The organism is Sulfitobacter sp. M85, assembly GCF_029285915.1.
Lineage (GTDB): Bacteria > Pseudomonadota > Alphaproteobacteria > Rhodobacterales > Rhodobacteraceae > Sulfitobacter > Sulfitobacter faviae.
Genome location: NZ_JABECQ010000004.1, coordinates 113,530 through 332,488 on the forward strand (window position 1 = coordinate 113,530; position 218,959 = coordinate 332,488).

The 218,959-nt window shown below is 61.9% G+C and carries 240 protein-coding genes, 2 tRNA genes and 1 pseudogene (2 of these 243 running past the window's edge); 136 read left to right on the top strand and 107 right to left on the bottom strand.

Translation table 11 applies throughout. From position 1 onward, the window contains the following. The 5 genes from HKX24_RS09115 to HKX24_RS09135 form a co-directional block, all read left to right on the top strand. On the top strand, nt 1–325 hold the 3' portion of the coding sequence (locus HKX24_RS09115) for a hypothetical protein (RefSeq protein ID WP_209217508.1). The gene continues 53 nt to the left of window position 1, outside the view; 325 of the gene's 378 nt are visible here — the last part of the coding sequence; its start codon lies beyond the left edge, outside the window; it ends in the stop codon at nt 323–325. A gap of 107 nt (nt 326–432) precedes the next feature. Continuing rightward, nucleotides 433–1,437: a flagellin gene (locus HKX24_RS09120; RefSeq protein WP_271692046.1), complete on the top strand. Its 1,005-nt coding sequence runs from the start codon at nt 433–435 to the stop codon at nt 1,435–1,437. 105 nt (nt 1,438–1,542) lie between these two features. Then, entirely contained in the window at nt 1,543–1,947 is a 405-nt protein-coding gene (gene flaF, locus HKX24_RS09125) for a flagellar biosynthesis regulator FlaF (RefSeq protein WP_067262368.1), read from the top strand. Between the two features lies 1 nt (nt 1,948). After that, a complete protein-coding gene (locus tag HKX24_RS09130) occupies nt 1,949–2,374 on the top strand; it encodes a flagellar biosynthesis repressor FlbT (RefSeq protein ID WP_271692044.1) in 426 nt (141 codons plus the stop codon). After that, entirely contained in the window at nt 2,371–3,204 is an 834-nt protein-coding gene (locus tag HKX24_RS09135; protein ID WP_271692042.1) for a DUF1217 domain-containing protein, read from the top strand. The genes HKX24_RS09130 and HKX24_RS09135 overlap by 4 nt, the downstream gene beginning before the upstream one ends. Before the next feature lie 6 nt (nt 3,205–3,210). Here the strand turns inward: HKX24_RS09135 and HKX24_RS09140 are convergent, their stop codons facing one another. From HKX24_RS09140 to fliF, 5 genes are read right to left on the bottom strand one after another with little or no spacing between them, the layout of a single operon-like run. Beyond that, complete coding sequence (locus HKX24_RS09140; RefSeq protein ID WP_271692040.1) at nt 3,211–4,260, bottom strand: flagellar motor switch protein FliG; 1,050 nt, start codon at nt 4,258–4,260, stop codon at nt 3,211–3,213. A gap of 22 nt (nt 4,261–4,282) precedes the next feature. Further along, nucleotides 4,283–5,119, bottom strand: coding sequence for a flagellar type III secretion system pore protein FliP (gene fliP, locus HKX24_RS09145; RefSeq protein ID WP_271692038.1), 837 nt, complete (start codon nt 5,117–5,119; stop codon nt 4,283–4,285). Beyond that, on the bottom strand, nt 5,106–5,555 hold the full coding sequence (locus HKX24_RS09150; RefSeq protein WP_271692036.1) for a FliM/FliN family flagellar motor switch protein: 450 nt from the start codon (nt 5,553–5,555) through the stop codon (nt 5,106–5,108). Before HKX24_RS09150 ends, fliP begins: the two co-directional genes overlap by 14 nt. After that, complete coding sequence (locus tag HKX24_RS09155) at nt 5,542–6,204, bottom strand: FliH/SctL family protein (RefSeq protein WP_276153930.1); 663 nt, start codon at nt 6,202–6,204, stop codon at nt 5,542–5,544. Before HKX24_RS09155 ends, HKX24_RS09150 begins: the two co-directional genes overlap by 14 nt. Beyond that, nucleotides 6,201–7,904: a flagellar basal-body MS-ring/collar protein FliF gene (fliF, locus tag HKX24_RS09160; protein WP_271692033.1), complete on the bottom strand. Its 1,704-nt coding sequence runs from the start codon at nt 7,902–7,904 to the stop codon at nt 6,201–6,203. The genes HKX24_RS09155 and fliF overlap by 4 nt, the downstream gene beginning before the upstream one ends. A gap of 182 nt (nt 7,905–8,086) precedes the next feature. Between fliF and HKX24_RS09165 the strand changes: the two genes are divergently transcribed. The 4 genes from HKX24_RS09165 to HKX24_RS09180 are packed head-to-tail and all read left to right on the top strand — an operon-like array spanning nt 8,087 to nt 10,572. Continuing rightward, nucleotides 8,087–8,620 (top strand): flagellar basal body-associated FliL family protein, encoded by a 534-nt coding sequence (locus HKX24_RS09165; RefSeq protein WP_271692032.1) that lies wholly within the window; start codon nt 8,087–8,089, stop codon nt 8,618–8,620. Next, nucleotides 8,617–9,564, top strand: a complete 948-nt coding sequence (locus HKX24_RS09170) for a FliM/FliN family flagellar motor switch protein (protein ID WP_067261046.1) — start codon at nt 8,617–8,619, stop codon at nt 9,562–9,564. The genes HKX24_RS09165 and HKX24_RS09170 overlap by 4 nt, the downstream gene beginning before the upstream one ends. Then, nucleotides 9,545–9,946, top strand: a complete 402-nt coding sequence (locus tag HKX24_RS09175) for a flagellar motor switch protein (protein WP_271689292.1) — start codon at nt 9,545–9,547, stop codon at nt 9,944–9,946. The genes HKX24_RS09170 and HKX24_RS09175 overlap by 20 nt, the downstream gene beginning before the upstream one ends. Then, entirely contained in the window at nt 9,943–10,572 is a 630-nt protein-coding gene (locus HKX24_RS09180) for a hypothetical protein (protein WP_067261044.1), read from the top strand. The genes HKX24_RS09175 and HKX24_RS09180 overlap by 4 nt, the downstream gene beginning before the upstream one ends. A 12-nt stretch (nt 10,573–10,584) precedes the next feature. Here HKX24_RS09180 and flhB read toward each other — a convergent pair whose 3' ends face one another. Genes flhB through flgB form a run of 8 tightly spaced genes read right to left on the bottom strand, consistent with a single transcriptional unit; the run spans nt 10,585 to nt 16,818 of the window. Further along, a complete protein-coding gene (gene flhB / locus HKX24_RS09185; RefSeq protein WP_271692031.1) occupies nt 10,585–11,703 on the bottom strand; it encodes a flagellar biosynthesis protein FlhB in 1,119 nt (372 codons plus the stop codon). 3 nt (nt 11,704–11,706) lie between these two features. Then, on the bottom strand, nt 11,707–12,462 hold the full coding sequence (locus HKX24_RS09190) for a flagellar biosynthetic protein FliR (RefSeq protein WP_271692030.1): 756 nt from the start codon (nt 12,460–12,462) through the stop codon (nt 11,707–11,709). Between the two features lie 2 nt (nt 12,463–12,464). Then, complete coding sequence (gene flhA, locus HKX24_RS09195) at nt 12,465–14,549, bottom strand: flagellar biosynthesis protein FlhA (RefSeq protein ID WP_271692029.1); 2,085 nt, start codon at nt 14,547–14,549, stop codon at nt 12,465–12,467. Next, entirely contained in the window at nt 14,546–15,379 is an 834-nt protein-coding gene (locus HKX24_RS09200) for a lytic transglycosylase domain-containing protein (RefSeq protein WP_271692028.1), read from the bottom strand. The genes flhA and HKX24_RS09200 overlap by 4 nt, the downstream gene beginning before the upstream one ends. Then, entirely contained in the window at nt 15,376–15,645 is a 270-nt protein-coding gene (gene fliQ / locus HKX24_RS09205; protein ID WP_067261035.1) for a flagellar biosynthesis protein FliQ, read from the bottom strand. Before fliQ ends, HKX24_RS09200 begins: the two co-directional genes overlap by 4 nt. A gap of 3 nt (nt 15,646–15,648) precedes the next feature. Then, entirely contained in the window at nt 15,649–15,981 is a 333-nt protein-coding gene (locus HKX24_RS09210; protein ID WP_067261033.1) for a flagellar hook-basal body complex protein FliE, read from the bottom strand. A gap of 12 nt (nt 15,982–15,993) precedes the next feature. Continuing rightward, entirely contained in the window at nt 15,994–16,404 is a 411-nt protein-coding gene (gene flgC, locus HKX24_RS09215) for a flagellar basal body rod protein FlgC (protein ID WP_067261031.1), read from the bottom strand. A 9-nt stretch (nt 16,405–16,413) separates the two neighbouring features. Beyond that, nucleotides 16,414–16,818, bottom strand: a complete 405-nt coding sequence (gene flgB, locus HKX24_RS09220) for a flagellar basal body rod protein FlgB (RefSeq protein WP_271692027.1) — start codon at nt 16,816–16,818, stop codon at nt 16,414–16,416. Nucleotides 16,819–16,888: 70 nt separating this feature from the next. Here flgB and HKX24_RS09225 point away from each other — a divergent pair, with 70 nt between their 5' ends. Next, on the top strand, nt 16,889–18,229 hold the full coding sequence (locus HKX24_RS09225; protein WP_271692026.1) for a FliI/YscN family ATPase: 1,341 nt from the start codon (nt 16,889–16,891) through the stop codon (nt 18,227–18,229). A gap of 160 nt (nt 18,230–18,389) precedes the next feature. Here HKX24_RS09225 and HKX24_RS09230 read toward each other — a convergent pair whose 3' ends face one another. The 6 genes from HKX24_RS09230 to HKX24_RS09255 form a co-directional block, all read right to left on the bottom strand. Beyond that, nucleotides 18,390–19,538: a lytic murein transglycosylase gene (locus HKX24_RS09230; protein WP_271692024.1), complete on the bottom strand. Its 1,149-nt coding sequence runs from the start codon at nt 19,536–19,538 to the stop codon at nt 18,390–18,392. 116 nt (nt 19,539–19,654) lie between these two features. Further along, nucleotides 19,655–20,119: a CreA family protein gene (locus HKX24_RS09235; protein ID WP_271692023.1), complete on the bottom strand. Its 465-nt coding sequence runs from the start codon at nt 20,117–20,119 to the stop codon at nt 19,655–19,657. A 40-nt stretch (nt 20,120–20,159) separates the two neighbouring features. Next, entirely contained in the window at nt 20,160–21,896 is a 1,737-nt protein-coding gene (sulP, locus tag HKX24_RS09240; protein ID WP_271692022.1) for a sulfate permease, read from the bottom strand. Between the two features lie 50 nt (nt 21,897–21,946). Then, complete coding sequence (locus HKX24_RS09245; protein ID WP_271692021.1) at nt 21,947–22,864, bottom strand: MBL fold metallo-hydrolase; 918 nt, start codon at nt 22,862–22,864, stop codon at nt 21,947–21,949. Next, nucleotides 22,864–23,304: a DUF6691 family protein gene (locus HKX24_RS09250; RefSeq protein ID WP_271692020.1), complete on the bottom strand. Its 441-nt coding sequence runs from the start codon at nt 23,302–23,304 to the stop codon at nt 22,864–22,866. Before HKX24_RS09250 ends, HKX24_RS09245 begins: the two co-directional genes overlap by 1 nt. A 1-nt stretch (nt 23,305) precedes the next feature. After that, nucleotides 23,306–23,740: a YeeE/YedE family protein gene (locus tag HKX24_RS09255; protein ID WP_271692019.1), complete on the bottom strand. Its 435-nt coding sequence runs from the start codon at nt 23,738–23,740 to the stop codon at nt 23,306–23,308. Between the two features lie 92 nt (nt 23,741–23,832). Here HKX24_RS09255 and HKX24_RS09260 point away from each other — a divergent pair, with 92 nt between their 5' ends. Beyond that, complete coding sequence (locus HKX24_RS09260; protein ID WP_271692018.1) at nt 23,833–24,138, top strand: metalloregulator ArsR/SmtB family transcription factor; 306 nt, start codon at nt 23,833–23,835, stop codon at nt 24,136–24,138. A 27-nt stretch (nt 24,139–24,165) separates the two neighbouring features. Here the strand turns inward: HKX24_RS09260 and HKX24_RS09265 are convergent, their stop codons facing one another. After that, nucleotides 24,166–24,624 carry a sulfur transferase domain-containing protein gene (locus HKX24_RS09265; protein ID WP_271692017.1) on the bottom strand — a complete coding sequence of 153 codons (459 nt, stop codon included), beginning with the start codon at nt 24,622–24,624 and terminating at the stop codon, nt 24,166–24,168. A gap of 279 nt (nt 24,625–24,903) precedes the next feature. Between HKX24_RS09265 and HKX24_RS09270 the strand changes: the two genes are divergently transcribed. Genes HKX24_RS09270 through HKX24_RS09290 form a run of 5 tightly spaced genes read left to right on the top strand, consistent with a single transcriptional unit; the run spans nt 24,904 to nt 27,757 of the window. Then, nucleotides 24,904–25,350 carry a hypothetical protein gene (locus HKX24_RS09270; RefSeq protein ID WP_271692016.1) on the top strand — a complete coding sequence of 149 codons (447 nt, stop codon included), beginning with the start codon at nt 24,904–24,906 and terminating at the stop codon, nt 25,348–25,350. Further along, complete coding sequence (locus HKX24_RS09275; protein WP_067264877.1) at nt 25,350–26,036, top strand: MotA/TolQ/ExbB proton channel family protein; 687 nt, start codon at nt 25,350–25,352, stop codon at nt 26,034–26,036. Before HKX24_RS09270 ends, HKX24_RS09275 begins: the two co-directional genes overlap by 1 nt. Then, nucleotides 26,029–26,406, top strand: coding sequence for a biopolymer transporter ExbD (locus HKX24_RS09280; RefSeq protein ID WP_082852071.1), 378 nt, complete (start codon nt 26,029–26,031; stop codon nt 26,404–26,406). The genes HKX24_RS09275 and HKX24_RS09280 overlap by 8 nt, the downstream gene beginning before the upstream one ends. A gap of 2 nt (nt 26,407–26,408) precedes the next feature. Next, nucleotides 26,409–26,798 carry a biopolymer transporter ExbD gene (locus tag HKX24_RS09285; RefSeq protein ID WP_271692015.1) on the top strand — a complete coding sequence of 130 codons (390 nt, stop codon included), beginning with the start codon at nt 26,409–26,411 and terminating at the stop codon, nt 26,796–26,798. Beyond that, nucleotides 26,795–27,757 carry a TonB family protein gene (locus HKX24_RS09290; RefSeq protein ID WP_271692014.1) on the top strand — a complete coding sequence of 321 codons (963 nt, stop codon included), beginning with the start codon at nt 26,795–26,797 and terminating at the stop codon, nt 27,755–27,757. Before HKX24_RS09285 ends, HKX24_RS09290 begins: the two co-directional genes overlap by 4 nt. A 16-nt stretch (nt 27,758–27,773) precedes the next feature. Here HKX24_RS09290 and HKX24_RS09295 read toward each other — a convergent pair whose 3' ends face one another. Continuing rightward, on the bottom strand, nt 27,774–29,108 hold the full coding sequence (locus HKX24_RS09295; protein WP_271692012.1) for an aspartate aminotransferase family protein: 1,335 nt from the start codon (nt 29,106–29,108) through the stop codon (nt 27,774–27,776). 173 nt (nt 29,109–29,281) lie between these two features. Between HKX24_RS09295 and HKX24_RS09300 the strand changes: the two genes are divergently transcribed. From HKX24_RS09300 to gap, 6 genes are all read left to right on the top strand, one after another. Further along, nucleotides 29,282–30,289 carry a BMP family protein gene (locus tag HKX24_RS09300; protein ID WP_271692011.1) on the top strand — a complete coding sequence of 336 codons (1,008 nt, stop codon included), beginning with the start codon at nt 29,282–29,284 and terminating at the stop codon, nt 30,287–30,289. Next, on the top strand, nt 30,290–31,837 hold the full coding sequence (locus HKX24_RS09305) for an ABC transporter ATP-binding protein (protein WP_271692010.1): 1,548 nt from the start codon (nt 30,290–30,292) through the stop codon (nt 31,835–31,837). Further along, nucleotides 31,827–32,876, top strand: a complete 1,050-nt coding sequence (locus HKX24_RS09310) for an ABC transporter permease (protein ID WP_271692009.1) — start codon at nt 31,827–31,829, stop codon at nt 32,874–32,876. The genes HKX24_RS09305 and HKX24_RS09310 overlap by 11 nt, the downstream gene beginning before the upstream one ends. Next, nucleotides 32,876–33,820: an ABC transporter permease gene (locus HKX24_RS09315; RefSeq protein WP_271692007.1), complete on the top strand. Its 945-nt coding sequence runs from the start codon at nt 32,876–32,878 to the stop codon at nt 33,818–33,820. The genes HKX24_RS09310 and HKX24_RS09315 overlap by 1 nt, the downstream gene beginning before the upstream one ends. Before the next feature lie 122 nt (nt 33,821–33,942). Next, nucleotides 33,943–35,223: an amidohydrolase family protein gene (locus HKX24_RS09320; RefSeq protein ID WP_271692006.1), complete on the top strand. Its 1,281-nt coding sequence runs from the start codon at nt 33,943–33,945 to the stop codon at nt 35,221–35,223. Nucleotides 35,224–35,371: 148 nt separating this feature from the next. Next, nucleotides 35,372–36,373 (top strand): type I glyceraldehyde-3-phosphate dehydrogenase, encoded by a 1,002-nt coding sequence (gene gap, locus HKX24_RS09325; protein WP_271692004.1) that lies wholly within the window; start codon nt 35,372–35,374, stop codon nt 36,371–36,373. Nucleotides 36,374–36,414: 41 nt separating this feature from the next. Here the strand turns inward: gap and HKX24_RS09330 are convergent, their stop codons facing one another. Beyond that, a complete protein-coding gene (locus tag HKX24_RS09330) occupies nt 36,415–36,942 on the bottom strand; it encodes a winged helix DNA-binding protein (protein WP_271692003.1) in 528 nt (175 codons plus the stop codon). Between the two features lie 186 nt (nt 36,943–37,128). On the opposite strand from HKX24_RS09330, the gene HKX24_RS09335 reads away from it, so the two are divergent. Then, nucleotides 37,129–38,196: a Hint domain-containing protein gene (locus HKX24_RS09335; protein ID WP_271692002.1), complete on the top strand. Its 1,068-nt coding sequence runs from the start codon at nt 37,129–37,131 to the stop codon at nt 38,194–38,196. 36 nt (nt 38,197–38,232) lie between these two features. Here HKX24_RS09335 and HKX24_RS09340 read toward each other — a convergent pair whose 3' ends face one another. After that, nucleotides 38,233–38,802 carry a TlpA family protein disulfide reductase gene (locus HKX24_RS09340; RefSeq protein WP_271692001.1) on the bottom strand — a complete coding sequence of 190 codons (570 nt, stop codon included), beginning with the start codon at nt 38,800–38,802 and terminating at the stop codon, nt 38,233–38,235. A gap of 23 nt (nt 38,803–38,825) precedes the next feature. On the opposite strand from HKX24_RS09340, the gene argH reads away from it, so the two are divergent. The 6 genes from argH to HKX24_RS09370 are packed head-to-tail and all read left to right on the top strand — an operon-like array spanning nt 38,826 to nt 44,749. Next, nucleotides 38,826–40,217, top strand: a complete 1,392-nt coding sequence (gene argH / locus HKX24_RS09345; protein WP_271692000.1) for an argininosuccinate lyase — start codon at nt 38,826–38,828, stop codon at nt 40,215–40,217. Then, the gene (locus HKX24_RS09350) at nt 40,214–40,393 is read left to right on the top strand and encodes a hypothetical protein (protein WP_271689320.1); all 180 of its coding nucleotides are present in this window, start codon (nt 40,214–40,216) and stop codon (nt 40,391–40,393) included. Before argH ends, HKX24_RS09350 begins: the two co-directional genes overlap by 4 nt. An 8-nt stretch (nt 40,394–40,401) precedes the next feature. Then, nucleotides 40,402–40,551 carry a hypothetical protein gene (locus HKX24_RS09355; protein WP_271691999.1) on the top strand — a complete coding sequence of 50 codons (150 nt, stop codon included), beginning with the start codon at nt 40,402–40,404 and terminating at the stop codon, nt 40,549–40,551. After that, nucleotides 40,551–40,868: a DUF2834 domain-containing protein gene (locus HKX24_RS09360; RefSeq protein WP_271691998.1), complete on the top strand. Its 318-nt coding sequence runs from the start codon at nt 40,551–40,553 to the stop codon at nt 40,866–40,868. Before HKX24_RS09355 ends, HKX24_RS09360 begins: the two co-directional genes overlap by 1 nt. A 27-nt stretch (nt 40,869–40,895) precedes the next feature. Then, on the top strand, nt 40,896–42,161 hold the full coding sequence (gene lysA / locus HKX24_RS09365) for a diaminopimelate decarboxylase (RefSeq protein ID WP_271691997.1): 1,266 nt from the start codon (nt 40,896–40,898) through the stop codon (nt 42,159–42,161). A gap of 35 nt (nt 42,162–42,196) precedes the next feature. Continuing rightward, on the top strand, nt 42,197–44,749 hold the full coding sequence (locus tag HKX24_RS09370) for a DUF4175 domain-containing protein (RefSeq protein ID WP_271691996.1): 2,553 nt from the start codon (nt 42,197–42,199) through the stop codon (nt 44,747–44,749). A 6-nt stretch (nt 44,750–44,755) separates the two neighbouring features. Here the strand turns inward: HKX24_RS09370 and HKX24_RS09375 are convergent, their stop codons facing one another. After that, nucleotides 44,756–45,736 (bottom strand): zinc-ribbon domain-containing protein, encoded by a 981-nt coding sequence (locus HKX24_RS09375; protein WP_271691995.1) that lies wholly within the window; start codon nt 45,734–45,736, stop codon nt 44,756–44,758. A gap of 162 nt (nt 45,737–45,898) precedes the next feature. Between HKX24_RS09375 and HKX24_RS09380 the strand changes: the two genes are divergently transcribed. From HKX24_RS09380 to HKX24_RS09395, 4 genes are all read left to right on the top strand, one after another. Then, complete coding sequence (locus tag HKX24_RS09380) at nt 45,899–46,576, top strand: ATP-binding cassette domain-containing protein (protein ID WP_067261931.1); 678 nt, start codon at nt 45,899–45,901, stop codon at nt 46,574–46,576. Further along, on the top strand, nt 46,573–47,481 hold the full coding sequence (locus HKX24_RS09385; RefSeq protein ID WP_271691994.1) for an FtsX-like permease family protein: 909 nt from the start codon (nt 46,573–46,575) through the stop codon (nt 47,479–47,481). The genes HKX24_RS09380 and HKX24_RS09385 overlap by 4 nt, the downstream gene beginning before the upstream one ends. Further along, the gene (locus tag HKX24_RS09390; RefSeq protein WP_271691993.1) at nt 47,478–48,215 is read left to right on the top strand and encodes a lysophospholipid acyltransferase family protein; all 738 of its coding nucleotides are present in this window, start codon (nt 47,478–47,480) and stop codon (nt 48,213–48,215) included. Before HKX24_RS09385 ends, HKX24_RS09390 begins: the two co-directional genes overlap by 4 nt. A gap of 104 nt (nt 48,216–48,319) precedes the next feature. Further along, the gene (locus HKX24_RS09395; RefSeq protein WP_271691992.1) at nt 48,320–48,706 is read left to right on the top strand and encodes a hypothetical protein; all 387 of its coding nucleotides are present in this window, start codon (nt 48,320–48,322) and stop codon (nt 48,704–48,706) included. 457 nt (nt 48,707–49,163) lie between these two features. Here the strand turns inward: HKX24_RS09395 and lpdA are convergent, their stop codons facing one another. The 14 genes from lpdA to HKX24_RS09465 all read right to left on the bottom strand — a co-directional run bounded on the left by lpdA (nt 49,164) and on the right by HKX24_RS09465 (nt 62,844). Then, a complete protein-coding gene (gene lpdA, locus HKX24_RS09400) occupies nt 49,164–50,552 on the bottom strand; it encodes a dihydrolipoyl dehydrogenase (RefSeq protein WP_271691991.1) in 1,389 nt (462 codons plus the stop codon). A gap of 94 nt (nt 50,553–50,646) precedes the next feature. Next, on the bottom strand, nt 50,647–51,042 hold the full coding sequence (locus HKX24_RS09405) for an MAPEG family protein (RefSeq protein WP_271691990.1): 396 nt from the start codon (nt 51,040–51,042) through the stop codon (nt 50,647–50,649). Beyond that, a complete protein-coding gene (locus HKX24_RS09410) occupies nt 51,039–51,302 on the bottom strand; it encodes a hypothetical protein (RefSeq protein ID WP_271691988.1) in 264 nt (87 codons plus the stop codon). Before HKX24_RS09410 ends, HKX24_RS09405 begins: the two co-directional genes overlap by 4 nt. Nucleotides 51,303–51,313: 11 nt before the next feature. Further along, nucleotides 51,314–51,697: an MAPEG family protein gene (locus HKX24_RS09415; RefSeq protein ID WP_271691987.1), complete on the bottom strand. Its 384-nt coding sequence runs from the start codon at nt 51,695–51,697 to the stop codon at nt 51,314–51,316. 79 nt (nt 51,698–51,776) lie between these two features. Further along, complete coding sequence (gene odhB / locus HKX24_RS09420) at nt 51,777–53,360, bottom strand: 2-oxoglutarate dehydrogenase complex dihydrolipoyllysine-residue succinyltransferase (RefSeq protein ID WP_271691986.1); 1,584 nt, start codon at nt 53,358–53,360, stop codon at nt 51,777–51,779. A gap of 3 nt (nt 53,361–53,363) precedes the next feature. Beyond that, a complete protein-coding gene (locus HKX24_RS09425) occupies nt 53,364–56,324 on the bottom strand; it encodes a 2-oxoglutarate dehydrogenase E1 component (RefSeq protein WP_271691985.1) in 2,961 nt (986 codons plus the stop codon). 305 nt (nt 56,325–56,629) lie between these two features. Further along, nucleotides 56,630–57,517 (bottom strand): succinate--CoA ligase subunit alpha, encoded by an 888-nt coding sequence (gene sucD / locus HKX24_RS09430; RefSeq protein ID WP_067261915.1) that lies wholly within the window; start codon nt 57,515–57,517, stop codon nt 56,630–56,632. Nucleotides 57,518–57,569: 52 nt separating this feature from the next. Further along, nucleotides 57,570–58,256, bottom strand: coding sequence for a hypothetical protein (locus HKX24_RS09435; RefSeq protein ID WP_271691984.1), 687 nt, complete (start codon nt 58,254–58,256; stop codon nt 57,570–57,572). Nucleotides 58,257–58,329: 73 nt separating this feature from the next. After that, complete coding sequence (locus tag HKX24_RS09440) at nt 58,330–58,623, bottom strand: hypothetical protein (RefSeq protein ID WP_271691983.1); 294 nt, start codon at nt 58,621–58,623, stop codon at nt 58,330–58,332. Nucleotides 58,624–58,757: 134 nt separating this feature from the next. After that, on the bottom strand, nt 58,758–59,951 hold the full coding sequence (sucC, locus tag HKX24_RS09445; protein ID WP_271691982.1) for an ADP-forming succinate--CoA ligase subunit beta: 1,194 nt from the start codon (nt 59,949–59,951) through the stop codon (nt 58,758–58,760). A 223-nt stretch (nt 59,952–60,174) separates the two neighbouring features. Continuing rightward, nucleotides 60,175–61,206 (bottom strand): MaoC family dehydratase, encoded by a 1,032-nt coding sequence (locus tag HKX24_RS09450; RefSeq protein WP_271691981.1) that lies wholly within the window; start codon nt 61,204–61,206, stop codon nt 60,175–60,177. Continuing rightward, a complete protein-coding gene (locus HKX24_RS09455; protein WP_067261906.1) occupies nt 61,206–61,409 on the bottom strand; it encodes a DUF1737 domain-containing protein in 204 nt (67 codons plus the stop codon). The genes HKX24_RS09450 and HKX24_RS09455 overlap by 1 nt, the downstream gene beginning before the upstream one ends. A gap of 14 nt (nt 61,410–61,423) precedes the next feature. After that, on the bottom strand, nt 61,424–61,981 hold the full coding sequence (locus HKX24_RS09460; RefSeq protein ID WP_271691980.1) for an NnrU family protein: 558 nt from the start codon (nt 61,979–61,981) through the stop codon (nt 61,424–61,426). Beyond that, nucleotides 61,978–62,844, bottom strand: coding sequence for a CoA ester lyase (locus HKX24_RS09465; protein WP_271691979.1), 867 nt, complete (start codon nt 62,842–62,844; stop codon nt 61,978–61,980). The genes HKX24_RS09460 and HKX24_RS09465 overlap by 4 nt, the downstream gene beginning before the upstream one ends. Nucleotides 62,845–63,148: 304 nt before the next feature. On the opposite strand from HKX24_RS09465, the gene HKX24_RS09470 reads away from it, so the two are divergent. The 10 genes from HKX24_RS09470 to HKX24_RS09515 all read left to right on the top strand — a co-directional run bounded on the left by HKX24_RS09470 (nt 63,149) and on the right by HKX24_RS09515 (nt 71,835). Further along, the gene (locus HKX24_RS09470) at nt 63,149–63,475 is read left to right on the top strand and encodes a hypothetical protein (RefSeq protein WP_271691978.1); all 327 of its coding nucleotides are present in this window, start codon (nt 63,149–63,151) and stop codon (nt 63,473–63,475) included. 177 nt (nt 63,476–63,652) lie between these two features. Continuing rightward, on the top strand, nt 63,653–64,768 hold the full coding sequence (locus HKX24_RS09475) for a PRC-barrel domain-containing protein (protein ID WP_271691977.1): 1,116 nt from the start codon (nt 63,653–63,655) through the stop codon (nt 64,766–64,768). Between the two features lie 154 nt (nt 64,769–64,922). Continuing rightward, entirely contained in the window at nt 64,923–65,885 is a 963-nt protein-coding gene (gene mdh, locus HKX24_RS09480) for a malate dehydrogenase (protein ID WP_067261933.1), read from the top strand. Between the two features lie 252 nt (nt 65,886–66,137). After that, a complete protein-coding gene (gene sdhC, locus HKX24_RS09485) occupies nt 66,138–66,521 on the top strand; it encodes a succinate dehydrogenase, cytochrome b556 subunit (RefSeq protein WP_271691976.1) in 384 nt (127 codons plus the stop codon). Between the two features lie 11 nt (nt 66,522–66,532). After that, nucleotides 66,533–66,904, top strand: coding sequence for a succinate dehydrogenase, hydrophobic membrane anchor protein (gene sdhD / locus HKX24_RS09490; RefSeq protein ID WP_132446572.1), 372 nt, complete (start codon nt 66,533–66,535; stop codon nt 66,902–66,904). A gap of 28 nt (nt 66,905–66,932) precedes the next feature. Then, nucleotides 66,933–68,738, top strand: coding sequence for a succinate dehydrogenase flavoprotein subunit (gene sdhA, locus HKX24_RS09495; RefSeq protein WP_209217448.1), 1,806 nt, complete (start codon nt 66,933–66,935; stop codon nt 68,736–68,738). Then, entirely contained in the window at nt 68,738–69,073 is a 336-nt protein-coding gene (locus tag HKX24_RS09500; protein ID WP_271691975.1) for a hypothetical protein, read from the top strand. The genes sdhA and HKX24_RS09500 overlap by 1 nt, the downstream gene beginning before the upstream one ends. A 10-nt stretch (nt 69,074–69,083) precedes the next feature. Continuing rightward, nucleotides 69,084–69,863 (top strand): succinate dehydrogenase iron-sulfur subunit, encoded by a 780-nt coding sequence (locus HKX24_RS09505; protein WP_067261891.1) that lies wholly within the window; start codon nt 69,084–69,086, stop codon nt 69,861–69,863. A gap of 54 nt (nt 69,864–69,917) precedes the next feature. Further along, nucleotides 69,918–70,133: a hypothetical protein gene (locus tag HKX24_RS09510; RefSeq protein ID WP_276153931.1), complete on the top strand. Its 216-nt coding sequence runs from the start codon at nt 69,918–69,920 to the stop codon at nt 70,131–70,133. A gap of 52 nt (nt 70,134–70,185) precedes the next feature. Next, entirely contained in the window at nt 70,186–71,835 is a 1,650-nt protein-coding gene (locus HKX24_RS09515; RefSeq protein WP_271693845.1) for an FAD-binding dehydrogenase, read from the top strand. Between the two features lie 191 nt (nt 71,836–72,026). Here HKX24_RS09515 and deoD read toward each other — a convergent pair whose 3' ends face one another. The 3 genes from deoD to HKX24_RS09530 all read right to left on the bottom strand — a co-directional run bounded on the left by deoD (nt 72,027) and on the right by HKX24_RS09530 (nt 75,326). Continuing rightward, nucleotides 72,027–72,731: a purine-nucleoside phosphorylase gene (gene deoD, locus HKX24_RS09520; protein WP_271691973.1), complete on the bottom strand. Its 705-nt coding sequence runs from the start codon at nt 72,729–72,731 to the stop codon at nt 72,027–72,029. 199 nt (nt 72,732–72,930) lie between these two features. Beyond that, nucleotides 72,931–73,275: an H-NS histone family protein gene (locus HKX24_RS09525; RefSeq protein WP_271691972.1), complete on the bottom strand. Its 345-nt coding sequence runs from the start codon at nt 73,273–73,275 to the stop codon at nt 72,931–72,933. Nucleotides 73,276–73,358: 83 nt separating this feature from the next. Continuing rightward, nucleotides 73,359–75,326 (bottom strand): protein meaA, encoded by a 1,968-nt coding sequence (locus HKX24_RS09530; RefSeq protein ID WP_271691971.1) that lies wholly within the window; start codon nt 75,324–75,326, stop codon nt 73,359–73,361. 165 nt (nt 75,327–75,491) lie between these two features. Here HKX24_RS09530 and HKX24_RS09535 point away from each other — a divergent pair, with 165 nt between their 5' ends. The 5 genes from HKX24_RS09535 (at nt 75,492) to HKX24_RS09555 (ending at nt 80,979) form a co-directional block, all read left to right on the top strand. Beyond that, on the top strand, nt 75,492–76,889 hold the full coding sequence (locus HKX24_RS09535; protein WP_271691970.1) for a 1-acyl-sn-glycerol-3-phosphate acyltransferase: 1,398 nt from the start codon (nt 75,492–75,494) through the stop codon (nt 76,887–76,889). Nucleotides 76,890–77,014: 125 nt separating this feature from the next. Beyond that, a complete protein-coding gene (gene ccrA, locus HKX24_RS09540) occupies nt 77,015–78,295 on the top strand; it encodes a crotonyl-CoA carboxylase/reductase (protein ID WP_271691969.1) in 1,281 nt (426 codons plus the stop codon). Between the two features lie 191 nt (nt 78,296–78,486). After that, nucleotides 78,487–78,693 (top strand): hypothetical protein, encoded by a 207-nt coding sequence (locus HKX24_RS09545; RefSeq protein WP_082851964.1) that lies wholly within the window; start codon nt 78,487–78,489, stop codon nt 78,691–78,693. After that, nucleotides 78,641–79,360 carry a LuxR family transcriptional regulator gene (locus HKX24_RS09550; RefSeq protein ID WP_271689355.1) on the top strand — a complete coding sequence of 240 codons (720 nt, stop codon included), beginning with the start codon at nt 78,641–78,643 and terminating at the stop codon, nt 79,358–79,360. Before HKX24_RS09545 ends, HKX24_RS09550 begins: the two co-directional genes overlap by 53 nt. An 80-nt stretch (nt 79,361–79,440) precedes the next feature. After that, complete coding sequence (locus HKX24_RS09555) at nt 79,441–80,979, top strand: AAA family ATPase (protein ID WP_276153932.1); 1,539 nt, start codon at nt 79,441–79,443, stop codon at nt 80,977–80,979. Here HKX24_RS09555 and HKX24_RS09560 read toward each other — a convergent pair. From HKX24_RS09560 to HKX24_RS09615, 12 genes are all read right to left on the bottom strand, one after another. Further along, nucleotides 80,976–81,743 carry a TIGR02186 family protein gene (locus HKX24_RS09560; protein WP_209217439.1) on the bottom strand — a complete coding sequence of 256 codons (768 nt, stop codon included), beginning with the start codon at nt 81,741–81,743 and terminating at the stop codon, nt 80,976–80,978. The two genes, HKX24_RS09555 and HKX24_RS09560, sit on opposite strands and share 4 nt — an antisense overlap. Continuing rightward, on the bottom strand, nt 81,740–82,654 hold the full coding sequence (locus HKX24_RS09565) for a sulfite exporter TauE/SafE family protein (protein ID WP_067261874.1): 915 nt from the start codon (nt 82,652–82,654) through the stop codon (nt 81,740–81,742). The genes HKX24_RS09560 and HKX24_RS09565 overlap by 4 nt, the downstream gene beginning before the upstream one ends. Nucleotides 82,655–82,768: 114 nt before the next feature. Beyond that, complete coding sequence (locus HKX24_RS09570; protein WP_271691967.1) at nt 82,769–83,737, bottom strand: ABC transporter permease; 969 nt, start codon at nt 83,735–83,737, stop codon at nt 82,769–82,771. 35 nt (nt 83,738–83,772) lie between these two features. Continuing rightward, nucleotides 83,773–84,909, bottom strand: coding sequence for an ABC transporter permease (locus HKX24_RS09575; RefSeq protein WP_209217438.1), 1,137 nt, complete (start codon nt 84,907–84,909; stop codon nt 83,773–83,775). Nucleotide 84,910: 1 nt separating this feature from the next. Next, on the bottom strand, nt 84,911–86,512 hold the full coding sequence (locus HKX24_RS09580; RefSeq protein ID WP_271691966.1) for an ABC transporter ATP-binding protein: 1,602 nt from the start codon (nt 86,510–86,512) through the stop codon (nt 84,911–84,913). 136 nt (nt 86,513–86,648) lie between these two features. Further along, on the bottom strand, nt 86,649–87,650 hold the full coding sequence (locus tag HKX24_RS09585; RefSeq protein WP_271691965.1) for a BMP family ABC transporter substrate-binding protein: 1,002 nt from the start codon (nt 87,648–87,650) through the stop codon (nt 86,649–86,651). A gap of 107 nt (nt 87,651–87,757) precedes the next feature. Further along, a complete protein-coding gene (locus tag HKX24_RS09590) occupies nt 87,758–88,213 on the bottom strand; it encodes a GNAT family N-acetyltransferase (protein ID WP_271691964.1) in 456 nt (151 codons plus the stop codon). Beyond that, a complete protein-coding gene (gene tsaB / locus HKX24_RS09595) occupies nt 88,210–88,833 on the bottom strand; it encodes a tRNA (adenosine(37)-N6)-threonylcarbamoyltransferase complex dimerization subunit type 1 TsaB (protein ID WP_271691963.1) in 624 nt (207 codons plus the stop codon). Before tsaB ends, HKX24_RS09590 begins: the two co-directional genes overlap by 4 nt. Beyond that, on the bottom strand, nt 88,826–89,386 hold the full coding sequence (locus HKX24_RS09600; protein ID WP_271691962.1) for a NifU family protein: 561 nt from the start codon (nt 89,384–89,386) through the stop codon (nt 88,826–88,828). Before HKX24_RS09600 ends, tsaB begins: the two co-directional genes overlap by 8 nt. 114 nt (nt 89,387–89,500) lie before the next feature. After that, nucleotides 89,501–89,959 carry a universal stress protein gene (locus tag HKX24_RS09605; RefSeq protein ID WP_040700546.1) on the bottom strand — a complete coding sequence of 153 codons (459 nt, stop codon included), beginning with the start codon at nt 89,957–89,959 and terminating at the stop codon, nt 89,501–89,503. A 97-nt stretch (nt 89,960–90,056) separates the two neighbouring features. Continuing rightward, nucleotides 90,057–90,935 (bottom strand): branched-chain amino acid aminotransferase, encoded by an 879-nt coding sequence (locus tag HKX24_RS09610; RefSeq protein ID WP_271691961.1) that lies wholly within the window; start codon nt 90,933–90,935, stop codon nt 90,057–90,059. Nucleotides 90,936–90,945: 10 nt separating this feature from the next. Beyond that, nucleotides 90,946–91,176, bottom strand: coding sequence for a hypothetical protein (locus HKX24_RS09615; RefSeq protein ID WP_067261534.1), 231 nt, complete (start codon nt 91,174–91,176; stop codon nt 90,946–90,948). A gap of 235 nt (nt 91,177–91,411) precedes the next feature. Here HKX24_RS09615 and HKX24_RS09620 point away from each other — a divergent pair, with 235 nt between their 5' ends. Together HKX24_RS09620 and HKX24_RS09625 are read left to right on the top strand one after the other, a co-directional pair. After that, on the top strand, nt 91,412–92,137 hold the full coding sequence (locus HKX24_RS09620) for a M48 family metalloprotease (RefSeq protein WP_271691960.1): 726 nt from the start codon (nt 91,412–91,414) through the stop codon (nt 92,135–92,137). Between the two features lie 4 nt (nt 92,138–92,141). After that, nucleotides 92,142–92,498, top strand: a complete 357-nt coding sequence (locus HKX24_RS09625; protein ID WP_271691959.1) for a YigZ family protein — start codon at nt 92,142–92,144, stop codon at nt 92,496–92,498. On the opposite strand, the gene HKX24_RS09630 is transcribed toward HKX24_RS09625, so the two are convergent. From HKX24_RS09630 to HKX24_RS09640, 3 genes are all read right to left on the bottom strand, one after another. After that, on the bottom strand, nt 92,495–93,115 hold the full coding sequence (locus HKX24_RS09630) for a hemolysin III family protein (RefSeq protein ID WP_209217431.1): 621 nt from the start codon (nt 93,113–93,115) through the stop codon (nt 92,495–92,497). The two genes, HKX24_RS09625 and HKX24_RS09630, sit on opposite strands and share 4 nt — an antisense overlap. 69 nt (nt 93,116–93,184) lie before the next feature. Next, nucleotides 93,185–93,568 (bottom strand): hypothetical protein, encoded by a 384-nt coding sequence (locus HKX24_RS09635; protein WP_082851951.1) that lies wholly within the window; start codon nt 93,566–93,568, stop codon nt 93,185–93,187. A gap of 138 nt (nt 93,569–93,706) precedes the next feature. Further along, nucleotides 93,707–94,597: a LysR family transcriptional regulator gene (locus HKX24_RS09640; protein WP_271691957.1), complete on the bottom strand. Its 891-nt coding sequence runs from the start codon at nt 94,595–94,597 to the stop codon at nt 93,707–93,709. A gap of 95 nt (nt 94,598–94,692) precedes the next feature. Between HKX24_RS09640 and HKX24_RS09645 the strand changes: the two genes are divergently transcribed. Continuing rightward, complete coding sequence (locus HKX24_RS09645) at nt 94,693–95,187, top strand: lactoylglutathione lyase family protein (protein WP_067261541.1); 495 nt, start codon at nt 94,693–94,695, stop codon at nt 95,185–95,187. Nucleotides 95,188–95,205: 18 nt separating this feature from the next. Here HKX24_RS09645 and rimO read toward each other — a convergent pair whose 3' ends face one another. After that, nucleotides 95,206–96,579 (bottom strand): 30S ribosomal protein S12 methylthiotransferase RimO, encoded by a 1,374-nt coding sequence (rimO, locus tag HKX24_RS09650; RefSeq protein WP_271691956.1) that lies wholly within the window; start codon nt 96,577–96,579, stop codon nt 95,206–95,208. A gap of 62 nt (nt 96,580–96,641) precedes the next feature. On the opposite strand from rimO, the gene HKX24_RS09655 reads away from it, so the two are divergent. The 6 genes from HKX24_RS09655 (at nt 96,642) to HKX24_RS09680 (ending at nt 101,954) form a co-directional block, all read left to right on the top strand. Beyond that, nucleotides 96,642–98,579 carry an AsmA family protein gene (locus tag HKX24_RS09655; protein WP_271691955.1) on the top strand — a complete coding sequence of 646 codons (1,938 nt, stop codon included), beginning with the start codon at nt 96,642–96,644 and terminating at the stop codon, nt 98,577–98,579. Between the two features lie 98 nt (nt 98,580–98,677). After that, entirely contained in the window at nt 98,678–99,910 is a 1,233-nt protein-coding gene (gene trpB, locus HKX24_RS09660; protein WP_271691954.1) for a tryptophan synthase subunit beta, read from the top strand. Between the two features lie 435 nt (nt 99,911–100,345). Beyond that, nucleotides 100,346–100,594: a hypothetical protein gene (locus tag HKX24_RS09665; protein WP_067263219.1), complete on the top strand. Its 249-nt coding sequence runs from the start codon at nt 100,346–100,348 to the stop codon at nt 100,592–100,594. A gap of 51 nt (nt 100,595–100,645) precedes the next feature. Then, nucleotides 100,646–100,912: a tryptophan synthase subunit beta gene (locus tag HKX24_RS09670; protein ID WP_271691953.1), complete on the top strand. Its 267-nt coding sequence runs from the start codon at nt 100,646–100,648 to the stop codon at nt 100,910–100,912. A gap of 39 nt (nt 100,913–100,951) precedes the next feature. Then, entirely contained in the window at nt 100,952–101,218 is a 267-nt protein-coding gene (locus tag HKX24_RS09675) for a tryptophan synthase subunit beta (RefSeq protein ID WP_271691952.1), read from the top strand. Nucleotides 101,219–101,420: 202 nt separating this feature from the next. Then, nucleotides 101,421–101,954 carry a LuxR C-terminal-related transcriptional regulator gene (locus HKX24_RS09680; protein WP_209217422.1) on the top strand — a complete coding sequence of 178 codons (534 nt, stop codon included), beginning with the start codon at nt 101,421–101,423 and terminating at the stop codon, nt 101,952–101,954. Nucleotides 101,955–101,969: 15 nt separating this feature from the next. Here the strand turns inward: HKX24_RS09680 and HKX24_RS09685 are convergent, their stop codons facing one another. The 8 genes from HKX24_RS09685 to trpA form a co-directional block, all read right to left on the bottom strand. Next, nucleotides 101,970–102,548 carry a DUF4893 domain-containing protein gene (locus HKX24_RS09685; RefSeq protein ID WP_271691951.1) on the bottom strand — a complete coding sequence of 193 codons (579 nt, stop codon included), beginning with the start codon at nt 102,546–102,548 and terminating at the stop codon, nt 101,970–101,972. A 2-nt stretch (nt 102,549–102,550) separates the two neighbouring features. Next, nucleotides 102,551–102,934: a DUF2237 domain-containing protein gene (locus HKX24_RS09690; RefSeq protein WP_271691950.1), complete on the bottom strand. Its 384-nt coding sequence runs from the start codon at nt 102,932–102,934 to the stop codon at nt 102,551–102,553. A gap of 15 nt (nt 102,935–102,949) precedes the next feature. Then, nucleotides 102,950–104,125, bottom strand: a complete 1,176-nt coding sequence (locus tag HKX24_RS09695; RefSeq protein WP_271691949.1) for a serine hydrolase — start codon at nt 104,123–104,125, stop codon at nt 102,950–102,952. 78 nt (nt 104,126–104,203) lie between these two features. Further along, on the bottom strand, nt 104,204–104,896 hold the full coding sequence (gene pth, locus HKX24_RS09700; protein WP_271691948.1) for an aminoacyl-tRNA hydrolase: 693 nt from the start codon (nt 104,894–104,896) through the stop codon (nt 104,204–104,206). A 174-nt stretch (nt 104,897–105,070) separates the two neighbouring features. After that, nucleotides 105,071–105,724 (bottom strand): 50S ribosomal protein L25/general stress protein Ctc, encoded by a 654-nt coding sequence (locus HKX24_RS09705; RefSeq protein ID WP_271689377.1) that lies wholly within the window; start codon nt 105,722–105,724, stop codon nt 105,071–105,073. 113 nt (nt 105,725–105,837) lie between these two features. Further along, nucleotides 105,838–106,458, bottom strand: coding sequence for a hypothetical protein (locus tag HKX24_RS09710; RefSeq protein WP_271691947.1), 621 nt, complete (start codon nt 106,456–106,458; stop codon nt 105,838–105,840). Then, entirely contained in the window at nt 106,452–107,642 is a 1,191-nt protein-coding gene (locus HKX24_RS09715) for an alpha-hydroxy acid oxidase (RefSeq protein ID WP_271691946.1), read from the bottom strand. The genes HKX24_RS09710 and HKX24_RS09715 overlap by 7 nt, the downstream gene beginning before the upstream one ends. A gap of 139 nt (nt 107,643–107,781) precedes the next feature. Beyond that, the gene (gene trpA / locus HKX24_RS09720) at nt 107,782–108,573 is read right to left on the bottom strand and encodes a tryptophan synthase subunit alpha (RefSeq protein ID WP_271691945.1); all 792 of its coding nucleotides are present in this window, start codon (nt 108,571–108,573) and stop codon (nt 107,782–107,784) included. A 156-nt stretch (nt 108,574–108,729) separates the two neighbouring features. Here trpA and HKX24_RS09725 point away from each other — a divergent pair, with 156 nt between their 5' ends. Then, nucleotides 108,730–108,921, top strand: coding sequence for a hypothetical protein (locus HKX24_RS09725; protein ID WP_067261693.1), 192 nt, complete (start codon nt 108,730–108,732; stop codon nt 108,919–108,921). Between the two features lie 59 nt (nt 108,922–108,980). Beyond that, nucleotides 108,981–110,078 carry a redox-regulated ATPase YchF gene (ychF, locus tag HKX24_RS09730; RefSeq protein ID WP_271689380.1) on the top strand — a complete coding sequence of 366 codons (1,098 nt, stop codon included), beginning with the start codon at nt 108,981–108,983 and terminating at the stop codon, nt 110,076–110,078. Nucleotides 110,079–110,164: 86 nt separating this feature from the next. On the opposite strand, the gene HKX24_RS09735 is transcribed toward ychF, so the two are convergent. Together HKX24_RS09735 and HKX24_RS09740 are read right to left on the bottom strand one after the other, a co-directional pair. Continuing rightward, nucleotides 110,165–110,467 carry a hypothetical protein gene (locus tag HKX24_RS09735; protein WP_271691944.1) on the bottom strand — a complete coding sequence of 101 codons (303 nt, stop codon included), beginning with the start codon at nt 110,465–110,467 and terminating at the stop codon, nt 110,165–110,167. Nucleotides 110,468–111,166: 699 nt separating this feature from the next. Beyond that, nucleotides 111,167–111,628, bottom strand: coding sequence for a hypothetical protein (locus HKX24_RS09740; protein WP_276153933.1), 462 nt, complete (start codon nt 111,626–111,628; stop codon nt 111,167–111,169). 610 nt (nt 111,629–112,238) lie between these two features. Here HKX24_RS09740 and HKX24_RS09745 point away from each other — a divergent pair. Next, nucleotides 112,239–112,688 carry a hypothetical protein gene (locus tag HKX24_RS09745; protein WP_276153934.1) on the top strand — a complete coding sequence of 150 codons (450 nt, stop codon included), beginning with the start codon at nt 112,239–112,241 and terminating at the stop codon, nt 112,686–112,688. A gap of 49 nt (nt 112,689–112,737) precedes the next feature. Here the strand turns inward: HKX24_RS09745 and HKX24_RS09750 are convergent, their stop codons facing one another. After that, nucleotides 112,738–113,808: a tyrosine-type recombinase/integrase gene (locus HKX24_RS09750; protein ID WP_276153935.1), complete on the bottom strand. Its 1,071-nt coding sequence runs from the start codon at nt 113,806–113,808 to the stop codon at nt 112,738–112,740. A 661-nt stretch (nt 113,809–114,469) separates the two neighbouring features. Then, nucleotides 114,470–114,850, bottom strand: a complete 381-nt coding sequence (locus HKX24_RS09755) for a helix-turn-helix transcriptional regulator (protein WP_276153936.1) — start codon at nt 114,848–114,850, stop codon at nt 114,470–114,472. A 243-nt stretch (nt 114,851–115,093) separates the two neighbouring features. Between HKX24_RS09755 and HKX24_RS09760 the strand changes: the two genes are divergently transcribed. From HKX24_RS09760 to HKX24_RS09990, 47 genes are all read left to right on the top strand, one after another. After that, the gene (locus HKX24_RS09760; RefSeq protein ID WP_276153937.1) at nt 115,094–115,369 is read left to right on the top strand and encodes a hypothetical protein; all 276 of its coding nucleotides are present in this window, start codon (nt 115,094–115,096) and stop codon (nt 115,367–115,369) included. Next, complete coding sequence (locus HKX24_RS09765) at nt 115,366–115,560, top strand: hypothetical protein (RefSeq protein WP_276153939.1); 195 nt, start codon at nt 115,366–115,368, stop codon at nt 115,558–115,560. The genes HKX24_RS09760 and HKX24_RS09765 overlap by 4 nt, the downstream gene beginning before the upstream one ends. 234 nt (nt 115,561–115,794) lie before the next feature. After that, on the top strand, nt 115,795–116,094 hold the full coding sequence (locus tag HKX24_RS09770) for a hypothetical protein (RefSeq protein ID WP_276153940.1): 300 nt from the start codon (nt 115,795–115,797) through the stop codon (nt 116,092–116,094). Then, complete coding sequence (locus HKX24_RS09775) at nt 116,091–117,206, top strand: hypothetical protein (RefSeq protein WP_276153941.1); 1,116 nt, start codon at nt 116,091–116,093, stop codon at nt 117,204–117,206. Before HKX24_RS09770 ends, HKX24_RS09775 begins: the two co-directional genes overlap by 4 nt. Continuing rightward, nucleotides 117,199–119,028, top strand: a complete 1,830-nt coding sequence (locus HKX24_RS09780) for a DNA primase family protein (RefSeq protein WP_276153942.1) — start codon at nt 117,199–117,201, stop codon at nt 119,026–119,028. The genes HKX24_RS09775 and HKX24_RS09780 overlap by 8 nt, the downstream gene beginning before the upstream one ends. Nucleotides 119,029–119,081: 53 nt before the next feature. Next, nucleotides 119,082–119,420: a hypothetical protein gene (locus HKX24_RS09785; protein WP_276153943.1), complete on the top strand. Its 339-nt coding sequence runs from the start codon at nt 119,082–119,084 to the stop codon at nt 119,418–119,420. A gap of 627 nt (nt 119,421–120,047) precedes the next feature. After that, entirely contained in the window at nt 120,048–120,236 is a 189-nt protein-coding gene (locus HKX24_RS09790) for a hypothetical protein (RefSeq protein ID WP_276153944.1), read from the top strand. A 342-nt stretch (nt 120,237–120,578) separates the two neighbouring features. Continuing rightward, on the top strand, nt 120,579–120,863 hold the full coding sequence (locus HKX24_RS09795) for a hypothetical protein (protein WP_276153945.1): 285 nt from the start codon (nt 120,579–120,581) through the stop codon (nt 120,861–120,863). Continuing rightward, nucleotides 120,856–121,620: a BRO family protein gene (locus HKX24_RS09800; RefSeq protein WP_276153946.1), complete on the top strand. Its 765-nt coding sequence runs from the start codon at nt 120,856–120,858 to the stop codon at nt 121,618–121,620. The genes HKX24_RS09795 and HKX24_RS09800 overlap by 8 nt, the downstream gene beginning before the upstream one ends. Before the next feature lie 594 nt (nt 121,621–122,214). Further along, nucleotides 122,215–122,916, top strand: a complete 702-nt coding sequence (locus tag HKX24_RS09805; RefSeq protein WP_276153947.1) for a hypothetical protein — start codon at nt 122,215–122,217, stop codon at nt 122,914–122,916. A gap of 125 nt (nt 122,917–123,041) precedes the next feature. Next, nucleotides 123,042–123,425: an HNH endonuclease gene (locus tag HKX24_RS09810; RefSeq protein ID WP_276153948.1), complete on the top strand. Its 384-nt coding sequence runs from the start codon at nt 123,042–123,044 to the stop codon at nt 123,423–123,425. A 144-nt stretch (nt 123,426–123,569) separates the two neighbouring features. Continuing rightward, complete coding sequence (locus HKX24_RS09815) at nt 123,570–124,034, top strand: hypothetical protein (protein WP_276153949.1); 465 nt, start codon at nt 123,570–123,572, stop codon at nt 124,032–124,034. Between the two features lie 59 nt (nt 124,035–124,093). Beyond that, a complete protein-coding gene (locus tag HKX24_RS09820) occupies nt 124,094–125,755 on the top strand; it encodes a terminase large subunit (RefSeq protein ID WP_276153950.1) in 1,662 nt (553 codons plus the stop codon). An 11-nt stretch (nt 125,756–125,766) separates the two neighbouring features. Then, nucleotides 125,767–127,038, top strand: coding sequence for a phage portal protein (locus HKX24_RS09825; protein ID WP_276153951.1), 1,272 nt, complete (start codon nt 125,767–125,769; stop codon nt 127,036–127,038). Next, complete coding sequence (locus tag HKX24_RS09830; protein ID WP_276153952.1) at nt 127,031–127,636, top strand: HK97 family phage prohead protease; 606 nt, start codon at nt 127,031–127,033, stop codon at nt 127,634–127,636. Before HKX24_RS09825 ends, HKX24_RS09830 begins: the two co-directional genes overlap by 8 nt. Before the next feature lie 67 nt (nt 127,637–127,703). Next, entirely contained in the window at nt 127,704–128,969 is a 1,266-nt protein-coding gene (locus HKX24_RS09835; RefSeq protein WP_276153953.1) for a phage major capsid protein, read from the top strand. Between the two features lie 84 nt (nt 128,970–129,053). Beyond that, entirely contained in the window at nt 129,054–129,440 is a 387-nt protein-coding gene (locus HKX24_RS09840) for a hypothetical protein (protein WP_276153954.1), read from the top strand. After that, entirely contained in the window at nt 129,440–130,024 is a 585-nt protein-coding gene (locus tag HKX24_RS09845; protein ID WP_276153955.1) for a hypothetical protein, read from the top strand. Before HKX24_RS09840 ends, HKX24_RS09845 begins: the two co-directional genes overlap by 1 nt. After that, nucleotides 130,021–130,359 carry a head-tail adaptor protein gene (locus HKX24_RS09850; protein WP_276153956.1) on the top strand — a complete coding sequence of 113 codons (339 nt, stop codon included), beginning with the start codon at nt 130,021–130,023 and terminating at the stop codon, nt 130,357–130,359. Before HKX24_RS09845 ends, HKX24_RS09850 begins: the two co-directional genes overlap by 4 nt. After that, nucleotides 130,356–130,754, top strand: coding sequence for a hypothetical protein (locus tag HKX24_RS09855; protein ID WP_276153957.1), 399 nt, complete (start codon nt 130,356–130,358; stop codon nt 130,752–130,754). Before HKX24_RS09850 ends, HKX24_RS09855 begins: the two co-directional genes overlap by 4 nt. Then, complete coding sequence (locus HKX24_RS09860; protein ID WP_276153958.1) at nt 130,747–131,157, top strand: DUF3168 domain-containing protein; 411 nt, start codon at nt 130,747–130,749, stop codon at nt 131,155–131,157. Before HKX24_RS09855 ends, HKX24_RS09860 begins: the two co-directional genes overlap by 8 nt. A gap of 49 nt (nt 131,158–131,206) precedes the next feature. Further along, a complete protein-coding gene (locus HKX24_RS09865; RefSeq protein ID WP_276153959.1) occupies nt 131,207–131,620 on the top strand; it encodes a phage major tail protein, TP901-1 family in 414 nt (137 codons plus the stop codon). Next, nucleotides 131,620–132,024, top strand: coding sequence for a hypothetical protein (locus HKX24_RS09870; RefSeq protein ID WP_276153960.1), 405 nt, complete (start codon nt 131,620–131,622; stop codon nt 132,022–132,024). The genes HKX24_RS09865 and HKX24_RS09870 overlap by 1 nt, the downstream gene beginning before the upstream one ends. A 56-nt stretch (nt 132,025–132,080) precedes the next feature. After that, nucleotides 132,081–132,203: a hypothetical protein gene (locus HKX24_RS09875; RefSeq protein WP_276153961.1), complete on the top strand. Its 123-nt coding sequence runs from the start codon at nt 132,081–132,083 to the stop codon at nt 132,201–132,203. Beyond that, nucleotides 132,200–134,380, top strand: a complete 2,181-nt coding sequence (locus HKX24_RS09880) for a hypothetical protein (RefSeq protein ID WP_276153962.1) — start codon at nt 132,200–132,202, stop codon at nt 134,378–134,380. The genes HKX24_RS09875 and HKX24_RS09880 overlap by 4 nt, the downstream gene beginning before the upstream one ends. Then, complete coding sequence (locus HKX24_RS09885; RefSeq protein ID WP_276153963.1) at nt 134,380–135,045, top strand: hypothetical protein; 666 nt, start codon at nt 134,380–134,382, stop codon at nt 135,043–135,045. The genes HKX24_RS09880 and HKX24_RS09885 overlap by 1 nt, the downstream gene beginning before the upstream one ends. A 193-nt stretch (nt 135,046–135,238) precedes the next feature. After that, nucleotides 135,239–135,715 carry a hypothetical protein gene (locus tag HKX24_RS09890; protein ID WP_276153964.1) on the top strand — a complete coding sequence of 159 codons (477 nt, stop codon included), beginning with the start codon at nt 135,239–135,241 and terminating at the stop codon, nt 135,713–135,715. After that, nucleotides 135,705–136,130, top strand: a complete 426-nt coding sequence (locus HKX24_RS09895; protein ID WP_276153965.1) for a hypothetical protein — start codon at nt 135,705–135,707, stop codon at nt 136,128–136,130. Before HKX24_RS09890 ends, HKX24_RS09895 begins: the two co-directional genes overlap by 11 nt. Further along, on the top strand, nt 136,127–141,550 hold the full coding sequence (locus HKX24_RS09900; protein WP_276153966.1) for a carbohydrate binding domain-containing protein: 5,424 nt from the start codon (nt 136,127–136,129) through the stop codon (nt 141,548–141,550). The genes HKX24_RS09895 and HKX24_RS09900 overlap by 4 nt, the downstream gene beginning before the upstream one ends. Beyond that, nucleotides 141,547–142,035: a hypothetical protein gene (locus HKX24_RS09905; RefSeq protein ID WP_276153967.1), complete on the top strand. Its 489-nt coding sequence runs from the start codon at nt 141,547–141,549 to the stop codon at nt 142,033–142,035. Before HKX24_RS09900 ends, HKX24_RS09905 begins: the two co-directional genes overlap by 4 nt. After that, a complete protein-coding gene (locus HKX24_RS09910) occupies nt 142,032–142,466 on the top strand; it encodes a hypothetical protein (RefSeq protein ID WP_276153968.1) in 435 nt (144 codons plus the stop codon). Before HKX24_RS09905 ends, HKX24_RS09910 begins: the two co-directional genes overlap by 4 nt. Then, the gene (locus HKX24_RS09915; RefSeq protein ID WP_276153969.1) at nt 142,463–142,870 is read left to right on the top strand and encodes a hypothetical protein; all 408 of its coding nucleotides are present in this window, start codon (nt 142,463–142,465) and stop codon (nt 142,868–142,870) included. Before HKX24_RS09910 ends, HKX24_RS09915 begins: the two co-directional genes overlap by 4 nt. Nucleotides 142,871–143,027: 157 nt before the next feature. Next, on the top strand, nt 143,028–143,330 hold the full coding sequence (locus HKX24_RS09920; protein WP_132447046.1) for a hypothetical protein: 303 nt from the start codon (nt 143,028–143,030) through the stop codon (nt 143,328–143,330). Further along, nucleotides 143,327–143,668, top strand: coding sequence for a hypothetical protein (locus HKX24_RS09925; RefSeq protein ID WP_276153970.1), 342 nt, complete (start codon nt 143,327–143,329; stop codon nt 143,666–143,668). The genes HKX24_RS09920 and HKX24_RS09925 overlap by 4 nt, the downstream gene beginning before the upstream one ends. 28 nt (nt 143,669–143,696) lie before the next feature. Beyond that, on the top strand, nt 143,697–144,452 hold the full coding sequence (locus HKX24_RS09930) for a hypothetical protein (RefSeq protein ID WP_276153971.1): 756 nt from the start codon (nt 143,697–143,699) through the stop codon (nt 144,450–144,452). Then, nucleotides 144,449–144,772, top strand: a complete 324-nt coding sequence (locus HKX24_RS09935) for a hypothetical protein (RefSeq protein WP_276153972.1) — start codon at nt 144,449–144,451, stop codon at nt 144,770–144,772. Before HKX24_RS09930 ends, HKX24_RS09935 begins: the two co-directional genes overlap by 4 nt. 8 nt (nt 144,773–144,780) lie before the next feature. Next, nucleotides 144,781–145,077 carry a hypothetical protein gene (locus HKX24_RS09940; RefSeq protein WP_276153973.1) on the top strand — a complete coding sequence of 99 codons (297 nt, stop codon included), beginning with the start codon at nt 144,781–144,783 and terminating at the stop codon, nt 145,075–145,077. Nucleotides 145,078–145,079: 2 nt separating this feature from the next. Further along, entirely contained in the window at nt 145,080–145,559 is a 480-nt protein-coding gene (gene ssb, locus HKX24_RS09945) for a single-stranded DNA-binding protein (RefSeq protein ID WP_276153974.1), read from the top strand. Between the two features lie 232 nt (nt 145,560–145,791). After that, nucleotides 145,792–146,379, top strand: coding sequence for a hypothetical protein (locus tag HKX24_RS09950; RefSeq protein WP_276153975.1), 588 nt, complete (start codon nt 145,792–145,794; stop codon nt 146,377–146,379). Continuing rightward, the gene (locus HKX24_RS09955) at nt 146,379–147,017 is read left to right on the top strand and encodes a hypothetical protein (RefSeq protein ID WP_276153976.1); all 639 of its coding nucleotides are present in this window, start codon (nt 146,379–146,381) and stop codon (nt 147,015–147,017) included. Before HKX24_RS09950 ends, HKX24_RS09955 begins: the two co-directional genes overlap by 1 nt. Next, complete coding sequence (locus tag HKX24_RS09960; RefSeq protein ID WP_276153977.1) at nt 147,014–147,487, top strand: hypothetical protein; 474 nt, start codon at nt 147,014–147,016, stop codon at nt 147,485–147,487. Before HKX24_RS09955 ends, HKX24_RS09960 begins: the two co-directional genes overlap by 4 nt. Continuing rightward, complete coding sequence (locus tag HKX24_RS09965; RefSeq protein ID WP_276153978.1) at nt 147,481–147,666, top strand: hypothetical protein; 186 nt, start codon at nt 147,481–147,483, stop codon at nt 147,664–147,666. Before HKX24_RS09960 ends, HKX24_RS09965 begins: the two co-directional genes overlap by 7 nt. A 9-nt stretch (nt 147,667–147,675) precedes the next feature. After that, on the top strand, nt 147,676–147,954 hold the full coding sequence (locus HKX24_RS09970; protein WP_276153979.1) for a hypothetical protein: 279 nt from the start codon (nt 147,676–147,678) through the stop codon (nt 147,952–147,954). Further along, the gene (locus tag HKX24_RS09975; protein ID WP_276153980.1) at nt 147,951–148,205 is read left to right on the top strand and encodes a hypothetical protein; all 255 of its coding nucleotides are present in this window, start codon (nt 147,951–147,953) and stop codon (nt 148,203–148,205) included. The genes HKX24_RS09970 and HKX24_RS09975 overlap by 4 nt, the downstream gene beginning before the upstream one ends. Nucleotides 148,206–148,770: 565 nt before the next feature. Beyond that, nucleotides 148,771–148,860 (top strand) — tRNA-Ser (locus HKX24_RS09980). A gap of 221 nt (nt 148,861–149,081) precedes the next feature. After that, nucleotides 149,082–149,303 carry a hypothetical protein gene (locus HKX24_RS09985; protein ID WP_209217413.1) on the top strand — a complete coding sequence of 74 codons (222 nt, stop codon included), beginning with the start codon at nt 149,082–149,084 and terminating at the stop codon, nt 149,301–149,303. A 143-nt stretch (nt 149,304–149,446) separates the two neighbouring features. Further along, a complete protein-coding gene (locus HKX24_RS09990) occupies nt 149,447–151,033 on the top strand; it encodes a gamma-glutamyltransferase family protein (protein WP_271691943.1) in 1,587 nt (528 codons plus the stop codon). A gap of 60 nt (nt 151,034–151,093) precedes the next feature. On the opposite strand, the gene HKX24_RS09995 is transcribed toward HKX24_RS09990, so the two are convergent. Then, complete coding sequence (locus tag HKX24_RS09995) at nt 151,094–151,483, bottom strand: DoxX family protein (protein ID WP_271691942.1); 390 nt, start codon at nt 151,481–151,483, stop codon at nt 151,094–151,096. Nucleotides 151,484–151,759: 276 nt separating this feature from the next. Here HKX24_RS09995 and HKX24_RS10000 point away from each other — a divergent pair. From HKX24_RS10000 to HKX24_RS10025, 6 genes are all read left to right on the top strand, one after another. Then, nucleotides 151,760–151,834, top strand: a tRNA-Asn gene (locus tag HKX24_RS10000). A 347-nt stretch (nt 151,835–152,181) separates the two neighbouring features. Next, the gene (locus tag HKX24_RS10005; protein ID WP_276153981.1) at nt 152,182–154,236 is read left to right on the top strand and encodes a tyrosine-type recombinase/integrase; all 2,055 of its coding nucleotides are present in this window, start codon (nt 152,182–152,184) and stop codon (nt 154,234–154,236) included. Then, nucleotides 154,233–154,970 (top strand): hypothetical protein, encoded by a 738-nt coding sequence (locus HKX24_RS10010; protein ID WP_276153982.1) that lies wholly within the window; start codon nt 154,233–154,235, stop codon nt 154,968–154,970. Before HKX24_RS10005 ends, HKX24_RS10010 begins: the two co-directional genes overlap by 4 nt. A gap of 537 nt (nt 154,971–155,507) precedes the next feature. After that, nucleotides 155,508–155,705 carry a hypothetical protein gene (locus HKX24_RS10015; RefSeq protein ID WP_276153983.1) on the top strand — a complete coding sequence of 66 codons (198 nt, stop codon included), beginning with the start codon at nt 155,508–155,510 and terminating at the stop codon, nt 155,703–155,705. A gap of 210 nt (nt 155,706–155,915) precedes the next feature. Continuing rightward, nucleotides 155,916–156,284: a helix-turn-helix transcriptional regulator gene (locus HKX24_RS10020; protein ID WP_276153984.1), complete on the top strand. Its 369-nt coding sequence runs from the start codon at nt 155,916–155,918 to the stop codon at nt 156,282–156,284. Further along, complete coding sequence (locus HKX24_RS10025) at nt 156,284–157,534, top strand: HipA domain-containing protein (protein WP_276153985.1); 1,251 nt, start codon at nt 156,284–156,286, stop codon at nt 157,532–157,534. The genes HKX24_RS10020 and HKX24_RS10025 overlap by 1 nt, the downstream gene beginning before the upstream one ends. A 316-nt stretch (nt 157,535–157,850) precedes the next feature. Here HKX24_RS10025 and HKX24_RS10030 read toward each other — a convergent pair whose 3' ends face one another. The 9 genes and pseudogenes from HKX24_RS10030 to HKX24_RS10070 all read right to left on the bottom strand — a co-directional run bounded on the left by HKX24_RS10030 (nt 157,851) and on the right by HKX24_RS10070 (nt 165,709). Then, nucleotides 157,851–158,276, bottom strand: a complete 426-nt coding sequence (locus tag HKX24_RS10030) for a cytochrome c (protein ID WP_276153986.1) — start codon at nt 158,274–158,276, stop codon at nt 157,851–157,853. Continuing rightward, nucleotides 158,273–159,571 carry a multicopper oxidase family protein gene (locus HKX24_RS10035; RefSeq protein ID WP_276153987.1) on the bottom strand — a complete coding sequence of 433 codons (1,299 nt, stop codon included), beginning with the start codon at nt 159,569–159,571 and terminating at the stop codon, nt 158,273–158,275. Before HKX24_RS10035 ends, HKX24_RS10030 begins: the two co-directional genes overlap by 4 nt. A 175-nt stretch (nt 159,572–159,746) precedes the next feature. After that, on the bottom strand, nt 159,747–160,196 hold the full coding sequence (locus tag HKX24_RS10040) for an ion channel (RefSeq protein WP_136720344.1): 450 nt from the start codon (nt 160,194–160,196) through the stop codon (nt 159,747–159,749). Nucleotides 160,197–160,237: 41 nt separating this feature from the next. Further along, complete coding sequence (locus HKX24_RS10045; RefSeq protein WP_276153988.1) at nt 160,238–160,861, bottom strand: helix-turn-helix transcriptional regulator; 624 nt, start codon at nt 160,859–160,861, stop codon at nt 160,238–160,240. A gap of 18 nt (nt 160,862–160,879) precedes the next feature. Then, nucleotides 160,880–161,614 carry a copper-binding protein gene (locus HKX24_RS10050; RefSeq protein ID WP_209218808.1) on the bottom strand — a complete coding sequence of 245 codons (735 nt, stop codon included), beginning with the start codon at nt 161,612–161,614 and terminating at the stop codon, nt 160,880–160,882. A 46-nt stretch (nt 161,615–161,660) separates the two neighbouring features. After that, nucleotides 161,661–163,019 (bottom strand): copper oxidase, encoded by a 1,359-nt coding sequence (locus HKX24_RS10055; RefSeq protein ID WP_209218807.1) that lies wholly within the window; start codon nt 163,017–163,019, stop codon nt 161,661–161,663. A gap of 17 nt (nt 163,020–163,036) precedes the next feature. Beyond that, nucleotides 163,037–164,500 (bottom strand): annotated as a pseudogene (locus HKX24_RS10060) (TolC family protein). Continuing rightward, a complete protein-coding gene (locus HKX24_RS10065; RefSeq protein ID WP_174859254.1) occupies nt 164,500–164,793 on the bottom strand; it encodes a hypothetical protein in 294 nt (97 codons plus the stop codon). The pseudogene HKX24_RS10060 and the gene HKX24_RS10065 overlap by 1 nt, the downstream one beginning before the upstream one ends. Before the next feature lie 643 nt (nt 164,794–165,436). Continuing rightward, nucleotides 165,437–165,709, bottom strand: coding sequence for a metal-sensitive transcriptional regulator (locus HKX24_RS10070; RefSeq protein ID WP_093928486.1), 273 nt, complete (start codon nt 165,707–165,709; stop codon nt 165,437–165,439). A 98-nt stretch (nt 165,710–165,807) separates the two neighbouring features. On the opposite strand from HKX24_RS10070, the gene HKX24_RS10075 reads away from it, so the two are divergent. The 3 genes from HKX24_RS10075 to HKX24_RS10085 all read left to right on the top strand — a co-directional run bounded on the left by HKX24_RS10075 (nt 165,808) and on the right by HKX24_RS10085 (nt 169,115). Further along, a complete protein-coding gene (locus HKX24_RS10075; RefSeq protein ID WP_246253384.1) occupies nt 165,808–166,326 on the top strand; it encodes a DUF305 domain-containing protein in 519 nt (172 codons plus the stop codon). 16 nt (nt 166,327–166,342) lie between these two features. After that, nucleotides 166,343–167,131 carry a MauE/DoxX family redox-associated membrane protein gene (locus tag HKX24_RS10080; RefSeq protein WP_174859256.1) on the top strand — a complete coding sequence of 263 codons (789 nt, stop codon included), beginning with the start codon at nt 166,343–166,345 and terminating at the stop codon, nt 167,129–167,131. Nucleotides 167,132–168,851: 1,720 nt separating this feature from the next. Next, nucleotides 168,852–169,115 (top strand): hypothetical protein, encoded by a 264-nt coding sequence (locus HKX24_RS10085; protein WP_132446937.1) that lies wholly within the window; start codon nt 168,852–168,854, stop codon nt 169,113–169,115. Nucleotides 169,116–169,608: 493 nt separating this feature from the next. On the opposite strand, the gene HKX24_RS10090 is transcribed toward HKX24_RS10085, so the two are convergent. Then, complete coding sequence (locus tag HKX24_RS10090; RefSeq protein ID WP_276153991.1) at nt 169,609–171,501, bottom strand: hypothetical protein; 1,893 nt, start codon at nt 171,499–171,501, stop codon at nt 169,609–169,611. 497 nt (nt 171,502–171,998) lie between these two features. Here HKX24_RS10090 and HKX24_RS10095 point away from each other — a divergent pair, with 497 nt between their 5' ends. The 4 genes from HKX24_RS10095 (at nt 171,999) to HKX24_RS10110 (ending at nt 176,341) form a co-directional block, all read left to right on the top strand. Further along, the gene (locus tag HKX24_RS10095; RefSeq protein WP_132446941.1) at nt 171,999–172,256 is read left to right on the top strand and encodes a helix-turn-helix domain-containing protein; all 258 of its coding nucleotides are present in this window, start codon (nt 171,999–172,001) and stop codon (nt 172,254–172,256) included. Beyond that, a complete protein-coding gene (locus tag HKX24_RS10100; RefSeq protein ID WP_276153992.1) occupies nt 172,253–174,337 on the top strand; it encodes a site-specific integrase in 2,085 nt (694 codons plus the stop codon). Before HKX24_RS10095 ends, HKX24_RS10100 begins: the two co-directional genes overlap by 4 nt. 33 nt (nt 174,338–174,370) lie before the next feature. Then, nucleotides 174,371–175,675, top strand: a complete 1,305-nt coding sequence (locus HKX24_RS10105) for a hypothetical protein (protein WP_276153993.1) — start codon at nt 174,371–174,373, stop codon at nt 175,673–175,675. A 321-nt stretch (nt 175,676–175,996) separates the two neighbouring features. Continuing rightward, nucleotides 175,997–176,341 carry a hypothetical protein gene (locus HKX24_RS10110; RefSeq protein WP_276153994.1) on the top strand — a complete coding sequence of 115 codons (345 nt, stop codon included), beginning with the start codon at nt 175,997–175,999 and terminating at the stop codon, nt 176,339–176,341. A gap of 373 nt (nt 176,342–176,714) precedes the next feature. On the opposite strand, the gene HKX24_RS10115 is transcribed toward HKX24_RS10110, so the two are convergent. From HKX24_RS10115 to HKX24_RS10130, 4 genes are all read right to left on the bottom strand, one after another. After that, nucleotides 176,715–177,557: a DUF4435 domain-containing protein gene (locus HKX24_RS10115; protein ID WP_276153995.1), complete on the bottom strand. Its 843-nt coding sequence runs from the start codon at nt 177,555–177,557 to the stop codon at nt 176,715–176,717. Next, complete coding sequence (locus HKX24_RS10120) at nt 177,557–178,834, bottom strand: AAA family ATPase (protein WP_276153996.1); 1,278 nt, start codon at nt 178,832–178,834, stop codon at nt 177,557–177,559. Before HKX24_RS10120 ends, HKX24_RS10115 begins: the two co-directional genes overlap by 1 nt. A gap of 334 nt (nt 178,835–179,168) precedes the next feature. Beyond that, the gene (locus HKX24_RS10125; protein WP_276153997.1) at nt 179,169–184,055 is read right to left on the bottom strand and encodes a type ISP restriction/modification enzyme; all 4,887 of its coding nucleotides are present in this window, start codon (nt 184,053–184,055) and stop codon (nt 179,169–179,171) included. Nucleotides 184,056–184,201: 146 nt separating this feature from the next. After that, a complete protein-coding gene (locus HKX24_RS10130) occupies nt 184,202–186,160 on the bottom strand; it encodes a DUF262 domain-containing protein (protein ID WP_276153998.1) in 1,959 nt (652 codons plus the stop codon). Nucleotides 186,161–186,527: 367 nt separating this feature from the next. Here HKX24_RS10130 and HKX24_RS10135 point away from each other — a divergent pair, with 367 nt between their 5' ends. Beyond that, entirely contained in the window at nt 186,528–186,905 is a 378-nt protein-coding gene (locus tag HKX24_RS10135) for a hypothetical protein (RefSeq protein WP_276154000.1), read from the top strand. After that, entirely contained in the window at nt 186,898–187,335 is a 438-nt protein-coding gene (locus HKX24_RS10140; protein ID WP_276154001.1) for a hypothetical protein, read from the top strand. Before HKX24_RS10135 ends, HKX24_RS10140 begins: the two co-directional genes overlap by 8 nt. A 357-nt stretch (nt 187,336–187,692) precedes the next feature. Here the strand turns inward: HKX24_RS10140 and HKX24_RS10145 are convergent, their stop codons facing one another. Genes HKX24_RS10145 through HKX24_RS10160 form a run of 4 tightly spaced genes read right to left on the bottom strand, consistent with a single transcriptional unit; the run spans nt 187,693 to nt 191,218 of the window. Further along, nucleotides 187,693–188,445 carry an ATP-binding cassette domain-containing protein gene (locus HKX24_RS10145; RefSeq protein ID WP_271691919.1) on the bottom strand — a complete coding sequence of 251 codons (753 nt, stop codon included), beginning with the start codon at nt 188,443–188,445 and terminating at the stop codon, nt 187,693–187,695. After that, on the bottom strand, nt 188,442–189,386 hold the full coding sequence (locus HKX24_RS10150; protein ID WP_271691918.1) for an iron chelate uptake ABC transporter family permease subunit: 945 nt from the start codon (nt 189,384–189,386) through the stop codon (nt 188,442–188,444). The genes HKX24_RS10145 and HKX24_RS10150 overlap by 4 nt, the downstream gene beginning before the upstream one ends. Beyond that, nucleotides 189,376–190,323 carry an iron chelate uptake ABC transporter family permease subunit gene (locus tag HKX24_RS10155; RefSeq protein WP_271691916.1) on the bottom strand — a complete coding sequence of 316 codons (948 nt, stop codon included), beginning with the start codon at nt 190,321–190,323 and terminating at the stop codon, nt 189,376–189,378. Before HKX24_RS10155 ends, HKX24_RS10150 begins: the two co-directional genes overlap by 11 nt. 4 nt (nt 190,324–190,327) lie before the next feature. Continuing rightward, nucleotides 190,328–191,218 (bottom strand): siderophore ABC transporter substrate-binding protein, encoded by an 891-nt coding sequence (locus HKX24_RS10160; protein ID WP_271691914.1) that lies wholly within the window; start codon nt 191,216–191,218, stop codon nt 190,328–190,330. Nucleotides 191,219–191,322: 104 nt separating this feature from the next. Here HKX24_RS10160 and HKX24_RS10165 point away from each other — a divergent pair, with 104 nt between their 5' ends. After that, the gene (locus tag HKX24_RS10165) at nt 191,323–191,610 is read left to right on the top strand and encodes a DUF2218 domain-containing protein (protein WP_271691913.1); all 288 of its coding nucleotides are present in this window, start codon (nt 191,323–191,325) and stop codon (nt 191,608–191,610) included. Between the two features lie 84 nt (nt 191,611–191,694). Here HKX24_RS10165 and HKX24_RS10170 read toward each other — a convergent pair whose 3' ends face one another. Then, nucleotides 191,695–193,674, bottom strand: coding sequence for a TonB-dependent receptor (locus HKX24_RS10170; protein WP_271691912.1), 1,980 nt, complete (start codon nt 193,672–193,674; stop codon nt 191,695–191,697). A gap of 448 nt (nt 193,675–194,122) precedes the next feature. Between HKX24_RS10170 and HKX24_RS10175 the strand changes: the two genes are divergently transcribed. From HKX24_RS10175 to HKX24_RS10190, 4 genes are all read left to right on the top strand, one after another. Next, nucleotides 194,123–195,184 (top strand): extracellular solute-binding protein, encoded by a 1,062-nt coding sequence (locus HKX24_RS10175; RefSeq protein WP_271691911.1) that lies wholly within the window; start codon nt 194,123–194,125, stop codon nt 195,182–195,184. 61 nt (nt 195,185–195,245) lie between these two features. Continuing rightward, nucleotides 195,246–196,331: an ABC transporter ATP-binding protein gene (locus HKX24_RS10180; RefSeq protein WP_271691910.1), complete on the top strand. Its 1,086-nt coding sequence runs from the start codon at nt 195,246–195,248 to the stop codon at nt 196,329–196,331. Next, a complete protein-coding gene (locus tag HKX24_RS10185; RefSeq protein ID WP_209217402.1) occupies nt 196,331–197,188 on the top strand; it encodes an ABC transporter permease in 858 nt (285 codons plus the stop codon). The genes HKX24_RS10180 and HKX24_RS10185 overlap by 1 nt, the downstream gene beginning before the upstream one ends. A 4-nt stretch (nt 197,189–197,192) precedes the next feature. Next, nucleotides 197,193–198,044 (top strand): ABC transporter permease, encoded by an 852-nt coding sequence (locus tag HKX24_RS10190; RefSeq protein ID WP_067261320.1) that lies wholly within the window; start codon nt 197,193–197,195, stop codon nt 198,042–198,044. A gap of 40 nt (nt 198,045–198,084) precedes the next feature. Here the strand turns inward: HKX24_RS10190 and HKX24_RS10195 are convergent, their stop codons facing one another. The 5 genes from HKX24_RS10195 to HKX24_RS10215 all read right to left on the bottom strand — a co-directional run bounded on the left by HKX24_RS10195 (nt 198,085) and on the right by HKX24_RS10215 (nt 203,875). Further along, complete coding sequence (locus tag HKX24_RS10195; RefSeq protein ID WP_271691909.1) at nt 198,085–198,651, bottom strand: poly-gamma-glutamate hydrolase family protein; 567 nt, start codon at nt 198,649–198,651, stop codon at nt 198,085–198,087. Between the two features lie 22 nt (nt 198,652–198,673). After that, nucleotides 198,674–199,609 carry a class II glutamine amidotransferase gene (locus tag HKX24_RS10200; RefSeq protein ID WP_271691908.1) on the bottom strand — a complete coding sequence of 312 codons (936 nt, stop codon included), beginning with the start codon at nt 199,607–199,609 and terminating at the stop codon, nt 198,674–198,676. Between the two features lie 163 nt (nt 199,610–199,772). After that, nucleotides 199,773–200,060 carry an SH3 domain-containing protein gene (locus HKX24_RS10205; RefSeq protein WP_209217398.1) on the bottom strand — a complete coding sequence of 96 codons (288 nt, stop codon included), beginning with the start codon at nt 200,058–200,060 and terminating at the stop codon, nt 199,773–199,775. A gap of 60 nt (nt 200,061–200,120) precedes the next feature. Then, nucleotides 200,121–202,517 carry a PAS domain S-box protein gene (locus HKX24_RS10210; protein ID WP_271691907.1) on the bottom strand — a complete coding sequence of 799 codons (2,397 nt, stop codon included), beginning with the start codon at nt 202,515–202,517 and terminating at the stop codon, nt 200,121–200,123. Between the two features lie 209 nt (nt 202,518–202,726). After that, nucleotides 202,727–203,875, bottom strand: a complete 1,149-nt coding sequence (locus HKX24_RS10215; RefSeq protein ID WP_271691906.1) for an alpha-D-ribose 1-methylphosphonate 5-triphosphate diphosphatase — start codon at nt 203,873–203,875, stop codon at nt 202,727–202,729. Between the two features lie 47 nt (nt 203,876–203,922). Here HKX24_RS10215 and HKX24_RS10220 point away from each other — a divergent pair, with 47 nt between their 5' ends. Then, entirely contained in the window at nt 203,923–204,600 is a 678-nt protein-coding gene (locus tag HKX24_RS10220; RefSeq protein ID WP_271691904.1) for a DUF1045 domain-containing protein, read from the top strand. Here the strand turns inward: HKX24_RS10220 and phnN are convergent. Genes phnN through phnG form a run of 7 tightly spaced genes read right to left on the bottom strand, consistent with a single transcriptional unit; the run spans nt 204,576 to nt 209,662 of the window. After that, a complete protein-coding gene (phnN, locus tag HKX24_RS10225; RefSeq protein ID WP_271691903.1) occupies nt 204,576–205,124 on the bottom strand; it encodes a phosphonate metabolism protein/1,5-bisphosphokinase (PRPP-forming) PhnN in 549 nt (182 codons plus the stop codon). The genes HKX24_RS10220 and phnN overlap by 25 nt on opposite strands. After that, the gene (gene phnL, locus HKX24_RS10230; protein ID WP_209217393.1) at nt 205,121–205,804 is read right to left on the bottom strand and encodes a phosphonate C-P lyase system protein PhnL; all 684 of its coding nucleotides are present in this window, start codon (nt 205,802–205,804) and stop codon (nt 205,121–205,123) included. The genes phnN and phnL overlap by 4 nt, the downstream gene beginning before the upstream one ends. A gap of 52 nt (nt 205,805–205,856) precedes the next feature. Then, complete coding sequence (gene phnK / locus HKX24_RS10235; RefSeq protein WP_271691901.1) at nt 205,857–206,627, bottom strand: phosphonate C-P lyase system protein PhnK; 771 nt, start codon at nt 206,625–206,627, stop codon at nt 205,857–205,859. Beyond that, nucleotides 206,624–207,493, bottom strand: a complete 870-nt coding sequence (locus tag HKX24_RS10240) for an alpha-D-ribose 1-methylphosphonate 5-phosphate C-P-lyase PhnJ (RefSeq protein ID WP_271691900.1) — start codon at nt 207,491–207,493, stop codon at nt 206,624–206,626. The genes phnK and HKX24_RS10240 overlap by 4 nt, the downstream gene beginning before the upstream one ends. A 47-nt stretch (nt 207,494–207,540) precedes the next feature. Further along, nucleotides 207,541–208,644, bottom strand: coding sequence for a carbon-phosphorus lyase complex subunit PhnI (locus HKX24_RS10245; protein WP_271691898.1), 1,104 nt, complete (start codon nt 208,642–208,644; stop codon nt 207,541–207,543). Beyond that, nucleotides 208,644–209,204, bottom strand: a complete 561-nt coding sequence (phnH, locus tag HKX24_RS10250; RefSeq protein WP_271691897.1) for a phosphonate C-P lyase system protein PhnH — start codon at nt 209,202–209,204, stop codon at nt 208,644–208,646. Before phnH ends, HKX24_RS10245 begins: the two co-directional genes overlap by 1 nt. Then, nucleotides 209,204–209,662 carry a phosphonate C-P lyase system protein PhnG gene (phnG, locus tag HKX24_RS10255; protein ID WP_271691896.1) on the bottom strand — a complete coding sequence of 153 codons (459 nt, stop codon included), beginning with the start codon at nt 209,660–209,662 and terminating at the stop codon, nt 209,204–209,206. Before phnG ends, phnH begins: the two co-directional genes overlap by 1 nt. A 101-nt stretch (nt 209,663–209,763) precedes the next feature. Here phnG and phnF point away from each other — a divergent pair, with 101 nt between their 5' ends. Then, the gene (phnF, locus tag HKX24_RS10260; protein WP_271691895.1) at nt 209,764–210,477 is read left to right on the top strand and encodes a phosphonate metabolism transcriptional regulator PhnF; all 714 of its coding nucleotides are present in this window, start codon (nt 209,764–209,766) and stop codon (nt 210,475–210,477) included. Here phnF and HKX24_RS10265 read toward each other — a convergent pair. From HKX24_RS10265 to phnC, 5 genes are all read right to left on the bottom strand, one after another. Then, nucleotides 210,474–211,088, bottom strand: a complete 615-nt coding sequence (locus HKX24_RS10265; protein WP_271689403.1) for a chloramphenicol acetyltransferase — start codon at nt 211,086–211,088, stop codon at nt 210,474–210,476. The two genes, phnF and HKX24_RS10265, sit on opposite strands and share 4 nt — an antisense overlap. Beyond that, entirely contained in the window at nt 211,088–212,323 is a 1,236-nt protein-coding gene (gene phnE / locus HKX24_RS10270) for a phosphonate ABC transporter, permease protein PhnE (RefSeq protein ID WP_271693844.1), read from the bottom strand. Before phnE (HKX24_RS10270) ends, HKX24_RS10265 begins: the two co-directional genes overlap by 1 nt. Nucleotides 212,324–212,388: 65 nt before the next feature. Continuing rightward, nucleotides 212,389–213,267 carry a phosphonate ABC transporter, permease protein PhnE gene (phnE, locus tag HKX24_RS10275; protein WP_271691894.1) on the bottom strand — a complete coding sequence of 293 codons (879 nt, stop codon included), beginning with the start codon at nt 213,265–213,267 and terminating at the stop codon, nt 212,389–212,391. Nucleotides 213,268–213,340: 73 nt separating this feature from the next. Next, nucleotides 213,341–214,249 (bottom strand): phosphonate ABC transporter substrate-binding protein, encoded by a 909-nt coding sequence (gene phnD / locus HKX24_RS10280; protein ID WP_271689405.1) that lies wholly within the window; start codon nt 214,247–214,249, stop codon nt 213,341–213,343. 45 nt (nt 214,250–214,294) lie between these two features. Beyond that, nucleotides 214,295–215,089, bottom strand: a complete 795-nt coding sequence (gene phnC, locus HKX24_RS10285) for a phosphonate ABC transporter ATP-binding protein (RefSeq protein ID WP_067261353.1) — start codon at nt 215,087–215,089, stop codon at nt 214,295–214,297. 431 nt (nt 215,090–215,520) lie between these two features. Between phnC and HKX24_RS10290 the strand changes: the two genes are divergently transcribed. The 6 genes from HKX24_RS10290 to HKX24_RS10315 all read left to right on the top strand — a co-directional run bounded on the left by HKX24_RS10290 (nt 215,521) and on the right by HKX24_RS10315 (nt 217,895). Then, nucleotides 215,521–215,775, top strand: a complete 255-nt coding sequence (locus HKX24_RS10290) for a hypothetical protein (protein ID WP_209217383.1) — start codon at nt 215,521–215,523, stop codon at nt 215,773–215,775. Further along, complete coding sequence (locus HKX24_RS10295; RefSeq protein WP_271691892.1) at nt 215,772–216,533, top strand: ChaN family lipoprotein; 762 nt, start codon at nt 215,772–215,774, stop codon at nt 216,531–216,533. Before HKX24_RS10290 ends, HKX24_RS10295 begins: the two co-directional genes overlap by 4 nt. A gap of 11 nt (nt 216,534–216,544) precedes the next feature. After that, nucleotides 216,545–216,862, top strand: coding sequence for an antibiotic biosynthesis monooxygenase (locus HKX24_RS10300; protein ID WP_271691890.1), 318 nt, complete (start codon nt 216,545–216,547; stop codon nt 216,860–216,862). A gap of 161 nt (nt 216,863–217,023) precedes the next feature. Then, on the top strand, nt 217,024–217,200 hold the full coding sequence (locus tag HKX24_RS10305) for a hypothetical protein (protein WP_271691889.1): 177 nt from the start codon (nt 217,024–217,026) through the stop codon (nt 217,198–217,200). A 5-nt stretch (nt 217,201–217,205) separates the two neighbouring features. After that, entirely contained in the window at nt 217,206–217,370 is a 165-nt protein-coding gene (locus HKX24_RS10310) for a hemin uptake protein HemP (protein WP_082851946.1), read from the top strand. Between the two features lie 96 nt (nt 217,371–217,466). Next, a complete protein-coding gene (locus HKX24_RS10315; protein WP_271691888.1) occupies nt 217,467–217,895 on the top strand; it encodes a YqaA family protein in 429 nt (142 codons plus the stop codon). A gap of 3 nt (nt 217,896–217,898) precedes the next feature. Here the strand turns inward: HKX24_RS10315 and HKX24_RS10320 are convergent, their stop codons facing one another. Further along, the gene (locus HKX24_RS10320) at nt 217,899–218,420 is read right to left on the bottom strand and encodes a cell wall hydrolase (protein WP_271691887.1); all 522 of its coding nucleotides are present in this window, start codon (nt 218,418–218,420) and stop codon (nt 217,899–217,901) included. A gap of 182 nt (nt 218,421–218,602) precedes the next feature. Between HKX24_RS10320 and HKX24_RS10325 the strand changes: the two genes are divergently transcribed. After that, nucleotides 218,603–218,959: the 5' portion of a UTRA domain-containing protein gene (locus tag HKX24_RS10325; RefSeq protein ID WP_271691885.1), read on the top strand. It continues 333 nt past the right edge of the window; only the first 357 of its 690 coding nucleotides appear in the window; its start codon is at nt 218,603–218,605; its stop codon lies off the right edge, out of view.

Sequence of the window (218,959 nt, forward strand, 5' to 3'; positions counted from 1 at the left end):
GCGCCGCGAAATCGCCGCGGTCGAGGGCGGAGCATTCAACCAGCTGGTCGAATTCGCCAGCGAAAAGGCCCGCCTCACCGCCGTTTTGGAAGAGCAACTCAGCCACGATCCCGAGGCGGTCAGCAAAGATAAATTGCGCGATCTGAAAGATCTGATCGCGCGCGATCATCACCACCTGCAATTGGCCCGCCAAGCCACGTCAGAGATGATCTCACAGGTTTCCCAAATCCGGGAAAAACACAGCATTGCAGGCATTTACGGCCGAAGCGGTGCAAAACGTGACAACCGCGCAACACTGATGACAACCGTGGACAAAAGTTTCTGAATTGCCTCAATGTTGCCAGTTTTTCGCGTAAAAACGTAATCAAGCGGGTTCGCCCCGCAGTTGTCAGAAAGACGACATAACGAACTAGAATAGTCTGGAATAAGAACATGTCTTCGATCAACACAAACAACTCCGCAATGAATGCTCTCGCAACTCTGCGGAGTGTCAACTCAAATCTTAACCAAACGCAGGACCGTATCTCAACCGGGCTGAAAGTTTCCTCAGGCAAAGATAACGCTTCGTACTTCGCGATCTCTGAGACGATGAAGGGCGACAGTGGAATGACTAAGGCGGTCAACGAAAGCCTTACATTGACGAAGAACTCTGCAGCGACCGCACGTGTTGGTGCTGAGCAGTTTAGCGATCTGGCTACAAGTTTCCGAGAGAAGGTAGCGTTCGCTCAGAACAACCCGGGCGGTTCTGATAAGATTCAAGAGGAATTGAAGAACCTCGTTTCTGAAATGAAAACTACGATTTCTCAATCGACCTTTAATGGCGACGATCTCGTGAACGCTGCAGGAGCCGGTGGGCCCGCAGGCATTGCAGCGACTGAGCATGTTTATGCGAAATACGACGCCACTGACGGAATTGCATATGCGAAGAAAACTGCTACCGCCGCTATTGACGCGGGGGATGCGGCAGTTGCGGACATGCCGGCACTTGGCTCTCAAGCCGCGAGCCGCGAGGTTGTTACGGGTGTTACCCGATCTTCGGGTACGTTCGCAACGACTTCGATTAGCATCGAAGGGGCTGACCTCAATTCTTCCATGCTCCAATTTGAAGCGATCGCGAACGAGTTTTCCGCTAATGCACTAGGCACTGACGGTGCAGACTTCTTGAGTGCCGCACTGGCTGTTGCAGACACGAATGTTGCGCAGGCAGTAAGCGCGGAGACTAACCTTGGCCTAGTTGAAAAATCCATCGAGAACCAGCAAGAGTTCCTGACCAAGCTCTCCGACAACCTCGACTCCGGCGTTGGCGCGATGGTCGACGCGAACATGGAAGAAGAAGCTGCCCGTCTTCAGGCGCTTCAGGTTCAGCAGCAGCTGGCATCGCAGTCCCTGTCGATCGCCAACCAGGCGCCGCAGAACATCCTGAGCCTGTTCCGTTAAGGATTAGGGTTTTCGGGGCCGGAGCCTAGCGCTCTGGCCCCGATCCAACCGCCTCAGAATTTGCGGTTGGCAGGCAGCAAACGATAAAAACAAGGAAGAATTCCTATGGGGCTGGCAGCATACAAACGAACAATTCGCGAAAGCGAAACCCCGCGGCAGATCGAGCGCCGCATCCTGAGCCGCGTCACACATGACCTTGCCGAAAAGGGCCAAGGCTTTGATGCGACAGACGATAAGAGCGAGCGGTTGAACATCCTCGCCTCCGGTCTGCGCGACGCAATTTACGAAAATCAACGGTTCTGGTCGGCCCTGCGCTTTGACCTGTCTGAGCCGGAAAACAAGATGCCCGACGGGCTGAAAGCCTCGCTCATTTCCATCGCGCTTTGGGTGGACCGTCACAGCACCGCGCTGATGGCAGGCGAAGGTCGTTTGGCCGGTCTGGTTGAGATCAATGGCAATATCGCCGCCGGTCTGGCCGGGCAGGCCGCGCCGCAGATGCAGGAGGTGTAAGATGCTGAAACTCACCCTTCGCCCCCGTGAACGTGTCGTCGTGAACGGCTGCGTCATCCGCAACGGCGACCGCCGCCAAGCGCTGACAGTCGAGAACCGCGCCGACATCGTGCGCGAATCCGATCTGTTGAAGCCGGATGCGGAATCCACGCCTGTTTCCAAGGTCTATTTCTTGGTGCAAACGGCGCTGATCCGTCCCGATACACGCGATCAAATTCTCCCGATGATCCAGCAGGGCTTGGCCGATCTGGCCTGTTGCTTTGGCGCGGAAATGCGCAGTCGCATCATGGAAGCGGCGAACTTCGTCTCTATATCGGACTTTTACAAAGCGATGAGCGAATTGCGCGCGGTGCTCAAATACGAGACCGAGCTGATGCAGCTTCGCCCGGCGCCTCCGGCGCCTAACCATGAGGCCGCGCACGCATGATTTCGCTGGGCGGCATGGGCACGCAGGTGGCAGTTAAGCTGTTTGACGCAACGCGCGACAAACAGCTCGACCTTGCCGCCAGCAACGCCCTGAACGCCCGGCAAATCGCCGCTTTTGAAGAACGTATCGGCAGCATCTCTTCCCCGCAGGAACTGATTGCCGATACGGAAGTCTATACTTTCGTCATGCGGGCCTTCGACCTCGAAGATCAGATCTTTGGCAAGGCGATGATCCGCAAGACGCTGGAAAGCGATATCACCGATAGTTCCGCTCTGGTGAACCGCCTCAGCGATCCCAAGATTCGCGACATGTATCTGACCTTGGGGTTCACGCCCGGAGGGGGGAGTAGCGCGAACCTTGATAAGCTCGACTGGCAAGCGGAGATGATCGACCGGTTCAAGGAACGCTTTGTGTTGAATGCGGCCGGAGAGGACAACGAAGGCGCCCGGATCGCCTTGGAGTTCAAATCCAAAGCCTCTGAAATCAACACTTGGCTCGACGTGTTGAAAGACGAAGACCTCGGAAAATTCATGCGCCGTGCGCTTGGTGTGCCGGATGAAGCTATACAAGTCGATCTCGACCGCCAGATCGCGCTTTTTGAGCAGAAGTTTGACATCGAAAAGCTGAAAGACCCCGCCGAGGTCGACAAGCTCGTCTCACGGTTCTCGGCGATTTACGATGCGGTCGAAGGCGTCTCTTCGTCATCGAACGCGGTGCTTTCGCTGATGCAGGGGGCTGTCTCGATCGGGCAGGGCGGCAGCTTTACGGCCGCGACCATCGACATCCCCACGATCACCGGCGGCTATAGCGCGTCGAGCGTCTACCGCTGATCCACCCTATTCGATGAATTCGTCGTCATCGGCGGCCGAGGGCAGTTCGATCACGCCTTCGTCGGCAAGGCTCTTGGCATATTCCACCATGGCGGCCTGTGCCGCGCGCACGTCGCGACCCCGCACGGGGCCGGTGGCGGCCATCTCGTCCATCAGCATCTGACGCGAGCGTTGCGGTAGGCATTCCATCAGGTGATCGCGCTGCTCTTTCTTGGCGCCGCGCATGGCCATCGGCAGGGTCGCCCCGTCCAGCCCGCGCATGACCTGCGCCAAGTCCTGCATCGGCAGTTTGAACAGATCGTCAAAGACGAACATGCGCTGTTTGATGGCTTGGAAAGCATCGGGAATACGCGCATCCAGCGCGCTGGAAAGCTCCTCAAAGGCCTGCACATCCAACTGGTTGAACAGGTCCGCCATGCGCTGATGGGTCTCGACCGAATTGGTGTGCATCGCATTCGACAGGATGTCTTGCTTCAAGGTCTCTTCGATCTGCTGCATCATATGCAGCGGCACGGCCTCCATCGCGATCATGCGCTCGGCGATGTCCTGCATCCGCTCAGGGCCGAGCAGCGGCAGCACCTTGGCGGCCACGCCGGTGTCTACGTTGTTGAGGATCGCCGCGGCGGTCTGGTCATGCTCGCCCTTGAGGTAATTGGCGATCACCGTCTCATCCAGCGCGCCAAAGCCACGCCACATGGCGCTCTCTCGCTCGCTGTTCTTGAGCCCCTCCATGATGCTGCTCACCTGTTCTTCGGGCATGAATTTGCGCAGCATGGATTCCGCCGTCGATAGCGACCCCACGACCGATCCGGTGCCGCTGACGACCTTCTGGGTGAACTCTTTGAGCACATGTTCCACCACCTCTGCCGGGATCGGGCCAAGGCGGCTCATGGCGCTGGTGATACGCTCGATCTCGGCAGTGCCGAGCTTTTGCATGAGTTCCGATCCAGTCTGCTCGCCAAGGCAGAGAAAGGTGATGGCGGCTTTGGTCGGACCGTTCAGATCCTCCACCGTGATGGGCTTTCTGCGGGATTTGGAAAGGGCATTGGTCGACATGGAGAGATCCTTTCAGTGCAGGTCAGCCACCGGCAAGCGGCACATAGCTTTCAATCAGCGATCCCGCCAGCATGTACCAACCGTCGATCAGCACAAAGAAGATCACCTTGAACGGCAAGGAGATGAGTACCGGGGGCAGCATCATCATCCCCGCGCTCATCAAAACCGAGGCGACGATAAGGTCGATGGCGACGAAGGGCAGGTAGATCAGAAAACCGATGGTAAAGGCGCGGCGCAGTTCCGAGATCATGAAGGCGGGCACCAGATGGCGGAAGGTGGCCTCTTCTGCCGAGGCGGGCAGGGGGCTTTCTTCGGCCTCTTCATCCGCGGGCGCGATGCGCAGGAACAGGGCGTAGTCTTCGGGCCGCGTGTTGACGTACATGAAGGTCTTAAAGGGCGCGGCGATCCGCTCCAGCGCCTGTTCCTCGGCGATGGCGTTTTCCAACAGCGGCTCGACTCCGGCCTCATAGGCGTCCTCGAACACCGGCTGCATGACGAAGAAGGTCATGAAGAGCGCCAGCGAGGTCAGCACGATATTGGGCGGGGTCTGGTTCAGGCCAAGGGCCGAGCGCAGCATCGACAGGACGATGACAAAGCGCGTGAAGCTGGTCATCACCACCAACAGCCCCGGCGCGATGCTGAGCACGGTGACCAGCGCGATGAACTGGACGATCCGCCCTGAAAGGTTGGCGTTCTCATCACTGCCCGGCGCGGTGTCGCCAATCACATCCGAAAGCGTGCTGAGAAATCCGCCATCTTGGGCCACGGCCATGCCGCCGCTGGCGAGAAGCACCAGCAGGGCAAGGCCCATGCGGCCTGACGCATATGCGCGCAGAGAGGGGAGGTCAGTCAGGGACATAGTCCTTGACGATCTGGGTCAGGGACACGCCCAGCCGGTCTTCGCCGACCTTTACGAGATCACCGCGCGCCACCAGACGGTCCGAGACCATAAGGTCCACCGGTGCACCGATCTTGCGGTTCAACTCCACGATAGAGCCGCGGGTGAGTTCCAGCAGGCGCGAGATCGGCATGCGGGCTTGGCCCAGCACGATCTGCACGTCGAGGCCGACGTTCAGCATCGCGTTGATGCCCGCGCCGCCCGCCTCGGGGCGGGGGGCCAGCGCGTTGCGCGAGTCTTCGGTGTCGAGCTGCGGGAAGACGCCCGCATCATCGCCGCCCGTGCTGGCGGCGTTGCCAAAGGCATCGGCGCGCGGCTGCTCTGGCGTGACGTCAGGCGCTTTGCCGTCTGTGGCCTTGTTGTCGTCTTGGGGGGATTGCAGGTCAGGCTTGTCCATTTCCGTCCTTCTCCTTTTGTGCTTTCAGCGCCCGCGCATGGGTGTCGCGCAATTCGGCGAGCAGGCGGTCGCAAATCTTTTTGAACCCGTAATCAAGGCTGCCGTGGTCCCATTCCATGCGCGCATCGCCATCGGGCAGTTCGGGATCGGCCCGCAGGTCCAGCATTCTGTCGCATTTGTAATAGACCGCCCGTTGCCGCAACTCGGGGCCGATCTGATCCAGCGTGGCGGGCGACAGGCGCACTTTGATATGGCTCGACCCGATGGCCATTTTCAGCGATTGGGTCACGGTCTTTTTCACCCGCGCGGTCGAGAGCCGTTCGATCACCTCGGGCAGGACGATCTCGCAGGTTTGTAGGGTAAAGCCCACGATCTGCGCCATCAGCGCTTCTTGATGGGCCTGCATCGCCTGTGCCAGCCGCCCCAGTTCCTGCGCCAGCTTCTCGGCCATGGCGGCATGTTCGGCCTGCATGGTCTGGTGCATCTCGGCCCGGCCAGCATCGGCCCCGGCCAGATAGCCTTCGATATGGCCCTGCTTATGGGCCTTCTTGATTTTCGCTTCGATCTCTTCGGGGGTGGGCAGCGCCGGGTCTTGCGGCTTGCTCTTGCCGTCTTCGTCGAAGTTCTGAAGCTTGAGGCTCGTGATCACAGATCATCCCCTTCCGACAGCCATTCGCCCAGAACGCGCAGGGCGTCATCGGTGTTGTCCTCGGCCAGTTCGGCCACGGCGCGCAATTGGCTGTGCTGAACCGCCCCCTCGACCGAGGCGAGATGCACCATGTCGCGGGGCATTTCATCCATTGGGCCAAGCACCGCACCGGTCTGCGCCCCCGCCGGGGTGGGCAGACGGTGTTGCGGCGTCTCTTTCTGGGTGCCGCCGGTCAGCGCCTTGGGCGCGTTGTCTTCCTCAGGGCCGTCCAGCAGCGCCGCATCGGCTCCGGCACCGGCCAGTGCGGGCTGGGGCAGGGTGGCGTCCAGCACCATGCGCAGGGGGCGCGCGCCCAGCACCATGATGATCGCCACCAGCGCCAAGGCAAAGAGCGAGCGCAGGATGGTCATGGCGTTGTCCGCGAGCACCGCGCCCAAGCCACGGCTGGCGGGGTTGCTGAACTCGGAATCGAAATCGAGGAATTGCAGACTGTCGACCTGCACTTGATCGCCCCGGGCCTGATCAAAGCCGATGGCCGTGCTGACCAGCTGCGTCAGACGCGCCATCTCCTCGGAGCTGCGCTCGATATAGCCTTCGGAGCCATCGGGCAGGGTGCCATAGCTGCCGTTGACCAGAACCGCGACCGAGATACGCTCGATATCGCCCGGCTCGCGCACCAATTCGCTCTGAACCGAGCCGATCTCGTAGTTGATGATCTCATCGTTTTCCGAGCGGGTGGACTGGCCTGCGGCCCCGCCCGCATCGTCGCGCAGCTCATCGGGGATGTTGTTGGCCACATCCACCGTGGCCGCCGCCGGGTCGGTCTCGTTCGAGTTGCGCACGCGGGTCTCAATCGACCGGGCGACCTGCTGGGCGGGGTCGAATGTGCGCGAAACACGCACTTCGCGCTCGGTCGTCAGATCGACGCTGACCCGCACGCGGGCATTGCCCGGCCCGACGCGGGCGTTGAGGATCGATTCAACCTTTTGCGCCAGTTGCTCTTCGATCATGCTGCGCTGCCCTTGCAGCGAGAAGTCGGAGCTGCCGCCCTCATCCTTGGCCAGGATCGTCTCGCCGGAGGCCGAGAGGACGGTCACGTTCTGCGCTTCCAAATCCGCCACGGCGGAGGCCACCAGCGCTTGGATCGCCTGCGCCTGACGGCGGGTCATGCTGGTATTGGCCTGCGACCGCACGATGACCGATCCGCTGGCCTCAGCCCGGCTGCGCGAAAAGGCGGCGCGTTCGGGCAGCACCAGATGCACCCGCGCGGCCTTGATGCCGCTGATCGTCTGGATCGACCGGGCCAACTCACCTTCCAGCGCGCGCAGCCGGTTCACCTTTTGCATGAAGGAGTTCATCCCCATGCCGGACATATTGTCGAAAATCTCCCACCCCGGCACGCCTTCGCCCGGCAGCCCTGCATCGGCCAACGCCATGCGGGCGCGGGCGATGTCGGTCTCGGCGACCGAGATGGTGTCGCCGTTGCGCGACAGATCGACCGTCAGCCCCGCCTGTTCCAGCGTCTGCATCATCTGCGAGGCGGTGCCGGGGCTCAACTGGCTGTAAACCGGGACATAGGTGGGGGCGAGGATGGTCCGCGCGCCGATGAAGATGGCCGCGGTGATCGCCAGACCGATGCCGCCGAGAAGAGCCAGCCGCTTTGGACCCAAATCCTTAAGGTTTTCAACGATCTGATTCACGGCCCCTCACTCGGTTGTATGGCCCGAGCATTCTCCACTCGGCCCTCACTATGCAAGCATATATCGATTTATACTTGGTCGATCCGAAAAATAAACAGGTTTCTGTTGCAATAAAGCTTGTTTGAAGATGTATTTGTTCTTGTATGTGGCGCTTCGCGCGGGATCCGATTAAGAGTGAAAGAATGAAAAAGCCTCTCGCTATCCTTGCTGTCGTCTTGCTCTGCCTTCTTGCGGGTCTGGGTGGGGTCACGCTGGCCATCGGGCCTTCGGGGTTGCTTGAAATGGCCGGGCTGGGGGGTGAGGAAACCGCCGAAGAGACCGTTGAGACGGCTGAGAACGATCACGGCGAGAAGGGCGGCGAAGACGGCCACGGCGCAAAGCCCAAGACCGAAGTGAAAATGCCGGTCATGCCTTTTCCTGAGATCATCGTGAACGTCACCGACACCGGCCCGCAGGGCGGGCAGACCAGCCGCTTCCTCAAGCTCAACATGCTGATGGTCTATGATGAAACCGCCGAGGGCGCGGACCGTCTGGTCGCGCGTGAGATTTACCTGCGCGACAGCTTCCAAGATTTCCTGCGCCAGTTGCATGTCAGCGATCTGTCGGGCAGCTATGGGCTGGCGATGCTAAAGACCGAACTGCTGCGCCGGGCGCGGGCGGTGGGGCACACCGACGCGCCGCATGAAATCCTGATTGCCGATATGGTGGTGCAATGACGATAGCGGCCTCCCCCGATGCGCTGAGCCTCGAAGAGACGATGATCCGTCAGGCGCGGGAAAGCTTCCAGCGCCTGCCCACGCTTGAGATCATCATCGACCGTCTGCTGTTGGCGCTTGTGCCCGACCTCAAATCCTATTGCACCGTCGCCCCCGAGATCGAGCTGAGCTCGCTGGAATACATGCCCTATGAGGACGCGATGGAGAGCATCCAGTCGCCCTCGCTCATCGCCATTGCCAATGCGGAAAGCTGGGGCAGCCAGATCGCCTGCGTGGTCGAGCCTGACCTGCTGTTTTCGGTGCTTGAGATCATGCTGGGTGGCCGTCGCGCCACCAGTCAGCAGTGGAAACCCCGCGGCTTGACCGCGATTGAGCAGAAACTGGGCCGCAGGCTGGCGGAATTGTCGCTCAAAGGTTTGGCGCATTGCCTGCAGGATGTCAGCCCGGTGCAATTCGACATTCAATCGCTCGAATCCAACCCCCGCTCGGTCATGCTGGCCGCGCCGCGCACCGCGACGGTGCTGGTCCGCTTGCATATGCAATTCGAAGACCGCAGCGGCCATATGGCGCTGGTCTTGCCCTATGGCACGCTGGATGAGGTCAGCGCCCAGCTTGCGCAGCCCTTCCTTGGCGGACGCTCGCCCACCGACAGCAACGCGCGCAAGGATATGAACAGTCAGATCTCCAGCACCACGGTCACCATCACCGGCGTGCTGCAGCAGGTGACGATCCCGCTGCATGAGGTGCTGGAATGGAAGCCCGGTCAGGTGATTGATCTGGGCATGACCGTCGATACCCCCGTGGTCGGCATGGTGAACGCCCAGCCGATGTTCCAAGCGGCCTTTGGCCAGCGCAGCAATGGCGCCTTAGCGCTGCGGGTGATCCAATCCTTGCTCCCTAAGGAAAATCAGGAGGACAGCGACGATGATGCCGGCCTTGATTGATATCCTCATCATCGTGCTGCTGGTCGGCACGCTGGTCTATGCCTTTATCCTTGACCGCCGCGTTCGCGCCCTGATGGCAACGCTGAAAGAGATGGAGCCGATGGTCGGGGCCTTTTCCAATGCGGTCGATCAATCGGCCAAATCGGTCGAAGACCTGCGCGACCTCAGCACCAAGGTACAACGCCCAGAGCCGCCGGTGCAGCGCGAGGCGACGCCACCCCGCGCAGCCGCGGCTGAACCCGCCCCCACAGGGCAAAGCCCGGCCCAGATGCGCGCCGCGCGGCTCAAGGGCCGTGCGCAGGTCCGGGGGCAAGCGGCGGTACAGGGCAAATCCGAACTGGTCCGTACCTTTTTCGACATCACCAAGGAGCGTAAGGAATGAGCCGTATTTCCCTGCCCAAGATCGCGCTTTTTGGCCTTGGCGTGGCTGGCGTGCTCAAGCTCACGGTTGAGTTCATGCCGATGATGGCCATTGCCGAAACCCCCGATGACACGCCCCCGGTCCCTGTTGAGCTTGCCGCCGCCCCCGCGCCGCCCAGCTATGACGCCAGCGCCCCGGGCGAGAGCGGTATGTGCGAGCCAAGCCATCTGATCGCCGAAGCCATCGCCGAAGAGCGCGCGCTGCTGAAAGAGCAGCGCGACACGATTGCCGACCGCGAAGCCAAGCTTGCGCTGGCCGAACAGAGCCTCAAGGCCGAACAAACCCGCCTCGCCAGCCTGCGCGACGAGATCGGCGCGCAGCTCAAGGTGATCGAAGAGGCGAACAATCAGGACATGACCAAACTGGTCGAACTTTACCGCAACATGAAGCCGCAGGTGGCGGCGGGCATCATGGATGAGATCGACGTGGAGACCGCCGTGCAGGTCATCGGTGCCATGCCCGAACGGGACGCCGCGCAGATCATGGGCTCGTTCAGCCTTGTCCGGGCGCGGTTGATCACGAAAATCCTGCTGGAACGCTCCAAACTCCCCGCCGACCGCAACCTCGAAGGGCTGCGCCTGCGCTAAGCGGGGCGGGGGTCACTCCTCACGAATGGACGACCCGGCAGGGGGCTTGCGGCGCACATTGCGGCGCAGGTCCATGACAAAGCCGATGATCTCGGCCACGGCCTGCCAATGCTCCATCGGGATGCGGTCGTCCACCTCCACCGCCGCGTGCAGCGCGCGGGCCAACGGACGGTTCTCGATCATCGGTATGTCGTGTTCCTTGGCCAACTCGCGGATGCGGTGGGCCATGACATCGGCCCCTTTGGCCACGCAGACCGGCACATCATCGACGCCCTGTTCATATTTCAGCGCCACGGCGTAATGGGTCGGGTTGGTCAGGATCACGCTGGCATTGGGGATGGCCTGCGCGATGCGCTGGCGGGCCCGGGCGCGGCGCAATTCGGCGCGCCGGCCCTTGATCTGCGGATCACCCTCACTGTCTTTATGCTCGTCGCGGATTTCCTTGAGGCTCATCATCTGTTTCTTTTTCCACTGCGCCCGCTTCCAGATGATGTCGGCGATGGCGATGGGCACCAGAAGCACGGTCGTGACCAGAAAAATCCAGCGCACCTTTTGCAGGGTCGCTTGCAGCAGCGTCTCGGGGATGAAAGCCTGCGTCTGGCCCAGCGACTGCGCGATGTCGCGCACGGCCCAGACGGTAATGAAACCGATCACCAGCACCTTGGCCGTATTCTTGGCAAACTCCACGAAAGCCTCGGCCGAGAACAGCCGTTTGAACCCCGACAGCGGGTTCAGCTTGGAGAACTTCGGTTTGATCCGCTCGGCCGAGACGACAGTCTCGCCTTGGATTAACACGCCGAAAAGGGCTGCCAGCACCATGATCCCCACCACCGGCATCATCGCCAGACCCAGCGTGAACCCCAGCGATTTCAGCACCTGGCCCGCTTCGGCGACGCCTGTGCCGCCGGTGCCGATGGCAGTGACACCCGCCCCCAATAGGGGGCTTTGCAGCGCCGCCACGATCCCGTCGATCGAGGCGGGCAGCACGAAGATCAGGATCATCAGCAGGGCGAAAACCAACATCGCCGTGCCGGTCTCGCGCGATTGAGGCACGTCGCCTTTCTTGCGCGCGTCGCGGAGCTTTTTCTCCGTCGGCTCTTCGGTCTTACTGCTCTTGTCCTCGTCTGACATGGCCTAAAACTCGTAAGTGGTGAGCCAATTCGCGAAAGGCTCAAGAAACCCGCGCATCATGGTCGGAACCGCCAGCACCATCAAGGCCAGCCCGGCGGCGATCAGCAGGGGCTGGGCGATAAAGAAGACCTGAAGGCTCGCCATCATGCGGTTGGCCAGACCCATGCCGACGTTCAGCACCAGCCCGGCGACATAGAAGGGGGCTGCGATGGACAGGCCGAGGTAGAGGCTCACCTGCGTCGCCCGCGCGAATTGGTCGGTCAGATCGGCCAGCATGAAGGTGCCCGGCACGAAGACCTGATAGGACATCAGCAGCGATTCAATGATGAGGTGGTGCAGATCGGTGATGAAAATCAGCGCCGTGGCCCCGATCAACAGCATCGCCGCCATAGAGGTCGCGCCCTCGAAAGCGCCGATGTTCGGGGCCAAAGCATTGGCCAGCCCCGACATCAGTGCCATCTGATATCCCGCGAATTGCAGCGCCGAAAGCAGCGTGCGCGCCACCAGCCCAATCCAAAGCCCCACGGTGATCTCAGAGCCAAAGATCAACAGCAGCGCGGCGGGGCGATCCTCGGCCACCGGGCCGAGGCCGGTCACGGGATAGAGCGCGGCGCTCAGGATCAGGCCAAAGAACAACCGATGCCGCGTGGGCACCGAGGTTTCGGCAAAGCCCGGCATGAACAAAAGCGCGCTGCCGATCCGGGCGAAAACGACGAAATACCCCATCAGGGCGTCGGTCAGGAGGGCCGAAAGGTCCATCCCTAGCCCCCGATGGTGGCGACGGTCCGCAGGGATACCTTGCGATGGATCTCGGCATTGGAGATCACCGGCGTCATCGGGCTGACCCGTTCCAGCATGGAGCGCACATAGGACCGCGCCTCGGGGTTGACCATCAGCGCGGGCCAACTGTCTTCCGAGGCGAAACGCTGGATTTGTTGGCGGGCTTGCAGCACGAATTCCTGCACCCGTTTGGGCGACATGACAAAGGTGCGGTCCTCGCCCACGATCTTGACCGCCTCGATGAACTCCGCCTCCCATGAGGGCGACAGGGTGATGACCGGCACGAAGCCCTGCCCATCGGCCAGCCCTTGGCAAATCTGGCTCGACAGGCGGCGGCGCACGTTCTCCAGCACCAGCGCGGGCTTGGAAGTCTGGCGCGTGGCCTCGGCCATGGCCTCGACGATCAGCGGCAGATTGCGGATCGAGACGCGTTCGAGCAGCAATTCTTGCAAGACCTGCTGCACCAGAATCGCGGGGGAGGGGACGGGCAGATCGTTGACCAGCTTTTGATAGTTCCGGTCCAACCCCTCGATCGCCTCCTTCGCTGCGCCATAGGTCAGCAGTTCCGACATGTTCTCTTTTACGACTTCGGTCAGATGGGTGGTGATCACGCTTTCCGGGTCCACCACCGTATAGCCCTGTGCCTCGGCCTGATCGGCGACCTTGCTGTCGACCCAAAGCGCATCAAGCCCGAACGTCGGCTCGCGCGTGGCCTCACCCGGCAGTTGCAGCGGCGCGCCTTCGGGGTTGATCACCATCATCTGGTTGGCGCGGATGTCACCCTTGGCTGCGTCGACGCCGTGGATTTGGAAGGCGTAGCTGTTGATCGGCAGGCTCACGTCATCCTTGATCCGCACCGAGGGCATGGGAAAGCCGAATTCCTCGGCAAAATGCTTGCGCAGGGATTTGATCTTGCTCGGCAGTACCGCGTCGGGGCGGTTGGCCAGCGCCACCAGCCCTTCGCCCAGCACCAGCCGCAGCTCATCCAGATGCATCGGATTGTTGTCGACCTCTGGCATGTCCTGCTGTTTCTGCGCCTCGGCATCGGCCTTCGCCTTGGCCTCTGCCGCCTCGGCCGCGCCGCGCTGGATCATCAGCCCCAAGCCCACCATGGCCGCGGCCAGAAGGGCAAAGACCAGCAGCGGGAAGCCGGGCAAAAGACCGATGCCAAAGAGCAGCAGAGCCGCCATGTAAAGCGCCTTGGGGAAGTTCGAAAGCTGATCGAACACCGCCTCGTTGGCGGCCCCCCGCGTGCCGCCTTTGGTCACGATCAGACCGGCGGCGAGCGAGACGACAAGCGCCGGAATTTGGCTCACCAGCCCGTCGCCGATGGTCAGCGAGGTGAAGACGTTAAATGCATCGCCCACGCCCATGCCGCGCTGCACAACGCCGATGAGGATGCCGCCGATCACATTGATCAGCGTGATGATCAGCCCCGCCACCGCATCGCCGCGCACGAATTTCGAAGCACCGTCCATCGCGCCGAAGAAGGCGCTTTCGTCTTCAAGCTCCTTGCGGCGGCGGCGGGCCTCATCCTCGTCGATCAGCCCCGCGCCCATGTCGGCGTCGATCGCCATCTGCTTGCCCGGCATCGCATCCAGCGAGAACCGCGCGGCGACCTCGGCGATACGGGTCGAGCCCTTTGTAATCACGACGAAGTTGATGATCACGAGGATGGCAAAGATCACCACGCCGATGACGAAATTCCCCGCCACGATGAATTTGGAGAACCCTTGAATCACATCCCCCGCCGCATGCATCCCCGCATGGCCTTCGCTGAGGATCAGCCGGGTCGAGGCCACGTTGAGCGACAGCCGCAGCATGGTGGTGACGAGCAGCAGCGTCGGGAAAGAGTTGAACTGCAAGGGTGATGGAATCCAAAGCGCCACCATGAAGATCAGCACCGAGAGCGAGAGCGACAGCGCCAGCCCGAAATCCAACAGGATCGGCGGCAGCGGCAGGAACAGCACCGCCAGCACCAGCGCCATGCCAACGGCAAAACTCACGTCCTTATTGGCGCCAAACATGCTCAGTTGCGGCAGAAGGGTATTGGGTTTCGTGCTCATCCCGCATCCTCCGCCGGGACGGTGGTAAACTGCGGCAGGACCGGCTGCATCTCATGCGCCGAGTAAAGCGAGCGCCGCGCGTTCGCCGCCCCGCCGATCTGCGCACCCCATGTGGCCTTGGCCGCCAACCTGTCATAGCGGCCCGCCTCGCGCCGCGCCGTTTTGCGCGAACGGGCGGGAACGGGGCTGGCGCTGGCCAGCGCCTGAAACTCCGGCAGCCGCGCATTGGCGGCGGAAATGTTCTTTTGCAGCCGGTCGAGGTAGGTGTCGCGGTATTCCGGCTCAAAGGAATGATACGACCCCGCCGCCTGTAGCCAACTGCCCGTGCGCCGGTGCAACCGCGTAAGGAAGCGCGCCGCGTAGTCGACGTTTACGCGCGGATCGAACCCTTGGGCGGGGCTGTCAAAGGCATCCGGGTGCCAGCGCATGTTGATCTGCATACAGCCCACGTCGATGGAGCGGATGCCGCTTCCCTGACGCTCTGCAATCCAATCCAGCGCGGCAGTTCGGCTGTCGAACAGCCGCCCTTCGCCTGCGGCGTTGACCGCATAGGGCCAGACCGTGAAATGCCCGTTGCGGCGGGTGCCCGCCTCTTGCAGGCCGATGGCCAGCAGCAGATTGTCGGGGATGCCATGCCGGGTTTGGGCGGCGAGGATCTCGCGGATGCAGACGCCTTCGGGCCCGCCCTTGGCGGCGAGCGTGCGCGCAGTCTTGGTCACCGCGTTTTTCTGCGATGGCTCATAGAACGACCCCCAGCCTTGGGCGAGGGCGGGGGTCGCAAGCACCGCCCCCAGCAGCGCCGCGCGGGCCATATGCCAAAGCGCTCTCACAGCCCACCGTTCTGCACGAGGTCAAAGATCGTGTCCGACAGGTTCTTCAGCGTGGCATACATAAACGGCGTCGCGGCCAGCAGGGTGACAAAAATCATCACGATCTTGGGCACGAAAGTCAGCGTCATTTCCTGAATCTGCGTGAGCGCTTGAAAGAACGCGATCACCAGACCAATCGCCAGCGCCACCCCCAACACCGGACCCGAGGCCAGAAGCACGGCCCAGACGGTAGCAGAGATGATGTCATAGGTCTGGGTTTCGGTCATGGCCTAGATCGGCATCCGCAGAATTTCCTGATAGGCTTCGACAAAGCGGTCGCGCACGGAGACGGCCACTTTGACGGTGGATTCCATCGCCAGCATGGCTTCGACCACCTGCTGGGTATCCGCCTCACCGCGCAGCCCGGCTTGGGCTACGGCTTCGCCCTCACGCACCGTTTCCAGCGCGCTTTCCGAGGCTTGCTGCACCATATTGGTGAAACTATTGGCGCTGGCGCCTGCCTCTTCGGCGATGGCTTCGCCCTTCTGCGCCGTCAGAGATTGCGAGGTGCGATAGGCACCGCGGACCGCGGCGGTCGAGATCAGGGAGGCGGGATCGCTCATCTCAGGTCAGCCTCACTTCAGCAGGTCGAGCATCTGACCGCGCATCCGGCGGCCTGACTCGAACATGTTCATATTGGCCTCGTAGTTGCGCGAGGCTTCGCGCATGTTGGCCATCTCGATAATCGGATCGACATTGGGGCGTTTGACGTAGCCCGTTTCATCCGCCGCCGGATGCGCCGGGTCATAATCGCGCCGAAAGGGGGATTGGTCGCGCCCGATACGGTCGACCTCCACCAAAGAGCCGCCGCCATTGCGGTCGATCAACTCCGAGAAACTGATGGTCTTGCGGCGAAACGGATCGGCGCCGGGCGTGGTGCCCGTTGAATCGGCATTGGCCACGTTTTCCGAGATCACCCGCAAACGCGCGGTCTGCGCGGTCATCCCGCTGGCGGCGATTTTGGCGATGGACTGAAGCGGATCCATGGGCTTTCCTTACCTGTTTCCGGTGACGGCCATGGTCAGCATGTCATAGCTTTTGCGGTAAAGCTGTGCGGCCAACCTATAGTGATCGCCGATCTCGGCGGCCTTCACGGCCTGTTCTTCGAGGTTCACGGTATTGCCATCCAAAGTGGTGCCCGTGGCGTGGCCATCCGTCACCTCGCGCACGCCGGGCGTGCCATGGGCGACGCCGGTGAAGTGTTTGTCATGGGTGGTCACCAACCCGGTATCGCGCGACAACTCGCCGCTGAGCATCGATTCAAAGGACGATACATCGCGTGCTTTGTAGTTCGGGGTCGAGGCATTGGCGACGTTTTCAGACACGACCTTTTGCCGGGCCGAGAGCCACTGCATCCGGTCCGAAGCGAGTCCAAGAATAGAAAGATTAGACAAGTTCATTTTTTTGCCTATAGCCTGTTTAATCCTTGTATAGTAAATATTGCCCCGCGCTCCTAGAGGAAATTTATCCATGCAGACACTCTTTTCCGAGTTGACCAGTTTCGCCCGCGAGGCAGGCGAGGCCGAGATCACCGGCGAAGTGCGCGCGATCACCGGCATCACGCTGACCGCCGTGGGGCTTGAACGGGTGCTTGGGATCGGCGAGCGCTGCATCGTGCATGGCTCTGACGGCCCGGTCCATGCCGAGGTTGTGGGGCTGGGCAGTCACGGCACCGAATTGCTCCCCTTCGGCTCATGGCGCGGGGTGGCGGCGGGCGACCGGGTCGAGGTCGCGATTGGCCGCGATGTGATCCGCCCCGATGAAAGCTGGAAGGGCCGGGTGATCAGCGCCTCGGCCACACCGCTCGACGGGAAAGGGCATCTGCCCGAGGGCAACAACCCCCGCCCGCTGCGCGCCGCCCCGCCGGGCGCTTTCGACCGCAAGCGCATCGGGCCGAAACTCGCGACCCATGTCCGCGCGCTGGATGTTTTTACGCCGCTTTGTCAGGGCCAGCGCCTGGGCATTTTCGCAGGCTCCGGCGTCGGGAAGTCGACGCTTATGGCCATGCTGGCACGCTATACGGAGTGCGATGTGGTAGTCATGGCACTGGTCGGCGAACGCGGGCGCGAGGTACAGGATTTCATCGCCTCCGACCTCGGCCCCGAGGGGATGGAAAAGGCGGTTCTTGTTGTCGCCACGGGCGATGAGCCGCCGCTGACCCGCCGCCAAGCCGCTTGGACCGCCATGGCCGTGGCCGAACATTTCCGCGATCAGGGCCAACATGTGCTCCTCTTGATGGACAGCGTCACCCGCTTCGCCATGGCGCAGCGCGAAATCGGCCTCGCCTCGCGCGAACCGCCCACCGCCAAAGGCTATCCGCCGACGGTTTTCTCGGAGCTTCCGCAGATGCTGGAACGTGCCGGGCCGGGGCCAGTGGGCAATGGCGACATCACCGCGATTTTCACCGTTTTGGTGGATGGCGATGACATGAACGACCCCATCGCCGATGCCGTGCGCGGGATCACCGATGGGCATATCGTGCTCGACCGCAAGATCGCCGAAAAGGGGCGCTACCCGGCGATTGACCTGCTGGCGAGCGTCTCTCGAACGTTGCCGGATTGCCACAGTGATGTGGAATATACGCTGCTCACCGCCGCCCATAAGGCGCTGGCGGCCCATGCGGATATGGAGGAATTGATCCGCATCGGGGCCTACCGCGCGGGCAGCAACCCCGAGCTTGACCGCGCCATCGCCTTTGCCGGGCCGTGTGAGGCTTTCCTGAGCCAGCGCAAGGCCGAGCATACCCCGCCGCAATCCTCTTTTGCCGAGGTGGCAGGGATGCTCGACCGTGCCGGGATCAGCCCGGGCTGAGCCTTACCGCAGATTGACCTTCTAGGGTCGCCCGGCCGCAGGCCGGGCAGCGCCGACCCGCCCCCCTGGGGCGGCGCAGACCTCCGTGGTATAAAAACCTCGCCCCGATTGCCTCGCCACCCCCCCAGCGTGGAGAGTGGGAAAGGCCGACCTACGTCGCCTACTGCAACCGGCGCAGCAACTCGACCGAAGGCTCACCCGTCGCGGGCAGGCCGACGCTGGCCTGATAGGCGCTGATCGCCTTGCGGCTGTTCGGCCCGATCACCCCATCCGCGCCATCGGTATCGAACCCCCGCGCGGTCAGTCGTTGCTGCAACGCGATCCGATCGTCCTTGGTCAGCCCATTGGCATCGGGCGGGAAGCTGCCGCGCAGCGGCCCGCCGCCCGCGATCCGATCCGCCAGATGGCCCACGCCAATCGCATAGCTGTCGGAGTTGTTGTAGCGTTTCAACGCGCGGAAGTTGCTGGTCACCACGAACTGCGGCCCGCCCGCCTGCGGCTGGATCACCGACCCCGCGCTGGCGGGGAGGCTGCCTAACTCACCGCCCCATTTCAGCCCCCGCGTCCAGCCGTTGCGCGACAGATATGCGGCGGTCGAGGCCAGCGCGTCGCTGGGGTCTTCCGACCAAATGTCGCGCCGCCCGTCGCCGGTGAAATCCACCGCGAAGGCTTGATAGGATGTGGGAATGAACTGCGTATGCCCCATGGCCCCGGCCCAAGACCCGGTCAGCCGGTCGGCAGTGATGTCACCATTTTGCAGGATCTTCAGCGCCGCGATCAACTGCTTTTCAAAGAACGCCCCGCGCCGCCCATCATAGGCCAATGTCGAGGTGGCCGATACCACCGGCACATTGCCACGCCGTTCGCCAAAGAAGCTCTCCAGCCCCCAGACCGCCGCGACGATCTCTGCCGCCACGCCGTAGCGGCTCTCAATCGCGTTCAATGTGCTGCGGTGGCGGGCAAAGGCTGCGCGCCCCTTCGACACCCGCTCGTCCGAGGCGGCGATCGACAGGTAATCTTCCAAGCTGCGGCTGAATTCCGTCTGATTGCGGTCGCGTTTGACCACGCCGGGCAGATAGCCTGCGCCGCGAAACCCTTGGGCCAAGGTGCTGGCCGAAATCCCCTGTGCCGAGGCGCGGCTTTTGAACGCCGCGACCCATGCGTCATAGCCCGCGTTGGGCACAGGGCGCAGATCGTCCGGCACCCCCGCCGCCGCCGCGGGGCCAAGCGTGCCGCCCCCGGTCGAACAGGCCGAGGTCAGCCCCAATGCGGCAAGGCCGAATGCGAATGTTCTGCGTGAATGTCTCATAAAACCTGCCTGTTGCTGCGTTGTTGCCTTTTGCGCAGCATATCGCAGGCAGGTCGCCCGACAAGGCGGGATCGCCCCAATGGCAAGGCTTTGCCTAAGCGATCCTCGGCTTTCGGCTACTGACCGGGCTGGTACAGGGGCACCGTCGACATCGATGTCTTGGCCGAGCCGTCTTGCACCCGCTGGCTGTGGCTGATGTAGATCAGCGTGTTGTTCGCTTCGTCGAAAATACGCTTGACCTTCAAAGTCTTGAAGATGATCGAGCGGCGCTCGCTAAAGACGTTTTCGCCTTCGTCGCCACGGTCGATATCACCGATCTCAATCGGGCCGGTCTGGCGGCAGGAGATCGAAGAGTTCGACGGGTCTTCGAACCAATTGCCCTTTTGCAGCCGGTCGATCAGCCCGCGTTCGAAAAAGGCCAGATGGCAGGTCACGCCCTTCACCTTGGGGTCGGCCACGGCTTCGACAATGATGTCATTGCCCAGCCAATCCACATCCACCTTGCCCACCTCTTCGGCAGTGGCGGCTGTGGCGAAAATACTGGCGGAAAGGGCGGCGGCGTGGGCAAATGTCTTATTCATGGCAGGCAAACGCGCAGCGGGCGGCGCGGTTCCCGAATATTTACCCTGCGGCGTCACCGGGGGTGTTTGCCAGCGCACAGGCCGCCTCATGCTGGCTGAGAAAGACCTCCCCGGTCAGCTCGTCAAGGAAATGGCTCCGCTTCAGCCGATCCATCACCGGGCCTTTCACCTCGCTCAAGTGCAGGCGGATGTCGGCGTCCTTCAGCCGGGTGTTGATCGCCTCGAGCGATTCCAGCGCCGAGAGGTCAATCTCATTCACCGCCGGGAACATCAGCACCACATCCGTCAGGTCAGGCTTGTCGGCGGCATATTGAGCCAATTGATCCTCCAAGAACCGCGCGTTGGGGAAATAGAGGCTCTCGTCCACCCGCAGGCTCAGCACATGGGACTGGGTCTCGACCTCGTGGCGCAGCACGTTGCGGAAATGCTCGGTCCCCGGCACCCGGCCCACCACGGCCATATGCGGGCGGGAGGTCTTGTAAAGATGCACGAGGATCGAAGTCACGACGCCCGCGCTCACCCCGGCCTCGACGCCGAAGATCAGCGTCAGCAGGATCGTCACGCTGACGGCGGCGAAATCGGCGTGGCTGAAGGCCCATGCGCGCTTCAGGATGGAGAAGTCGACGAGGCTCAGCACCGCGACGATGATCGTGGCGGCCAGCGTGGCCTTGGGAAGGAAGTAGATCAGCGGCGTCAGGAACAGCGCCGCCAGCGCCAGTCCGGCGGCGGTGAAGGCTCCGGCGGCGGGGGTCTCGGCGCCCGCGTCGAAGTTCACCACCGAACGCGAGAACCCCCCGGTGACCGGAAAGCCCCCGGTAAAGGCCGCGCCAAGGTTGGCGCTGCCGAGACCGATCAGCTCCTGATCCGGGTCGATCCGCTGGCGTTTCTTTGCGGCCAAGGTCTGCGCCACGCTGATGCTCTCGACAAAGCCGATGACCGAGATCAGCAGCGCCGGGACGAAAAGCTGTGACAAGAGCTCGGGGGAAAAGGAGGGCAGGTTGAGTGGCGGAAGGCTCTGCGGCACTTCCCCCACGATCGCAACACCCCGCGCACCCAGATCGAAGCCCCAGACCGCCAGCGTCGTGGCCAAGATCGCCAGCACCGGCCCGGTTTTGGCCCCGATATCCGCCATCCGCGGCCCCAGCCCCATGCGCCGCAGCAGCGGTTTCAACCCGCCGCGCACCCAGAACAGGAAGGCCGTGGCGGCCAGCCCCAGCCCGAGGGTGATGACATTGACCTCCCCCAGATGCGCCCAGAGGCTGGACAGGATTTGCGGCAGGGTATGCCCTTCGGCCTCGATCCCCAGAATATGCCGCAACTGGCTGGCAGCGATCAGGATGCCGGAGGCGGTGATGAAGCCCGCGATCACCGGATGCGAGAGGAAATTCGCCAAAAACCCCAGCCGAAACAGCCCAAGCGCCAGCAGCATGGCACCCGACAGAAAGGCCAGCGTCAGCGCCGCCGTGACATAGCCCGCCGTGCCGCTCTGCGCGATCTCGCCCACCGCCGCCGCCGTCATCAGCGAGACCACGGCCACCGGCCCCACCGCCAGCGCGCGGCTGGTGCCAAAGATGGCGTAGAGCACGATGGGCGCGATGGAGGCATAGATGCCGGCTTCGGGCGGCATGCCCGCCAGTAGAGCATAGGCCAGCGATTGCGGGATCAGCATGATCGTCACGATTACCGCCGCGATCATATCCCCGGTGAACTGGCCGCGGTCATAGCGCCGTCCCCAGTCGAGGATCGGCAGGTAGTGCGAAAGCGAAGGGAGAGGCATGGGCGGCGATCCGTCAGATAGGGGCGGCCCCGAGGGGCCACCCGGTTGGCTCAGTCGAAACGGTTCACGGGCAGTTTCAGGTAGTGATGGCCGTCACCCTCCGCCGGAGGCAGCCGCCCGCCGCGCAGGTTGATCTGCAAGGCAGCAAGGATGCGGTTGGGCAGCGACAGGGTCGCGTCCCGCTTCTGACGGCGCTCGATGTAGTCCTCGCGCTTGGTGCCATCCTTGACGTGGATGTTATGGGCGCGGTGCTCGTCCACCGTGGCCTCCCACTGCGGTTCATTGCGCTCATCGGTGCCGTAGTCATGGCCGATGTAAAGCCGTGTGTCGCCGGGCAGGGCGAGGATGTCTTGGATCGACTCCCACAGTTCTTCCGTCGTGCCGCCGGGGAAATCCGAGCGCGAGGTGCCGGCATCGGGCTGCATCAGCGTGTCATGCACAAAAGCCGCATCGCCACAGACATAGGTGATCGACCCCAGCGTATGCCCGGGCGACAGCATCACCTTGGCGTCAAGGTCGCCAATCTTGAAGGTCTCGCCCTCCTGAAACAGGTGGTCAAAATCGCGGTCCGGGTCAAAGGCATCGGGCATGTTGTAAAGATCGGCCCAAATCTTGGCGATCTCGGGCACCAGTGCGCCGATGGCATTGGGCGCGCCCGTGCGCTCTTTCAACTGGGCCGAGGCCATGACGTGATCCGCATGGGGGTGGGTATCCAGCACCCATTCCACGTTAAGGCCATTTTCCTTCACCAGATCAAGCACCTGATCCATGCTTTCGGTGGTGAACTTGTAGTTCTTCGGGTCGAAGTTCCACACCACGTCGATCAGCGCGGCCTTCTTCGTCGCCGGATCGGCGCAGATGTACTGGATCGAGCCGGTGTCGGGTTCATAGATGCCCCAGACATCGGGGCTGCCAGCTCCGGTCGAAGGGGAGTGGCGCACGACGGGTGAATTGAGAGGGTCGCTCATCAGGCTGGTCCTTTCTTGGTTATAGAGGTCAAATCAGGGCTGTGCCGGGCAATCCACATGCCGACCAGCATGAAGGGGACAAAGATCAAGGTGCCGCTGGCCGCGATGGGCAGGGCGGTCAATGCCGGGCCGGGGCAAAAGCCGCCCAAGCCCCAGCCGATGCCGAAAATCGCGGCGCCGGTCAGCAGTTTCGGCTCAAGATCGTTGCGGGTGGGAAGGCGGAATTTATAGTCGAAATAGGGGGTCTGACGGCTGTGGAACAGCCATGCGAACCCCGGTGCCGTCACCGCGATGGCGCCGCCCATGACAAAGGCAAGGCTGGGATCCCATGTGCCGAAAACGTCGAGGAAGTTCAGCACTTTGGCCGGGTCGGCCATGCCGGAAACGATCAGGCCTATGCCGAACAGAAGGCCGGAGAGGAGAGCAAAAAGCTGTTTCATGTCACCCTCCGATCACATGGCGCATGACAAAGACGGTCACGAATGCCGTCGCCATGAAGGTCACCGTCGCCACGATCGACCGCGCCGAGCCACGGCTGATCCCGCAGACCCCGTGGCCCGAGGTGCAGCCATTGCCATAGGTCGCGCCAAAGCCGACGAGCAGCCCGGCCACGGCCATCAGGACGGGGTTCGAAGGCACCCATTGCTGCGGCCAGCCACCCGACACGAGCAACCAAAGCGGGGCAGCCAACAAAAGACCCAACACAAAGAAGAACGAGACACCCCGCGCTTCGCCGTCGCTGTCACGCGCGAAGAGCCGAGAGGTCAGCCCGCTGATCCCCGCGATGCGGCCGTTCGTGGCCATCAACAGCACCGCCGAGGCCCCGATCATCGCGCCGCCGCCCAGCGACAGCCATGGTGTGAATTCGGTTTCCATCTCTCAACTCCTTACGGCCGGCCAAGCGGCTGGCTTGTGTCAGACTGGAAACCAGTATATATTACGCTCTCATAATATTCAATGATGCTAATATGAAAAACACGGACGACTTTCTGGATGGCGATATCGCCGGGGCTGCGGCGCTCATGACGATGCTTGCGTCAGAGGCGCGGTTGCAGATCCTGTGCCGTCTGATCGGTGGGGAACGCTCGGTCGGGGATTTGGCGCGGGCCTGCGGTCTGTCGCAATCCACCATGTCGCAGCAGTTGAAAAAGTTGAAAGACGCCGGTCTGGTCGACAGCCGCCGGGCGGGGCAGACGATCTTTTACCGCGTCAAGGGGCAGGAGGCCGTGGCCGTTCTGGAAACGCTGCATGGCCTCTACTGCGCGCAAAAGTAAAACGCCCGGCAAAGCCGGGCGCTTCTCTTACGCTTTGCTATCTGCGTAGGATTTAACCAACTGACCGATCTTCTCTTCAGTCAGGTCGATGCCGCGGGCCTTGCCCTCCTGCAGGGCCGTGTCACCGTCCCAACCCTTATCCGCCGCAAGGGCCATCAGGGTCATCGCCCCCGCACGTTTGCCCGAAGCGCAGTGCAAAAACACCGGCTGGGGCAGGTCGTCCAGTGACTTGCGGAATTCATCCACCGTCTCGGGGCCAAGGGTGTCTGGTGTCACCGGATGGTGCAGGTAGTTCAACCCCAGCTTCTCGGCCACCAGCCGCTCTGCATCGGGGGAGAGGCCGCCTTTCTCATCCGAGGCACGGAAGTTCACCACCGTTTTCATCCCGGCCGAGGCCGCCTGCTCCAGCGCTTTTGCGTCCGGCGTGAACAGAGCCACGTTATGGGCAGGGTCGATGGTCGCGATCTTTTGGCTGTCGTCGGTCATTCTGGCCTCCTTCTCTGCGCGGATGCAGTCGCCCGCGCGTGGTGGTTTCAGCGGCCCAACCCCAACCCGGCGCAACTGTTCCCCGCTTGGCAGAACGGGCCGCGCTGCGCAGATATAATCTGAGTATTAAAGTCAGGATTGTCACCGCCGCCCGGTTTTGCTAGGCAGCAGACAGTAATTCCGCTTGGCGCAAGAGGTGCTGCGACGATTCTGCCCCGCTGTGGCAGGCGCCCCAGACCTGCGCCGTGATCAAAGACAAACCCATCGGGAGCCACCCCCATGCCGCATTTTCGTTCCGCGTTCCTCGCGGCCCTGTCCCTGACCATCGCCCAAGGCGCCGCCGCCGAGACGCCCGCCGCGACCCCGGCCAGCGCCTCGCCCGAGCTCAAGGTCGAACTGAACGCCGCCGACACCACGGAGGCCAATTGCAAGCTGACCTTCCTCATCACCAACGAGCTTTCCGCCCCGCTCGACAAGGCGGTCTATGAAACCGTGCTGTTCGACCGCGAAGGCACCGTGAACCGGCTGACGCTTTTCGATTTCGGCGAACTGCCCGTTGGCCGCCCGCGCGTGCGCCAATTCGTGGTGCCGCAGACCACCTGCGAGAACCTTGGCCGCATCCTCTTTAATGGCGCGCAAAGCTGTGACGGCGCGGGGATCGAGGCGGGTACCTGCGAAAGCGCGCTGGCCCCGGCAACCCGGACCGAGATCGAGGTGCTGGGCTGATGGATCAACTTGACGCGCTGCTGACCCCGCTGCGGGGCATTGCCGAAACCGGTGGCCCGGTGGTGGTGATCCTGATGGCCGTGGCCGTGCTGACCCTTGCGGTCGCGCTTTATAAGACATGGCAGTTCCGCGCCGCCGCCGTGGGCCGCCACCGGGCGCTGTCCGAAGCGGTCAACGCATGGGAGCGTGGCGATGCCGCCGCCGCCCGCGCGGCGCTGGGCCGGTCGAAAAGCTACCTCGCCCCGGTGATCGAATTGGCCATGTCCGCGCCTGAGGCGGGTGCCTCTCGCTTGCAGGCCGAGGCCGAGATGCGTTTTGCCAAGCTAGAGCGCGGCTTCCGCCTCCTTGATTCCGTGGCGCAGCTTGCCCCGCTCTTGGGTCTCTTCGGCACGGTTCTGGGCATGATCGAAGCCTTCCGCGCCTTGCAGGATGCGGGCTCTCAAGTGGACCCGTCGATCCTCGCCGGTGGCATCTGGGTGGCGCTTCTGACCACTGCCGTGGGGCTTGTCGTGGCCATGCCGACCGCGCTGGTGCTCAGCTGGCTTGAGCAACGCATGGAGAACGAGCGCGTCATCGCCGACAAGGCGATCCTCACCGTGCTGCATCCGGGCCAGAACGCGGCCCCTGCCGCTGCGCCCGCCGCCACCCCCTTTGCCGCCGCCGCGCCCCGGCCAGCCCATGGCTAGGCCACGCCGGCGGCGCAACCGCCTCTCCATGACCTCCCTGATCGACGTGATCTTTCTGCTGTTGTTGTTCTTCATGCTGACCTCGACCTTCTCAAAATTTGCCGAGATCGAATTGGCCGCAGCGACATCCGGGGCAGGGGCCGAGACGGGGGCGAAACCCTATTTCCTGCAACTGACCACCGAGGGGCTGCGCCTCAACGGCGATGCGCTGGCGCTTGAGGCGCTGACCGCCAGCCCCTTGGCCGAAGCCGAAGAGGGCACGCCGCTTCTGGTCTCGCTCGGGGCCGAGGTTGAGGCGCAGGCGCTGGCCGATCTGCTCATCGCGCTGCGCGCCCTACCGGGGCTCAGCGTCTCGGTTCTGGAGGGCTGACCATGCGACCCATCGCCAAGGCCAAACCGCAACGCGAACCGACCATCGCGCTGATCAACATCGTCTTTCTGATGCTGGTCTTCTTCATGGTCGCAGGCACCCTGTCGCAGCCGCTCGATTCCGATCTCAACCTTGTCGAAACCCGCGAGCTTGAGGGGCGCGCCCCGCCCAATGCGCTGGTGGTCCATGCCGATGGCCGCATGACCTACGCAGGCCAAGATCGCGCCAGCGTGGCCGATTTCATCGACGCGCTGCCCGAAGAGGAGCGCGACACCGTGCGGCTTCTCCCCGACCGCGCGCTGCCCGCCCGTCGCCTTGTCGAACTGACCCGCGAACTGCGCGGGGCAGGGGCCGCGCGCGTCATGCTTGTCACCGAAAGGGCGCTGCAATGATCCCCCGTTCCGGTCTCGTCAAAACCCTGTCCATCGGCGTTGCCGCCAGCCTCGTCGTAGGCGTGTCGCAGCTTGCCCAAATCGACGACAGCGCCAAGATCGCAGGCGGCGGCGCGCCCGCCGCGGCCCAGCTTGGCACGCGGTTCGAGGATATGGCGGTCGGCACATTGGATGCCGAACCGGTGGAAGAGATCACCCCAACCCCCGAACCCGAACCGGTGGAGACCGCAGAGGCCCTGCCGCCGACCCCCGCGCCCGAGCCCACGCTCACCCCCACGCCCGTCGCAGAGCCGGTGCAGACGGTTGAGGCCGAGCCGATGCCCGTGGCCCCGCCCGCCGCCGCGCCGACAGAGACGCCGGTCTTGCCCGCCCTGACCCCGGTCGAAACCCCGCCCGAGACGACTGAGGCCACGCCAACCATTACGGCTGCCGCCCCGGTGCCGCCGGTCGAAACCCTCACCGCTGAGGCCGAGGATGACGCGCCGCGCCTGTCGCAGCGCCCGCAGCGCCGCGACCCCGAACGCGCCGCCGAGGCCGCCAAGAAGGCCAAGCCCAAGCCACAGCCGAAACCCAAGCCCAAACAGACCACGCGCGGCAATGCAAAGCGCAACAACACCAAGGGTGCGCAGACGGCCAGCCGCGCGGGCAATGCCGCACAATCGGGCAGCCGCCAGCGGGCCGCAGCGCCTGCGGGCAATGCGGCGGCCAGCAACTATCCCGGCAAGGTGATGAGCCGCATCGCCCGCGTCGGCAAGCCGCGCGTCCGTTCCCGCGGGACGGCTGTCATCGCCTTCTCGATCGGTGGGGGCGGGCAGTTGGCAGGGGTTCGCGTGGCCCGCAGCTCAGGGTCGGCGGCGCTGGATCAGGCGGCGCTTGGCATCATCCGCAAGGCCGCCCCTTTCCCGCGCCCGCCCGCCGGGGCGCGGCGCAACTTCTCGATCCAGATCAAAGGCCGGTAATGGGCAGGCGGGGGGCTCAGCCCTCCGCGATCACCCCGTCGACCGCGGTGCCCAGCATCTCGACCGTCATCTCGATTTCCTCGGGCGGGGAGGTGAAGGCCGGGGCCAGCAGAACGTGATCCCCCGCCGTGCCATCGGCGCAGCCCTGCGAAGGGTAGCAGATCATCCCCGCCTCCATCGCCGCGCGCTGGATCTTGCCCGCAAGGTTGCGGCTGACGTCAAAGGGCGTCTTGCTGTCGCGCTCGGCCACCAGTTCGATGGACCAGAACAGCCCCCGCCCGCGGATGTCGCCGACATGGGCGTGCTGCCCGAAGCGGTCGCGCAGCGCGGTTTCCAACTGCTGCCCCCGTATGCGCACCGCGCTTAGCAGATCACGGCTCTCGACCTCTTGCAAAACGGCCAAGGCGCCCGCCGTGGCCACCGCGTGGGACATATAGGTGTGCCCGTTCCACAGATTGCCGCTGCCCGCCATGATCGCCTCGATCACGCTTTGCCGCGCCATCACCGCCGCGATCGGCTGGTAGCCCGCGCCGAGGCCCTTGGCCATCGTGGTGATGTCGGCGCAAATGCCTTCCTGCTCCAGCGCGAAAAGGCTGCCGGTGCGCCCCATGCCGCACATCACCTCATCGGCGATCAAGAGCACGCCGTGGCGATCGCAGATCTCGCGCACATGTTTGAAATAGCCCTCGGGCGCGGGCTGCGAGCCGAGCGAGGCGCCGACCACCGGCTCGGCCACGAAGGCGGCCACCGTCTCCGGCCCCAGCTCGACAATCCGCGCCTCCAACTGATCCGCCAGCCGCCGCGCAAAATCCGCCGCGCTCTCGCCGTCGCGTTGCAGCCGGTAGGCATAGGCGGCGTCGATATGTTCCACCTCCATCAGCATCGGCGCAAATGGCGCCCGCCGTCCGGCATGGCCGCCCACCGCCAGCGCGCCGAGCGTGTTGCCGTGATAGCTGGGCTTGCGCGCGATGATCTTGGCGCGGCCCGTGTCGCCGCGCTCCAAATGATACTGCCGCGCGAGCTTCAGCGCCGCCTCCATCGCCTCGGACCCGCTGCCCAGATACATCACACGGCCCTCGCCGGTGCCTTCAGGTGCGCGGGCGATCAAATGGTCGGCCAAAGCCTCCGCCGGGGCGTTGGTGAAAAGACCGGTATGGGCAAAGGCGAGCTTGTCCATCTGCGCGGCGACGGCGGCGCGCACGGCGGCATTGTCATGCCCAAGGCTTGATACAGCCGCACCGCCACAGGCGTCCAGATAGCGCTTCCCTTTGTCATCAATAAGGAAATTTCCTTCTCCGCGTACGATCACAGGTTGCGTGGCGCGCAGGTTACGGTGCAATACATGGCTCATCGTAGAATCCGATCCTTGGGGTCGACCCTATTTACCGCTTCGCCTGCTGACTGCCACATTAATCAGCACAAGGCGCCTATTCGGAAAAGCTTGGGCTGACCTAGGGTCAGGAGAAGCTTGACAGGTAAAATATTTTATCAAACGGTAAAATGCCTAATCAACGGGGGATAAAAATGACACAACGCAATTTCACACGCCGCTTCCTATTGGGCACGGCGGCCATGCTGGCGGGTGCCAGCCTTTTGCCGCAGGGCGCGCTAGCCGCCGAGCCGATCAAGGTGGCGGGGGTCTACACCGTGCCGGTGGAACAGCAATGGGTCAGCCGCATTCACAAGGCCGCCGAGGCCGCACAGGCGCGGGGCGACATCGAGTACACTTTCACCGAGAATGTCTCCAACACCGACTACGCCCGCGTGCTGCGTGAATATGCCGAGGCCGGCAACCAGTTGATCGTGGGCGAGGTCTTCGGCGCCGAGGCCGAGGCCCGCGAGGTCGCCGCCGATTACCCCGAGGTTGCCTTCCTCATGGGCTCCAGCTTCAAGCAGGACGCTGCGCTGCCGAATTTCGCGGTCTTCGACAATTACATTCAAGACGCGGCCTACCTCTCGGGCATCGTAGCAGGGTCGATGACCGAGAGCGGCAACATCGGCATGGTCGGCGGCTTCCCGATCCCGGAAGTGAACCGCCTGATGCATGCCTTCATGGCCGGTGCGCAGGAAATGAACCCCGACATCAAGTTCCAGGTCAGCTTCATCGGCTCCTGGTTCGACCCGCCCAAGGCCAAGGAAACCGCCTTCGCCATGGTCGAGCAGGGGGCCGACGTGCTCTATGCCGAGCGGTTCGGCGTCTCGGACGCGGCGCAGGAGAAGGGCGTGCTGGCAATCGGCAACGTGATCGACACGCAAGCCGAATACCCCGAGACCGTCGTCGCCTCCGCCCTGTGGCATTTCGAGCCGACGCTCGATGCCGCCATCGCCGCCGTCAAGGCGGGCGAGTTCAAAGCCGACGACTACGGCCGCTATTCCTTCATGGCCGAGGGCGGCTCTTCGCTCGCCCCTCTGGGCACCTTCGAGGGCAAGGTTCCGCAGGAGGCGATGGACCTCATCGAGGAGCGCGAGAAGGCGATCCGCGACGGGTCCTTCACGGTCGAGATCAACGACGAAGAGCCGAAGTCCAACTAAATGACCGATCAAAACCCCGAGGCGCAGGTGGTCCTGCGCCTTGATGGCATTACCAAGCGATTTGGCAAACTCACCGCCAATGACGCGATCAGCTTTGATCTGCGGCAGGGCGAAGTCATTGCCCTGCTGGGCGAAAACGGCGCGGGCAAGACCACGCTGATGAATATCCTCTTCGGCCACTACACGCCTGACGAGGGCAATGTCGAAGTGTTCGGCGAGCGCCTCCCCGCCGGCAACCCCCGCGCCGCGCTGGCCGCCGGCGTCGGCATGGTGCACCAGCATTTCACGCTCGCCGACAATATGTCCGTTCTGGAAAACATCGTCCTCGGCACCCGCTCGATCTGGCGACCCGGCTTTGGCCGGGCGCAGGCGCGGCAGAAGATCGTGGCATTGATGGAGGACTACGGGCTGCGCGTGGACCCCGATGCGCAGGTCGGCAGCCTCAGCGTGGGCGAGCGGCAGCGGGTCGAGATCCTGAAAGCCCTCTACCGCGAGGCGCGTATCCTGATCCTCGACGAACCCACGGCGGTGCTGACCCCGCAGGAAACCGAAGACCTCTTCGCCACCATGCGCAAGGCCGTCGCCCTTGGTCTCTCGGTCATTTTCATCTCCCACAAGCTGCACGAGGTCATGGCGATCTCCTCCCGCGTCGTGGTGCTGCGTCACGGCAAGCTGGTGGCCGAGGCCAAGACCGCCGAGACCGACCGCGCCGCCATGGCGCAGATGATGGTGGGCAGTGAGGTCGCCGCGCCGGTCGTGCGCCGCGCCGATCCCGGTGCCGCGCTGGTGACGCTTCAGGGTGTCTCGACGCCCGACGTCGGCAGCGCGCCGGGGCTGAAGAATGTCGATCTCGAACTGCGCGCGGGTCAGATCACTGGCCTCGCCGGGGTGTCCGGCAACGGACAGACGGCGCTTGCTGACCTGATCGGCGGGCTGATCCGTCCTGCCTCGGGTACGTTTCACGTGAAAGGCGACGCCCCGCGCGGCTGGTCGCCCCATGCCGCCATCGGCGCGGGCATCGCCCGCATCCCCGAAGACCGCCATAAGACCGGCACCATCGCCGATTTCGACCTCACCGAAAACGCGGTCCTTGAGCTTTACTCCCGCCCCGGTTTCTCCCGTCACGGCTGGATGAACTGGCGCGCCGCCCGCGATTTCGCCACCAAGATCATCAAAGGCTACGACGTCCGCTGCCCCGGCCCCGAGACCCGCATCCGCCTGCTCTCGGGCGGCAACATGCAAAAGCTGATCCTTGGCCGCGTGTTGGAAACCACCCCCGCTGTGGTGCTGGCCAACCAGCCCGTGCGCGGCCTGGACATCGGGGCGCTGACTTACGTGCACGAACAACTGCTCGCAGCCCGCGATCGGGGGGCGGCGGTGCTGCTCATTTCCGAAGACCTCGACGAGGTGACGGCGCTGTCGGACGTGATCCATGTCATCTCCGAAGGCCGCCTCTCGCCCCCCTTCGCCCGTGGCGCGCTCACCCCCGCCGAGCTTGGCGTCTGGATGGCGGGCGATGGATTCGAGGAGACCTCCCATGCGGCTTGAACCCGTCGCCAACCCCACATGGACCCGCTCGCTGGGCCTGCCCGCGCTGGCGCTGCTCGCCACGGTGGTCGTCGCTTCACTGCTCGCGATGATCGCAGGTGCGCAGCCCTTCTCGGTGCTGGGCCTGATCATCAAGGGTGCCTTCGGCTCGAAATTCGCCCTGCTGGAGACGCTCAACCGCGCCACGCCATTGATCTTCACCGGCCTCGCCGTCGCCGTCGCTTTCCGGGCGAAGCTGTGGAACATCGGGGCCGAAGCGCAGCTTTACATGGGCGCGGTGGTCACCGTGGTGCTGGGCACCGGCGCGCTGGCATGGCCCAGTTTCGCGCTGCTGCCGACGATTGCCCTCGCCGCTATGCTCGCCGGGGCCGTGGTGCTGCTGATGCCGACCTTCCTCAAGACCCGCTTCGGCGTTGATGAAGTCGTCACCACGTTGCTCTTAAACTTCGTCGTGCTGCTCTGGGTCTCCATGCTGCTCGAAGGCCCGCTGAAAGACCCGATGGGCCTCGGCTGGCCCAAATCCGCCCGGCTGATCGGGGAGGCGCGTTTGCCGCGCATCGCCGAGGGGCTGCGGCTGCACTGGGGCTTGGGCCTCGCGCTGATCTCGGCGCTTGTCGTCTGGGTGATCCAGCGCCGCAGCACGCTGGGCTACGAGATGCGCGCGGTGGGGCTGAACCCCGCGGCGGCGCGTTTCGCGGGCATCCCGGTGAACGCCGTGCTGATCAAGACGGCGCTTCTGTCGGGTGGCCTCGCCGCGCTGGCGGGCTTTTCCGAGGTGGCGGGGCTCAAGGGCAACCTCACCTTGGATATTTCGCCGGGCTTCGGCTACACCGGGATCATCGTCGCCATGTTGGCGCTGCTGAACCCCCTGGGCGTGGTGGTCGCGGCGCTTTTCGTCGCGGGCATCTTCGTCGGGGCCGACAGCATGAGCCGCGCGGCGGGCGTGCCGACATACCTCGCCGACATCATGCTGGCGCTGGCCCTGCTGGCGATGGTGCTGGCGATCATGCTCACGAAATTCCGGGTGAGGCGCGACTGATGGATATTTTCGACATTCTCCTTCAGGCGAGCTTCTGGACCGCCGCCATCCGCATCGCCTCGCCGCTGATCTTTGCCGCCTTGGGTGAGTTGATCTGCGAGCGGGCAGGGGTGCTGAACCTCGGCATCGAAGGCATCATGGTCGTCGGCGCCTTCGCCGGCTGGCTCACCGTCTACCTCGGTGGTGGCCTGTGGTTCGGCGTCGCGGTGGCGATGCTTTCGGGCATGGCCTTCGGGCTGGTGCATGGCGTGCTCACGGTGCCTTTCGGCCTCAGCCAGCATGTCGTCGGCCTCGGCATCACGCTTTTGGCGACCTCGCTCACCTACTATTGCTACCGTCTGGCGCTGCCCGAGGTGACCTCGCCGCCCAAGATCGAGGCTTTCCGCCCTTTGGAAATCCCGCTTCTGTCCGACATTCCGGTGATCGGTCCCGCGCTCTTTTACCAGACCCCGCTGACCTATCTGGCCTTCGCGCTGGTGCTGGTCGTGACGCTGGTGCTCTACCGCACCCCGATGGGCCTTGCCCTGCGCGCGGCGGGCGAGAACCCGGCGGCGGTCGAGGCGCAAGGTCTCAGCGTGTCGGCCATCCGCATCGGCGCGGTGATGGTCGGCAGCGGTCTGATGGCCGTGGGCGGCGCCTTCCTGACCATGAGCGCCTTCAACTCTTTTTTCTTCGAGATGGTCAACGGGCGCGGCTGGATTTGCATCGCGCTGGTGGTCTTTGGCTCGTGGAAACCGGGCAAGACGCTTCTGGGCGCGGTGTTGTTCGCCGCCTTTGATGCCTTGCAAATCCGGGTGCAGCAGACGCCGCTCGGAGCGGATATTCCCTACCAGATCTTCCTGATGGCGCCCTATATCCTGTCGATCCTCGCACTGGTCGTCATGTCACGTCGGGCGCAGGTACCCGCTGCCCTTATGGTGCCGTTTAACAAGGGTGAGCGCTAAACGTTTCGCTATAGATCGCTAAGGGCTGCTCCCGGCCGCGGGTGGGGGTGAAGCCCCCGCCCGGGCGGCCGGGGGCTGCCCGGCCTGCGCCCGGGCGGGGCATAACTGAAAAGGACCAAACTATGTTCGACCTCATCATCAAAGGCGGCACACTTCCCGACGGCCGCACCACCGACATCGGCATCAAGGGCGACAAGATCACCGCCATCGAAGACCTCTCGACCGCCGAATCTCGCGAGACCATCGACGCCAGCGGCGACCTCGTCAGCCCGCCCTTCGTCGACCCGCATTTCCACATGGACGCCACGCTCAGCTACGGCACCCCGCGGATCAACGCCTCGGGCACACTTCTCGAAGGCATCGGCCTCTGGGGCGAACTCAAGCAGGTGATGACGCAAGACGAAGTCAAAGCCCGCGCGCTGGAATACTGCGACTGGGCCGCCTCGCTGGGCCTGCTGGCGATCCGCAGCCATGTCGACACCTGCGATGACCGCCTTTTGGGTGTCGAAGCCCTTCTCGACGTGCGCGAAACGGTCAAGGACTACATCGACCTGCAACTCGTCGCCTTCCCCCAAGACGGCCTCTACCGCGACCCCACGGCGCATGAGAACACCATTCGCGCCCTTGATATGGGTGTCGATGTGGTGGGCGGCATCCCGCATTTCGAACGCACCATGGCCGACGGCGCGCGCTCCGTCACTGCCCTATGCGAGCTCGCCGCAGAGCGCGGCCTCATGGTCGACTTGCACTGCGACGAGACCGACGACCCCCATTCTCGCCACATCGAGACTCTGGCCTATGAGACCCAACGCCTCGGCTTGCAGGGCAGGGTGGCTGGTTCTCACCTCACGTCGATGCATTCGATGGACAACTACTACGTCTCGAAACTGCTGCCGCTGATGGCCGAGGCAGAGGTCGCCGCGATCCCGAACCCGCTCATTAACATCACCCTGCAGGGCCGCCACGATAGCTTCCCGAAACGCCGCGGCCTGACGCGCGTGAAAGAGATGCAGGCCATGGGCATCGACGTCGGCTGGGGGCAGGATTGCGTCATGGACCCGTGGTATTCCATGGGCACGGGCGACATGCTCGACGTGGCCTTCATGGGGCTGCATGTGGCGCAGATGACCTCGCCCGAGGAGATGCGCCGCTGCTTTGACATGGTGACGAATGTGAACGCGCGGATTCTGGGTTTGCAGGACTATGGCCTGAAGGTCGGCGCGACGGCCTCGTTGGTGGTGCTGGACGCGGGCAACCCGATCGAAGCGCTGCGTCTGCGGCCTGACCGGCTTTTTGTGGTGGCCAAGGGGCGCGTGATCTCTCGCCAAGCGCGTAGCGATGCGCGGCTCAGCCTGCCGGGGCGGCCCGACAGCGTGCGCCGCCGCCATAGCGCGCATTCATGAAGACGGGCTGAAAACACGGCCCAAGATCGGCGCCTTGAAACCGGGTGCCGATTTCCTACCTCTGGCCAATTGAACTCCGTCGCACCCGATGCTATGTTAGCGCTAACCGAGCCAATCCGCCCAAAACCGGGCCACCGGAGGACTCACCATGACCACTAAAATCGCCATCAACGGCTTTGGCCGCATCGGACGCTGCGTGCTGCGCGCGCTGATCGAGAACGGCTTTGACGGGATCGAAGTCGTTGCCATCAACGACCTGACCGATGCCGAGAACCTGCTGCACCTGCTGAAATACGACTCCGTCCATGGCCGCCTGCCGGTGGATGCGGAATTGAAGGACGGCACCCTGCATGTGGCGGGCCAGAGCATCCGCATGACGGCAGAGCGCGATCCGGCGAAGCTGCCTTGGGGCGACGTGGATGTGGCCTATGAATGCACCGGTTTCTTCACCGCCCGCGAGGCGGCGGCGAAACATCTGGAGAATGGCAGCAAACGCGTGTTGATCTCGGCCCCCGGCAAGGGCGTGGACCGCACCGTGGTCTACGGCGTCAACCATGAGGAGTTGACCGGCGAAGACGTGATCGTCTCCAACGCCTCCTGCACCACCAACTGCCTCGCCCCCGTGGCCAAGGTGCTGGACGATACTTTCGGGATCGAGACCGGCTATATGACCACGATCCACGCCTATACCGGCGACCAGCCGACCCATGACAGCCCGCACCGCGACCCCTATCGTGGCCGTGCCGCCGCCCTGTCGATGGTGCCCACCTCGACCGGCGCCGCCGCCGCGATTTCCGAGGTGATCCCCCATCTGAAAGGCGTGCTCGAAGGGTCCGCCGTGCGGGTGCCGACGGCCAATGTCTCGCTCGTGGACCTGTGCATTATGCCCAAGAAACCGGCCACGGCAGAGGCGGTGAACGCCGCGATGCAAGAGGCCGCCATTGGCGTGTTGAAGGGCGTGCTGGCCTATGAGCCTGCGCCGCTGGTCTCGACCGATTTCAACCACGATCCGCATTCCTCCACCCTCGCGCCCGATCAGACGCGGGTGACCGATGGCGGCATGATCCGCGTGGTCAGCTGGTATGACAATGAATGGGGTTTCTCGAACCGCATGAACGACACTGCGCGCGCCATTGCCGCGCTGATCTAAGCTATTGCTGGCGCGGGGGGGGCAGCCCTCGCGCCCGCGCTCTACAGCGAGGCCGCCGCGCGGCTCGCTTGGTCATATTGCCCCGACATCGCCCGTAGCTGCGCCGCAATCTTGCGCAGTTCGTCGCCCGAGATATCGGTGCGCGGCAAGCCATCCAGAAAACACGCCTGACGGATCGCGCGATAGGCTTCACAAAGCTCGGCGCCCGCAGGCGAGGTGCGATAGAACACCTCCTTGCCGCGTTTTTCGGCGCTCAGCAATTCGGCCTTCACCAGCTTGCGCAGCGCGTAGTTCACCGTATGCGTGTCTTCGATGTTGAGCAGGAAGCAGATATCCGTAAGCCGCTTCTCCCGGCCCCGGTGGTTGGCGTTGTGCAGCACGAGGATTTCCAAGGGCGTCAGATCGCCGTTCCCCGCCGCCGCCATGCAGCGCGACATCCAGCGGGTGAAGGCGTTATAGGCGATGATCATGCCATATTCGAGTTCCGAGGCCTCCCAGCCATCGCCCTCAGCTAAGTGACGTGAAGAGACGATGCGGCGTGACGGGCTGGGGGGTACTTCTTCCGACATGCGGTGCCTCCGGCTGTTTGTCCGTTTGACGTTATCAAGACGCTGACGATTTACAAGCGTTCCGTCGCGTGGCGCTGCGGGAAGATCAATTTGCAACAGGTTCGCTTGCCACATTCACGCCATCTTTCGCGAGCGCCCCGCCTTTGCTAGGCTAATGGTAATAATAAAGAGGCAGGCAGAGCAGTTATGAAAACGGGCTTTCGGGGCACGTTTGTCATCAGCTGGTCGCAAACAGAGATCGACGGTCTGGAGGCCGCGCCGGTGCAGTCGCTCGAACTGGGCTCGGCCTGGGCGTGGCGCGGGGATACCATCCGGGTGGATGGGCCGAATGATGTGCTGCGGCTGGATATGGCGGACGGGGCAGAGCGGCTGCGCAAACGCGCGGCCCGCAAGGTGCAGCGCCTGATCGGGGCGGCACTGGAGGAGGGGGGCATGCTGCCGCCCGCGCCGCGGCGCGATCTGGGCACGGCCCCGCTGCCCGACGACAGCTTCATGGTCACCAATGGCGCGCGGACCTATACCGTCACCCTGATCGACGCAGGCCCGGGGCGGATGCCGCTGCTGATGTTCGTCGATGAACTGCCCCCGCGCAACAGCGAGCTTTGGGTGATGCACAGCACCCTGACCCCGGCGCGCGATGACCGGCCCGAGGGCGGCGGGGTGATCTGTTTCACCCCCGGCACCCGCATCCGGACCCCCAAGGGCAGCGCCCTGATCGAAGAGTTGCGCGAGGGCGATCTGATCCAGACCAAGGACAATGGCGCGCAGCCGCTGGAGTGGATCGGCAGCCGCCGGATGACAGGCGCGCGGCTGCATGCCATGCCGCATCTGCGCCCCGTGCGCTTCCGCCCCGGTGCCTTGGGGGTTGCCCGGCCCGATGCCCCGCTGCTGATCTCCCCCGATCACCGGATCGTGCTGCAAGGTGCGCAAGCCCGTGATCTGTTCAACTGCGACGAAGTGCTGGTCGCCGCCAAGGACCTGATCAACGGGCGCAGCGTGGCCAGCGATATGTCCCTGCGCGAGGTGACCTATGTCCATGTGTTGCTGGCCGAACATCAGGTGATGTGGGCCAATGGGGTCGAGACTGAAAGCTTTCATCCCGCCTCGGCCCCGCTCACCAGCCTTGGCACGCAGGACCGGGCGCGGCTGCTGGCGGCCTATCCGCAGCTTGAGACGGACCCGCACAGCTATGGCGGTTTCGCGCGGCGCAATCTCAGCACATCGGAGGCGGCGATCTTGCGGCATGTGGCCTGACAGCTGGGCACGGGCGCCCGACCGTTCGAGAGGCGCTTAGCTCTCGGCGTCTTCTTCGATCAGGGCCGCGATGATCGCCCGCGCGCTGTCGGAATCCCATTTCGCATCGCCCTGCAACCGGGCAATCTCGCGCCCCTCACGGTCAAGGATCACGCTGATCGGCAGGCCGAACACGCCCATCTGGCTGGCAAGCTTTTGCTTCGGGTCTTGGTGGCGGGGCAGGCTGTCGACGCCCGCTTCCTCGAAGAACCGTTTGATCCCTTCCTCAGAGTTGCGCCCCGTGGCGATGGTCAGCACCTGAAAATCACCGCCGCCGAATTCCTTTTGCAGGGCATTCAACTGCGGCATTTCCTTGCGGCAGGGTGCGCACCATGTGGCCCAGAAGTTCACCAATACGACCTTGCCTTCGTAATCCGCCAGCGACATCGCCTCGCCATCGTCCTCACGCTTAAAGGTCACGTCAGAAGCCGCCTGCGGCGCATCGTGGATCACGAGTTTCTTCATGTCCCCTTCGCGCAGCCCCGCGATGTCAGCCGTTCCGGCAAGGGCGGGGTTTGCACCTGCGACAAGCAGCGTATAAACGAAGCCAAGCACGAGATTTTTCATACGTCCCTCCAAGGGTATTCAACATGACCGACACGACCTCGAACAAAATGTGGGGTGGCCGTTTCGCCGCCGGACCGGACGCGATCATGGAGGCAATCAACGCCTCGATCGGGTTCGACAAACGGATGGCCGCACAAGACATCAGTGGGTCGCGTGCCCATGCCGCCATGCTGGCAGCCACGGGCATCCTGACTGATAACGACGCCGAGGCCATACGGGAAGGGCTTCTCACGATCTTGTCAGAGATCGAAGAGGGCCGGTTTGAGTTCTCGGCAGCGCTTGAAGACATCCACATGAACGTCGAGGCGCGGCTGAAAGACCTGATCGGTGAGCCCGCAGGCCGCCTGCACACGGGCCGCAGCCGGAACGACCAAGTCGCCACAGATTTTAAACTCTGGGTGCGCGATCAGTTGGACGCCGCCGATGAGGGTCTGCAAGCGCTGATCCGCGCGCTTTTGTCTCAGGCTGAAGCGGGGGCCGACTGGGTCATGCCGGGCTTTACCCACCTGCAAACCGCCCAGCCCGTGACGTGGGGCCATCACATGATGGCCTATGTCGAGATGTTTGGCCGCGACCTCTCGCGCATCCGCGACGCGCGGGCGCGGATGAACGAATGCCCGCTGGGCGCCGCCGCATTGGCCGGCACCTCCTTCCCGATCGACCGCGAGATGACGGCAGAGGCGCTTGGCTTTGACCGCCCCGCCGCGAACTCCCTCGACGCGGTGAGCGACCGCGACTTCGCGCTGGAATTCATGTCGGCCGCCAGCATCTGCGCCATGCACCTGTCGCGCTTCGCCGAGGAACTGGTGATCTGGTCCTCGGCGCAGTTCCGTTTCGTGGCGCTGTCGGATCGTTTTTCGACCGGCTCCAGCATCATGCCGCAAAAGAAAAACCCCGACGCTGCCGAGCTTATCCGCGCCAAAGTGGGCCGCATCTTTGGCGCCAACACCGCGCTGATGATGGTGATGAAGGGGCTGCCGCTGGCCTATTCCAAGGACATGCAGGAGGACAAAGAGCAGGTCTTTGACGCTGCCGACAACCTGATGCTGGCGCTGGCCGCGATGACCGGGATGGTGGGTGACATGACCGCCGAGCGCGAGAACCTCGCCGCCGCAGCAGGCTCGGGCTTCTCCACCGCGACCGATCTCGCCGACTGGCTGGTGCGCGTGCCGAACCTGCCGTTCCGCGACGCGCATCACGTGACCGGCACGCTGGTCGCCATGGCCGAGGCGCAGGGCTGCGATCTGCCGGACCTGACGTTGGAGCAGATGCAATCGGTCCATGCCGAGATCACTGCGGATGTTTTTGATGTGCTTGGCGTCGAAAATTCGGTAAACTCGCGCATGTCTTACGGCGGCACCGCGCCTGCGCAGGTGCGTGCCCAGATCGCGCGTTGGAAGGAAATCCTGAAGTGAAACGCCTTCTTGCGGCCCTTTCCCTGTTGAGCCTTGCCGCCTGTGGCGCGGATGGCGAACCGGTGCGGCCCACGGCGAGCAGCAGCATCACCATGTCCTCGTCGGGCGTCTCGGTAGGCACAGCGGTGGGGCTGCGCCGGGGGCCGTTCTCCGTCTCGCTCGGGGCCGGGTCGTGAGGCCGCTGTTGCAGATCACACTGGTGGCCGGGGCGCTTGCCTTGGCCGCTTGCACCCCGCCGCAGTCCGCCCCACGGCAGGCCGCGCCGACACCGCCGACCGAGCCGGGGATCAGCCTGTCGGGCTATGCCACCGTCGGCGTGGTCAAGAGTTTCTGATGTCGCTTTTGCGGATGCTCTACCTCGCCCTGGCGGTCTGGGGGGCGGTGCATCCGATGTATTACTTCGTCACATGGTTCAACGCCGAAGGCTGGAGCCTGACCGCCATGGTGGACGCTTGGCACGCCAATGCCGCCGCCAGCGGGCTGGTCTGGGATCTGACCATCGCTGCCGTCACTTTAACCATCTGGATCATTGCCGAGGTCGCCGTGCGGCGCAATTTCCTCAGCCTGATTGCCATTCCCGCCACGTTCTGTATTGGGGTGAGCTGTGGCCTGCCGCTCTATCTGTTCCTGCGGACAGCGCCCATCAGATAAGCGGCGACGACATGGGGCCAAGCGCAGATGGATCATTTTCTCTATAAAGACGGTGTGTTGCACGCCGAAGACGTAAGCCTGGCCGAGATTGCCGCCGCCGTGGGCACGCCCGTCTATGTCTATTCCACCGCCACGCTGCTGCGCCATTTCCACCTTTTTGACGATGCGCTGTCGGGGATGGACCATCTGGTCTGCTATGCGATGAAGGCCAATTCCAACCAAGCCGTCTTGCGCACGCTCGCGCAGGCGGGGGCGGGGATGGATGTGGTCTCGGGCGGGGAATACCGCCGGGCGAAAGTGGCAGGCGTGCCGGGCGATAAGATCGTCTTCTCCGGCGTCGGCAAGACCCGGGAAGAGATCGAATTGGCGCTGACGGGGGGCATCCGCCAGTTCAACGTCGAGAGCGAACCGGAGATGATCCTGCTGGATGTCGTGGCGCGGGAGCTGGGCAAAGTGGCCCCGATCACCATCCGCGTGAACCCGGACGTTGACGCCAAAACCCACGCCAAGATCGCCACCGGCAAGAGCGAGAATAAGTTCGGCATCCCGATCGCCCGCGCCCGCGAAGTCTATGCCATGGCAGCTAAGTTGCCGGGGCTCAAGATCGTCGGCATCGACGTGCATATCGGCAGCCAGTTGACCGATCTCGCCCCCTTTGAGCAGGCTTACGGCAAGGTCGCTGAGCTGACCGAGGTGCTGCGCGCCGATGGCCATGACATCCGGCGGTTGGACCTCGGCGGCGGCTTGGGCATCCCTTACGAGCGGTCGAACTCCGCTCCGCCGCTGCCGACGGATTACGGCGCGATGGTGCAACGCACGCTGGGGCATCTGGGCTGCGAGGTCGAGATCGAGCCGGGCCGCTTGATCGCGGGCAACGCAGGTGTGCTGGTGAGCGAGGTGATCTATCTCAAATCCGGCGAGGGCCGCGATTTTCTGATCCTCGATGCCGCGATGAACGATCTGATCCGCCCTGCGATGTATGACGCATGGCATGACATCGTGCCGCTGAACGAACCCACCCCGGGGGCCGAGCCGCGCCCCGTCGATATCGTGGGCCCGGTCTGCGAATCCGGTGATACTTTCGCCAAGCAGCGCATGATGCCGGTGCTGGGCTCAGGCGATCTGGTGGCCTTCCGCTCTGCCGGGGCTTATGGCGCGGTGATGAGCAGCGAGTATAATTCGCGGCCCCTGATCCCCGAGGTGCTGGTGAACGGCGATCAATTCGCGGTTATCCGCCCACGGCCAAGCTTTGACGAAATGATAAACCGCGATACCATCCCTGAATGGCTTTGACGGCATCCCGCCGCCGGGCCACCGGAGCGTGACGCATGGAGACATCCACTGACAGGACAGACGGGCTGCGCGCTTTGCGCTGGCCCCTGCGGCTGACCTGGGGGGGGATGCTGGCCGAGGCGCTGGTGCAGGCGTTCTGGCCCATGTTGGCGCTGGTGCTGGCGGTGCTGGCGGCGCTGATGATGGGCGCGCAGGATGCTTTGGCGGGCGGGGCGCTTTGGGCCGCGTTGGCCATCGTCGGTCTTGCTGCTCTCTCCGCTTTGATTTTTGCCCTGCGCCGTTTCCGTCTGCCATCGCGCGCGGCGGCGCTGGCGCGGTTGGATGCCAGCCTGCCGGGGCGGCCCATTCGGGCGCTCATGGACGATCAGGCGATTGGCGCGGGCGATGCCGCCTCGGCAGCGGTCTGGCAGGCGCATCAGCGGCGCATGGCCGCGCGGGCGGCTGCGGCGAAACCGGTGAGGGGCGACCTTCGGGTGGCGCAGGCCGATCCCTATGCGCTGCGCTATGTGGCGCTGCTTGGGTTCATGGTGGCGCTTGTCTTTGGCTCCGTCTGGCGGTTGGGCGAGGTGACGCATCTGGCCCCCGGCGGGGCGGGTGGCACGCTCGCCTCCGGCCCCGTTTGGGAAGGCTGGGCCGAGCCGCCGCGCCATACCGGCAAGCCGACGCTCTACCTCAACGATCAGGAGGCCGGGGTGCTGTCGCTGCCTGAGGGCACGCTGATCACCCTGCGGCTCTATGGCGAATTGGGCGCGTTGACGGTGGCTGAGAGCGTCTCGGGCCGGGAAGTGGCGGCGTCTTCGGAACCCGCGCAGGATTTCACTCTGCGCCAAAGCGGTGAGATCAGCATCGACGGGCCGGGCGCGCGGGCGTGGCAGATCACGCTTCTGCCCGATACTGTGCCGCAGGTCGAACGGCTCGGCCCGCCCGAGGTGACTGCTTTGGGAGAGATGAGCCTGCCGTTCGTTGCGCGGGATGACTATGGCGTCGAAGCCGGGGAGGCGCGGATTAGTCTTGATCTGGCTTCTATCGACCGGCGCTATGGTCTGACCGTCGACCCCGAGCCGCGGCCTGAGATCGTCGTGCCGCTGCCCATGCCGATCAGCGGCGACCGGCGCGATTTCGAAGAGACGTTGATCGAAAATTTCTCGAAACACCCATGGGCCAATCTGCCGGTGTCGCTGCAACTTTCGGTCTTGGACGCCTCCGAACAGCAGGCCGTGACCGAGTGGAGCCAGTTGACCCTGCCGGGGCGGCGCTTTTTCGATCCGGCGGCGGCGGCGGTGATCGAGATGCGGCGCGATCTTTTGTGGTCGCGCGCCAATGCGCCGCGCATTGCTCAGGTGCTGCGCGCGGTGAGTTATGCCCCCGGAGATGATCTGCGCTCGGAGGTGACAGCACTGCGGCTCAAGCAGGTGATCCGGCGGCTGGAACTGCGGGCGCGCTACGGGCTGGACGAAGAGCTGCAGACCGATCTGGCCGAAGACCTCTGGGCGCTGGCGATCGAATTGGAAGAAGGCGTGCTGGCCGATGCGCTTGAGCGGATGCGCCGCGCGCAGGACCGGTTGAACGAGGCGATGAAGAACGGCGCCTCTCAGGCCGAAATCGCCGAGCTGATGGACGAGTTGCGCCGCGCCACCGAAGACTACCTTGAGCAGCTCCAGCGGCAGCAGGCGCAGGAGGGCGCGGGCGAAGACCAGCAGCCGCAGGGCGAGGCGATGCAGATGACCCAAGACGATCTGCAACGCATGATGGACCGCATTCAGGAGTTGATGGAGCAGGGCCGCATGGCCGAGGCCGCCGAGGCGCTGCGCCAGTTGCAGGAAATGATGGAGAACATGCGCGTCACCGAAGGCCAGCCGGGTCAGGGCGGCAATTCGCCCGGTGAGCAGGCGATGGAGGGGCTGTCGGACACGCTGCGTGAGCAACAGGGGCTAAGCGATCAGGCTTTCCGCGACCTGCAAGAGCAGTTCAACCCCGGCACCGGCGCGGGCGAGAGTGACGGCAACGAAGGCCGCAACGGCGGGCAGGGGCGCGGCGAGAGCCATGAAGGCCAGCGCGGGCAGGGCGGCCCCTCCGGTGAAGAAGGGGGCGAGGAGGGGCTGGCCGGACGCCAGCAGGCACTGCGCGACGAGCTGCGCCGCCAGCAGGGGCGTTTGCCCGGGCAGGGTACGGCTGAGGGGGACGCGGCCCGCGACGCGCTGGACCGCGCGGGCGAGGCGATGGACCGCGCCGGAGAGGCGCTGCGCCGCGATGAACTGGCCGAGGCGATCGACAATCAGGCACAGGCGATGGAGGCGCTGCGCGAGGGCATGCGCGCCCTCGGTGAAGCGATGGAGCAGGAGCAACGCGCAGGCCAGCCGGGTCAAGGCACGGCAGAGGGTGGCGATCAGCGTGGCGAGGGGCGCGATCCGCTTGGGCGGGAGCAGGGCGGCAGCGGGGCCAACAGCTCGGACGCGCCGCTGGCGCAGGGGCCGGACGATCAGGGCCGCGCGCGGCGGTTGCTGGACGAAATCCGCCGCCGCTCAGGCGAGGCGGAGCGGCCCGAGGTCGAGCGGGATTACCTTAACAGGCTGTTGGATCGGTTCTGATCGGGGTTAGCCCTGAGATTGGGTCGCCACGGTGTCGAGCCAGACCAGCAGGTCTTGCAACTGCCCGTCGAGCCAGAGCCGCGCATCGTCCATCCATGCCACATAGGACGACAGATAGGGATCGGCCTGCGGCAGGGACTGCGCGATCTCGGGCGCGTAGACATAGACCGCCGCGAGGATGGCGGCCAAGACGATCATTATGGTGAACCCCCGCATGAACCCGCCGGATTTCTGCGGCTTTTCGGGGCGGTCGAGCGCGGCGGTGGGGGTGGGCCCGGCCTGCGCGCCCTCTTGCCCGTCATGGCGCAGGGTCGAGTTGATCTCTTCGATATCGGGCAGAAGATCGCGGCGCGAGGCGCTGCCATAGGCGTCAACCTCGCTTTCCGGCACCGGCTCTCCGCGCATTTTGGCCATGCGCAGCCGGGCCTCATGGGCGCGGCGGGCGTCTTCATCCTCGGGCACATGGTCTTCTGCCGCAATCTCAGCCCTTTGCTGCGGCTGGGGCCGGGGCGCGTCTTCTAGGCCGAGGTCCGGCTGGCTTTCCAGCGGTTCCGACTGGCGGCGGCGGCGGGCTTCTTGCTCTGCCGCGGCCTCTTGACGGAGGATCTCCGCGATGGCGGGGTCGAGGGGGCGGCGCACCGGCGCGGCGGGGGCGGGTTGGGGCGTTTCCTCCTCGGGGTCGAATTCGTCTTCGAAGTCGTCGTCTTGATCGTCTTCAAAGGGCGCGTCTTCCTCTTCATCGCCGAAGGGTTGCAAATCGGGCAGGCTGGCCGCTGCGGCGGCTTCCGTGTCCTCATCCGAGCCGCGCTGCTTCATCCGCATCACGTCGTCGGCGAAATCATCCTCTTCGGCCTCTGGCGCATTGTCGGGGTGATGCTGGAACCACGTCTGCCCGCAGTTGGAACATTGCACATCACGCCCCGCCGCCGGCATCACATCGTCGGGGACTTCGTATTGCGCGTCGCAGTTGGGGCAGATCAGCCGCATGGTCATTCCTGGGTTCGTTCGGTGCTCTGAGATCGTAACGGGCAGCATATGTCCTAGAATAACGTAGGAAAAGTGATATCTGGGCAGGGTGCTGGGGTTCTGAGTGATTGAATCCTTTCCGGTGCTGAGGCACAACAGGTCGAAGTTTTTTAAGGTGGATGCGTGATAGAGCTCGAAAATGTGGCCTACAGCTATGGCGGGGGCGAATTGCTGTCCGACATCACGCTGAAACTCGCCCCCGGATCCTTCCATTTTCTGACCGGCCCCTCGGGCGCGGGCAAGACCACCTTGATGAAGCTCTGCTACGGGGCGCTTTTGCCCACGGCGGGGCATCTGCGGATGTTCGGGCAAGACGTGCGCGGGCTGGGGCGCGATGACATCGCGCTGATGCGCCGCCGCGTCGGCGTGGTGCATCAGGACGTGAAATTCCTGGACCACCTCCCGCTGACCGAGAATGTGGCTCTGCCGCTGAATGTCTCGGGCCGCGGGGCCGAGGCGGGGGGCACGGATCTGGAAGAATTGATGTCTTGGGTTGGCCTTACCAACCGCGCCGACGCCCTGCCGCCTGAGCTTTCGGGCGGGGAGCGGCAGCGGGCCGCCTTGGCCCGCGCGGTGATCATGTCGCCCGATGTGATCCTCGCCGATGAGCCGACGGGGAACATCGACTGGGAGATGTCCCAGCGGCTGCTGCGGCTGCTGATCGAGTTGAACCGCATGGGCAAGACCGTGTTGATCGCCACCCATGATCTGGGCCTCATCCGCGCCACCAAAGCGCATGTGCAGGCCCGCGTCTTGCGCATCGCGAACCGGCGCATCCAACTGGCGGGGGCGGATCTGTGAAGCGCTTCGATCTGGGCGCCCTGCGCGCGATTTTCAAAGGCGACCGGCAGGCCGACCGCGTGGTGCCGCCTTCGGGTTTCACCGCGCAGTTGACGCTTTTCGCAGCGGGGGCGATGGCCTTTCTGGCGGTCTTTGCCTTGGCGCTGTCGCTGGCCTCGGGCCGTTTGGCGCAGGTCTGGGGGCAGGAATTAGCGCAGTCGGCGACGGTGCGGATCGTGGCGCCGCTGGACCAACGCGCGGCCCAGACGGAGGCGGCTTTGAAGGTGTTGCAGACGACCAAGGGCGTGGCTTCGGCCCGTGCCCTGACGGATGCGGAGCAGGAAGAGCTGCTCGCCCCGTGGTTCGGCCCGGAATTGGCGATGGAGAACCTGCCGGTGCCGCGCCTGATCGAAGTGGTCGAGGAGGGTGAGGGATTGGACCCCGTGGGCCTGCGCCTGCGTCTCTCGGCTGAGGTGCCGGGCGCGGTGCTTGACGATCACAGCCGCTGGCGCGCGCCGCTGGTCGTGGCGGCGAGCCGTCTGCGCCTCTTGGGCTGGATTTCGACGCTGTTGATCGGGGCTGCGGTGGCCGCGATGGTGACGCTTGCCGCGCAGGCGGCGCTTGCGGCCAATGCGCAGGTGATCGCGGTGCTGAGGCTGGTGGGGGCGACCGATGATTATATCGCGCGGGCCTTCATCCGCCGTTTCACCCTGCGCGCGCTGCTGGGCGCGGCGGCGGGCACGGCCTTGGGCATGATCGCGGTGGTGTTGCTGCCTGACGCGGGCGAGGCAGGCGGATTTTTGACCGGCTTGGGCTTCCAGGGCTGGCATTGGGCCGTGCCGCTGATGGTGCCGCTTCTCGTTGGCGCGGTCGCCTTTGCCGCCACCGGGGCCGCCGCCCGGCGTACATTGAGGGAGTTGACATGAAGCTGCTGCAATGGGTCCGCTCAATCCTCTATATCGTGCAGGTGACCGTGGCGATGCCGGTGATCGGGCTGGCCTTCGCGCCTTGGGCGATGTTTTCCAAACGCGGCGCCTATGCGGGCTGCAAAACCTATGCCGCTTGGGCCATGTGGACGGCGCGTTGGCTGATCGGGCTGCGCTGCGAAGTGCGCGGCCAAGTCCCCGAGGGTGAGGTTCTGATCGCGGCCAAACATCAATCGTTCCTCGATATCATCATGATCTTCCACGCCCTGCCACGGGCCAAGTTCATCATGAAGCGCGAGGTGCTTTGGACGCCGGTGATCGGGCAATACACCAAGCGGATGCAAATGATCGCAGTGAACCGGGGCAAGCGCGGGCAGGCGATTACCAAGATGATGGAAGACGTAAACGCGGGCCGGGTGGAGCCGGGGCAGATTGTGATCTATTCCCAAGGCACCCGTGTCGCCCCGGGGCTCAGCGCGCCTTACAAGGTCGGCACGGCGGTGCTTTACGATCAACTGGGACAGGTCTGCGTGCCTGCGGCGACCAATGCGGGCTACTTCTGGCCACGCCGGGGCCTCTACCGCCGCCCGGGCTTGGCCGTGGTGGAGTTTCTGGAGCCGATCGAGCCGGGGCTGGACAAGCGCACCTTCATGGCGCGGTTGGAGCAGGAAGTGGAGAGCCATTCCGACGCGCTGCTGCGCGAAGCGGGGTGGCGGCCTACGGAGGTGGGGTAGGCGCATAGGTGACGCCACGAAATTCGCGTTTAGATTGAATTTCCTCTGGAATGTACATGCTCATAAGTCTACGAAGAAGCGTATTTTTCGTTAAGGACTTTAAAATGAAGAAAATTGTAGCATCGCTTGCCTTGGCGGCGGTTTCTGTCAGCGCATGTGCTCAAAAGGCCGACACCATTGCTCCGTCCTACGTGTCGCCAGTGACTTACCAGTCTTACTCTTGCAAACAATTGGTGGCCGAAGCGAACCGTGTAAGCGCTAAGGTTGGCGAACTCTCTGGCGTTCAAAACAAAAAAGCCAGCGATGACGCGGTCGCCACCGGCGTAGCGCTGGTCGTGTTCTGGCCCGCCGCCTTCTTTATCAAGGGCGACAAACAGACCGCGGCGGAGCTGGGGCGCCTGAAAGGTGAGCTGGAAGCCTTGGAGAAAATGAGCATCCAGAAAAATTGCGGGATCACTTTCCGGCGGGTCGCTCCGGCGAAAGCTGAGTAGACCCTGCGGCTTATACTGCCAGTCTTGAGCGGCCTGCCTAACCTAGGTGGGCCGTTGTTGTTTTTGCGGAGCAAGAGTTGGCATGTTCCGCCCGGCCGCAAGCCGGGCAGCGCCGACCCGCCCCCCAGGGGCGGCGCTTTCAGCACCACCCCGCGGGTCGGCGCTGCCCTCCGCGATTTGTCGGCATGCTGTAGTGCCCGCTTAAACGATGGTTTCGCGGGATGCAATCTTAGGTTTTTAGGAAGCCGTTCGAAAGTGGCGGCGCCGCCGAGGGAGGTGGAAAGAGCAGGCGTCACCCTGCATGTCTCTACGTATCGACATGACCCGCGAGGGGCCTCGTCTTCCGTGAATGTCGCGACGGGGGAGGTTGTAGGGCAGGGGTGGTTAACGCGCGATAGCCGCAGCGTGCGCCGCCTGCGCAACGAAAAGGGGCGGACCCTTGGCCCGCCCCGTCGTCTTACATGTGGATCGGCCCGTCGCCGCAGGCCAGTGCGGCTTCGCGCACGGCTTCGGAATAGGTCGGGTGCGCGTGGCAGGTCATCGCCAAATCCTGCGCCGAGGCGCCGAATTCCATCGCCACGCAGACCTCGTGGATCAGGTCGCCCGCGCCGGGACCGATGATGTGGCAGCCGAGGATGCGGTCGGTCTCCTTATCCGCGATGAGCTTGACGAAACCGTCGCCGGCAAAGACCGCTTTGGCCCGCGCGTTGCCCATGAAGGAGAATTTGCCGACCTTATAGGCCCGGCCCGCTTCCTTCAGCGTTGCCTCGGTCTCGCCCACGCTGGCGACCTCCGGGTGGGTGTAGATCACGCCGGGGATCACGCCGTAGTTCACATGGCCATGCTTGCCCGCGATGACTTCGGCTGCGGCCATGCCTTCGTCCTCGGCCTTATGGGCCAGCATCGGGCCTTCGATCACGTCGCCGATGGCGTAGACGCCTTTGACGGAGGTCTCCCAATGGTCGTTCACGGCGATCTGGCCGCGCTCGGTCATCTTGATGCCCAGATCGTCCAGCCCCATGCCTTTGACGACCGGCTTGCGGCCTGTAGCGACCAGCACAGCATCGGCTTCGATCTCGTGTTCGCTGTCGTCCTTGCGCAGCTTGTAGCTGACTGTGGCCTTGCCCTTGGCGACTTCGGTCTTCTGCACGGCGGCACCCATGACGAAGTTCAGCCCCTGCTTTTTCAGCATGCGCTGGAAGGTCTTTTGCACCTCGGGGTCCATGCCGGGGGTGATCACGTCGAGATATTCGACGACCGTAATCTCGGTCCCCAGACGCGCGTAAACGCTGCCCAGTTCCAGACCGATCACGCCCGCGCCAATCACCACCATCTTCTTGGGGATTTTGCCCAGTTCCAGCGCGCCGGTGGAGGTGACGACGGTTTTCTCGTCGACTTCGACGCCCGGCAGGGAGGCCGCTTCGGAGCCGGAGGCAATGATGATGTTCTTGGTCTCATGGACCTCATCGCCGACCTTGACCTTGCCCGCTTCGGGGATCGAACCCCAGCCCTTCAGCCAGTCGATCTTGTTCTTCTTGAACAGAAATTCGATGCCCTTGGTGTTGGTCTCGATGGTCTTGTCCTTGTAGGTCAGCATCTGCTTCCAATCGACGGTCGGCGCTTTCGCCTTCAGACCCATCTCTTCGAAATTATGCTCGGCCTCATGCAGCATATGCGTGGCGTGGAGCAGCGCCTTGGAGGGGATGCAGCCCACGTTGAGGCAGGTGCCGCCGAGGGTCTCACGGCCTTCGACACAGGCGGTTTTCAGGCCCAGTTGCGCGCAACGGATGGCGGCGACATAGCCGCCGGGGCCGGAGCCGATCACGATGACATCATAGCTCGACATGGGGGGTCTCCTTAGCAGTCGGGTGGTGCAGGCAAGGTATGAGGCGCGGGTTACAGGTGCAAGCGCCGCTGCCTGCGGGTGTTTGGGGATAGGGTTAAATGAGGGCCGCCAGCAGCATCAGCATGGTCGCGGCAAAACCGATGATCCAGATGAACGACCGATGCGGGCGCAGGCCAAGCGCATAGGCCGGAACATAAAGCAGCCGGGCGATGAGATAGACCCAAGCGCAGGCGGCGGTGAAGGCGGTGTTTTGGGCCGACATCTGCACCACGCCCACGGCGATGCCGAAAAGGATCAGCCCTTCGAAATGGTTGTCGAGCGCGCGGCCCAGACGGGCGGTGCGGTCGCTCATCGCGCGCGACGGCTCACGGTCGCGCGCCGACATGGTGTAGCCGGGGCCAAGCTCACGGTTGGCGGGCACGGCGTAGAGCACGAATTGCACCCCCTGCAACAGAGCCGCGAGGGTCAGGACGGTCAGCTCGGCGCTCATGCGGATTTCACGAAATAGGCGGTGGAGCTGGTCACGGTGCCCTTGTCATCGCTGCTCAGCGCATCGGAGCGGGCGAGCCAGTCATCGGCCTTTTTGCGGTCGTTCACGTCGAGCAAGACAGAAGCTTTGGTGCTGCTGTCGGCGTGTTGCCAGATTTGCAGCACCGAGAGCCCCGCATTGCGCCGCGCCTCGGCATCGGCGTCGAATGCGTCTTTCCAAGCGGCGAAATCGGTGACGTCGAAGTGGCAGATCATCTGCATGGGAATGCCTTTCAGAGCGCGTGGAAATAGAGAACGGCAGTGGCGGCATAGCCTGCGAGCCACGCCAGCGTGCGGATCGTCGGCACGCCGAGGGCGTAGACGATCAGATAGATGATCCGCGCCAGCAAAAAGACCTGCGCGGCCAGCAGGGTGGCGCTGTTGTTGCGGCCCATGATCTCGACCAGCAGCACGGCGGGGGCGAAGATCGCCATGGCCACGACAGAGTTATCGAGCGCGCGGCCCAGACGTGCGGTCATGCCGGTGGTGGTGCGCGTCTCATCGCGCGAGGACATCAGGTAGCCCATCGAGAGTTGCCGGGTCGCGCCCAGCACCTGCAAGAGGATCGTCAGCATGACCAGAAGGCCATAGGCGGCGAGGAGGGTGGTTTCACTCATGGTCTGTGTCCTTTCGCTATGTGGGAAAACCCACGGGTCCACAGGTAGATAGGGCGGGGGTCGCCCCCCGCCCATAGTATCACAGATCCATCAACAGACGGCGCGGATCTTCCAGCATCTCTTTGACGCGGACGAGGAAGGTCACAGCGCCCTTGCCGTCGATCAGGCGGTGGTCGTAGCTGAGCGAGATATACATCATCGGACGGATCACGACCTCACCGTTGATCGCCATCGGGCGGTCCTGAATTTTCGCCATGCCGAGGATGCCGGACTGTGGCGGGTTCAGGATGGGCGCGGTCATCAGCGAGCCGTAGACGCCGCCGTTGGAGATGGTGAAGGTGCCGCCGGTCATGTCGGCCATGGTCAGCTTGCCGTCACGGGCCTTCTTGCCCATGGCGTTCACGGCCTTCTCGATCTCGGCAAAGGACATCGCGTCAGCGTCCTTGATCACCGGCACCACGAGGCCCGTGGGCGTGCCTGCGGCGACGCCCATGTGGACGTAGTTCTTGTAGATCACGTCGGTGCCGTCGATCTCGGCGTTGACCTCGGGGATCTCTTTCAGCGCGTGGCAGCAGGCCTTGGTGAAGAAGGACATGAAGCCCATCCGGACGCCGTGCTTCTTCTCGAAGTCGGCCTTGTAGGCGTTGCGCAGGGCCATGACCTCGGTCATGTCGACCTCGTTAAAGGTCGTCAGGATCGCGGCGGTGTTCTGCGCTTCCTTCAGGCGGCGCGCCATGGTCTGCTTGAGGCGGGTCATCTTGACGCGCTCTTCGCGGGCGGCGTCATCGGGGGCGGAGGCAGCGCGCGGTGCTGCGGGTTTTGCCTCGGCTTTTGGCGCGGAGGCGCCTGCGGCCACGGCTTTGGCCACGTCTTCCTTCATCACGCGGCCATCGCGGCCCGAAGCTGTGACCTGATCGCGGCTGATGCCCGCTTCGGCCATCGCTTTCTTGGCGGAAGGCGCGTCTTCCACATCCTTGCCATCGGCGGGCTTGGTCTCAGGCGCGGCACCGGCACCGGATTTGGCGTCTTCACCCTTGGGGGCAGCAGCGCCTGCGCCGGTGGTCAGCGCGGCCAGTGTGGCGGACGCTTCGACGGTGCTGCCTTCTTCGGCAAAGATTTCGGCCAGCACGCCTGCGGCGGGGGCGGGGACTTCGACGCTAACTTTGTCGGTCTCCAACTCGCAGAGCATCTCATCGGCTTCGACCTTGTCGCCGACCTTTTTGAACCAAGTGCTCACGGTCGCTTCGGTCACCGATTCGCCCAAGGTGGGCACCTGTACGTCGATGCTTTGACCTTCGCGGGCGGCGACTTCGGTAGCGCCTGCGTCGATGGCTTTGGGCGCATCACCGCCACGGTCGGACTGGGAGGCAGCGCCGGAATCTTCGGCGGCCTCCTTGGCCTTGGGCGCGGCGGCGGTGCCGCTGTCGCCTTCGCTGACATTGGCCAGCAGGGCGTCGACGCCCACGGTGTCGCCTTCTTGGGCGACGATCTCGCTCAGGGTGCCTGCGACGGGGGAGGGCACCTCGACAGTCACCTTGTCGGTTTCCAACTCGCAGAGCATTTCATCAACCGCGACGGTATCGCCGGGTTTCTTGAACCATGTGGCAACGGTGGCTTCTGTGACGGATTCGCCCAGCGTTGGGACGCGTACTTCGCTTGTCATGGTTTACTTTCCTTTGATGGTCAGCGCCTCGTCAACGAGGGCGGCTTGTTGTGCTTTGTGCTGGCTGGCCAGACCCGTGGCGGGCGAGGCCGAAGTGGCGCGGCCCACATAGGAGGCGCGGCCATGTTTCGCGTCGATGCGGCCCAGAACCCATTCGATATTGGGCTCGATGAAGGACCATGCACCTTGGTTCTTGGGCTCTTCCTGACACCAGATCATCTCGGCCCCTTTGAAGCGTTCCAGCTCCTTCACGGCGGATTGCGCGGGGAAGGGGTAGAACTGCTCGAAGCGCAGGAGGTAGATGTCGTCGATGCCGCGGGCGTCACGCTCTTCCAGCAGGTCGTAATAGACCTTGCCCGAACACATCACCACGCGCTTGATCTTGTCATCCGCGACCAGTTTGGTGTCGGAGTTGCCCTTTTCGGCGTCATCCCAGAGCACCCGGTGGAAGCTCGACCCGGTGGTGAATTCATCGGCCTTGCTGATGGCCAGCTTGTGGCGCAGCAGCGACTTGGGCGTCATCAACATCAGCGGCTTGCGGTAGCTGCGGTGCAGCTGGCGGCGCAGGATGTGGAAGTAGTTGGCGGGCGTGGTGCAGTTCGCCACGATCCAGTTGTCGCCGCCGCACATGGTGAGGAAACGCTCCAGACGGGCCGAGGAGTGCTCGGGCCCTTGCCCCTCATAGCCATGCGGCATCAGGCAGACGAGGCCCGACATCCGCAGCCACTTGCTCTCACCGCTCGAGATGAACTGGTCGAACATGATCTGCGCGCCATTGGCGAAGTCGCCGAACTGCGCTTCCCAAAGCGTCAGCGCATTGGGTTCGGCCAGCGAGTAGCCATATTCAAAGCCCAGCACTGCATATTCGCTGAGCATCGAGTCGATGACTTCGTACTCGGCCTGACCTTCGCGGATGTGGTTCAGCGGGTAGTAGCGATCTTCGTTCTCTTGGTTGATGAAGGCCGAGTGGCGTTGGCTGAAGGTGCCGCGGGTGCTGTCCTGACCGGACAGGCGGACCTTGTAGCCCTCGGTCAGCAGGGAGCCGAAGGCGAGCGCCTCTGCCGTGGCCCAGTCGAAGCCCTCACCGCTTTCGAACATCTTCTTTTTCGCGTCGAGCAGACGGCCGATGGTCTTGTGCAGCGGGAAGCCCTCGGGCGCGGTGGTGATCGCCTTGCCGACATCTTGCAGCGTTTCGGGGGCAATGGCGGTTTTGCCGCGTTGGTAGGACTTGTTCTTTTTGTCCATGCCGGACCACTTGCCGTCGAGCCAGTCGGCCTTGTTCGGGCGGTAGTCTTTCCCGGCCTCGAACTCATCATTCAGATGGTTCTGGAAGGCGGTCTTCATGTCTTCGATCTCACCCTCGGGGATCAGACCGTCGGCCACCAGACGCGAGGTATAAAGGCTCAGCGTGGTTTTCTGTTTCTTGACGCTCTTGTACATCACCGGGTTGGTGAACATCGGCTCATCGCCTTCGTTGTGACCAAAGCGGCGGTAGCAGAAGATGTCGATGACCACGTCTTTGTGGAACTTCTGGCGGAACTCGGTCGCGACGCGGGCGGCATGGACCACGGCTTCCGGATCATCGCCGTTGACGTGGAAGATCGGCGCCTCGACCACAAGCGCGTTGTCGGTCGGATAGGGCGAGGAGCGCGAGAAATGCGGCGCGGTGGTGAAGCCGATTTGGTTGTTCACCACGATATGCATGGTGCCGCCGGTCTTGTGGCCCTTGAGGCCCGACAGCGCGAAACATTCGGCCACGACACCTTGGCCCGCAAAAGCCGCGTCACCGTGCAGGAGCACGGGCATGACGGCGGTGCGGTCCTCGTCGTTGAGCTGATCCTGCTTGGCGCGGACCTTGCCCAGCACCACGGGGTTCACCGCTTCAAGGTGGGAGGGGTTCGCGGTTAGCGACAGGTGCACGGAGTTGCCGTCAAACTCACGGTCGGACGACGCGCCGAGGTGGTATTTCACATCGCCCGAGCCATCCACATCGTCAGGTTTGAAGCTGCCGCCTTGGAATTCGTTAAAGATCGCGCGGTAGGGCTTTTGCATGACGTTAGCGAGGACCGACAGACGGCCCCGGTGGGGCATGCCGATGACGATGTCCTTGACGCCCAACTGGCCGCCGCGCTTGATGATCTGCTCCATCGCCGGAACAAGGCTTTCGCCGCCATCGAGGCCGAAACGCTTGGTGCCCATGTATTTGACGTGCAGGAACTTCTCGAAACCCTCGGCTTCGACCAGCTTGCTCAGGATTGCCTTGCGGCCTTCCTTAGTAAAGGCGATTTCCTTGCCGTAGCCTTCGATCCGTTCTTTTAGCCAACCGGCCTGCTCGGGGTCGGAAATATGCATATATTGCAGCGCGAAGGTGCCGCAGTAGGTCGAGCGGACGATGCCGACGATCTGCTTCATGGTGGCCACTTCAAGGCCCAGCACATTGTCGATGAAGATCGGGCGGTCCATGTCGGCATCGGTGAAACCGTAGGACTTGGGGTCAAGCTCGGGCTGTTCGCCCATGTCGCGCATGCCCAGAGGGTCGAGCGTGGCGGCGAGGTGGCCACGGATGCGGTAGGCGCGGATCAGCATGAGCGCGCGGATGCTGTCGAGCACGGCGGCGCGGATTTGATCGTCGGAAACAGGAACGCCCTTTTCCTCGGCCTTTTTCTTGATCTTCTCGCCTGCGGCCTTCGCCTCGGTCGGTTCGGGCCAGACGCCTGTCAGCGCGCCCATCACCTCGCTCTGCGGGGCGGGGGGCCAATCGGGGCGCGCCCAAGAGGGGCCAGCGGCCTCGGCTTGCGCGGTTTCGGCGTCATCGCCCATCGCCGCAAAGAACGTTTGCCATGCCTCGTCAACCGCGTTGGGATCATTGGCATAGCGGGCGTACATCGCCTCAAGATATTCCGCGTTGTCGCCTTCCATAAAGGAAGAGGCGTGGAATTGTTCGTTGGCGGGTTGGTCGGTCATTGGGTCACCTTTGTTCGGCGGGGCAGACGGGACAGGGTCAGAATCAGGGTCGGTCTATAGTCAGGCCCGGGGCGGGGGGCCATAGGTATCGAAGGCGGAGGTACAGGGCCCTGCGGGGCCGCCGGATCGGGCGCTTGCCCGCGGGCCGGCGCCGGGCGAAAGCGGGCAGAGATTGACCGCGGTCTGAATGTGCATCTTGCCCTCCTTCGCTGTCGGCGGCGCCGGGTGGTTTTTATCAAGACCCCGCAAAACATAGTGCTTTGCGGAGAGGGTCAATGGGCGGGCCGTGACCCGCCCGGCAGGCATCAGCCCTTGTCGATCGCTTCTTTGACCGCTTCGCCCAATGTGGCGGGGCTGTCGGCGACCACGATCCCGGCTTCTTTCATCGCTTCGATCTTGCTCTCCGCGTCGCCCTTGCCACCGGCGACGATGGCGCCTGCGTGGCCCATGCGGCGTCCGGGAGGGGCGGTGCGGCCGGCGATGAAACCGGCTGTGGGCTTCCAACGGCCCTTCTTCTTCTCATCGGCGAGGAACTGTGCCGCTTCCTCTTCGGCGGAGCCGCCGATTTCGCCGATCATGATGATCGACTGTGTTTCGTCATCGGCAAGGAACATCTCCAGCACGTCGATATGCTCGGTCCCTTTGATCGGGTCGCCGCCGATGCCCACGGCCGAAGACTGGCCGAGGCCCATGTCGGTGGTCTGCTTGACGGCCTCGTAGGTCAGGGTGCCCGAGCGCGACACGACGCCGACGGAGCCGCGGCGGTGGATGTGGCCCGGCATGATGCCGATCTTGCAGGCATCGGGCGTGATGACACCGGGGCAGTTCGGGCCGATCAGGCGCGACTTGGAGCCTTCGAGCGCGCGGGCGACGCGAGCCATGTCCAGAACCGGGATGCCTTCGGTGATGCAGACGATCAGCTCCATCTCGGCGTCGATCGCCTCAAGGATCGAGTCGGCGGCGAAGGGGGGCGGGACGTAGATCACGGAGGCATTGGCCTCGGTCGCGTGTTTGGCTTCGTGCACGGAGTTGAAGACCGGCAGGTCGAGATGCGTCTGGCCGCCTTTGCCGGGTGTCACGCCGCCGACCATCTTGGTGCCATAGGCGATGGCCTGTTCGGTGTGGAACGTCCCCTGCGAGCCGGTCAGACCCTGACAGATGACTTTGGTGTTTTCGTTGACTAGTACGGCCATGATTTCTTCCTTGGTCGGTGATGTTTAATCCCGGGGGCAGGCCCCGGGGGCGTCAGACGCGGTGCGCCCGGTTGGTGGGATGGGCCGTGGCAGGCGCAGGGCCGGGCCACAGCAGGATGGCGACGAGGAACATGACCGGGATGCCAAGCTCCCCGATCTCCTCGACGACGAAGGCGGTGCGTTCGGCATCGGCGCTGACCTCGATCCCCAAGGGGGCGAGTTTGCGCGCGATGCCGTCGAGCAGTTTGTAAGCGACGGTGAAACCGATCCCCAGGAGGACCGCCCCCGCCCAAGCGCGGCCCCGAAACAGGGCCGCGAGATAGGGCCGGGCGTGACGCCAGAGCATCAGCAGGATCGCGGTGACGATCAGCACAAGGATCAGCCCGGCGATCAGCCTTTCGCCCAGCGGGACGCCCTCACCGGTATACTGGCGGGCTTTGAACAGGCCGCGGGTGAAAAGGCTTTTGTCGAGGTCCAATTCGCGCGCTGCCATGACCGCTAGCACCAGCGGCAGATACCAGACCCGCAGCACCGCGGCGCGCAGGGTCCAGACCAATGCGAGGATGCACAGGACATAGCCCACAACGGAGAGGCTTTCGTAAAAGCCACCTTCGGCCAACAGGGTGGTTTGGCTGGCGGCGGGCAGGCCGTTCACAACGACCATCTGCGCGGCAAAGGCCAGGATCAGGGCAAGGATCACCCACCAGCCCGCGCGGGAAGAGGCAAACGCCTGTATCATAGGCCCGCCTTTCGCGGGGCGCTGTAGCGCTTGGCCGCATGTTGAGTAAAGGGGGCGAGCGACAGCACGGGCATCAGTAAAGCCGCTCTTCTTGATCGACCAGCAGGTCCAGCAGCCGCAGGGTCAGCAGACCCGCGCCCATGACCATGAGGCTGCGGCCAATGGAGCCGGTGAGGTTCGACGGCAGGATCATCGCCAGCCCGTTGCGGGATTTCCGTGCCGCGCGGCTGAACCCGCGGTCGCAGCGGCGGTGGTTGGCGGCTTCGGGCAGACGCAGGGCCGCGGGTTGCCACTGCCGGATCAGAATTCCAGCCCCCAATAGCGCAATACCCGTCAGAACGGGGGAGGATTTGGGAGATTGATCCATACTGACCTCATTGCATCATCGGGTGGGCGCGGCACTGCATTGTCGCTTTTGCCCCTGCCGCAGCGGGGCGGCAGGAACGGTTGAAACGGCCACCCCAACCGGCGCGTGGGCCGGCCGGGAGTGGCCGGAAAGGCTTAGCCTTTGACCGCTTTCACGATCTTCTGCGCGCCATCTTTCAGGTCGTCGGCGGCGATGACGTCGAGACCGGAGTTGTTGATGATCGCCTTGCCTTCTTCGACATTGGTGCCTTCGAGACGGACAACCAGCGGTACCTTCAGGCCCACTTCCTTGACCGCGGCGACCACGCCCTCGGCGATGACGTCACAGCGCATGATGCCGCCGAAGATGTTGACGAGGATGCCTTTGACGTTCTCATCAGAGGTGATGATTTTGAAGGCTTCGGTCACCTTCTCCTTGGTCGCGCCACCGCCCACGTCGAGGAAGTTGGCAGGCTCCGCACCGTAGAGCTTGATGATGTCCATGGTCGCCATCGCAAGGCCCGCGCCGTTCACCATGCAGCCGATCTCACCGTCGAGCGCGATGTAGTTCAGGTCATACTTGGAGGCTTCGAGTTCCTTGGCGTCTTCCTCGGTCTCGTCGCGCAGGTTGGCGATGTCGGGCTGGCGGTACATGGCGTTGCCGTCGAAGCCGACTTTGGCGTCGAGCACCTTGAGTTCGTTGCCGGGCATGACGATCAGCGGGTTGATCTCCAGCATCTCCATGTCCTTCTCGATGAAGGCTTTGTAGAGCTGACCCATCAGCTTGACGCATTGCTTGACGGCGGCGCCCTCAAGACCCAGCGAGAAGGCAACGCGGCGGCCATGGTAGGGCTGGTAGCCGGTGGCCGGGTCGACGGAGAAGCTGAGGATTTTCTCAGGTGTCGCTTCGGCGACTTCTTCAATGTCCATGCCGCCTTCGGTGGAGCAGACAAAGGAGATGCGGCTGGTCTGGCGATCAACCAGCAGGGCGAGGTACAGCTCGCGCTCGATGTCGGAGCCGTCTTCGATGTAGATGCGGTTGACCTGCTTGCCTGCGGGGCCGGTCTGGTGCGTGACCAGCGTCTTGCCCAGCATCTTCTTGGCTTCCTCGGCCGCTTCTTCCACGGATTTGGCAAGGCGCACGCCGCCCTTTTCGCCAGCAGCGGCTTCTTTGAAGCTGCCCTTGCCGCGACCGCCTGCGTGAATCTGCGCTTTGACAACCCAGAGGGGCCCGTCCATTTCGCCGGCTGCGTTCTTGGCGTCTTCTGCCTTCAGCACAACGCGGCCGTCGGAGACAGGGGCGCCATAGCTGCGCAGGAGGGCTTTTGCCTGATATTCGTGGATGTTCATGAAAACGGTCCCGTTTCTGTTCCAGTTGCCCCGTAGTATGGGGATGACTTTCGTTCCTGTAAGGGTTTTTTCGGAGAAAGCCGGGTTTGGCCAGCTAAAAATGAGTTTTGTGATCACACGATAAATACGTGTGATCACATTTCCGCTCAGCGGCTCCGAATCGGCTGATTTTTGCTTGAATAAGGGGGGATAGGCCGCCCCACCGAAGGGGCGGACCGGCTGTTTAGCGCGGCATGAGCGCCCAGTAATCGAGGTCAAGCAAAACCTCGGGGCGGTATTTTCCGCCCTCGTCGCGCAGCGCGAAGGGGGCCCCGCCCTTGGTTGCTACAAGGCGCAGACGCAGCGCACCGACACCGGGGGCCGACGTCTCGGCCTTGTCGAGCACTTCGGTCCAGGCACGGACGGTATCGCCCGCAAGGCAGGGGTTGGCATGGGCGCCGCCGTTCAGCCCCACGACCATCTGCGCATTGGCCAGCCCGTTGAAGGACAGCGCGCGGGCCATGGAGATCACATGACCGCCATAGATCAGCCGCGAGCCATCGGGGCGGGCGGAGGTGTCAAAATGCACCTTGGCCGTGTTCTGCCACAGGCGCGTGGCCATCATGTGTTCGGCTTCCTCGATCGTGACACCGTCGACATGGTCGATCTTTTCGCCGACCTCATAATCGCCCCAGCGGTGCGGCTCCCCGGCGCGGGCGAAGTCGTAATTGGTAAAGTCGAGGCCCTGCGGGATGTGCAATTGATCCACGGTCAGCGCATCGGGCAGGTCCGGCAGGGTGGTCTCGGGCGCGGGGGCGTCGAGGTCGCCTTTGCGCACCATGACCCAGCGGACATAGTCGAGCACCGTTTCGTCATTCTGGTTCAACCCGGTGGTGCGGACCCAGACGACGCCGGTCTTGCCGTTGGAGTTTTGCTTAAGACCGATCACCTCGCTTTCCGCGCGCAGCGTGTCGCCGGGCCAGACGGGGCGCAGCCAGCGGCCTTGGGCATAGCCCAGATTGGCCACGGCATTGAGCGAGACATCCGGCACGGTTTTACCAAAGACGATGTGAAAGGCGATCATATCGTCGAGCGGGCTGGCCTTCAGCCCGCAGGACTGGGCGAAACTATCGGCGGAATAGAGCGCGTGCCGGGCGGGGTAGAGCGCGTGATAAAGCGCACGTTCGCCCGCGCCGACCGTGCGGGGCACCGCGTGATGCAGCACCTCGCCCAGTTTGTAGTCTTCGAAAAAGCGGCCCCGGTTGGTCTTGCTCATCACTGCTCGCCCAATTTGGTGTCGGGCGAATAGGTGCCGGGGGCGTCTTTCACCACGGCTTGGCCGCAGCGCATGACCCCGGCCTTGTGGTCCCATGTTTGGGTGGGAGAGCCGTAAAGCTCCCAGCCTTTGTTCAGCGCATCGGTGACTTTGTGGCAAAAGGCGGATGTGTCTTCTTCGGAGAGGAAGCGGTAAACTTTCATGGAAGGCTCCGGGATCAATGGGGGAAGGGGATAACGCCGAGCCATGTGTGAATGCCGGCGACGAGAACGAAGAGGATCGTGGAGATCACGATGAGGCGGATATAGGTGGCGCGGCCTGCGTGGGGCGGGGGTGTCCAGCCCGGCTCGGCGCGGTTGATCAGGATCACCTCGCTCACCGCCCAGCCCAGCATGGTGGCAAAGAGCAGGATGGAGGCGAGATCGCCATTGACCAGAAGGTGTGCCGTGGCCCAGATCTTCACCGCCAGCAGTTGCGGGTGGCGGGTTTTATAGGCGGGCCATGCCTTGGCGCCCTTGGCCGCGCTGGAGCCGAAGACCCAAAAGGCCAGTACCATCAACAGGTTGTTGATGTGGATGAAGAAGCTCGGCGGGGTCCAGACCGGAATGAATTCCGCCGCGCGATAGCCCCAGATGATGAGGGCTAGCGCCACGACCAATGCGGCGGCCACCGCGCCTCGGCCTGCGGTGCCCATCTGCGCCCGTTGGGCAGGCATCAGGCGTTTAAAGGGATGGGCGCCGATCCAGAGGATCAGACCGAGGATGAGGATTGTCATGGCGAGGGCTCCGGGCTCATGGCTGCAATTGCCGCCAGTTTTGCCAGTGTTTCGCGGGCGGTGGCAACATGTAGATTTTCCACGATTTTACCGTCGACGACCGCCACGCCCTGACCTGCGGCCTGAGCCTCTTCATAGGCGGCGATCTGGCGGCGGGCGAGGGCGGCTTCTTCCTCTGAGGGGGTAAAGGCCGCATTGGCGATGTCGAGCTGTGCGGGGTGGATCAGCGTTTTGCCGTCGAACCCCATGTCGCGGCCCTGTGCGCATTCCGCGCGCAGCCCGTCTTCGTCTTTGAACGCGTTATACACCCCGTCGATGATCGCCACGCCATGGGCTTTGGCGGCCAGCAGGCAGAGGCCGAGGCCGGTGATCAGCGGCAGGCGGTCGGGGCGGAAGCGGGTTTGCAGGTCTTTCGCCAGATCGTTGGTGCCCATGACCATGGCCTGCAACTGGCGGTGTCCGGCGATGGCGGCGGCGTTAAGCATGGCGCCGGGGGTTTCCATCATCGCCCAAAGGGGGATGTCGCCCACGATCTCGGCCAGCGCTTCGAGATCGGCGGGGGAGCCGACCTTGGGCAAGAGAATCGCATCGGGGTTCATCGCGGCGGCGGCGCGGGCGTCATCGGCGCCCCATTCGGTATCGAGCCCGTTGATCCGCACCACCCGCATCCGCGCGCCGTAGCCGCCTTCGGCCAGTGCCTCGGCCAATGTTTCACGTGCAGCGACCTTCTCATCGGGGGAGACGGCATCTTCGAGGTCGAAGATCACCGCGTCGCAGGCCAATCCACGGGCTTTGTCCAAGGCACGGGGCTTGGAGCCCGGAATGTAGAGAACGGAACGCAGGGGGCGGGTTGTGGCGGTCATGAAAAGCTCCTCGGGCAGGGCGGCGTACTGGCCTCCTAACATTATTGCGCACAGAGGGGCATTTTTGTGCGAAAACTTCAAGGCAAAACATGCCGCGACGCAGCGAAGCTGTTGCGGTGATTTCCGCGCGGCGGATTAACCAGTCTTTCAGCCTTGGGGCGCACTGTCAGTTGCATCGCATCTGCGGCAGTTTCCAGCGCAGCGGATGCAGTCATTTCAACCAAGGCTGCTTTGGGGGCCGGTGCGAAAGACGGCGCATTGCCATCCCCCAAGGATCACGCCTTTCGATGCGAAGGCAGATGCTATGACAGGTTTCGTTAAATTTCTTCACCTCGCGGCGCTCACCGCGGCTTCGGCGATTGTGCTGGCCACCACGACCGAGGCGCAGACGCCGCGCAATTGCGCGCCGCGCGATCATGTGGTGCTGCGGCTGGCCGATGGCTATGGCGAGACGCGCCAGTCCATGGGGCTGGGCGGCGATAATGCGGTGGTTGAGGTTTTCGCCTCCGACCAGACGGGCAGTTGGACGATCACGGTCACCGGGGTCAACGGCATCACCTGTCTTGTCGCCTCGGGCCAAGGGTTCGAGGCGCTGGCGGAGGAGTTGACCGCCAAGGGCGAAGACGCCTGAGGGAGGAATTTATCGGGAAAGCGCGGGCGGCCTGGGGCCGCCTTTTCTATGTTTGGGGCTTGCCGCTGCTTGGGCGAAGTTCCGCCATTTATTTGTGCCGCCGTGGAACTGGAAAGGGCCATCCGGGTTGTGGTTCCAGAAGAGCAAGCAACGCTCATTTTTGGAAGGAGACCTACAATGAAACGTTTTCTGAGCACGACGGCCATCGTATTGACCATGACCGGCGCAGCCTTTGCTGACGCGCATTCCGAAGGCTTTGGCAACGTTGCCGTAGAGCAGACAGATTTCCTTGCATCCGACTTGATCGGCATGCGCATCTACAACTCCGAAGCCGAAGTTGACGCGGCCACCCCCGTCGCCGATGGCGCCGAGCAGGAGTGGGATGATATTGGCGAGATTAACGACATCATCGTGTCGCAGGACGGCGAAGTGACTGCCGTGATCCTCGGCATCGGCGGCTTCCTTGGCATGGGCGAACGTGACGTTTCCATCTCCATGGACAAGATTCGCATCCTGAACGACGAAGGCGGCGAGCGCTTCCTTGTTGTGAACACCTCGAAAGAAATGTTGGAGCAGGCGCCTGAGTTCGAACGCCCCATGATGGATGGCGAGCAGATGGAAAGCGACGCCATGAACGAGACTGACGCGAACGTCACCGTCATCAACGGCGAGACCGATGCCGAAGAGATGGCGAACGATGTCGAAGCCGAGACCGAGGAAATGGCCAATGACGTAGAGGCCGAGGCCGAGGAACTGGTGCAAGACACCGAGAACACGGCCGAGAACCTTGAAGCCGAGACCGAAGAGATGGCCAATGACGTAGAGGCCGAATCCGAGGAAATGGCGCAAGAAGCCGAAACCATGATGGAGAACGCCGAAGCCGAGACAGAAGAAGCTGTCAACGAAGCCGAAGCCAACACCACCGTGATCACAGGTGACGAAACCGTTGAGCGTGAACTGCTGCCGCGCCCCGAAGTTGAGCGTGAAGGCTATGCCAACGCCGAAGCCGAGATGATCGAGCAGATGAGCGCCGAAGACCTCGAAGGCTCCTATGTCTATGGCGCCAACGATGAGACCGTCGGTGAAATCGACTCGCTGCTGATCGGCGACAACGGCCAGATTGACCGTGTGGTCATCAACGTGGGCGGTTTCCTTGGTCTGGGCGAAAAGCCGGTGGCCGTGACATTTGACGAACTTCAGGTTCTGCAAAACGTGGAAGGCGACGACGTGCGCATCTACATCGACAGTACCGAAGAGCGTCTGGAATCGCAGCCTGAGTACCAAGGCGACTAATTCTTCGCCTTAAAGTTCAGCAATTGGCCGCCCCTCGGGGCGGCCTTTTTCGTGGTGAGGGCAGGGGTTAGCCGCCCGCCAATGCTGCAACTTGCACGGGACCGTGCATTTCGGTATCTCCGGCGCAAATGAAACCTCTGTCGGAGACATGACCATGGCCAGACCCAAAATCGCGCTTATCGGCGCGGGGCAAATCGGCGGCACTCTCGCCCATCTCGCAGCGTTGAAAGAATTGGGCGATGTCGTCCTGTTCGACATTGCCGAGGGCACCCCTGAGGGCAAAGCTCTCGATATCGCGTCGTCGGGCCCCTCGGGCAAGTTCGACGCCACCATGTCGGGAACGCAAGACTACGCCGACATCGCCGGCGCGGATGTCTGCATTGTCACCGCCGGTGTGGCGCGCAAGCCGGGCATGAGCCGCGATGACCTCTTGGGCATCAACCTCAAGGTTATGAAATCCGTGGGCGAGGGCATTGCCAAACACGCCCCCGACGCCTTCGTGATCTGCATCACCAACCCGCTTGATGCGATGGTCTGGGCGCTGCGCGAATTCTCGGGCCTGCCGCACAACAAGGTCTGCGGAATGGCTGGCGTGCTGGATAGCGCGCGTTTCCGCCACTTCCTCGCGACCGAGTTCAACGTCTCGATGAAAGACGTCACCGCCTTCGTTCTGGGCGGCCACGGCGACACCATGGTGCCGCTGGTGCGTTACTCCACCGTCGCAGGCATCCCGCTGCCCGATCTGGTCAAGATGGGCTGGACCACGCAGGACAAGCTCGACGCCATTGTGCAGCGCACCCGTGATGGCGGTGCCGAGATCGTTGGCCTGCTGAAGACCGGTTCGGCCTTCTATGCGCCTGCTACCTCCGCGATCGAGATGGCTGAAGCCTATCTCAAAGACCAGAAACGCGTGCTGCCTGCGGCGGCGCATGTCGATGGGGCCTACGGCTTGAACGGCTTCTACGTGGGCGTGCCCACCGTGATCGGCGCAGGCGGTGTTGAGCGTGTCGTCGAGATTTCGATGAACAAAGACGAGCAGGCGATGTTCGACAACTCCGTCAACGCGGTCAAAGGTCTGGTCGAAGCCTGCAAAGGCATCGACGAAAGCCTCGCCTAAGCTTCACGGCATATGCGTTCGAAAGCGCGTCCCAATCGGGGCGCGCTTTTTCGTTCAGGGGTGGGGCAGTTTTGTGATCACACGATAATATGCTGTGATCACAAAAACGGGTAGGACCACATCACTCTGTCATTTTTCCACCGAAACACCGGCCAAACCCCGCAGATTCCCCGCAGTTCCCCGTGACAGTCCTGTAAAAACCGCTATCAAGATGCAAAGCACAGGACAAAGCACAGGACAAAGGACCGCGCCATGGCCGATGTGAACCGGGGTAACCGCCCGCTTTCCCCGCATTTGACGATCTACCGCCCTCAATTGACCTCTATGACGTCGATTCTCACCCGGATCACCGGCAACGCGATGCTGTTCACCGCGCTGCTGATCGTGTGGTGGTTCCTCGCCGCGGCCACGTCGCTTGAGTATTTCGACACCGTGAACGGGATTATGACCAGCTGGTTCGGTGATCTGGTCTTTACCCTGTCGCTCTTGGGCCTGTGGTATCACACGCTGGCCGGTGTGCGGCACCTGATCTGGGACACGGGCCGCATGCTCGATATCCCCACCGCGGAAAAGCTGGGCTGGACCGTGCTGATCGGATCGGTCGTGCTGACCATCCTGACCATCATCATCGTTTGAGGAGCGACACCATGGCATACATGACAGATCGCAAACGCGCCCGCGGCCTTGGCTCGGCGAAAACCGGCACCGCGCATTTCTGGGCGATGAAAGTCTCTTCGCTGGCGCTGTTGGTCCTGATCCCGCTGTTCGTCTTTACCTTCGGCAGTGCGCTCGGCGGCACATATGAAGAGATCCTTGCCTATTACGCGCGTCCCTTCCCGGCCATCGTGGCGGCGCTGACGCTGATCGTGGGCTTTAAACATTTCAATGACGGCGTGCAGGTGCTGATCGAGGACTATGTCCATGGGCTGGCCAACAAAGTCGCCCTCATCGTGATGACCATCATCAGCTACGGCGCAGCAGCGGTCGGCGTTTTCGCCATCGCCAAGCTCGCCCTGTAACAATACGCCCAAACGGGAGACCGATTAAATGGCAGCATATGAATACGAAACCCACGAATATGACGTTGTCGTGGTGGGGGCAGGCGGTGCTGGTCTGCGCGCGACTTTGGGCATGGCGGAGCAGGGGCTGCGCACGGCCTGTATCTCTAAGGTGTTCCCGACCCGCAGCCACACAGTGGCCGCGCAGGGCGGCATCGCCGCGTCCTTGAGCAACATGGGCCCCGACAACTGGCAGTGGCATATGTATGACACGGTCAAGGGCTCGGACTGGCTGGGCGATACCGACGCGATGGAATACCTCGCCCGCGAAGCGCCCAAGGCGGTTTACGAGCTTGAGCATTACGGCGTGCCCTTCTCGCGCACTGAAGAGGGCAAAATCTATCAGCGTCCCTTCGGCGGCCACACCACGGAATTTGGCGAAGGCCCGCCCGTGCAGCGTACCTGCGCCGCCGCTGACCGGACCGGTCACGCGATCCTGCACACGCTTTACGGCCAGTCGCTGAAGCAGAGCGCGGAATTCTTTATCGAATATTTCGCCATCGATCTTATCATGTCGGACGACGGTGTCTGCCAAGGTGTGCTCTGCTGGAAGCTCGACGACGGCACCATGCATCTGTTCAGCGCCAAGATGGTCGTGCTGGCGACAGGCGGCTATGGCCGTGCGTACTTCTCGGCCACCTCCGCACATACCTGCACCGGCGACGGCGGCGGCATGGCGGCCCGTGCGGGTCTGCCGCTGCAAGACATGGAATTCGTCCAGTTCCACCCAACCGGCATCTACGGCGCGGGCTGCCTGATCACCGAAGGTGCGCGCGGCGAGGGGGGCTACCTCACCAACTCCGAGGGCGAGCGCTTCATGGAGCGCTATGCGCCGACCTATAAGGATCTGGCGTCGCGCGACGTGGTCTCGCGCTGCATGACGATGGAAATCCGCGAAGGCCGCGGCGTGGGTGAGAATAAGGATCACATCCACCTGCACCTCAACCACCTGCCGCCGGAAACGCTGGACCTGCGCCTGCCGGGCATCTCGGAATCCGCACGCATCTTTGCCGGTGTGGACCTCACGAAAGAGCCGATCCCGGTGCTGCCCACCGTGCACTACAACATGGGCGGCATCCCCACGAACTACTGGGGCGAGGTGCTGAACCCGACCGCCGACAACCCCGATGCCGTAGCACCCGGCCTGATGGCTGTGGGCGAGGCGGGCTGTGCCTCGGTACATGGGGCGAACCGTCTGGGTTCCAACTCGCTCATCGACCTCGTGGTCTTTGGCCGCGCCGCCGCGATCCGTGCGGCCAAGATCGTCGACGCCGACAGCCCGGTGCCCGCGCCGAACCTCAAATCGGTCGAGAAGGCTTTCGATCGCTTCGACGGTCTGCGCAATGCCAAGGGCGGCACGCCGACAGCCGAACTGCGCCTTGAGATGCAAAAGACCATGCAGGCCGATGCCGCCGTCTTCCGCACCGACAAGACGCTGGAGGAAGGCCGCAAGAAGATGATCGACGTGGCCGACAAGCTGAACGATCTGCATGTCACCGACCGCAGCCTCGTGTGGAACTCGGACCTGATGGAGACGCTGGAGCTGACCAACCTCATGCCCAACGCCACCGCCACGATCACCGCCGCCGCCGCGCGGAAAGAGAGCCGGGGCGCGCATGCGCATGAGGATTACCCTGACCGGAACGACGACGAATGGCGCAAACATTCGCTGGCCTGGTTCGACGGCAACGATGCCAAGCTGACCTACCGCGCCGTGCACCTCGATCCGCTGACCAAAGAGGATGAAGGCGGCATCGACATGAAAAAGATCGCCCCCAAGGCACGGGTGTATTGATGGTCCGCACAGCACTCATCGCGGCCACACTGCTCGGCCTTTCGGCCTGTGTGGAGGTTCAGCAGGCGGTGGATGACACCGCCCGCCAGACCTCCAAAGGCGTGGTGACCGAGGTTCTGGCCACCCGTTTCCCGCAGGTGCCGAAAGAGCTGATCACCCCCTTCACCGATTGCATCATCGACAATGCCAACGCGCTGGAGCTGCGCGAATTGGCCCGCGCCACCGTGGTTGGCGTGGATGACACAACAACGGGCACCGTGCGCACCATCCTGTCGCGCCCCGAGACCCGCACCTGCCTGCTGGCCGCCGCGCCCGCAGCCGGTCTGACGCTTTAGGAGACGCATAATGGTTCAACTGACGCTTCCGAAAAACTCCCGCATGACCAGCGGCAAGACATGGCCCAAGCCCGAAGGGGCGACCAACCTGCGCGAGTTCCACATCTATCGCTGGAACCCCGACGACGGGAAGAACCCGGCGCTCGACACCTATTTCGTCGATATGGACGATTGCGGGCCGATGATTCTCGACGCGCTGATCAAGATCAAGAACGAGATCGACCCGACCCTGACCTTCCGCCGCTCCTGCCGCGAGGGCATCTGCGGCTCTTGTGCTATGAACATCGACGGGATCAACACGCTGGCCTGCACCTACGGCATGGAAGAGATCAACGGCGTGGTGAAGATCTACCCGCTGCCGCATATGCCGGTGGTCAAGGACCTCATCCCCGATCTGACTCACTTCTACGCCCAGCACGCCAGCATCCAGCCGTGGCTCGAGACCGACACGCCCGAGCCGCGCAAGGAGTGGAAACAATCGATCGACGATCGCGCTAAGCTTGACGGTCTGTATGAGTGTATCATGTGCGCCTGCTGCTCGACTTCTTGCCCCAGCTACTGGTGGAACGGCGACCGCTACCTCGGGCCGGCAGCCCTGCTGCATGCCTACCGCTGGATCATCGACAGCCGGGACGAGGCGACGGGCGAGCGTCTGGATGACCTTGAAGACCCCTTCAAGCTCTACCGCTGCCACACGATCATGAACTGCGCAAAGACCTGCCCCAAGGGGCTGAACCCGGCGGCGGCGATTGCCAATATCAAGAAGCTGATGGTCGAGCGGACCGTCTAATCCACCCAATCCGACAGGAAGGCCCGGCCAAGCGCCGGGCCTTTGGTTTTTCCCATGATCCTGCCCTTCGTCATCGTTATCGTCTTTGTGATCGTGCTGATCTTTGCCCGGCGCAACGCGCCCACGCGGGACTGCCGCTGGCGCGAGGACCGGGCGGGGGACAAAGGCGCGCTGCGCAAATACCACTGCGTCGCCTGCGGGGCCGAAGTCTACCGCAGCGAAGGCCCGCCCGACCGCTGCCTCAAAGGGCTCGACACCCCGCGTCTGTGACTTGCTTTTGCCCCCAGCCCGCCGCAAGCTTGCCGGAACAGGGGAGGCAGCAATGGGTGAGCGTTTCAAAGCAGATGTGATCGTCGTGGGGGCGGGTCTGGCCGGCATGGTCGCCGCCCATGAGGCCGTGCTACGCGGCCGCCGGGTGCTGCTCATGGACCAAGAAGGCCCGCAAAGCCTCGGCGGGCAGGCCTATTGGTCGCTCGGCGGTCTCTTCATGGTCGACACGCCCGAACAGCGCCGCATGGGCATCCGCGACAGCGCGGAACTCGCCTATCGCGACTGGATGGGCTCGGCGCAGTTCGACCGGGCAGAAGACGCCAATCCCCGCAAGCTCGCGCAAGGGTTCATCGACTGGGCGGCAGGCGACATGCGCGCTTGGCTGCACCAGATCGGCATGCGCTGGTTTCCGGTCGTCGGCTGGGCAGAGCGCGGCGGGGCAGGGGCCGGAGGCCACGGCAACTCCGTCCCGCGCTTTCATATCACTTGGGGCACCGGCATCGGCGTCGTCGGCCCCTTCGCGCGGCTGATGCAGGACTACGCGGCGGAGGGCAGGCTGCGCCTTGGCTTCCGCCACCGCGTCACCCGGCTGGTGACCACCGACGGCGCGGTCACCGGCGTGGCGGGCGAGGTGCTGGAAAACAGCGACGCCCCCCGCGGTCAGAGCACATCGCGCAATATCACCGGCGACTTCGAACATGCCGCCGAGGCCGTCATCCTCACCACCGGCGGTATCGGCGCCAACCACGATCTGGTGCGGCAACACTGGCCCAAAGACCGCCTCGGCCCCGCGCCGCGCCACATGGTCAGCGGCGTGCCCGACTACGTCGACGGCAAGATGCACGCCATCGCCGCAAAGGCCGGGGCAGGGCTCATCAACGAAGACCGCATGTGGCACTATTGCGAAGGCGTCCAGAACTGGAGCCCGATCTGGCCAAACCACGGCATCCGCATCCTGCCCGGCCCCTCGTCGATGTGGTTCGACGCGCGCGGCGACCGGATGGAGGCCCCCTGCCTGCCCGGCTTCGACACGCTCTCGACCCTCAAACGCATCCTGCAAGCAGGCGAACACAGCTGGTTCATCCTCACGCAAAAGATCATCGAAAAGGAATTCGCCCTCTCGGGATCCGAACAGAACCCCGATCTCACCTCAAGCAAATGGGGCGAAGTCTTGAAAGCACGGCTCGGGAAGGGGGCAACCGCCGCAGTCGAGGCTTTCAAAGAAAAGGGCGCGGATTTCATCGTCGCCGAGGACTTGGAAACCCTCGTCACCCGCATGAATGCCCTCACACCCGAGGCCCCCGTCGCCCTAGAGCACATCCGCGCCCAAATCGCGGCCCGCGACGGCCAATTGGGCAACCCCTTCGCCAAAGACGCCCAGATCACCGCAATCCGCGGCGCCCGCAACTACCGTGGTGACCGCTTGATCCGCACCGCCAAACCCCACGCCATTCTCGATCCGGCCAACGGCCCGCTCATCGCCGTGCGCCTCAACATCCTCACCCGCAAATCCCTCGGCGGATTACACAGCGACACCCAAGGCCGCGTGCTCACGTCTGCGGGCACCATCCTCCCCGGTCTCTTCGCCGCCGGAGAGGTCTGCGGCTTCGGCGCCGGCGGCTACCACGGCTACAACGCCCTCGAAGGCACCTTCTTAGGCGGCTGCCTCTACTCCGGCCGCCTCGCCGGCAAACACGCCTGAAAGACGCGCCACACCCCATCCCTTCATCCTTTCCCAAATACCTTCCGCACTCTCCCCACACGCGAGCGCCAACCAACGAAGCACCCCCCTCGCTCACACCACCCGCCAAGCCACGAAAAAAGGCGCGACCCCCGCCGCGCCCCTTCATCCTTTTTCAAATACCAATCCCGCCCTCTCAGCAGGCGCCGCACTCAGGCAAAGGCCGCCTCCAGCGCAATCTCGACCATATCGCCAAAACTCTTTTCGCGATCCTCCGACGGCAACGCCTCGCCGGTCTGCAAATGATCGCTCACCGTCAGCACCGCCAAGGCACGCCGCTTGTGCCGCGCGGCCAGCGTGTAAAGCTCCGCCGCTTCCATCTCGACACCGAGGATGCCATGGCGCACCATCTGCTCGTCAAGGTCGGGGCGCTCCGCATAAAATACATCCGAGGAATAGATCCCGCCCACATGGGTCTTAGCTTCGAGCTTTTCGGCGGCAGCGACAGCAGCGCTCAAAAGGCCGTAATCGGCGCAGGGGGCGTAGTTCAATTCGCGGAAAATGCCGGAGGAGGGCGAGGTGATTGTGCTCGCCGTCATGGCGATGATCACGTCACGGATGCCGACATGGGATTGCATCCCCCCGCAAGAGCCGATGCGGATCAGGGTCTGCGCGCCATATTCGGTCATTAACTCATTGGCGTAGATCGACAGCGACGGCATGCCCATGCCCGAGCCTTGGATCGTCACCCGGTTGCCGCGCCATGTGCCGGTAAAGCCGAGCATACCGCGCACTTCGTTGACCAGTTCGGCCCCTTCGAGATAGGTCTCCGCCGCCCATTTTGCGCGGTAGGGGTCGCCGGGCATCAATACGGTTTCGGCGATATTGCCGGGTTTTGCGCCAATATGGACGGTCATTTCTGTCTCCTGATGTTTGGCGTATTTTGCCCGCGCAAGGCGGGCTTCACAAGGGCTGCGGTGGGGCAGGGGGCGTGACGTAAACTTCCGCTCGGCGCCGTACGGGCGGTGACTATCGAATTCACATTTCCGTTAGCAATAAAAAAGCGCCGGTGAATTGCTATTCAACCGGCGCGAAATTCCCGTATTTCGGGAAGTATTAAACCCGCATCGTTTCCGGATCGGCACCATTCTCTACTTGGGCGCGGAACCAATTCGGCTGGCGGCCTTTTCCAGTCCAAGTCTGGGACGGGTTCTCCGGATTGGCGAACTGGGGTTTCGATTTCGGACCGGCGGGCGCTTTGCGCGTCTTCTTGGCCTTCTTGGGCGCGGGGGCCTCATCAGCTAACTCATTCAGGGAAAAGCCATATTCCGCCGCTGCCTTTTGCGCCGCCTTGCGTGCGGCGCGGCGTTCGCGCGCCTGTGCGGCCTGCAATGCCTTTTTGACATCCGACAGAAGTTTCTCCAGTTCCTTGCGGCTCATGGATTTCAGGTCTTTTTCCATATCTGATATTTCCTTTCCAGATTGTGCTGGTAGAGGGAATTATAGAGGCAATAAGTTAATTGCACGATGTATTTTGTGTCAGCCTATTCCGCCGCCACCGCTTTGGGATCGGCGAGCGTAATGATATCCTGCATGATGACGTTTAATTCGAAGTCCTTCGGCGTATAGACCTGCGCAACTCCAGCGGCGCGCAAACGGGTGGCGTCGGCCTCGGGAATGATGCCGCCGACGATGACGGGAATATGGGTCAACCCGGCCTCGGCCATGCGTTTCATCAGGTCTTCGACCAAGGGCACATGGGAGCCCGAGAGGATCGACAGGCCGACCACATGGGCGGCTTCCGTTTGTGCTGCTTCGACGATCTCCGCAGGTGTCAGACGGATGCCTTCATAGCTGATGTCCATGCCGCAATCGCGGGCGCGGACGGCGATCTGCTCGGCCCCGTTTGAGTGGCCGTCGAGCCCCGGTTTGCCGACGAGGAATTTCAACCTGCGGCCCAGTTTGTCGCTGACCGCGTCTACCGCATCGCGCAGGTCGTCCAGACCTTCGGTCTTGTTGGACTGGCCTGCGGAAACCCCTGTGGGGCCACGATATTCCCCGTGAACGGCGCGCATCTGCGCGGCCCATTCGCCGGTCGTCACCCCGGCCTTCGCGGCCGCGATGGAGGCGGGCATGATGTTCTTGCCCGCCTGCGCCGCGGCGCGCAGATCGGCCAGCGCCTTTTTCACGGCACCCGCGTCGCGCGCGCTGCGCCATGCGTCGAGCCGGGCGAGCTGGTCGGCCTCGGCGCCGGGGTCGGATTGCATGATATCGCCCGCGCCGGTCATCAGGGGCGAGGGCGCGCCTTGCTGCCATTTGTTGACGCCGACCACGACGGTTTCGCCGCTTTCGATGCGGCGCAGCCGGTCGGCATTGCTTTCGACCAAACGTCCTTTCATGTAATCGATCGCGGAAATCGCGCCGCCCATCCCGTCAAGATTCGCCAATTCCGCCCGCGCGCCTTCTTTGAGCAATTCGACCTTGGCATCGACCGCCGGGTTGCCGTCGAATAGATCGTCGAATTCCAAAAGATCCGTTTCATGGGCCATGATCTGCTGCATCCGCATCGACCATTGTTGATCCCAGGGGCGGGGCAGGCCGAGGGCTTCGTTCCATGCGGGCAATTGCACGGCGCGGGCGCGGGCTTTTTTCGACAGGGTCACGGCCAGCATTTCGATGAGAATACGGTAGACGTTATTCTCGGGCTGTTGTTCGGTCAGCCCCAGTGAATTGACCTGCACCCCATAGCGGAAACGACGGAATTTTGGGTCTTCAACCCCATAGCGCTCGCGGCAAATCTCGTCCCAAAGATCTACAAAGGCGCGCATTTTGCACATTTCAGTGACGAAACGGATGCCTGCGTTCACGAAGAAGGAAATGCGGCCGACCAATTTCGGGAAATCCTCTGCCGGGACGCGGGGTTTCAGCGCGTCGAGCACGGCGGTGGCGGTGGCCAGCGCGAAGGCCAATTCCTGTTCCGGTGTCGCGCCCGCCTCTTGCAGGTGGTAGGAACAGACGTTCATCGGGTTCCATTTCGGCACATTCGTATAGCAGAATTCGGCCACATCCGCGATCATCTTAAGCGATGGCGCGGGCGGGCAGATATAGGTGCCGCGGCTAAGGTATTCCTTGATCAGGTCGTTTTGCACCGTGCCTTGCAGCTTTGAGACATCCGCGCCCTGTTCCTCGGCCACCGCGATGTAGAGCGCCAGCAGCCATGGGGCGGTGGCGTTGATCGTCATTGAGGTGTTCATCTGTTCCAGCGGGATGCCGTCAAACAGCGCGCGCATATCGTCGAGGTGATTGACGGGCACGCCCACCTTGCCCACCTCGCCACGGCTGAGCACATGGTCGCTGTCATAGCCGGTTTGGGTCGGCAGGTCGAAGGCCACGGAAAGCCCGGTCTGCCCGCGCTCAAGGTTCGAGCGGTAGAGCGCGTTAGACGCGGCGGCGGTGGAATGGCCCGCATAGGTGCGAATGAGCCAGGGGCGGTCTTTCTGCGGTTGGGTCATCGTGGCCTCATGAATCTGGGTGGCAATAAAGTTGCGTTGTGACGTTGATAGGGGAAATAATATGCCTCTGTCAATTCGCTGCGTTGCGGCATCACTCGGGCCGCTTGGGCGGGCGGGAAACAGATAAATATTGTCCTCTCGCCCCCGCGCTGTAAGGGTTAAGCTATGACGCAGACTGTGCAATTGCCCCTTTGGCTGTTCATCCTCATCGTGGTTTTCGCAGCCGTCACGGCGCTGAGCCATTTTCTGCTGCCTTCGGTGCGTTGGTTCTTTCGCCGGCGGCTTGAGCGGGCGGTGGCGCGGTTGAACAAGCGGCTGACGCGGCCCATCGAGCCCTTCAAACTGGCGCGGCGGCACGACATGATTCAGCGGTTGATCTATGATCCGGAGGTCAGCCAAGAGATCGTCAACTATGCCCGCAGCAACGGCGTGCCGGAAAACGTGGCCTTTCAAAAGGCGCGGGAATATGCGCGTGAGATCGTGCCGCGGTTTTCGGCCTTCGCCTATTTCAGTTTCGGCATCCGCTTGGCGCGGCTGTTGACCAATACGGTCTACCGGGTCGAGACGGCGGTCAGCAACGAGACGACATTCGCCGCGCTGCCGCGGGATGCCACGGTGGTCTTCATCATGAACCACCGGTCGAACATGGATTACACGCTGGTGACCTACCTCGCCGCGCGGTCTTCGGCGCTGAGCTATGCGGTGGGGGAATGGGCGCGGGTTTGGCCGCTAAGCACGTTGATCCGCTCGATGGGGGCGTATTTCATCCGCCGTCGGTCGCGCGGGGCGCTTTATCGCAAGGTTTTGGCGCGCTATGTGCAGATGGCCACGACGGGCGGGGTGACGCAGGCCTTCTACCCCGAGGGCGGCTTGAGCCTGACCGGGGCCTTGCAGCCGCCGAAGGTCGGGCTCCTGTCCTATGTCGTGGATGGGTTCGACCCCGAGAGCGAGCGTGACATCATTTTCGTGCCCGTGGCGATCAATTATGACCGGGTTTTGGAAGACCGCGTGTTGATCGCCGCCGGGCAGCGCGGAGACCGGCGTTTTGGCGCGCGGATCACGGTGGTTGTGGGCTTCGTGCTGCGCAAGATGTGGCGACTGCTGCGCGGGCGCGACACGCGTTTTGGCACGGCGGCGGTGACCTTTGGCGATCCGCTGTCGTTGCGTCGTACCGGGGCCGGGGTGCCGGTCTCGGAGTTGTCCGAGATGTTGATGGACCGGATCGCGCAGGCGATGCCGGTGCTGACCGTGCCGCTGATCGCGCGGGTGATGTTGCAGGCCGCGCGCCCGATGAAGGAGGCCGATCTGCTGGCCGAAGTGGCTGCCACTTTGGAGCAGATGCCACCGCGCAATCGGGTGCCGAAGCCGGACGTCCTGCCCGAGCGGGTCGCCCGCGCCGTCGCGCGGCTCAAGAAACGTGGCGTCATTTCCGAAGGCCCAGAGGGGCTGGAGATCGTCGAGGGGCAGGGGCCTGTTTTGGCCTTCTACGCTAATTCCATTGCACATTTCCCCTCGAAGGATGCTGCACCTGCGGCAGAAATTGCTGCGACTGCTGGGTCATAAAATTACAAACTACGGTATCTAGGGGTTGCATTGTTGCGCGGTGGATCATATCCCGAAAGGGAGCCGCCGCGATTCTGCGGTGCGGCACAGACCTTGTAGACACCGATCACCGGCAGGAGGCCCACATGGCACTGGATACGAAACACGCCGAATATGACGCCCCGCAAAAGGACCTCTATGAAGTGGGCGAGATGCCCCCGATGGGGCATGTCCCGAAACAGATGTATGCTTGGGCGATCCGCCGCGAACGGCACGGCGACCCGAACAGCGCGATGCTGCAAGAGGTGGTCGACGTGCCTAAGCTCGACAGCCAAGACGTGCTGGTCCTCGTGATGGCGGCGGGCATCAACTACAACGGTGTCTGGGCCGCGCGCGGCGTGCCGATCAGCCCCTTCGACGGCCATGGCGAGCCTTACCACATCGCGGGCTCCGATGCCTCGGGCATCGTCTGGGCGGTGGGCGATAAGGTGACCCGTTGGAAGGTCGGCGATGAGGTGGTGATCCACTGCAACCAAGACGACGGCGACGACGAGGAATGCAACGGCGGCGACCCGATGTATTCTCCCAGCCAGCGGATCTGGGGCTACGAGACGCCCGACGGCTCTTTTGCGCAGTTCACCCGGGTGCAGAGCCAGCAGCTGATGCCGCGGCCCAAGCACCTCACGTGGGAAGAGAGCGCCTGCTACACGCTGACGCTGGCGACCGCCTACCGGATGCTCTTTGGCCATGAGCCGCATGACCTGAAGCCGGGCCAGAACGTGCTTGTCTGGGGCGCCTCCGGTGGCCTCGGCTCCTATGCGATCCAGCTTATCAACACTGCGGGCGCCAATGCGATCGGCGTGATCTCGGACGAGAGCAAGCGCCAGTTCGTGATGGATTTGGGTGCCAAGGGGGTGTTGAACCGCAAGGACTTCAACTGTTGGGGCCAACTGCCCACGGTGAACACGCTGGAATATGCCGAGTGGTTCAAGGAAGCGCGCAAGTTCGGCAAGGCGATCTGGGACATCACCGGCAAAGGCGTGAATGTCGATATGGTCTTTGAGCACCCCGGTGAGGCGACCTTCCCAGTCTCCACCTTCGTGGTTAAAAAGGGCGGCATGGTGGTGATCTGCGCAGGCACAAGCGGGTTCAACCTGACCTTCGACGTGCGCTACATGTGGATGCACCAGAAGCGCTTGCAGGGCAGCCACTTTGCCCACCTCAAACAGGCGAGTGCCGCCAACAAGCTGATGATGGAGCGGCGGCTCGACCCCTGCATGTCCGAGGTCTTTAGCTGGGCCGATCTGCCCGAGGCGCATATGAAGATGATGCGTAATGAGCATAAGCCGGGGAATATGTCGGTACTGGTGCAAGCCCCGACGACCGGGCTGCGCACGTTGGAAGACACGCTGGTCGCCCGCGACTGAGCGACACGGATCGGCTAAGATGAAACCCCCGTGGCTTCGGCTGCGGGGGTTTTGCGTGGTGCCCTGTCGAAACAGAGGCTTAGCGCCCGCAGCCCCGCTATTTATGGGGGGGCAGAAAGCGCGGATGGTGCAAAATAATGTACATGCTATGGTTGTATTAATCTGCCATTAACCAAAGCTGGGCGACCCTCATGCGAGATGATTGGATATTGGACGTTTTGGCCGATCTCAGGGCTTTTGCCATGGCGAACCAACTGCCGCGCACGGCGGAACAGTTGGACGACGCGGCGCTGATCGCTCTGGCTGAGATGTCCTTGCAACGCGAAAGGGCCATGGGCCGGACGCATGAGGATAGAGCCGCATCTGGAACGGATTTGGGAAAGGCTGGCGCAGGCTGATGGCCAGCCCGCCCTTGGGCAGGCCTGCAAAGACCTGCGCGATCACTTTGGCATTTTGCATGTCGTCTATCACTGGGTCGACACGGCGGGGGTGCAATATGGCTGCGGCACCTATGGCGCGCTTTGGTCTGAGCGCTATCAGGCGCATAACTACCTGCGCATCGATCCCGTGGTCGCGGGCTGCTATCGCCGGTTCGAGCCGGTGGATTGGAAAGACCTCGATTGGTCCTCTCGCGCGGCGCGGCAGTTTCGCCGGGATGCTTTGGACCATGGGGTTGGCGATCAGGGGTTCTCGGTCCCGATCCGGGGGCCGCATGGGCAATTCGCGCTTTTCACCACGAACCACAGTTGCACCGATCGGGTTTGGGCCGCTTTCACCGCGCGGCACCGGCGCGATTTGATCTGGGCGGCCCATTGCTTCAACGAAAAGGCGCTGGCGCTGGCCCCGGAGCGGGCACCGGGTGCGGTGCAGGCGCTGTCCCCGCGCGAGGTGGATGCGATGACCCTGCTGGCGGTGGGCTATAGCCGCGCGCAGGTGGCTGACCGTCTGTCGATCTCGGAACATACGCTGCGGGCCTATGTGGAAAGTGCCCGCTTCAAACTGGGGGCGTCCAACACCACCCATGCGGTCGCCCGTGCGCTCAGCCGGGGGCTGATCGTCGTCTAAGGCGGGTAATCCACATGAATCACAGGCGCGCGGGGCAAAGCCATCTGGCCCCCGGCGCGGGGCTCATTTAGGGTCGCCGAATGACATCTACCGCGCTCACCTATTCCGAAGACCAAGCCGCCGCCCATGACAAGGTGGCCGATATGCTGCGCTCTGCGGGCATCGATCTGGACGACTCGCTTTTGATGCCGCCTGCGGGCGGGCCGGATCAGGTGATGGCGGTGACCGGCAAGGCCGGATCGGGCAAGACCCTGCTGCTGGCCGAGCTTTACCGCGCGCTGGAAGGGGCCGGGGTCGAGATCGTCTCGGGCGATTACGAATCGCGCAAGAAGCGCGAGAAGCGGACCTTGGCGATCCTCGCGCCCACCAACAAGGCGGCGAGCGTGCTGCGCCTGCGCGGGGTGCCCGCGACGACGATCCACCGCATTCTCTATACGCCGGTCTATCACCCTGAATACGAGCGCATCGCCGAATGGCTGACCGGCAACGGTGAGAAGCCCGAGATCGAGGGCCTCAGCGAAATGGCGTTGGACCGGGCGGCGGCGTTTTTCGCGAACAACAAGTCGGTGCCCGGTGCGCTGGCGGCGGCGGGGCTGGGTGGCAGCGACTTCATCACCGGCTGGAAGCGGCGGGAAGAACCATTGGACATCGGCTTTGTCGACGAAAGTTCGATGCTGGACGACAAGCAGTTCGAGGATTTGAAAGAGATTTTCCCGACGCTGCTGTTGTTCGGTGACCCGGCGCAGTTGGCGCCGGTGGGGCAATCGGGCACGATGGTCTTCGAGAAACTGCCCGAGAAGCGCGTCTTGAACCTCAACCGCATCCACCGGCAAGAGGCCGACAACCCGATCCTTGATCTCGCCCATGCGCTGGCCGATCCGCAGTTGGAGTTTCATGACTTCGAGCGGATGATCGAAGACGCGGCGCGCCGCGATGACCGCGTGGTCTGGGGCCAGCGTGTTGAGGTCGACCTGATGGCGCGCAGCCCGGTGCTGGTCTGGCGCAATGCGACGCGTATTCGGCTGATCAATGCGTTCCGCAGCGTGCATGGCGCGCCAGATGATGCGTTGCTGGCGGGCGAGCCGCTGATCTGCGATGGGATCGAACTGCCGCTGAAACACCGCAAGAAACGGCTGGACCTTGAAGCGCGGGGCCTAATCAAGGGCGCGCAGGTGGTCTATCTGGGCGAGGGGCGCAAGCCCGGCTTCAGCCGCTTGCATGTGATCGGGGCCGAGGACCCGCAGGTGAGTGCCGCCTCGATCGTGAAGATCGAGAAACCCGACGAAGAAGAGCCCTTCATCCCCTTCGCCGCGCGCATGGGGGCGACCTTTCTGCACGGGGCGGCGGTGACGATCCACAAGGCCCAAGGCAGCCAGTGGGAGAATGTGCAGGTCTTTGCGCCCGATCTCTATGCCGCCGCGCGGATGGGGCGGTCGGAGGCGGGGCAGCCGCTGTGGAAACGGCTGGCTTACGTCGCCATCACCCGCGCTCAGGAGCGGCTGATCTGGGTGGTGCGCAACCGGCTGAGCAAGCCTTCGGGGCCGTTGCGGGTGGATGATCTGCGGGCCGCGCCAGCGGCGGCGCTGACGCTTGAGGCGACCGAGGATGGCGCGGCTTAGCGGCGCATGAGGCCGAAGACGGCAGAGGCGCCCCAGCCCGCCGCAACCGCGATGAAGAGCGAAAGAAGCCCATAGAGAAACGCCTGTTGATGGGCGAGGTTGAACAGCCAACGCTCCATCCCGACTTTGCGGACATCGATGATCGTCTCATATTGCGCTACCACATCGCCGCCGCGCGTGAGGAAAATCCGCGTGTCATAGGCCCCTTCGGTGAGCGAGGCGGGCAGAGCGACGGCGGCGCGGAAGAGGGTCTGTTCATCCACCTTCACCCCGTCTTCGATGACTTGGTAAAGGTTCGCATCCTTACGCACGCGGATCAGCGCGTCGGTGAATTGGGTGGGGTCCGCGATCTCCATCGGGGCGCCGACCGACCGGATGGCGCGGGGGATGGAGATGCGGTGACGCAGGTCTTCGATGCGTTTTAGCACCTCGGCCAGCGGGCCGGAGGTGACCACGGCGTAGAAGCTCGGCGCGCGGTCGACCTCAACCGCGGCGGTGTTCACCCAGATGCCAAAGCGCCGCTCTTTGCGGCGCACCATCACCGGGGCCGAGGGGCCGGAGACGGTAATGACGACTTCGAGCGGCGCGCCATCGGGGATCGGGGTTTCGCGTTTGACGGCCCCGTAGACGAGGATCTCGGACCCGTCGAAATTGGTGGTGATGGAGACTTCGGCCTGGCTGAGGCCAAGCACGATTTCCTCTTCCGCCGTGGCGGTCAGGGCCGTGAAACACAGGCCAAGGAAGGCGATCACCGCACGCATCATTCCGCCGCCACCGGGCTGAGAGAATAGAGTTCCGCCGGTTCCAGCAGAAGGTCGAGCGCAAGCTTGCCGCAGACCGCCAAGACCAGCACCGCCAGCAAGATACGCAACTGCTCGGCCTGCATCCGCACGCCGATGCGCGTGCCCACCTGCGCGCCCAGCACACCGCCGACGAGCAAGAGCACCGCCAGCACGATGTCGACCGTCTGGTTGGTGGTGGCATGCAGCATGGTGGTGAAGCCGGTGACGAAGATGATCTGCAACAGCGAGGTGCCGATCACCACTTTGGTCGGCATGCCGAGCAGGTAGATCATCGCAGGCACCATGATGAAACCGCCGCCCACGCCCATGATCGCCGAAAGCATCCCGACCGCCGCGCCGACCAGCACCGGCGGGATCACCGAGATATAGAGGCCCGAAACCCGAAAGCGAATTTTGAACGGCAGCCCATGCACCCAATAGTGCTTCTTGCGTTTGACCCGGCCCCCCTTGCGGGTGCGGCGGATGGCGCGGAGCGATTCCACGAACATCAGCCCGCCGATAATGCCAAGGAAGACGACATAGCAAAGCGTCACCAGCAGATCGACTTGGCCGAGCGATTTCAGGTAGTTGAAAATGAACATGCCGATGCCGGAGCCGATGAGGCCCCCGGCCAGCAGCACCCAGCCCATTCGGAAATCGACCGTCTTTCGCTTGAGATGCGCCAGAAGCGCCGAGAAGGAAGAGGCCACGATTTGATTGGTCGAGGTCGCCACCGCCACGGCGGGTGGGATGCCGACAAAGAACAGCAGCGGCGTGATCAGAAACCCGCCGCCGACGCCGAACATGCCCGACAAGATGCCCACGATGCCGCCCAACCCCAAAAGGAGGAAGGCGTTGACCGATACTTCGGCGATGGGCAGGTAGATTTGCATGACGTTTCCTAGCCCCGAACGGCCGCGCAGTTCAACATAGCTTGTCGCGGTGAGGCGACTACTTTGACAGGTTGCGCCGATCCGGCCCTCGGGTGCAAGGGCCGGAAGGAAGTGTCAGCGTTCTTTCACATAGGGCTCGCCACCCGCGCGCGGCGGGATCGCTTTTCCGACAAAACCGGCGAGGATCACCACGGTCATCAGGTAGGGCAGGGCGCCCAGAAGCTGGCCCTGCACCTTGATGCCGATGACCGACTGGATCACGTCCGGTCGGGTCTCCAGCGCGCCGAAGAGGCCGAAGAGCAGGGTGGCCCAAAGGGCGTACCACGGACGCCACTTGGCGAAGATCAGCGCGGCCAGCGCGATGAAGCCGCGGCCCGCCGACATGTCCTTGACGAAACCCGCCTGCAGCGCGGTGCTGAGGTAGGCGCCCGCCACGCCGCAGAGCAGCCCGGCGATGCCGACAGCTGCATAGCGCAGACCCACGACCGAGACACCTGCGGTGTCGACGGCAGCGGGGTTCTCGCCCACCGCGCGCAGGCGCAGGCCGAAGCGGGTGCGGAACAGGATCCACCAAGTCAGCGGCACGGCGAGGAAGGCGGCATAGACGAGGATCGAATGGCCAGAGATCAGCTCTTCGTAAAGCGGGCCGATGACCGGCACGCTCTCCATCGACTCAGCGAAGGGCAGGGTGATCGGCTCGAACCGCGCGCCGCCGAAGAGCGAGGGGGTGCGGCCGCCTTGGGCGAACCAGTCCTGCGCGATCAGCACGGTCATGCCGGCGGCGAGGAAGTTGATCGCCACGCCGGAAATGAGCTGGTTGCCGCGGAAGGTGATCGAGGCAAGGCCATGCACGGCGCTGAGCGCCAGCGAGGAGGCGATGCCCGCCGCCAGACCGATCCAAACCGAGCCGGTGATCGACGCAAGCGCCGCCGAGAAGAAGGCCGCGGCCAGCATCTTGCCCTCGAGCCCGATGTCGAAGACGCCCGCGCGTTCGGAGAAGAGACCGGCAAGACAGGCCAGAAGCAGCGGCGTGGCCAGCCGCACGGTGCTGTCGAGCAATTGGATGAGCGTGATGTAGTCCATAGGTCAGACCCGCTTTCTCAGGGGGGTATAGGGGCTCATTCCGCGCTCTCCGACTGGGCGCTTCGGGGGCCGGGTTTGGGCGGGCCGGGGCGGCGGAACATCAGGAAGAGACGCTCCAGCGGCATCCGCACCATATTGTCGAGCGCCCCGGTGAAGAGGATCACGAGCGCTTGGATCACGACGATCAACTCGCGCGGGATCGAGGTCCAGAGCGCCAGTTCCGCGCCGCCTTGGTAGAGGAAGCCGAACAGGAGCGCGGCAAAGAAGACGCCCACCGGGTGCGAGCGGCCCATCAGCGCCACGGCGATGCCGATGAAGCCCGCGCCCTCGGTCGCGTTCAGCACCAGACGTTCGCTTTCGCCCATGACGTTGTTGATCGCCATCAGCCCTGCCAGCGCGCCCGAGATGATCATGGTGATCATGGTGATGCGCACGGGCGAGATGCCGGCATATTTCGCCGCCGGCTGCGAATGGCCGTAGGCGCGGATTTCATAGCCCAGACGGGTGCGCCAGATCAGCATCCAGATCGCCACGCAGGCGCCGACGGCCACCAGCAGCGAGACGTTGGCGGGGGCGGATTTGGAGAAGGCGATGCCAAGGGGGGCAAGCAACTCGTGCAGGGTCGGCAGATGCACGGCCTCCGGGAAGCGGGCGCTGGCCGGGTCCATGCTGCCCGGCGGGCGCATGACGTTGACCAGCACGTAGTTCAGCAGCGCCGCGGCGATGAAGTTGAACATGATCGTGGTGATCACGACGTGGGAGCCGCGCTTGGCCTGCAGCCAGCCGGGGATCGCGGCCCAGACCGCGCCCAGAAGACCGGCCATGACGCCACAGCCGATCAGTGCCAGCGTCCAATGCGGCCACGGGATGTAGAGCGCGGCCAGCGCCACGCCAAGGCCGCCCAGCATCGCCTGACCCTCGCCACCGATGTTGAACAGCCGCGCGTGAAAGGCCACGGCGACGGCAAGGCCGGTGAAGATGAAGTTGGTGGCGTAGTAAAGCGTGTAGCCCCAGCCATAGGTCGAGCCGAGCGCACCCTTGACCATGAGGTTAACGGCCGCAATCGGGTCCTCGCCGATCGACAGGATCACCAGCGCCGAGAGGACGGCGGCCAGCAGCAACGAGATCAGCGGCACGAGGATCACCTCGGCCCATTTTGGCATCACGTCCATCTCAGACCTCCTTGCGCGCGTCGCCGCCGGCGCGGGCGAGATTGGCCTCGACTTCGGCCACGCTATGTTCGTTCTCGGTGTCGGTGATGCCTGCCATGAGCAGCCCAAGCTCCTTTTCGTCGGTCTGATCGGCGGCGCGTTCGCCCATGATTTGCCCGTCGAACATCACCGCGATGCGGTCCGACAGGGCGAGGATTTCTTCCAGTTCCACCGAGACCAGCAGGATCGCCTTGCCCTGATCGCGCAGAGCAATGATCTGCTCGTGGATGAATTCGATCGCGCCGATGTCGACGCCGCGCGTGGGCTGGCCGATCAGCAGCAGGTCTGGGTTGCGCTCGATCTCGCGCGCCAGAACGATTTTCTGCTGGTTGCCGCCCGAGAAGTTCTTGGCCGCCAGCGTCGGGTCTGGCGGGCGCACGTCGAAACGCGCCATTTTGTCTTCGGCATCGGCGCGGATCGCGGCGTGATCCATCAGCATGCCGCTGTTGAAGCGGTCGTCGTGGTGGTAGCCGAAGACGTTGTTCTCCCACGCCTGGAAATCCATGATCAGACCTTCGCGCTGGCGGTCTTCGGGCACATGGGCCACGCCGCGCGCGCGGCGCGACTGGCCGTCGCTTTTCTTGCCCGAGAGGTCCAGCGGGGTGCCGTTGAGCGTAACGTTGCCGGTGCCGTCGGCATAGCCGCCCAGCACTTCCAAGAGTTCCGACTGGCCGTTGCCCGCAACGCCCGCGAGGCCCAGCACTTCGCCCGCGCGAATCTGAAGGTCGATCCCGCGCAGCCGCTCGACACCTTTGTCGTCGACGACGCGCAGCCCCTTGATGTCGAGGATCACCTCGCCCGGGGTGGCGGGCTCTTTGTTGACGCGCAAGAGCACCTTGCGCCCGACCATCAGCTCGGCCAGTTCCTGCGGCGAGGTCTCGGCGGTTTTCACGGTGGCGGTCATCTGGCCGCGGCGCATGACCGACACGGTGTCGGTGATCTCCATGATCTCGCGCAGCTTGTGGGTGATCAGGATGATGGTTTTGCCCTCGGAGCGCAGACGCCCGAGAATGCGGAAGAGCTGGTCGGCCTCGGCGGGGGTCAGCACGCCGGTGGGCTCGTCGAGGATGAGGATATCGGCCTGCCGGTAGAGCGCTTTCAGGATCTCCACACGCTGCTGCATGCCCACGCCGATGTCTTGGATCTGTGCGTCGGGGTCGACGTTCAGGCCGTAGTCCTTCGACAGTTCGATCAGCGTCTTGCGCGCCTTCGACAGCGAGGGCTTCAAGAGGCGGCCATCCTCAGCACCGAGAATGATGTTTTCCAGAACGGTGAAGTTCTCGACCAGCTTGAAGTGCTGGAACACCATTCCGATGCCTGCGGCGATGGCGGCTTGACTGTCGGGGATCTCGGTCTTGCGGCCACCGATGAAGATCTCGCCCGCATCGGCCTTGTAAAAGCCGTAGAGGATCGACATCAGCGTCGATTTGCCGGCGCCGTTCTCGCCGATGATGCCGTGGATCGTGCCCGGCATGACGCGGATCGAGATATCTTTGTTGGCCTGTACCGGGCCGAAGGCCTTGGAGATGCCCTTGAGTTCGATCGCGGGGGCGGTATCGGTCATGTCAAAAGGTCCTGCGGGCGTTGCAGCCCTTGATCTGGCGTTGGTCCATCGCTGCCCCGGTCACGCTGTGGGGTTTTAAAAGGGGCCGCGCCGATGATCGGCGCGGCCCCGGGGGTCGATTGTGGATAAATCGGGCTCAGAAGTCCAGTGCCGGGCAGCTGTCGTTCTCGTAGTAGGAGACCACTTTGATCTCGCCGTCGATGATCTTCTGGCGCGCTTCGTCGACAGCGGCCTTCATCTCTTCGGTCACGAGATCTTGGTTATGTTCGTCGATGGCAACGCCAACACCTTCTTCGGCAAGGCCAAGGGTCACGACTTCGCCGACTTCAAGGTCTTCGCCCGCCATCATCGCGTCATAGACGGCGACATCGACGCGTTTCAGCATGGAAGTCAGCACCTTGCCCGGGTGCAGGTGGTTCTGGTTGCTGTCCACGCCGATCGACAGGATGCCCTCGTCAGCGGCGGTCTGCAGCACGCCCACACCGGTGCCACCGGCCGCGGCATAAACCACGTCAGCGCCTTGGTTGATCTGCGCCTTGGTGATCTCGGAGCCTTTCACCGGGTCGTTCCAGGCAGCGGGTGTCGTGCCGGTCATGTTGGCGATGACCTTGGCGTCGGGATTGGTCGCCTTGACGCCCTGCGCATAGCCGCAGCCGAAGTGACGGATCAGCGGCACGTCCATGCCACCGACGAAACCGACGGTGCCGGTCTCGGATGCCATCGCGGCCATGACGCCGACGAGGTAGGAGCCTTCATGCTCGGCAAAGCTGACCTGGCGCACGTTGGGCAGGTCGAGCCAGTTGACGTCGATCACTGCGAATTTCGTGTCGGGATAGTCGGGCGCCACGGTCGCCAGCGGATCGGCCATGGCGAAACCCATGGTGATGATCGGGTTGGCACCGGATTCGGCAAAGCGGCGCAGGGCCTGCTCGCGCTGCGCTTCGGACTGCATTTCGATCTCGGCGAATTTGCCGCCGGTTTCTTCGGCCCAGCGGGAGGCACCGTTGAAGGCCGCTTCGTTGAAGCTTTTGTCGAACTTACCGCCGAGGTCGAAGATCAGCGCCGGTTCAGCGGCTGCCGCGCCCGCGGTGAGCGCGAGGCCCGCAGCAGCGCCGAGGAATTTCGTCATGAGGGTCATTTGGTGTCTCCCGGGTTGTGGTGTCGGGCGGTCAATCAGATGCTGCCGCCACGGCGTTTGTGGATCGTGTGATCAGGTATAATCTAGGGCGCAGGCGGGGGGTAGGGTCAACCGCTTTTTGAGGGCAAGCCGCCCGGATCGCCAGCGTGACCATGGGTCAAGACGCGTTGCAGGATGCAGGCATCCACAGGTGGGACGCCGCTGCGCGCGTAATAGGCACGGCGGGTGGCGATTTGGGCAAAGCCTTGATCATCATAGAGCGCGCGGGCGGGCAGATTATCGGCAGCGACTTCGAGAAAGGCACTTTCGCAGTCGGCGGGCAGGGCCGCCAGCCAGTCGCGCAGCAGGGCCCGGCCCAGCCCCCGACGTTGCTGCGCGGGGTCCACGGCTAGCGTCAGCAATTCGGATTCGCCCGCGATGGTGCGGGTCAGGGCAAAGCCGCCGGGGCGGGGGAAAAGCTGCACGAAGGGGCTGTCGAGCAGGCTTGCGAACTCCGCCTCTTGCCACGGCCTGTCTTGGGTGAAGGCCGCAGCATGGAGCGCGGCGAGGGCCGCCGGTGTCACGGCAGCAGCACCGGTGCCGCGTCGCGGGCGGGGGCGGCATCGGCGGGGCGCAGGTAAAGCGGCGCAGGGCGCGGCGGATTGCTCGCAAAGCGGCGCGCAGCGATGCGGGCGATGGCTTCGGCCACCGGCATCGCTGGCGGCTCTCCGCCCGCGCCGATCAGCGGGCCGGTGAAGGCCGGGAGGGCGGCGGCGTCCTGTAGTGCCGGCTCGGAGATGCCGGGGTTGTCAAAGCCTTGCAAGAAAACCTGATCACGGCGGGCATCCACCGCACAGGCGCAGGGGCCATCATGGCCTTCGCGCAGCGCGTCAAAGGCATCGACCCCGACCGCTGGAATGCCAAGGCCAAGCGCCAGCCCGCGCGCGGCGGAGACGGCGATGCGGATACCGGTGAAATTGCCCGGTCCGATGCCGACGCCAAGCGCGGTGAGGTCGGCATAGGCCAGCCCGGCCTCGCTCAGCAATTTAGCGCAAAGGACCATGATCCGCTCGGCCTGACCCTTAGTCATCGGCTCGGTGCGGGAGGCCAAGATCCGGTCGCCCGACAGCAAAGCGGCCGCGCAATGCGCGGCCGATGTGTCAAAGGCCAGAATCAGCGGCCCGCTCGCGCCATGCTCAGGCAACCGGGCGCACCTCTGTGACCTCGGGGATGTAGTGGCGCAGCAGGTTCTCGATGCCCATTTTCAACGTCAGGGTCGAAGAGGGGCAACCGGCGCAGGCACCCTGCATGTGCAGATAGACGACGCCACGCTCAAAGCCGTGGAAGGTGATATCGCCGCCGTCTTGGGCCACGGCGGGGCGCACGCGGCTGTCGAGCAACTCTTTGATCTGGCCGACGATTTCGCCGTCTTCGCCCTCATGCGCGGCGTGGCCGGATGTGGGCTGGTGGTCAGAGGCCATGACCGGCTCACCGGACTGGAAATGCTCCATGATGGCGCCGAGCAGGGCGGGTTTCACATGGTCCCATTCCACCGCGTCTTGCTTGGTCACGGTGACGAAATCGGTGCCGAAGAACACGCCGGTCACGCCCTCGACCGCAAAGAGCCGTTGGGCCAGCGGGGAGGTTGCCCCGGCTTCGGGGGAGGGGAAATCAGCGGTGCCCATCTCCAGCACGGTCTGACCCGGCAGGAACTTGAGCGTTGCGGGGTTCGGAGTGGATTCGGTCTGGATGAACATGGGGTGTACCTCGCTTTCGGCGTGGCTCCTGATATGCGCCTGCGCGGGCGGCAAGTCAAGGTTTAGAACCGTTCTAAATTGCGGCGCCGAGCATTGGGGCGGGCGGCAGAGCGCTTAGGTGATCGCTTCGAGCCGTTCCTTGCTCAGATCGCCGGGCACGATGGTGATCGGCACGGGCAGGGCACCGGCAGAGCGCGACAATTGCGTGACCAGCGGGCCGGGGCCTTTCTTGCGGTCACCGCTGGCGCCGAGCACCAGAACGCCGATGTCGGGGTCGTCGGACAGCTGCTGGATGATCTCATCCGTCGGTTCGCCCTCGCGGATGATCAACTCAGGATCGACGCCCTGTTTGTCGCGCATCCATTTGGCAAAAACCTCGAAATGCACCTCGATCCGTTCGCGGGCCTCTTCGCGCATCAGGTCGCCAACGCCGATCCAATGGTTGAACTCTTCGGGTGGGATCACCGACAGGACGGCCACGCCGCCCCCCGTGCGCGCCGCGCGCAGGGCGGCGAAACGCATGGCATTCAAACATTCGGTGCTATCGTCCAACACCACTAAGAATTTCCGCATCAAACCCTCTCTCCGCACCTCCTCCCGGTGCGGTACGATCATGGCGCGGGCGGGCGGCGCTGGCAATTGCTTTCGCGCGCCGCTGCCGTCCGGGCCTTCAGCCGCGCTGACTTGCGGCCCAATCCCAATACATTTCACGCACCTGGCGTGTGACCGGGTTCTGGTTGTCTCCGGTGCCATATTGCGTCTCGTCAAAGGCGCTGACAGGCGTGACCTTCATCATATTGCCCGACAGAAAGACCTCATCGGCGGCATGGAAGTCGTCAAAGCTGAGGACGGTCTCATGCACCTTCATCCCCGCCTCGCGCATGTTCGACATATGCCGCGCACGTGTGATCCCGGCAAGGAAGGTGCCATTGGGAATAGGGGTGAAAACCTCACCATCCTTGACCATGAAGACATTGGCGCTGGCGCTTTCGGCGACGTTGCCCATGGCATCGGCCACCAGTGCGTTGCCAAACCCTTTGGATCGCGCCTCGACCATCATGCGGGCGTTGTTGGGGTAAAGGCAGCCCGCCTTGGCGTTAACGACGTTGTCCTCCAGCACCGGGCGGCGGAAGCGGGTGCGGGTGAGGGTGGTCGCGGCCTCGGGCGGGGCCATGGGGATGGCCTCAAGGCTGATGGCAAAGCCGGTGGCACCTTCGCGCGGCACGATGCCCAGTTCGTCACCCGCCAGCGCCCAATACATCGGGCGGATATAGACCGCTTGATCGCGCGAATAGCTCTTCAACCCTTCGCGGCACATCTCGATCATATCCTCGGTCTCAACCGTGGGGGTGATCATCAGCGCGCGGGCCGAGCGGTTGATCCGCGCGCAATGCGCCTCGAGGTCCGGGGCAAGCCCGTCGAACAGCCGCGCGCCATCGAAAACGGTGGTGCCGAGCCATGCGCCGTGATCGGCGGCCTTGATGGTGGGCAGATCGCCGTCGTGCCATGCGCCGTTGAAATAGGTCTTGATGTCTGTGCCGGTGGCCATGTGACGATCCTCAGGAATTGCTTCGGTAGATGCCCTCGGGCAGGTTCAGTGCCGCCGTCAGATCGCTCAGCTGCGCGGGGGACAGAGTGATCTTGGCCACACGGTCGGTTCGGGCGTCCCATTGCTCGATCGTGATTTGCCCCGCGAAGGCAGAGACGGTGACGTCCTCGCGCAGGGGGGCGTCGGATTCGTCGATCAGGGTGATGACGGTGGCGTCGAATTCATGCTCGATGGTAAACATGAGGGCACATTAGGCTTTGTGCTCGCGAGCGCAAGACAGGCTTTGTGCTCACGAGTGCAAGACAGGCTTTGTGCTCACGAGCGCAAGACGGGGTATGTGCTCGCGAGCGCAAGACAGGGTTTGTGAAGCCAAGCGCAAGACCGCCGTGGGGTGTCAAAGCGCCGTGAACGGGGGTGGCGGCGGCAAGGCGTCATGATAGACAGGTGGCTCAAGGACCCCCGAGCGAGGATCAGCCGTGAAATTGTTGAATGCCCTTGGCGCATTTGCCGTCATCGCCCTGCTTTCTGCCTGTGAGGTGGCACCGATCCAGACAGGCCCGATCCCGGTCGACCGGCCGCAGACCACGGGGCAGACAAGCCCGCGGCTGAGCGCAAGCGCGGCGGCGCGGAGCTTTGTTCAGGTGGTCCGCACGCTTGAACCCGTGGCCGAACGGGAGTGTCGCACCCGGACGACGGGGATGAACTGTGATTTCAATATCGTGGTCGACGACCGCCCCGGCCAACCGGCCAACGCCTTTCAAACGCTTGATAAAAATGGCCGCCCCATCGTGGCGTTCACATTGGCGCTGATCGCCGATGCTCGCAACGAAGACGAGCTTGCTTTTGTGCTGGGCCATGAGGCCGCGCATCACATCGCGGGCCATATTGAACGACAGCAGCAAAACGCCATGGCGGGGGCGGTGATCTTTGCCGGTCTCGCCACGCTGAGCGGGGGCGATGCCAATGCCGTGCGCACGGCGCAGGAGTTGGGCGCAGAGGTCGGCGCGCGGCGTTATTCCAAGGATTTCGAGCTTGAGGCCGACGCCCTTGGCACGATCATCACCGCGCGGGCGGGCTATGATCCGCTGAGGGGGGCCGAGTTCTTTACCCGCATTCCCGATCCCGGCGACCGTTTCCTTGGCACCCATCCGCCCAATAACGCCCGGATCGATATCGTGCGGCGCACCATGGCGGGGCTGTAACGGTTTGCGCAAACTGGGGCAGGTGCTGAACGACCGCGGGTCGAAATATGCGGTGTCGGGCTGCCCTGCGCGCGACCGGGCCAAGGTCGATGCCGCGTTGAAAGACCTCAAACGCGACAAATCCTACGCCAAAGCCACGCATAACACTTGGGCGGTGCTGCTGTCGGATGGCGGCCCGCTCAAAGGCGACGATGGCGAATCCGGCGCGGGCATGGTGATCCTGCGGATGTTGGAGCGCGAAGGGCTGACCGATCATCTGATCGTCGTCACCCGCTGGTACGGTGGCAAACATCTGGGCGGCGATCGGTTTCGCCATGTGCAGACCTGCGTGCGGGCCTATCTGGATGCGCCCGCAGGCTAAAGGCTGAGCGCGATGGCGGCAAAGAAACAGGCCGTGGCGACCAGCACAAACACATGCCATATGGCGTTTTGATAGCGCATGCCGGGATGGGCATAGACCAAGGTGCCCGCCGAATAGGTCAGCCCGCCCGCGGCCACCAGCGCCAGTGCCGCCCCCGGCAGATTGTGCCACATCGGGTAGATCAACAGGACCGAGAGCCAGCCCATGCCGAGGTAGAGCGCGAGTGATCCCCGCGCATCGGTGCGCCAGAACCAGAGCTTGGCCACCGCGCCGATTACCGCCAGTGCCCAGACCACGCCGAGGATGCCATAGGCAAAGCCAGAGCCGATCACCATCACCAGCGGCGTATAGGTGCCCGCAATCTTGAAATAGATCGCCGCATGATCGACCCGGCCCAGAAAGGCACGGCTGCGGTCGAAGGGCAGCAGGTGATAGATGGCAGAGGCAGTGAAAGAGGCAAGGATGCAGCCCGCGTAGATCGCCGTTGCGGTCAATTGCCCCTCTTGCCCGGCGGCATGGATCATCAAAAGGATACTGGCGGGAATGGCGAAGCCGAGGCTCAGCACATGCACGGTGCCGTCGGCCAAAGTCTCAGCGATGGAGGTCGGATAGCCCATGACAGAAAGGTAGCAGCGAAACCGCCCTCTGCCATGGGTGACGAAAGGTAAAGCGCAGAGCCCGGTGGATCAGCGCGGTTTGTTGCCGTCGATCCAGCGCGACATCAGGGTCTTGTCGCGAAAACACTCCTGCGGGACATCGCGGCGTTTCAAACGCGCGATGCGTTCGGCAAAGGCGACTTGTTTGGCGGAAGGGTAGGCGGCAAAGGGCCCCTCCAACGCCTGCGGTTTATGGGCGTCGATCCATTCCGAGACCGCCGCGCGATCCGCTTCAATGCCTTTGGGAAGCTCTTCACCCGTTCGCTTGGCGAGTGACTGGGCGTATTGCATCTGTTTTTCGGTCGCGGGCATGCGGCGGTCGGCCTGTTTGGGCTGCGCGCTATCGCTGCCACGGGGCGGGCGACCTTGCTGCTCAAGGTCGAAGATGCCGGGGAACTGAGGTTGAAAAGACATGTGGTCATTCCTCTGCTACTGCGTTCTACATATAGAACAGAAAGGGAACATACTCAAGTCTCTCCGTAATCTCGCCCTTCCATGATAGTATATCTAGTATCGTGGGTGTTTTGTTCCACAATATCTGTGATGCGTCCGCTATCGTAGCTGTTCTGCCGCCTCTGCGATCAGTTCCGCCGTCTTCACCATCCGCGCGGGCAGGGGCCGCCCACGCCGTGAGGCGAGCCAAAGGTCATGCCAGCGCCGCTTGGGCAGAGGCAGCAGCCTGAGCCGGTCCTTGGCGGCAAAGGTTTCGACCCCGCTGCGGGGCAAAAGCGTATAGCCCACGCCCCGCGCCACCGCCGCCGGGATCTGGCCGATCTGGTTCACATAGCCACGCAGGCGCATCCGGTCGGCCCCCGGATAGCTGTCCGGGAAATTTAGCTGGAGCAGATCGTCGGCATAGGCGAAGCCATCGGGGTGGGCGATGAAGCCCCGGCTTTCGAGATCGGCAAAACTTTCTATCCGTTCCAATGCATTAACCGGCAGCACGAGGCAAAGTTCCTCGCGCCCCAGATGCCGGGCCTCTAACCTTGCGTGGGCAGGATCATCGGCCAGCACGCCCAGATCGAAGCGCCCATCGAGCAGCCCGGCGCGGATTGTGGCTTGGGGCGCGGCTTCGAGATGGAGGGAGAGGTCGGGCGCTTGGGCCATCCACGCCAGCAGCAGCGGCTGGAGCAGCATGGCGAAACTGCCGGAGCAGGCGATATGCACCACGCCCCGGTCGGGCAGGTCGGTCGCGATGCGTTCGCGCAGGCGCTGCTCTTCGCGGCGGCGGGCAAGGCCGGTTTCAAACAGCGCTTCGCCCGCCGGGGTCAGGGTGAAACTTTTGCCATCGCGCGCGATCAGCGGCTGTCCCAACTGGTCTTCCAGCTTGCGCAGATGCTGCGACACGCCCGGCTGGGTCATGTTGAGCCGCTGCGCCGTGCGGGTGAAATGGCCGGTCTCGCAAAGAGTGGTGAAGGTCTCAAGCCAGGTGGCGTTCAGCATGGTAAACAGTTCGTTATGATTTCGATGAGATTTGATAATTTCACATGTGAGATGCGCCTGTCTATCTCAACCTCAACGCAAACAGGAGACCGCATATGACCACCCCCCGTACCTTTTCCCACATCGGCCTATCCGTGCCGGACCTCGACGCCGCCGTGAAATTCTATTCCGAAGTTCTTGGGTTCTATGTCGTGATGCAGCCCACCGAAGCGGTGGAAGAAGACACCGCCATCGGCGTCATGTGCACCGATGTCTTCGGCCCCGGTTGGGGATCGCTGCGCATCGCCCATTTGGCGACAGCGGATGGCATCGGGATCGAAATCTTCGAGTTCCCCGGCAACTACGCCCCCGAAGAAAAGCTGGAGCATAAGCGCCACGGCACCTTCCACTTCGCGATCCAAGACCCCGATGTCGAAGGTCTGCTGGAGCGGATCATCGCGGCGGGGGGCAAGCAGCGGATGCCGGTGCGGGAGTATTTCCCGGGCGAGAAACCCTACCGCATGGTCTATGTCGAAGACCCCTTCGGCATCGTCTTCGAGCTTTACAGCCACAGCTATGAGCTGACCTATTCGGCGGGCGCTTACGCCTGAGAGAAACCCGCGGGGGCGTCAGGTAGTCTGACGTCCCCAAAGATCGTATTCGCCCGCCTCTTCGACTTCGACGGTGACGATGTCGCCGACTTTGAGGTTCTGGAAATCCTCGTCGATGAAGAGATTGCCGTCGATCTCGGGCGCGTCGGATTTGGTGCGGCAGGTGGCGGCGTCTTCGTCGATCTCATCCACGATCACGTCAAGGCGTTTGCCGACCTTGGCGGCGAGCTTGGCCTCTGAAATGGCTTGTGCCTTTTCCATGAAGCGCTCCCAACGGTCTTGTTTAATCTGGGGCGCCACATGATCCGGCAGCGCGTTCGACCGCGCGCCTTCGACGTTTTCGTATTGGAAGCAGCCGACCCGGTCGAGCTGCGCTTCGTCCAGCCAATCGAGCAGGGTCTGGAACTCCGCTTCCGTCTCACCCGGATAGCCGACGATGAAGGTCGAGCGCAGGGTGATGTCGGGGCAGGTGTCGCGCCATGCGGCGATCTCGTCGAGGGTTTTCGACGCAGCGGCGGGGCGGGCCATGCGTTTCAGCACGTCCGGATGCGCGTGCTGGAATGGAATGTCGAGGTAGGGCAGCACCAGCCCCTCGGCCATCAGCGGGATCAACTTGCGCACATGCGGGTAGGGGTAGACGTAGTGTAGCCGCACCCATGCGCCGAGGGAGCCGAGATCCCGCGCCAGATCGGTGATATGGGCGCGGTGGCCACGGTCTTCGGCATGTTTGATGTCGACCCCGTAGGCGGAGGTGTCTTGGCTGATGACCAAGAGTTCCTTCACGCCATTGTCGACGAGCCGCTCGGCCTCGCGCATCACGGCATGGGCCGGGCGGCTTTGCAACCGGCCGCGCATGTCGGGGATGATGCAGAACTTGCACTTGTGGTTACAGCCTTCGGAAATCTTGAGGTAGCTGTAGTGCCGTGGGGTGAGCGAGACCTGCTGCGCGGGCAGAAGGTCGATGAAAGGATCAGGCGCGGGCGGCACTGCGCCATGCACCGCGTCGAGCACCTGTTCGTATTGATGCGGGCCCGTGACGGCGAGGATGCGGGGGTGATGTTCGCGGATGTAATCGGGCTCGGCCCCCAGACAGCCGGTGACGATCACCTTGCCATTTTCCGTCAGCGCCTCGCCAATGGCATCGAGGCTTTCGGCCTTGGCGCTGTCGAGAAAGCCGCAGGTGTTTACGATCACCGCATCGGCGCCCGCGTAATCGGGCGAAACGCCATAGCCTTCGGCGCGGAGCCGGGTCAGGATGCGTTCGGAATCGACCAATGCCTTGGGACAGCCGAGGCTGACCATGCCGATGGTCGGCTGGCCAGGGCGGGCGGGATCGCTGATCTTCGCCTGCGGGGCGAGGTCGGGGCGCAGATTGGGTGGGTTTGTGCTCATGGCTTGCGCTATAAGGCAAGCGGATGAGCGGGGAAAGAGCCGCCGGGCAGGAGGAGAGAGCCATGAGATGGATTATACGGGTCATCGGCGCGCTGTTGCTGATCGTCGTGATCATGCTGGGGGCGCTGTTCCTGCTGCCCGGTGAGCGGATCGCGCGGATCGCCAGTGACCAACTCAGCCGGATGACCGGGCGGGAGGTGTCGATCACCGGCGATGTGGGCGTGACGCTCTGGCCGGTGCTGGGGGTGACGGCGGGCGGGCTTGAGGTCGGCAATGCCGATTGGACCGATAAGGGCGCGCTGCTGACGGCGGCCAATGCGGCGATTGGGGTGGATGCGGGCGCGCTTTTGCGCGGTGAGATACGGATCACCAATATCGCGGCGCAAAGTCCGGTGATCCGGTTGGAGCAACGCCTTGATGGGCGGGCGAGTTGGCAGTTCACCGACAGCGCCAGCGGCGCGCGGTTGGAAACCGAGAGCGCGCCGAACGCTAACCGGCGGCCACTAAGCATTCAGAAACTCACGGTAACCGATGCCACGCTGATCTATGACGCGGAAGGGGCGGATGTGCTGCGCTACGACGGTGTCGATCTGGCGCTCGATTGGCCCGAGCGGGGCGGGGCGGCGGATATCACCGCTAGCATGGCGCCCACAGGGCAGGCGGTGCAGCTTGCCGCGCGGATCGAAGGCTTTGCGGATTTTCTGGACGGAGGCGTGCAACCGCTGCGCGCGGAGGTCACGGCGGGCGGGGGCGACGCCTCGTTTGATGGGCGTGGATCGCTCGACGGTGCGCTCGCCGGTGATCTGCGGGTTGATAGCGCCGACACGGCAAGGTTTCTGGCGTCCTTTGGCGCGGGCGGTATCAATCTGCCGCGCGGCTTGGGGCAGTCGGTTGATCTGCGAAGCGGGCTGACCCTGACGGCGGATCGGCGTCTGTCGCTGCGCAATCTCGCGGTGGATTTGGGCGGCAACAGCCTGACCGGGCAGGCCGATCTGGCCCTGAACGGCACGCCGCGGATCACCGCAAACCTGCGGACCGGGGCGCTGGACCTCTCGGCCCTGTCCGAGGAAACCGGTGAGACGAAAGGCGCCGACAGCACCACCACGGCGGATGCAGAGGGCTGGTCCCAGCAAGAGATCAACGCCGACTGGCTCGCCGCCTTTGACGGGAACATCGCCCTGAGCGCGGAAAGCATCGATCTGGAGCAGCTCGACCTTGGCCCCACCCGTGCCGTGCTGCGCAATGAGCGCGCGCGAATGGTCTTTGATCTGCAGGATATGAACGCCTATGGCGGCAAGGTCGCGGGGGAGTTTGTGATGAACAACCGCGATGGCCTGTCCGTGGGCGGCAGGCTGCAAGCGCAGAACGTGCAGATGCGCGACCTGCTGGAGGATGCCGCCGGGGTGACGCGCTTTACCGGGGCGGGCGATGCCGACCTGTCGTTCCTCGGGGTGGGGCAGTCTATTGACGCGATCATGCGCTCGCTCAGCGGCTCCGGCGCGCTGACCATGGGGCGCGGCACGATTGCGGGGATCGACTTGGACGCGCTGCTCGGCTCCGTCGATGCCGAAGGCGGCAGCACGGTGTTCGATTCCGTGGAGGCGACGTTCGAGATCGCCAAGGGCGTCTTGCGCAACGACGATCTGCTGATGCTGCTGCCGAACTTCAACGCGACGGGGGCAGGGCAGGTCGATCTGGGGGCGCAGAGGCTGGACTATACGGTCACGCCCAAGGCGCTGCGCGTCAATGCGTCGCGCGGCGGGCTGGCGGTGCCGGTGCGGATCAGGGGGCCTTGGGCGGACCCTGAGATCAAGGCCGATCTGCGCGCCGCGATCGACCTGAACTTTGCCGAGGAAAAGCAGCGGGCCGAGGATGTGGTGCGCCAGAAAATACAGGAAGAATTGAACATCGCACCCGACGACAACCGCTCGACCGAGGATATCGTGAAGGATGAGTTGGAGAATGCGGTCAGACGCGAGTTGTTCAAACTGTTCGACTAGGCGCCCCCCGCCGCCCCCCGCCGCCGCTTGGCGAAACTCATGGTGGCGTAGGCGGGCGGGCTGCGGTAAGGCTGACGCGACATTCTAGGAGAGGCGCAATGGCCAACGATCTTTTCAACAGCTTCATGACCGGCCCCGACGAACAGGGCCGTTTCGGCGATTTCGGCGGGCGCTTTGTCTCGGAAACGCTGATGCCGCTCATTCTTGAGCTGGAAGAACAATATGAGAAGGCCAAGACCGACGACAGTTTCTGGGCCGAGATGCACGACCTCTGGACCCATTACGTTGGCCGCCCCAGCCCGCTCTATCACGCCGAGCGGCTGACCGAGCATCTGGGCGGTGCCAAGGTCTATATGAAGCGCGACGAGTTGAACCACACGGGGGCGCATAAGATCAACAACGTGCTGGGGCAGATCATCCTCGCCTGCCGCATGGGCAAGAAACGCATCATCGCCGAGACCGGGGCGGGCCAACACGGTGTGGCAACGGCGACGGTCTGCGCCAAGTTCGGCCTGAAATGCGTGGTCTACATGGGCGCGCATGACGTGGAGCGTCAGGCCCCCAACGTCTTTCGCATGCGCCTTTTGGGCGCCGAGGTGGTGCCGGTGACGAGCGGTCGCGGCACGCTGAAGGACGCGATGAACGACGCGCTGCGCGACTGGGTGACCAACGTGCGCGACACCTTCTATTGCATCGGCACCGTGGCCGGGCCGCACCCCTATCCGGCGATGGTCCGCGACTTTCAGTCGATCATCGGCAAGGAAGTCCGCACTCAGATGGAAGAGGCCGAGGGCCGTCTGCCCGACACGGTGATCGCCGCCATCGGCGGGGGCTCTAACGCCATGGGGCTGTTCTACCCCTTCCTCGACGACAAATCGGTGAACATCATCGGTGTTGAGGCCGGCGGCAAGGGCGTGGACGAGAAGATGGAACATTGCGCCTCGCTCACCGGTGGGCGTCCGGGCGTGCTGCATGGCAACCGGACCTATCTGTTGCAGGACGACGACGGGCAGATCCTCGAAGGTTATTCGATCTCTGCCGGGCTGGACTATCCCGGCATTGGCCCCGAGCATTCCTGGCTGCATGACATCGGCCGGGCGCAATATGTCTCGATCACCGACCGCGAGGCGCTGGAGGCGTTCCAGCTGTGCTGCGCGCTTGAAGGGATCATCCCGGCGCTGGAGCCGAGCCATGCGCTGGCGCATGTGCTGAAGATCGCGCCGGAGCTGCCGAAGGATCACCTGCTGGTGATGAACATGTGCGGCCGGGGCGACAAGGACATCTTCACCGTTGCCCGTGCATTGGACTTCGACATGGGTGAATTCGCCTAAATTCCCATCCGAATCCGAGTCGAGTTTAACGGGTCCGCGTGAAAACGCGGGCCCGTTTTTTATGCGACAACGCGCGGTATGTGATTTACGCATAAACTTTGGGCAGGGGGCGAACTTCTTTGCCGAAAAAGCACGAAAAAACTTTCACATCGCGAAAAGACCGGCTAGCCTTTCTTTGCAGCCCGCGCGCCTGCCCGCGAAACCCCGTTTCGCCCTTGCAGGCTTGACGCTAAGGCAATCTACCCCCCGTATTTCGCGCCCGATTGGCTTCGTAAACCAAAGTTTATGTCGCTCTTACAGGGGTTTAGATCGGACGATTTAAACCCGGGACAGATAGCCAATCCCCCCTCGAATGCCCTTTTCCCTGTCATCCCAACGACGCCGCGTCACCGATGAGCGGCTCGTAACCCAACCCGGGACTGAAAGGAACACGACATGAAAAACGCATTCGCAACCGCCGCACTGATCCTTGCCACAGCAGGCACCGCCGCCTTCGCACAGGGCATGGAAGGCCAGCAGGTCGGCTATACCGCAGATAACGCAGATGCCGCCTATTCGACACGCAACGTCACTTCCGACGCTCTGAGCTTTGACGACCTGCGCGCCGAAACACCTGCCGAGGCAACAGCGACCGTATTCGTCACCACACAAGACGCACAAGAAGATGGCCGTTTCGTCCGCTAAACGCGGGCCACGGCTCCTCCCCCTAACTTTCTCCCCCGAAAGGCTAAAACGATGAAAAAGACACTCGCAACAACCGCACTGATCCTCGCCACCGCAAGCACCGCTGCTTTCGCTCAAGGCATGGAAGGCCAGCGCATCGGCTATAACGACAAGACCGACAACGGCGTTTCCTATTCCAGCCGCAGCGAAGCCGTGGACAAGACCAAGCTGGAAATCTTCCAAGACGGTATCCTGCGCGCCGAAGACCTCTCCGACGTGACCATCACCGTTTTCCCGACCGCGCAGAGCGACGCTTCGGTCAACCGTTTCCCGCGCTGATCCCTGCGCGACCCTAACTTTCCCCCGAAAGGACACGACATGAAAAAGACACTCGCAACCACCGCCCTGATCCTTGCCACAGCAGGTTCCGCCGCTTTTGCACAGGGCATGGAAGGCCAGCAAATCGGCTATAACGACAAAGCTGATGCAGGCGTTTCCTACGCCAGCCGCAACGACGCTGTCGACAATGTGAAACTGGACATCTTCAACAACGGCACCTTCCGCGCAGAAGACACATCTGACGTGACCGTCACCGTCTTCCCCGCCGCGCAAGACGCCGAGAAAGTGAACCGTTTCCCGCGCTGATATCGGCTCGATGCCTGCTAAGACATTGCGGTAAAACAGTCTTCCGGCCAGCCAAGCAACCCTGAACTGGCCTCAAGAGAATGCACTCGCCCCCCGGGGCGGGTGCCAAATCACTAAGGGTTGATCAGGGCGCATGCCCGCCATCCCTTGCACTTCGGTGCGCCGCGGTTAAATACGGCGAACACCAAGGCAAGGCTTCACCATGAATAATAAGAAAAAGATCGCACTGTGGGTTATCGCCGCTCTACAGTTCAACGCCACTGTCTATTTCGTGCTCGTTTTTGCACTGGAGGGGCGTGGTGTGACGCTTTTCGGCACCCCGCTGGCTGACATTGGGCCGAACAAGGGCATTCAGGTTTTGGGTCTGATTCTCGGGGTCGTTCTGGGCTGGATGGCACTGCGGATGAGCCTCCAGCGGGCCGAGCGAGCAGAGACGGCGCTGCGTCATTGTACGGTGGAATTCGCCGATGTGCTCGAAGAACACTTTCGCGAATGGCACCTTACCCCGGCAGAGCGGGACGTGGCGATTTTCCTGACTAAGGGTTTGAATACACGCGATATTGCCGAGATGCGCGGCACTTCCGAAGGCACCGTGAAGGCGCAGACCAATGCGATTTACCGCAAGGCGGGCGTGACAGGGCGGACCCAGCTTCTCAGCACCTTTATCGAAGACTTGATGGACGATTCCCTGATGCCGCGTCCCAAGTCGAAACTGCATCTCTGCCACGCGGCCTAAGGGCGGCGTGGCGCCTCAGCGCGTCAGTTCCAGAATATCGAAATCGCTTTCCACTGCCGGTGACGGGAACAGCAGCCGCGCGCGGGTGGGGCTGACCCGCTGGAACACGGCCACGTCGCTTTGTACCTTGCCGCCTGAGGTGAAATCTTCGGGCAGATCGGCATAATCGGGCGGCGTTTCGCCCCGGACATAGCCCACCCCGGCATAGATCGCGCGGCCTTCGCGCAGGGTGATGTCACCCTTGGTAAGCTGTGATCCGGTGAGTTTTTCAAAGGTGAAACCGCGATTGCTGGCGGTAAAGCGGCATTTGAACGGGCTATAGGCCACAAGCGGGCTGATCCCGCCCAGCTTGATCGTGCGGCAAGACCAATCGCCCTGCAAATCGGCGGAGAATGCGACCTGAGGCTGCCCAGAGAGGGCGCGGGTCAAGATCGCCACATCCCCGGCGTCGCCCCCGTTCAGCGCTTGCATCATGGCATTGCCAAAGGCGGCGTCAAAGGTCTCCAGCCGGGCGCTATCGGCGGGGCGGAGCGTGGTTTCCGCCCAAGCGGTGACGGGCAGAAGCAGCAGGAGGGGCAAGAGGCGCAGGCGCATGGTTAATCCTCACTGGGGTCGATGGCATGGTCGCGCAACACCTCCAGCGGCACGATATCAAGCGCGCGCAGATGCGTCGCGGCCAGATGCACCCGCGGGGCGCAGCCCTCATCCGCGGCTTGTAGGAACCGCGCGGCACATAGGCACCATGCGTCGCCCGGCTTCAGCCCGGCAAAGCCGAACTCGGGGCGCGGGGTGCTGAGGTCATTGCCGACATATTTCGAATAGGCCAGAAACTCCGCCGTCATCACCGCGCAGACCGTATGGCTGCCCTGATCCTGCGCGCAGGTGTTGCAATGGCCATCGCGGAAAAAGCCCGTTACCGGATCGGTCCCGCAGATGACGAGGGGCTGGTTCAGAACGTTGATGCTGTCGTCCGGGGTCATGGCTTCCTTTCTGTCTCAGCTTTCCTCGTCGAGTGAGGCCGCGATCTGGCGGAAAATCTCGATGTTCTGTTCTGCCACCCCGGCCTCACGGAATTTACGGTCGGCGGCATTGGTGGCGATGACCACATCGCGGGCGCTGTCGACATAGATGTACTGCCCATAGATGCCGCGCGCCATATATTCCCCCTCGGGCGCGCCCTGCGGGATCCACCATTGGTAGCCATAGCCGATGCGCCCCTCGGCGGTGGGGGCGGTGGGGCTGGTTGATTCTGTTACCCAGTCTTCGGGCACGATTTGCTGGCCGTTCCATTCCCCACCTTGGGCGAACATCTGGCCGAAACGGGCATAGTCGCGCGTGGTCATATTGAGGCCCCCGAGCACGAAGGCGGTGCCGGAGCCATCGACGATGTAATAGGGCGCATGTTCCAGCCCCAGGGGCGCGATGACCTTCTCGCTCAGCAACTCGGGCACGCTGCGCCCGGTGGCGCCGCGCACCACCATGCCGATCACATGGGTGTCGATCGAGACATATTGCCACTGGCTGCCCGGCGCGGTGAAGGTCTCGGACAATTCGGCGGTAAAATTGTCGAGCCTGCCGCCAAGCGCCACCACCCGGCCCATGCGGTTGATGTCTGAATCGTAGTCCAGATAATCTTCGTCAAAGGTGACGCCGCTGGCCATATGCAGCACGTTGCGCAGACTGGCCCCGTCATAGGCGCTGCCCTTCAGGCTGGGGGCATATTTAGTCACCGGATCGTCGAGGGATGCGATCTGGCCCTCCGCCAGAAGGATGCCCACCAGCGCCGAAAGATAGCTTTTCGCCACCGACCAGCTGATGCGGCGGTCCTCGGGGCCGGTGCCTTTGAAGTAGTTCTCATAGACGATGGCACCGTCTTTCAGCACCACCAGCGCGGTCACGTCACGGGCCGCGATCCAGTCGTCCACCGCCTCGGGCAGTTCGGTTTCGGGGCCATAGGGAAGCTCGGTCGTCAGCCCGTCTCCGCGCGAAACGGGGGCGGAGAGGAAAGCGCCGTCCATATGGCTGAAGTTGTGCACGATCTTCTCTTCGGAGAAGAGAGAGTTCACCGCCAAGAGCCGTTCGATCTCTTCCCGCTTCCAAAGACCGATGACGATGGCCGCCAGCAAAAGCGCCAGCAAGACCCGGCCCAGCCATTTTCCGAATGTACGCATGATATCCCCCCTGTTGGCACGCAGTGAACCACGGCGCGGGGGCGGGGGCCAGCCCGACATTGCGTCAGGCTAAAGCGCTCAGCGAAAGCGGTCCATCAGCTTTTGCAGCGGCGATTGTGGCTCGGCCTCGTGTTCGGGCTTGGGGGCGGCGGGCTTGGGCGCGCTCGGTTTCTTTGGCCCCTTGCTGCCGGTGCCCGAGCGGGGCGGGGCCACGCGCAGCGCCACGGCATTCATGAACCGTCCGGTATCGCCCCGCGCCAGATCTGCTGCCCCGTCTGAGACGCCGCGCAGCACATCGTCCAGCCAGCCTTCGTCGGCTTTCGGGAAGTCGCGCAGCACATAGCCCGCCACCGCGTCCTTATGGCCGGGATGGCCGATGCCCATGCGCACGCGGTCATAGTCCGCCCCGATATGCGCGTGGATCGAACGCAGCCCGTTGTGGCCTGCATGGCCGCCGCCGGTCTTGCATTTGACCTTGCCGGGGGCGAGGTCCAATTCGTCATGAAAAACAATCACATCAGCGGGGTCGATCTTGTAGAACTTCATCGCCGCCTGAACCGATTGGCCGGAGTTGTTCATAAAGGTTTCGGGCTTGAGCAGTACCGCCCGGTCAGAGCCGAAACGCCCCTCGCTGACGCTGCCCTGAAACTTGCCCTTCCACGCGGAAAACCCGTGATCTTCGGCAATGCGGTCCAGCGCCATGAAGCCGATGTTGTGACGGTTGCGGGCATATTTCGCGCCCGGATTGCCGAGGCCGACGATCAGTTTCATGGGCGAGGTCTCCTTTGGTTTCGCCTATCTTAACAAGCGGGGCGGGAGAATGTCCCCAAGGTCGCCGGAATTTTTGTAAATTCCGGGGCGATTTCTTTGAAAGAAATCGGGCCCCAAACGCAAAACGGGGCCGCGTGATGCGACCCCGTTTCAGCACAGCCTTGCGGCGCGCTATCATTCACCGTCGGGCGGGCCCATTTCGGTTGTCGGCACTTCGTCCGCTGCCGTGTCGTCATCGTCGTCATCCGACGCGGCCAGACCAGCAGGTGCAGAGATCGTGGCAACGACGAAGTCGCGGTCGATCGTGGGTTTCACACCTTCGGGCAGGTCGACGCGGCTGATGGTCGCGCTGTCGCCGATTTCGAGGCCGGTGATGTCGACGGTCACATGCTCGGGGATGTCCGCGGCGGTGACGACCAGTTCAACTTCCGGACGGACCAGAGTGAGTACGCCACCCTTTTTCAGGCCGGGGCATTCTTCTTCGCCTTTGACGTCGACGTTGATGAACAGGTTGATCTTGGTGGTCCGCTTGAGGCGCATCAGGTCGATGTGCGTGGGCAGATCTTTGACGACGTGGCGCTGAACGTCGCGGCAGATCACACGAACGTCGTCGTGGCCTTCAACCTTGAGGTTGAACAGGGTCGCTTTGAAGCGGCCTGCACGCAGCTTGGTCAGCAGCTTGTTGAAAGGGATGTTGATCGGCAGCGGCTCTTTGTCACCACCAAATACGATACCAGGAACCATGCCGTCACGACGTGCTTGGCGAGCGGCGCCCTTGCCTGTCCCCGCGCGTACCTGGGCTTCAAGATCAGGAATCTCTCCGGCCATTTTAGTCTCCAAATTTGTTAGGGCGGGAATCCTCCAAGGCTGTATTCCCGCGTGAAGCCGCGCGTATAGACCGGTTTTGCCCGGCTGGAAAGGGCAAAAGGGCGGGGGCGGCGCTATTCCTGCGGCGTGCGCAGACAGCCGTCCGCCGCCATGAGCCGGTCATAGAGGGCGAACTCCTTGGCGCGTGCGGCGCGCAGGCGGGATTCGACCTCCTGCGACAGGGGCGCGGGCAGATCGGGTGAGACGTTCTTGGGCTTGAGCTTGACCTCCCGCCCTAGTCTTTCGGCCAGAAAATCGCGAAAGGCCGGTTGGCGTTCATAGGCGAAGAGGTGCTCGACCAGCAGGTCGCCATGGTCAGAGGTCAGAAAGGAAAACTGGCTGCCGATCTGCGCGCGGGGCGGGGGCGTGTCTGAAATGACTTCAAGCGCGAAGTCCTCGAAACTTAGCCCCTTGGTGCTGAGCGGTTTGCCATCCAGCCGGGGCTGGCTGCGGTAGCGATACCAGCTTCGGATTTGCTCGACAGGGTTGCGCATCACCGCCAAAGCCTCGGGGGAGGCCGAGAAGGTTTCCTGCAAAAAGGGCAGAACGCGCCGCCGATAACGCAGGGCAGTCACATGTTTGCGCCCCCGCGAAAAGATGATCTCGGCGTCGAGTTTCAGCGCCATTTCGACTGCGGTGGTCCCGGTTTTTGGCGTGGCGAGAAAGGTAAGGTTGCGGCTGAGAAAGATCAGCATGTGCCCGGATCGCGCGGCCGTTCCTGCCAGTCACCGCCGAAGTTGCGCGGGATCAGCAGGTTGTGCCGCCCGAGGTTCGCGATTTGCGTCTCTCCGCAGAGCGCCATGGTCAGGTCCAGCTCGCGGTGGATTACCTCCAGCGCGCGGGTCACGCCCTGTTGCCCCATCGCGCCCAGCCCATAGATGAACGCGCGCCCGATGTAGGTGCCTTTAGCGCCCATCGCCATGGCTTTGAGCACGTCCTGACCCGAGCGGATGCCGCCATCCAGATGCACTTCGATCTGGTCGCCCAGCGCGTCGAGGATCTCTGGCAGCATACGGATCGAGCTTAGCGCCCCATCGAGCTGCCGCCCGCCGTGGTTGCTGACGATGATCGCATCGGCCCCGACTTTCAGCGCCATGCGCGCATCCTCGGCATCCAGAATGCCCTTTAGGATGACCTTGCCGCCCCATTGTTCTTTGATCTTGGCGATCTTGTCCCAATCGAGCGAGGGGTCGAACTGTTCCGCCGTCCAAGCGCCAAGATCGGCGTTGTCGGTGACCCCATGCACATGGCCTACGATATTGCCGAAATGCCGCCGCTTCGCGCCCAGCATCTCGCGCCCCCAGCCCCATTTGGTAGCAAGGTTGGCGAGTGTTTTGACTGTCAGCTTGGGCGGGGCGGAAAGGCCGTTCTTCAGGTCTTTGTGGCGCTGTCCGAGGATTTGCAGATCAAGCGTGATGACGAGGGCCGAGCAGTTCGCGTCCTTCGCGCGCTGGATCAGGCGGCTGACATATTCCTGATCGCGCATGGTATAGAGTTGAAACCAAAAGGGTTTCGTCGTCGCCTCTGCCACGTCTTCGATGGAATTGATCGACATGGTCGAGAGGGTAAAGGGCACGCCAAAGGCTTCGGCTGCGCGCGCGGCTTTGATTTCCCCGTCGGCACATTGCATTCCCGTCAGGCCCACGGGGGCGAGGGCCACCGGCATGGCCACGTCCTCGCCGATCATCTGCGTCGCGGTGCTGCGCCCCGACATATCCACGGCAACCCTCTGGCGCAGGCGGATTTGGTCAAAGTCGCTGCAATTCTCACGGAAAGTCTGCTCGCTCCAGCTGCCCGATTCCGCGTAGTCGTAGAACATCTGCGGGACGCGCCGTTTGTAGATACGTTTGAGATCGTCGATGCTGGTGATGACGGGCATGGGCCACCTGTGCTGAATGGGTTAACTTTTGGTAGCAACTGGTGGGGGGCTTGGCAATTGGGAAGGCTGCGGCAACGAAAAAGCCCGCGCGGCCAGTGGGGCAGCGCGGGCTTGGGGTCGTTTCCCAGGGAGAGGGGGGTTACGCTGAATGCGCCCCGTCGGCCAGTGATTTCACAAAGCCCAGCACATCCTCTGCACTGTCACCATTGGCGATCCGGCTGACGATGGCCGAGCCGATTACCACACCGTCGGCCACTTCGGCGATGGCGCGGGCTTTCTCGGGCGTGTTCACGCCAAAGCCCACGATGACGGGCAGGCCGCTGGCCTTTTGGATGCGCGCCACCTCGGGCGAGACATCCGCGGCATTCGCCTCGGCCGAGCCGGTGATGCCGGTGATCGAGACATAATAGACGAAGCCGGAGGTGTTCTGCACCACGCGCGGCAGGCGCTTGTCGTCTGTCGTGGGGGTGGCAAGGCGGATGAAGTTCAACCCGGCGTCCTGCGCGGGCAGGCAAAGTTCGATGTCTTCTTCGGGCGGCAAGTCGACCACGATCAACCCGTCGATCCCGGCGTCTTTGGCCTCTTTCAGGAAAGTCTCGACGCCCATGGAATAGATCGGGTTGTAATAGCCCATCAGCACGATCGGGGTCGTGTCGTCATTTTCGCGGAAGGCGCGGACCATTTCCAGCGTGCGGTTCAGCGTCATGCCCCCTTCGAGGGCGCGTTGACCGGCAAGCTGGATCGTTGGGCCATCGGCCATCGGATCGGTAAAGGGCAGGCCAAGCTCAATGATGTCGACCCCGGCAGCGGGCAGGCCGCGCACGATTTCCAGTGAACGGTCGAAATCCGGGTCGCCCGCCATCACATAAGAGACAAACGCCTTTTTGCCGCGGGCGCGGAGGTCTTCGAATTTGGCGTCGATACGGGTCATGTGGCTTGCCTCATTTGGTGCTTTCCTCGCCAATGCCGAATGTCGCGGTGAAAATCAATCCACCGCGGGGCAGGGGGCGGCAAAATTCGCCTCCCGTGGGCGCCTATGGCACGCCGCACCCTTCCATTTTGCGTAAAGCCTCCTATCTCATGGGCCATGAATTATGTACTCGCCCTTTTCCTGCCGCCGCTGTCGATCCTGCTGATCGGACGGCCCATCCTGTCCATCGTGGTCTTCCTGATCTGGCTGCCCGCGATCATCTTCTCGGGCGGGTTGACGCATCCGATGTTCATCCTGCTGGCTTGGATCCTGATCTATCAGGCGCATCAGGACCGACGCGCGCGCTGAGCCTTGCGCTTTGCGGCCCTTACCCCTAACACACGCGCAGCTTTTATAGGGGTATCGTCATGGGTTTCAAAATGGGCATCGTCGGACTGCCGAACGTCGGCAAATCGACCCTTTTCAACGCGCTGACCCGCACCGCTGCGGCGCAGGCGGCGAATTTTCCGTTCTGCACCATTGAGCCCAATGTCGGCGAGGTGGCAGTGCCCGACGCGCGGCTCGACAAGCTGGCCGAGATCGCGAGTTCGAAAAGCATCATCCCTACGCGCATGACCTTCGTCGACATCGCCGGTCTGGTGAAAGGCGCGTCGAAAGGCGAAGGTCTGGGCAACCAGTTCCTCGCCAACATCCGCGAAGTCGACGCCATCGCCCATGTGCTGCGCTGTTTTGAAGATGGCGACGTGACCCATGTCGAAGGCCGCGTTGACCCCGTGGCCGATGCCGAGACCATCGACACCGAGCTGATGCTCGCTGATATCGAGAGCATCGAAAAACGCCTTCAAAACATCGTCCGAAAAGTGCGCGGCGGTGACAAGGAAGCGGTCCAGCAAGAGCGTCTGATGCGCATGGCGCTGGAAGCGCTGGAAGACGGCAAGCCCGCCCGCGTGGTCGAGGTTGATGAAGATGACGCCAAGGCTTGGCGCATGCTGCAACTGCTGACCACCAAACCGGTGCTCTATGTCTGCAACGTGGGCGAATCCGAGGCCGCCGAAGGCAACGAACATTCCGCCAAAGTCGCCGAGATGGCCGCCGCACAGGGCAATTCCCATGTGGTGATCTCAGCCCAGATCGAGGAAGAGATCAGCCAGCTCGAAGCCGAAGAGGCCGAGATGTTCCTTGAAGAAATGGGGCTGAAGGAAGCCGGGCTCGACCGGCTGATCCGCGCAGGCTATGAGCTTTTGCACCTAGAGACCTATTTCACCGTCGGCCCCAAGGAGGCGCGCGCTTGGACCATCAAGTCCGGCACCTCCGCGCCGAAGGCGGCGGGGGTCATCCACGGTGATTTCGAAAAGGGTTTCATCCGTGCCGAGACCATCGCCTATGATGATTTCGTAAGCCTCGGCGGTGAGGGCCCTGCAAAAGAAGCGGGCAAGATGCGGGCTGAAGGCAAGGGGTATATCGTCAAAGACGGCGACGTGCTGCACTTTCTGTTCAACACCTGATCAGCGGGGCAGGGGGCAAGGCCTCCGCCCACGTAAAAAGCCCGGCAGCGCGCGCTGCCGGGCTTTTTGTTTGTTAGGGCAACAGCTTACTTGCTGTCGTTGCCCGGGCCAAAGCCACCGTAGACATAGCCTTCGCCGGGGCTGCGCAGGGCGTTGCGCGTGCTCATCACGGTGTCACGGTTCTTGTCGGTGTCGGCGGTGTTCAGCATGATGTCGTTCGCCTTGGTCGAGGCATGCGGGTTCCGCATACGGTCGCTGTTGCCATAGACGTCGCTCGCGTCGGAGTTCACCGAAGTGTCGAGGAAAATGTCGTTGTGACGGGTGGAGTTGTCGGCAACGGCAGCGGTGGAGATCAAAGCGGCGGCGGCGGTGGTCATGATGAGTTTCATAGCGTGTTCCTTCAGGTTTTATTAAATCGCGTCATTGCGATGTCATCGTTTGTGGTGAAGTAACGGGCCATCGGTCGTTTAAGTTTCGCTGCGGTTGCTATATTGTCTGCGATCTGGGGTGATTGTGCGCCGTCGGGGAAGCGTGACGGGATAAGTGTTTAGCAGTATCAATGGGTTGCGCCGTGTCTCGCATTGTTTCACAAGTCATTCACGCTCCTGTGTAAGTTGCTACAGCCGCGTTGAATAGCTGAAAAATGACGCGATGAGGGACCCTTGCGATCCCATTTTCTGCGATGCAGCGCTGCCAGAAGCGTACCGCCGCCCCCCATGATGGCGGGCGCACCAACCAAAAAGAAACCAACTATGAGAAATGCGGAAATTCCCACGAATTTCGCCTTGTCACTCGGGCGCGACCTCTCTAAACGGGTCGACGGAGACGTGGCCGAGTGGTCGAAGGCGCTCCCCTGCTAAGGGCCGCCGCGTTTCACCAAAACCACTTTAAAATAAGACGATTTCACTGCTTGAAGCCTCCGCTTGTGTCAGTTTTGTGCCAATTTGGAGAATGCGAGCGGGCGTGCAATCTCGCTGGCTTGAGTGTCGGGCCGGGAACTTCAGTAGCGCGATATATCGGTCGTTGCCTGTTGCTGCAGATGTAAGCTTAAACCGTTAGTCTTTACAGCCCAGCTTCAGTCGGGGGGCTCAATTGTTCTCAGGTAAACCAATGGCCTTGAACACCGCGCCACATACTGGGGTTGTCAGGGCGCGGAACCTGTCAATATCGAATTCACGGATGCAAGCTTGTGCCAAGGCCTCAGTGTAATCGCGCTCGCGTTCTTGCTGTTGCTCTTTGAGCAGCTGTGCGCGGCGTTCGAGCGCCGCAGCGAGATCCGGCGAATGAAACCTCCCGCCTTCAAACACAAATTCGGTTTGGTAAGTCTCTTCTAGGCATCGTTTTCCCTTGGCTCTGTTCTGCGCACCAAGGTGGAAGCGACTCCTCTGAGCCAGTTCCTCTGCATAGATTTCTGCGTTTTCGCTTCTGTCGAGCGCCTCGATGCACACATTTATCAACTCAGAATGGGACAGGTCGGCAATCGAGGTCTCAGCTTGGCTGAATGAGGCGCTAAGAAACATAACGAGTGCGGCAACTGCAATGGTCTTCATGGAATACTCTCTTCTTTATCTATGCGCGGCTTACTAAAAGGCCCGGGACTAGAGATTTGCGCACCTTTAACCTTTTTTGCAAATGGGGCATTGAAGCGGCATTGCTTCTCAAACAAAATTTGGGTTGGCTTAGACGGGTAGCCTAGACTGTGCCCCAATCAGAGCCAATATGCGGATGGACAAGTCTGATGCTTGATTTTACCTTATCGGGCTGCAACTGGGCATCTGCAAGCTGGTCCCATCGCTTGGTTCAGTTTGGGCTTTCTGCTTTCCCCCTCCGAGTACTTAGAAGGTTTGACAAGTTCCTAGTTGTATGACTTACCTTTGGCGCTGAAGTTGGAGTTATCGATGTCAGACCGGGCCGAAGTTCGTGGGGAAATAGTTAAGCTCGACTATTCAACACTTCGCGATACTGTCTATTTAGAATGTAAGCTGATCTTTGAAGGAGGACGGCCTCCGATTTTGATCAACTGTGACTTCAGGAATTGTGAGTTCATTTTTGAGGGGGCTGCTCTGAATACGCAAATGTTCTTGACGCTCTTGGCGAACTCTGGGGCCGCCGACTTGGTTGTAAATAGCATGTTGGGGTTGAAAGACTGGACGCAGAAAAATGGCTGAACAAGAAAGGGCCACATTCTCTGTAGTGGAAGGAGGCCAGAGCCAACAACCCGGTTCAATTTCAGGGGCCAATCTTCACTTTGGCGGCGGGTCAGGAGGAGGTGGGATGGATAAAGATTACTTGGACGCAAAAGTTGCGGAGGTAGCAGCAAAGAATGATGCACGATTTGCAGAAGTCTTGGCTGGTATTGATAAGGTGAACTATAATCTGTCAGCATTCGGCGATACAGTTCGTATCCGTCTTGACGCACTTGATAGTGACGTCAATGGTGCGAAGCAAGCTGCCGAGAGGGCCGAAGATGCAACGCGGACGGTCAAATGGAATATACTGGTGACTGTATTGTCAACAGGTCTTGCCATCGCAGCTTTGTCTTACGGCGGTTTCGCTTTGTGGAACCAGGCAATCGAGATGACCACTGGAATTCTTAAACCTACCGAATGAGGCTGTGGTCCGCTGCGCTATACTAGGCGGAGCGGACCCATTGTCGGGGCTAGGATCGCCCGCATTTAATTTCGCGTAGCCCTGGCTTCCAGGCGGGCGCCTCGGGGGCGCCCCTTTTTCGCAGGTCAGCTTGAACGCGGAAGTCCCAACCGGCGTCCAGTAAATCCCGAGCCAAGGTGCGGGGAGCGGCCTTTCGATACCGATTGGCCATATCAGATTTGCGCCAACCCCCTTTGTCCAACAGTCCGCCAAAATCTAGTGTTGCGGCATAATACCATGTTGCCCAGGTGTGGCGCAGTACATGTGGTGTGATGCCTTCTAGCCCCGCCTTGGCAGCGGCCTTGTCCATGGCGCTCTTGATCTGGCCGCCGCGGTTGTCTCGAATGATGTAGGGGCGCCTCTTAGGAGTAAGGAATACCCGGCCCGCCTCGGGTGGATTGCTGGCCAGCACAAGGCGCAGAGCGCGCGGGACAAGTTCGATCATGCGCGGATGCCCGTTTTTGGTGTCAGGCAACCAAATCTCGCCGGTTTCGCGGTGGAAATGTTGGGCTTCCACCCCAAGAATTTCGGAAACCCGTGCACCGCTGCCCAAAAGCGCGGCCAGGATCGGCAGAGCGTGCGGATCGGCGGCTGCCAATAGGTCTTCGGCCTCCGCCGGGGTGAGCCACCGCAATCGCTTATTATCTGCACCACGGTTTTGGAACTTACGAGGATCGGCTAGGCCGTTGGCGGCAGCCGCATTATAGACGGCTGAGCATGGCGCAACTAGCTGGCGTTGCACGGTGGCCGCCGCGGCGGTGGGGTAAATTGTACGGGCAAGATCGCCCAAGGTGTCATTGTGCAAATCGGCCAGCAAAAAGTCTGGCCCGAGGGCGGCCAGGATCGGGTCCAAAAAGCGCGCCTCGCCCCCAGCGTCCATATAGGCCAGGGCGGCCTCGGCAAAAGTTATTGTTGCCCGCCGTCCAAGCGTCGAACGGTCGATGATTTCTTGTTCGCGTGCCCTTGCGATTTCGATGGCTTGGGCGCGGCGGCGCGCGCCCGTGCTTTCGCGAATGCGCTGGCCCGCGACGGTCCCGTGCATGTGGTAGGTTTCGCCGCGTTTGGTGAGTTTGAGGGGCATTTAGTTTCCTCCAGGAAGGCGGCCAGAAGATCGTCGGGCCGGTATAGATAACGGATGCGGCCACGCGCGGCCAATGCGTTCAGTCGGCCGGTCTGGCGAAGGGTGGCAATGCCCTGACGGCTGGTTTGGATTCCAAAACGCCTGAGCCATACGACCGCCTCTGCGGCGGAAAGGTGTAAGGCCGGGGCCTCTGAGGGCTGGCCTGTCAGAATGGGCGGCAGAGCGGATCGTTGTACGATCATACTAAGCCTGCCCAAACCGTAACGAGACGGACCAGAAACACCGACCAAGAAAGGATCGCGAGAATGCGACAAGCGGCCTCGGCTTTAAGCATGAAGCGATAGAGAGGGGTGGTCTCAATTCCTTGAGTGTTTTCCATTTGTTCCTCGTGCCTTTTATTGATTATTGAGGCGTAGCACGATAAAACGGGCGTAAGCAATAAAAATATCCCGTTGCATCGGGATTGACTGTCGGACTAAAACGAGAACTATTGAGGGGGTGGCCGAACATAAAAATGCTTCGGCCTTGATTGCAGGGGGCTTTTACGTGCGCGAATTTGAGCGGAGAATTTTGGACATTGCCGCGACGGCAAGTGAGAGTGATTTGTCAGATTTATGCGACCGGCTGGAGGCGCTAGACCCCGCGCCGGCCGTTGCGAATTCTAGTCCCGCTCTTCATGCCACTTCGACGCCTGGGCCATCGCCTCGGCTGCCAGATGGTCGGGCAGACGCTCCAGGACGCGGGCAAGCCTAATCCGCTGTTCGGTGATTGGCTCTGGCCGATGCAATAGGCCGATAGGCACATTTAGCACGTCGCATATTTTGAGCATGTTAGGGTAAGTCAATGCCGACTTACCTCCCAAGAACTGCGAAAGAGCGTTGCGGCCAAGGCCAGCCTGGCGCGCGACCTCGGAAAAGTTGGTTTCGCGCATCGCGCAGAGAATGCGCAAATTCCGACGCGCAACATCCACGCGCGGATCGGTGGGTTTCTCTGTCATTGGAGGGGGTGCTTCCTGTTCTGCGACTGCAATCTCTTGCTGCATAGTCTGTCCCTTTTTGGTGGGGCGTGCATTGCCCCGTATATTTGCCTTTAGCACATTTAAACGGGATTGACAAAAAAACGAGGGCCAATGCCTTGTTTTTCCCGCATGTTTATTTCAAAGGCGACGACGCAACATTTTGCCTTGCATCGCACGATATAGCGTGCAATCCCTTTAAAACGGGGCGTATTTAGTGGCTGTAAAAGTCCGCATCCCGATACATCAGGCATTTCGCAAGGAACAAGTATGACGAATATTGTACCAATCGCGCCTGCGGTGGCGATTTCTACTCTTCCCTCTCCAGCCCAATTTCGTACCTGGACCGATGAGGCGCTATCGGCGCTACAACTCGCCCCCGCGGTGGTGGCCCGAGATTTAGACCTGGGCAAAAATGCGCTGTCGCAATTCTTGTCTGACCCTGACCGCGACATTCGGTTGGGGAATGCAGCTAAGATCCATGCCAACTTGACAGCCCGTGCGCGGGCCGCGGGCATTGCTCTTCCGCCGGTTACCACAGCATGAGGGATTTACCACTTTCCCGCCAGGATCGCGTCCAGGTCGAGCGGATGGCCGAGGCCGCTGGCACCTCGGCCTCGGCCCTACTGCCGGCCATTGTCGCGGCCTACCTACGCTTGATGCGCGATGCGCCGGCGGTGCTGCCCGCAGATCACATGACCCGTCTTGCCGCTGCGACGAATAGAGAAAAGCGGTGATGAATTTGGACTCTGATATATCGGCTCGCGGCATTTACGGCCGCAAAGATAACGAAAACCCCCTCTCTCCAACCTGCAAGCTGCACCTGCGCCGTATCTGCGGCACCTGCGCGCATTTCGACGGCGAATTGCGCCAAGCGGCTTGCGCCACATGCACGATATTTCGTGCTTTGCGCCGCCCGATGAAAAGCGCCAGCAAATGCGACCGCTGGACCCGTAAATAAAGGATGCGTCATGCCCCATATTTCACCTTTAATTGTCACCCTGGAGCCGGTCACTCGGCACCGCTTGCGGGCGGTGCTGATGGTTGAGGGCGCCATGGTCGATATGCACGATATAGCCCTAGAGGAGGGCACGCCGGCCAGCCTCGGCGGTGATCTGTCAGCCTTGATTGATGCGGCAAACCTTCAGGGGCGGCCGGTCGAGATTTCCGCGCCTTGGTCGGAGCCGGTCTTGGGGCTGCTGACCCTGCGCCAAAAGCTGCGGCATGTGCTGTCAGAGTATCAAGGGCCGCTGCCGCGGCGTGCGGCGTGAGTGCGGCCGGCCGCGCCGGCGAGGCCAAGGCATTGCCGGTGCTGGAGGTGGCCGGGCGCCTCGGCCTGGCCGCGGGGCTGCGGCAAGAGGGGCGTGAGCATGTGGGCGCTTGCCCGATCTGCGGCGATGGCGGCAAGCGTGCCCCAAACCGCTTTGCCCTTAACCCCGATCTAAACGTATGGATTTGCCGGCAATGTGACCAGGGCGGCGATACGCTGGACCTAGTGCAATTTGTGCAAGCCTGTGACTTCAAGGCGGCCCTGGGGTTTTTGTTAGGGGGCGATGCGGCGGGCGATCCGGCCGAGCGCCGGCGCCGTGAGCAAGAGGCCGCGGCCCGCGAAAAAGCGCGGCGCCAGGTGGCCGAGCGCAAACGGGCGGAGGCCATCGCCCAGGCCCGCGACATTTGGAATAGTGCTTTGCCTGGCGCGGGCACGCTGGCCGAGGTGTATCTGGCCGGCCGTGGTCTGCACCTGGACCCCTGGCCCTTCACGCTGCGGTTTTTGCCGGCGCATCGCTACATAAGCGCAAAGGTGGATCACCGCGGCCCTTGTATGGTCGCGGCGGTGCAGGACCGCGCGGGGCGCGTTGCGGCGGTCCACCAAACCTATTTGACCCCCGAGGGGCGCAAGGCCGAGATATTGGACCGCGACGGCGCCCCAATGCCGGCCAAGCTGGTGCGCGGATCAAAGAAGGGCGGCGCAATCCGCTTTGGCAAGCTGGCGGCCGACCGGCCGCTGGTGATGGGTGAGGGGATTGAGACCACGCTTTCGGCCGGGGTCTTGAACCTGGTGCCGGGGGCCGTGCTTTGGGCCGGGGTCGATCTTGGCAATATGGCCGGCCGCCAGTTGCGGGTGCCGGGCCAAAGGTATTCCGGGCGCCCCGATCCGGCCGACGATGCCGCCGCCTTTGTCCCGCCGGCCCGGCCGTCGCGGCTGGTCTATCTGCAAGACGGGGATAGCGACCCTAAGAGCACCGCCGCCAAGCTGCAAAGCGGGCTGCGGCGTGCCCGCGCGCATTATCCAGGGTTACCCCTGGCGATCCTGCCCGCCCCCGAGGGGCAGGATTTCAACGATCTACTGCAAAAACAAAAAACGGAATTTGGCAATGACTGACCACGACATGCAAGAAATCGAGATTGACGCGGATATGAGGGACGCGGGTGAGGATCGGGAACCCGAGGCCGAAGGCTTGCCCGACATGCACGATATTTCGGGCAATTGCGCGCTGCCGGAGGGGCAGGCCCCGACCGATCCCGAGGCCCCGGCCGAAATGACCGACCAGGAAAAGGCCGCCGCGCTGCCCCTCAATGACTTTGGCAACGGCCGCCGCCTGGCAATCTACTATGGCGAGGACATGCTGTTTGTCCCGCGCCTTGGCTGGTTTCGCTGGGGCGGGCAGCGTTGGGAGGCCGATGAGGACGAAATCACCGTGCGGCGCGACGCCCAAGCCCTCGGCCAGCTAATCAACGCCGAGGCTGGGTGCCTGGTGCTGGAGGATTGGCAAATGGCGGCGCTGGAGGCTTGGAAGCTGAAAAAGCGCGATTACAACCGCCTGGCCCGCGACAAATACAAGGGCACAGCAACCGATGATGATTTGGCCCAAATGGAGGAAATGGAGCCGATGCGCGAGGCCGGCTTGGCGGCCGAAAAAGCCCTGGGGGCCAAGCGGCGCAAGCATGAGGCTTGGGCGGTCAATTCGGGGAACTCGGGCAAGATTGAAAACATGTTGAAAGAGGCCCGCGTGGGCTTGGCTGCCGCCATCCATGATCTAAACGTGGACCCCCTGGCGGTATGCTGTGAAAATGGGGTGCTGCGGTTTAAACGCGTCTTGGATGAGCATGAGGCCGGTTGGACAAAACGGCCAATTTATCGCGCATCGGTGCAGCTTGACGACCACGCGCGGGGTGATCGCATTACCAAGATGATGCGGGCGCCTTATGACCCGGCCGCCCCGCGCCCGGCCTTTGATGCGTTCCTGGAGGCCGTGCAACCTGATCCGATCATGCGCGGTTTTCTCAAGCGGTGGTTTGGCTATTCCATGACGGGTCTGACCAATGAGCAATGTCTGGCGTTTTTATTCGGTGGTGGCCGAAACGGTAAATCTACCTTGGTAGATGTTCTGGCCAAAATCTTCGCCGACTATGGCACCACTGTTCCCATTGAAACGCTGACCGGTTCGGAGCAACGCAAGGGCAGCGATGCTACCCCTGATCTGGTGCGCTTGCCGGGCGCCCGGATGGTGCGGGCCTCTGAGCCGGAGCAAGGCCAACGGATGAAAGAGGCTTTGGTTAAATCGCTGACTGGCGGCGAGGCGATCCTCATTCGCCGGATGATGCAGGAATTTGTAGAGATCACACCAGAATTCAAGCTGACAATCTCGGGAAATCATAAACCCGAAATCCGTGGCGGTGATGATGGGATTTGGCGGCGCATTTTGCTGGTCGGATTTGATGTGCAAATTTCTGATGAGGACGTGAACAAAGACCTACCGGCGCAGCTTTGGGAGGAGCGGGCAGGGATCTTTGGCTGGTTGGTCGAGGGGTGTTTAGAGTACCTCGAATGCGGTTTGGGCGTGCCGAATGCGGTGCGCGTGGCCACGGAAGAGTACCGCAAAGACAGTGATCCGTTGCGGGTGTTCTTAACGGAGGAATGCAATTGGACTGCCGATCCTGGTGCGTTCACCTCGGGCCGAGATTTGGCCGACGGGTTTAATGCTTTTCTTTTGAGCCGCGGGGAGAGTGTCTGGGGGCGCCGCACTGTCGCGAACCAGATCAAAGCCCGTTCCGCGACGATGAAGGGGCCCAGCGGCCGTATGATCCGCTGGGGCAAGAAGAGCGACACAGGCTATTTTGGCATTGAGTTGAACCAAGATGCCCGCGACCGCATCGCCAAGTATGGCGAGGAAATTCGCGCCGGCGCGGGGCGTAAAGGGTGATTGGGCCGTTTCTGCCCGATGTGCTGGCTTGGGCGGCGGGTGTATCCCGTCGAGTGCCCGATCCTGCCGAGCCTTGCCAAAGCCACTTCGGCCAGCGCGCGCAAGAACGCGGGGTAGTGTCGGTGCACGGCGACTTGCTGAAATGGGCGGTTGAGCAAGCCCTGGTGGCGGGTCGCGATGATCTGGTAGCCGAAGTGTTCGCGATCTGCCCGCAATCGCGCGTGGTGCGGGTGCTGTTGCCCGAGGGGCCGTTTTATCCGGTCATTGTCGAGGGGCACGGCGCGACGATCTACAATGCCGAAAACCTGCGCAAGCTGCGCCGTGCCCGCCGGCTCCGCAAGCGCCGCGATGGGCAGCGCCGTCGGCGCGTGCACCGTGGGGACCAGGCATGAGCGGGCGCCCTTGCGATATCTGCGGTGCCAGCAACGCGCCGTTTGGTTATGCGCCGCCTGGTTTGCGGTCTCTGAAGCCAGGCCAGCGGCCGTTGCAAGCCTGTGCGAACCCTTCCTGTCGCATCGCGGCCGAAGCGCGCCGGGACGCGGCTCTCGACCCGTTTCAACGTGCGAAAACGTCGATGACGCCAGTGGTATCCCTCAAGGTTTCTGAGAAGGCAAATCGCCTGACGGTAGCGGAAGCTATCGAAGGCGACCCGCAGGGGAGCTTGTTCTGATCTCGGGTCGGGGAGGGATAAAGGGGTAATCGAAAACAATTCGAGAACGCCCCGCGAGGCCCGCGAAATCGGGCCGTAGAGCGCAATTATCACATTAAAGGGGGATGGGCGCCCAAGGTACCCAAAGGCGCTCTATGGGGCGCTTATGTCGATTTTTCCGGTATTGACAGGAACTGCGCTTGCCGAATCAATATCTGGTAGCTAGTAAGTAAAAAGCCACGAGACCTGGCCGGGTCTCGTGGCTTAACTCTAACGCCGAAGCGGGCGAAAGAATGCTCTCTACAGGGGTGTGTATCCCAAGAGCTTTCTTTTTTGTCAACCCGCTTCGGCTCCATATCGGAGACGAAATATGACAGCCAAAAACCGAAAGCCGAGCAAGCGGCTTACTGCAAGCGACGCTCAAAAGATTAAGCAACGATTGAAGCGTGGGGATATGCAAAGCCGTATCGCTGCGGATTTCGATGTGAACATCGGTCGCATTAGCGAAATCAACACTGGCAAGAAGTTTGCCAATGTTCAGCCGGAGGCAGAGGCTTAAGTCCAAAGCTTTCCAGCGGGAAAACGGAAAACACTGCATTGGCCGCGTCGAAAGGCGTGGCCATTTTGGGTTTATGTCCGATCATGAGCCGCTTGACAGGCGGCGCGTCCTTGGCGCATGTTGACCAGGCAAGGTGCGAAATGGTGTCTTGTCGGGGTTAGCGTCTCGATCAATCACAGGCTCTCGACGGGCCGCGCTTTACAGTGCGGCTTTTTCTATGGTCGGGCGGCAGGAGTCCCTTCGGGGCGCCGCTTCCTGTGAGCGGTACGCTAATCCTGTTTAGCCCGGCCACCAGTATTTAGCGTTGCTGTGGTCGGTTCACACTGATCACAGGATAAAGCGATGAATACGAATTCCCTTACCCAGATTGAAGAAATGCAGATGCGTCTGACGCGCGCCCATGCCCTCATTTTGGAGGTGCAGCGTGTGGCCCTGAGCACCGACACCGCCGATGCCGAAGAGGGGTTGAACCTCATTGATGCACTGGCTGATGCGCTCGGATCGCGGGTTGAAACCATGATGGACGATGCCGAATTGCTCCGCGGTCGGGTCGATCACATTCTGCAATGCGGCTCGGCCCTCTCGGATGCACTGGAAGTGACCGACGCGGGGGGCAGCTATGAGTGATCTAGCGTTTTCTTTCCAAGGCCACGCTGTGCGCGTGGTGATTGCTGATGCGGGGGAGCCGTGGTGGGTTGCCCGCGACGTTTTCCAAACACTAGATTTGGGAAATGGTCGCAGCAGTCTTGCGCTTCTCCCCGAGGATGAAAAGGGTGTCCATACTGTGGACACCCTTGGCGGCCCGCAAGCCATGGTTTGCGTTAATGAGCCTGGTCTCTATCGCCTAATCTTTTCCAGCCGCAAGCCGGCCGCCGAAGCGTTCAAGCGCTGGCTGGCGCATGAGGTCTTGCCGACGCTGCGTCGTACCGGACGCTATGATATGGCCAAAGGGGCGGCTTCCGACGCGGAACCACCGGCCTCGGCCGAATATTGGCTGGGCGTGGTGCGTGAGGCGCGCCTGACCTATGGCCGGGCGGCCGCGGCGCGGGTTTGGGCACAAAGCCCGCTGCCTCCCGCCGGCAATGGAGCCGAGTCCCTCGGTGAGTTCGCTCATTTGTTCATAGAGTTCCTGAAAGACCGATGCCAAGTTACGGGAAATAGCCGTGATTTTATCAGGTCGCGGCGTTTGGCTGATGTATTTAAGGCCTATTGCGACGCGCGGGGCCTCACTTGGCCCGGGGACCGATCGGTGGCCAATACGATGCTGCGCGTGGCGCATGTCTATCAGGACCCGGAAACAGGCAACCGCATGTGGCCAATCAAACGGTCTGACACTGGCTATGCCGGGCTTGCTTTTGTACGCGCACGTGAAAGCTGCGCGTAAGGTCTGAGCGGCGCCGTGCGCGCCGCAACGCCGGCCCGACTAGGGCCGGCACCGCATTCCTTTCCTCTGCAAATCTGCGCCGCCTCGGCTGGCGGCCGTGTCGTGCTGCGCTGATTTCGGCGCAGCACGGTGGCGAATGTGAAGCGGCCGCGTCTCGGTGCTGGCCGTCTTTTCCCATTTCCTCGTCCCCCCAGCCCCCCCTTTAAAACTAAAATGACGGGCGCTAATCCCACCAAAACGCCGCGATAGACCAGCGAAATCGTGAGGGCGCAATTATTTAATCATTAAAATCAATGCCCTGTATTGCCCGACGGGGTCGGCGAGATCGGTGGGATTAATCTCGTGAGGCTGGCCCTATATGCGCAAAAGGGGGTGTGGGGGGAAAGGTAAAACCACTTCACATGTAACCTCTAAATATTAGTCCCACTAAAACTAAAAGATCATTAATTACTTATTAAACAAACAGTTATGAAGTTTTCTTATAGTCCCGTGACTTCCCACGTAGTCCTGCTAATCCGACAAAATAACCGTTGCACGCAATATCGTGCGTTGTGCTATTCTGGCGCCACCAAATATTGGAAAGGCTTGCCCATTATGGATGATTACCACCGCGCCCCCGTCTTCGATCCTGCCGCTGGTGCGGCAGCGCGTTACCTCGACGCTGTAAATGCACGTCTGATTGGTGCCGCCTGTGCCCGGCGCCAGGGGCACCGCGACAATGGCGCGCGTGCCCCCCTCGGCCTCGGGGCTGACCCGGTGCGGCTTGGCGTGGTTAAGGATCACCAGGGGCCGCAAACCCCGCTGGGCTACAAGACCGCCCGGCGCGCCCTGCCGCGTAATCTGGCGCCGATCCTGGGCGATCTGGCGCTGACTGACCCGCGCCGGGTGGCGGTTGATTTGGTGGCCGATGTGGTCGAGCGGTTGAGCGGCGCCGGCGGCGCGGATTGGCTGGGCGGCGACACTAAGGCGGCGCTGTCGGATGGGGGCGCCACGACACGTTGCCGCCTGGCGGCCCGCTGGCGGATCATTGAGGCGGCGGCCAATGAGTGGGAGATTTCCACCTTTGGGCGGATCACCAGGGGCGCGGAAACCCTGGCCCTGCCGGTGCGGCGCAAGCGTGGCAATCGCCAGCCTATTAAGGCGATTGCGCTGGTGCTCGGGCTTTGTGCGGATGGGCTGAGCCTGGCGGAAATCCTGGCCCGGCATGGCTGGCCCGAGCATTCCAAACATACCCGCGCCCTGCGCCTGGCTGCCCTGGAGGTCTTGGACCGGGTTGCAAAATCTTTGGGCCATTGATCGCTAAGGCTTGACGGTTAGTGTCGGGCCGGTGAATGTCTCTTTCAACGGTTGATAACTGTGCCCGAGGGGGCCGGCGGCGGATGCGCCCCGGCCCCCTTTGCGTGCCGGCCCGAGGATAGCCCATGCCCCGCCTGTCGAGCCTGCCGCCGCGCTTGGCGGCCGCGCCCCTTGCCGTTGGCTATGCCACGCCCCAAGATGCCGAGCGCGCCCGTGATCGGGCGCGGGTGCAGGGCAACAATCTGCGGCGGCTCTACCGCACCAAACGCTGGCGCGAGACGCGGCTGGAGGTGCTGGAGCGCGACGGCTGGACGTGCCGGCAAACTGGTGTGTTTCTGACAGGCCAGTATCCGGCGGCCGATAGCCCGGTGATTGACCATATCAAAAAGCCCGAGGGCAACCTGGCCTTGTTTTGGGATTTGGCTAACCTTCAGGCGGTGAGCAAAGCCTGGCACGATAGCGAGAAACAAAGGCAAGAGCGCGCGGCCGCGATCTTGGCGCCCCGGTAGCGCCGGGCATCGGGCTTTGCCGGTGCTCTAGCGCCGGATCGGCCCGCCAAATGCGCGCTGGCCACGGGGGAGGGGTGGGGTCGATCCCCAGGCCGGCCAGGGGCCGCGAACCGGACTCCCCACAATGCGGAGATTTTTTTTCCCATGGTTAAGACGAAATCCGAGGCCAAGCCGGCCGATCCTGTCGAGTGTGATCTGTTTGGGGCGCCGGTAACGCAGATAAAAGAGCGTTGGGGTCGGCCTCAGTACAAGAAAACGCAACAAAATCAGCTACTTGTTTCAACTTTGAAGGCGGCGGGCTGGAGCCAAGCGCGGATCGCAACCTATTTGCGGTGCGACATTAAGACCCTGCGCAATCATTTTTCCCGAGAGCTGCAAGCGGGGTCTGATTTGATTGAGGGCCAGGCGCTGGAGGTCTTGGTGTCGCAAATGCGCCAGGGCAAGCTGTCGGCCGTGCGCCAGGTCTTGGCCCTGACGGAAAAGGGCCGCGCCGCGCCCCCGCCGGCCCCCGAGGATCACCCCGAGGCCCCCGAAAAGCTGGGCAAGAAAGAGCAATTAGACCAGGCCGCGCAAACCCCGCCTTCTACCTGGGGCAGCTTGCTTAACTGATGCCTTTTGATTTTGCTTGCCCCGATTGGCTGGCGCGGCTGGAGGATGGCCGGCCGCCAATGGCCGATCTTGACCTGGACGCCGAGGCGGTGGCCCGTGCGGTTGGGGTCTTTGACAATTTACGGCTGCCCGATGTGGCCGGCCAGCCGCTCATGCGCGACGCCTGCGGCGATTGGTTCCGGTCACTGGTGGGCGCGGCCTTTGGCTCGGCCGACCCGATCACCGGCGAGCGCGCGGTGGGCGAAATCTTTTGCTTGGTGCCCAAGAAAAACTCGAAAACCACCAATTCGGCGGCGCTTGGCCTCACGGCCATGCTGCTCAACAAGACCCCCGGCGCCGAAATGCTGATTATTGGCCCGACCAAGGAAATCGCGGATACCTGTTTCCGCCAGGCCAAGGGCATGATTGACGCCGACCCCGAGGACGCCGAAACCGGCCGGGCCTATCTGCGCGACCGTTTCCATGTGGCCGACCATGAAAAGAAAATTACCTGCCGGGTGACCGGCGCGACGCTGAAAATCAAAGCCTTTGACATGCGCGTTGTCACCGGGTCCATTCCGGTCTTGTGCATCATTGACGAATTGCACGTCTTGGGCAGCAACGCCCACGCGCAGCGGGTGCTGGGGCAAATTCGCGGCGGGATGATTACCCGCCCCGATAGCTTGCTTTTGTTTATCACCACGCAAAGCGATGAGCCGCCGCGCGGGGTGTTTCGGTCTGAATTGACCTATGCCCGCCGGGTGCGCGATGGCGACGTGAAAGACGGCAACCTGCTGCCGGTGCTCTATGAGTTGCCCGAGGCGCTGCAAATCGACCCGGAAAAGCCCTGGCGCGATCCGAAGTATTGGCCCTTGGTGCTGCCGAATTTGGGCCGCTCTATCACGATTGATCGCCTGATGCGGCTATACCGCACGGCGCTGGAGAAAGGCCCCGACGAGGAATTGCGGTGGGCCTCGCAACACCTCAATTTGCAGCTTGGCATGGGCAAACATGCCGAAGGCTGGATTGCGGCGGATTTCTGGCCGGCGGCGGGCGAGGATTACACGCTGGAGGAATTCTTGGACCGCTGCGAAGTGGTCACGGCCGGCATTGATGGCGGCGGGCTTGACGATTTGCTGGGCCTCGGCCTGATCGGCCGCGAGGTCGAGACAAAACGCTGGCTGCATTGGGGCCGGGCCTGGTGCTCTGAATTGGTGCTGGAGCGCCGCAAAGATATCGCGCCCTTGCTCAAGGATTTCGAGGCCGAGGGCGATCTGGTGATTTTGACCGACCCCACGCAGGACTTGCGCGAGGTCGCGGGGCTTTTGGCCGAGGTTTCCGAGCGTGGACTGTTCCCGGCCGCCCATGCCATTGGCTTGGACCCTTACGGTGTCGCGGCTCTGGTGGATGAATTGGCAGCCCAGGGGCTAGAGGGCGATCTATTGGTGGCCGTGGGGCAGGGGTCGCGCCTTACGCCGGCCATCCACGGCGCCGAGCGTAAATTGCAAGACGGCACGCTGCGCCACGCCCGGCAAGGTCTGATGGCCTGGGCCATGGGCAATGCCAAGATTGAGCAACGGGGCAGCGCGGTGACGGTCACCAAAGCGGCCGCCGGCCGCGCCAAGATTGATCCCGTAATTGGGCTTTTGAACGCCTTTACGCTCATGTCACGCAACCCCGAGGCCGAAGGCGAAACCGCCTCGCCTTGGGATGATCCCGCCTTTTCGCTGGCGGCACAATGAAAGGCCCGTTGATGCGCTTTCCCTTTACCCGTCGCGCCGAAAAGGCCCCCGCTGTCGCCCCGGTCCCCGAGGCCCGCGACGCGGCCCTGCCGTCCATGGTGCAAAGCAATCCGGCGCTTGTGTCATTCCTGGGGATGATGGATGGCGCCACCTCGGAGCCGGTGACCATTGATAGCGCCTTGGGGCTGACCCCGATTTGGTCGGCCGTCAATTTTCTATCGCGCACCTTGGCCAGTCTGCCGGTAAAAGTTTACGAGCGCCAGGCGGATGGCGGCCGAAAAGCGGTATCCGGTCACCCGCTGGCGGCCTTGCTCAACGGGGCGGCCAATGATGAAACAACCGCCTTTGCCTGGCGTCAATCGGCTTGGGGCGATACTTTCACGGCCGGCCGGCAAGTATCTTGGATCGAGCGCAATGGCCGCGGCGATCCGATTAACCTTTGGCCGCTGGAGGTGGCCAAGGTCACCCTGCGCAGCGATGGCGGCCGGCTGACCTATTTTTACCGCGACGGCTCGGCGCTTGGGAAAACTTACCGCGCCGCGGATATCTTGGACCTGGCCTTTATGCCTGGCGCCACGCGATTGACCGCCCGCGGCCCGATTGCCAGCAACGCCAAAACCGTGGCGCTGGCCTTGGCGGTCACCAAATACGGCGCCAAATTCTTTGACCAGGGCGGCATTCCCCCTTTTACCATTTCTGGCCCGATGCGCACCGCGGGCGGCGCGGCGCGGGCCTCGGCCGATCTGACCCAGGCGGTGGCAAAGCTGGCCAATGAAGGCGGCCACGCCCTGGCGTTGCCCGATGGCCACGCGCTAAACGTGCTCGGCTTTGACCCTGAGAAAATGCAAATGGTCGAGGTCAAGCGGCTGCTGGTCGAGGAATTCGCCCGCATTTACCAGATGCCGCCGGCGTTCCTGCAAGACCTGACGCATGGCACCTTTAGCAATGTCGAGCAACAAGGCCTTCAATTGGTCAAGCATGTGCTGTCCCCTTGGGTCAAGGCTTGGGAGGCTGAGGCCAATCTAAAGCTATTCGGCCGGGCGCCGGGCAATCACTACCTGGAGACAAGCCTGGATGCGATTTTGCGCGGCGATCTATTGAGCCGATCCGAGGCTTTGGCGAAACGCATCGCAAGCGGCCAGTTGACGCCAAACGAGGGCCGCGAATTGGACAACCGGCCGGCGCTGCCCGGCGGTGATGTGCTGTTTATGCAAGGCGCGATGGCGCCGGTGGCCACGCTGGCCCAGGGCGAAACCAAACCGGAAGGAAACCCCGATGAATAAGACCCAAACCGCCGCCGCGGTGGAAAGCCGATTTGCCGTATCTGCCCCGCTGGAAATCCGCGCGGCCGAGGATGGCGCGGGCGTGGCCGTCGCGGGCTATGCCGCGATTTTTAACGAGCGCGCCGACATTGGCGGCTATTTCCAAGAAATGATCGCGCCCGGCGCCTTTGACGGCCGCCTGGGCGACGATTGCGTTTTTCTGGTGAACCACGAAGGGCTGCCCTTGGCGCGCACCACCAGCGGCACCTTAAAATTGGCCGTGGATGCGCGCGGGCTGCACGTTGAAACTGTGCTGGACCCGAGCGACCCCGACGCGGCGGCCGTGATTGCCAAAATGCGCCGCGGTGACATGAATAAAATGTCTTTTTCCTTTCGGGTCGAGAAAGAGACCTGGGACGAAAGCGGCGACATGCCCCTGCGCACGATTGAGCGCATCGCGGAATTGCGCGACGTGGCCCTGGTCACCCGCCCGGCCTATGCCGGCACCGAAATTGCCTTGCGCAGCCTGGAGGCCGCCCGCGCCTCGGCCGGAGGCTCTGAGACCCAAACGGCGCGCCTGCGCCGGATGCGGATGCAGCTTGCGCTGCAAGAGGGCTAAGGCCCGTTTAGACCGGGCCGCCGCCCTGGCGCGTCCCTCACAAACCAACCCGACGAAAGGTTAAGATATGACCCCTAAAGAGTTGCGCGAAAAGCGCGCCCGCCTGGTGACCGAAGCCCGCGCAAAGCTGGACGAAATCACCGACAAAACGCCCGAGGCCCGCGCGGCCGAATTGGAGGGCGAGTTTAATTCGATGATGGCTGAGGCCGGCCGGCTGCTGTCGCGCGCCGAGGCACTGGAGCAATCCGACGCGGCACTGGCGTCGCTGGATGAAGGCCAGGAAAGCAACCGCCCCGAGCACCGCGGCCAAAGCGGTGCCGTCGATGCCCCGCGCACGCCCGCGCCGATGGAATACCGCCAGGCGTTCCAAGAACTGTTGCAGCGCGGCGGCGATATCCACGCCCTTGACCCCGAAGTGCGCAAGGTGATTGCCCGCGTTGAGGCCGAGGCCCGCGCCCAAACCGCCGGCACCGCGGCCGAGGGCGGGTTTTTGGTGCCCGACGAAATGCACCGCGCGATTGTCAAAGCGATGGCCGCTTGGGGGCCGATGTTTGCGGAAGGTTTCGCGACCGTCATTCACACGCCCGGCGGGGGCACCATTCCAATTCCTGGCGTGGATGATACCGCGGGCCGGGCGGCGAAACAGGCCAATGAAGGCGACACGCCGGCCAATGACGGCTCGGGCGATGTGGTCTTTACCCGCAAGACCCTGGAAGATTTCATGTACAATACGCCTTGGATCAAGGTGTCTTTGCAGCTTCTTACCGGGTCGGTGGAAAACATGGAGAGCCTGCTTGGTGAGTTGCTGGGCGAGCGCTTGGGCCGCACCGCAAACGACAAGTTGACCGTGGGCAGCGGATCGGGAGAGCCGGTTGGCGTGGTCACCGCGGCCGGGGTCGGCAAAATGGCGGCAAGCCTGTCGGGGATCACCACCGACGAATTCCAAGAGTTGGTGCATTCGGTTGACCCGGCTTACCGCACCTCGCCCAAGTTCGGCGTGATGATGAATGACAACACGTCTCTGGCCCTGTCGAAGCTGAAAGACACAACCGGCCGCTACATTCTCAATGAGGAAGGCGACCGGATCAAAATGGGTCGGGTCTCGGCCAAGGTGACGATTAACCAGGCCATGGATGATATCGGCGCCAACGCCCGGTCCATGGTTGCAGGTGATATGGGCAAATACTTTGTCCGCAAAATCGGCGGCACGGTGATTGGCACGGATCGCGGCGCCACCTTCTGGCCCAACATGGGGATTGCCGGCTATACGCGCTTTGACGGCGCGCTGGCCGATGATCGCGCCATGAAAGCCTTGGTGCACCCCGCGACCTAAGCACGCCCAAACGGCACGATAATTCGTGCAACGCCCTGGCGCCGATCCTGGCGCCGGGGCAATCCTGACCCTGGAGAGAAACCCATGGAAAAAGTTACCGTTAAAATGACCGTCGCGCGCACCGATGTTGCCGCTGGCGCCGAGATTGCAGTTTCCCCGCAAGAGGCGGGCCGCATGTTGAAGGCCGGCCAGATTGTGCAGCCCTCGGCCAAGGTGCTGGAGGCGATCAAACGTGCGGCCGAAGATGATGGCGTGGAAACCGCCGCCGCGGCTGGCGCGACCAAGAAAGCGGCCGCCAAAAAGGCCAAGGCCGCTGCCGACAAGGCCGCCGCTGACAAGGCCGCTGCTGACAAGGCCGCTGCCGACAAGGCCGCTGCTGACAAGGCCGCTGCTGACAAGGCCGCTGCTGACAAGGCCGCTGCCGACAAGGCCGCTGCCGACAAGGCCGCCGCTGACAAGGCGGGCGCCTAATGACCTGGGGCGGCGTTTCTGTTCTGAGCAAGCCGGCGGCGCTGCCCCTTGCCCTGGCCGACCTAAAGGCCCGCTTGCGGGTGGATCACGACGACGAAGATCTAGAGATTGAGGGATTTATGCGCGCCGCCGTGGGCATGATTGATGGCCCCGATGGTATCGGCGTTGCAATCATGCGGCAAACCTGGCGCCTCACGTTGGATATTCTGCCGGCCCAGGTGATCCTGCCCGGCGCCCCTATCGCTGGCCTGGTGGCTTTTCGGGTCTTGGACGCCGGCGGCACCTGGCAAGAGGTGCCCCTGGAAGATTGCCGCCTGGTCACGGGGATTGATCCGGTGCGCTTGGTGCCGGCGCCGGGGGCGTCCTGGCCGCGTCCCGCCGCGCAGCCCGGCGCGGTGCAGATTGATTACACCTTGGGCGCCGAGGCGGCCGAGCACGCCGACCCGTCCCTGGTGACGGCCGTGGCGCTGATTGCCGGGCAATACTACAATCACCGCGAAACCGTGGCCGCGGGGCAGGTGGTCGAGCTGCCTTTGGGGGCGCGCCATATCATGGAGGGCCGCCGCCGCGGTTTGGTCGGATGATGGGGGCCGGCCGCCTGCGCCACCGCGCCGATTTTTCCCGGCGCAATGAGGATGCCCGCGACGCGATGGGAAACCCCGCGCCCGCCACCTGGGCGCCGCTGCTGACGGTTTGGGCCAATTTCCGCGAAACCCTCGGCCGGGAGGCCCTGGCGGCCGGGCGTATGGAAGGCAGCCGCACCGGCACATTGCGCCTGCGCAATTCGGCCGCGGCGCGCGGGATCACGGCCGCGGATCGCGTCACCTTACTAGATGCGACCTGGGAGGTGGTAAGCCCGCCGGCGCATGTGGATGAGGCCGGCGCTTGGCTGGAGTTGCGCCTGGAGTGGCTGGCATGAAACTGACCGGCGACAAAAAGCTGATGCGCCAGCTAAAGGCGCTGCCCGATAGTGCCCGCGGGCATTTGGGCACCGCCATGCGCCGCAATGTCGAAGAAGGCGAGAAAATTGCCAATGTGCTGGCGCCTGATGTGACCCACGAAACCCGCGGCAATATCTACTCGGAATTGAAAGACGATGGCCTAACCGGGGTCATTCACGCGATCCCTGACGATGCGCCGCAGGAAGATAAAGACCGGGCATATTCGATTGAGCACGGGCGCAAGAAGGGCAACCGCGGCACCACCGAGGGGCACAAGTATATGTGGCAAACCCGGCAATATCTGCAAAAGAAATTTCGGGGCCGAATGCGCCGCGCGATGAAAAAAGCGGTGAAAGAGGTGACCAATGGGTGATTATGCCGGCGCGCTGCAAGCGGCCTTGGTGGCCCATTTGATGGCCGATCCGCGCCTGGCCGCGCTGATCGGCGGCCGTGTGGTGGATGAGCCGGGCCAGGTGGCCTTGCCCTATCTGCAAATTGCGTCTTTGGACGTGGCGGCCGATGATACCGACTTGACCACCGGCGCGACCGTGCAAGTGGGCTTGGTGGTCCGCACCCGCCCCGCGGCCGGCAAGACCGAGGCCCAGGCGATCTGCGGCGCGGCCTCGGCGGCCTTGCACCGCCGGCCCGAGGCGCTGGACGTGGCGCCCTTCACGATTTCCGAAATCGAGGTGCAAACCTGGATGGTCCAACGCGAGGGCAATGGCCTGGCCTATACCGGCCGCTTGGCCGCCCTGGCGCATATGGATGCCGCCTAACGCGCGCCACCAGGCGGGGCGCATTTCACCACAACCGAGAGGATAAGACATGGCTAAACAAAAGGGCCGCGCGATGCTGTTGAAAATCAGCGACGGCGCGGCGGCATTTTCCGCTTTTGCTGGGCTGACAAGCAAGAGCCTTGAAATCAATAACGAGCGTATCGACGTGACCACGCCCGACCCGGTGACCCCCGAGGGCGAAATGTGGCGCGAAACCCTTGACGGGGTAAAATCGGTGTCGGTGTCGGGGGATGGCCAATTGGTCGAGGGCGCCAATGAGGCGCGGCTGGTGACCATTGCCATGTCGGCTGCGGCCGAAGATGATTTTGAGGTGGTCGTGCCCGGGCTGGGCACCTTTGCGGGGCGTTTTGCGGTCAATGTCGGCTACAATGGCGCCGAAGATATGACTTTTTCCATTACGCTGGAGAGCACCGGAAAAATCACCTTCACCGCGGCGGCCTAATGGGGATCGCTGCACAAGCAAAGCGGGGCGGGCTGGTCGAGCAATTGGCCGGCGCGTCCCGCGCGATGATCCTAACAAACGCCGAAATCGAGCGTTTCGAGGATCGCCATTTTGGCATTTTCCAATTGTGGGACGGTTTTTTTGGCCGCGCGCCGCGCCCGACCACGGGCCAGGTGCGCGACCTTGTGGCCCTCGGGCTGGTCGGTGCCGGCATGAGCGACGCCGAGGCGGATCGCTTCATTTCGGGGCTGGGGCCTGACCACAATATGCGCCTCTACCAATTGGCCCAAGCCTTAATCGGCGTGGCCTTTTATCCCGACGCGGCCGAGGCCGGGGGCGGCGACCCCGAGGACGCGGCGGCGGGGGATGATGGAAAAAAGACCCCGCCCGCGCCTGGGGGGTAAGGCGGATCGCGCGGAGCGCGGCGCCCTTGGGCATTACGCCCGACCAGGTGCGGGCGATGATCCCGCGCGATTGGCTGCTGATTGTGCGCGGCTATGACGACAAGGCCAAGGTGGGCAAGCCCGGCGCGGATGCGCCGAGCAAGGCCGAGGTGGCGGCATTGGTGGAGGCTTTCGGATGAGCGAAGCGGAACGGCTAAACATTATCCTGACGGCGCGCGACCGTGAATTTACGCGGGCAATGGACCGCAACAATAAGCTGATTTCCTCTTTTGCCAGCAACACAAACCGCGGGTTGAGCAATACCGCAAAGAGTTTTGATAAGATGGGCACGGCCGCCAAGGGCAGCGCCACCGGCCTCGGTCGGGTCATTAACATGTCAGGCTCGGGCCGCTTCGTTCTGCAAAACACGGCCGCGCAGATGGGCGATATCGCGGTGCAGATGGAAATGGGCACCGCCGCATCGCGGGTCATGTCGCAACAGTTGCCGCAATTGCTCGGCGGCTTTGGTGCTCTGGGCGGCGCGCTTGGCATTGTCGCGCCGCTTTTGGGCACGGTCGCGGCCGTGGGCATTCCGCTTGCCGCAATGTTGATGACTGTGGGCGGTGAGGCCGAGGACAGTGGCGAAAAGGTCAAGGTTTTTGGCGATTATGTCGCGGATGCGGAGGCGGCCCTGGGCCGCGCCGAGGCGGCCATGGCCACCGCCAGCGCCGGCGGCATGGATGATCTGGCCGAGAAATATGGCACGCTAACCGATAAAATCCGCGATCTGGCCGACGCGCTGGCCGACATTGAAATGCGCGCGGCGCAGGCGGCCGTGGGGTCGGTTTTGGATATGGCTTTGGGCGAAGGGTTCCAGGCCGAGGTGGACAAGGTGTTTGGGACCGTTGGCGCGGCGATTGTCAACGCGGGCAGTGAGGCCGCCCAGGCCGAGGCCGCGGCGATGCGGGAAAGCCTCGCCGGGCTGAAAACAGAAATGGACATGATTGCGCTGTCGGGCGCCGCGATCCCTGAGGCCCTAAAGGCGCAATTTGCCGAAATGCAGGCCGAATTGGCGGCGGTCGAGGGTCGGGTGGCCGACATGGGTAGCCTGGGCAGCGAATTGGGCGTAAGCGTCGAAACGCTGCAAAGCCTGGACGCTTTGCAGGAAAAGCTGGACCTGGCCCGCGAGGCTGGCGAGTTCCATGGCGTGGCGGACGCTTTAAGCGAAATCCGCGTGATCCTTCAGGGCGCCGGCGATGATATCGACCAATTGGTGATTGATGCGCTGGTGCAGGCTGAGGACCAGGCCCGCAAGATGGCCAAGGAATTGGGCCAGGCCGACGATACGGTGGTTTCGCTGGCCGAGAACGCATCGCATATCGCGGGCGGGCTGTCGCCGGCGGTATCCGAGGCGATCCGCTTGGCCGAGTGGCTGGGCATTTCGCTGAAAACCGCCCAGGTGCTGGCCAAGCTGGGGCCGCAAGGGATGCCGGGGGCGCCGCAAGGTGGCCGTGGCGGCGATCCGCGCGAAATGGGGGGCGGCTTTGACGATTGGCGCTACCGTGAGGCCGACGCATTCCTGGAAAATTGGGAGCCGCCCAAACCGGCGCGCAAGGGCCGGTCGGGCCGATCCGGCGGCGGCCGGGCCAAGAAGTCCGAGGCCGAGAAAAAGGCGGCAAAAGAGGCCACTTCGGCAACCCGGCAATATGAAGGCGCGGTTAAGGCGCTGGAAAAAGCCTTTGGCGACAATGAGGCCCGCGCCGAGGGCTACCGCGAAAAGCTGGACGCGCTAAAGGCGCAGTTTGACGGCGGCAAGATTTCGGCCGAAGACTATGCGGCCGGGGTGGATAAGATCAAAGACGCTTTCCAGGAAAGCGCGCGCCAGGCCAAATCCCTGGAGGATGCGGCGGCGCAAACCTTTGCCAGCATTGTCACCGGATCGGAAAGCGCAAGCGATGCGCTGTCAAACCTCTTTTCCAGCCTGGCCAACCAATTGGCGCAAAGCGCCTTTTCCGGCCTGTTTGGCGGCTCGGAGGTTTTCGCCGGCCTGGGCGATCTGATTTCGGGCAATTTCGAGGGCGGTGGCTATACCGGCAACGCCCCACGCGCCGGCGGCCTGGATGGCAAGGGCGGTTTCCTGGCCATGATGCACCCGAAAGAAAGTGTCATTGACCATACCCAGGGCGGCGGCGGTGGCGCGGCCTCGGGCGGTGGCGGTTCGGTCAGTATCCATGTGTCGGTGTCGGGCGCGCGGGGCAATTCGGAGATTTCCGAAATGGTGCAAGCCGGCGTGCGCCAGGGGTTGCAGCACTATGACCGATCGGTGCTGCCGCGGTCGGTTAAGCAAATCAACAGCGACCCGCGGAGGATCGGTTAATGGCCTATTCACAACCGGCCACCCTGGCCGATTTTTTCAACACTTTGCCAATTCAAGAGGTGGATTTTCGCCTGGACCGCCAGCGCCAGGTCAACGGCTTGGCGGGCGGCGAAATCCTGACGGCCGATCTGGCGCCGGCGATTTGGGCGGGGTCGATGTATCTGGCCACAATGCCCAAGCGCCGCGCCGCCGAGGTGCAAGCGGTGCTGGCCGACCTGGAGGCGCCGGGCCGGTCTTTTGAGGTGACCAAACCGCACCAAATTGGCCCCGCGTCTGATCCCGCCGGCACGCTATTGGCAGGCGCCAGCCCAACCGTTGCCGAGGTGGACGTGACCAACGCGCACCGGCTCAAGTTGTCGGGGCTGCCCGCGGGCCTTGCGCTGGTGCCGGGCGATTTCCTGGCCTTCACCTATGACCAGGGCAGCGGGCCGCGGCGGGCCTTTCACCAGGTGGTGCAGGGCCGGGTGGCCGATGCCGCCGGCGCGCAAACCGATTTCATGCGGGTGCAGCCCTTGGTGCGGCCCGGCACGATCACCGGCGGCGTCACCCTGACCCGGCCGCCCATGCTGGCGGTCCTGGTGCCGGGGTCGGTCAGTTACGGCACCACCTTTGGCAACACGACCAGCGGCATGTCTTTTGCATTTCGCCAAACTTTGAGGCCCTAATATGCGCGAATTTGACCCCGCAACGCTGGATTTGCTCGGCGGCCGCCGCGGCCTAGAGGCGCGGCGCTTGGTATGGATTGAGGCCCGCAACCGGCAAACCGGGGGCATTGAGGGCCTGGGTCTTTGCACCGGCGCGGATGATTTGACCGTGAGTGTCGAGGGGGTCGCGCGCACCTATCTTGGGGTTGGCGCCTTGCTGGAGGCCGAGCCGATCACCGCAGGCGCGGGTCTAACGGTGCGCATCCACCAATTGCGCCTGGCTGCCATTGATGGCCGCGTGGAGGATTTGGTGAAAGGCTATGAAACGCGCTTTGCTGATGTGGATATGCACCGCGCGATCTTTGACCCTGAAACCGGCGCCATGGCCGGCCCGCCGCACCGGGTATTTCGCGGCCTGGTCAACGCGCTGGATTTTCCAACCGGCGCGGTGGATGGCAGCCCGGCTTGCATCATTGAGGTGGTGAGCGAAACCCGCGCTTTGACGCGCACGCTGCCCACGAAAAAATCAGATGATAGCCACCAGGCCCGCGGTGGGGATCGGTTCCGCCGCTATGCTGAGATTTCGGGCGCGGTGCCGGTCTATTGGAATGAAATTCGATCCGATCCGACGCCAAGCCCGACGCAGGGCGGTGGCGCTTCGAATAATGGGGGGCGCGTCAATGACCGTTGATGCCACATTAGAGCGCCGGCCCGATTGGCGGGTGCGCTTGGCCGATTATCTGGCGGGCGTGGCCCGGCGCCCCTTTCGCCCCGGCACGATGGATTGCGGGTTGTTTGCCGCGGGGGCTGTCGAGGCCATGACCGGTGCCGATCTCGGGGCCGAGTGGCGCGGCACCTATCGCACGATTTCCGCGGCCCGTGAGGCCCTGCGCGGCGCGGGCTTTGCCGATCATGTGGCCTTGGTGGCGTCCATGCTGCCCGAGGTGGCCCCCGCCTATGCCCAGGCCGGCGATATCGCGGCGCTGCCGGGCAGTGACGGCGGCCCCGCCTTGGGCGTGGTACAGGGCGCTTCGGTCTATTGTTTGCGGCCCTCGGGCCTGGCGCTGGCAAGCCGGCTGCATATTGAAAGGGCTTTCAAGGTATGAAGCATTTCCCAACCTTTGCGGCGGTGCTGCTGGTGGCGCTCTTCTCGGCCAGCGCAGCCGCGGCTGATCCTATCTCGGCCGCAATCGGTATCCTTACCAAATTTGCGGCTTCATCGGCTTTCGCTGGGTTTCTGGTCCGTACCGGCATTTCGCTTGTGTTTTCAGCGCTGGCAACGGCCCTGGCCGGCAAGCCAAGCCAACGCCAGCCGGGGATCAAGACCGAGCATAGCACCACCGGCGGGGTCAATCCGCAAACCTTTATCTTGGGCACCTATGCCACCGCCGGCAACATGGCGGCGCCACCCTATTCGCACCCGAATTCTGGCAAATATCCAAATATCTATCTGACCTATGTGTTGGATATTGCGGACATGCCGGGGGTGACTTTTTCGCGCCTGATGGTGTCGGGCGAATATATCGAGGATTTGCAGCCGTCCGATGATCCCTACCGCGACTATGAGGGGGAATTGGAGGGCGTCCACCCGCATCTTTGGCTGACCTGGCACGATGGCAGCCAAACCGTGGCCGATCCTTACATGATGGAGCACCACGCGGCCCATGCGGAGCGGCCCTGGTCTGCGGATATGATCGGCACCGGCCTGACCTATGCGGTGGTGACGTTCAAGTATAACCGCGAGCGGTGGAATCAATTGCCCGGCGTCCGTTTTGAGGTGAGGGGCATTCCGCTTTATGACCCGCGCGCCGATGGGTCGGTGGGCGGCACTGGCACGCAACGCTGGAGCGACCCGAGCACCTGGGCGCAGACCGATAACCCGGCGGTGATGGTCTATAATATTTTGCGCGGGCTGACCCTGCCCGATGGCCGCCGCTGGGGTGGCCAGGTGGCTGCCGCTGATCTGCCCTTGGACAATTGGTTTGCCGCGATGAACGAGTGCGACGTGGCGGTGGCGCTGGAGGCGGGCGGGACCGAGCCGCAATACCGCGCCGGGCTGGAGGTGTCGGTGGATACTGAGCCGGCGGCCGTCATTGAAGAATTATTAAAAGCCTGTTCGGCCAGCATTTCCGAAGTGGGCGGGGTGTATAAACTGCGCGTTGGCCCGCCGGCGCTGCCGGTGTTTTTCATGTCTGATGATGATGTGGTGGTGGACCGCCCCAAAAGCCTGGCGCCTTATCCTGGGCTTGACGGGGTACATAATGCGATCCACGCGTCGCATCCAAGCCCGGCCGCGCTTTGGGAAAGCCGCGACGCCCCGCCGCGCTACAATGCGGAATGGGAGGCCGAAGACGGGGGCCGGCAATTGGTCGCCCAGGTGGACCTGCCGGCCGTGGCCAGCGATACCCAAGTGCAGCGCCTTATGCGGGCCTGGATCGAAGATGAGCGCCGGTTTCGCCGCCATAGTCTGACCTTGCCGCCCGAGGCCGCCGTGTTGGAGCCGCTGGACGCCATTGCTTGGACGAGCACGCGTGAAGGGTATAGCGCCAAGGTTTTTGAGATTGGTGAGGCCACCGACGATCTGGCAACATGTTTGCAGGCTCTGGCCATGCGTGAGCGTGACGCGGGGGATTTTGCGTGGGATGCGGCCGTGCATGAGCTGCCGGTCGTTCATCCTGACCCGCGGCCAAACGTGCCCGAGCGCCGGCGCTTGGAAATGCTTGCAGTGCAGCCTTATGCGGTGGTGGATGGCGACGGGATCGGCCGCCGGCCAGGCTTGCTGCTGACCTGGGATGCGTCCCTGACGGCAAGCCATGAGGCTGTCGAGTACGAGGTTCAATTGGCCGGCGGGGCGCCGGTAACTGCCGGTATGGTGCCCGATGCGACCGTGGGCCAAGTGGTTATCGGTGAGGGTCTTTTGGCGAGTACGGCCTACCGTATCCGCGCCCGGCTGTTGAGCGGCCGCCGGGGGGATTGGTCGGGCTGGGTTAGTGCCCAAACCGATGATTTACGCTTGGGCAAAACAGATTTAAGCGATGATGTGGCGGTGTCATTGCAGCGGGCAGATGGGGTGCGCGCCGATCATAACGCCTTAGTTGAAGGTTTCACGCGCGGCAATCTCGCCAACCTAGAAGTGGACTATGTGTCGGCGGAAAACGCCCGTGAAGGCTCTGAGGCGGCGCGGGATGCAGCGCAGGCGGCGCGGGATGAGGCGCAGACCTTTGCGGGCAATGCAGATGGCAGCGCGTCTGCGGCGGCGGGTTCCGCTGAAACCGCGAATACAAAAGCCGGAGAGGCAGGCAATAGTGCCGCTGCGGCCCGCGCCGACCGCATTGCCGCGCAAAGCGCCACCGATAGCGCACAGAATGCGGCCAGCGCCTCGGCTGACTCGGCGTCCCTTGCGGCGTCTCACGCGGGCGATGCGGGTGTTTCGGCAACTGCCGCCAGCAATGCCTCTGTGCAAGCCAGCACAACCCGCGATTTGGTCGTGCGTATGTCGTCGGACCCGTACATTGCCTTGCCGGGAAGCGTATGCCCTGTTGGCACCACCAATACCGGGGAGATTATCCCCAGCAACCCATCTTGGGGAACGGACAACCTGCAAGTTGTTCCGGGCACCGACCCCGAAGTGGGTGGACAAGACATTTTAGCGAAGGGATATCAATACCTTTACTGGAAAGAAGCCCATGCCGTTAAAGCAGGACACACCTACCGCGTGTCGTTTCGCATGGCGTGTGAGGCCAACCCCGACAGTTTGAAAACCTACCTCGGCATTGTCCCTCTAGGGTCCGATTTTCTATCGGCCCGCCTAAACACAGGGGTCAACGGCAACCACTATGGCGCTTTGAACGGGGTTGTTCTCGCAGATGATGCCACGTTCCGCGAATACTCTTTTGATTTCACCGTTGAGGATTTAGAAAACCTCTACCCTGAAACGAAGTACGTCCGTCTGCTGGCGCTGCTCAATTATTCTCAAAGCAACACCGGAAACGTGTCGCGCCTTTCGATGGCAAAGTTTGAGGACATTACCGCTCTTGTAGAGGTGGAAAACCTCGCCCGTGGTGCCAGCAATAACGCGGCGGGCAACATGATCGCTGACGCTCAGATGCTCGACCCAGCCGCGTGGCGACCACATTACAGTACCACAAAAAGCGTGGATTTCTTCAACCATGATGTCAGTGGTGGCAAGGGGTACCGCCACGATCAAGGCGGTCCCGCGTGGTGGTATCAAAAGAAATCCCACAAGATCGTTTCGGGGCGGCGTTACGCCCTGCGGATGGAGTATCGCGTATCGGGCGGTTCGGCCTCTTGCTATTTCACATGGAATGAGAAGGGCACAAACAATTACGGTTCTTCCAGCTTCACGCCTGTCAAGGATGGCGGCTGGCATGTTATTGAAAAAGAGATAACCGCCGATCAGATTACGGGGGCTGTCGGCGGAGCCGATGAGGTTCAGTTCGGCTTTGCTGTAAACCACCCAAATGCTCCGGCAGGTGAATATGGCGAAGTGCGCTATCTTGAAGTGCGCGATATCACTGAAAGCTACCTTGCAGGCCAGTTTGCAGAGGCTGCATCCGATAGCGCCTCACTGGCGACAGCGGAGAAGAACGCGGCAGGCGCTTCGGCCACCGCCGCGAGCAATAGTGCAAACACGGCTGCAACAAAGGCAGGGGAAGCCAGCACCTCGGCAACAAACGCCGCTCAAAGCTATTCAGGGGCCGATGGGGCAAGGCTGGCAGCAATCGCGGCCAAGGACGTGTCCGTGTCTATACAACAAGACTTGGAGTTGTTGGCGGACCAGCAATTCGAGTCGGCTTGGCAGCGCGGCGGTGAATACTGGGCAAACGGGTATGCCTTGAGTGAATACGCACTCAAAACCGTTCAAAGTGTGATGGAGGCAAACAATGATGTTTACCTGACAACAAGCACGACTGAGGGTCGGGTGCTGCGCATCGACACTACGTCCAACCGTGTCATGTCTGAACGCGGTCTGCGGCCCTTTGTGCAGGGGCAGAAAATCAGATTGCGCATCCGTGCCAGCCCTAGGTCGGGTGGCCCAGCCCTTAAAATCTGGATGGTGGCGACAAAGGCAAACGGCGATTATCTCGGCTATCTTGAAATCCCCAGCGGTACGAAGGCGCTGCAAATAGGGTGGCATGACTACGAGTGGGAATTTACGCCCTATGACCGTCGTATCGCCAGCATAGCCACCGCTGCGCGTTGGCGCTTGATGATCGGCATGGGGTACGGCAACCCCGGTGGGCAAGAGGTGGCGTCGATCCAAGTGGACGACGTGACCGAAAGCGCATCGGTTAAAACCCTGCAATCGGCAGTGGTCGATTTGGAGGGCAATGCCTCTGCGGGCTATCTGATTAAGGCGCAGGCAGGAAATCAAGTATCTCTGATCGACCTGATCGCGGCAGATGGGTCTACAGGCTCTGTGTCCGTGGCCAAGATCAGCGCCCAAGACATTCTCTTGGACGGGTCCGTCACCGCCTCGAAACTCCTAGTTTCGGGCAACAACCTCCTACAAAACGGCAACCTGCAATCGGGCGACCTGTCTGGGTGGAAGCCTTGGTCTAGCCCTGACAAGTTGTTTTTCTACCAAACCAGCAACTATCGGTGCATCCGGTTCAATCGGGGTGCACATAATGTGTCCATCTTTTCGGGCGCTGCCGCGTACTCGAATAGCGGTGCACTGCAAGAGGCCATGCCTCTGAAATCTGGGAAAAGGTATCGCTTTGAAGTGACCATGTGGTCCAACGTGGCTGCGACCACTAGCTTTCTGATGTACTTCCACAAAGCTGACGGGACTTACACGAGTAACCTGACCATAGGTAGCGTAAACACAACGACCACTTGGGGAGTGTATGCCTTTGAATTTACGGTGCCCTCGAATGTCCTCGGCGGCCACCTGTACATTTACGGGCCTTCTAGCGCGAGTGGGGTCCAATACTTCACCAATATGTCCATTAAGGAAATGGATGGGGCTGACCTGATCGTTAACGGTGGGATCAAAGGGGATAAAATCCAAATTGATGATGTAACCCTTGATACCGATGGCAACGGCAACCTGGTTATCAAGAATGATGGCGTGAGCCGTGGTAAGATCATTGATGGCGCGGTTTCTAACGGATCGTCTTTGATGCAGTGGGCGGGCGGCGCTACCGCCCCAAGCGATACTTATTCGACGGCAATTTCTACCGGCCCGACTGATCCTGATGAGATTTGGACCCTCGCTTGGGCTGGTGAAATCCGGCAAGGGTCCAATAGCACGGGCGGGCAAACAAACGTGCGCTACCAGTACCGCACCAAAAAATCCGGCGTTTGGGGCAATTGGGTCGAGTCGCAAGACTCGGCAGGTTCGGAAGGCACCGCCTGGAGGCAGTATTTCCATTCTCTGTCGATCATCGGTGATTTTGACGACATTCAGATGCGCCACAAGTTTTGGATACATAACAACGGCGCGGCAGACACAAACGGGGTTCGGGGCGTGGCCTCGGCGGTAAAGGCGGTGATGCGGTGAGTGAAGAACAAGAAATCATGCCGGGGGCAGAGCCAAATCAAGCGCCAGCCCCCGCGTCCGATCCGGTGCCCGCGCCGGCGCCAGTGCAGCCCGAGGATGGGCGGCGAAAGTTTGTCCTGTTTGATGAGGCTGGCGAGGTCGTGGGCGCGGGTTTCAGCCTGCCGCCTGCGGGCGCCATCGTCATGGACGTGACCGAAAAGGTTGCCGATCTGGCGCGGCTTTATGTGGATGGCGAACATGGCCTGGCGCCTCGCCCCGAGGTGCCAACCCCCATACTTGACGGCGATAGCCTTTCGATCCCCGCCGGTCCTGTCGGCACGCGGCTGCGCGTCATTGATCCGGTTCTGGACGAAATCATGTGGGAGGCTGTCACGGATGAAAGCCTGACCGCGCACGTCCTGACCCTGCCGGATGCGGGCCGCTATGTGGTGGATATTGAGCCACCTTTTCCTTGGATGTTTCAACAGGCGGAGTTTATCAAATGATCTTAAACCGTTCTGCCGCCAGTTTAGAAAAAGAGGTCGCGGCCGCGCGTGCGGTGGCGGTCCAGGATATCAACCGGCAAACCGGCGCGGTGCGCTGCCGCTTCATTACCGATATTCCCGGCCAGCAAATGATCTATGCGGATAAGGAGGCCGAGGCGCGGGCCTTTGTTGATCTGCAACCGGACCCGCTGGAATCGTCGGCGGATATGTCGCGCTTTCCCTTTATTGAGAAGGAAATCGGCACCACGGCCCCAACGGCCTATGAGGTGGCGCAGGTGTTTTTAAACCTGGCCGCGCAGTGGCGCGTGGTGGGGGCTGATTTAGAGGCGCTGCGCGTCCGCTATAACAACCGGGTCTATGCCTCGGTCAGCCAGGCCGAGATTGACCAATTGATGGCCGATTTTTCGGCAGATTTGGAGTTTTACAAGTGACCCCTGACTATGTGTTGGCGCAGATGCGCCGAGATTTCGCATATCGCGCTGATGCGGGCTTGGATGCCTGGCGGGTGCCTGTCGATGCCGGCCCGGTGCGCGGCGATTGCGAAGAATTCGCCCTGGCCTTGGCCTTTCGCCTGGCCGGCCGATCCTGGCCGCGGTTTCTCTGGCACCTGGCCAGCTTTAAATCGGTGGTCTGGCAATGCACCACGGCCCAGGGCGTGGGCCATGCCGCGCTCTGGCACCGCGGCGCGGGTTGGGCAGATAACATTTACCCGACCTGGGGCGCGCGCTGCCGGCACAAGCGGCGGTTTCCCTACGTCTTGCCGCTTGTGGCGGTCAAGCTGGCCCTGGGCGCTCTGGTGGCGCGCGTGAGCGGGGCCAAATCGCCGGCCGAATAACGCCCCGCGCGGGATCCAGGTCGGCGCCATATGTTGCGGAAATAGCGCATGGGCAGTCTAAATATTGAATTTCAGGGCTAGACGTGCGCGCACCGCACGATATAGCGTGCAATGCAGCGACGGCACGCCCGCGCGGGAAAGGGTACGGATGGAGTTTATGGCGCAATTGCTGCCCAACGCATCGGCAAATGAGGTGAGCGCCTTGGCGCTTGCGGGCGCGGGTGGCGCCTATGTGCGCGCGATCTTTTCGCCCGAGCCGCGCCTGGCCCGCCGGGTGGCTGAAGGTTTTGCCGGCGCCCTGGGGGCAATCTTTCTCGGGGGTCTGGTCGGGCACGTCTTGGACAAGCTGACCGGTGCGGAGGCTTACGCCTATTTCGCAGCCGGTTTTTTGATGGGTGAGGGCGGCCTGGCCGCGGTCCAGCGCGTGCGGAAACTCATTTTTGACAAGGTGGAAAAATGACAAATCTAACGGCGTTACTGGTGGCCAATAATATCACCAGCCTTTCAATCGTGATCGCCTGCTGGTGGCTTGCGCACCAATACGCCCGCGCCTTTCCGCCGGGCCGCTTGATCGCGGCGGGCTTTGCGCTTTTGGGCTTTTCGGTGCTGATTACTATGTTCGCGCGCAATGAAGGTCTATCAACCGCTTGGCTGGTGGTTGGGTCCAAGGGCTTGATTGGCCTGGTGCTGGTGCTGATCGCTCTGCGCCGCCATGCGCTGGAGCGCCGCGCGGCGCAGGGTAAGCCTTGTGAGTTCTGCGGCGCGGCCCCCGATCCCGAGGCGCTGCCCCATGTATAATGACCGCTTAGACAAGGCCCAAATTATCTTGCGCGCCCTGGCCGGCTATGCTGGCCCGATTGATGGTGACCCCGGCCCCTTGACCTTGGCGGCCGCGGATCGCGTGCCCGCGCGGATGGCACCCGGCCGGGCGCCTGTGACGCCCGAGCGCCGCGCCATTGCCGCCGCCCAAGCCTCTTTGATCCAAGCTGGCTATGAGCCGGGGCCGGTGGATGGCTACTGGGGGCCGCAATCGGATTTTGCCTATAGCGATTGGCGCGCGGCCAATAACCTCGGGCCGGCCCTGCCGGATCGCCGGGCAGAGGTCAATTTCGGGACCGAGGCGCAGATGGTCGAGATTTATGGCCAGCCTGGCAGCCCGCGTTGCACCGCCGGCCGGGTGACCGTGCCCTGGAAAATGGTTCTGGCCTGGGCGCCCAAGCAAGAGGTCACCGAAATTCGGTGCCACGAATTGATCGCGCCGGCCAAGCAACGGGTTTTCGAGCATGTGGCGGATATCTACACGCCCGCGCAAATCATTGACCTGGGGCTGCACCTTTTTGGCGGCTGCTACAACCTGCGCCGCAAGCGCGGCGGTTCGGCCTGGTCGACGCACGCTTGGGGCGTGGCCGATGATTTCGACCCGGCGCGCAACCGCCTGTCGTGGAAATCCGACCGCGCGCGCCTGGCCAAATCCGATGCCGCCGGCTGGTGGCGGGCTTGGGAGGATGAGGGCTTTTTGAGCCTCGGTCGCGCCAAGAATTACGATTGGATGCACGTTCAAGCGCCGGGGCTGCGCGGGTGAGCGGCCGGCTTATCCTGGCCGGCCTGGCTTTGGCCGTGATCGCGGGCGGTGGCTTGGCGCTGGAGCGCGCCGGCTATGCCCGCGGCCGGGCCGAGGTGGTGGCCGAGGCCCAGGCCGCGCGGGCGGACCTGGAGGCGGCGCTGGTGGCGCGCCAGGCCAAGCTGACCGCCGCCCTGGCCGATCTGGAGAAATCCGAGCACGCCCGCGCGATCCTGGCGGCTGACCTGGAGGCCGCGGCTTGGGCGGCGCCCGATGCGCAAGACATGGAAGATGCGGCGCGGCTGGAGCGGCTGCGCGCGCGATGGGGGGCAAAGCCATGAGCCGAGCAATGCGTGATTTTTGGGCGGCGATGATCCTGGTGGGCTTGCTATTTGCCCTTGGTGCTTGCGCGCCCAAGCTGCCGGCCGCGGCCCCCGAGGCGCGGCCCGATCTGCCCGAGCGGGCCTTGGCGCCCTGTCCGGCGCCGGGTGAGTTCTTGGCCGCGGGGCCGATGGCGCGGGCTGAATTTGAAATTGCCGTGGGGCGGATGGGCGATGCTCTGGCGGCTTGTGGCGGTGAAAAGGCGGCCCTGGTCGCGTTTATCAAGGGCGCGCTGGCTGATCTGTCGCGCGGCGGAAAGGATTAAATATGGCGTCTGTCAATCGCGCGGAAATCATTGGCTATCTCGGGCGCGATCCCGAGGTGCGCAGTTTTCAAAACGGGGGCAAGGTCTGCAATTTGCGGGTTGCCACCTCGGAGGTTTGGAAGGACCGCAACACAGGTGAGCGGCGCGAGAAAACCGAGTGGCATAGCGTCGCGGTTTTTACCGAGCATTGCGTGCGTTTTGCCGAAAACTACCTGAAAAAGGGCGCTTTCGTGCGGATCGTCGGCAAGATGGAAACACGCAAGTTTCAGGATCAATCGGGCGCTGATCGCTATGTGACCGAAATCGCGGTGCGCGGTTTTGATGGCGAGGTGATGGGCCTGGATCGCTTACCGGGCCAGGGCGGTGGTCAGGGCGCGGGCGGCGGCCAGGGCGGCGGCTATGGCGGCCAGGATCAAAGCGGCGGCCAGGGGTCGCGTGACCCGCGGTCATCGCATGACATTGATGATGAAATTCCATTTTGAGAGGGCGCGCGATGAATGAATTAAGCGGAAATCAAGCGGCTTGGCTGGTCTTGGGTGTCCCGGCGTCGCTGGGGTGGGTCGCGGCGCTGTTGGGGTGGCTTCTTGCGCCGCATCTTGGCGTTGACCCGGCACCGCTTGCCTGGGGGCTTTGCGCGATGATGGGGTGGTATATCCTTTGCATGGTGGTCGCCTCGGGGTGGTTTGGCATTGCCCTATTCTTGGGGGCGTTCTGATGCGGCGTTTTGCCCTTTGGCCCCGCCGGTTTGGCAAGACCGCTGCGGTGCGCGCGGCCATGATAGACGCCAAGGCTGCCGTCCGCGGCGATATAGCCTGTTTGCTGCCGGTCGAGGATCGCGCGCCCGAGTGCCGGCCGCGCCGTGATGCGTTGCCATCGCGTGACCCGCTGTCGCCGCGTGACCCGCTGGCGCAACTGCCCGAGCGGCGGGTGTTTTGGTGGGCTGGGGCTGAAACCGGCTTGCGGCTTTATATCTCGGGCCGGCTGGTCTTGCATGAAACAGCCCCGGCCGCCCTGGCGGGCCTGGCCGAGCAATGGCTAACCGCGGCACGGCTGCGGCGTGCCTGGGCGGTGCCGGGGGCGGCCGATCCGATCACGCCCGGCAATGGCTATGTGACGCGGCCGGCCGATCTCTACGGGCTGGCCCGTGCGGCGCTGGACTTGGCCACACGGGGCGGCCTTGCCGCCTTGGCGCGCGATGCCGCCGTGCCGGTCACCGATGCCCCAGTGGCGGCTGCGGTGCCGCCCTGCAAGGCCAAATCCGATCCCGACGAAATTCTGCGCAACCTACAAGGACAAATTTGATGAAACGTATTTTGGCAAGTATGGCCGGCCTGATGGGCCTTTCCGCTTTGGCGGGGCAGGGGGTATCGGTCGAGGTGGACCGCGCGGCTGATCCTGACCCCGCGCCCGCACCTGATCTGTGCCCGCTGGCCGAGGCGATCCAGGCCGCGCAGCGCGGCGCCCAGGTGTTTTTCGTGGTGGGTGAGGCGCGGCATATCAACCTGGCCAAACGCGAGTTTATGCGCCGCTGCCCCGATCTGGTGGTGGGCGCGCAGGGCCGCTTGCATTTGGGCGGGGGTGAAATCTTGGTTTCCTCGGCCCAATGTGGCGCCGAATTGGCCGCGGATTGGCCAGGGCTGATCCTATTTGATCGTGGCGTTTTGGAGGGTCTGACGGATGCCGAGGCAACCCGCTGGCGCAATGCGGCCCGCCGCGCGCGGATGGCGGCCGAGGTGGCCGAGGTAGCGCCGGCCGAGGCTGACCTGGAGGACGCCCTGGCCGCGCCTGAGGTGGTCGCGATGATGGACGGCCGCGCATCGCATGGGGTCTATGTGCCCTCGGCCGATCCATCGCCCGCCGATCTGGTCGCGCCGGCTGCGGTGTCGCGCCAGGTGCGCCGGCAAATGGAACGCTTGGCGGCCAAGGGGCGCAGCCTATGAGCCGGCGCGAGGTAAGCGGCGCCGCGCCCCAGGTGGTGGCCTTGGATGATCTGCGCGCCGAGTATGAGGCCAAGGTGGCCGCGCGGGCGCGGGCTGGCGTCACGGGCGAGGTGCTAAAGATTATGAAGGGGGGGCGCAATGTCGCGGTGCTGGTGCCCTCGGCGGCGGCCGCGGCCGCCTTGCTGCCGGAATTGATCGCAGCCGGGTTGCGCCGCGTGCCAGGCGGGGATCGCCTCGGCCTCGGGCGCCGGCGGTTGCGCTTTGTGCTGGCCGGCTCTGATCCGGCGGCCCTGCGCCATTTTAATGGGCGCTTGATTTGGGGTGAGGATTTGGACGCCGGCGCCTATTCGCTGCAATGGGAAAAGCTGGCCGAGACGTTGGAGGTTAGGTGCAAAATCCGCGCCGCGGTTGAGGCTGAGCGGCCGGCGCCGGTGGCGCAGCTTGATCGCCTCGGGGGCGCGCCGTGCTGATCGTCGCCGCGGTCTTGGGTGCGATCCTGGGTGCGGTCGCTGGCCTTGGTGTCGCCGCTGCCGTTGTTGTTTGCGGCCGCGGTAGCATTTGGCCTGGCGCGTTGCCCTTGCTGGTGTTTGCCGGGGCCGGCATTGGGGCTTTGGTCCCGGTGCTCGGCGCCGCGGCGCGTTTTGTGTGAGGGGCGATAATGTTTGATTTTCTGCGCGGGGCTTTTCGCTGGCATACGGTGCTAGATACCGGCGTTTGGCGCTATCAAGAGAACGCGGCCACGGGGCGGCGTCGAGCGCGCAAGATTGGCGCCGGTCACCAGGCGGTTGACCGCGCATGGTTGGATCATGCGGAGGCCGGGCCGCCGGTCTTGCCGAAGGGCAACCGGTCTGCGGTGCGCGTGGCCGGTGTCGGGCAGCCGGCGCGGCGGAGCGAGGCTGTGGTGATCCCGCGGCAAAAGCCGCTGTGGCGAATATGAGCATGGCGCGCTTGGCGCTGTCGGTCGATACCTCGGATTGCGTAGCGGTGGCCGGTGCGGCCGCGAAGCTGGCCGAGGCTTTACCATGGCCCGCGCGTGAGGATTTTAGGGCCGAGGCGCAACGGCTTTTTGATGCGGGGCGGGCGGTGGTCTTTATTGAGCCGGTTCGGGGGCCGATGCTGGAGGCGATAGGTTCGCCTGAGTTTTTGGACCTGATGCGCAGGTATGAGGCTAAAAGGGCGAAAGGGTGAATATGTCTAATGCGGTTGAAATGAGTGTCTCGGGAGCGCGTTGCTTAATTGATGAAAATGGCGTTTCCGTTCGGGCTGATCCAATAGTGATAAAGGTCAGACGATTTTCACGGGTTTTGCGATATTCGCATTATCTGTGCCGGCTAGTGCGTAAATCTTCTGGCACATGAGGTCGTGCCAAACAATCAAGAGGCCCTGGTGGAAGCGCCGGGGCTTTTTTGCGTCTATGGGGTGCTTTGCGGGATTGCGGCCCAAGCGGCGCCGCCCCCAAAAAAAAGCGCCCCCTGGGCAGGTAAGCCAGGGGGCGAAGTTTTGGCAGTTCTGATCGGTTGAACCTTGCACGATATTTAGGGCGTTGCAAGGTGTCGGGCTGGGGTGATTTGCGGCTAACTGTTGATTTGGGGCAAAAAACCTTGTGTCAGTTTTGTGCCAATATCCGAAATCAAACCGCGATTTTTCCTAACTTTCCGTAACATTTCAGAGGCTTGCGCCGCGCGATATGTCCCGAAAAAAAGTGCAGCTAAGGGCTTGTCATTGCTTGGATTTTTGAGATAGACCGATCCGCGGAGACGTGGCCGAGTGGTCGAAGGCGCTCCCCTGCTAAGGGAGTAGGCCCGGAAGGGTCTCGAGGGTTCGAATCCCTTCGTCTCCGCCACCCACACCTGCACGATAGCACCGCCCCCGTTCGGGCCGTCATCGCAGCGCCCCCAGCGTACCCCCGCTTTGCAACTTTGTAACATTTGCCCGGCACGGTCTCACCAGCCCTCCGCCTTATTCTCGGCAGAATTTTCGGCCAGCATTCTAAACATCCGGGGGGACCAGATCCTTGGCGATGACGGCGAGACGCCCCATTGCTCAGCGAAAGGGAGGTTCCAGATGTTGGTTAACGTAAGAGACTGGTCTCGCATCCTGCATAATTGCATCTTCTCCGATGCCGATCAGTCGCTCTGTGCAAGGGCGTGGCAATACCGGGAGGAGAGCGTTCTTTGGGCGCTTTGGGTCATGATCTTCACCCCGGGCCATTGCGAGCGGAGTTTCCGCCACCATCGCAAGATGCTGCGCCTCAAGGCAGGCAGCTCGGCGGGCAGCGGCGGGTAACAAAGCCGCCAACAAGCACGTTATCCCCGCGGAATTCTCCGGCTGGGCAGTTGCATGCAGATGCATTCACGTTCACTTTGCCGGCAACGCCGCAGGCGGCCGGTTTGACCGCGCCGCTGGCCTTACCCAAGCAAAGGACAGCTATGCTTCGTCACGATCCCATTTACCCGTCCCACCGATCTCCTGTGGTTGCCGACAATGTCGTCGCGACCTCTCAGCCTTTGGCCACGCAGGCCGGTCTCTTGATGATGCAGCAGGGGGGCAATGCGGTGGATGCGGCGATCGCCACCGCCGCGGCGCTGACGGTGGTGGAGCCTACGGGCAATGGGCTGGGTTCTGACGCTTTCTGCATCCTGTGGGATGGGGAGAAGCTGCATGGGCTCAACGCCTCGGGCCGCGCGCCTGCGGCTTGGTCGCCTGAGCGGTTCCCCGATGGCATGGTCGAGCATGGTTGGGACAGTGTCACCGTGCCGGGCGCGGTCAGCGCTTGGGTCGAATTGATGGAGAAGTTCGGCAAGCTTGATCTGGCGACGGTGCTGGCCCCGGCGATCCGCTATGCCGAAGAGGGCTTCCTCGTCTCGCCCACTATCGCGACACTCTGGGCGCGCGGGGCCGAGGTTCTGGGCAAGCAGCCGGGATTTGCCGAGACCTTTCTCCCCGAGGGGCGCGCCCCGAAAGCGGGGGAGCGGTTCCGCAATCCCGGCGCGGCCCGCACCCTGCGGCTGATCGCCGAGACCAATGGCCGCGCCTTTTACGAGGGGGAGATCGCCGAAGAGATCGTGGCCCATGCCAAGGCCAATGGCGGCGCGATGACCATGGCGGATCTGGCGGCCAATAAGCCCGAATGGTGTGGCACGATCAGCCAAAGTTTTGACGATGTGGAACTGCATGAGATTCCGCCAAACGGGCAGGGGATCGCCGCGCTGATGGCGCTCGGCATTCTGGAGTATAGCGACATCCGCGCGCATGGCGCAGACGACCTGATGGCGGTGCATTTGCAGATCGAAGCCTGCAAACTCGCCTATAGTGATCTGCATGCCTATGTGGCGGATCGCACGGCCATGACGGAGGTCGACGAAAAGGCGCTGCTCGATCCCGAATACCTCAAGTCGCGCGCCGCGCTGATCTCGACCGAGAAGGCGCAGGACTTTGGGGCGGGCGCGCCCAAGCAAGGCGGCACGGTGCTGATGAGCACGGCAGATGCTTCGGGCATGATGGTCAGCTTCATCCAGTCGAACTACGCGGGCTTCGGCTCGGGCGTGGTGGTGCCGGGGACGGGCGTGTCGATGCAGAACCGCGGCTTTGGCTTCACCACTGAGCCGGGGCATCAGAATATCGTGGCGGGGGGCAAGCGGCCCTTCCATACGATCATCCCCGGCTTCGCGATGAAGGACGGCCAGCCCCTGATGGCCTATGGCATGATGGGCGGCCCGATTCAGGCCCAAGGTCATATGCAACTGCTGCTGCGCACGCAGCTTTGGGGGCAGGACGTTCAGGTCGCCGCCGATGCGCCGCGCTGGCGCATTCTGTCGGGGCTGGAAGTGGCTTGCGAGCCGGCGATGGCGCCCGAGCTTTTGCAAGGGCTGCGCGATCTGGGCCATGTCGTCCATGTCGAAGCGCCGGACAACGCTTTCGGCTTCGGCGGCGCGCAGCTGGTGCAGCGCTTGCCCGAGGGCGGATATTCCGCCGGGTCCGATCCGCGCAAAGACGGGCAGGCGGCGGGTTTCTAATTAGGGCCGCTACCCCTGTGAGTTTGGCATGGCCCGTTCCAGGGCCATGCCGTTTTGTTTTCAGCCTTGCCCGCGCATCGCGTCGACCGACCACGGCCCCGGCCCGGCGGCTGCGAGGTAGAGAAAGCCAAAGCTGTAAAGCGCCGCTAGTTCACCGCCATTCAGCAGCGGAAAGAACCCCTGCGGCATATGCGCGATGAAATAGGCCACCGCCGTCAAGCCGCTCAGGATAAAGGCTGACAGGCGCGAGAACAGGCCGATCGCCAGCAAGACGCCAAAGACCAATTCGATTACGCCCGCGATTCCACCCATCGAGGCGATCGACACACCGTTCATCGGTCCGGCTGGAAAGCTAAGGATCTTGGTCGTGCCATGTTGCAGCACCAAGAGCCCCGACATGATGCGGAAAAGCGAGAGTATCTGCGGCTGGTAGGGGGAGAGGAAGGTCATGTTTTCCCTTTCAGGACATTGAGTTGTTCATACGATCCCAGTTTCAACCGCAGCCCGTGCAACCCGTCCAGCCCTAAGCGCCGGAGGAGGGGATGTGTCACGGACCTGTGATGCCGGCCCCCGGTGCCGAACCGTGTCGCGGGGCGCATTTCACGTGGGTTTGCAGATAATCGAAAAAAATTCGCTTCAATCGGTCAATTGCTCTTGCGCACCCCGGACCGCCCGCGTTAAAGAGCCGCTGTCCGAGGGCGTTGCCCGAAAGACAGACATAGGCATTCCGGCGTAGCTCAGCGGTAGAGCAGTTGACTGTTAATCAATTGGTCGTAGGTTCGATCCCTACCGCCGGAGCCAACCTCCTCTGAACTGGTTGGAAACAAACGAAAAAGCGCTCCCTCGGGGGCGCTTTTCGCGTTTCGGACACAGGTTTTGACACACCGCCTTACACACTCCGGACACAACGGAGTCACAAGGAGTCACTCTTGGTGCCACAACCCCGTTCCAAACACGCGCGCATTCCTCATCTCGAACTTCGACCTCAGGGATACGTTTGGCGACGACGAATCCCCCGTTCAATCCTTCATCTGGATGAGGTCGCGAAAGGCCCCCAACCGCCAGGACTCGTCCCAGATCGGGTCAAACCGACCCAAGCCATGTGCGTTTTGCGCAATGCAAACCTGCCTTCGGACGGGATACCGGATTTGCATAAGAATAAATGTGGGATTCAAACCGTCGTTGCGGGATCCTCAGTATGTTTTCCGCTGAAGACCTATGCTTTGCCGGAGGCCGCTGCTCTTGCCCGCAAGCTCAGTGCCCTCAGTGATCAGATTTTCCTCTACGCAGCGACGACCATGAGCCTTTCTCTCCAAGATACCAGAACCTTGCTGACAGCTTTCGCCCGCTTCGAAATCGAGGCGGATGATCGCGAGCGTGCGCTGGCAGATCCAAGATCGCCTAAGCTTGCGCAGGCGGCACTTGAACGAGAGGCCGCCCGTCAGACGGTTCTGCGGCAGGCATTCCTTCAGCATGATTACAGCGTTGTGCGGGAACCGCTGCGGCATGTTGCCAACCATCTTGGCATCAAACTTCCCGATGCGGCGAGCGAACAGGCGCGCCTTCTCGCCTACGAAGCTACTCGCGTGATGCTCGATGCGAGCCAAGAGAAGGTCCGGCGCGACCAAGGAGAGTTCCCCGGTCCGAGTCCCTACTTTTCCAGCGTGATTGCTGAACAATCAAACCCTGGCACAAATGCCCAAACTCCCACGACGATGACGTCCATCGCTCCTACTAACAAGGAAGAAGCCATGAAATTGTTTCCCCGATCTTGGTTTGCATCAATCAAAGAGTCGCCACTTCAAACGGAGGTTCTTGAAGAACACGCACCTGCGCCCTCCACGCCTGCGCAGGAGGAAGGGCTCCACGCCCTATTGAGAAGCCGAGGTGTGCTGCAGTCCTGCTCTCCTGAGGTTCTCGCAGCTTTAAAGAAAGGTGGTGCAATGGAGGTGTCAGACGGCTTTTTGGTCTATACCGCCTTGAAGTCCGCAGGGTTCGGCGATGAATGGCAAAGGCATCAGAAACCGGACAAGGCGGTAGGGGACAAGTGGCAAAAGTCATCGCTTTCCTCAGTGAGGACGGCTTCCAAAATTTGGGCCGAGGAGTTTCGAGCGACAGAATTTACGCAAGCGTCTCCCGACGACATTGAGAGCACAATTGAAATGATCCGGAGGCTGTCAAAATACCATGGCAAGGGTAGAAAATATACTGCGAAGAGCTACCGAGCGCTAAACGCCAAAGTGGATAAGCGCGAAGCGGCAGCCATGGATGCGGCCGAGCGCGAAGCCCGGCGAAACGGCATCACCAATGAGGCAGAAATTCGCGACCTCCGCATGGCAAAGGCTGAACCACGACTGCGCGTGAATACCTTCGTGCGGCTTGTCCGCTCCGTGAATAGAGTGGGCACCATGCTCAAGAAGCTCGGTGTTATTGAAGTGAATCCCTTCGATATCTGCTCCTTTACCAACCGTGAAGAAAAGGCCTTGAAGGCGACGGAGGCCCTGCTGGAGCGGGAACCCTGGGACGATCGGTTTGACGAGTTTTTAGCGTCTCCAGTGTTTCAGGGGAAGGCGAATGGCGACGCAGATCCACTCTTCTGGATGCCGCTGATTGCCGCCCTGATGGGGCTTCGCAGTGAAGAGGCCGCCCAACTGGGACCGATGGATGTTCAATGGGACAGCAAGGTCGCCTACGTCATCGTGCGGCAGGAATTGGGAGATTCAGTCAAATCTGCAAATGCGACGCGAAAGGTTCCGGTGCATCCGGCTTTGATTGAACTGGGTTTCTTGGAGTTGGCTGAGCGGGCAAAAAAGAACGGCCAACGTCGCCTCTTTCCTTCGCTTAAGCGAGGTGCGAACAAGGGCACCTACACCGAGAATTTCACAAAGACATTCGGGTATTATCGCCGCACAAATGACGTCTATTGGCACGGGCTTGATTTCCACGCCCTACGCACCACATTCCACCACCGTCTATTAGATGCGTCTTGTCCGGGGGCCCACCGGCGCAAACTTATGGGGCACGAACCGTTAGATGAAGGAGAGAAGTCCTACGCGCAAAAGGGCATCAGCATGCCAAGCCTTCTGAAGGAGGTGGGCAAAGTTCCGTTCGATACAGCGCGCGTGCAGAGTCCGCTCGCGGGTTATCTCAAGGCATCGCATGAAGGTAATGGACTACGCCTGGTGCATAGGAGTGGGTCATGAAACAGAAGGGCAACAAGTTTAAGGGGGGGCTTGGCTCTCGTTCAGACGGAGGGAAGAGCAACTCAGGAGAGGAAGATGACCTTTCGTTCGAAGTGATGGAAGAGGGAGATGCTATGGTTGCATCCGGCACTGTCGCCGAGAGTAACACAGGATCAACTTATGTGGCTGTTTGCTACTGGGGCGCACAACTAACGATAGAAGCGACCTATCAACCGAAGCGGCGAGGGCCGATTAATGCTTCGTTCTCTATTCCTCTGGATTTCTCCGAACCTTCCTATCTGTTCCCCCTCCTCGAGGGGGAGCAACCGTGGAGCGATTGGGTGCCGATCGAACGCTTCGTGCGTGAAGCCATGGAGGCCATGCCGATTCCGCCATCGGAGATTGAGATTCTCAAACGCCATCTTAGGGTTCTAAGATCTGTGAGAAACGGACCAGAGGTTTCGAAGCTCCTTTCCGCGCGGCCGGAGAAACTCCGCCAAGACGCCCTTGCCGGTGTGGATGACGAGCAGGTGGCCAGTCAACTCGCAGGAATAATTGAGGGGCTGCAACGGAATATAAACCATCCTAAAGTTCCTTTAAAAACTCTCGCCGCGGCTGGCAACTTCATACGAATGTATGAGGAGTTCTTCCGTGAACAGCAGCGGCGTGATGCGATGTCGGCATACAACAGAATAGGCGAGAGGATATTCTTGAAAGAAATTGGGCAAACTCGTCATAGGCCTTATCGGCGGTAAATTCGGGGCTGAATATTTAGGGGTAAGGCCCAAAATCTCCCAGACTGAAAGCGTAAAGGGCTCGGAACCAACAATCTGGATTGGTGATATATCTTCCCATAGCTCAACTCCAAGGCGGCTGAACACGGCCCACTCACATCGTCCCAGAATTGCGGCCCTGGTTCCATTGGCCACGCAACGCAATTATGCTTAGGGAAAGCCGCGCGGCGCCACTTCGATTACAGCGATGTCGAACTTTTTCAATCTCCAACATCGCGGCCTGCGCACGTCCGAAGTATGCGCGGACCGGCGCTCACCCTCATTAAGTGACACTTCCACATACTCTCTCCTGTGCGCTAACGCCTATGTGCCAAAGGATCAGAGTTCATGTCACAGAAGTGGGTGTGGGCACCTGTTAATATCGATTTTGCGAACTTTTGATCCACAATCAAGCGCTTTAACCAACTGAGCTAAGACGACACTCGGGCGGATTTAGCGCCGGCCGGTTTTAGCGTCAACTTTGTGATAAACTCGGTTCAGCAGAGTAGGAGCACCGGGATGACAGGCCCAAAACCGAATGAATCAGACCCCGAGTGGGAGGAATGGTTTATAGAGAAGATGGGCCAGCCTGGGCCCGATGAGGAAGCGTTTTTCGAACGACTGCGGCGCCTTGGGCTTGGAGTTGGCCTCGATGAGGACGGGAACCTTGTTTACGACAAAGAACTTCCCGAAGCCAAGAACGGGCTTGGAGAATAGACCCTGTTCACGGCGCTGTAGTGTTAGTGATCTCTGAAAAACCCTCACCCGCTGTGGCGTTTCGGATACCGACAGCGGCAAGAGATTAACCATATCTTGCAACGATACGCCGAGCCCATCGGCCCGCTCCGACCTTGTCAGTTGAAGTTCACCGCTTAATAAGTCATATATGTCCAATAGTTAAACTTTAGAAGCCACATAAGACCAGAAATGTCGAATCTCCGTGCCCATAGGGCTTTAGTAAACCTTGGCCGCAATATCAAACAAGCGCGCCTCACGCGTCGTCTTGCCATGCTCGATCTCGCCGAACGCGCGGGCGTGTCAGAAAAGACGATCCAGCGCCTGGAGCGGGGCGATGCTGGTGTGGGCATCGGGAAACTGGCCGGGGTGCTTGCGGCGCTCGGCGAGCCCGATGCACTCGCGGAGATCCTGCGAATAGAAGAGGATGCTGTGGGCCTGTCCCTCGCAGTCGACGCAATTCCCAAGCGGGGGATATCCTATGTAAAGCGCGGCGGCGCACGAGCTCCGGATAGCCGCCATGGGGCCGACGGTGATGATGATGAAGGCGTAGGCTTCTGATGGCCGCGGGCGCCCCGGAACAGAAGGTCACCCATATTTGCCTTGGAAGCGCACTCTTGCCAGTCGGTAAGCTGCGGTTCACCCAAAGTTCGCGCCGCCATCATTCCGGATTTCAATATTTCGAAAGCTGGCTTAACGATGCGCGTGCCTTTGCGATCGCACCTCAGCTGCCGCTCGGATTAACGCCCTCCTATGTGTCTAAGGCATCCACAGTCGATCAGCGCGACAGCCTGCCTTCCGTCCTTCAGGATGCGACACCTGATGCGTGGGGGCGTCTCTTGATGGCGCGTGTTCACGGTGCCGATCTCAGCGAATTCGACATGCTTACTCTGTTGGATGATGCCACGCGTCAGGGTGCACTCCGGTTCACTGAAGAAGGTGGCGGAATCATTAGTGGACATCGCACACCGGTGCCGAACCTCAACCAGCTTGACACACTCCGGGAGATTGCGGTCAGGGTCGAGCAGCGACGCGAGGTGTCGAGCGAGGATCTGCGCTTGATCGCAGGCGCTGGCGGCTCGATTGGCGGCGCCCGGCCGAAGGTAAATGTGCAAGACCGCGACGCGCTCTGGATTGCTAAGTTCTCATCCTTGAGAGACCAAAGTCCTGTGGAGCGCATCGAGGTCGCGACCCTACAGTTGGCGCGGGAATGCGGCCTGCGCGCGTTAGACGCTCGGTTGATGTTGGAAAACTCGGACCATCCAGTGGCCCTTATCAGACGCTTCGATCGGCGGGCGGGCGCGCGTGTCCCTTACTTTTCAGCGCGCACAGCTCTTAATCGATCCGGTGCGGAGCAGGGCTCCTATACAGAGATCGCAGAGGCGATCCGGATGATCAGTAAGGCTGCGCGGGCAGATTTGCATGAACTTTGGGCGCGAATGGCCTTCAACGTCCTCGTCACCAACACGGATGATCACCTGAAGAACCACGGATTCATTTACGCCGACAACGGCCTTTGGCGGCTCTCTCCGCTCTTCGATGTGAACCCACAAGCGGGCGGCCATCGCTATCTCGAGACGGCGATCATAGAAGGAGGGCCATTTAAGGCGTCACTCGATCTCGCGGTGGCCGCTGCGGAGTTCTTCGATCTGAGGGAGAACCAAGCGCGCATGCGGGCGCGAGAAATGGCCTCACTCATCGCCAAGCGGTGGAGACCTCTCATGCGGCAATTTGGTATTGGTGGAGAAGATCTGAAATCTCTCTCAGACGCCTTTGAACACGGCGAGGCGGAGAAGGCTCTTAGCCTTTGATCAACAGCCGTCGACCTCTCGGCGGCTACGCCACAGCTGAGCGTTTCTGAGCCTCGAAGCGCTACGTCCGCTTTAAGCCCAAACTGACCGTTTGTGGGGCGGAGTTCTTCGCAGTTGCGGCATAAGCTGCGCCGCCAAGAGCGGTCCTTAGCGGTCGTTCGACCAGGTTTCAGCGAATGACCGAAACGCCCTCTATCGCCCGATGCCGAGGCTTAGACGAATGGTCGCATTTTCTGGTCATTTAGGTGGCACATCTTAGCCCCTACTGCTTGTCGGTATCAGTTTAGGGGCCGAGCCCCAGCAAAGCTGCCGGCTCTCAATGTAGTCGATTTCGGCTGGCCTGAGCAGCCTTTGAGCGCGGTGGCCAGGTCGACCTGATATAAGCAAGTATGGTCCAAATATCTTCGTCTGAGGTTACCTCACCGAAGGCGGGCATGCCGCTGTTGAAGCCCTTCACGCCCCGGGCCGCCAGCACAACCTCGCCCCCGAGCTTGGTGTAGTCGAACAACAGCGTATTACCATGGTGCCAAGTATGCCCCGTTGCATCATGCGGCGGCGCGGGCAGCACACCATGTTCGTCTGGGGTTCGCCAGTCGGGCTTTCCTTCGAGGTCTGCGCCATGACAGGCGGCGCAGTTCTCGGCGTAGAGCGAGCGCCCCGCAACGAGATTGCGGCCGTCGAGTTCGTGATCGGCCTGCGCTGCCGATGCGGCCGCACAGAAAATCAAAGCAGCCCGTTTCATGCAACTTCTACCCATGTGCGCATCCCTCCGATCGAGTGGCTCAACATATGGCAATGAATCAGCCAGCGGCCCGGATTGTCGAACACGCAGAGCACGTCGCGGCGTTCACGGGCTGCGACCAGCGTCGTGTCACGCAGGTCTCCGGGGCTGCCGTCGGGGGAGAGTTCGAAAAAATGATGCCCGTGCAGGTGGATTCCATGTGCAAAGGCGGTCTCGTTGGCGAGGGTGATCCGCACCGTCTCGCCGCGGGGAATGGTGGCGAAGGGCTCCGCGGGCAGGTCCGAGACATCGTTGAAGGACCAGATGTTGGCGCCGCCGTGTCGCCCGCCCATGGCCCCGCCCATCATGGTCAGCGTCAGGTGCTGAGAAGGTTCGTCCGGTGCGGGCAACGCCGGCGCGGCCAGTGTCGGCAGAGGGCCAGATTGCCGATCCGTATTCTCGCCGGAGATGGACAATTCGGCCAGACGGTAAGGCTCGTGCCGCGTGGGCATGTCAAAGCCGACCGGGCCCGTGACATCAACGATCAGATCGGCCCGCTGGGCCGGTGCCAGAACGAGGTCAGAGGCCGCGCGGGGTTGGCGCAGTGCCATGCCGTCCAAGGCGACAACCGAACCAGAGACGCCAGAGATGCTTAGGGGGAAAATACGGTTGGTCGCCGCGTTGATCAGCCGCAGGCGGATGCGATCACCTTGCCGCACATCGCTTCGCGATAGGAAGCCGCGGGCGAAATTGCCCATATAGCCCGCATGTGCGACGCTATGCATGTCGGTGAATTCATCAACAAGGCTGCCATCTTCGTCGATGATCCAATCGGACAGGATCACGGTGATGTCATGGTCCAGATCGAGGGGGGCGTCGTCTTCGACGATCAGCGGCCCCATCAGACCCCGCGCCACCTGCTCTTGCGAGATGTAGTGCGAATGATACCAGTAGGTCCCCGCGTCGGGCGGGACGAAGCTGTAGGTCTTGCTGTCACCGGGGTTAATCAGGTCTTGCGTCAGGACCGGAACGCCATCCATCCGGTTTTCCAACCGGATGCCGTGCCAATGCACGGCGGTGCCCTCTTCGAGCCCGTTCTTGACCTCGATTGAGACCCGCTCCCCGCGCTTCACCCTGAGTTCCGGCCCAGGCATCGACCCGTTGAACCCCAGCATCGCGGTGGCGCCTTCCCCTTCGGGAAGAATTTGACGCGTGACGGCCTCGGCCCTCAGCTTCAGGAGCGTTTGACCAGCGAGGCCCGGCAGTGGCAGGACCGTCGCGGCTGAGACGCTGGCAAGGAATTGTCTTCTGTTCATGTCATGCCTTATCGGGATAAATTGCGATTGATGCTGCCACGGGGGACAGGGCGCGCCGATGTCCGAGGCGTGTAGGTATGTCCTGCCGGGGCCGATCCCAACTGCCGATGACGGGTTGGAGGTGGGCCGCCTATGCGCTCTCTATCGGGAAAGAGAATGAGTCGAACCACTTGGGTCATCCCTTGTCCGACAGGGGGGCGCGTCCCCCCATGATCTGTAGCACGAAGCTTCCTGACGCCGTTATCATGAGAAAGCCGTGAAATGCTTCTATCCCGGTAAGGAAGCGCAGGTGCCCCACGGGGGTCAAGTCGCCCCGCCCTAAGGTGGTGAAGTTGACCAGCGAGAAATAGAAATAATCCATCATCGTGGTGGGCTTGCCCGCCGGGCCGGAGACGTTCAGCGCGCCGATTTGCAAACCCTGCACAGCCCAAAGGAAGAACAGCGTATAGATGAAAGCCTCGATGACATGCGCGATTGTGATTGCGCCGATGGCCAAGCCAAGGTTCTGGCCATGCGCAGCTCTTTTGCGCTGCGCGATGGTATCGGAAACCCATTTGAGCACGAAATAGTGGATCGCCGTGCAGATGCTGACGACCAGAACTGATAGAAGAATTGCTTGGATCATGAAGGGGCAACCTGCTTTGTTGGGGGCTTTTCCTCAGGCGATTAAGCGGGGGCGGCGTTTGTTCTGGTTGCAGCGCCTATAGTCGAACCCTTCACAGCCACAGTTTGCAGGGCCTCCGCGGGCATCAATGCGTCATCCATCAGATCTTCAATGAAGGTGCTGAGCAACTGTGTGCGCCCGGTGACGGCAGCCTTGCGATAAATCGCGTTTGTCTGCGCCTTGATTGTCCCTTCTGAGGTGCCGCGCAGTTCCGCAATGTCGCGGGTGCTTAGTCCTTTGACCAAAAAGACCGCGACGTCCCGCTCTGCGGGGGTCAGCCGCCAATCCGTGAAATGTTGCGTCATCACCATCGAGAACTCCGAGGTGCAGCGGCGCATCTTATCTTCGGCCAGCCGCGCACGTTGCAGACTGGTCCTGAGGGCGACCCAACCAAGCGCCACGCCGAGGTTCAGGCCGATGGCCAAGATCGTTTGTTGATACTCGTGGCTTTGCCAAATCAGAAAGTCAGGCTCCATTCCCATGGCGTCCAGCAGGAAGCAGACGGAAAAGAAGATTGCCACAATTGCCTGCAGTGCAGCGATGGCCCAAAGGGCGGTGGTTCCACGCGATCTCATTACTCGAACTGCCTTATTGTTTGGTGGAAAGAGCAGGGCCAGCCAGTTCACCGGCCCTGCTGTCGGCGCTTACTTCATCGCTGTGACGGTCAGCTTGCCTTTTACACGGTCGGCCACGAATTCGATGTTCTGGCCTTCCTTCATATTGGCGATCAGCGTCTCATCGGCTTTGAACACCATGGTCATCGACGGCATGTCGAGGTTTTCCAGCGGGCCGTGAATGATGGTCACTTTCTTGCCCTTGGCGTCGACTTTCTTGATCTTGCCGGTTGAGTAGACGGCGGGCGCCGCGGGGGCCTCATCAGACTGCTTCACGGTGATCGGGCCATGCATGCCGGATTCGTAATGGCCGGGGATCAGGCAGGCGAACTCGAAGGAACCTTCATTGGCGAAGGTCCAGATCACCTCGCCCTCCATGCCGGGATCAAGGCGAACGGAGTTCGGGTCGTCATGCTCCATGTCCATCTTGGCCATGGCGTCCTTGTGCTCGGCATTGCCTTCCATCGTGTCGATTACGAACTCATGCTCGATCTCGCCTTTGTTGGTGACGCCAAAGCGAATGGTCTCGCCTTTTTTGATGTCGAACTCGGCGGGTTCAAAGATCATCTCGCCGTCGTCGGTTTCGCGCATGGTCACCTCGATCGTGCGGTCAACCGCCTCGGCCTTGCCGGGCATGCCTGCGGCCATTTCCTTGTGCATGTCGCCATGGCCGTCATCGGCGTGACCGCCGCCATGGGTGCCTGCCGCATAGGCCGGAGCGGTGATGAGAAGGCTGAGGGCGGTTGAGAGAAGAAATTTGTTCATGGTGTTTCCTGTATGGTTTTAGAGGTGATTATAGTCCAAGAGCCGCTTAGCCCTTGGAGGTTGGTTTCGGCGTGATCTGGGTTTTCGGGCTGTGGTTCTGCGCGAAGTCCGGCAGTTCCCCGGTCCATTCATACGCCTCGGTGCCCGGAGGGTTTTCATACCAGCCGGGATCTTCGTAGTCGTCCGCGTCGATGCCTTCGCGCACCTTCACGACCGAAAACATGCCGCCCATTTCAAGGGGTCCATGCGGCCCCCAGCCGGCCATCATCGGCACGGTGTTGTCGGGCAGCGGCATCGACATTTCGCCCATATCCGCCATGCCCGCCGTGCCCATGGGCATGAACTCAGGCTGCACGCGGCGGACCTGACGTGTCATGTTGGAACTGTTGGTGCCGATCAGCGTGGGCACGTCGTGGCCCATAGCGTTCATCGTGTGGTGCGACTTGTGACAGTGGATCGCCCAGTCGCCCAGATGCTCGGCCACGAACTCATAGGCGCGCATGGCGCCGACGGGAATGTCGATGGAGACCTCGGGCCACTGCGCCGATTCCGGCACCCAGCCGCCATCCGTGCAGGTGACCTTGAAGTCATAGCCATGCATGTGGATCGGGTGGTTGGTCATCGTGAGATTGCCGACGCGCACGCGAACCTTGTCGCCATGGTTGACGACCAGGGGGTCAATGTCCGGGAAGATGCGGCTGTTCCATGTCCAGAGGTTAAAATCCGTCATCGTCATGATTTTCGGGATGTAGCTGCCCGGATCGATGTCGAAAGCGTTCAGCATAATCAGGAAATCCCGATCAACGCGCATGAAATCGGGGTCTTTGGGATGGACCACGAACATGCCCATCATGCCCATCGCCATCTGCACCATCTCATCCCCATGCGGGTGATACATGAAGGTGCCGGATTTGGTCAGGTCGAACTCGTAGATAAATGTCTTGCCCGGCGGGATGCCCGGATGGCTCAGCCCGCCGACACCGTCCATGCCCGAGGGCAGGATCAGCCCGTGCCAATGCACCGTCGTATGTTCCGGCAGGCGGTTGGTAACATAGATGCGCACCCGGTCGCCCTCGACGGCTTCGATGGTCGGACCGGTGGACTGACCGTTGTAGCCCCAGAGGCGCGCGACCATACCATCAGCAAGTTCACGCTCGACCGGCTCGGCAACGAGGTGAAATTCCTTCACGCCATTGTTCATCCGGTGCGGCAGGGTCCAGCCGTTGAGCGTGACCACGGGGTTATAGTCCGGCCCACTGGTGGGACGGGTCGGCGCTTGGGTGAGGGCCGAATCCATCTCGGCGGCCTCGGGCAGGCCCATATTCATGGTCTGGCCCCATGCTTTGGAGGACACGAGCGTTGCACCCGCAGCGCCGGCCCCCAGCAGTTGACGTCTGTTAATCATCTGGTTGCTTCCCTGTCTCAATGTCCTGCGCCGCCACTGGCGGCGATCTGTGTCTCTCCGCCGGCACCGCCGCCGCCGCTGCCACCGCCGTAGATCGCGGCGGTCAGACCGGCAGAGGCCAGCCAGAACTCACGCTTGGCATTGGCTGCCTCAAGCTGGCTTCCGATCTTCTCGCGGGCGTCGTTCAACAGATCGAAGGTGCTGGTGATCATGCCGTTGTTGCTGAGCAGAGCCTCTTCATCGATGGTGCGGCGCAAAGGCAGCACCACGTCTGAGTAGTGCCGTGCGATCTGGTGGCTTGAGCGGTAGGCCGTGGCCGCCGCCCGGGCTTCGGAGCGGACGTTCACCGCCCGTTCGGCCAGCACATTGGCGGCTTGAAGATAGCTAAGCTCGGCCTTGCGCATTCACGCCTTGCCGCTGTCGAAAATTGGGATGACGAACTCGAACTCGACCTGAGGTGAGATACTGGTCTCGACTTCCCCGTCCTCTTCCTCACGCTCGATCTCGGCACCAGCGATGACTTCGAGGTCGGTCAGGGTGCGGGTGGCATCGGTCAGACCATAGGCCTTGGCCGTTGCTGCCAACCCCAGCCGGGCGACTTCCAAATCAACACGATTGGCGAGCGCCAGCCGTTCGATGCCCTTGTGGCTGCTGACCGTATTGGGCACGCGGGGCAGAGCATCGGGCACATAATAGGCCACGTCCTGCCCCCAGAGCCCCATGAGCCGGGTCAGCTGTTCCTTGGCCAATTGCGCATCCAGCCGCGCCTGCGCCAGCTGTCCGGCCATCTCGGCATTGAACGCCTGCTCGCGGGCCTGTGCGGCCTTGTTGAGCGCGCCGGTCTTGCCCAGCTGCTGCGCCAGTTCCGCCGCCGCATCGGTGGTGACGGCAGCACGTTTAAGGTAGCCCACCGCCTCAAAGGCGGCGACCGCGTTGATCCATGCCTCGCGCGTTTCATTGGCCAGTGCCAGCGTGTCGCTCACCGCCTGCATCTGCGCGTGCTGGAATTCCGCCTCGGCAGCGGCGATGCGCTGTTTGCGGGTGCGAGCGTCCAGCAGGTTCACGGCGATCATGCTTTCCAAGGCACGGTAAAGCCCGACCTCGGGCGCGCCGATGCCCAGCAAGCCGATGGAGACGACGGGGTTTTCTGGCGTGGACTGCTGCCATGCTTCGGCCGCCGAGAGGCCGATCTGCGCATAGGACGCCTGAAGCCCCTTGTTGTTCAAAAGCGCGACCTGCACAGCGGTTTCGGCACTGATCGTTTTACCCTGCACCATGGCGCGGACCTGTTTGGAGGCCGCGACGGTCTCGGCCTGCGACTGCGCCCAGACGGTGCGCTTGCCGATGGCCTTGGAGGTGCGTGCCTCCACGGTGGCAAAGCCAGCATCACGGGCCGAGAAACTCACCGGCAGGTCCGTTGCCGTGCAGGCGCCCAAGATCAGTGGTGTAATGACGGCGGCGGTTTTCAATTTCCAACGCATCAGTGGTTCATCCCCTGCATATCCATCCCCTGCATAGCTGCCTGTTCAGCGTTCAATCGTCGCCAATCGAGCGGCTCCACCACGCCGCGACGACGGTAGCCTGCAAAGGGTTGCTCTTCGGCGGGCGAGGCACTGCCGCGCGTGCTGTTGTCGGCGGCGGTCATCGCGGAGACTTCGGGAAGAGGCGTGGGCTGCTGCACATAGGCGGCAGTGACATCGGGAAACGGGGGGAGCGTCGTGGCGCAAGCCCCGAGGGTCAGGGACATCGCCCCTGCAATCAGTGGTAATTTCATTGGTTTTTTGCCTGAGAAAGAGGTGATCTTACCCGCGGCGGGAAACCGCGGATGCAAAGGCCGTCAGGGGGCCGGGATCAACTCAGGCTCGAGGTGGACGCAATTGGCCCGTGGGCTGGCCAGAGGCGACAGAGTGAGACACGCTGGCATATTCAACGGATCGCACCGCCGTCATCTTGGCATCCTGCGAAGTGGTCAGCGCCGCCGTCAGGCAAATGCCACCACAGCAAGGCTCGCCTTCGAAACTTTCTGGTATGTCTGTCAGATCAGGTCGGGCCGCAGCATCTTGTTGCAGGTCTGACGCTGCGCTCATCTGGTGGCCAGCGTGATGCGCTGCCTGCGCGCTCTCATGCATCCCGCTTTGCGCGTGAACCGACGAGGGCGGCAGGAGCAACAGACCACAAGCCAAAACCACGCCGAGAAGGACGCGACAGAGGTTTGATATGTTTGTCAAAGAACGCATTGAAGATAGCAGTGTCGCAAGTCGCAGAGCCTGTCAACGTGTCCAGCGCGGGAGGGTTTGCGATTTTCTGGCGGAAACCGGCCGAAAGTGCGGAGCAGCGGATTGGCGCTCCGACCCGAAGAGAAGGCCAAAGGCGCTGGCTATGGTGCCAGAGCGCGATGGGCATTCGGTCCGAAACGCCTACTTCGACGCCTTTTGCAAAAGACCAATCAACTCGTCAAACTTGGCGCGTTGTTCTTCCGGGTCGCCGCTGGCAATCGCAGCCTCGACGCAATGCTGAGCGTGGTTCTCCAGCACAAGCTTTTCGACCCCCAGAACGGCGGATCGGATTGCCGCAGTCTGTGCTAAGATGTCCATGCAGTAGCGGTCGGCCTCAACCATTTTCGCGATGCCGCGCACTTGTCCTTCGAGCCGCGCCAGGCGATCCAGCGTCTTTTCCTTGTTAGCCTTCATGAGGCGTCGCTCCATTCGGGATTTGTTGCCGATCGGATAATATACCCCATATGGGTATAAGACGATGGCACACATTGGCAATTTAGGAGGACAATACAATGGATTCAAAGAATAAGCACGACGATCGCACAAGCAGCGGCTATGGCCGGTTCTTTGCGATGATCGGCACCTCGACGGTCGTGATGTATGGCCTGATGTATCTCAACACTTATGCGCTTGACCATGTCTTCTTCTCCCAGACGCGGATGTGGATGGCGCTCTATATGGGCGGGGTAATGGCAATCATTATGCTCGCCTTCATGCTCGGCATGTATTCCAATCGAAAGACGAATTTTGCGATCTTCACTGGTGCCGCCATCGCCTTTGCGGCTGGTGTCTACTTGGTCCGGTCGCAAGATACGGTAGGCGACACCGCTTGGATGAAAGCTATGATCCCGCACCATTCAATCGCGATCCTGACCAGCGAACGGGCAAACCTGTCCGATCCGCGCGTGCGCGAACTGGCCGACGCGATCATCGAGGCGCAGCGCAGCGAGATCGAAGAGATGAAGCTCTATATCGAAGATATCGAAGCAAACGGGGATGCAGCGCCTGGCACTTCCCGCACCAAACCCTGAGATCAAGGAGCATATCATGCCCAGAGACACCCGTGATGTTGCAGACGTAACAACTGATCCGGCCTCCTCCGCGACAGGGAAAACCGCCGTGCTTTACCGCATGGCCCTGCCAAACCATCTGTGTCCTGCGGGGCAGAAGGCGCGATGGCTTTTGGAGCGCAAAGGCTACGAGGTCGATGACCGCCTGTTCCGCGCGCGGTCTGAAGTCGACGCGTTCAAGGCGCAATACGATGTTCCCACGACCCCGCAAGTCTGGATCGAAGGGAAGCGCGTTGGCGGCTATGACGCCCTGCGCCAGGAACTTACCGACTATGACCCTACGGCGACCACTTACAAACCGGTGATCTATCTCTTCGCCGTTGCTGCGACCACAGCGCTTGCTCTGTCCATCGGCTTTCTTGGCGCGATCACGTGGCAGACGCTCGGTTGGTTCATTTCGGTCTCGATGATCCTGCTGGGGATGCAGAAGCTGAGCAATATCGAAAGCTTCACGACGATGTTCCTCAACTACGACCTGCTGGCACGTAAATGGGTGCCATATGCCTACGTTTATCCATGGGTTGAAACCGGGGCGGGCGTGTTGATGACCGGTATGTTGCTTACCCCATTTGCCGCTCCGGCTGCGCTCTTCATCGCCACGGTTGGCGCAATTAGCGTGTTCAAAGCCGTCTACATCGACAGGCGCGAGTTAAAATGCGCTTGCGTTGGGGGTAATTCGAACGTGCCGCTCGGATTTGTGAGCCTGTCCGAAAATCTAATGATGATGGGCATGGCCATCGTGATGTTGGCCAAGATGTTTACCTGAAGGTCGGGCGCAGCATCTTGCGCTTAGCACGAGTTCGCAGGGCGGAAATGGTCAACTGAAGCAAACGTGCATGGCACAAGTGTTTGTCTTAGCTTTGTTCGCATAGCTGCCGTTCGTGCGTTTTGCGGCGAACGGCGGCTTTCCGCCCTCCTTTCGAAGGTTCTCGCAACCTCAGCGAAAACTGTGCAGCCGCAGCGAACGGCAGGAAAGTCCCGTCAAGCCGACCTCCAGCCTTGGTTAGACATAGCGTCGTGTCCACGAGACCTGCCACGAGTTGCACCACGAAATGCAAAAGGGCTGGCCCAAGTTGGCGCAGTAGTGAATTGACAATCCTCGTGCCGGTGATCTTTCAGGTGTTATCGATATCGACCTGATCGGCATTTCGCCCTGCCGCGCATGACAGAGCGTATTAAGCCCGGCATGTTCCTCTTCATCATCATGACACCACAGGTCAGGCGCTGTCGTCCTCTAACGACAGGGACGCAGCGAGTGCCTGAATACGCTTTGCTGGGCCTTTGTAACGCGCCCCTCGGACGAAACCGCCGTTAGCGCGTGCCATATCAGCGTGTGAAACCTGACCAGAGCGAAGTAGTTCTTCATCGCGTTCGCGCTCGGCGGCTTTCTCAGCTGCGCGTTCTTGGAATGAAAATCTGGGCATCTTTGGTTCCATGTTGTCTCCCTCACGTAAGCTTATCACATCGATGTCGATTTCTTTCGAGAAAACCGCGACACCTGAGGCCAGCCTGTGCCGCACTTGCAGACAGACCGACGCTCGAATTCATGCTGGGTAATGCCCTCAGGCACCTCACCGGGCCTGCGGCTCACCTTATGACCGCACTCCCAACATCGAACCTCTATTTGGGTGATGCCGGTTGAAAACAGTTCATCGGGAATAGAGGCCATCTTGAGTTTACTATCAAATTCCACGGCTCACCTAAGACGGGATACACCGTCGTCATCAAGCCGCCAATATGGGCACTGCGCCGTCGTCCTCTGTAAAACCGGCGTCTCACGTGCGCGTCCGCCTGGTGTTGTAGTTTAGGAGCTCCAAGAGTTCAGTGGCATACTGAATCCGAGCTTCATGCACGGGATTTGACAGCGAGCGTATCACTATTGCCCAAGTGATGTGATGCGCAATCCGTTAGATGAAGAAGACGAATGATGGGCCCATATGCCGGTCTTTGGCGACCGCATAGGGAGCTGATTATCCGGTTCCTGTATGAACCACTGGAAAGCAGATACTTAGAAATTTGCAAATTAGATAAGCAGGTCCTGCGGAAGCTGCAGCCTTTACGATAAATGTTTAAGGCGCCGTCAAACTCTGAGCGCCTTTGCTGCCTTATCGATTACCAAAGCCTTGCAAGGTATCTCAGAGACGCAGAATGGTTCGCTACATAGGCCCACCAAGACCCATTCAGACGTCTGGTGCGTCCCAGCCTTCCGATCACGACAGCGTCTGATTTGCCAGCAGCGCACATGTGATAGCCGTGCTTGGCGGTGTATATAATAATCATGAAAACCTGCACATCATACTCGCATGACGTCGCCCGGAGGGAGTCTTCTATGGCGCCGCGACAATGAGCTTGGTGCGCTTTACGTTGCGCAGGCGTCTGCGCTAACCTCTGGGCGATTAGGCCTGCAACATTGCTTGAAGCGTGCCGGGCATATATAAGGTGTTTATCGGAATCCGAACAGGCGGTCTGGGCAAGGGTGATATAGGATGGTGCAAGTTGCATCCAAGATTCTTGGAACTGTGAACGCACCATATGATGCGGATCTGTCCGCTTGCCAGCTTGCGGCTGCAATCTCGGACATTGAAGTCGCTCAGTTTGTGATGGGGCCGGCATTTTCCTTCTTCTCTGAGGTCTCCCCGCATCTCCAGACGTCCTTCGTGTCAGAGTTGGAGCTGCCCTACGACAAAGTGCAGGTGGTGGCGAAGCACTTTCAAACGCTTTGCCCTTTTCCGTTAGCACTGGTTGCGTAAGTTCTTTTCACCGACCTATACTTCGGCGGCGTTGCGGGAGGCTTCGTCACAAACGAAGGGCCCACAATAAAAAGAACGCGGGTCGGCATGCTCTGTGACTGAACCTGTGCTATACATGTCTTGTTCATTGTAAGATGGACGACGGAGCAGAGGAGGGAGATGGCAACTTTTGATTTTATAGTGTCAATCGCGTCGGTCGTTCTGGCTGGCGTGACGATCGCCTGGATGGCCTACTTGGCTCGTGTTAGCGGCCGAGACCGGCCGCACGATCCGGAGCGCCTGCGCCAGTTCATAGCGAATGCGCCCTACCATCTCCTTGAGGAGGATAGCCGGAGTAAATGACCAGATCTCTTACAACGAGACCCTGTCCGCGCGCATCACAGCGGTGGGGGTATTGTTGCCCTTGGTCGCCAATCCAAGAAAGAAGGTTTTTGAAGATATTCTTCTTCACCCAGTAGTCCAGCACTACAGCGTGCAATTGGCAATTACTCCTTCAGAAAATCAAACCCTCCACTGACCAAGGGGCCTCGCCTGGTGCGGTTATGGCTGCGCAATCTTCCAAGCGAAGGCTCCCACCAAAGGTCTTTGCAGCTTCTTTGAATCTATTCAGCAACCGCTGTGAAGCCTTGTTGCGGTTTAGATATCCTTTTAGCGCATTTACGTCCTTGAAAACGCTTGGGGCTCCTTCTGCAATACCCTTGTAATCGAACTTGATCCTTCTTCCGTCGATCAATGCAAGCGCAATAGCTGCCTCAATCCGGTCCCCCTGCAGAGCATTCCAGCTAATTATTTCATTCACAGGCAAACCTGGGATTGGAATATTGCAAACCAGAATGACGCGCTTGCGGCAGGGCGCGTGCGCTAATCGAAGGCGTTCTACCAACTGGCGCGTAGCGAGTTCGCGTGACTGCAATTGAAGACGGCGGATCATTGGGTCTGGATGGCATGGCACTTTAACCGCCATGCCACTCCCGTCTGCCATTTCATATGGCAGTTCAACCAGGGGTAGCCATTGCCCTCCCTTCATATCCGGCGCCACAAAGTTCAGCGGTTCCCCATGGGTATCTCCCCACAGTGCGCGCCCCTGATCCTCCAGCGTCGAGACAGGCAACTCCTGACGACCAAGAACGATCACTGCGGAGCAGTCCTTGTAGCGGTTCGATCCCAACGACCTACCTCCGAGCCAGAGCCATCGTGCCCCATGGAGCTTTGTGCCAAGCATGATCTGGTTGATCTCGGCCTCACTTTTTGAACTGAAATCATGGCCGGCGTCCTCGAAGAACCTCTGCACAACCGTCCGGGTTGCACCTACAAGCACGCCTGTGTTCTTCGCGAGGCGATCACGCAGCACTTCTCTTGCAATTACCCTTCTGCACCCCTCGCGGTGGCTTTCGCTGTTCAGCAGTGCCGAGATAGACATCTGGTGATCGTGGACCTGCACGACATGGGCTCGAGGCCGCAGGGTCAGTTCATGCTCTGCTCGAATATCACAGCCGAGAGCGGCCAAGATCTCGGTGTCTGCATCGGCATCGAGAACCAGCATAGGTTCCTTGTGCCGCAGCGGCTGCTTACGCATCACGCGCAGCACCTCTTTTTCACCATCTGTAAATAGGCGAAGCCGCTCGCACTCGGTCAGGCCCAAACGCTTTGCCTCAGCCAACACTTCCCAGATCGCTGCGAAGCGTGAAACCTTCCGATGCGCCTGAGCGGCCTTCTCCAGTTTTATTTTCTGGGTCAGGAAGTCCTGGTCGGGGCGAATGTCAGAAGCGGGTGCCTGGCCCTTGCGCTCAAGCTCAGCAAAAGCAGTAAAATCGCTGGCAGAATAAGGCAATGCCAGCGGGCTCTCCCCAGCACAAAGCTTCCCCATGACTTGCGCTGCCGCTTTTAGGAGTTCCGCATGATCTGCGGCGCCTGACGTCGGAAGAAATGTCCGCGCCGCCCTGAAGGCGATGGGATCGATGTCTCGTATCCAGAGAAAGTTTTTCCAGAAGGTTTCGTCCACGACCCTAAGTGCCGGGTCTACGCCTGGTTGCTTCGGCAAGGCAAAGTATGCAGTCGCGAGGAAGTGGCAAGCTGCGTCCACTCTGAATTGGCCAAGATAGGCGCATTCCTCGAAATGGGGGCATCGTGCAACTGTGCCATCTTCCAACTTCGTTTCGCAAAAATGCTCCTTTGCAGAGAGCCCAATCCGATTTGCTTGCTCGACCAGCTCGGCCTTGGCGCACATTTGACCATTTCCGTCAGGTCTGGGTGCAGACCTGCCGCGGATGGTTTGGGCAGAAAGGCCAAGGCACTCCGCTTCGCGTGTCGCCTCCGCAGCCAAGGCAAGCGTCGGCACATGGAAGGCCACGTTCCCAAGTTGCCCCTCAGACGCGCGTTCAGCCATGAGCTCTCGCTGAAGTGTGCTCTTTCCGGCTCCGGGGCTTGCGCGGATTACAGCGCTTGGCACACCTTCGCCTTCGGTCGCCTCCCGCAAGGTGCGGTTGGCCAGTGTCAACGCCGACCTCAACTTTGGGCGCGCCTCAGATGCCGGGGTGAAGGTCGTCGGGCGACATGCGTGAGCCACGCGATAGGCGCCAGGATTGCAGAACCGACCTGAGCTATCACGGGCCGGTAGGTTTCGATTTGTCAAAGTCATCACTCTCATCCTGTTTGTTCAGGAGGGAGGTGAGACCGGTTCGGAAGATCGAGAAGAAATCGGTTGGATGCGGAAAAAAAGTGTCATCCCGGTAATAGATATCTCTTACCGGCGTGACACTTTTCCTTTGCAAGCCTCTGTGGCTCCAGAAGCTCCTCCGGCATCTCAGAGGTCTTTTTTGCTTCGGAAATTTCCGAGAAAGCAGTGCGGAACCTACTTCCTCCATGACCCAATGGAGGAACATCTTGAAAAAGCCTGTCTATTACACCGCCAACGAAGTCGCCGAAATCTTCAACCGGGACCCGCATACGATCCGGGACTGGATCAACCACGGCTGCCCGACACCAGAAGGTCTTGTGAGGCTTCAAGCCGCCAAGCTCGGCAAATCTTGGACGATCAAGGACGAGTGGCTGGCGATCTTCGAGCTTCGAGTCCGGCCTGACCCTGTGAGGCCGGACCTCGAACTCGAAATCCCCTGCGAACCTGAAAGGGAAACTCCATGACACTCGATCAAATACTGCGCGATTACCTGGAAACCAGCGGTGAAAGCATGCGCGCGCTGTCATTGCGCGCAGGACTCAACCCGAAAGCCGTCAGCGACATCCTGAACATTCCGGGCCTTCGCCCGCGCAACCTGACCCTGTCCGCCCTGTCAGCCGCCACGGGACATGATCTTTTTGCGTCGCAGCCGGGTTCGAGCGTCACTTTCGCCGACATGATCAAGGTTGCCCAGCAAAACGGGGACGGCACCCTCGTTTCGCGTCTGCGCTGGTTGTGCCGCAATGCCGGATGGGCCCCAGAGCTGCGCCCAGTGTGCAAACAAGATGTGATCGACTTCTTCGATCGCAACGAGCCGGCTCGCTTCGATCTCGCAACCGGCAGTTACGCCACATACCGATCCATGCTCGTGAATGCGGCCGGCTCGAGCCAACCACGCCAACGAAAGCGGCGCATCGATGACATCGCTGGACGATACAAGGAGATCCATGAGGCTATTCGTTCGAGTGATCTTTCCCGCTCGGTTGTATATGCCAGCGGCGCGTTTCTCCTGTTCCTCCACGACCAAGGCATAGCGCCAGCAGAGGTAACCCAAGACACCCTGGCTGCCTATTACAACCATCGAGTCGAGACCTCGGCCAAAAGTTCCGCTGCCTGCGAGAAACACGTTCGCGAGATTGCGACATTGATCGCACGCCTTTCCTCCGATCCAGGGTTTGTCCGCTTCGGATTCATCGCAGCCCCGCACCCGTTCGCAGACGGCCGCGACAAGTTCCGGGTGAATCCAGATCAGATCGCTACCCTGATGAAGGAGTTCGATACACGGGTGGCTCTCTGGGCACAGGGGAAAGCCTCACGTGATGGGCTGTCCCGGGCCGAGTTCATCGCGCGCATGGATCGGCAAGAGGCCGCAGGCGAAATCAGCGCTAAGAAGGCGAAGCTGCGCGCAAAACGGCTGGAGAAAGCCGGGAGACCGGGTCAGCCCAGTCAGCAAGACGCTCCCAGCCGCTCCGAATTGCTGCGGCAGGCCGGCTTCCTGATCGGCAAGCATACTTGGGGCGACAAGACCCTCGCGACGCGCCGCGGCTACATTGTTTCGCTGGCCAAGGCTGTTGCCTCGTCCGTCGAGGTTGTGCCGGAGACCATTGAAGAGCTCACCGATCCAGAATTCCTCGATGTCGCTGCGGAGACCTTGAAGGAGGTCAATCGAGGCGAATACCCAAGCGCCTATGTGACCAGTGTGCTCAAGACGGCGCGCAAGATCGCCCGTGACTATCTCTGCCGCTCGCCGGAGGATCTCCGAGAAATAGATGATACGATCGCGCTGCATGAGGTGAACTATCAGGGCATCGCACCGCGGAACATGTCCAAGCTCAGGCTGTTTAATGACACGCGGATACAGCGGACCATCGATCTGAGCGCAGTGCTGCTGCGCGACATCGACGCGTCGATCCAGCGTAAGCGGAAAGCTGGGCACAAGTCGGACGGCTCACTTCCCAAGGCCGTCGAAGTGATCGACCCGGAGCTTGGTCGCGATATTATGGCCGCCTTGGCGCATGATATCCTGCTCGCACGAGCTCCCCGAAGCGAGAACGTCGTAATGGCGAGGCTGGACTGGGTGGTCTGGCAAGATGGACGGGCGCGTATCGTGGTGCCCGCTGCCCAGGTCAAGATGCGGAGCGCTGGCGACGCGGATCTGACCATCCAACTGGGTAAAGCGGCGAGCAAGCTGCTTAGCACCTATTTGGAGACCGTGCGCCCGGCGATACTGACTGCTTCACAGAAGGAGAACCCGTATATATTCCCAGCGCAAGGGAAAACCAATGCCGACGGCCATTACGCCGGCCTTCTCAAGCGGGTGACCGCCCGCTTACACGAAAAAGTGGGCGTCCGCATCAACCCGCATCTCTACCGCCACCTGATCGGTTGGATCTGGCTCAGGGACAGCCTCGACCACCTGCCAAAGGTTCAGCGTTTGCTGGGTCACAAGCGCCTGCAGACAACCATCGATCACTATGCGGAGCTGGACGAGACTCTGATCTCGAACGAGTGGTTGGCGCATCTTGATAGTCGCACTGCAGCGTAATGAAATTCGCTCCTACAGGGAATTCGTAAGAACATGAATAATCACCTCGCTCTTCTGAACTGGATCCGCAACGCGGCCCCTGAGGATCAGCCGCCGAGTCTTCTCAAGCTCGAGACGCACCTCGAACAGCGGCACTGTGAGGTCGACTCAAGCGCCTTCATGGAGTTTGCCCATCTGCAAAGAGTAGCAACCGAAAAATGGGGCGCCGAACGCTGTGCGCATTTCGCCCAAGTGCTTCGCAAGGCGCGGGTGAACCGGAAGGCGCCGCGCCAAACCGCATGGGAAAAAGCACAGAAGCGCCTCGGCGAGCTCCCGAAGGATTGGCATCATGCTATCGCTGAACGGATCTCGAGATCGATGGAGGGAAAACGCTCCAAAGGGTGCCCCCTTTGGAGCGCCGCGCATTCCGCAAATGTGATCCGCGCGCTGGTGGGCTGGGTGGATCACTGCAGATCCCACGGCCTGCCCCTGCGGCCAACCGGTCAGGTTCTCGATCGCTACGCAGCTCAAGTTGCAGAACGCGCCTCAACGCGGACGGCATCGGATTATGTTGGCCGTATCCTGGCAGGCATGACCGTCATCGAGCCGGGCCTCACCTCGCCGGCCTGCGAATTCGTCGCATGTGACTGGCGGGAGCGCGCCGAGCAAGAAGGAGCCATAACGAAGACCGGCTCCCAACTTGTCGGAGCATCGGAAATATACGGCCTCGGGTTCGAGCTGATGGAGAAAGCCCGAAAGCGGCGCCTTCGAGGCATCCATGCCGCCCGGGATTTCCGAAACGGCATCCTGTTGTCTCTTGGCGCGGCCCTGCCGCAACGGGCACGTGCGCTGTCCGCGCTGGCTTTCGACCAGACCCTCGACCTGCCAGATGCAGGGTTGGTCCACGTTCGAATCCCGGCGCGCATGCTGAAATTGCCAGAGGATCGGAAGAACGGTGCGCCGTTTGAGAGGACTTTAACCAGTCAGAAACTTTCCGAGTCACTTCTGGAATACAGGCACTTCTACCGGCCGCTGTTTGACCGGGGGCAGTATCTGTTCCCCTCGATGCTGTCGCCCGATGTCGCCATCAGCGAAAGCCAGATCGGACGTCTCACCGGGGATGTGACCGCACGCGCCTTCGGCGTCCGGGTATCTATCCATCGCCTCCGTGACAACGTCGCGACTGAGGCCAGCGAACACCTGACCTCGGGCGCGCGCGCGGCAACGGCCTTGCTCGGGCACCGCAGCGAACGAACAGTGCAGCGGCATTACGACCACTCGACAGGACTGGCTTCCGCCCAGGAATTCGTAGACAAAATCGAAGGCCACCGCAGCATGGATGTGGAATTGAAGCTTTGAGAAGGGAGAGCAGGCATCAGTGCGTATTGCCGTTCCCCACCGAAAATTCCCTTATTTCCGAAGGATGTTGAAAACGCCCAACAACCATCCGCACGGGATGGACGCTGGGCGTTTTCAACATTTTCCCGCCCTCACTGAAATTTCCACAGCATCCTGAACACGGCTCGCCCTGACCTCAACAGAAGTTCGGACTGCCAACTATCAGCCCGAGGATATGGGCGCTCGTCTGTTCCCGGGCACCCCGAAAAAACTGTTTCGCGTTTCCTACAAAGTTCCAATCTCCTGTCTACCCAAGTGGGCAAGCAACAAAAGGAACAAACCATGACCACTTACATCGAACTTGAAGGCATCGAACCTATGAAACTCAAGGAGATCGCTGGCGACCCGGAAGCACACGCGGCGCTGAACTCCAGCTACCGGGATGCCGAGGCCTGCCGCCGGGTTCTACTCTGCAAACAGGAAGCACAGGAAGCAGTGCGGGGAATGTCGACGAGCGAGGCAATTACGATCGCGCTTGCCTTCGGGCGTGATGACCTTCTGCCAATGTCCCATCGCGACTTCCGTTCGGCATGGCGCCGCATTGATAACCGGCAGCGCCGACTGGTGGATATCGCGGCAAGGGCGAAGTGGGCGACGCAATACGAGAGCCCGGCCTGTAACGGGTAACCCAAACTTCCGGCGAGCCGAACCTCTCTGTTCAGGTTTGTCAATTGGTGGGGAGGGCGGCTGGCCGCGATCCAGTCCGGCCTTTCCTAACTGCACATTGGATGGTCGATCTCATAAAGGGCATAAGCGCCATCTACAGGCAAGCGTCAAGTTAGCTCTCGCATTTGGCTAAAACGTTGTTGTGACCGGCCCCAAGCCGCCTTCCCCGATCGTAAGGATCGCTACATTGCAGCATTCGCATTGCCGACATCCGAGCACAACGCAGCACTCGAGGAAAGACCAGAAAATATGTAGGGGATTCGGGCTCTAATCAGGAAATAAAGCTGAGGCCATGTGTTCGAAATAAATTTTAGCGCCCCTCAATCCAAGTCCTCTAAGAAACTGCGGCGTTCGCAATGTTGGCATAGTGCTGATTTCTAAGGGATTCTTGGGCACACATATCCATAGATGAAATCATGCTCATCATAACTGAATCATAAGGGATCTTTCTGTTTCCAGCAAGTCCCGACGCCCTTTTAGCAAACCAGTGATAAACAAGTTTCGCGATAGCCTTTCCGTAGAAATCCCTCATGCCGCACGCCGAGTAATAAGCCTCTCGACTCAAATTAGGACAGTTGTGTTTCGGAATAGATTTCGCCCTTTGGATCAGGGATCCGGTCTTAATAGATGGTCCAGCTGCGCCCGCCATCTCGATGATTGAGTAGGGCTTACTCCTATCGAATAGATTTTCTGGATGATTGTGATACTTAAAGTCAAGCGCGAACGCACGCCGAAGTTTGCCGGACATAGTGTTTCTGAACGTTCTGAATTCTGATTCGATAGTCGCAATATGGGTTACATTCGCAAAAAGCTGCACCACACGCTCTACGGAGAAATTTTGGCAAGCGTCGGATTCCCAGCTGTATCCGTGCGAGTATAGAACGCGAGGGTGATCTATGAGATTAGCCATAAGGTGGTCATAATCTCTGTCCATTGCGACAAGCACACGCTGAACGCTTCCATCAATGACCGTTTCTGCTAATTGCTTTAATTCAGGTTTTGAACCCATACTTTTGCATTTGCAGCTAACACCATTTGCGGACAGAACCTTAGTCCAGAAAGCTTCATCAAGCGATGAAACATCATCAGAAAGCGGTTTACCTTCACAGTAAACAATCCAATCCACATCAAAAAAAAGGTGCTCGCTTGATAAGCCAGCTTCAGTTCTCGTAAACATCAATGAAAGCAGTCTTCTATCTTTATTACTTTGTCTTGGAAATACCCTACAATATCGGGAGAGTGAGTGGCCGATATTATCTGACAAGAGCCATTTAGGCTTCGAATGTTCTTAAATAGGCCACTCTGCCAACTCACGTGCAATGACAGTTCTGGCTCATCAGAAATAAACACGACAGGCCTATCTTCTTGAAGGACAGCCTCGCCCAGCAAGATAAAGAGCTGCTTCTCACCTGAAGATAATACGCCTATGTCCACTTCATCGCCACTTTGCAAATGCACCTTGGGCACATTCCGATCATCAAAGTGGATTTCTTTTCCGGAATACAGAGAATTTATTATTTTTTCAAAGTCATCTCGGGGTGCGAAAATTTGATTTCGAACATCTTGCAAATGCCTCCACTTTTTCACCATCTCATTTACGCGATATGCATCAGACAACGACACAGCATCATCAACGGTGATGTTCTCACTGTTCTTCCAGCGGGATTTTGCATTGGCGAGCCGGGAAAGGTGTGACGTCACATTTCTTTGGGCTTTGCTTTGTGCAACTCCCAACCCCCGAAGAATTCCAATAACCGTATTCTTGTCCGCGGGTTCCTCATCAACTTGCGCAAATAATGCGCCAAAATCGCGTTCTTGATCCAACAGTGACAGGAAGACAGCCTCTTGAAAGCTGTCGCGTTCCTTGTCCGCCTGCGCTTGCAACAAAGAGAAATACTGAGCAAATGCCCGTGAGATTTCGCGTATCTTAATATCTACGCTTGGCTCTGCCTCCTCGTCACGATAGCGCTTTTTCGAAAGGTCATGCGCGGTTCGATGAACCGACAACCAATTCACTTCAACGATATCGTTCAGTATACTCCCCAAACGGGCACCTTCTTCACGAAGTCGCCTTGAACGCGCATAACGTGGATCATGATATATTCGTTCATCGAATGGGCCTTCGACGCGGTAAACGGTCCCCTTGTCGCTTGATTTTTCTTTGACCGTATAGACAAGTTCGAAACTATTCGTATCCGTGTCGATTACTTTTGCGACTTCAATTACAGGCTTTTTATTCGCGCCCTTGGTCTTCAGTCGGATAAGTGCACGTTCAAATTGAATTGCATAGAGGGTTGGTATGTCGGCCTGTAAGACTGCAGACAGAAGATTGATGACAGTCGTTTTTCCGCTGCCATTTGCCCCAATCAAGAAGCTAATATCCTCATTTAGCTTCAGACGAATTTTTCTGTCACCCCAAAACCCATCAACTTCAAAATACTCAACGCTATTCAAGATTCTTCCTCACAGTAGGCACTTCGCCATTGTTGTAGTATTACGAGTGTATTCGCTTCACGTCCAGAGCTTGGGGCGGACTTGAGATATCGAAGGGCCGGTTCTGAGATTAACTGTGTCTTTAGTGGCTGCAGCGGCTGCAGCGGCTGTCTGCTTCCCGCTCATCCTGCAATGGATACTGGTCGCGTGACGGGAAGCGATTTGGCCCGAAGGCGTCGGTCGGGGTGGGGAGAGCCAAGACAGGCCTGTTAGTCGCCGCAGGAGCAGAAGGGGCCCTGCTGAGTCATGCTGCCGATCGGGACCAGAAGTAACCCCAGCAGAAGAGTTGCGAGCCTCATGCCGGTAGGTCCAGCTTCGGCAGCCCGTTCACGATCTTCATCGTCTCAAGGCTCACCGTGATCACGCGCCGGAACAGGTCCAGGGGATAGGCCGGGTCGCCCATGGTCTCGTTGGCGTAGTCGTTCGCATCGTTGACGATGCCGCTGGCCTTGTCGGTTTTGACCACTTGGCGCTCCATCACCCATTCCAGTGCTGGCTTGCCGTTGACAACGTAGTCGTAGGCTTCAAGGGGCACGTCGGTCATGGTGATGTTGGCGTTGTAGATCACTGTGGTCTTGTCCTTGTCGCGGGCCTTGCCGCCGAACTTCATCTTGGTGACGCGGTAGAAGGCCTTCGGATCGTCGATCTTCCACAGCGCGGGGGTGCCCTGCTTGTAGGTGACGGGGTATGGCTCTATCGTCTCGTAGTTCACATGCAGGTCGCCAAGACGCCGCCCGGCGTCGGAGAAAGCGCGGAAGTCGGCGTAGGTCTTCACCGCCGGGATGCGGGGCAGTTCCTTGGTCAGGTTGTCGGCGTAGCGGTCGCGGTAGTCGGGCGAATGCAGCAGGCCGTAGACGTAGTAGAAGATTTCCTCCTTGGTGATCTCTTGCCCCGGATAGGCCGCCTGGAAATGCGTCAGCCCGGCATCGGTGATCGCGTCGCGACGGTGGAGACCCGAGGATTGGCCTTCGAAGAGGCCGCCGGTTTCCTCGTCCTGTTGATCGTAGAGATGAAGAGGAAAGCATTGTCCGTTGAACATTGTGAGAAACTCGGGAAGAGTTTCCGTCATGTAGCATGAGAACTGAGGTGCGCTGCCACCTGTCAGCGCAATGGTCCTGGTCTTCGTATATGGAGTTGGGAAGAGCTTCGGCATACGATAAACGCAATTATTGAAGCGGCGATCAAAGTAAGCCCAGGTGCGTGTGAATGGACGATAAGTTGCCGGGAATGCCGCTGACTTCTTGAATTCGATGTATCGACCACGCTCAACGCCAGATAGCTCGGTTCTATCCCAGCTAATTTTGGTCGCGTCTTGATCGACGAACTCTTTGGCGCTTTGACCATCCGCAGCTACGCTGTATCTCTTCACTTCATCATTATAGAAGGAGATCGACCCTGCGATGTTTCCAAGAAGCCTTTCCTTGTTAAAGTTAAAGCACCAAGAATCCCGATTTGTTTTTAGCCCGCTGGAGTAATCCGAGAATAGGTGTTTTGCTGACTTGTCTTTTTTGTCGCCAATCTTGATGAAGGCATCGAAACTTGCGTCCCGCTGATTCAGCCAGTCGTTCTGATCGTCCGGTGTGATCCGTTCCCAGCCTACTGAGTCGGTTATGCCCTTCACAGCGCCGAAGTTGCGGATGATTGCCAGCTTCTGCTTCTGGTCAAGATAGTCGCCGATATCTTGGAAAAAGATGCGTCCATGTTCCGCCGCATTCGGATTCTTGACGAAGACGCTGATTGCAACTGGCGTGCGTGTTCCCTCTCCGAAGACGTTGCCCTTCTCCTTCCTGCGCTGTTCACCACTGGTTCGAGCGTTTCCACGAAGATGAAAAACATAGAGGTCACTGAATTCCTCCGCTAAACAAGCGCGCACTCCATCTGCTGCATTTCCTTCAAGCCAACCAGCGTTGGTTACGTAGGCGACTATCCCGGCATTGCCGATGCGGTCGGAGGCCCAGCGAATAGCGCGAATGTAGCTATCATAAAGAGCATTTTTCATTCCTGCATTCGATCGCTCCGCGAAGGTGTCGCGTATGCGTGTATCCAAACCGGAGTATGCGACATTGGCATTATTGTCATTCGCACTGTTCTGGCTCGCCGAATAAGGTGGGTTTCCCACGATCACCCGGATATCCAGCTCCTTCTGCCGGGTCCGGCGTTCGGAGTTGTCGGGCATGTAAAGCGCCAGCTCGTCCTTGCCCTCATACAGCTGGAAAGTGTCGGTGAGGCAAATCCCCTCGAAGGGCACATACTCGTTCTTCTTGGCCTCGCCTTGGTAGACCGCCTCGATGTTGATCGCTGCGATGTAGTAGGCCAGCAGGACGATTTCGTTGGCATGGATCTCGTGGCGATACTTGTGCTCCAGCTCCTCAGGCGCGATCAGCCCGGATTGCAGCAGCCGGGTGATGAAGGTGCCCGTGCCGGTGAACGGGTCCATGATATGGACGCCCTTTGACCCGAGCGACTGGCCAAAATGTTCCTGCAACATCTCGTTGACCGAGTGCAGGATGAAATCGACGATTTCGACTGGGGTGTAGACGATGCCCAGCTTTTCCGTCGTGCGGGGGAAGGCGTTGCGAAAGAACTTGTCGTAGAGCTCGACGATCAGTCGCTGCTTGGCCTGGGGATCGCTGATCCCATGGGCGCGGTTACGGACGCTGTCGTAGAATTTCTCGAGGTCCTTGGCTTCCTTGTCGATGCGGTTCTCGTCCAGCACGTCCAGCACCTGCTGCATCGCGCGGGAGACGGGGTTCTGGTCTGTGAACTGGTGTCCGGCGAAGAGCGCCTTAAAGACAGGGCGCGTAATGAGGTGCTGGGCCAGCATCTCGATGGCGTCTTGTTCGGTGATCGAGTCGTTCAGGTCATCGCGAAGCTCGGCAAGGAAATCATCGAAGGCCTTGCGGGCCTTGGTATCGGGTTCCGCCAGAATGCCAGTGATGCGCGAGATGTGCCGCTGCGCGATCTCGGCGATGTTGGTGGCCCAGTCCTCCCAATAGTCGCGGGTGCCGCACTTCTTGACGATCTTAGCCATGATGGCCTTGGAGAATTCGTCGATGAACAGCTCGTATTGCTGGGCGCTCGGGCTTTCAATGACAATGTCGCCCGTGTCGCTGCCTTTGCCCAGCCCGGCCTGCGGCTGCGCTTTCCGGGTCGGGAGTTCGGTCACCTCGTGGGTGATGGACTTCAGTTCCTCGGATTCTTTCGTGACCCCTACGATCTCGATCCGGTCCGAGACGTCCTGGCCCAGCGACGCCTGGTTGATGGTGCCGTCAAAGCGTTCGTCATGGGCCCGCAGTGCGTTCAGGATTTGCCAGACGACGCGGTAGCGCTCATTGTCCTTGAGCGCGACCTCGGGCTCCACCCCCGCGGGCACGCCGACAGGAAGGATGACGTAACCCATCTTCTTACCCTCGGCACGACGCATGACGCGCCCGACGGATTGAACCACGTCGATCAGGGATTTGCGCGGATGAAGGAACATGATTGCGTCGAGGGACGGCACGTCGACGCCTTCGGACAGGCAGCGGGCATTGGTGAGGATGCGCGCGGTATTGCCCTCGGCATCGGCTTTGAGCCAGTCCAGAAGTTGGTTGCGGGACTTGGCGTTGAAGGTGCCGTCGACATGCTCGATCTCGATGTCGAGGCGGTCCGGCGATGAGGGCGCATCGTCCTCGATCATCGCGTCGTCGCCGGTGTATTCGGCAACAACATTGGCGAACTCGTCCCGGATCAGCTTGGAGGCAGCGATGCTCTTGCAGAACGCCAACCCCCGCTTCATAGGCTGCGGATCGAATGATACGTCCTGTTGCAGGTCCTGCTTGGTCAACGCTTTGTAGCAACCGATGATCTTGGTGGCATCGTCGAGGTCGAGCTCCGAGTTCTCGTCGGCGAGGCGTTTCTGGACGCTGGCGCTGACCAGCCCCTCGTCCATGGCCAGCACGATCACCTTGTAATCAGTCAGCAAGCCTTGCTGGACGGCCCAGCCGAAGCCCTTGTGAAGGAACGTCTGTCCATAAAGGCTCTCGTCATCCATCGAGGCCAGAACGGCGGCTTCTTCGTCCGCCCGCGTCTTCGCTACGTCGCCGAAAATCCTGGGGGTTGCGGTCATGTAGAGACGCTTGCGACCCTTGACGTAAGCATTGTCGTGGATACGGACGAAGTTCGACTCCTCCTCGCCGGCCAAAGTGGCACCTGTCGTGCGGTGCGCCTCATCGCAAATGATCAGGTCGAAGGCAGGCAAGCCGGCCTTCTGCGCGGCGTCGAGCACTGCAATGGATTGGTAAGTCGAAAAGACGACCGTCATCCGCTCCGAGTCATCATGGCCGGCCTTCTGGACGAGCCGTTCAGGGTTAGTTGTTGCCGGAAAAGCAAGATCATGGGCCTCAATTTCGGCCGCATCGTCATTTGAAACCCGGCGCTTGCCTACCTGCGCGTCAGAGCAGACTGCGAAAGATCGGAGAGGAATTTCCGTGTCGTTCGTCCATTCCCGGACCGTTTGGGACATAAGTGCCAGAGATGGCACCATGAACAGGACGCGGCCGCCCTTGCCGACGAGAGCCTCGGCGATCTTGAGGGAGGTGAACGTCTTTCCGGTTCCGCAGGCCATGATGAGTTTGCCTCGGTCAGCCTCAGAAAGCCCGGCTCGCACAGCTTCCAAAGCTTCAACCTGATGAGGCCGCAACGCTTTTTTGTCTGTGAGGACCGCTTCGCCTTTGATCCCGAAGAGCGCCCAATCGATGGGGCTCTCACGCAAATGCGTGAGAGAAAGCCGGACTACAGGAATAGCTTGGTCGACTATTGTGGCCTCTGCGTTTGCACCCCATTCAACCTCGGTTGTATCCATCACGATGCGGCGGACGAAAGGTGACTTCCCCGAGGCCGCAATGAAGCTATTGATATCGGCTTTCTGAATCCGGTGTGCTGCTGAGTAGAATTTGCATTGGATCGCCGCGAAACCGTCTTCGTTGCGCAGTTTGGCGACGAGGTCGATCCCAATATCCTTAGCGTTGCGTCCAGTTTCGATCGCCCAGTCAGACCATGTCCAAACCTGAGAATATTCCTCAGCCTGCACCGGATCTGCTGTCAAATAGGCACACGCAAGTCTTTCGAAATACGTGCCCTTCTCGCGTTCGGTGACTGCTGCGTCTCTATAAGATTGGAGAAGTGTATCAAGTGCGGACATATTCGGACTACTTTTTTATCATTTTGAGGACCTCTTCGGCGATCGTGCCTTAAGACCATTGCAAATTGCATTCGATTGGGAAGTCTTAGCCGGCGGCCACGACTATCTTTTCCCGTAGTTCGGGCTCAATCTCGAAAGTGGACCATTCACTCAGCCGCAGTCGCATGGGCAGCATTTGCAAGTCTCGCTACATATGTCTTTGCCGCGTCCACTGAAGTGAAGCAACGGAACCCAGCTTCGTTCGCAATGGCAAGCAGTTCGGGCCCTTCACCGAGCAGCACAGCGACCGGTTCGGAGAGCTCAGTTTGGAGACCATCGGGCCAGACAAGATCCAGAACGGCCTTCTGCTCGCCAGTTTCCTGATCTACGAAGTCCCAAGCGACCTGACCCTTTGAGAAACCTTGGCATTCCACCCAAGCGTTTAACTCTTCAAGCTCTCGTGCTTCATCCTCGTTGGCGATACCCCCAAGGAGAACGTTATCACTCACCTTTGCAGATGCGGACGCTTCGAGCATGTCGGCGTCGTCGTGTAGCAACGATTTCAGACAGGTGTTCGCCGCTTCAGCAAGCAACTCTTTTCTGGCTTCCAAGAAATCCAGAAAGTTGTTTAGCTTCCAAAGCTGAGGATCTTCAGGCACCCATTGTGAGCGTAGCGCGCCAGGGTGGGCCGCCTCGATTTCCTCGAAATACTCCTCCGGGCGTCTGTCGCTGATAACCAGGTTCGTGTCCTTGGTCAAAAAGCAGAAGTTCCCCAAAGCATTCACCTCGGATCGACTGTAGCCCGCCTTATACAGCTGAGCCCTCGGGAAGATGTGATGGACTTCCAAAGAGCTCATCTTTCCAAGTAGCTCACTCTTGAGAGGAAGTCCCGTTCCCCAATCGCGCGCCTCTGTCATCCTTGTCAACATGTAGAGCACGGGGTAGAACCGAGAACCCACACTCCAGCTATGGAAGTGACCTGGTTCAACGCGAAGACCACCTTGCGTTAAACGCAGTTCATCGAGCAATTTGTCGAGATTGCCGTCGGTTTGTTCAAGAATTCCGAGATCTTTATCAATTACGCTTTCAGTGGAGGCTGAGAACCGCCCCCACATGCCGCTTTGCACATACCAGAACAGCAATTTGTCTCGGGTGCGTTCATCGAGCCGACCGCCACGCATTTCGAGAAAACGAACCATGACAGGGACGGCAAACCGGGCAAAAAGCACGCGGTTGTGATCCAGACCAAGTCTGCCTGCCATCATATTCAGTGCAGTATCGGTGTGCCGAACAGCGCGAGCCAAGGCATCGGCAATCTCATCGGCGGAACGATCATGGAGATAGAGGAATTTGGCCTCCCCAGTCAGCACAGTATTTACGGACCGGAGCAGCCAATCGAGGGTAAAGTTGAAACCTGCGTCTTTCCAGCGAGTGAGGCTCGACTTCATGGTGTCGCGAGCCTCCGGCCAGTCGGCACAGATTTTTGCAAGTGCCAGATCGCCCTTGGAAAGCTTAGTGCCGCCGCTGTTCACGCGGTTGAAAATGTCGACAACAACATCAAGGGTTTTGTCCGATCCCGTCACCTCCTCAATGTGGAAGTTCTTGTCGCGAATGCTGAGTAATTGGTTCAAGCGGCCAACATATTCTCCCAATCGAGCCATATGCTCAGGGTTACTGTTCAAATCGTTGATGAAGTTTCCAACGCCTGCATTTCCGCTTTTCATGAGCTCGGTAACGTCGATCCAAAGAGGATCGTCGCGCATTTTGATGGGTTGATAGAACTCGAATTCTTCGGTTGCGAGATTGAACCGAAGCTCCGTGAAGGACTTTGCATTCCCATCGAAAAACTTCGGCGGCTCGCCCCGTATCACTCCATACAGAGAGGTGATCCGCTGCTGGCCATCAAGCAGCAACTTGACCACGCCTGGCGCAAGTTCCCCATCACCTCTATGAGCCGCGGTCGAAGCACTGGTCGCCCAGACCAGAAGGCTTCCGACCGGATGCCCGCGATAAAGGGAATGGAATAAGCCCCGGACTTGCTCTCGTCCCCAGACATATCCTCGCTGGAACTCGGGAAGAGCCATATGCCCATTGTCAATGTAATCGAGGATCGAAGTAATATTCATAGTAAAATGCCGCAGAAGAATTCGGTTTGGACTACACTGCCGCATGAGGCCCGTAGCATGCAACCTCTGATAGTCTCCGAAGCTAAGCGCGGAAGCCTTCGCTTGGAACTTAGGTCGTCTCAATGACTATAAATCGAATGTATATTTAATTAAATCAGAAGTTTATCAGATTTTTCAGATTCTCTCTTTGGGTTCAGCAGATTTGACCAATGTCTATTTTGCCAACGCCGCATTGTGTGGTTCTACGGGCCAGTTGTCCTGATGATCCAAATTGGCGGTAGGCAGTCGAAAAGCTTCTTGCTGTTAGGGAAGCTCCGGCTCTTGTCACCCGAAGCAGTCTGCCGAGGGCATCGTTTGGGAGAACATCATGTTCGATATACCCACCGCGCCAACGCGCGTTCACTACCTATTTCAAGAAAACAAGGAGGCGCTGCAAAATGCGGCGCTTCTACTGGGCGGTCCCCGCTGGCTCAAACGAGTTCAAAACCTATTCGAGACGCTCTGGACCGAAAATTCCCTTAACGGCCGTGTCGGCCGTGAAATCAACGCACTTCATAGTCTACTAACTCTCGTTCACGTGAATGATCCGTCCCGTCCCGAAGCGGCATACTTCAAAGCAATTGACCCGATGTCGCCTCATCTCGAGGAAATCTCCTTTTTGGCTTACCAGCTTCGTCAGGCTTTCGAAGAGGCTTGCGACGACAAGGGCCTCGACTGCGAAGAGGAGGAGCGCAAATATGAATGATACCGTCATTTCGGAAGACAGGCTCCAATCTCAAATCGAATCTGCTTTAGCTACCGCAGACAAGACGCTGCAAGCTATCGCTTTCGCAGTGGAAACGGAGGCACTTGAGGGGGCGCTACTCAACGATGTGCTCAATTTGAAAGAACGGATCGATGGGCTTGCCATCTTTGCGACCGACGAACACTTTGCCGTAATGAGAGTGGCTGATCGCCTTAAACCTGTTATCCTCGCAGCGACAACTGTTCATTACATCTCAGCCGAGGAATGGGACATCAATCCACCGAGCGAAGAGAAGGTTGTGGAGCGCTATGGTCTCGCGGCAATCGACCTCCGGAGCCTTCTGCGAGATCTCGCAGAACAGTTGGCTGGAATCCAGAACATGATGAAAGCGGAGCGGATTACGGCGGACCTTCGCTGCGACCAGGCCTGATCTGCGCACCCGCGTCGCCAGGTGAGGCGACGCGGGCCTTATCGGCCGCCCAGAACGACGGCCGATATATACGATTCAAGCCTGTCACAAAACACTTGCTGAAGTTGTCACATGCGTGGCACATTCACGGTCACACGCGGAGTCATACTGCGGTCGAAGGCGCTTTTTCGTTTGTATTCTGAAGGTTGTGGCCTGTTTCTTGGGCCCCTACCGCCGGAGCCAATATCTCATAGAGATCAATTAGATAAAGCCGCCTCAATAGGCGGCTTTTCTCGTTCTCAGGAGGGGATAGAACGCTCTTCTCCTGTAGCGCAAAAATGGGATGCGACCTTGGCCAATCGCCCTATACACCCCCCCTCAAACGGCCACCACAACCTTCTCCCCAATACGATGCACCCGGGCCGAAGTCCCATAAACCTCCGAAAGCATCGCATCCGTCACGACCTCCCGCGCTGCGCCGTGATGCGTGATCCGTCCGTCCTTCATCGCCACGATCTGATCGGCATAGGCGGCGGCGTAGTTGATATCGTGCAGCACGATCACGATGGTCCGGCCATGGGTGCGGGCGAGGTCTTGTAATGTGTGCATCAAGCCGCGCGAGGCCGCGATGTCGAGGTTGTTAAGCGGCTCGTCGAGCAGGATATAATCGGTCTCCTGCGCAAAGGTCATGGCCACCTGCGCGCGCTGGCGTTGACCGCCTGAAAGCGTGTCGAGGCGGCGCTCGGCGAGGGGGGCAAGGTCGAAGGTCGCCAGTGCCGCCTCTACCTTTTCGCGGTCTTCCGCGCTCGGGCGGCCCTTGTGGTAGGGGTAGCGGCCAAAGCTCACCAACTCGCGAACCGTCAGCAGGGGGGCCGCATCGCTGGTTTGGGGCAGAATGGCCAAGCGTCGGGCCAATGCGTCGTTCGCGCAGGCGCCGATTTGCAGGTCATCGACCATGATCTGTCCGTGCTGAAGCGGGATCAGCCGGGCGATCAGCGACAGAAGCGTCGATTTCCCCGCGCCGTTGGGGCCGATCAGCGCCGTGATCCCGCCGCTCTGCAAGGTCAGATCGATCTCGCGCAGGGTCGGCTTGCCGTCCCGGTCGTGGTTCAGGTCACGGATGGTGATCATCTGGGTTTCCTCCGCAGCAGCAGGATTAGAAAGACAAGGCCGCCAAGCACATCGACGATGACGACAAGCGGGGTCGAAGAGCGCAGGGCGCGCTCCAGCACCATCTGCCCGCCGACCAGCGTGATGGCCGATACCAGTCCCGCCGAGGGCAGCATGACGCTATGAAACATCACCGGGGTGATCTGGCGCGCCACGCTGACCACCAAGAGGCCGAGAAAGGCCATCGGCCCCACCAGCGCGGTCGAGACCGAGACGAGGATCGACACGAGGACCAGCACTTGAAACATGCCGCGCTTCGGGTCTTCGCCGAGGTTGACGGCGCTTTCATCGCCCAGCGACAGCACGTCGAGCTGGTGGCGCATCCGCCAAGCGGCGATCAGCGCGCCGCCGGTCAAGAGTGCGGCGAGGGTGAGCAGCGGGGTATCGACCCGGCCAAAACGGGCAAAGGCGTTGGCCTGCACGACCATGAATTCATTGGGGTCGATAACCCGTTGCAGAAAGCTTGAGACCGACCGGAACAGCCCGGCAAAGATGATGCCCGTCAGGATCATGCGAAACAGATCATGCCCGCCGCGGCGCAAGAGCGTGCCGAAAAGCGCCAGTGCGGCCCCCATCAGCAGGAGGCTGTTCATCAGAAACTGCGCAATTTCGGGCAGTTGGGTAAAGGTCTGGCCGCCGAGCACGAAGATCAGCACCGTCAGCGTCAGCAGATAAAGCGCATCGAACCCCATGACCGAAGGCGTCAGAATGTGATTGCGGGTGATGGTCTGGAACAGCACCGTGGCGGTCGAGACCGAGACGGCGACCAGCAGCAGGGCGATCAGTTTATTGGCGCGAAACGATAGGACAAAGCCCCAGTTCCCCCGCGCGCCGAGCCCGAGATAGAGCGCGATGCAAAGGCCCAGCAGTGCCAGAAGCCACCAAAGACGCTTAGGATACATGGCGTTTCGGCCCATGCAGCAACCACAGGAACAGCAGGGCGCCCACCACGCCGAATACCGTGCCCACGGGGATCTCATAAGGATAGCGGATCAGCCGCCCGAGGATGTCGCACAGCAGCACGAGGCCCGCGCCGGTCATCGCGGTGAGCGGCAGGCTCCGCCGTAGGTTGTCGCCTGCCAGCCGGGCCACGATATTGGGCACGACCAGCCCGACAAAGGGGATCAGACCCACTGTCACTACGGTCAGGGCGGTGACGATGGAGATGGCCAGCAGCCCCAGCACCATCGTCTGCCCGTAGTTCAGGCCAAGGTTGATGCTGGCCGTGCGGCCCATGCCGATGATCGCGAATTGATCGGCGGCGAGATAGGTCAGCGCCGCCACCAGCGCCACAAGCCAAAGCAACTCATACCGGCCCTGCAACACGCCGGAGAACTCACCGTTCATCCAAATCTCGACATATTGCAGCAGGTCCGCCTGATAGGCGATGAAGGTGACCGCCGCCCCAAGGATGCCGCCGTAGATCAGCCCCACCAGCGCCACCAGCAAGGGCTGGGTTGGGGGCAGGCGCTGCACGATGGCCAGAAACCCCGCGCCCGCCGCAAGGGCGGTGAGGGAGGCGAGGACCATCTTGACGAAGATAGAGGCCCCCGGCGCGAAGAGGGTGACCAAAAGAATGCCAAGCGCTGCGCCTTGGCCCGTGCCCGCGGTCATCGGTTCGACGAACCGGTTGCGCACCAGCATCTGCATGATGGCCCCGCTCACCGCCAAGGCCCCGCCCGAGATCACCACGGCGATGGTGCGCGGCGCGCGGCTAACCACCAGCAGTTCTAGGGCCGCCGGATCAGACCAAAGCGCCGCCCAAGACAGGTCGATCACCCCGACGAAAAGCGAGGCGACCGATAGGACCACAAGGAGAAAGGCAAGGGCGAGCGCCACGGGTTTACTGCTCCGTCAGGGCGGCGTTGATCTCATCCAGCGTGCGGGTCATCGACTGGATGCCGCCGCCTGCGATGTAGATGGGCGCGGCGCTCAGATGCACGACTTGGCCGGTTTTCCATGCGGTCGTCTCATGCACCAATGCGTTGTCGAGCGTAGCTCGCGCGCCGTCGCTTTCCTGACCGATGGCGGCCATCCGGTCGATCACCAGCAGGATGTCGGGGTTGGCCTCCCGGATGAATTCAAAGCTGATCGCCTCACCATGGTTGGCCATCTCGACATCCTGCACCGCTTCGGGCAGACCAAGCGCCTCATGCAGCCAGCCAAAGCGCCCGCCGATGCCATAGGCGCTGATCTTCGGCCCATTGGTCATCACGATAAGCGCGCGGCCCTTGCCCGCCAGCGCCTCTTTGGTTTGGGCAAGCTTGTCCTCAAAGGCCGCCGTCAGGTCTGCGGCCTCTTCCTCTTTGTCGAAAACTTTGCCGTATGCTTCCAACCGGGCCAGCCCTTCGCCGATGGTGTCTTGCCAAATGGTCATGTCCAAGGTGGGCCCGATCCGCGCCAGCTCTGGTACCTGTTCGGTGCTGCGCCCCCCGGCGATGATCAGGTCGGGGTTGAGGGCGAAAAGCGCCTCGTAATCCGGCTCGAAAAGGGAGCCGATGACCTCGGTCCCCGCTGCCGCCTCTTCAAGGTAGGGCAGATAGACCGGGCGCACCAAGCCCTGCGGTGTGACGCCGAGCGCGGTGAGGCTGTCGAAAGCCGCCAGATCGTAGACCGCCACCGTGGCGGGGGTAAGCGGCGCTTCGGCAGGGCCGCGAGCGGTGTCGACGGTCACGGTCTCGGCCAGCGTGGGCGTGGCGAGAAGCAGGACCAAGAGGGCAAGGGGTTTGATCATAGCGGTAACTCTTTCATCAGGGAGGAGGGGGAGCCGGGCCGGTGTTTACCATTCCAAAGGTCCGGCTTAGGACTAAGGCAGAAAATGCATCCGGAGAGAGCGCCATGCCGACGACAACAGGATTTTACCAAACCGAGAACGGCTCGAAATACTTGCAGCAGCTGTGCAAACATTTCGGCCATAAGATCGAGACATCTTACGACAGTGAAAAGGGCTGGGCCGCTTTCGAGATGGGCACGGCCTATATGACGGCGGACAGCAAGGGCCTCACCGTCACGGCGACGCTCGACGATCCCGAGATGGTGCCTGCGCTGCATAGTGTCATTGACCGGCATCTTGAAACTTTCGCCTTCCGGGAAGCAGAGAAGAACATGGTTTGGACGGTCGAATAGGCCGCCCCCTCACAGAAAATCCCGGCGCCGTAATGGGCGCCGGGTAAAAGGCCGAACCGGGGTCCGACCAAGCCTAGCCTTTGATCAGAAGACGATCTCGGCGCTGACGCGGATGGAGCGGCCCGGCTCGGTCAGCGGCTCCACTACGCCCACGAACTCTTGGCCATAGGTGGCGCGGCTGCTGTATTGCTCATCGAAGAGGTTGTTCACCTCGGCGCGCAGGGTCAGGTTGTCCATCCGCTTGGGCGTGTATTCGGCAAAGACATTGGCGATTGTGTAGCCGTCTAGCTCCGGTCCTCTTCCTCCTGTGTTCTCGTCATATGTATCCTCAAAGTCGAAAGCGATCTGCACGTCGCCACCCAAGAGAACGCCGTTGTTCAGGCGGTGTGCCACTTGGAAGGTCAGGAAATCGCCCATCGGCACGGTCAGGTAGTTGCCGTAGTAGGAGTCGGCGGAGCGGCCATTGATCTCTGTATCGATGCGGGCAAAGCCTGCGCGGAAGAAACCATCCTCCCATGCGGTGCCGAGGCCCAGTTCAAAGCCGCGCGATTGCACATCCGCCGTCAACGCAGGGCTAACGTTCCAAACAGCGGCGCGGGCGTTGTCGATGTTGGTGGCGAACAGCTTGCCGTCGACGACCCATGCGCCCATGGTGTAATTCGCGGCGAGGTAGAGGTTGTCGGCGGTGACTTCCTCGATGCCGGAAGCATAGCTCCACGTAGCGTCAAGGATGTAGTTTTCAGCCAATTCCAGACCGCTCCAGACGTGGGAATAGCCCGCGCTGATCGTCAGATCGTCCGAGAGGTCATATTCGCCCGAGATATTGCCCGAGAGACCGGATTCAGACTGCGAGGAGCCATCGGTGCCCTCGAAATCCTGAAAATCGGCTCGCGCCCCGAAGGACAGACGCGCGTTGCTTGTGGGCTCCATCCGCGCTTGGGCGAAAAGACCGATATTGCTGAGCTTCTCCGTTGCCGCCTCACGCGCGCCGGAGGAGAGGTCGCGATAGTCCAGATCGGCCTCATCGGAGTAGAAGTCGAGACCTGCGTTCAACTCACCCCAGCTCAGTGCGAAACGGTTTGAGAATTCGCCGCTCAGGCTCACGGTCTCACCGCTGGTGATCGAATTGGTCGTCAGCGCCGACTCGTCGTTGACCAGTTTGGTCCCGCTATAGGCCAGCCGCGCGGTGGGGTTCCACATCGCCGAGGGCGTGGTGTTGCTATAGCTCAGGACGATATTGGTGCGCTCCAGATCATAGGGGCGGTCCGCTGGACGACCACCGCCCCCGACGATGGCACCGAGGTTCGCCCGGTAGGGGCGGATTTCATCGTCGACCACCCGTTCGTACGACAGCTCGACCCGGTCGCCGCCTTGCGCCTCATAGGCTAGTTTGCCCAGCCCGCTGAGAAGGTCGGTGCCGGAGCCGATGATCTCGTCCCCATTGCCATCTTCGCGCAGCCCGCCTTCGGCGACCTTTGCAAAGCCGAGGTATTCGAACCCGCCTTCACGGCCATAGACCGACAGGCTGTTCGAGAAGATGTCGCCGTTGCTGTCGTATTCCAGCTTGTAGCGCCCGCCAAAGCTCTCGCCCGGGGCCAGCAGATCGCTCGCGTCCTTGGTCTCATAAGCCAGCGCGCCGCCCAAAGCGCCGGGGCCGGCATCGGCGGGGGCCACGCCGGGGTCGACGCGGGCGGCTTTCAGCAGGGCGGGGTCGATCAGCGTGGTGGTGTTGTGGTGGAACACCTTGTTGTTCTGCCGCGCGCCGTCGATAGAAATGGCGAGGTTGTTCTCCTCGATCCCGTTCACATAGACCTTCTGCGACATCGGGATCGAACTGCCGACCGCAATGGTGGGCTCGGCCACGAAAAGCTCGGACAGATCGGCGGGATTGCTCAGCGCCAGCCCTTCGCTGGAGATGGAGATGTCATCGTCTTCCATCCCCGGAACGGCTGGCATCTCAAGGACGATGGTGCCCAAGAATGCTTCGTCGTTATTGCTCTGCGCATGGCCTGCGGCGGGAATCATCCCCGCGGCGAGGCAAGCAAATGCATGTGTCGGCTTCATTAAAGTTCCCCTTACTCAAAATGCCCGGAACCAGAAAATGACCCCTCAGACGGCTTTGCGGCGATTCCTTATAGAAACTGTCGGGAATCTCAAGAGGCTTGGTTTGAGCGTGGGATGACCTGTGTCTTTTGGGTAAATTTGAGAGAATGCCGGACGCGGCCGGGGCCACGTATCCCCCATAGAAAGTGGGGAAGAGCGGGCGGCTATGACTGCGAAGGGGGCTTGCCCCCGTAGGCCCAAAAAGCGCAGGCGGCTTCGTCAGCCACCCGACCCATGGTCAAAGCCGCCCAAAGCAACCCTGCCAAAACAAACGGCATTTTCCGCCTCTGTCACAAATCTTTTGCATTCTCAGGCCACAAGGAGCCGCAATGCGTCGAAGTATAAATTGACCAACTGGTCTAACGCGCGCATTCTGCCGACAATGAGTACACTAGAAAGAGGATTTCCCATGACAAAAACCATTCTGCTGGCCGGCACCATGCTGGCGGGGCTCGCCTCCGTGGCCCAAGCCGACACGCTGCGCCTTTTGACATGGGGCGGCTACGCACCTGAGGACGTGGTCGCGAAATTTGAAGAAGAGACGGGCCATACCGTCGAAGTCACGAAATCCAACAACGAAGAGATGATCGCCAAGCTGCGCGCTACAGGCGGCGGTGGTTTCGACCTCGCCCAGCCTTCGCAAGACCGCATCATGGGCCCGCAGATGGAATTCGGCATCTACAAGCCGATCGATGTCTCCAAGCTGAACAAAGAGCTTTTCATCCCCTCCATGCTCGACGCGACCATGGCCAACACCACCGTGAACGGCGACGTCTATGGCGTGCCGCACGTCTGGGGCACCTCCGGTCTGGTGATGAACACCGCCGAAGCGGGTGACACGGTCAAGGATTACACCGACCTCTGCGCCCCCGAAGTGGCAGGCAAAGTCTCCTACCGCCTGAAGCGTCCGACACTGATCGGTTTCGCCTTCGCAATGGGCGAAGACCCCTTCGCCGCCTATGATGACGAGGCAAAATATGCCGAGATCATGGGCAAGGTCGAAGAGCAGCTGATCGAATGTAAAGAGAACGTCAAAACCTACTGGGGCGGCGGCGATGAGCTGATGAACCTGCTGCGCTCGGGCGAAGTGACCGCCTCCATGGCATGGGACACCGGCGGCTGGAAGCTGAACGACGACAACGCCGACATCACCTTCGTGGCCCCGGCCTCGGGTGCGCTGGGCTGGATCGACACCTTCGTTCTGCCCGCCAAAGGGCAGGCCGACGATGTGGCCTATGAGTGGATCAACTTCGTCATGCAGCCGGAAATCGCGGCGATGATCACCGCAGCGGCGGGCAACTTCACCGCCTCCGCAGGCGCGGATGAGTTTGCCGAAGACAGCCTGAAAGCCAAGTATCAGAACAGCTTCCCGCAAGAAGCCGTCGACAATATCAAATGGTATCCGCCGGTGCCCGCCGGTCTGGAAACCATCGAAGGCGAAGTGCTGGACCGCGTCCAAGCTGCCAACTGATAACTGACCCTACGAGCGGCACCCTCATATTGGGGGTGTCGCATCTTTATACGGAATTCACATGACCCCAGATCTGGAATGCGTCGACCTCGTTAAGCGGTTCGGCGATACCACCGCTGTTAACAACGTCTCCTTCACGGTGCCGCCCGGCAGTTTCTTCTCCATCCTCGGGCCTTCGGGCTGTGGCAAAACAACAATCATGCGGATGATCGCCGGGTTTCTTGACCCTACTTCGGGTGACATTCGGATCAAGGGCGGTTCGGTGCTCGATACGCCGCCGAACAAGCGCCCGGTGAACATGGTGTTCCAGCATCTGGCGCTTTTCCCGATGATGACGATTGCCGAGAATATCGGCTACGGGCTGCGCCGTCGCGGCATGCTCAAAGCCGAGATCGCGCGCAAAGTCGATGAGGCGCTTGACCGGATCGGCCTGCCGGGCATCGGCGCGCGCAAGGCGGATGAGCTTTCGGGCGGGCAGAAACAACGGGTCGCCATCGCGCGCTGCATGGTGTTGGAGCCTGACGTGCTGCTGCTGGATGAGCCGCTGGGGGCGCTGGACCTCAAGCTGCGCGAACATATGAAGGTTGAGCTAAAGGCCCTGCAAGCCGCCTTTGACACGACATTCGTCTATATCACCCACGACCAATCCGAAGCGCTGGTGATGTCCGACCAGATCGCGGTGATGAGCAACGGCCAGTTCGAACAGGTGGGCCGGGGGCAAGACCTTTACTACCGCCCCGAAACACCCTTCGTCGCCGGTTTCATCGGAGAGTCGAACCGCTGGAAAGGCCGGATCGAACGGGTGGAGGGCGACGCCCTGCAACTGCGCACCGACAGCGGGCTTGCCATGCGCGCCACCGGCGCGGGCCTTGTCCAAGGGGCAAAGGCCGAGATTTTCGTGCGGCCCGAATCCATTCGGCTGGCTGCCAGTGCCGATGCGCTGTCGGGTTTCGACAATCAGCTAAAGGGCACCGTCACCAGCCTGTTGTTCAACGGCGCGGCTTCCCGCGTCTTGGTGCAGGATGATGTGGGTGAAACGCTCGAAGTCACGCTGCCGCAATCGGGGGAGTTCTCAAGCCTGAAACGCGGCGACGTGGTGCATATCGGCTGGGGCGCGGGGCAGGCGACCTGCTTTGGGGTCGCGTGATGCGCAGCCAATCCCGATTGACATTCTACCTGCTGCTGACGCCCTTGGTGCTGTGGCTGGGGCTTTTGATCATCATCCCGCATATCGACATGCTGCTGATCTCGCTGCGCGAGCGGATCAGCTTTGGCGTCTATGAAACCAGTCTGGCGCAATATGAAAAGGCGCTGACCGAACCGCTGTATTTGCGCACCTTCTGGCGCACGGCGGTGATGTCGGTGCTGGCAACCGCGCTGACGCTGCTGATCGCCTTTCCAGTGGCCTATTACATCGCCAAAATGGCGAAGGGGCGCTTGCAGCAGGTGTTGTTCCTGCTCTGCCTGATCCCGTTTTACGTCTCCGAACTGGTGCGCACCTTTGGCTGGATGATCCTGCTGCGTGAGACGGGTCTCGTCTCGAACCTGTTGCAATGGGTGGGGCTGGCCGACCGTCCGGTCGAGCTGCTTTATACCGATGCCACGATGATGGTCGGGCTGGTCTATACCTCCATGCTCTTCATGGTGGTGCCGCTTGTCACCACGCTGGAAAGCCTCGACGACAGTGTGATCGAGGCGGGCTATGATCTGGGCGGCAGCGGTCTTTCCGTCCTGCGTGAGATCATTATCCCCCACGCCATGCCCGGCATCGTATCGGGCTGTATCGTGGTCTTCATGCTGAGCTTGGGCAACTACCTGACGCCGACGATGCTGGGCGGCAAGGACAGCCTGTGGTTCACCGAAATGATCTATAACCAGTTCATCGTGCGCTCCAATTGGGAGCTGGGCGCCGCCTTTGGCTTTATGCTTTTGGTGCTGTCTTCGGTGATCGTCTGGGGGATGCTCTGGCTCACGGGCCGGACCCTCAAGGAAACGATGGGGTGATCCAATGATCCCGACAATCCCGCAATCGCGCAGCTTTCGCATTGTCTATGGTGGCTATGTGGCGCTGTTCTTTCTCTATCTGGCCCTGCCGCTGACCGTGGTGGCGGTCTTCGCCTTCAACGACAGCCAGTTCCCCTCTCTCCCGTGGGAGGGGTTCACATGGAATTGGTTCTTTGGCGAGGAGCGCCCGCAGATCGGCGTCTTTCACGAACGCGGCATTCTGCGCGCGGTCGGCACCTCGGCCTTCGTGGCGCTTTGCGTGGCGGTGCTTTCCGTCTGCGTGGGCACGACCAACGCCTTTTTGTTCAACCGCTATGAGTTCCGTGGCAAGGGGTTCCTCTATGTGCTGATGCTGCTGCCGCTGGTGATCCCCGGCATCGTCTTAGGCATCTCGGTGCTGGTGTTCTCCTCAACACTGGCCAATGGCGTTTGGGACTTGGCGCAGATCGACATACAGGCGCTGCGCCCCGGTCTGCTGTTGGTGATCCTCGGGCAGTTCAGCTTTATTACCACCATCGCCACGCTGGTGATCTCGGCCCGGTTGCAGAAATTCGACCGGACCTTGGAGGAGGCGGCGCTGAACCTTGGCGCGGACCGTCTGACAGCGGTGCGCACGATCACGCTGCCCTTCCTTGCGCCTGCGATGGTCGGGGCCGTGGTGGTGGCGTTTCTGATGAGCTTTGAGAACTTCAACACCACGCTGATGCTCGTGGGCTCCGACGCGCCGCTGACCATCGCCATGTTCGACCGGCTGAAAGAGGGGTCGACCCCGCTGCTGAACGCCGTGTCGCTGCTCTTGATGCTGGGCTCGTCGCTTTTGGCGCTGCTGGTGATCCTGTTCCAGAAAAAGGGCTAAGCCCCTCGGCAGGCCCGCCAGCCGGGCCTGCCACTTCCGGCTAAAGCGCGGCACGCACCGCCCGGCTGAACCTTTCAAGTAAATCCGCATCCTCTGCCAGATGGCGCCTCAGCGACCGGGGCAGTTCAAGCTGCACCCCTGCGCCCTTGCGGGTGCGGTTGCAGATGTTCGTCTCGTGCAGGCCGGGCAGGGTGGTGTTTACCTCCGCCCCGAAGCCCGCCCTGCGCAGGGCGGAGCCGATGGCACCGCGCATCGCCTTGTCCCGCCCGCCGAGCCATACGGTTTCGGTGCCATCGTCCTTGCGGCCATGCACGGCGATGGCCCCCTCGGCGCTGCCGACAAGCGCCAGCGCCTGCGGCTCATCGAAACGGTGCGAGGTGATGTGAAAATCCCCATGCGCCCCGGGCTTTAGCGCCTCGAAGACATAGAGCGACAGGTCGCGCCCCGCGATCGCTTCGGCGATCAGCCCGGTCTCGGGTTCGATCGTGCCGCCATGCGGGGCCAGAATGACAACCGCGCTGCCGCGATCTTCGGCCCGGATGCGGTAATCGACGCCCGCGACCATCTCGGCGGAGAGGTCGGCGAAGTTTTGGAAACGATCTGCCATAAAGGCTCCTGTTGAATGGCGGTTACACGTCGAGCTTGCGGACCGTTTTGCGGATCAGCCCGTCCTTCCGCTCCAGAAACACGATCTCGCCGAATTCGATCTTCAGCCATTCCTCCGCGTTTTCGGTCAGCGGTTCCGACGCGAGGATGGCCGAGGTCGCCTCCCCCTCGGGGCAGGCGTCGATGTCATAGGTGTTCGCATAGTCCTGAAAATTCGCCCCGGTGAGCAGGTAGATCGGCTCAAGCAGCATCGACAGGGGCAGGTCCTCGTCCCGCAGCTTTTGCCAATCGCCTGTGACATCCGTCTCACCCTCATGGCCGCAGCCAAAGTTCACGCCGATGATCCGCTCCCGGCTGACCAGCGCGATCTTGAGTTTGGTGAGCGCGGCGAGGTCGAGGTCGCGGGCAGCCTTGCAGATCACCTGCAACAGCTTTTCAAACCCGCGCTGCACGTCTTCGTCGCTGTTGCCCTCCAGCAGGGACAGCAGCAGCACATAGAGGAATTCCGTATCCGTTGTGCCGCGCATCTGGGTGAGGTAGCGATCTTTGCAATGGGGCAAGAGTTCGCGCTGCAATTGCCGCCAATGGGGCAGGGCGCCGTTCTGGGCGATGATCCACGGCGTATGGTCAAAGGAGAATGGGTGGCAGTTCTCATCGGCCTGCACCACGCTGGCGTCATAAGAGGCCGCGCGGATATGCGACAGCAGCGTGTGCGCCTGCAGGCTAGGGATCACCGATTTGGCGTTGTCGTCGTGAAAGGCGGCCTTGGGCCGGTGGTAGCGCAGCGGCGCTTCGGGATGCAGCAGATGGTCGCTCCAGGCGGCGAAACCCCAGCCGGCCAGTTGCAGGCTTGGGTGCAGTTCCGGGTCGAGGCTTTGGTTCAGCAGGCTGTTCTCAGGCGCAAGGAGCAGCGACTCGATTGGCAGTTCAGGTCCGATATAGGCGAGAAAGCGGCACATGGTTTTCCTTACTCTTGAGATAGTTCAGCGACTTCGAAAAGGGTGTGAAGGGCTGAGATAGAGCAAGGCGTGCGAAAATCGACTTGGGACGTGGCAGCGCGGTCAGGGCAAGGTGTCCGTCGGCTGTGGGCGGCCCGGCACACGGGCCACCCGAGGTCATAAATCAGATGTCAGAGATATAATCCGCCGAAACATAGCCCTGCACCTCAGGCGCATCGGCGAGTGAGACGCGGCACCACAACTGCCCGATCTCGGTCACGCAATCGCGGCGGTTGAGGACGGTGCCGTCGGGCAACCCCATGATGATCCCGAAATCCAAGCCCGGCCCGGACCGCAGTTTTAAAAGCTCATCCGGCCCGGTGCGGTGCACCATGACGCGGTCACTGGCCACGCCCGCGCAACCAGCGATGAACATAGCGGTGGAAACGGCTGCGAATGTAATGCTGCGCATGATCTGCCTCTCTTTTGTTTTCTTTCTCATAGATCGAAAACCGGGGTGATCCTAGCCGCCTTATTCCGCCGCCGCCTTGCACTGCTCCAACGCCCGTTTCAACGAATGTTCGTCATAGGGTTTCATCAAGCTGATATAGCGCCCCGCCTCTGCATCGCCTTCGGCATATTCCCGCGGATCGGCGCCTGAGGCGATGATCACGGCGATTTCGGGGCGCAGCTGCGTCACATGCCGCACCAGTTCCATGCCAGAGCCATCGGGCAGGCCAAGGTCGGTGAACATGACATCGAACCGCTCTGCCTGAAGGCTGCGCTCCGCGGCGGCGACGCTGTCGGCCTCGGTTACCGCATAGCCCAGATCAGAGAGCATATCCGCAGTGGCCATGCAGATCAGCGCATCGTCTTCGACCAGCAGCACCTTGGGCGCGTCATCGGTGCTCGGCGCGGTCTCTGCAGCTGGTGGGGCGGCGTCGGCACTGGTTTGGCGCGAGAGGATTTCATGGATTTTCAGCGCCAGCCGTTCGCGGGTGTAGGGTTTGCTCAGCAGATCGACCCCTTCGTCGAGCCGTCCCGCATGAACGATGGCGTTCTGCGTATAGCCCGAGGTAAAAAGCACGCCGACATTCGGCAGATGCGCCTTGGCCTCGCGGGCAAGCTCGGGGCTGCGGATTTTGCCGGGCATGACCACATCGGTGAACAGCAGGTTGATCTGCACCCCGCTTTTGATGATCGCCAGCGCGCTGTCCGCATTCTCGGCAGTAAGCACGCCATAGCCAAGATCGCGCAGTTGATCGACGGCGGTCTCGCGCACGGCGGCATCGTCTTCGACCACAAGGATCACCTCGCCACTGCCGGTGGGCGTGTCGGTGGTGGCGGGCAGCGGGGCGCTTTCCTCCTTGCGCTGTGTGCGTGGCAGGTAGACCCGCACGGTCGTGCCTTGCTTCTCTTCGCTGTAAAGCTTGATGTGCCCGCCGGATTGTTTGACGAAACCGTAGACCATGCTGAGGCCCAGCCCCGTGCCCTCTCCGGTCTCCTTGGTGGTGAAGAAGGGGTCAAAGACCTTCTCCATGATCTCGGGCGGGATGCCCGCGCCGGTATCGGTGATCGCCAGCATGACATATTGGCCCGGCGCCACGTTCGGATGGTTCTGCGTATAGGCATCATCCAGCGCGGCATTGCCCACTTCGATCGTCAGCTTGCCGTGATGGGCCATTGCATCGCGCGCGTTGATGGCGAGGTTTAGGATCACGTTTTCCAACTGCGCCGGATCGACAAGACAGTTCCACAGGCCCCCCGAGATCACCGTCTCGACCTCGATCCCCTCGCCAAGCGTGCGGCGCAGCATGTCGCCCATGCCCCGCACCAATCGGCCAAGGTTCTGCGGTTTCGGCTCCAAGGGCTGCTGCCGCCCAAAGGCCAGCAACTGCGCGGTGAGCTTGGCCCCGCGCGACACGCCTGCCATGGCATTGTCGACGAACCGCCGCTTGGCGTCGCCCTCGGGCAGTTCTTTCGACAAGAGTTGCAGGTTACTGCCCACCACTTGCAACAGGTTGTTGAAGTCATGCGCGATGCCGCCGGTCAACTGGCCCACGGCTTCCATCTTTTGCGCCTGCACCAATTGCGCCTCAAGCCGGTCCCGCTCGGCCATGGCCTCTTCGATCTTGGTTTTCAGCGCGTTGTTGAACTCGATCTCGGCATTGCGGGCGCGCAGTTCTTCGCGCAGGTCGCGCACCTCGATCACCGTGCCCACGGTTTTGCCGGTCTCGTCCTTCATCGGGGAGGCGGTGAAACCCACGGGGTAGAAGCTGCCGTCCTTATGGACAAAGGTCTCTTCCCCTTGGGTCTGGTGGTTCTCGGGAAAGGCGCGGTCGATGGCGCAGTCTTCGATGGGGAAATGCCGCCCGTCGGGATGGGTGTGGTGGATCACATCATGCAACGGTCGGCCTGCGGTTTCCTCGAACCGATAGCCGGTCAGCTCTTCTGCCGCGCGGTTCATGAAAACGCATTGCTGTTTGTCGTCCATCATGAAGATGGCCATCGTCGTGTTGCTCAGGATGGCGTCCAGTCGGGCCGAGACCTTGGTCAGCGCCGCGTTGGCCTCTTTTTGTTTCGTGATGTCCTGAATGGCCGCGTAGAGGACCGTGTCATTCTCGGTCACGATCAATTGCAGATGGGTCAGCACGTTATAGCGCGACCCGTCCTTGCGTTGGTGGATCGTCTCATATTCCAGCGCCGTCTTCTCACCGCTCAGCAGCGGTTGGATGAGATCCAGAAACGCCTCGCGCGAGAGTTCGGGCTTGATGTCCCAAGCCGCCATGCCGCGCAGCTCATCCATCGAATAGCCAAGGTTCTCCCGCGCGCCGCGATTGGCGAGGGTGAAGGTGAAATCTTCGACTGAAAACAGGTAAACTTCGCTGGCCGCATCTTCGACGATCTGGTCAAGGCGATCACTCGCCAATCTGAATGCTTCTCGCACCATTTTCCTCGAACTTGTCGGCCATGATGACCGGCTAAATTATTCTGCAAGATGCAGGTTTGTTTAACCTAGCCTTATGGAGCGACAAGACGAGGGCAAAAAGCCACATTCGTATAAGGGGCGGGTTTTTGCGCAGATCAAAGGGAGGCGCACCCGCCGGGACCGGCGGATGCGCAGGGGGCAGGGCGCCGTCACGCCACGCGGTTGCCCATGGCATAGACCGAAGCCAGGATCGGCGCGTCTTTCATGATGTCAAAGAGGATCAGATCGGCCCGCGCGCCCAGAGCGATCTCGCCCCGGTCGGTAAGCCCTGCATGATGCGCGGGCGTGCGGGTCACGGTGGCGAGCCCACGTGCCATGTCGCCCCATAGGTTGCCCAGTTGCACCGCGCCCAGCAAAAGGGCTGCGGGCACATAGTCGGACGACAGGATGTCGAGCAGGTCCAGTTCCGCCAGTTCCTTGGCCGCGACATTGCCCGAATGCGAGCCGCCGCGCACGAGGTTGGGCGCACCCATGATCGTGGCGATGTCTTGGGCATGGCACGCCTCTGCCGCTTCGCGGGTGGTGGGGAATTCGGCCAGCCGCACGCCATGGGCATGGCTGGTCGCGACCTGTTCGGCGGTGGTGTCATCATGGCTTGCCAGCGCCGCACCATAGCGCGCCGCCGCTGCCACCGCTGCCGCTTCATGTTTCGCCCCAAGCCGGTCCTGCAACCCATGCAGAAAGGTGACGTAGTCGCCGAAATCCTCCCGCGGCAGGCCGTTCTTGCCGCAGACGTAATCTTCGAACTTTTGCACGTCGCGGAATTGCCGCTGACCGGGGGTGTGATCCATCAGGCTGACGATGCCAACCTTGTCGTCGGGGCCAAACTCGGCCAGTTCCTCCTCCAGCGTTTCGGAACAGATTTCGGCGCGCAGGTGGATATGGTGGCTGATCGCCAGCGCCCCGCTGTCGCGCATCATCAGGATCTCATCGGCCATGTCGCGGGCGTACTTCCCGTAACGTTTGCGCCCTTCGTCCGACAGGATCGACCCCACCCGGATCGCATCGAAAACCGTGGTGATCCCGGTGCCCGCCAACTCGCGGTCATGTGCGATGATCGCCGCGCGGTGTGGCCAGTCGACCTTGGGCCGTGGCTTCATGTGGCGCTCTAGGTTGTCGGTATGCAGTTCCACCAGCCCGGGGGCGACGTAGCGGCCCTCGCAATCGATCGCCCCCTTGGGCAGGGCGGTGCCTTCGGCGATATCGACGATCACCCCGTCGCGCAGCACCACGCTGCCGGGGATCACCGCATCGGGCAGGATGATTTTGGCATTGGCGAGAATGGTTTCTTTTGTCATGTGAAGGTCACGCTTGTTGCGCATCTATGGATGCAGGGAGAAGATGAATGAAGTTCGACCGCTACGCGATCTATTACACGCCCAAGGGCGCATTGGCCGAGGCTGGGGCCGCTTGGCTGGGGTGGGATTTGGCGCGCGGGCGTGCCGTGGCGCATCCTGAGGTCGCGGGGCTGGACGTGGCCGCGCTGACCCAGACGCCGCGCAAATATGGGCTGCATGCGACGATTAAACCGCCGTTCGTGCTGGCCGAAGGCACATCGGCTGATGGGTTGCTGTCCGAGTTCGAGGCGCTTTGCACGCGGCTTGCGCCGGTCACGCTGGATGGGCTGGCGCTGACCCCGCTGGGCCGGTTTCTGGCGCTGACGCCCGCGGGGGACACCGCCGCGCTCAACGCCATGGCCGCCGAGGTGGTGCGCGGCCTCGATACTTTCCGCGCGCCGCCGACCGAGGCCGATCTGGCCCGCAGGCGTCAGGCAAATCTGACCCCTGTGCAAGAGGCGAACCTCAGCCAATGGGGCTACCCTTATGTGATGGAGGCGTTCCGCTTTCACATCACCCTGACCGGCAAACTGCCCAAGGCCGATCTGCCGCAGGTCACCGCAGCGCTGGCCCCGTATATCACGCCGCATCTGCCACGGCCCTTCGTGCTGAACAGCCTGACGCTGGTGGGGCAGGCCGAAGACGGTATGTTCCATGAGGTTCACCGCGCGGCCCTTTCGGGATAAAGCGCCGCCAGCGCCTGTGCCACGGTCTGCGTGAGCGGGCCGGAATTGTCGATCTCGATGGCGGCGATATGGTCGGGCAAGGCCCGTTCGGCGCGGGCCAGCCGGGCGGTGATTTCCGCTTCGCTCTCGCGCCCACGGCCCCGCAGCCGCGCGGCCAGCACTTCGGGCGCGGCGGTGAGCGACAGCACCTCGAACCGGTCAAACCTGAGCTTCGCTTCGGTCAACACCGCGCGCGAGAGGTTGGCCAGCACGTCGCGCCCCTCGGCCAGCGCCATATCGACCGCGATGGGGATGCCATAGCGCAGCCCATGCGCGGCCCAGCTGAGGGCAAAGGCGCCCTCCGCCTCCAGCCGCAGGAACGTGGCCTCGTCGATCCCGTCGAAGTCTTCGCCGCCCGCTTCGCTGGGCCGGGTGATGGCGCGGCGGGCGAGGAAGAGGTCGGGCCGCGCTTCCGCCAGCGCTGCCATCACGCTGTCCTTGCCCACGCCCGATGGCCCCACCACCGCGATGAAACGCCCGCTCATGCGGCCAGCCCGGGGGTGAAGCGGGTCACGTCCACTTCGCGGTCGCAGATTTGGTCGCGGGCGGCTTCGTCATGGAAAATGCCCAAGATCGCCGTGCCGCGGGCCTTGGCCTCTTCGATCAGCGCCAGCACCGTGGCGCGGTTGGTGGCGTCAAGGCTCGCCGTCGGCTCGTCCAGCAGCAGGACGGGGTAGGGATGCGCAAAGCCGCGCGCGATGTTCACCCGCTGCTGCTCCCCGCCGGAAAAGGTCGTGGGGCTGAGCTGCCAAAGCCGTTCGGGGATATTGAGTTGTGCCAGCAATTCTCCGGCCCGCGCCCGTGCCTCGGCTTCGCTGCTGCCCACCGCGCGCAGCGGCTCGGCCACGACATCCAGCGTTGCCACCCGTGGCACGACGCGCAGGAACTGGCTAACATAGCCCAGCACATGACGGCGCAGCTCCAGTATCTCGCGCGGGGCGGCTTGGGCGACATCCAGATCGCCCACCATGATCCGGCCCGACGCGGTCAGGTAGTTGCCATAGATCATCCGCATCAGCGTCGATTTTCCGGCGCCCGACGCCCCGGTCAGCGCCACGCATTCGCCCCGCGCGACGGTCAATTCACCGCCGCGCATCACCGGGATCACCGCAGCACCCTGATTGTGCAGAGTGAAGGATTTGCTTACATTTTCCACGCGTATCATGGTTTAGCCTTGCTCGGTATAATTCTGAAATTGAATGGTTTTCTTTGCATGTTCACACCTGTAGCACGCTCGAGACCAAAAGCTGCGTATAGCCGTGCTGCGGGTCGTCGAGCACCTGATCGGTCAGGCCGGTTTCCACCACATGGCCATCCTTCATCACCATCAACCGATCCGCCAAGAGCCGCACCACCGCTAGATCATGGGTCACGATGATCGCGCTCAGCCCCATCTCGCGCACAAGCCCGCGCAGCAGGTCGAGCAGCCGCGCCTGAACGCTCACGTCCAGCCCGCCCGTGGGTTCGTCCATGAAGACCAGCCGCGGCCCGGTCACGAGGTTGCGGGCGATCTGCAAACGCTGCTGCATTCCGCCAGAGAAGGCCGAGGGCCGGTCGTCGATCCGGTCCTCGTTGATCTCGACCCGGCCCAGCCAATCGGTGGCACTGGCGCGGATGTCGCCATAGTGTCGCGCACCCACAGCCATCAGCCGCTCGCCGACATTGCCGCCCGCGCTCACGTTCATGCGCAGCCCGTCGCGGGCGTGTTGGTGCACAAAGGCCCAATCGGTGCGCGACAGCATCCGGCGCTCCGGCTCGCTCATTGTCACCGTGTCGCGCAGCCCATCGGCGCGGGTGTCGAAACGCACGGCCCCGCGATCCGGGGTCAGATGCCCGGCTAGCGCGTTGAGCAGCGTCGACTTGCCCGAGCCGCTTTCCCCGACGATCCCCATGACTTCACCGGGGTAGAGGTCAAAGCTGACATCGGTGCAGCCGATCCGCGCGCCATAGAATTTCGCGATGTTTTCAACTTGCAACAAGGGGGTCATGCCATGCCCTCCACCACAGGTGCCGCATCCGCGCCGCGATGTCCGGCGGCCTGACGGGCCGCGCAATAATCGGTGTCGGAACACATGAACAGACGCCCGCCTGCGTCATCGACGATCAACTCATCAAGATAGCTGTCCTCGGCCCCGCAGAGGCCGCAAGGATGGTCGGCCTTGCTCGCCTCAAAGGGGTGGTCCTCGAAATCCAGCGAGACGACCTGCGTATAGGGCGGCAGCGCATAAATCCGCTGCTCGCGCCCCGCGCCGAAGAGTTGGATCGCGGCCATTTCCAGTTTCGGATTGTCGAATTTCGGGATCGGCGAAGGGTCCATCACATAGCGCCCCTCGACCTTGACCGGATAGGCATAGGCCGTGGCAATCGCGCCGTGCTGGGCGATGTCTTCGTAAAGTTTCACATGCATCAGCCCGTATTCCTCCAGCTCGTGCATTTTGCGGGTCTCGACCTCCGAAGGCTCAAGAAAGCGCAGCGGTTCGGGGATTGGCACCTGATAGACCAGCACCTGATCCTCGCGCAGCGCGGCTTCGGGGATGCGGTGGCGGGTTTGGATGACGCTGGCCTCGGCCGTGGCTTCGGTCACGGCGACGCCAGCCGTCTTTTGGAAAAAGCGGCGGATCGAGACGGCGTTGGTCGTATCATCCGCCCCTTGGTCGATCACCTTGAAGGTATCCTCGGGCGTCAGCACCGCGGCAGAGACTTGCACGCCACCAGTGCCCCAACCGTAAGGCATCGGCATCTCGCGGCTGGCAAAGGGCACCTGATAGCCCGGGATCGCCAGCCCTTTCAGGATCGCGCGGCGGATCATCCGCTTGGTCTGCTCGTCCAGATAGGCAAAGTTGTAGTCGTTCATGCCTCGGTCCTCATGCCTGTCTTGGTCACACTGTGTCATGGCAGGGTTCATTCCGCGGCCTCCCGTGGTGCGTCTTGCGCCGCGGCTGTCGCCTCGCGGCGCAGTTTGCGGATCAGTTCGAGTTCGGATTGGAAGTCGACGTAATGGGGCAGTTTGATATGCTCCAAGAACCCCGTCGCTTGGATGTTGTCGGCGTGGTAGAGCACGAATTCCGCGTCCTGCGCCGGCGCGCCGAGGTTGTCTTCGCCCAACTCCTCCCAACGCAATGCCCGGTCCACCAGCGCCATGGAGATCGCCTTGCGCTCGGACATGCCGAAGACCAGCCCGTAGCCGCGGGTGAACTGCGGCGGCTCGGTCTTTGAGCCTGCGAATTGGTTCACCGTCTCACATTCGGTCAGCTCAACCTCGCCGATCTCAATGGCGAAACCCAGTTCGGGAATATCCATTTCGACAGCGACTTTGCCGATGCGCAGTTCTGCAACGAAAGCGTGGTTGCGGGCATAGCCGCGCTGCGTGGAATAGGCCATGCCGAGCACGAAGCCCTCGTCGCCGCGGGTCAGCGCTTGCAGGCGCAGGTCGCGGGTGGCAGGGAGTTCCAAAGGCTCGCGCGTCAGGTCGCGCGGCGGGGCCTTGCTGTCCGTGTCGCGCTGCATCAGCCCTTCGCGGTCGAGGAATTCCATGATGTGCGGCGTCTCCGCGGGCGGTTCGGCCTCGGGCGCTTCGGGGGCCGGGGGCACCTCACCATCGGCGGCGAGTTTGAAATCCAGCAGCCGGTGCGTGTAGTCGAAGGTCGGCCCCAAGACCTGCCCGCCCGGCGCATCCTTGAAGGTGGCCGAGACGCGGCGATCGCAGGCCATGGTGCCGGTGTCCATCGGGCGCGAGGCACCGAACCGCGGCAGGGTGGTGCGATAGGCGCGGATCAGGAAGACCGCTTCGATCAGGTCGCCGCGCGCCTGTTTGATCGCCAGCGCGGCGAGGTCGGGATCATAGAGCGAGCCTTCGGCCATCACCCGGTTCACCGCCAGCGTCATCTGCTCGCGAATTTGCGCGACGCTGAGTTCCGGCACCTTTGCGTCACCGCGCCGCTCTTCGGCGAGCCATGCGTGGGCGTTGTCGATCGCCCGCTCGCCGCCTTTTACCGCTACATACATCAGGACACCTTTGTGCTTCGGGGCAGCGCCGCCAAACGGTCGCCGCAGGTGAAAATGAAGTCCAGCCCACGCGGGAAGAGCGCCGCGTTCTGCTGAAAAGCGGCGCGCTCGGGCAGCGACAGTGCCGCGCTGTCTTTGATGCCGGGGCCGGAGAGGGTCGCGCCATCGCCGCGCAGATCATCCAACTCGACGATCAGCGTGGCAGAGCGGTCGGGGTAGGCGGCGGTCCCGAGGGGGAAGTCGCCGCGCGGCAGGTCGTCCCAGGCGCCCAAGGCGAATTGCGCCGCAGTTGCGGGGGCGAAGGGTGCGCCGGTGTGGAAGGTGATCCAGTCGCGCACTTCGGGTCGGTCGAAGCCGGGCGCGAGGTAGAGCGGCGTTTCGGGATCGCAGAGCGTCAGCAGGACGACCCCGGCGGCGGTGGAGAGACCCGCAGGCGGTTCGGCCCCGGTCACGCTGTTGATCTCCCCCGGTTTGGCCATGGCGTTCATCACCGCGCGAAAGGCAAAAGCGGCGTCTTTGGGCGCGTCGCGAAACCCGCCTGTCAGCGATAGGGTCTGCATCAGTCTTCTCCCCTGACCATGGTGAAAAAGTCGACCTTGGTGGCGGCGGCCTTGGCGGCCCGGCTGGCGCGGCGCTGGCCCTCGATCTCGGCCAGCGGGTCGAGCAGTTTGGCGCGGACCTCATCCGCCGCATCGCCCTGCATCAGCGCGTCGGTAAGGGCCGCTTGCAGCGCCTTGTCGCGGCTGCGGCCCTGCACATAGGCGTGGCCGTCTACCCCATCCGTCAGCCGCACCGAACAGCGCGTGACCGACATCTCACCCATGTTGAAGGCATCGCCCACAGCGCCCATCCGGCCCCGCAGCATGACGCCGCCGATCTCAGGCGCGCGAAGCACCTCATGGGCGGGCAGGGGGCCGAAGCCCTCCCATAGCCGGGCGAGATCGCGGGCCTCGGCCCGTGCGAGCAGGCCCATCCACGCCTGCCTGTCGCGGGACTTTTCCTTGGTTTCAACCGTCATCTAGACACCTTGTGCATTTGTCTAATTTACTATACAACTAGACAAGTATTAGCCGCTGGCCTTCCGCTGGCGCAAGCTTGGATATGTGAAACTTCTGCGACATGGCCCGTACTGCGATCTGGAAAACCATCACCGCCGCCCTGACCCACGATATCGCTGCGGGGAAATACGCCCCCGGTGACCGGCTCCCGACCGAGGCGCAGTTGGCGGCGCGCTTTGGGGTCAATCGCCACACGGTGCGCCGCGCGATCAGCGACATGAACGAGAGCGGGCTGACCTATAGCCGCCGGGGCGCGGGCGTCTTCGTGGCGCAGCGGCCCACGGACTATCCCATCGGCAAACGGGTGCGCTTTCACCAGAACCTCGCGGCGGCGGGGCGGGTGCCAGCCAAGGAGGTTTTGACCTTGGAGACCCGCGCCGCCTCGGCCCATGAGGCCGCGCAGTTGGGGCTGGAGGGCGAGGCGCAGGTGCATGTCTACGAGGGTTTGTCACTGGCCGATGAGCAGCCCATCGCGATCTTCCGCAGCATCTTTCCCGCCGCGCGGTTTCCTGCCCTGTTGGCGGCGCTTGAGGCCAGCCGTTCCGTCACCACCGCCTTGGCGCAGGGTGGGGTGGTGGATTACATCCGCGCCTCGACCCGGCTGACGGCGAAGCTTGCCACTGCCACGCAGGCGCTGCATCTGCGGCTGTCCGAAGGCGCGCCGATCCTGCGCTCGGCGGGGATCAATGTGGACCCCGAGGGCGTGCCGGTGGAATACGGGGTGACGTGGTTCGCGGGTGACCGGGTGACGCTGACGCTCAACCCCGGCGACTAGCCGTATTTCTCAAGAAACGCTTCGGCGGGCAGGGTTTGGAAGTCCTTGAGCGATGCTTGCAGTCGATCATGCGGCCAATCCCACCACGCCAATTCCTCCATCCGCGCGGCGATGCTTTCGGAAAAGCGGCGGCGCAGCGGTTTGGCGGGGATGCCGGCGACGATCATATAGGGGGCGACATCGCGGGTGACGATGGCCCCGCCTGCCACCACCGCGCCGTGGCCGATGGTTACCTCGGGCCGGACCTGCGCGCCGTGGCCCAGCCATGTGTCATGGCCAATCACCGTGCGGCGGCTGCGGCGCAGGGCGAACCAGTCGGCGTCATCCTCGGCCCCGTCGAAGTAGTCCCCGGCGCGGTAGTGGAAGTGGTGCAGGCTGGCCTTTTCCATCGGGTGATCGGTAGCCCCGATACGCACACTGGCGGCGATATTGCTGAACTTGCCGACTTGCGTGTTGGCGATGTCGCACCAGCGGTCGCAATAGGAGTAATCCCCGATCTCGGAATGGGCGAGGCGCGTGGCGCGCCCGATCTCGACATAGCGCCCGAACTGCGTGTCAGTCACTTCGCAGTCCGGGTGAAGGAAGGGCGCATCCGCTTTGAGACGCGCCATCAGTGGTCCGCCTCATTGCCCGCGATCAGTTTGCGGCGCAGCCAGCCCGAGAAGCTGTCCATCGCCACGACCATCAGAATGATCAGCACGATGTAATAGCTCACCTCCTCCCAATCCTTTTGGGTGATGATCGCTTGGGTCAGCAGCAGGCCAATGCCGCCGCCGGTGATCGCGCCGATGATGGTGGCGGACCGGGTGTTGGATTCCAGATAGTAGAGCACTTGGCTCAGCAGAACCGGGGTGATCTGCGGGATGACGCCAAAGCGGTAGCGTTGCACGGGGGCGGCCCCGGTGGAGGCGATGCCTTCGATCTGTTTGTCATCCACATTCTCAAGCGCCTCGGAGAAGATTTTGCCGAAGGTGCCGGTGTCTGTCAGCAAGATCGCCAGCGATCCGGTCAGCGGGCCGGGGCCAAAAGCGCGGGACAATACGATGGTCCAGATCAGCCCGTCGACCCCGCGCAGGAAGTCAAAGAGCCGCCGCGCGGCAAAGCGCAGCGCGCCAAGCGGAGAGAAGTTCTTGGCCGCAAGAAACCCCAGCGGCAGGGCGATCATCGCCGCGCCAAAAGTGCCGAGGAAGGCCATGAGAACGGTCTCGACCAGCGCCCAAGCCACATCGCCGTGACGCCACATCTTGTTGGTCCAGAAGTCCTGCCAGATCGCGCCGTATTCACCGCTGCGCAACAGCTCAAGCGGGGACATGCCGTAGTAGGGGCTGTCGAGCGTGAAGAAGAACAGCTCCCACCCGTTGAAATAGCGGAACACCTCGGCGCGGTTGCGGGTGATCGTCAGGCGGCCTGCCTCCGTGGTCACGGCAAGACGGTTTTTCGAGGCGTTGATCCACGCGGGCAAGGGGCCATCGGGCAGGGTGGCGTTGACGCCGCTGCGCCCCGGTGTGGCGGTGATCAGCCCGTAGCCCGGCACGTCATAGCGCACTTCCGGTCCCAGTTCGACGGTGTGCCCGTTGCCCAGCTCGACGATAGAAGTCTCGCCCAAGGTGACCCAATCGGGGGCGGTGCCGGGTGCATAGCGGCCCTTGCGCTCCCCTTCGATGGCGATCTCCATCTCGCCGTTGCGGTTGTCGCGGGCGACATGGGTTTTGTAGCTATAGCTGTCGGCCACCAGCGTCTTCATGTTCGACACATTGATGCGGTCACCCAGCCCGGCCACGTCGAAGGCAAAGAAGACGTAAGTGAGATAGGCAAGGATCAGCACCGGGGCGGCAAGGCTCGCCATGCGTTTGCGCCGGAAGCTACGGCTGGCGACCTGCTGAGCGGGGAGGGTGGAAGCGGTAAGGTCGGTCACAGGATGGCTCCCTTGTCCTTATAGGCGCGGCCATGGGTCAGCCGATCGCGGAAATGGCTTGAGACTTGGTCGACGATGATGATGGTGCCGAAGAGCAGCAGAAAGATCGCCGCCGCCTCGTCGAATTTGCCTTGGCCCCAAGACATCGTGTTGCGCAGGTCATAGCCGATGCCGCCTGCGCCGACGAAGCCAAGGATGGCCGAGGCGCGGATATTGATCTCGAACCGCAGCAGCGCGTAGGAGAGGTAGTTGGGCGCGACCTGTGGCACGACGCCCAGCACCATGCGTTGCAGCCAGCCTGCGCCGACGGAGGCAAGGCCGTCGACAGGTTTAAGAGAGGCGTTCTCATTCACCTCGGAAAAAAGTTTGCCGAGCGCGCCCACGGTATGCAGCGCGATGGCGATCATCGCGGGCACCGGGCCGCCGCCCAGAAGGAAGATCAGCACCAGCGCGACGACGATCTCAGGCACCGCGCGCAGCACGTCCAGCAGGCGGCGCAGCGGCGCTACGAGCCACGGCGCGGGGGCAAGGCCGCGGGTGGCCAGAAGGGCAGCGAAGAAAGCCAGCAGCGCGCCGATCAGCGTGGCGGCCCCGGCGATGTTCACCGTCTCGATCAGAGAGGGGAGGTATTTCACGAAATAGCCGGGCAGCAGATGGATGCGCTCCCAAGCCTCGCCCAGTACATCGGCGGGGAAGTCAAAGATATTGGGCAGCCCGTTCCAGAACCCGCCTGCGTTGCGGGCATTGGCGGTGCCGAAACCGCCGATCAGCAGGGCCAGGAAAACGACCAGCAGGATCATGTTCATCACCCGCTTTTGTCGGGTGTGGGCAAGGTAATCCGCCGTGATCTGCGGTGCGGTGGTGGTCTGGTGCATCTGTCGTCCCCCTATGACGACAGGCCCCGACAATCGTTGTCGGGACCTGCCAGATGTCTTGTAATCGCTGCGATCAGTTGGATTTCGCCTTGCGCGCTTCGACGATGGAGACATAGGCGTCATGCGCGATCGGATCGAAACCAAGGCTCTCGCCCGCGGCCACGCCGTAGGCGCAATCGGCGTCTTTCTCGTGCAGTTCATCCACCAGTTGGGTCATCGTCGCCTTGACCTCTTCAGGCAGGGCCTTGCGCAGCACGACCGGGCCTTCGGGGATCGGCTTGGAGCGCCAGATTTCCACCAGGTCGTTCATGTCGACGAGGCCCGCGTCCACGGCTTTGCGCAGCGCGCCGGAGTTGTAGCCGTCTTCCCAGTTGCCCTGACCGTCGGCCCATGTCACGCCGCCGTCGACGTCACCGTTGTTGACCGCGACGATGGTCTGCTCATGGCCGCCGGTGAATTTCACTTCGCCGAAGTAGTCGCCGGATTCCATCGTGGCACCAGTGGTCTGGGGGATTTCGATGGAGGGGATCAGGTAGCCCGAGGTGGAGTTCGGATCGCCAAAGCCAAAGACCTTGCCCTGCATGTCTTCGAGGCTCTCGATGCCCGCATCTTTGCGCGCAAAGCCGATGGAGTGATAGCCGTAGGAGCCGTCGAGGTTGATCTTGACCAGCACCGGCTCGACCGCTTCGGGGTCTTGCAGATGCACGGCGGCATAGGCCGAAGCGCCCAGCCATGCCATGTCGAGCGTGCCGCCCAGCAGACCTTGGATCACGCCGTTATAGTCGGCCGGGGCAAAGAGTTTGGCCGGAACGCCAAGGCGCTCTTCGGTGTAGCCGCGCAGACATTCGTAGGAGTTCATCCGGTCCTGCGCGTTTTCCCCGCCGAGGATGCCGATGCGGAATTCGTCGATCTCGGCACTTTGGGCCATGGCGGTGCCGGTGAGGGCCGTGGTTGCCAAGGCGGCGGCGATGAGCTTTTTCATTGTGTCGTCTCCGTTTGCAAAAAATGCCCTTTGGGGCGGGTCTTGTCAGGCTGGCACTTTGTCCAGCGTTTCGATCTCGGTTGAGGTGGCGGCTTCGGAAAAGCTGCTGTCCGCACCGTAGATTTCGCGGGCCATGCCGGTGGTCAGCTGCTCGGGCGTGCCGTCAAAGACGATCTTGCCGTCGCGCATCCCCACCACGCGGTCGCAGTAGCGGCGCGCGGTATCCAGCGTGTGAAGGTTGGCGATGACCATGCGGCCATCTTCCTCGTGAATGCGGCGCAGCGATTGCATCACCACCTGCGCGTTCATCGGGTCGAGGCTGGCGATGGGTTCATCCGCCAGAATGATCTGCGGGTCCTGCATCAGGGCGCGGGCGATGGCGACGCGCTGTTGCTGCCCGCCAGAAAGCGCCTCGGCCCGTTTGGGCGCGTGCTGCGCGATGCCCAGCCGGTCGAGGATTTCGATGGCGCGGGTGATGTCGGCATCGGGGTAGAGGTTGAAGATGCTGCTCAGCGTCGAGCGGCGGTTGAGCGTGCCATGCAGCACGTTCGATACCACATCCATCCGTGGGACGAGGTTGAACTGCTGAAAGATCATCGCGCATTCCGCCTGCCAGCCGCGCCGGGCCGCGCCGCGCAGGGCGGTCACATCGCGCCCCTGAAACAGGATCTGCCCCGAGGAGGCATCGGTCAGCCGGTTGAGCATCCGCAGCAGGGTGGATTTCCCCGCGCCGGAGCGCCCGATGATTCCGATCATCTGCGGCTTGTCGACCTCTAGGTTGGCGCGGGCCACCGCTGTGTTCGCGCCGAATGTTTTGGTCAGTTCAGAAATGACGAGCATAAGTCCCCCGGGGTTTGCGGGGCGAGCTATCGCAGCGGTGAATGTCACGAATGTTTAAGTTTGACGAAGCTTTTGTAACGCGTCCCTTTTTGCGGAACGGCTGCCTAAGTCCGCGCGTTTGTGCTTGTTTTATAGGCGCTTGTGCGATGGTGCCGGTGCTGCGCATGGGGCAAACGAGCGGGGCTGCGAGGGCCTAAGGGCCGGTTTTATGCAATGAAATAAGGGCCTGCGAAATAGAGCTTGCGGAACAAACTGGGCGGATTAATGCTTTCTCTCACAAGGCGGTTCAGATAGGGCCGCATCTGGTCAGGCCGTGCAATTGGCGCAGCGACCGTTAAGATCTTTGGCCGGATCACCGCGCGCGCAGTGTCCTCCACCCGCGCCCCCTATGGTGAGACAGGCCCCCGACAAGCATTCAAAGGAGCGCGTTCATGGACGCCCAAGTTATCGCATTTCTGATTCTGCTGCCGATCACGCTGGTTTTCGTCTACGCCGGCATCCACGAGTTTCGGCGCTACAAAAGCGAGGGCAAGGCGAACTACGGGCTGGTCTTTGACGAGGAAAGCGGCACCACCCATGTCAGCGGCATCGCCGAAGACGAAGACCCGTTCGACCCCGAAGACTTTGACCCCAACGATTACAACGACCCCGAAATCAAAACCGACACGGATGAGCGCAAATCGTGAGCGCGAAGCGCCTTTGCGCCGCGATGCTGCTCTGGCTGGCGCTGCCCGCGAACGCTGACACCCCCGCCGAGATCGTGATCTTGGGCGAGGTGCATGACAACCCCCATGCCCATCTCGAACAGGCCGCTGCCCTAAAGGCGCTGCGTCCTACGGCTGTGGTGTTCGAAATGCTCACCGCCGAAGAGTCGGCAAAGGCCGACGCCGATCGCAGCCAGATTGCGCAGGCTTGGGCGGCGAGCGGGTGGCAGCACTTCGATATCTATGCCCCCATCTTTGACGCTTTGGGAGACGCCCGCATCATCGGCGCCGCCGCCCCGCGTGAGGCTGTGCAACGCGTGTACAGCGAGGGGGCAGCCGAGCTCTTCGGGCCTGAGGCGGCGCGCTTCGGCCTCGACCAGCCCTTGCCGGAGGATCAGCAGGCCGGGCGTGTAGAGTTGCAATTCGCCGCCCATTGCGAAGCCATGCCGCGCGAGATGATGGGCGGGATGGTCGCCGTGCAGCGCTACCGCGACGCCACCTTCGCCCGCGCCGCGCTCAACGCGCTCGAAGCCTACGGCCCGCCGGTGGCCGTGATCACCGGCAATGGCCACGCCCGCACCGATTGGGGCATTCCCGCCCTCATCGCCCAAGCCGCGCCCGAAGTCACGACCCATGCCATCGGCTTTGTAGAGGCCGAGACCGCGGTGCCTTTCGATGAGGCCCGTCTCATCCCGCCCGCCGAGCGCGACGCCCCCTGCAACGCCCTGATCGAGAACTAAAGGACAGGCCCATGTATCTTGCCATGAACCGTTTCACCGTATTGACCGAAAACGCCGCCGCTTTCGAAGAACTATGGCTGAACCGTGAAAGCCACCTGAAGGAGAGCGAGGGCTTCGTGTCCTTCCACATGCTGAAAGGGCCGGAGGCGGAGGGGACGATTCTCTATGCTTCTCACACCGTTTGGCAAAGCGAAGCACATTTCCGGGCTTGGACCACCAGCGACGCCTTCCGCGCGGCCCATGCGCGGGCGGGGCAGACCCGCAAGCTGCATGAAGGCTCGCCCCGGTTCGAGGGCTTCAGCGCCATTCAGAAGATCGACGCGGAATGACGCTTGGGGGCCGGCTTTTCTATACTTGACTAAAATAATCGGATTAAGTAGCCGTTAAGGGAGCCCGGTCTTTTTGCCGGGGGAATGAACGACTTTACGCCGAAACCGTCCAAGCCACCGCGCGTCGGAAGCCCGGATGTCAATGGAAAGGAGCCCGCCCCGTGAGGACACCCGTGACCACGCCCGAGCCAATGAGCCATGCCCGGCTACAGACCCCATCCAACAACAGCTGGCGCGATATCGCGCTCGGCAGCAGTGATGCCGCAGCCTGCGAAGGCTTCGGCCTTGAGCATCTCATCGATCTGCAACGCGCCCGCCAAATGGGAGAGATGGCATGAGCCTGATGCAAAAACTGCCCGATCCATCGCCCGCCGCCCAACCGGCCCAAGAGGCTGTGCATGATGCCCGCGCATTGGTGCCCAATGGCTCGACCGCGAATATCGTCTTGGACGGCCAGACCTATACGCTGCGCATCACGCGGGCGGGCAAGTTGATCCTGACCAAATAAGCCTGCGCGCTGTTTCAAAGCGCGGCTTGCCCTGTGGGCGCGGCGTCTTTACTGACGCGCCATGCCCTGCCGTCTTTGCCAACTTTTGCCGCTGACATGCTGGCCCTGCTGAGCCTGTTCTTCGCGGCGCTGCTGGCGGCCACCCTGATCCCCGCGCAATCCGAAGCGGTGCTTTTGGGGCTGATGTGGTCGGGCGCTCATGCCTCGGCGCTTCTGTGGCTGGTGGCGACGCTGGGCAATGTGCTGGGATCGCTGCTCAATTGGCTGCTGGGGCGCTACCTCAGTCATTTTGCCGATCACCGCTGGTTTCCCTTTTCGGCCAAGCAGATGGCCCGCGCCTCTGGCTGGTATCGCCGTTGGGGTTATTGGAGCCTGCTGGCCAGTTGGGTGCCGATCATCGGCGATCCGCTGACCTTGGCCGCGGGCATGTTGCGCGAACCGCTTTGGCGGTTTCTGCTGATCGTCACGCTGGCCAAGGGCGGGCGTTACCTCGTGCTGATCCTGATCGCCCGCGGGGTTTTGTGACCCTCAGTGCGGGGTGATCCCTTCGAGCGGCGGCAGCGGGTTGGGCGCGGTCACAAGATGGGCGCGGCGCTTTTCGTAAAAGGCATTGCCCCCCGCCGTCACCACATAATGCATGTTGTTGTAGTTCGCATTGTACCACGCCGCGTGGAAGAATTTTGCGCGGGTGACTTTCGGATGCCGCTCCCCCTGAAGCACGGCAAGTGCCGTGGCGCGGGCCAGCGGGGCGCCGCGGTCGGTCATCGGTTTCGTCATCACGCCGGGGGCGAATTGATTGGGCTGACCGACCACGCCGCAGACCGTGTCAGGGAAGGCGTCGGAGTGGACGCGGTTCAGCACCACCGTCCCCACGGCCACCATTCCGTCGCGGCTGGAACGGTTGGATTCGAAATACATCGCGCGGGCCATACACTCCACCTCATCCGCCGGAACCGCGACGACTTCGGTCTGTTTGCCACCACAGGCGGCGAGCAGGCCAAGGCCCAAGATTAAAGCGGCAGTGCGGATTTTCGGGGGCTGAACGCGCATGGGCGGCCTTTCTGGCTGAGGGGGCAGGTGGCGGGTAATTTTCCAGCAAACGCGGGCAGAGGCAAGACCCGCGCCCGGCTCCGGCGGTATCCCTCCGGGCGGGGCGCGCGGGGGGCGCTTGGGCTGGGGATTGATCTAGTGTAATGCTTGGTAAAACAGTCATGATCGCAGCAGGCCGCCCTATGAAAGTCACCTACCGGGATGTGAAAACCGACATCCTGTCAAAGATCACCAAGGGCGAGTGGCCGTTGGGCAGCCTTGTGCCCAATGAGGTCGATCTGGCCGAGACCTATGGCTGCGCCCGGGCGACGGTCAACCGCGCCATGCGCGAATTGGCCGAAGAGGGGTTCATCGAAAGGCGGCGCAAGGCGGGGACGCGGGTGCGCATGGCCCCGCTGCGGCAGGCCCGTTTCGACATTCCGCTGGTCCGGGCCGAGATCGAAGAAAAGGGCGCCGACTACCGGTATTCGCGGGTCAGTCACGCGGTTGAGCCTGCGCCCGACTGGCTGCGCGCCCGGCTCAAACTGGACGCGGGAAGC

What these genes read in the sequence shown, in the direction of transcription:
- HKX24_RS10075 (WP_246253384.1), top strand. Translation starts at nt 165,808, where the DNA reads ATGGATTCAAAGAATAAGCACGACGATCGCACAAGCAGCGGCTATGGC.
- HKX24_RS09705 (WP_271689377.1), bottom strand. Translation starts at nt 105,724, where the DNA reads ATGGCCGGAGAGATTCCTGATCTTGAAGCCCAGGTACGCGCGGGGACA.
- HKX24_RS09250 (WP_271692020.1), bottom strand. Translation starts at nt 23,304, where the DNA reads ATGAAACAGCTTTTTGCTCTCCTCTCCGGCCTTCTGTTCGGCATAGGC.
- HKX24_RS10140 (WP_276154001.1), top strand. Translation starts at nt 186,898, where the DNA reads ATGAATGATACCGTCATTTCGGAAGACAGGCTCCAATCTCAAATCGAA.
- HKX24_RS09150 (WP_271692036.1), bottom strand. Translation starts at nt 5,555, where the DNA reads ATGGACAAGCCTGACCTGCAATCCCCCCAAGACGACAACAAGGCCACA.
- HKX24_RS09245 (WP_271692021.1), bottom strand. Translation starts at nt 22,864, where the DNA reads ATGAGCGACCCTCTCAATTCACCCGTCGTGCGCCACTCCCCTTCGACC.
- HKX24_RS09960 (WP_276153977.1), top strand. Translation starts at nt 147,014, where the DNA reads ATGAGCCGGCGCGAGGTAAGCGGCGCCGCGCCCCAGGTGGTGGCCTTG.
- HKX24_RS10080 (WP_174859256.1), top strand. Translation starts at nt 166,343, where the DNA reads ATGCCCAGAGACACCCGTGATGTTGCAGACGTAACAACTGATCCGGCC.
- HKX24_RS09950 (WP_276153975.1), top strand. Translation starts at nt 145,792, where the DNA reads ATGCGGCGTTTTGCCCTTTGGCCCCGCCGGTTTGGCAAGACCGCTGCG.
- HKX24_RS09470 (WP_271691978.1), top strand. Translation starts at nt 63,149, where the DNA reads ATGACAGGTTTCGTTAAATTTCTTCACCTCGCGGCGCTCACCGCGGCT.
- HKX24_RS09760 (WP_276153937.1), top strand. Translation starts at nt 115,094, where the DNA reads ATGACGAATATTGTACCAATCGCGCCTGCGGTGGCGATTTCTACTCTT.
- HKX24_RS09770 (WP_276153940.1), top strand. Translation starts at nt 115,795, where the DNA reads ATGCCCCATATTTCACCTTTAATTGTCACCCTGGAGCCGGTCACTCGG.
- flhA (WP_271692029.1), bottom strand. Translation starts at nt 14,549, where the DNA reads ATGAGCACGAAACCCAATACCCTTCTGCCGCAACTGAGCATGTTTGGC.
- phnD (WP_271689405.1), bottom strand. Translation starts at nt 214,249, where the DNA reads ATGAAAAAGCTCATCGCCGCCGCCTTGGCAACCACGGCCCTCACCGGC.
- HKX24_RS09955 (WP_276153976.1), top strand. Translation starts at nt 146,379, where the DNA reads ATGAAACGTATTTTGGCAAGTATGGCCGGCCTGATGGGCCTTTCCGCT.
- HKX24_RS09995 (WP_271691942.1), bottom strand. Translation starts at nt 151,483, where the DNA reads ATGACCTTCCTCTCCCCCTACCAGCCGCAGATACTCTCGCTTTTCCGC.
- HKX24_RS09140 (WP_271692040.1), bottom strand. Translation starts at nt 4,260, where the DNA reads ATGTCGACCAATGCCCTTTCCAAATCCCGCAGAAAGCCCATCACGGTG.
- phnL (WP_209217393.1), bottom strand. Translation starts at nt 205,804, where the DNA reads ATGATACGCGTGGAAAATGTAAGCAAATCCTTCACTCTGCACAATCAG.
- HKX24_RS09455 (WP_067261906.1), bottom strand. Translation starts at nt 61,409, where the DNA reads ATGAAAGTTTACCGCTTCCTCTCCGAAGAAGACACATCCGCCTTTTGC.
- HKX24_RS09535 (WP_271691970.1), top strand. Translation starts at nt 75,492, where the DNA reads ATGACGCAGACTGTGCAATTGCCCCTTTGGCTGTTCATCCTCATCGTG.
- HKX24_RS09300 (WP_271692011.1), top strand. Translation starts at nt 29,282, where the DNA reads ATGACACAACGCAATTTCACACGCCGCTTCCTATTGGGCACGGCGGCC.
- HKX24_RS10035 (WP_276153987.1), bottom strand. Translation starts at nt 159,571, where the DNA reads ATGAACAGAAGACAATTCCTTGCCAGCGTCTCAGCCGCGACGGTCCTG.
- HKX24_RS10040 (WP_136720344.1), bottom strand. Translation starts at nt 160,196, where the DNA reads ATGATCCAAGCAATTCTTCTATCAGTTCTGGTCGTCAGCATCTGCACG.
- HKX24_RS10315 (WP_271691888.1), top strand. Translation starts at nt 217,467, where the DNA reads ATGCTGGCCCTGCTGAGCCTGTTCTTCGCGGCGCTGCTGGCGGCCACC.
- HKX24_RS09515 (WP_271693845.1), top strand. Translation starts at nt 70,186, where the DNA reads ATGGGTGAGCGTTTCAAAGCAGATGTGATCGTCGTGGGGGCGGGTCTG.
- HKX24_RS10085 (WP_132446937.1), top strand. Translation starts at nt 168,852, where the DNA reads ATGGTGCAAGTTGCATCCAAGATTCTTGGAACTGTGAACGCACCATAT.
- HKX24_RS09305 (WP_271692010.1), top strand. Translation starts at nt 30,290, where the DNA reads ATGACCGATCAAAACCCCGAGGCGCAGGTGGTCCTGCGCCTTGATGGC.
- phnF (WP_271691895.1), top strand. Translation starts at nt 209,764, where the DNA reads ATGGCCCGTACTGCGATCTGGAAAACCATCACCGCCGCCCTGACCCAC.
- HKX24_RS09610 (WP_271691961.1), bottom strand. Translation starts at nt 90,935, where the DNA reads ATGGCCACCGGCACAGACATCAAGACCTATTTCAACGGCGCATGGCAC.
- HKX24_RS09405 (WP_271691990.1), bottom strand. Translation starts at nt 51,042, where the DNA reads ATGAGCGCCGAGCTGACCGTCCTGACCCTCGCGGCTCTGTTGCAGGGG.
- HKX24_RS09190 (WP_271692030.1), bottom strand. Translation starts at nt 12,462, where the DNA reads ATGGACCTTTCGGCCCTCCTGACCGACGCCCTGATGGGGTATTTCGTC.
- HKX24_RS10020 (WP_276153984.1), top strand. Translation starts at nt 155,916, where the DNA reads ATGTCGAATCTCCGTGCCCATAGGGCTTTAGTAAACCTTGGCCGCAAT.
- HKX24_RS09605 (WP_040700546.1), bottom strand. Translation starts at nt 89,959, where the DNA reads ATGCGGAAATTCTTAGTGGTGTTGGACGATAGCACCGAATGTTTGAAT.
- HKX24_RS09675 (WP_271691952.1), top strand. Translation starts at nt 100,952, where the DNA reads ATGAAAAAGACACTCGCAACCACCGCCCTGATCCTTGCCACAGCAGGT.
- HKX24_RS10050 (WP_209218808.1), bottom strand. Translation starts at nt 161,614, where the DNA reads ATGAACAAATTTCTTCTCTCAACCGCCCTCAGCCTTCTCATCACCGCT.
- odhB (WP_271691986.1), bottom strand. Translation starts at nt 53,360, where the DNA reads ATGACAAGCGAAGTACGCGTCCCAACGCTGGGCGAATCCGTCACAGAA.
- HKX24_RS09885 (WP_276153963.1), top strand. Translation starts at nt 134,380, where the DNA reads ATGGCCTATTCACAACCGGCCACCCTGGCCGATTTTTTCAACACTTTG.
- phnN (WP_271691903.1), bottom strand. Translation starts at nt 205,124, where the DNA reads ATGAGCGGGCGTTTCATCGCGGTGGTGGGGCCATCGGGCGTGGGCAAG.
- mdh (WP_067261933.1), top strand. Translation starts at nt 64,923, where the DNA reads ATGGCCAGACCCAAAATCGCGCTTATCGGCGCGGGGCAAATCGGCGGC.
- HKX24_RS09835 (WP_276153953.1), top strand. Translation starts at nt 127,704, where the DNA reads ATGACCCCTAAAGAGTTGCGCGAAAAGCGCGCCCGCCTGGTGACCGAA.
- gap (WP_271692004.1), top strand. Translation starts at nt 35,372, where the DNA reads ATGACCACTAAAATCGCCATCAACGGCTTTGGCCGCATCGGACGCTGC.
- HKX24_RS09900 (WP_276153966.1), top strand. Translation starts at nt 136,127, where the DNA reads ATGAAGCATTTCCCAACCTTTGCGGCGGTGCTGCTGGTGGCGCTCTTC.
- HKX24_RS09575 (WP_209217438.1), bottom strand. Translation starts at nt 84,909, where the DNA reads ATGGACGTGATGCCAAAATGGGCCGAGGTGATCCTCGTGCCGCTGATC.
- HKX24_RS09440 (WP_271691983.1), bottom strand. Translation starts at nt 58,623, where the DNA reads ATGGATCAATCTCCCAAATCCTCCCCCGTTCTGACGGGTATTGCGCTA.
- HKX24_RS10055 (WP_209218807.1), bottom strand. Translation starts at nt 163,019, where the DNA reads ATGATTAACAGACGTCAACTGCTGGGGGCCGGCGCTGCGGGTGCAACG.
- HKX24_RS09745 (WP_276153934.1), top strand. Translation starts at nt 112,239, where the DNA reads ATGGCTGAACAAGAAAGGGCCACATTCTCTGTAGTGGAAGGAGGCCAG.
- HKX24_RS09715 (WP_271691946.1), bottom strand. Translation starts at nt 107,642, where the DNA reads ATGCCCGTCATCACCAGCATCGACGATCTCAAACGTATCTACAAACGG.
- HKX24_RS10100 (WP_276153992.1), top strand. Translation starts at nt 172,253, where the DNA reads ATGACACTCGATCAAATACTGCGCGATTACCTGGAAACCAGCGGTGAA.
- rimO (WP_271691956.1), bottom strand. Translation starts at nt 96,579, where the DNA reads ATGAGCACAAACCCACCCAATCTGCGCCCCGACCTCGCCCCGCAGGCG.
- HKX24_RS10130 (WP_276153998.1), bottom strand. Translation starts at nt 186,160, where the DNA reads ATGAATATTACTTCGATCCTCGATTACATTGACAATGGGCATATGGCT.
- HKX24_RS10300 (WP_271691890.1), top strand. Translation starts at nt 216,545, where the DNA reads ATGTATCTTGCCATGAACCGTTTCACCGTATTGACCGAAAACGCCGCC.
- HKX24_RS10195 (WP_271691909.1), bottom strand. Translation starts at nt 198,651, where the DNA reads ATGGCAGATCGTTTCCAAAACTTCGCCGACCTCTCCGCCGAGATGGTC.
- HKX24_RS09235 (WP_271692023.1), bottom strand. Translation starts at nt 20,119, where the DNA reads ATGAATAAGACATTTGCCCACGCCGCCGCCCTTTCCGCCAGTATTTTC.
- HKX24_RS09755 (WP_276153936.1), bottom strand. Translation starts at nt 114,850, where the DNA reads ATGCAGCAAGAGATTGCAGTCGCAGAACAGGAAGCACCCCCTCCAATG.
- HKX24_RS09805 (WP_276153947.1), top strand. Translation starts at nt 122,215, where the DNA reads ATGGATGATTACCACCGCGCCCCCGTCTTCGATCCTGCCGCTGGTGCG.
- trpA (WP_271691945.1), bottom strand. Translation starts at nt 108,573, where the DNA reads ATGACCCGTATCGACGCCAAATTCGAAGACCTCCGCGCCCGCGGCAAA.
- HKX24_RS10170 (WP_271691912.1), bottom strand. Translation starts at nt 193,674, where the DNA reads ATGAAGCCGACACATGCATTTGCTTGCCTCGCCGCGGGGATGATTCCC.
- lysA (WP_271691997.1), top strand. Translation starts at nt 40,896, where the DNA reads ATGGATCATTTTCTCTATAAAGACGGTGTGTTGCACGCCGAAGACGTA.
- HKX24_RS10220 (WP_271691904.1), top strand. Translation starts at nt 203,923, where the DNA reads ATGAAGTTCGACCGCTACGCGATCTATTACACGCCCAAGGGCGCATTG.
- HKX24_RS09820 (WP_276153950.1), top strand. Translation starts at nt 124,094, where the DNA reads ATGGCCGATCTTGACCTGGACGCCGAGGCGGTGGCCCGTGCGGTTGGG.
- deoD (WP_271691973.1), bottom strand. Translation starts at nt 72,731, where the DNA reads ATGACCGTCCATATTGGCGCAAAACCCGGCAATATCGCCGAAACCGTA.
- flhB (WP_271692031.1), bottom strand. Translation starts at nt 11,703, where the DNA reads ATGTCAGACGAGGACAAGAGCAGTAAGACCGAAGAGCCGACGGAGAAA.
- lpdA (WP_271691991.1), bottom strand. Translation starts at nt 50,552, where the DNA reads ATGTCGAGCTATGATGTCATCGTGATCGGCTCCGGCCCCGGCGGCTAT.
- HKX24_RS09165 (WP_271692032.1), top strand. Translation starts at nt 8,087, where the DNA reads ATGAAAAAGCCTCTCGCTATCCTTGCTGTCGTCTTGCTCTGCCTTCTT.
- HKX24_RS09570 (WP_271691967.1), bottom strand. Translation starts at nt 83,737, where the DNA reads ATGGACTACATCACGCTCATCCAATTGCTCGACAGCACCGTGCGGCTG.
- sucD (WP_067261915.1), bottom strand. Translation starts at nt 57,517, where the DNA reads ATGGCCGTACTAGTCAACGAAAACACCAAAGTCATCTGTCAGGGTCTG.
- HKX24_RS10030 (WP_276153986.1), bottom strand. Translation starts at nt 158,276, where the DNA reads ATGAAACGGGCTGCTTTGATTTTCTGTGCGGCCGCATCGGCAGCGCAG.
- HKX24_RS10010 (WP_276153982.1), top strand. Translation starts at nt 154,233, where the DNA reads ATGAAACAGAAGGGCAACAAGTTTAAGGGGGGGCTTGGCTCTCGTTCA.
- HKX24_RS09990 (WP_271691943.1), top strand. Translation starts at nt 149,447, where the DNA reads ATGCTTCGTCACGATCCCATTTACCCGTCCCACCGATCTCCTGTGGTT.
- HKX24_RS09725 (WP_067261693.1), top strand. Translation starts at nt 108,730, where the DNA reads ATGAATTATGTACTCGCCCTTTTCCTGCCGCCGCTGTCGATCCTGCTG.
- HKX24_RS09735 (WP_271691944.1), bottom strand. Translation starts at nt 110,467, where the DNA reads ATGAAACTCATCATGACCACCGCCGCCGCCGCTTTGATCTCCACCGCT.
- fliP (WP_271692038.1), bottom strand. Translation starts at nt 5,119, where the DNA reads ATGTCCCTGACTGACCTCCCCTCTCTGCGCGCATATGCGTCAGGCCGC.
- HKX24_RS09530 (WP_271691971.1), bottom strand. Translation starts at nt 75,326, where the DNA reads ATGACCCAACCGCAGAAAGACCGCCCCTGGCTCATTCGCACCTATGCG.
- HKX24_RS09790 (WP_276153944.1), top strand. Translation starts at nt 120,048, where the DNA reads ATGACAGCCAAAAACCGAAAGCCGAGCAAGCGGCTTACTGCAAGCGAC.
- HKX24_RS10015 (WP_276153983.1), top strand. Translation starts at nt 155,508, where the DNA reads ATGACAGGCCCAAAACCGAATGAATCAGACCCCGAGTGGGAGGAATGG.
- HKX24_RS09270 (WP_271692016.1), top strand. Translation starts at nt 24,904, where the DNA reads ATGCCGCATTTTCGTTCCGCGTTCCTCGCGGCCCTGTCCCTGACCATC.
- HKX24_RS09800 (WP_276153946.1), top strand. Translation starts at nt 120,856, where the DNA reads ATGAGTGATCTAGCGTTTTCTTTCCAAGGCCACGCTGTGCGCGTGGTG.
- HKX24_RS10215 (WP_271691906.1), bottom strand. Translation starts at nt 203,875, where the DNA reads ATGACAAAAGAAACCATTCTCGCCAATGCCAAAATCATCCTGCCCGAT.
- sulP (WP_271692022.1), bottom strand. Translation starts at nt 21,896, where the DNA reads ATGCCTCTCCCTTCGCTTTCGCACTACCTGCCGATCCTCGACTGGGGA.
- ccrA (WP_271691969.1), top strand. Translation starts at nt 77,015, where the DNA reads ATGGCACTGGATACGAAACACGCCGAATATGACGCCCCGCAAAAGGAC.
- flgB (WP_271692027.1), bottom strand. Translation starts at nt 16,818, where the DNA reads ATGAACTTGTCTAATCTTTCTATTCTTGGACTCGCTTCGGACCGGATG.
- HKX24_RS09340 (WP_271692001.1), bottom strand. Translation starts at nt 38,802, where the DNA reads ATGAAAAATCTCGTGCTTGGCTTCGTTTATACGCTGCTTGTCGCAGGT.
- HKX24_RS10265 (WP_271689403.1), bottom strand. Translation starts at nt 211,088, where the DNA reads ATGGCGCGTCTCAAAGCGGATGCGCCCTTCCTTCACCCGGACTGCGAA.
- phnC (WP_067261353.1), bottom strand. Translation starts at nt 215,089, where the DNA reads ATGCTCGTCATTTCTGAACTGACCAAAACATTCGGCGCGAACACAGCG.
- HKX24_RS09175 (WP_271689292.1), top strand. Translation starts at nt 9,545, where the DNA reads ATGATGCCGGCCTTGATTGATATCCTCATCATCGTGCTGCTGGTCGGC.
- sucC (WP_271691982.1), bottom strand. Translation starts at nt 59,951, where the DNA reads ATGAACATCCACGAATATCAGGCAAAAGCCCTCCTGCGCAGCTATGGC.
- trpB (WP_271691954.1), top strand. Translation starts at nt 98,678, where the DNA reads ATGGCCAACGATCTTTTCAACAGCTTCATGACCGGCCCCGACGAACAG.
- HKX24_RS09795 (WP_276153945.1), top strand. Translation starts at nt 120,579, where the DNA reads ATGAATACGAATTCCCTTACCCAGATTGAAGAAATGCAGATGCGTCTG.
- HKX24_RS10065 (WP_174859254.1), bottom strand. Translation starts at nt 164,793, where the DNA reads ATGAAATTACCACTGATTGCAGGGGCGATGTCCCTGACCCTCGGGGCT.
- HKX24_RS09230 (WP_271692024.1), bottom strand. Translation starts at nt 19,538, where the DNA reads ATGAGACATTCACGCAGAACATTCGCATTCGGCCTTGCCGCATTGGGG.
- HKX24_RS09615 (WP_067261534.1), bottom strand. Translation starts at nt 91,176, where the DNA reads ATGTTTACCATCGAGCATGAATTCGACGCCACCGTCATCACCCTGATC.
- HKX24_RS09550 (WP_271689355.1), top strand. Translation starts at nt 78,641, where the DNA reads ATGAGGATAGAGCCGCATCTGGAACGGATTTGGGAAAGGCTGGCGCAG.
- HKX24_RS09655 (WP_271691955.1), top strand. Translation starts at nt 96,642, where the DNA reads ATGAGATGGATTATACGGGTCATCGGCGCGCTGTTGCTGATCGTCGTG.
- HKX24_RS09450 (WP_271691981.1), bottom strand. Translation starts at nt 61,206, where the DNA reads ATGAGCAAGACCAACCGGGGCCGCTTTTTCGAAGACTACAAACTGGGC.
- HKX24_RS09180 (WP_067261044.1), top strand. Translation starts at nt 9,943, where the DNA reads ATGAGCCGTATTTCCCTGCCCAAGATCGCGCTTTTTGGCCTTGGCGTG.
- HKX24_RS09630 (WP_209217431.1), bottom strand. Translation starts at nt 93,115, where the DNA reads ATGGGCTATCCGACCTCCATCGCTGAGACTTTGGCCGACGGCACCGTG.
- phnK (WP_271691901.1), bottom strand. Translation starts at nt 206,627, where the DNA reads ATGACCCCCTTGTTGCAAGTTGAAAACATCGCGAAATTCTATGGCGCG.
- HKX24_RS09210 (WP_067261033.1), bottom strand. Translation starts at nt 15,981, where the DNA reads ATGAGCGATCCCGCCTCCCTGATCTCGACCGCCGCGGTCCGCGGTGCC.
- HKX24_RS09920 (WP_132447046.1), top strand. Translation starts at nt 143,028, where the DNA reads ATGGCGCAATTGCTGCCCAACGCATCGGCAAATGAGGTGAGCGCCTTG.
- HKX24_RS09985 (WP_209217413.1), top strand. Translation starts at nt 149,082, where the DNA reads ATGTTGGTTAACGTAAGAGACTGGTCTCGCATCCTGCATAATTGCATC.
- HKX24_RS09525 (WP_271691972.1), bottom strand. Translation starts at nt 73,275, where the DNA reads ATGGAAAAAGACCTGAAATCCATGAGCCGCAAGGAACTGGAGAAACTT.
- fliQ (WP_067261035.1), bottom strand. Translation starts at nt 15,645, where the DNA reads ATGACCGAAACCCAGACCTATGACATCATCTCTGCTACCGTCTGGGCC.
- HKX24_RS09280 (WP_082852071.1), top strand. Translation starts at nt 26,029, where the DNA reads ATGGCTAGGCCACGCCGGCGGCGCAACCGCCTCTCCATGACCTCCCTG.
- HKX24_RS09465 (WP_271691979.1), bottom strand. Translation starts at nt 62,844, where the DNA reads ATGACCGCCACAACCCGCCCCCTGCGTTCCGTTCTCTACATTCCGGGC.
- HKX24_RS09410 (WP_271691988.1), bottom strand. Translation starts at nt 51,302, where the DNA reads ATGCAGATGATCTGCCACTTCGACGTCACCGATTTCGCCGCTTGGAAA.
- HKX24_RS09120 (WP_271692046.1), top strand. Translation starts at nt 433, where the DNA reads ATGTCTTCGATCAACACAAACAACTCCGCAATGAATGCTCTCGCAACT.
- HKX24_RS09845 (WP_276153955.1), top strand. Translation starts at nt 129,440, where the DNA reads ATGACCTGGGGCGGCGTTTCTGTTCTGAGCAAGCCGGCGGCGCTGCCC.
- HKX24_RS10310 (WP_082851946.1), top strand. Translation starts at nt 217,206, where the DNA reads ATGCAAAAACTGCCCGATCCATCGCCCGCCGCCCAACCGGCCCAAGAG.
- HKX24_RS09255 (WP_271692019.1), bottom strand. Translation starts at nt 23,740, where the DNA reads ATGGAAACCGAATTCACACCATGGCTGTCGCTGGGCGGCGGCGCGATG.
- HKX24_RS09940 (WP_276153973.1), top strand. Translation starts at nt 144,781, where the DNA reads ATGCGTGATTTTTGGGCGGCGATGATCCTGGTGGGCTTGCTATTTGCC.
- HKX24_RS09635 (WP_082851951.1), bottom strand. Translation starts at nt 93,568, where the DNA reads ATGTCTTTTCAACCTCAGTTCCCCGGCATCTTCGACCTTGAGCAGCAA.
- HKX24_RS09395 (WP_271691992.1), top strand. Translation starts at nt 48,320, where the DNA reads ATGAAGAAAATTGTAGCATCGCTTGCCTTGGCGGCGGTTTCTGTCAGC.
- HKX24_RS09870 (WP_276153960.1), top strand. Translation starts at nt 131,620, where the DNA reads ATGGGGATCGCTGCACAAGCAAAGCGGGGCGGGCTGGTCGAGCAATTG.
- HKX24_RS09425 (WP_271691985.1), bottom strand. Translation starts at nt 56,324, where the DNA reads ATGACCGACCAACCCGCCAACGAACAATTCCACGCCTCTTCCTTTATG.
- HKX24_RS09580 (WP_271691966.1), bottom strand. Translation starts at nt 86,512, where the DNA reads ATGACCGATACCGCCCCCGCGATCGAACTCAAGGGCATCTCCAAGGCC.
- HKX24_RS10115 (WP_276153995.1), bottom strand. Translation starts at nt 177,557, where the DNA reads ATGTTTACGAGAACTGAAGCTGGCTTATCAAGCGAGCACCTTTTTTTT.
- sdhC (WP_271691976.1), top strand. Translation starts at nt 66,138, where the DNA reads ATGGCCGATGTGAACCGGGGTAACCGCCCGCTTTCCCCGCATTTGACG.
- HKX24_RS09780 (WP_276153942.1), top strand. Translation starts at nt 117,199, where the DNA reads ATGACTGACCACGACATGCAAGAAATCGAGATTGACGCGGATATGAGG.
- HKX24_RS10175 (WP_271691911.1), top strand. Translation starts at nt 194,123, where the DNA reads ATGACAAAAACCATTCTGCTGGCCGGCACCATGCTGGCGGGGCTCGCC.
- HKX24_RS09850 (WP_276153956.1), top strand. Translation starts at nt 130,021, where the DNA reads ATGATGGGGGCCGGCCGCCTGCGCCACCGCGCCGATTTTTCCCGGCGC.
- HKX24_RS09370 (WP_271691996.1), top strand. Translation starts at nt 42,197, where the DNA reads ATGGAGACATCCACTGACAGGACAGACGGGCTGCGCGCTTTGCGCTGG.
- argH (WP_271692000.1), top strand. Translation starts at nt 38,826, where the DNA reads ATGACCGACACGACCTCGAACAAAATGTGGGGTGGCCGTTTCGCCGCC.
- HKX24_RS10090 (WP_276153991.1), bottom strand. Translation starts at nt 171,501, where the DNA reads ATGGCTGAACGCGCGTCTGAGGGGCAACTTGGGAACGTGGCCTTCCAT.
- HKX24_RS09285 (WP_271692015.1), top strand. Translation starts at nt 26,409, where the DNA reads ATGCGACCCATCGCCAAGGCCAAACCGCAACGCGAACCGACCATCGCG.
- HKX24_RS09895 (WP_276153965.1), top strand. Translation starts at nt 135,705, where the DNA reads ATGACCGTTGATGCCACATTAGAGCGCCGGCCCGATTGGCGGGTGCGC.
- phnH (WP_271691897.1), bottom strand. Translation starts at nt 209,204, where the DNA reads ATGCAGACCCTATCGCTGACAGGCGGGTTTCGCGACGCGCCCAAAGAC.
- HKX24_RS09910 (WP_276153968.1), top strand. Translation starts at nt 142,032, where the DNA reads ATGATCTTAAACCGTTCTGCCGCCAGTTTAGAAAAAGAGGTCGCGGCC.
- HKX24_RS09360 (WP_271691998.1), top strand. Translation starts at nt 40,551, where the DNA reads ATGTCGCTTTTGCGGATGCTCTACCTCGCCCTGGCGGTCTGGGGGGCG.
- HKX24_RS10190 (WP_067261320.1), top strand. Translation starts at nt 197,193, where the DNA reads ATGATCCCGACAATCCCGCAATCGCGCAGCTTTCGCATTGTCTATGGT.
- HKX24_RS09685 (WP_271691951.1), bottom strand. Translation starts at nt 102,548, where the DNA reads ATGCGCCTGCGCCTCTTGCCCCTCCTGCTGCTTCTGCCCGTCACCGCT.
- HKX24_RS09840 (WP_276153954.1), top strand. Translation starts at nt 129,054, where the DNA reads ATGGAAAAAGTTACCGTTAAAATGACCGTCGCGCGCACCGATGTTGCC.
- HKX24_RS09295 (WP_271692012.1), bottom strand. Translation starts at nt 29,108, where the DNA reads ATGAGCCATGTATTGCACCGTAACCTGCGCGCCACGCAACCTGTGATC.
- HKX24_RS09855 (WP_276153957.1), top strand. Translation starts at nt 130,356, where the DNA reads ATGAAACTGACCGGCGACAAAAAGCTGATGCGCCAGCTAAAGGCGCTG.
- HKX24_RS09335 (WP_271692002.1), top strand. Translation starts at nt 37,129, where the DNA reads ATGAAAACGGGCTTTCGGGGCACGTTTGTCATCAGCTGGTCGCAAACA.
- flgC (WP_067261031.1), bottom strand. Translation starts at nt 16,404, where the DNA reads ATGGATCCGCTTCAGTCCATCGCCAAAATCGCCGCCAGCGGGATGACC.
- HKX24_RS10185 (WP_209217402.1), top strand. Translation starts at nt 196,331, where the DNA reads ATGCGCAGCCAATCCCGATTGACATTCTACCTGCTGCTGACGCCCTTG.
- HKX24_RS10165 (WP_271691913.1), top strand. Translation starts at nt 191,323, where the DNA reads ATGCCGACGACAACAGGATTTTACCAAACCGAGAACGGCTCGAAATAC.
- HKX24_RS09320 (WP_271692006.1), top strand. Translation starts at nt 33,943, where the DNA reads ATGTTCGACCTCATCATCAAAGGCGGCACACTTCCCGACGGCCGCACC.
- HKX24_RS10110 (WP_276153994.1), top strand. Translation starts at nt 175,997, where the DNA reads ATGACCACTTACATCGAACTTGAAGGCATCGAACCTATGAAACTCAAG.
- HKX24_RS09765 (WP_276153939.1), top strand. Translation starts at nt 115,366, where the DNA reads ATGAGGGATTTACCACTTTCCCGCCAGGATCGCGTCCAGGTCGAGCGG.
- HKX24_RS10205 (WP_209217398.1), bottom strand. Translation starts at nt 200,060, where the DNA reads ATGCGCAGCATTACATTCGCAGCCGTTTCCACCGCTATGTTCATCGCT.
- HKX24_RS10135 (WP_276154000.1), top strand. Translation starts at nt 186,528, where the DNA reads ATGTTCGATATACCCACCGCGCCAACGCGCGTTCACTACCTATTTCAA.
- phnG (WP_271691896.1), bottom strand. Translation starts at nt 209,662, where the DNA reads ATGACGGTTGAAACCAAGGAAAAGTCCCGCGACAGGCAGGCGTGGATG.
- HKX24_RS09600 (WP_271691962.1), bottom strand. Translation starts at nt 89,386, where the DNA reads ATGTTCATCCAGACCGAATCCACTCCGAACCCCGCAACGCTCAAGTTC.
- HKX24_RS09695 (WP_271691949.1), bottom strand. Translation starts at nt 104,125, where the DNA reads ATGCGTACATTCGGAAAATGGCTGGGCCGGGTCTTGCTGGCGCTTTTG.
- ychF (WP_271689380.1), top strand. Translation starts at nt 108,981, where the DNA reads ATGGGTTTCAAAATGGGCATCGTCGGACTGCCGAACGTCGGCAAATCG.
- pth (WP_271691948.1), bottom strand. Translation starts at nt 104,896, where the DNA reads ATGAAACTGATCGTCGGCCTCGGCAATCCGGGCGCGAAATATGCCCGC.
- HKX24_RS09390 (WP_271691993.1), top strand. Translation starts at nt 47,478, where the DNA reads ATGAAGCTGCTGCAATGGGTCCGCTCAATCCTCTATATCGTGCAGGTG.
- HKX24_RS09475 (WP_271691977.1), top strand. Translation starts at nt 63,653, where the DNA reads ATGAAACGTTTTCTGAGCACGACGGCCATCGTATTGACCATGACCGGC.
- HKX24_RS09680 (WP_209217422.1), top strand. Translation starts at nt 101,421, where the DNA reads ATGAATAATAAGAAAAAGATCGCACTGTGGGTTATCGCCGCTCTACAG.
- HKX24_RS09645 (WP_067261541.1), top strand. Translation starts at nt 94,693, where the DNA reads ATGACCACCCCCCGTACCTTTTCCCACATCGGCCTATCCGTGCCGGAC.
- HKX24_RS10245 (WP_271691898.1), bottom strand. Translation starts at nt 208,644, where the DNA reads ATGTATGTAGCGGTAAAAGGCGGCGAGCGGGCGATCGACAACGCCCAC.
- HKX24_RS09815 (WP_276153949.1), top strand. Translation starts at nt 123,570, where the DNA reads ATGGTTAAGACGAAATCCGAGGCCAAGCCGGCCGATCCTGTCGAGTGT.
- HKX24_RS09265 (WP_271692017.1), bottom strand. Translation starts at nt 24,624, where the DNA reads ATGACCGACGACAGCCAAAAGATCGCGACCATCGACCCTGCCCATAAC.
- HKX24_RS09665 (WP_067263219.1), top strand. Translation starts at nt 100,346, where the DNA reads ATGAAAAACGCATTCGCAACCGCCGCACTGATCCTTGCCACAGCAGGC.
- HKX24_RS09225 (WP_271692026.1), top strand. Translation starts at nt 16,889, where the DNA reads ATGCAGACACTCTTTTCCGAGTTGACCAGTTTCGCCCGCGAGGCAGGC.
- HKX24_RS10160 (WP_271691914.1), bottom strand. Translation starts at nt 191,218, where the DNA reads ATGATCAAACCCCTTGCCCTCTTGGTCCTGCTTCTCGCCACGCCCACG.
- HKX24_RS09810 (WP_276153948.1), top strand. Translation starts at nt 123,042, where the DNA reads ATGCCCCGCCTGTCGAGCCTGCCGCCGCGCTTGGCGGCCGCGCCCCTT.
- HKX24_RS09315 (WP_271692007.1), top strand. Translation starts at nt 32,876, where the DNA reads ATGGATATTTTCGACATTCTCCTTCAGGCGAGCTTCTGGACCGCCGCC.
- HKX24_RS09970 (WP_276153979.1), top strand. Translation starts at nt 147,676, where the DNA reads ATGTTTGATTTTCTGCGCGGGGCTTTTCGCTGGCATACGGTGCTAGAT.
- HKX24_RS09310 (WP_271692009.1), top strand. Translation starts at nt 31,827, where the DNA reads ATGCGGCTTGAACCCGTCGCCAACCCCACATGGACCCGCTCGCTGGGC.
- HKX24_RS09135 (WP_271692042.1), top strand. Translation starts at nt 2,371, where the DNA reads ATGATTTCGCTGGGCGGCATGGGCACGCAGGTGGCAGTTAAGCTGTTT.
- phnE (WP_271693844.1), bottom strand. Translation starts at nt 212,323, where the DNA reads ATGGCGAGCCTTGCCGCCCCGGTGCTGATCCTTGCCTATCTCACTTAC.
- HKX24_RS09750 (WP_276153935.1), bottom strand. Translation starts at nt 113,808, where the DNA reads ATGCCCCTCAAACTCACCAAACGCGGCGAAACCTACCACATGCACGGG.
- HKX24_RS09290 (WP_271692014.1), top strand. Translation starts at nt 26,795, where the DNA reads ATGATCCCCCGTTCCGGTCTCGTCAAAACCCTGTCCATCGGCGTTGCC.
- HKX24_RS09690 (WP_271691950.1), bottom strand. Translation starts at nt 102,934, where the DNA reads ATGACCCCGGACGACAGCATCAACGTTCTGAACCAGCCCCTCGTCATC.
- HKX24_RS09435 (WP_271691984.1), bottom strand. Translation starts at nt 58,256, where the DNA reads ATGATACAGGCGTTTGCCTCTTCCCGCGCGGGCTGGTGGGTGATCCTT.
- HKX24_RS09640 (WP_271691957.1), bottom strand. Translation starts at nt 94,597, where the DNA reads ATGCTGAACGCCACCTGGCTTGAGACCTTCACCACTCTTTGCGAGACC.
- HKX24_RS10070 (WP_093928486.1), bottom strand. Translation starts at nt 165,709, where the DNA reads ATGAAGGCTAACAAGGAAAAGACGCTGGATCGCCTGGCGCGGCTCGAA.
- flaF (WP_067262368.1), top strand. Translation starts at nt 1,543, where the DNA reads ATGGGGCTGGCAGCATACAAACGAACAATTCGCGAAAGCGAAACCCCG.
- HKX24_RS09875 (WP_276153961.1), top strand. Translation starts at nt 132,081, where the DNA reads ATGATCCCGCGCGATTGGCTGCTGATTGTGCGCGGCTATGACGACAAG.
- HKX24_RS09260 (WP_271692018.1), top strand. Translation starts at nt 23,833, where the DNA reads ATGAAAAACACGGACGACTTTCTGGATGGCGATATCGCCGGGGCTGCG.
- HKX24_RS10200 (WP_271691908.1), bottom strand. Translation starts at nt 199,609, where the DNA reads ATGTGCCGCTTTCTCGCCTATATCGGACCTGAACTGCCAATCGAGTCG.
- HKX24_RS09330 (WP_271692003.1), bottom strand. Translation starts at nt 36,942, where the DNA reads ATGTCGGAAGAAGTACCCCCCAGCCCGTCACGCCGCATCGTCTCTTCA.
- phnE (WP_271691894.1), bottom strand. Translation starts at nt 213,267, where the DNA reads ATGCACCAGACCACCACCGCACCGCAGATCACGGCGGATTACCTTGCC.
- sdhA (WP_209217448.1), top strand. Translation starts at nt 66,933, where the DNA reads ATGGCAGCATATGAATACGAAACCCACGAATATGACGTTGTCGTGGTG.
- HKX24_RS09130 (WP_271692044.1), top strand. Translation starts at nt 1,949, where the DNA reads ATGCTGAAACTCACCCTTCGCCCCCGTGAACGTGTCGTCGTGAACGGC.
- HKX24_RS09710 (WP_271691947.1), bottom strand. Translation starts at nt 106,458, where the DNA reads ATGCTGATCTTTCTCAGCCGCAACCTTACCTTTCTCGCCACGCCAAAA.
- HKX24_RS09860 (WP_276153958.1), top strand. Translation starts at nt 130,747, where the DNA reads ATGGGTGATTATGCCGGCGCGCTGCAAGCGGCCTTGGTGGCCCATTTG.
- HKX24_RS09830 (WP_276153952.1), top strand. Translation starts at nt 127,031, where the DNA reads ATGAATAAGACCCAAACCGCCGCCGCGGTGGAAAGCCGATTTGCCGTA.
- HKX24_RS09170 (WP_067261046.1), top strand. Translation starts at nt 8,617, where the DNA reads ATGACGATAGCGGCCTCCCCCGATGCGCTGAGCCTCGAAGAGACGATG.
- HKX24_RS10105 (WP_276153993.1), top strand. Translation starts at nt 174,371, where the DNA reads ATGAATAATCACCTCGCTCTTCTGAACTGGATCCGCAACGCGGCCCCT.
- HKX24_RS10145 (WP_271691919.1), bottom strand. Translation starts at nt 188,445, where the DNA reads ATGATCACCATCCGTGACCTGAACCACGACCGGGACGGCAAGCCGACC.
- HKX24_RS09740 (WP_276153933.1), bottom strand. Translation starts at nt 111,628, where the DNA reads ATGAAGACCATTGCAGTTGCCGCACTCGTTATGTTTCTTAGCGCCTCA.
- HKX24_RS09275 (WP_067264877.1), top strand. Translation starts at nt 25,350, where the DNA reads ATGGATCAACTTGACGCGCTGCTGACCCCGCTGCGGGGCATTGCCGAA.
- HKX24_RS09565 (WP_067261874.1), bottom strand. Translation starts at nt 82,654, where the DNA reads ATGCAAATCTACCTGCCCATCGCCGAAGTATCGGTCAACGCCTTCCTC.
- HKX24_RS09865 (WP_276153959.1), top strand. Translation starts at nt 131,207, where the DNA reads ATGGCTAAACAAAAGGGCCGCGCGATGCTGTTGAAAATCAGCGACGGC.
- HKX24_RS09585 (WP_271691965.1), bottom strand. Translation starts at nt 87,650, where the DNA reads ATGACCCTCATGACGAAATTCCTCGGCGCTGCTGCGGGCCTCGCGCTC.
- HKX24_RS10320 (WP_271691887.1), bottom strand. Translation starts at nt 218,420, where the DNA reads ATGCGCGTTCAGCCCCCGAAAATCCGCACTGCCGCTTTAATCTTGGGC.
- ssb (WP_276153974.1), top strand. Translation starts at nt 145,080, where the DNA reads ATGGCGTCTGTCAATCGCGCGGAAATCATTGGCTATCTCGGGCGCGAT.
- HKX24_RS10025 (WP_276153985.1), top strand. Translation starts at nt 156,284, where the DNA reads ATGGCCGCGGGCGCCCCGGAACAGAAGGTCACCCATATTTGCCTTGGA.
- HKX24_RS10125 (WP_276153997.1), bottom strand. Translation starts at nt 184,055, where the DNA reads ATGTCCGCACTTGATACACTTCTCCAATCTTATAGAGACGCAGCAGTC.
- HKX24_RS09415 (WP_271691987.1), bottom strand. Translation starts at nt 51,697, where the DNA reads ATGAGTGAAACCACCCTCCTCGCCGCCTATGGCCTTCTGGTCATGCTG.
- HKX24_RS10290 (WP_209217383.1), top strand. Translation starts at nt 215,521, where the DNA reads ATGGACGCCCAAGTTATCGCATTTCTGATTCTGCTGCCGATCACGCTG.
- HKX24_RS09460 (WP_271691980.1), bottom strand. Translation starts at nt 61,981, where the DNA reads ATGACAATCCTCATCCTCGGTCTGATCCTCTGGATCGGCGCCCATCCC.
- HKX24_RS09825 (WP_276153951.1), top strand. Translation starts at nt 125,767, where the DNA reads ATGCGCTTTCCCTTTACCCGTCGCGCCGAAAAGGCCCCCGCTGTCGCC.
- HKX24_RS09670 (WP_271691953.1), top strand. Translation starts at nt 100,646, where the DNA reads ATGAAAAAGACACTCGCAACAACCGCACTGATCCTCGCCACCGCAAGC.
- HKX24_RS09375 (WP_271691995.1), bottom strand. Translation starts at nt 45,736, where the DNA reads ATGCGGCTGATCTGCCCCAACTGCGACGCGCAATACGAAGTCCCCGAC.
- HKX24_RS09560 (WP_209217439.1), bottom strand. Translation starts at nt 81,743, where the DNA reads ATGATGCGTGCGGTGATCGCCTTCCTTGGCCTGTGTTTCACGGCCCTG.
- HKX24_RS09975 (WP_276153980.1), top strand. Translation starts at nt 147,951, where the DNA reads ATGAGCATGGCGCGCTTGGCGCTGTCGGTCGATACCTCGGATTGCGTA.
- HKX24_RS09500 (WP_271691975.1), top strand. Translation starts at nt 68,738, where the DNA reads ATGGTCCGCACAGCACTCATCGCGGCCACACTGCTCGGCCTTTCGGCC.
- HKX24_RS09545 (WP_082851964.1), top strand. Translation starts at nt 78,487, where the DNA reads ATGCGAGATGATTGGATATTGGACGTTTTGGCCGATCTCAGGGCTTTT.
- HKX24_RS09925 (WP_276153970.1), top strand. Translation starts at nt 143,327, where the DNA reads ATGACAAATCTAACGGCGTTACTGGTGGCCAATAATATCACCAGCCTT.
- HKX24_RS09505 (WP_067261891.1), top strand. Translation starts at nt 69,084, where the DNA reads ATGGTTCAACTGACGCTTCCGAAAAACTCCCGCATGACCAGCGGCAAG.
- HKX24_RS09510 (WP_276153931.1), top strand. Translation starts at nt 69,918, where the DNA reads ATGATCCTGCCCTTCGTCATCGTTATCGTCTTTGTGATCGTGCTGATC.
- HKX24_RS10180 (WP_271691910.1), top strand. Translation starts at nt 195,246, where the DNA reads ATGACCCCAGATCTGGAATGCGTCGACCTCGTTAAGCGGTTCGGCGAT.
- HKX24_RS10240 (WP_271691900.1), bottom strand. Translation starts at nt 207,493, where the DNA reads ATGAACGACTACAACTTTGCCTATCTGGACGAGCAGACCAAGCGGATG.
- HKX24_RS10150 (WP_271691918.1), bottom strand. Translation starts at nt 189,386, where the DNA reads ATGTATCCTAAGCGTCTTTGGTGGCTTCTGGCACTGCTGGGCCTTTGC.
- HKX24_RS09555 (WP_276153932.1), top strand. Translation starts at nt 79,441, where the DNA reads ATGACATCTACCGCGCTCACCTATTCCGAAGACCAAGCCGCCGCCCAT.
- sdhD (WP_132446572.1), top strand. Translation starts at nt 66,533, where the DNA reads ATGGCATACATGACAGATCGCAAACGCGCCCGCGGCCTTGGCTCGGCG.
- HKX24_RS09880 (WP_276153962.1), top strand. Translation starts at nt 132,200, where the DNA reads ATGAGCGAAGCGGAACGGCTAAACATTATCCTGACGGCGCGCGACCGT.